Annotated in this window: 220 protein-coding genes and 11 pseudogenes (1 of these 231 only partly in view); 120 read left to right on the top strand and 111 right to left on the bottom strand. The window is 68.3% G+C overall.

The window, feature by feature from the left end; all coding sequences use genetic code 11:
• Positions 1-139 precede the first annotated feature (139 nt).
• The 4 genes from ACH34W_RS38480 to ACH34W_RS38495 form a co-directional block, all read right to left on the bottom strand.
• The gene (locus ACH34W_RS38480; protein ID WP_395966114.1) at positions 140-1,789 is read right to left on the bottom strand and encodes an FAD-binding oxidoreductase; all 1,650 of its coding nucleotides are present in this window, start codon (positions 1,787-1,789) and stop codon (positions 140-142) included.
• Between the two features lie 177 nt (positions 1,790-1,966).
• Positions 1,967-3,340: an alpha/beta fold hydrolase gene (locus ACH34W_RS38485; protein ID WP_395966115.1), complete on the bottom strand. Its 1,374-nt coding sequence runs from the start codon at positions 3,338-3,340 to the stop codon at positions 1,967-1,969.
• Positions 3,341-3,351: 11 nt separating this feature from the next.
• Positions 3,352-3,705, bottom strand: coding sequence for an ArsR/SmtB family transcription factor (locus ACH34W_RS38490; protein ID WP_395966116.1), 354 nt, complete (start codon positions 3,703-3,705; stop codon positions 3,352-3,354).
• 198 nt (positions 3,706-3,903) lie between these two features.
• Positions 3,904-4,899 carry an ArsR/SmtB family transcription factor gene (locus tag ACH34W_RS38495; protein ID WP_395966117.1) on the bottom strand — a complete coding sequence of 332 codons (996 nt, stop codon included), beginning with the start codon at positions 4,897-4,899 and terminating at the stop codon, positions 3,904-3,906.
• Between the two features lie 118 nt (positions 4,900-5,017).
• On the opposite strand from ACH34W_RS38495, the gene ACH34W_RS38500 reads away from it, so the two are divergent.
• Together ACH34W_RS38500 and ACH34W_RS38505 are read left to right on the top strand one after the other, a co-directional pair.
• Positions 5,018-5,623, top strand: coding sequence for a TetR/AcrR family transcriptional regulator (locus tag ACH34W_RS38500; protein WP_395966118.1), 606 nt, complete (start codon positions 5,018-5,020; stop codon positions 5,621-5,623).
• A gap of 227 nt (positions 5,624-5,850) precedes the next feature.
• Positions 5,851-6,462, top strand: a complete 612-nt coding sequence (locus ACH34W_RS38505; RefSeq protein WP_395966119.1) for a PadR family transcriptional regulator — start codon at positions 5,851-5,853, stop codon at positions 6,460-6,462.
• A 26-nt stretch (positions 6,463-6,488) separates the two neighbouring features.
• On the opposite strand, the gene ACH34W_RS38510 is transcribed toward ACH34W_RS38505, so the two are convergent.
• Positions 6,489-7,241: an enoyl-CoA hydratase/isomerase family protein gene (locus ACH34W_RS38510; RefSeq protein ID WP_395966120.1), complete on the bottom strand. Its 753-nt coding sequence runs from the start codon at positions 7,239-7,241 to the stop codon at positions 6,489-6,491.
• A gap of 93 nt (positions 7,242-7,334) precedes the next feature.
• On the bottom strand, positions 7,335-8,288 hold the full coding sequence (locus ACH34W_RS38515) for a GlxA family transcriptional regulator (RefSeq protein ID WP_395966121.1): 954 nt from the start codon (positions 8,286-8,288) through the stop codon (positions 7,335-7,337).
• 70 nt (positions 8,289-8,358) lie between these two features.
• Here ACH34W_RS38515 and ACH34W_RS38520 point away from each other — a divergent pair, with 70 nt between their 5' ends.
• Entirely contained in the window at positions 8,359-9,867 is a 1,509-nt protein-coding gene (locus ACH34W_RS38520) for a pyridoxal phosphate-dependent decarboxylase family protein (protein ID WP_395966122.1), read from the top strand.
• A gap of 559 nt (positions 9,868-10,426) precedes the next feature.
• Here the strand turns inward: ACH34W_RS38520 and ACH34W_RS38525 are convergent.
• Positions 10,427-10,801, bottom strand: a complete 375-nt coding sequence (locus tag ACH34W_RS38525; RefSeq protein ID WP_395966123.1) for a nuclear transport factor 2 family protein — start codon at positions 10,799-10,801, stop codon at positions 10,427-10,429.
• A gap of 148 nt (positions 10,802-10,949) precedes the next feature.
• Here ACH34W_RS38525 and ACH34W_RS38530 point away from each other — a divergent pair, with 148 nt between their 5' ends.
• The gene (locus tag ACH34W_RS38530) at positions 10,950-11,750 is read left to right on the top strand and encodes a hypothetical protein (protein WP_395966124.1); all 801 of its coding nucleotides are present in this window, start codon (positions 10,950-10,952) and stop codon (positions 11,748-11,750) included.
• Between the two features lie 35 nt (positions 11,751-11,785).
• Here ACH34W_RS38530 and ACH34W_RS38535 read toward each other — a convergent pair whose 3' ends face one another.
• Positions 11,786-11,986, bottom strand: coding sequence for a hypothetical protein (locus ACH34W_RS38535; RefSeq protein WP_395966125.1), 201 nt, complete (start codon positions 11,984-11,986; stop codon positions 11,786-11,788).
• A 494-nt stretch (positions 11,987-12,480) separates the two neighbouring features.
• On the opposite strand from ACH34W_RS38535, the gene ACH34W_RS38540 reads away from it, so the two are divergent.
• From ACH34W_RS38540 to ACH34W_RS38565, 6 genes are all read left to right on the top strand, one after another.
• Positions 12,481-13,866, top strand: a complete 1,386-nt coding sequence (locus tag ACH34W_RS38540; protein ID WP_395966126.1) for a hypothetical protein — start codon at positions 12,481-12,483, stop codon at positions 13,864-13,866.
• A gap of 273 nt (positions 13,867-14,139) precedes the next feature.
• A complete protein-coding gene (locus ACH34W_RS38545; RefSeq protein WP_395966127.1) occupies positions 14,140-14,487 on the top strand; it encodes a helix-turn-helix transcriptional regulator in 348 nt (115 codons plus the stop codon).
• A complete protein-coding gene (locus ACH34W_RS38550) occupies positions 14,484-14,927 on the top strand; it encodes a hypothetical protein (RefSeq protein WP_395966128.1) in 444 nt (147 codons plus the stop codon). Before ACH34W_RS38545 ends, ACH34W_RS38550 begins: the two co-directional genes overlap by 4 nt.
• Positions 14,924-16,123 (top strand): M20 family metallopeptidase, encoded by a 1,200-nt coding sequence (locus ACH34W_RS38555; RefSeq protein ID WP_395966129.1) that lies wholly within the window; start codon positions 14,924-14,926, stop codon positions 16,121-16,123. Before ACH34W_RS38550 ends, ACH34W_RS38555 begins: the two co-directional genes overlap by 4 nt.
• Positions 16,124-16,258: 135 nt before the next feature.
• Complete coding sequence (locus ACH34W_RS38560) at positions 16,259-16,456, top strand: hypothetical protein (protein ID WP_395966130.1); 198 nt, start codon at positions 16,259-16,261, stop codon at positions 16,454-16,456.
• Between the two features lie 76 nt (positions 16,457-16,532).
• A complete protein-coding gene (locus ACH34W_RS38565) occupies positions 16,533-16,910 on the top strand; it encodes a hypothetical protein (protein WP_395966131.1) in 378 nt (125 codons plus the stop codon).
• Here ACH34W_RS38565 and ACH34W_RS38570 read toward each other — a convergent pair.
• The 3 genes from ACH34W_RS38570 to ACH34W_RS38580 all read right to left on the bottom strand — a co-directional run bounded on the left by ACH34W_RS38570 (position 16,877) and on the right by ACH34W_RS38580 (position 18,753).
• Complete coding sequence (locus ACH34W_RS38570) at positions 16,877-17,389, bottom strand: GNAT family N-acetyltransferase (protein WP_395966132.1); 513 nt, start codon at positions 17,387-17,389, stop codon at positions 16,877-16,879. The two genes, ACH34W_RS38565 and ACH34W_RS38570, sit on opposite strands and share 34 nt — an antisense overlap.
• A 306-nt stretch (positions 17,390-17,695) precedes the next feature.
• Positions 17,696-18,004 (bottom strand): hypothetical protein, encoded by a 309-nt coding sequence (locus tag ACH34W_RS38575; protein ID WP_395966133.1) that lies wholly within the window; start codon positions 18,002-18,004, stop codon positions 17,696-17,698.
• A gap of 146 nt (positions 18,005-18,150) precedes the next feature.
• Positions 18,151-18,753 (bottom strand): TetR/AcrR family transcriptional regulator, encoded by a 603-nt coding sequence (locus ACH34W_RS38580; RefSeq protein WP_395966134.1) that lies wholly within the window; start codon positions 18,751-18,753, stop codon positions 18,151-18,153.
• A gap of 76 nt (positions 18,754-18,829) precedes the next feature.
• On the opposite strand from ACH34W_RS38580, the gene ACH34W_RS38585 reads away from it, so the two are divergent.
• Both ACH34W_RS38585 and ACH34W_RS38590 read left to right on the top strand, forming a co-directional pair.
• Entirely contained in the window at positions 18,830-19,405 is a 576-nt protein-coding gene (locus ACH34W_RS38585) for a TIGR03086 family metal-binding protein (RefSeq protein ID WP_395966135.1), read from the top strand.
• Positions 19,378-20,082 (top strand): hypothetical protein, encoded by a 705-nt coding sequence (locus ACH34W_RS38590; protein ID WP_395966136.1) that lies wholly within the window; start codon positions 19,378-19,380, stop codon positions 20,080-20,082. Before ACH34W_RS38585 ends, ACH34W_RS38590 begins: the two co-directional genes overlap by 28 nt.
• 109 nt (positions 20,083-20,191) lie before the next feature.
• Here ACH34W_RS38590 and ACH34W_RS38595 read toward each other — a convergent pair whose 3' ends face one another.
• Positions 20,192-21,844 (bottom strand): ISL3 family transposase, encoded by a 1,653-nt coding sequence (locus ACH34W_RS38595; protein WP_395966137.1) that lies wholly within the window; start codon positions 21,842-21,844, stop codon positions 20,192-20,194.
• 256 nt (positions 21,845-22,100) lie between these two features.
• Here ACH34W_RS38595 and ACH34W_RS38600 point away from each other — a divergent pair, with 256 nt between their 5' ends.
• Positions 22,101-22,904: a class I SAM-dependent methyltransferase gene (locus ACH34W_RS38600; protein WP_395966138.1), complete on the top strand. Its 804-nt coding sequence runs from the start codon at positions 22,101-22,103 to the stop codon at positions 22,902-22,904.
• 291 nt (positions 22,905-23,195) lie between these two features.
• On the opposite strand, the gene ACH34W_RS38605 is transcribed toward ACH34W_RS38600, so the two are convergent.
• Positions 23,196-24,074, bottom strand: a complete 879-nt coding sequence (locus tag ACH34W_RS38605) for an NAD(P)H-binding protein (protein WP_395966139.1) — start codon at positions 24,072-24,074, stop codon at positions 23,196-23,198.
• A 95-nt stretch (positions 24,075-24,169) separates the two neighbouring features.
• Here ACH34W_RS38605 and ACH34W_RS38610 point away from each other — a divergent pair, with 95 nt between their 5' ends.
• Complete coding sequence (locus ACH34W_RS38610) at positions 24,170-25,108, top strand: LysR family transcriptional regulator (RefSeq protein WP_395966140.1); 939 nt, start codon at positions 24,170-24,172, stop codon at positions 25,106-25,108.
• A gap of 162 nt (positions 25,109-25,270) precedes the next feature.
• Positions 25,271-25,699, top strand: coding sequence for a hypothetical protein (locus tag ACH34W_RS38615; protein ID WP_395966141.1), 429 nt, complete (start codon positions 25,271-25,273; stop codon positions 25,697-25,699).
• Between the two features lie 36 nt (positions 25,700-25,735).
• Here the strand turns inward: ACH34W_RS38615 and ACH34W_RS38620 are convergent, their stop codons facing one another.
• Entirely contained in the window at positions 25,736-26,260 is a 525-nt protein-coding gene (locus ACH34W_RS38620; protein WP_395966142.1) for a MerR family transcriptional regulator, read from the bottom strand.
• Positions 26,261-26,297: 37 nt separating this feature from the next.
• Here ACH34W_RS38620 and ACH34W_RS38625 point away from each other — a divergent pair, with 37 nt between their 5' ends.
• From ACH34W_RS38625 to ACH34W_RS38635, 3 genes are read left to right on the top strand one after another with little or no spacing between them, the layout of a single operon-like run.
• Entirely contained in the window at positions 26,298-27,584 is a 1,287-nt protein-coding gene (locus ACH34W_RS38625) for an MFS transporter (protein ID WP_395966143.1), read from the top strand.
• Positions 27,581-29,311: an ABC transporter ATP-binding protein/permease gene (locus tag ACH34W_RS38630; RefSeq protein WP_395966144.1), complete on the top strand. Its 1,731-nt coding sequence runs from the start codon at positions 27,581-27,583 to the stop codon at positions 29,309-29,311. The genes ACH34W_RS38625 and ACH34W_RS38630 overlap by 4 nt, the downstream gene beginning before the upstream one ends.
• On the top strand, positions 29,308-31,080 hold the full coding sequence (locus tag ACH34W_RS38635) for an ABC transporter ATP-binding protein (protein ID WP_395966145.1): 1,773 nt from the start codon (positions 29,308-29,310) through the stop codon (positions 31,078-31,080). Before ACH34W_RS38630 ends, ACH34W_RS38635 begins: the two co-directional genes overlap by 4 nt.
• 188 nt (positions 31,081-31,268) lie before the next feature.
• Here ACH34W_RS38635 and ACH34W_RS38640 read toward each other — a convergent pair whose 3' ends face one another.
• The 3 genes from ACH34W_RS38640 to ACH34W_RS38650 all read right to left on the bottom strand — a co-directional run bounded on the left by ACH34W_RS38640 (position 31,269) and on the right by ACH34W_RS38650 (position 34,598).
• On the bottom strand, positions 31,269-33,266 hold the full coding sequence (locus ACH34W_RS38640; protein ID WP_395966146.1) for a right-handed parallel beta-helix repeat-containing protein: 1,998 nt from the start codon (positions 33,264-33,266) through the stop codon (positions 31,269-31,271).
• 109 nt (positions 33,267-33,375) lie between these two features.
• Positions 33,376-33,849, bottom strand: a complete 474-nt coding sequence (locus ACH34W_RS38645; RefSeq protein WP_395966147.1) for an ester cyclase — start codon at positions 33,847-33,849, stop codon at positions 33,376-33,378.
• 119 nt (positions 33,850-33,968) lie between these two features.
• Positions 33,969-34,598 carry an LUD domain-containing protein gene (locus ACH34W_RS38650; protein WP_395966148.1) on the bottom strand — a complete coding sequence of 210 codons (630 nt, stop codon included), beginning with the start codon at positions 34,596-34,598 and terminating at the stop codon, positions 33,969-33,971.
• Between the two features lie 158 nt (positions 34,599-34,756).
• Here ACH34W_RS38650 and sigJ point away from each other — a divergent pair, with 158 nt between their 5' ends.
• Entirely contained in the window at positions 34,757-35,695 is a 939-nt protein-coding gene (gene sigJ, locus ACH34W_RS38655; protein WP_395966149.1) for an RNA polymerase sigma factor SigJ, read from the top strand.
• A gap of 50 nt (positions 35,696-35,745) precedes the next feature.
• On the opposite strand, the gene ACH34W_RS38660 is transcribed toward sigJ, so the two are convergent.
• The 3 genes from ACH34W_RS38660 to ACH34W_RS38670 are packed head-to-tail and all read right to left on the bottom strand — an operon-like array spanning position 35,746 to position 38,562.
• Positions 35,746-36,405 (bottom strand): response regulator, encoded by a 660-nt coding sequence (locus tag ACH34W_RS38660; RefSeq protein ID WP_395966150.1) that lies wholly within the window; start codon positions 36,403-36,405, stop codon positions 35,746-35,748.
• Between the two features lie 28 nt (positions 36,406-36,433).
• Positions 36,434-37,606: a sensor histidine kinase gene (locus ACH34W_RS38665; protein ID WP_395966151.1), complete on the bottom strand. Its 1,173-nt coding sequence runs from the start codon at positions 37,604-37,606 to the stop codon at positions 36,434-36,436.
• A gap of 59 nt (positions 37,607-37,665) precedes the next feature.
• A complete protein-coding gene (locus ACH34W_RS38670) occupies positions 37,666-38,562 on the bottom strand; it encodes an alpha/beta fold hydrolase (RefSeq protein WP_395966152.1) in 897 nt (298 codons plus the stop codon).
• A gap of 287 nt (positions 38,563-38,849) precedes the next feature.
• Between ACH34W_RS38670 and ACH34W_RS38675 the strand changes: the two genes are divergently transcribed.
• Positions 38,850-39,320, top strand: a complete 471-nt coding sequence (locus ACH34W_RS38675) for a hypothetical protein (protein WP_395966153.1) — start codon at positions 38,850-38,852, stop codon at positions 39,318-39,320.
• Positions 39,321-39,401: 81 nt separating this feature from the next.
• Here the strand turns inward: ACH34W_RS38675 and ACH34W_RS38680 are convergent, their stop codons facing one another.
• On the bottom strand, positions 39,402-40,055 hold the full coding sequence (locus ACH34W_RS38680; RefSeq protein ID WP_395966154.1) for a response regulator: 654 nt from the start codon (positions 40,053-40,055) through the stop codon (positions 39,402-39,404).
• Positions 40,043-41,188 carry a histidine kinase gene (locus tag ACH34W_RS38685; protein WP_395966155.1) on the bottom strand — a complete coding sequence of 382 codons (1,146 nt, stop codon included), beginning with the start codon at positions 41,186-41,188 and terminating at the stop codon, positions 40,043-40,045. The genes ACH34W_RS38680 and ACH34W_RS38685 overlap by 13 nt, the downstream gene beginning before the upstream one ends.
• Before the next feature lie 130 nt (positions 41,189-41,318).
• On the opposite strand from ACH34W_RS38685, the gene ACH34W_RS38690 reads away from it, so the two are divergent.
• Positions 41,319-42,521 (top strand): serine hydrolase domain-containing protein, encoded by a 1,203-nt coding sequence (locus ACH34W_RS38690; protein WP_395966156.1) that lies wholly within the window; start codon positions 41,319-41,321, stop codon positions 42,519-42,521.
• 71 nt (positions 42,522-42,592) lie between these two features.
• Here ACH34W_RS38690 and ACH34W_RS38695 read toward each other — a convergent pair whose 3' ends face one another.
• Positions 42,593-43,060: a hypothetical protein gene (locus ACH34W_RS38695; protein WP_395966157.1), complete on the bottom strand. Its 468-nt coding sequence runs from the start codon at positions 43,058-43,060 to the stop codon at positions 42,593-42,595.
• Positions 43,061-43,266: 206 nt separating this feature from the next.
• On the opposite strand from ACH34W_RS38695, the gene ACH34W_RS38700 reads away from it, so the two are divergent.
• Positions 43,267-44,748, top strand: coding sequence for a DUF4419 domain-containing protein (locus tag ACH34W_RS38700; RefSeq protein WP_395966158.1), 1,482 nt, complete (start codon positions 43,267-43,269; stop codon positions 44,746-44,748).
• A gap of 65 nt (positions 44,749-44,813) precedes the next feature.
• Here ACH34W_RS38700 and ACH34W_RS38705 read toward each other — a convergent pair whose 3' ends face one another.
• From ACH34W_RS38705 to ACH34W_RS38725, 5 genes and pseudogenes are all read right to left on the bottom strand, one after another.
• On the bottom strand, positions 44,814-45,413 hold the full coding sequence (locus ACH34W_RS38705; protein WP_395966159.1) for a dihydrofolate reductase family protein: 600 nt from the start codon (positions 45,411-45,413) through the stop codon (positions 44,814-44,816).
• Positions 45,410-46,267, bottom strand: a complete 858-nt coding sequence (locus tag ACH34W_RS38710) for a metalloregulator ArsR/SmtB family transcription factor (protein ID WP_395966160.1) — start codon at positions 46,265-46,267, stop codon at positions 45,410-45,412. The genes ACH34W_RS38705 and ACH34W_RS38710 overlap by 4 nt, the downstream gene beginning before the upstream one ends.
• 468 nt (positions 46,268-46,735) lie before the next feature.
• A complete protein-coding gene (locus tag ACH34W_RS38715) occupies positions 46,736-47,515 on the bottom strand; it encodes a hypothetical protein (RefSeq protein ID WP_395966161.1) in 780 nt (259 codons plus the stop codon).
• 14 nt (positions 47,516-47,529) lie between these two features.
• Positions 47,530-48,129 (bottom strand): UTRA domain-containing protein, encoded by a 600-nt coding sequence (locus ACH34W_RS38720; protein ID WP_395966162.1) that lies wholly within the window; start codon positions 48,127-48,129, stop codon positions 47,530-47,532.
• A 3-nt stretch (positions 48,130-48,132) separates the two neighbouring features.
• Positions 48,133-48,258, bottom strand: a pseudogene (locus ACH34W_RS38725) (GntR family transcriptional regulator); the annotation flags it as partial.
• Positions 48,259-48,408: 150 nt separating this feature from the next.
• On the opposite strand from ACH34W_RS38725, the gene ACH34W_RS38730 reads away from it, so the two are divergent.
• From ACH34W_RS38730 to ACH34W_RS38745, 4 genes are all read left to right on the top strand, one after another.
• Entirely contained in the window at positions 48,409-49,326 is a 918-nt protein-coding gene (locus tag ACH34W_RS38730; protein WP_395966163.1) for a hypothetical protein, read from the top strand.
• Positions 49,327-49,708: 382 nt separating this feature from the next.
• Positions 49,709-50,776 carry a rod shape-determining protein gene (locus ACH34W_RS38735; RefSeq protein ID WP_395966164.1) on the top strand — a complete coding sequence of 356 codons (1,068 nt, stop codon included), beginning with the start codon at positions 49,709-49,711 and terminating at the stop codon, positions 50,774-50,776.
• A gap of 11 nt (positions 50,777-50,787) precedes the next feature.
• Positions 50,788-51,423 carry a hypothetical protein gene (locus tag ACH34W_RS38740; RefSeq protein ID WP_395966165.1) on the top strand — a complete coding sequence of 212 codons (636 nt, stop codon included), beginning with the start codon at positions 50,788-50,790 and terminating at the stop codon, positions 51,421-51,423.
• A 304-nt stretch (positions 51,424-51,727) separates the two neighbouring features.
• Positions 51,728-53,038 (top strand): RNA-guided endonuclease InsQ/TnpB family protein, encoded by a 1,311-nt coding sequence (locus ACH34W_RS38745; RefSeq protein WP_395966166.1) that lies wholly within the window; start codon positions 51,728-51,730, stop codon positions 53,036-53,038.
• Between the two features lie 11 nt (positions 53,039-53,049).
• Here ACH34W_RS38745 and ACH34W_RS38750 read toward each other — a convergent pair.
• A pseudogene (locus tag ACH34W_RS38750) lies at positions 53,050-54,072 on the bottom strand (zinc-binding dehydrogenase); the annotation flags it as partial.
• A gap of 138 nt (positions 54,073-54,210) precedes the next feature.
• On the opposite strand from ACH34W_RS38750, the pseudogene ACH34W_RS38755 reads away from it, so the two are divergent.
• A pseudogene (locus ACH34W_RS38755) lies at positions 54,211-55,085 on the top strand (helix-turn-helix transcriptional regulator).
• A gap of 54 nt (positions 55,086-55,139) precedes the next feature.
• On the opposite strand, the gene ACH34W_RS38760 reads toward ACH34W_RS38755, so the two are convergent.
• Entirely contained in the window at positions 55,140-56,054 is a 915-nt protein-coding gene (locus ACH34W_RS38760) for a DUF1963 domain-containing protein (protein WP_395966167.1), read from the bottom strand.
• 91 nt (positions 56,055-56,145) lie between these two features.
• Positions 56,146-56,583, bottom strand: a complete 438-nt coding sequence (locus ACH34W_RS38765; protein WP_395966168.1) for a MarR family winged helix-turn-helix transcriptional regulator — start codon at positions 56,581-56,583, stop codon at positions 56,146-56,148.
• A gap of 54 nt (positions 56,584-56,637) precedes the next feature.
• On the opposite strand from ACH34W_RS38765, the gene ACH34W_RS38770 reads away from it, so the two are divergent.
• From ACH34W_RS38770 to ACH34W_RS38790, 5 genes are all read left to right on the top strand, one after another.
• Positions 56,638-56,982: a VOC family protein gene (locus ACH34W_RS38770; protein ID WP_395966169.1), complete on the top strand. Its 345-nt coding sequence runs from the start codon at positions 56,638-56,640 to the stop codon at positions 56,980-56,982.
• A gap of 47 nt (positions 56,983-57,029) precedes the next feature.
• Complete coding sequence (locus tag ACH34W_RS38775) at positions 57,030-58,214, top strand: MFS transporter (protein ID WP_395966170.1); 1,185 nt, start codon at positions 57,030-57,032, stop codon at positions 58,212-58,214.
• A gap of 672 nt (positions 58,215-58,886) precedes the next feature.
• Positions 58,887-60,056, top strand: coding sequence for an amidohydrolase family protein (locus ACH34W_RS38780; RefSeq protein WP_395966171.1), 1,170 nt, complete (start codon positions 58,887-58,889; stop codon positions 60,054-60,056).
• Positions 60,057-60,234: 178 nt separating this feature from the next.
• Entirely contained in the window at positions 60,235-60,939 is a 705-nt protein-coding gene (locus ACH34W_RS38785; RefSeq protein ID WP_395966172.1) for a response regulator transcription factor, read from the top strand.
• A gap of 22 nt (positions 60,940-60,961) precedes the next feature.
• Positions 60,962-62,092 (top strand): sensor histidine kinase, encoded by a 1,131-nt coding sequence (locus tag ACH34W_RS38790; RefSeq protein ID WP_395966173.1) that lies wholly within the window; start codon positions 60,962-60,964, stop codon positions 62,090-62,092.
• Positions 62,093-62,176: 84 nt separating this feature from the next.
• Here ACH34W_RS38790 and ACH34W_RS38795 read toward each other — a convergent pair whose 3' ends face one another.
• Positions 62,177-62,860 carry a TetR/AcrR family transcriptional regulator gene (locus ACH34W_RS38795; protein ID WP_395966174.1) on the bottom strand — a complete coding sequence of 228 codons (684 nt, stop codon included), beginning with the start codon at positions 62,858-62,860 and terminating at the stop codon, positions 62,177-62,179.
• A 130-nt stretch (positions 62,861-62,990) separates the two neighbouring features.
• Between ACH34W_RS38795 and ACH34W_RS38800 the strand changes: the two genes are divergently transcribed.
• The gene (locus ACH34W_RS38800; protein WP_395966175.1) at positions 62,991-63,773 is read left to right on the top strand and encodes an alpha/beta fold hydrolase; all 783 of its coding nucleotides are present in this window, start codon (positions 62,991-62,993) and stop codon (positions 63,771-63,773) included.
• Between the two features lie 344 nt (positions 63,774-64,117).
• Here the strand turns inward: ACH34W_RS38800 and ACH34W_RS38805 are convergent, their stop codons facing one another.
• Positions 64,118-64,498, bottom strand: coding sequence for a MerR family transcriptional regulator (locus ACH34W_RS38805; RefSeq protein ID WP_395966176.1), 381 nt, complete (start codon positions 64,496-64,498; stop codon positions 64,118-64,120).
• A gap of 59 nt (positions 64,499-64,557) precedes the next feature.
• Between ACH34W_RS38805 and ACH34W_RS38810 the strand changes: the two genes are divergently transcribed.
• Positions 64,558-65,466 (top strand): NAD(P)-dependent oxidoreductase, encoded by a 909-nt coding sequence (locus tag ACH34W_RS38810; RefSeq protein WP_395966177.1) that lies wholly within the window; start codon positions 64,558-64,560, stop codon positions 65,464-65,466.
• 391 nt (positions 65,467-65,857) lie between these two features.
• Here ACH34W_RS38810 and ACH34W_RS38815 read toward each other — a convergent pair whose 3' ends face one another.
• On the bottom strand, positions 65,858-66,808 hold the full coding sequence (locus ACH34W_RS38815) for a helix-turn-helix transcriptional regulator (RefSeq protein ID WP_395966178.1): 951 nt from the start codon (positions 66,806-66,808) through the stop codon (positions 65,858-65,860).
• A gap of 210 nt (positions 66,809-67,018) precedes the next feature.
• Between ACH34W_RS38815 and ACH34W_RS38820 the strand changes: the two genes are divergently transcribed.
• From ACH34W_RS38820 to ACH34W_RS38845, 6 genes are all read left to right on the top strand, one after another.
• On the top strand, positions 67,019-67,597 hold the full coding sequence (locus tag ACH34W_RS38820) for an ester cyclase (RefSeq protein WP_395966179.1): 579 nt from the start codon (positions 67,019-67,021) through the stop codon (positions 67,595-67,597).
• A 56-nt stretch (positions 67,598-67,653) separates the two neighbouring features.
• Complete coding sequence (locus ACH34W_RS38825; RefSeq protein WP_395966180.1) at positions 67,654-68,499, top strand: SDR family oxidoreductase; 846 nt, start codon at positions 67,654-67,656, stop codon at positions 68,497-68,499.
• Positions 68,500-68,570: 71 nt separating this feature from the next.
• On the top strand, positions 68,571-69,053 hold the full coding sequence (locus tag ACH34W_RS38830) for a nitroreductase family deazaflavin-dependent oxidoreductase (protein ID WP_395966181.1): 483 nt from the start codon (positions 68,571-68,573) through the stop codon (positions 69,051-69,053).
• A gap of 65 nt (positions 69,054-69,118) precedes the next feature.
• Entirely contained in the window at positions 69,119-70,099 is a 981-nt protein-coding gene (locus ACH34W_RS38835; RefSeq protein ID WP_395966182.1) for an aldo/keto reductase, read from the top strand.
• 241 nt (positions 70,100-70,340) lie between these two features.
• The gene (locus ACH34W_RS38840; RefSeq protein ID WP_395966183.1) at positions 70,341-70,595 is read left to right on the top strand and encodes a hypothetical protein; all 255 of its coding nucleotides are present in this window, start codon (positions 70,341-70,343) and stop codon (positions 70,593-70,595) included.
• A 7-nt stretch (positions 70,596-70,602) separates the two neighbouring features.
• Entirely contained in the window at positions 70,603-71,064 is a 462-nt protein-coding gene (locus tag ACH34W_RS38845) for a hypothetical protein (protein ID WP_395966184.1), read from the top strand.
• A 141-nt stretch (positions 71,065-71,205) separates the two neighbouring features.
• On the opposite strand, the gene ACH34W_RS38850 is transcribed toward ACH34W_RS38845, so the two are convergent.
• Complete coding sequence (locus ACH34W_RS38850; protein ID WP_395966185.1) at positions 71,206-71,496, bottom strand: hypothetical protein; 291 nt, start codon at positions 71,494-71,496, stop codon at positions 71,206-71,208.
• A gap of 85 nt (positions 71,497-71,581) precedes the next feature.
• Positions 71,582-72,520 carry an alpha/beta fold hydrolase gene (locus ACH34W_RS38855; protein WP_395966186.1) on the bottom strand — a complete coding sequence of 313 codons (939 nt, stop codon included), beginning with the start codon at positions 72,518-72,520 and terminating at the stop codon, positions 71,582-71,584.
• Between the two features lie 108 nt (positions 72,521-72,628).
• Between ACH34W_RS38855 and ACH34W_RS38860 the strand changes: the two genes are divergently transcribed.
• From ACH34W_RS38860 to ACH34W_RS38875, 4 genes are all read left to right on the top strand, one after another.
• Entirely contained in the window at positions 72,629-73,213 is a 585-nt protein-coding gene (locus ACH34W_RS38860) for a helix-turn-helix domain-containing protein (RefSeq protein WP_395966187.1), read from the top strand.
• Between the two features lie 120 nt (positions 73,214-73,333).
• Positions 73,334-73,504, top strand: coding sequence for a hypothetical protein (locus ACH34W_RS38865; protein ID WP_395966188.1), 171 nt, complete (start codon positions 73,334-73,336; stop codon positions 73,502-73,504).
• Between the two features lie 377 nt (positions 73,505-73,881).
• A complete protein-coding gene (locus tag ACH34W_RS38870) occupies positions 73,882-74,799 on the top strand; it encodes an alpha/beta hydrolase (protein ID WP_395966189.1) in 918 nt (305 codons plus the stop codon).
• A 340-nt stretch (positions 74,800-75,139) separates the two neighbouring features.
• On the top strand, positions 75,140-75,973 hold the full coding sequence (locus ACH34W_RS38875; RefSeq protein ID WP_395966190.1) for an alpha/beta hydrolase: 834 nt from the start codon (positions 75,140-75,142) through the stop codon (positions 75,971-75,973).
• Positions 75,974-76,189: 216 nt separating this feature from the next.
• Here ACH34W_RS38875 and ACH34W_RS38880 read toward each other — a convergent pair whose 3' ends face one another.
• From ACH34W_RS38880 to ACH34W_RS38890, 3 genes are all read right to left on the bottom strand, one after another.
• Positions 76,190-76,426, bottom strand: a complete 237-nt coding sequence (locus ACH34W_RS38880) for a hypothetical protein (protein ID WP_395966191.1) — start codon at positions 76,424-76,426, stop codon at positions 76,190-76,192.
• Positions 76,427-76,557: 131 nt separating this feature from the next.
• Complete coding sequence (locus ACH34W_RS38885) at positions 76,558-76,983, bottom strand: hypothetical protein (RefSeq protein ID WP_395966192.1); 426 nt, start codon at positions 76,981-76,983, stop codon at positions 76,558-76,560.
• 368 nt (positions 76,984-77,351) lie between these two features.
• Positions 77,352-78,383 (bottom strand): saccharopine dehydrogenase family protein, encoded by a 1,032-nt coding sequence (locus ACH34W_RS38890; RefSeq protein WP_395966193.1) that lies wholly within the window; start codon positions 78,381-78,383, stop codon positions 77,352-77,354.
• Between the two features lie 102 nt (positions 78,384-78,485).
• Between ACH34W_RS38890 and ACH34W_RS38895 the strand changes: the two genes are divergently transcribed.
• Entirely contained in the window at positions 78,486-79,469 is a 984-nt protein-coding gene (locus ACH34W_RS38895) for a helix-turn-helix domain-containing protein (RefSeq protein ID WP_395966194.1), read from the top strand.
• A gap of 77 nt (positions 79,470-79,546) precedes the next feature.
• Here ACH34W_RS38895 and ACH34W_RS38900 read toward each other — a convergent pair whose 3' ends face one another.
• Both ACH34W_RS38900 and ACH34W_RS38905 read right to left on the bottom strand, forming a co-directional pair.
• Positions 79,547-80,590, bottom strand: coding sequence for a hypothetical protein (locus tag ACH34W_RS38900; protein WP_395966195.1), 1,044 nt, complete (start codon positions 80,588-80,590; stop codon positions 79,547-79,549).
• 449 nt (positions 80,591-81,039) lie between these two features.
• Complete coding sequence (locus tag ACH34W_RS38905) at positions 81,040-81,711, bottom strand: alpha/beta fold hydrolase (RefSeq protein WP_395966196.1); 672 nt, start codon at positions 81,709-81,711, stop codon at positions 81,040-81,042.
• Positions 81,712-81,938: 227 nt separating this feature from the next.
• On the opposite strand from ACH34W_RS38905, the pseudogene ACH34W_RS38910 reads away from it, so the two are divergent.
• Positions 81,939-82,349 (top strand): annotated as a pseudogene (locus ACH34W_RS38910) (hypothetical protein); the annotation flags it as partial.
• A 47-nt stretch (positions 82,350-82,396) separates the two neighbouring features.
• Here ACH34W_RS38910 and ACH34W_RS38915 read toward each other — a convergent pair.
• The 5 genes from ACH34W_RS38915 to ACH34W_RS38935 all read right to left on the bottom strand — a co-directional run bounded on the left by ACH34W_RS38915 (position 82,397) and on the right by ACH34W_RS38935 (position 85,516).
• Positions 82,397-82,588 carry a hypothetical protein gene (locus ACH34W_RS38915; protein WP_395966197.1) on the bottom strand — a complete coding sequence of 64 codons (192 nt, stop codon included), beginning with the start codon at positions 82,586-82,588 and terminating at the stop codon, positions 82,397-82,399.
• 4 nt (positions 82,589-82,592) lie between these two features.
• On the bottom strand, positions 82,593-83,468 hold the full coding sequence (locus ACH34W_RS38920) for a crotonase/enoyl-CoA hydratase family protein (RefSeq protein ID WP_395966198.1): 876 nt from the start codon (positions 83,466-83,468) through the stop codon (positions 82,593-82,595).
• On the bottom strand, positions 83,461-84,117 hold the full coding sequence (locus ACH34W_RS38925) for a TetR/AcrR family transcriptional regulator (protein ID WP_395966199.1): 657 nt from the start codon (positions 84,115-84,117) through the stop codon (positions 83,461-83,463). Before ACH34W_RS38925 ends, ACH34W_RS38920 begins: the two co-directional genes overlap by 8 nt.
• A gap of 195 nt (positions 84,118-84,312) precedes the next feature.
• Positions 84,313-85,197: a lipase family alpha/beta hydrolase gene (locus ACH34W_RS38930; protein ID WP_395966200.1), complete on the bottom strand. Its 885-nt coding sequence runs from the start codon at positions 85,195-85,197 to the stop codon at positions 84,313-84,315.
• A 91-nt stretch (positions 85,198-85,288) separates the two neighbouring features.
• Entirely contained in the window at positions 85,289-85,516 is a 228-nt protein-coding gene (locus ACH34W_RS38935) for a helix-turn-helix domain-containing protein (RefSeq protein ID WP_395966201.1), read from the bottom strand.
• Between the two features lie 283 nt (positions 85,517-85,799).
• Here ACH34W_RS38935 and ACH34W_RS38940 point away from each other — a divergent pair, with 283 nt between their 5' ends.
• Positions 85,800-86,867 carry a matrixin family metalloprotease gene (locus ACH34W_RS38940; RefSeq protein WP_395966202.1) on the top strand — a complete coding sequence of 356 codons (1,068 nt, stop codon included), beginning with the start codon at positions 85,800-85,802 and terminating at the stop codon, positions 86,865-86,867.
• 681 nt (positions 86,868-87,548) lie between these two features.
• On the opposite strand, the gene ACH34W_RS38945 is transcribed toward ACH34W_RS38940, so the two are convergent.
• Both ACH34W_RS38945 and ACH34W_RS38950 read right to left on the bottom strand, forming a co-directional pair.
• Positions 87,549-87,887 (bottom strand): hypothetical protein, encoded by a 339-nt coding sequence (locus ACH34W_RS38945; RefSeq protein WP_395966203.1) that lies wholly within the window; start codon positions 87,885-87,887, stop codon positions 87,549-87,551.
• A gap of 295 nt (positions 87,888-88,182) precedes the next feature.
• Positions 88,183-88,515: a hypothetical protein gene (locus ACH34W_RS38950; RefSeq protein ID WP_395966204.1), complete on the bottom strand. Its 333-nt coding sequence runs from the start codon at positions 88,513-88,515 to the stop codon at positions 88,183-88,185.
• A 656-nt stretch (positions 88,516-89,171) separates the two neighbouring features.
• On the opposite strand from ACH34W_RS38950, the gene ACH34W_RS38955 reads away from it, so the two are divergent.
• The 7 genes from ACH34W_RS38955 to ACH34W_RS38985 all read left to right on the top strand — a co-directional run bounded on the left by ACH34W_RS38955 (position 89,172) and on the right by ACH34W_RS38985 (position 98,397).
• Entirely contained in the window at positions 89,172-90,455 is a 1,284-nt protein-coding gene (locus ACH34W_RS38955; protein ID WP_395966205.1) for a sugar transferase, read from the top strand.
• 281 nt (positions 90,456-90,736) lie between these two features.
• A complete protein-coding gene (locus tag ACH34W_RS38960) occupies positions 90,737-92,002 on the top strand; it encodes an O-antigen ligase family protein (RefSeq protein WP_395966206.1) in 1,266 nt (421 codons plus the stop codon).
• A gap of 80 nt (positions 92,003-92,082) precedes the next feature.
• Entirely contained in the window at positions 92,083-93,945 is a 1,863-nt protein-coding gene (locus ACH34W_RS38965) for a lipid II flippase MurJ (protein ID WP_395966207.1), read from the top strand.
• A gap of 16 nt (positions 93,946-93,961) precedes the next feature.
• Positions 93,962-94,693, top strand: coding sequence for a polysaccharide deacetylase family protein (locus ACH34W_RS38970; RefSeq protein WP_395966208.1), 732 nt, complete (start codon positions 93,962-93,964; stop codon positions 94,691-94,693).
• Positions 94,690-95,814, top strand: coding sequence for a glycosyltransferase (locus tag ACH34W_RS38975; RefSeq protein WP_395966209.1), 1,125 nt, complete (start codon positions 94,690-94,692; stop codon positions 95,812-95,814). Before ACH34W_RS38970 ends, ACH34W_RS38975 begins: the two co-directional genes overlap by 4 nt.
• Positions 95,815-95,825: 11 nt before the next feature.
• Positions 95,826-96,992 (top strand): hypothetical protein, encoded by a 1,167-nt coding sequence (locus ACH34W_RS38980; RefSeq protein WP_395966210.1) that lies wholly within the window; start codon positions 95,826-95,828, stop codon positions 96,990-96,992.
• Positions 96,993-97,233: 241 nt separating this feature from the next.
• Positions 97,234-98,397: a glycosyltransferase gene (locus tag ACH34W_RS38985; protein ID WP_395966211.1), complete on the top strand. Its 1,164-nt coding sequence runs from the start codon at positions 97,234-97,236 to the stop codon at positions 98,395-98,397.
• 933 nt (positions 98,398-99,330) lie between these two features.
• Here the strand turns inward: ACH34W_RS38985 and ACH34W_RS38990 are convergent.
• Positions 99,331-100,089 (bottom strand): annotated as a pseudogene (locus tag ACH34W_RS38990) (glycosyl hydrolase); the annotation flags it as partial.
• 122 nt (positions 100,090-100,211) lie between these two features.
• On the opposite strand from ACH34W_RS38990, the gene ACH34W_RS38995 reads away from it, so the two are divergent.
• Positions 100,212-101,474: an ATP-grasp domain-containing protein gene (locus ACH34W_RS38995; protein WP_395966212.1), complete on the top strand. Its 1,263-nt coding sequence runs from the start codon at positions 100,212-100,214 to the stop codon at positions 101,472-101,474.
• Between the two features lie 32 nt (positions 101,475-101,506).
• A complete protein-coding gene (locus tag ACH34W_RS39000) occupies positions 101,507-102,754 on the top strand; it encodes an NAD(P)/FAD-dependent oxidoreductase (protein ID WP_395966213.1) in 1,248 nt (415 codons plus the stop codon).
• A 484-nt stretch (positions 102,755-103,238) separates the two neighbouring features.
• Here ACH34W_RS39000 and ACH34W_RS39005 read toward each other — a convergent pair whose 3' ends face one another.
• The 3 genes from ACH34W_RS39005 to ACH34W_RS39015 form a co-directional block, all read right to left on the bottom strand.
• A complete protein-coding gene (locus ACH34W_RS39005; protein ID WP_395966214.1) occupies positions 103,239-104,144 on the bottom strand; it encodes an ADP-ribosylglycohydrolase family protein in 906 nt (301 codons plus the stop codon).
• Between the two features lie 93 nt (positions 104,145-104,237).
• Positions 104,238-104,705, bottom strand: coding sequence for a cupin domain-containing protein (locus ACH34W_RS39010; protein WP_395966215.1), 468 nt, complete (start codon positions 104,703-104,705; stop codon positions 104,238-104,240).
• A gap of 140 nt (positions 104,706-104,845) precedes the next feature.
• The gene (locus ACH34W_RS39015) at positions 104,846-105,829 is read right to left on the bottom strand and encodes a LysR family transcriptional regulator (protein WP_395966216.1); all 984 of its coding nucleotides are present in this window, start codon (positions 105,827-105,829) and stop codon (positions 104,846-104,848) included.
• A 14-nt stretch (positions 105,830-105,843) separates the two neighbouring features.
• Here ACH34W_RS39015 and ACH34W_RS39020 point away from each other — a divergent pair, with 14 nt between their 5' ends.
• A complete protein-coding gene (locus ACH34W_RS39020) occupies positions 105,844-107,109 on the top strand; it encodes an MDR family MFS transporter (protein ID WP_395966217.1) in 1,266 nt (421 codons plus the stop codon).
• A gap of 96 nt (positions 107,110-107,205) precedes the next feature.
• The gene (locus ACH34W_RS39025) at positions 107,206-108,075 is read left to right on the top strand and encodes an alpha/beta fold hydrolase (RefSeq protein ID WP_395966218.1); all 870 of its coding nucleotides are present in this window, start codon (positions 107,206-107,208) and stop codon (positions 108,073-108,075) included.
• A gap of 104 nt (positions 108,076-108,179) precedes the next feature.
• Here the strand turns inward: ACH34W_RS39025 and ACH34W_RS39030 are convergent, their stop codons facing one another.
• The 5 genes from ACH34W_RS39030 to ACH34W_RS39050 all read right to left on the bottom strand — a co-directional run bounded on the left by ACH34W_RS39030 (position 108,180) and on the right by ACH34W_RS39050 (position 112,879).
• Positions 108,180-109,397: a serine hydrolase domain-containing protein gene (locus tag ACH34W_RS39030; protein ID WP_395966219.1), complete on the bottom strand. Its 1,218-nt coding sequence runs from the start codon at positions 109,395-109,397 to the stop codon at positions 108,180-108,182.
• 206 nt (positions 109,398-109,603) lie between these two features.
• Entirely contained in the window at positions 109,604-109,963 is a 360-nt protein-coding gene (locus ACH34W_RS39035; RefSeq protein ID WP_395966220.1) for a hypothetical protein, read from the bottom strand.
• Between the two features lie 1,038 nt (positions 109,964-111,001).
• Entirely contained in the window at positions 111,002-111,547 is a 546-nt protein-coding gene (locus ACH34W_RS39040) for a sortase (protein ID WP_395966221.1), read from the bottom strand.
• A 50-nt stretch (positions 111,548-111,597) separates the two neighbouring features.
• Positions 111,598-112,506 (bottom strand): chaplin family protein, encoded by a 909-nt coding sequence (locus ACH34W_RS39045; protein WP_395966222.1) that lies wholly within the window; start codon positions 112,504-112,506, stop codon positions 111,598-111,600.
• Between the two features lie 130 nt (positions 112,507-112,636).
• On the bottom strand, positions 112,637-112,879 hold the full coding sequence (locus ACH34W_RS39050; protein WP_395966223.1) for a hypothetical protein: 243 nt from the start codon (positions 112,877-112,879) through the stop codon (positions 112,637-112,639).
• 449 nt (positions 112,880-113,328) lie between these two features.
• On the opposite strand from ACH34W_RS39050, the gene ACH34W_RS39055 reads away from it, so the two are divergent.
• Positions 113,329-113,568, top strand: a complete 240-nt coding sequence (locus ACH34W_RS39055; protein ID WP_395966225.1) for a hypothetical protein — start codon at positions 113,329-113,331, stop codon at positions 113,566-113,568.
• Positions 113,569-113,820: 252 nt separating this feature from the next.
• Positions 113,821-113,958 (top strand): hypothetical protein, encoded by a 138-nt coding sequence (locus tag ACH34W_RS39060; protein ID WP_395966226.1) that lies wholly within the window; start codon positions 113,821-113,823, stop codon positions 113,956-113,958.
• A gap of 107 nt (positions 113,959-114,065) precedes the next feature.
• On the opposite strand, the gene ACH34W_RS39065 is transcribed toward ACH34W_RS39060, so the two are convergent.
• Complete coding sequence (locus ACH34W_RS39065) at positions 114,066-115,217, bottom strand: amidase family protein (protein WP_395966227.1); 1,152 nt, start codon at positions 115,215-115,217, stop codon at positions 114,066-114,068.
• Complete coding sequence (locus ACH34W_RS39070) at positions 115,214-116,296, bottom strand: acetamidase/formamidase family protein (RefSeq protein ID WP_395966228.1); 1,083 nt, start codon at positions 116,294-116,296, stop codon at positions 115,214-115,216. Before ACH34W_RS39070 ends, ACH34W_RS39065 begins: the two co-directional genes overlap by 4 nt.
• 77 nt (positions 116,297-116,373) lie before the next feature.
• On the opposite strand from ACH34W_RS39070, the gene ACH34W_RS39075 reads away from it, so the two are divergent.
• From ACH34W_RS39075 to ACH34W_RS39105, 7 genes are all read left to right on the top strand, one after another.
• Positions 116,374-117,018, top strand: a complete 645-nt coding sequence (locus ACH34W_RS39075) for a GntR family transcriptional regulator (protein ID WP_395966229.1) — start codon at positions 116,374-116,376, stop codon at positions 117,016-117,018.
• Positions 117,019-117,143: 125 nt separating this feature from the next.
• On the top strand, positions 117,144-117,365 hold the full coding sequence (locus ACH34W_RS39080) for a TSUP family transporter (RefSeq protein WP_395966230.1): 222 nt from the start codon (positions 117,144-117,146) through the stop codon (positions 117,363-117,365).
• Between the two features lie 92 nt (positions 117,366-117,457).
• Complete coding sequence (locus tag ACH34W_RS39085; RefSeq protein ID WP_395966231.1) at positions 117,458-118,444, top strand: BMP family protein; 987 nt, start codon at positions 117,458-117,460, stop codon at positions 118,442-118,444.
• Positions 118,444-119,838, top strand: coding sequence for an amidase (locus ACH34W_RS39090; RefSeq protein WP_395966232.1), 1,395 nt, complete (start codon positions 118,444-118,446; stop codon positions 119,836-119,838). The genes ACH34W_RS39085 and ACH34W_RS39090 overlap by 1 nt, the downstream gene beginning before the upstream one ends.
• A gap of 97 nt (positions 119,839-119,935) precedes the next feature.
• Entirely contained in the window at positions 119,936-121,558 is a 1,623-nt protein-coding gene (locus tag ACH34W_RS39095) for an ABC transporter ATP-binding protein (RefSeq protein ID WP_395966233.1), read from the top strand.
• Entirely contained in the window at positions 121,555-122,751 is a 1,197-nt protein-coding gene (locus ACH34W_RS39100; RefSeq protein WP_395966234.1) for an ABC transporter permease, read from the top strand. The genes ACH34W_RS39095 and ACH34W_RS39100 overlap by 4 nt, the downstream gene beginning before the upstream one ends.
• Entirely contained in the window at positions 122,748-123,668 is a 921-nt protein-coding gene (locus tag ACH34W_RS39105) for an ABC transporter permease (protein ID WP_395966235.1), read from the top strand. The genes ACH34W_RS39100 and ACH34W_RS39105 overlap by 4 nt, the downstream gene beginning before the upstream one ends.
• Before the next feature lie 113 nt (positions 123,669-123,781).
• Here ACH34W_RS39105 and ACH34W_RS39110 read toward each other — a convergent pair whose 3' ends face one another.
• The gene (locus ACH34W_RS39110; RefSeq protein ID WP_395966236.1) at positions 123,782-125,275 is read right to left on the bottom strand and encodes an alpha/beta hydrolase; all 1,494 of its coding nucleotides are present in this window, start codon (positions 125,273-125,275) and stop codon (positions 123,782-123,784) included.
• Between the two features lie 269 nt (positions 125,276-125,544).
• On the opposite strand from ACH34W_RS39110, the gene ACH34W_RS39115 reads away from it, so the two are divergent.
• The 3 genes from ACH34W_RS39115 (at position 125,545) to ACH34W_RS39125 (ending at position 130,208) form a co-directional block, all read left to right on the top strand.
• Entirely contained in the window at positions 125,545-126,507 is a 963-nt protein-coding gene (locus ACH34W_RS39115; RefSeq protein WP_395966237.1) for a hypothetical protein, read from the top strand.
• Between the two features lie 557 nt (positions 126,508-127,064).
• Entirely contained in the window at positions 127,065-129,455 is a 2,391-nt protein-coding gene (locus ACH34W_RS39120; RefSeq protein ID WP_395966334.1) for an ATP-binding cassette domain-containing protein, read from the top strand.
• A gap of 333 nt (positions 129,456-129,788) precedes the next feature.
• Complete coding sequence (locus tag ACH34W_RS39125) at positions 129,789-130,208, top strand: hypothetical protein (protein ID WP_395966238.1); 420 nt, start codon at positions 129,789-129,791, stop codon at positions 130,206-130,208.
• A 102-nt stretch (positions 130,209-130,310) separates the two neighbouring features.
• On the opposite strand, the gene ACH34W_RS39130 is transcribed toward ACH34W_RS39125, so the two are convergent.
• Both ACH34W_RS39130 and ACH34W_RS39135 read right to left on the bottom strand, forming a co-directional pair.
• The gene (locus ACH34W_RS39130) at positions 130,311-130,994 is read right to left on the bottom strand and encodes a DUF1361 domain-containing protein (RefSeq protein WP_395966239.1); all 684 of its coding nucleotides are present in this window, start codon (positions 130,992-130,994) and stop codon (positions 130,311-130,313) included.
• Positions 130,995-131,313: 319 nt separating this feature from the next.
• A complete protein-coding gene (locus tag ACH34W_RS39135; protein WP_395966240.1) occupies positions 131,314-132,852 on the bottom strand; it encodes an ISKra4 family transposase in 1,539 nt (512 codons plus the stop codon).
• 355 nt (positions 132,853-133,207) lie between these two features.
• On the opposite strand from ACH34W_RS39135, the gene ACH34W_RS39140 reads away from it, so the two are divergent.
• The 3 genes and pseudogenes from ACH34W_RS39140 (at position 133,208) to ACH34W_RS39150 (ending at position 135,388) form a co-directional block, all read left to right on the top strand.
• Positions 133,208-133,696: a hypothetical protein gene (locus tag ACH34W_RS39140; protein ID WP_395966241.1), complete on the top strand. Its 489-nt coding sequence runs from the start codon at positions 133,208-133,210 to the stop codon at positions 133,694-133,696.
• Positions 133,697-133,898: 202 nt separating this feature from the next.
• On the top strand, positions 133,899-134,552 hold the full coding sequence (locus tag ACH34W_RS39145; RefSeq protein ID WP_395966242.1) for a Mu transposase domain-containing protein: 654 nt from the start codon (positions 133,899-133,901) through the stop codon (positions 134,550-134,552).
• 144 nt (positions 134,553-134,696) lie between these two features.
• A pseudogene (locus ACH34W_RS39150) lies at positions 134,697-135,388 on the top strand (ATP-binding protein).
• Here ACH34W_RS39150 and ACH34W_RS39155 read toward each other — a convergent pair.
• The 3 genes from ACH34W_RS39155 to ACH34W_RS39165 form a co-directional block, all read right to left on the bottom strand.
• Complete coding sequence (locus ACH34W_RS39155; protein ID WP_395966243.1) at positions 135,312-135,716, bottom strand: hypothetical protein; 405 nt, start codon at positions 135,714-135,716, stop codon at positions 135,312-135,314. The pseudogene ACH34W_RS39150 and the gene ACH34W_RS39155 sit on opposite strands and share 77 nt — an antisense overlap.
• Before the next feature lies 1 nt (position 135,717).
• Complete coding sequence (locus ACH34W_RS39160) at positions 135,718-135,873, bottom strand: hypothetical protein (protein WP_395966244.1); 156 nt, start codon at positions 135,871-135,873, stop codon at positions 135,718-135,720.
• 548 nt (positions 135,874-136,421) lie between these two features.
• Positions 136,422-137,501 (bottom strand): helix-turn-helix domain-containing protein, encoded by a 1,080-nt coding sequence (locus ACH34W_RS39165; protein ID WP_395966245.1) that lies wholly within the window; start codon positions 137,499-137,501, stop codon positions 136,422-136,424.
• A gap of 136 nt (positions 137,502-137,637) precedes the next feature.
• Here ACH34W_RS39165 and ACH34W_RS39170 point away from each other — a divergent pair, with 136 nt between their 5' ends.
• The 3 genes and pseudogenes from ACH34W_RS39170 to ACH34W_RS39180 all read left to right on the top strand — a co-directional run.
• A complete protein-coding gene (locus ACH34W_RS39170; RefSeq protein ID WP_395966246.1) occupies positions 137,638-138,105 on the top strand; it encodes a nuclear transport factor 2 family protein in 468 nt (155 codons plus the stop codon).
• A gap of 192 nt (positions 138,106-138,297) precedes the next feature.
• Positions 138,298-138,690 carry a hypothetical protein gene (locus ACH34W_RS39175; protein ID WP_395966247.1) on the top strand — a complete coding sequence of 131 codons (393 nt, stop codon included), beginning with the start codon at positions 138,298-138,300 and terminating at the stop codon, positions 138,688-138,690.
• 269 nt (positions 138,691-138,959) lie between these two features.
• Positions 138,960-139,292 (top strand): annotated as a pseudogene (locus ACH34W_RS39180) (Tn3 family transposase); the annotation flags it as partial.
• Between the two features lie 24 nt (positions 139,293-139,316).
• Here the strand turns inward: ACH34W_RS39180 and ACH34W_RS39185 are convergent.
• Entirely contained in the window at positions 139,317-139,613 is a 297-nt protein-coding gene (locus ACH34W_RS39185) for a hypothetical protein (protein WP_395966248.1), read from the bottom strand.
• A 355-nt stretch (positions 139,614-139,968) separates the two neighbouring features.
• Between ACH34W_RS39185 and ACH34W_RS39190 the strand changes: the two genes are divergently transcribed.
• Together ACH34W_RS39190 and ACH34W_RS39195 are read left to right on the top strand one after the other, a co-directional pair.
• Positions 139,969-141,204, top strand: coding sequence for an IS110 family transposase (locus ACH34W_RS39190; protein ID WP_395966249.1), 1,236 nt, complete (start codon positions 139,969-139,971; stop codon positions 141,202-141,204).
• Positions 141,205-141,488: 284 nt separating this feature from the next.
• A complete protein-coding gene (locus ACH34W_RS39195; RefSeq protein WP_395966250.1) occupies positions 141,489-142,715 on the top strand; it encodes an NAD(P)/FAD-dependent oxidoreductase in 1,227 nt (408 codons plus the stop codon).
• Positions 142,716-142,749: 34 nt separating this feature from the next.
• Here ACH34W_RS39195 and ACH34W_RS39200 read toward each other — a convergent pair whose 3' ends face one another.
• Positions 142,750-143,433 carry a hypothetical protein gene (locus tag ACH34W_RS39200; protein ID WP_395966251.1) on the bottom strand — a complete coding sequence of 228 codons (684 nt, stop codon included), beginning with the start codon at positions 143,431-143,433 and terminating at the stop codon, positions 142,750-142,752.
• A gap of 46 nt (positions 143,434-143,479) precedes the next feature.
• A complete protein-coding gene (locus tag ACH34W_RS39205; protein ID WP_395966252.1) occupies positions 143,480-144,580 on the bottom strand; it encodes an IS630 family transposase in 1,101 nt (366 codons plus the stop codon).
• A 67-nt stretch (positions 144,581-144,647) separates the two neighbouring features.
• On the opposite strand from ACH34W_RS39205, the gene ACH34W_RS39210 reads away from it, so the two are divergent.
• Positions 144,648-145,589 carry a sigma-70 family RNA polymerase sigma factor gene (locus tag ACH34W_RS39210; protein ID WP_395966253.1) on the top strand — a complete coding sequence of 314 codons (942 nt, stop codon included), beginning with the start codon at positions 144,648-144,650 and terminating at the stop codon, positions 145,587-145,589.
• A gap of 339 nt (positions 145,590-145,928) precedes the next feature.
• A complete protein-coding gene (locus ACH34W_RS39215; RefSeq protein ID WP_395966254.1) occupies positions 145,929-146,846 on the top strand; it encodes a hypothetical protein in 918 nt (305 codons plus the stop codon).
• Positions 146,847-147,128: 282 nt separating this feature from the next.
• Here ACH34W_RS39215 and ACH34W_RS39220 read toward each other — a convergent pair whose 3' ends face one another.
• Entirely contained in the window at positions 147,129-147,638 is a 510-nt protein-coding gene (locus ACH34W_RS39220; protein WP_395966255.1) for a transposase, read from the bottom strand.
• Between the two features lie 130 nt (positions 147,639-147,768).
• Between ACH34W_RS39220 and ACH34W_RS39225 the strand changes: the two genes are divergently transcribed.
• The gene (locus ACH34W_RS39225) at positions 147,769-148,347 is read left to right on the top strand and encodes a hypothetical protein (RefSeq protein ID WP_395966256.1); all 579 of its coding nucleotides are present in this window, start codon (positions 147,769-147,771) and stop codon (positions 148,345-148,347) included.
• 79 nt (positions 148,348-148,426) lie between these two features.
• Positions 148,427-150,010: an ISKra4 family transposase gene (locus tag ACH34W_RS39230; RefSeq protein WP_395966257.1), complete on the top strand. Its 1,584-nt coding sequence runs from the start codon at positions 148,427-148,429 to the stop codon at positions 150,008-150,010.
• Between the two features lie 91 nt (positions 150,011-150,101).
• Here the strand turns inward: ACH34W_RS39230 and ACH34W_RS39235 are convergent, their stop codons facing one another.
• The 3 genes from ACH34W_RS39235 to ACH34W_RS39245 all read right to left on the bottom strand — a co-directional run bounded on the left by ACH34W_RS39235 (position 150,102) and on the right by ACH34W_RS39245 (position 152,866).
• Entirely contained in the window at positions 150,102-150,605 is a 504-nt protein-coding gene (locus ACH34W_RS39235) for a nucleoside phosphorylase (RefSeq protein WP_395966258.1), read from the bottom strand.
• A gap of 462 nt (positions 150,606-151,067) precedes the next feature.
• Complete coding sequence (locus ACH34W_RS39240; RefSeq protein WP_395966260.1) at positions 151,068-152,174, bottom strand: winged helix DNA-binding domain-containing protein; 1,107 nt, start codon at positions 152,172-152,174, stop codon at positions 151,068-151,070.
• A gap of 23 nt (positions 152,175-152,197) precedes the next feature.
• Complete coding sequence (locus ACH34W_RS39245) at positions 152,198-152,866, bottom strand: winged helix-turn-helix transcriptional regulator (protein WP_395966261.1); 669 nt, start codon at positions 152,864-152,866, stop codon at positions 152,198-152,200.
• A gap of 124 nt (positions 152,867-152,990) precedes the next feature.
• Between ACH34W_RS39245 and ACH34W_RS39250 the strand changes: the two genes are divergently transcribed.
• Positions 152,991-154,454 (top strand): MFS transporter, encoded by a 1,464-nt coding sequence (locus tag ACH34W_RS39250; RefSeq protein ID WP_395966262.1) that lies wholly within the window; start codon positions 152,991-152,993, stop codon positions 154,452-154,454.
• A 453-nt stretch (positions 154,455-154,907) separates the two neighbouring features.
• Here ACH34W_RS39250 and ACH34W_RS39255 read toward each other — a convergent pair whose 3' ends face one another.
• The 3 genes from ACH34W_RS39255 to ACH34W_RS39265 form a co-directional block, all read right to left on the bottom strand.
• Complete coding sequence (locus ACH34W_RS39255; RefSeq protein ID WP_395966263.1) at positions 154,908-156,038, bottom strand: polysaccharide deacetylase family protein; 1,131 nt, start codon at positions 156,036-156,038, stop codon at positions 154,908-154,910.
• A gap of 129 nt (positions 156,039-156,167) precedes the next feature.
• Positions 156,168-156,563, bottom strand: coding sequence for a hypothetical protein (locus ACH34W_RS39260; RefSeq protein ID WP_395966264.1), 396 nt, complete (start codon positions 156,561-156,563; stop codon positions 156,168-156,170).
• Positions 156,560-156,889, bottom strand: a complete 330-nt coding sequence (locus ACH34W_RS39265) for a type II toxin-antitoxin system Phd/YefM family antitoxin (RefSeq protein ID WP_395966265.1) — start codon at positions 156,887-156,889, stop codon at positions 156,560-156,562. The genes ACH34W_RS39260 and ACH34W_RS39265 overlap by 4 nt, the downstream gene beginning before the upstream one ends.
• A 176-nt stretch (positions 156,890-157,065) precedes the next feature.
• Here ACH34W_RS39265 and ACH34W_RS39270 point away from each other — a divergent pair, with 176 nt between their 5' ends.
• Positions 157,066-157,539 (top strand): carboxymuconolactone decarboxylase family protein, encoded by a 474-nt coding sequence (locus ACH34W_RS39270; RefSeq protein WP_395966266.1) that lies wholly within the window; start codon positions 157,066-157,068, stop codon positions 157,537-157,539.
• Between the two features lie 133 nt (positions 157,540-157,672).
• Here the strand turns inward: ACH34W_RS39270 and ACH34W_RS39275 are convergent, their stop codons facing one another.
• The 5 genes from ACH34W_RS39275 to ACH34W_RS39295 all read right to left on the bottom strand — a co-directional run bounded on the left by ACH34W_RS39275 (position 157,673) and on the right by ACH34W_RS39295 (position 162,674).
• Positions 157,673-158,878: a CU044_5270 family protein gene (locus tag ACH34W_RS39275; protein WP_395966267.1), complete on the bottom strand. Its 1,206-nt coding sequence runs from the start codon at positions 158,876-158,878 to the stop codon at positions 157,673-157,675.
• The gene (locus ACH34W_RS39280; RefSeq protein WP_395966268.1) at positions 158,871-159,428 is read right to left on the bottom strand and encodes an RNA polymerase sigma factor; all 558 of its coding nucleotides are present in this window, start codon (positions 159,426-159,428) and stop codon (positions 158,871-158,873) included. The genes ACH34W_RS39275 and ACH34W_RS39280 overlap by 8 nt, the downstream gene beginning before the upstream one ends.
• 104 nt (positions 159,429-159,532) lie before the next feature.
• Positions 159,533-160,537, bottom strand: coding sequence for a LacI family DNA-binding transcriptional regulator (locus ACH34W_RS39285; protein WP_395966269.1), 1,005 nt, complete (start codon positions 160,535-160,537; stop codon positions 159,533-159,535).
• 36 nt (positions 160,538-160,573) lie between these two features.
• A complete protein-coding gene (locus ACH34W_RS39290; protein WP_395966270.1) occupies positions 160,574-161,173 on the bottom strand; it encodes a TetR/AcrR family transcriptional regulator in 600 nt (199 codons plus the stop codon).
• A gap of 64 nt (positions 161,174-161,237) precedes the next feature.
• Entirely contained in the window at positions 161,238-162,674 is a 1,437-nt protein-coding gene (locus ACH34W_RS39295; protein ID WP_395966271.1) for a DHA2 family efflux MFS transporter permease subunit, read from the bottom strand.
• Positions 162,675-162,782: 108 nt separating this feature from the next.
• Between ACH34W_RS39295 and ACH34W_RS39300 the strand changes: the two genes are divergently transcribed.
• Both ACH34W_RS39300 and ACH34W_RS39305 read left to right on the top strand, forming a co-directional pair.
• Entirely contained in the window at positions 162,783-163,424 is a 642-nt protein-coding gene (locus ACH34W_RS39300; protein ID WP_395966272.1) for a TetR/AcrR family transcriptional regulator, read from the top strand.
• 389 nt (positions 163,425-163,813) lie between these two features.
• Positions 163,814-164,353, top strand: a complete 540-nt coding sequence (locus tag ACH34W_RS39305) for a hypothetical protein (protein ID WP_395966273.1) — start codon at positions 163,814-163,816, stop codon at positions 164,351-164,353.
• Positions 164,354-164,446: 93 nt separating this feature from the next.
• Here ACH34W_RS39305 and ACH34W_RS39310 read toward each other — a convergent pair whose 3' ends face one another.
• Entirely contained in the window at positions 164,447-166,132 is a 1,686-nt protein-coding gene (locus ACH34W_RS39310; RefSeq protein WP_395966274.1) for a HEAT repeat domain-containing protein, read from the bottom strand.
• 225 nt (positions 166,133-166,357) lie between these two features.
• On the opposite strand from ACH34W_RS39310, the pseudogene ACH34W_RS39315 reads away from it, so the two are divergent.
• From ACH34W_RS39315 to ACH34W_RS39330, 4 genes and pseudogenes are all read left to right on the top strand, one after another.
• A pseudogene (locus tag ACH34W_RS39315) lies at positions 166,358-166,536 on the top strand (transposase); the annotation flags it as partial.
• Positions 166,537-166,788: 252 nt separating this feature from the next.
• Complete coding sequence (locus ACH34W_RS39320; protein WP_395966275.1) at positions 166,789-167,847, top strand: IS110 family transposase; 1,059 nt, start codon at positions 166,789-166,791, stop codon at positions 167,845-167,847.
• Positions 167,848-168,022, top strand: a pseudogene (locus ACH34W_RS39325) (IS30 family transposase); the annotation flags it as partial. It abuts the gene before it with no gap.
• Between the two features lie 102 nt (positions 168,023-168,124).
• Positions 168,125-168,742 carry a hypothetical protein gene (locus ACH34W_RS39330; RefSeq protein WP_395966276.1) on the top strand — a complete coding sequence of 206 codons (618 nt, stop codon included), beginning with the start codon at positions 168,125-168,127 and terminating at the stop codon, positions 168,740-168,742.
• A gap of 224 nt (positions 168,743-168,966) precedes the next feature.
• Here ACH34W_RS39330 and ACH34W_RS39335 read toward each other — a convergent pair whose 3' ends face one another.
• The 5 genes from ACH34W_RS39335 to ACH34W_RS39355 all read right to left on the bottom strand — a co-directional run bounded on the left by ACH34W_RS39335 (position 168,967) and on the right by ACH34W_RS39355 (position 173,850).
• Positions 168,967-170,598 carry a hypothetical protein gene (locus ACH34W_RS39335; RefSeq protein ID WP_395966277.1) on the bottom strand — a complete coding sequence of 544 codons (1,632 nt, stop codon included), beginning with the start codon at positions 170,596-170,598 and terminating at the stop codon, positions 168,967-168,969.
• A 19-nt stretch (positions 170,599-170,617) separates the two neighbouring features.
• Positions 170,618-171,520, bottom strand: a complete 903-nt coding sequence (locus ACH34W_RS39340; RefSeq protein ID WP_395966278.1) for a CU044_5270 family protein — start codon at positions 171,518-171,520, stop codon at positions 170,618-170,620.
• A complete protein-coding gene (locus ACH34W_RS39345; protein WP_395966279.1) occupies positions 171,513-172,085 on the bottom strand; it encodes an RNA polymerase sigma factor in 573 nt (190 codons plus the stop codon). The genes ACH34W_RS39340 and ACH34W_RS39345 overlap by 8 nt, the downstream gene beginning before the upstream one ends.
• A 143-nt stretch (positions 172,086-172,228) precedes the next feature.
• A complete protein-coding gene (locus ACH34W_RS39350) occupies positions 172,229-173,365 on the bottom strand; it encodes a hypothetical protein (protein ID WP_395966280.1) in 1,137 nt (378 codons plus the stop codon).
• Complete coding sequence (locus ACH34W_RS39355; protein WP_395966281.1) at positions 173,362-173,850, bottom strand: SigE family RNA polymerase sigma factor; 489 nt, start codon at positions 173,848-173,850, stop codon at positions 173,362-173,364. The genes ACH34W_RS39350 and ACH34W_RS39355 overlap by 4 nt, the downstream gene beginning before the upstream one ends.
• Positions 173,851-173,989: 139 nt before the next feature.
• Here ACH34W_RS39355 and ACH34W_RS39360 point away from each other — a divergent pair, with 139 nt between their 5' ends.
• Complete coding sequence (locus tag ACH34W_RS39360) at positions 173,990-174,205, top strand: TIM barrel protein (protein WP_395966335.1); 216 nt, start codon at positions 173,990-173,992, stop codon at positions 174,203-174,205.
• A 121-nt stretch (positions 174,206-174,326) separates the two neighbouring features.
• Here ACH34W_RS39360 and ACH34W_RS39365 read toward each other — a convergent pair whose 3' ends face one another.
• Both ACH34W_RS39365 and ACH34W_RS39370 read right to left on the bottom strand, forming a co-directional pair.
• The gene (locus ACH34W_RS39365; RefSeq protein WP_395966282.1) at positions 174,327-174,707 is read right to left on the bottom strand and encodes a hypothetical protein; all 381 of its coding nucleotides are present in this window, start codon (positions 174,705-174,707) and stop codon (positions 174,327-174,329) included.
• Between the two features lie 50 nt (positions 174,708-174,757).
• Positions 174,758-175,114, bottom strand: coding sequence for a hypothetical protein (locus ACH34W_RS39370; protein ID WP_395966283.1), 357 nt, complete (start codon positions 175,112-175,114; stop codon positions 174,758-174,760).
• Between the two features lie 454 nt (positions 175,115-175,568).
• Here ACH34W_RS39370 and ACH34W_RS39375 point away from each other — a divergent pair, with 454 nt between their 5' ends.
• From ACH34W_RS39375 to ACH34W_RS39385, 3 genes are all read left to right on the top strand, one after another.
• On the top strand, positions 175,569-176,018 hold the full coding sequence (locus tag ACH34W_RS39375; protein WP_395966284.1) for a hypothetical protein: 450 nt from the start codon (positions 175,569-175,571) through the stop codon (positions 176,016-176,018).
• A 360-nt stretch (positions 176,019-176,378) separates the two neighbouring features.
• Positions 176,379-176,729: a hypothetical protein gene (locus tag ACH34W_RS39380; protein WP_395966285.1), complete on the top strand. Its 351-nt coding sequence runs from the start codon at positions 176,379-176,381 to the stop codon at positions 176,727-176,729.
• Positions 176,726-177,130: a hypothetical protein gene (locus ACH34W_RS39385; RefSeq protein ID WP_395966286.1), complete on the top strand. Its 405-nt coding sequence runs from the start codon at positions 176,726-176,728 to the stop codon at positions 177,128-177,130. Before ACH34W_RS39380 ends, ACH34W_RS39385 begins: the two co-directional genes overlap by 4 nt.
• 6 nt (positions 177,131-177,136) lie before the next feature.
• Here the strand turns inward: ACH34W_RS39385 and ACH34W_RS39390 are convergent, their stop codons facing one another.
• Complete coding sequence (locus ACH34W_RS39390) at positions 177,137-177,307, bottom strand: hypothetical protein (RefSeq protein ID WP_395966287.1); 171 nt, start codon at positions 177,305-177,307, stop codon at positions 177,137-177,139.
• 301 nt (positions 177,308-177,608) lie between these two features.
• A complete protein-coding gene (locus ACH34W_RS39395; protein ID WP_395966288.1) occupies positions 177,609-178,004 on the bottom strand; it encodes an MmcQ/YjbR family DNA-binding protein in 396 nt (131 codons plus the stop codon).
• A gap of 233 nt (positions 178,005-178,237) precedes the next feature.
• Here ACH34W_RS39395 and ACH34W_RS39400 point away from each other — a divergent pair, with 233 nt between their 5' ends.
• The gene (locus ACH34W_RS39400; protein ID WP_395966289.1) at positions 178,238-179,083 is read left to right on the top strand and encodes a helix-turn-helix domain-containing protein; all 846 of its coding nucleotides are present in this window, start codon (positions 178,238-178,240) and stop codon (positions 179,081-179,083) included.
• 26 nt (positions 179,084-179,109) lie between these two features.
• Here the strand turns inward: ACH34W_RS39400 and ACH34W_RS39405 are convergent.
• The 4 genes and pseudogenes from ACH34W_RS39405 to ACH34W_RS39420 all read right to left on the bottom strand — a co-directional run bounded on the left by ACH34W_RS39405 (position 179,110) and on the right by ACH34W_RS39420 (position 183,661).
• Positions 179,110-179,563: pseudogene (locus tag ACH34W_RS39405) on the bottom strand (cyclophilin-like fold protein).
• The gene (locus ACH34W_RS39410) at positions 179,449-180,885 is read right to left on the bottom strand and encodes a carboxylesterase family protein (RefSeq protein WP_395966290.1); all 1,437 of its coding nucleotides are present in this window, start codon (positions 180,883-180,885) and stop codon (positions 179,449-179,451) included. Before ACH34W_RS39410 ends, ACH34W_RS39405 begins: the two are co-directional and overlap by 115 nt.
• Before the next feature lie 709 nt (positions 180,886-181,594).
• Positions 181,595-182,008, bottom strand: coding sequence for a DUF6223 family protein (locus tag ACH34W_RS39415; RefSeq protein ID WP_395966291.1), 414 nt, complete (start codon positions 182,006-182,008; stop codon positions 181,595-181,597).
• Positions 182,009-182,491: 483 nt separating this feature from the next.
• Positions 182,492-183,661, bottom strand: a complete 1,170-nt coding sequence (locus tag ACH34W_RS39420; RefSeq protein ID WP_395966292.1) for an FAD-dependent oxidoreductase — start codon at positions 183,659-183,661, stop codon at positions 182,492-182,494.
• 81 nt (positions 183,662-183,742) lie between these two features.
• Here ACH34W_RS39420 and ACH34W_RS39425 point away from each other — a divergent pair, with 81 nt between their 5' ends.
• Both ACH34W_RS39425 and ACH34W_RS39430 read left to right on the top strand, forming a co-directional pair.
• Positions 183,743-184,234, top strand: coding sequence for an RNA polymerase sigma factor (locus ACH34W_RS39425; protein WP_395966293.1), 492 nt, complete (start codon positions 183,743-183,745; stop codon positions 184,232-184,234).
• Positions 184,231-184,713, top strand: a complete 483-nt coding sequence (locus ACH34W_RS39430) for a hypothetical protein (RefSeq protein ID WP_395966294.1) — start codon at positions 184,231-184,233, stop codon at positions 184,711-184,713. The genes ACH34W_RS39425 and ACH34W_RS39430 overlap by 4 nt, the downstream gene beginning before the upstream one ends.
• Positions 184,714-184,958: 245 nt before the next feature.
• Here ACH34W_RS39430 and ACH34W_RS39435 read toward each other — a convergent pair whose 3' ends face one another.
• Positions 184,959-185,339, bottom strand: a complete 381-nt coding sequence (locus tag ACH34W_RS39435) for a hypothetical protein (RefSeq protein ID WP_395966295.1) — start codon at positions 185,337-185,339, stop codon at positions 184,959-184,961.
• Between the two features lie 261 nt (positions 185,340-185,600).
• On the opposite strand from ACH34W_RS39435, the pseudogene ACH34W_RS39440 reads away from it, so the two are divergent.
• Positions 185,601-185,891, top strand: a pseudogene (locus ACH34W_RS39440) (YibE/F family protein); the annotation flags it as partial.
• 261 nt (positions 185,892-186,152) lie between these two features.
• On the opposite strand, the gene ACH34W_RS39445 reads toward ACH34W_RS39440, so the two are convergent.
• From ACH34W_RS39445 to ACH34W_RS39470, 6 genes are all read right to left on the bottom strand, one after another.
• The gene (locus ACH34W_RS39445; RefSeq protein ID WP_395966336.1) at positions 186,153-186,458 is read right to left on the bottom strand and encodes a DUF1330 domain-containing protein; all 306 of its coding nucleotides are present in this window, start codon (positions 186,456-186,458) and stop codon (positions 186,153-186,155) included.
• 13 nt (positions 186,459-186,471) lie between these two features.
• The gene (locus ACH34W_RS39450; protein ID WP_395966296.1) at positions 186,472-187,860 is read right to left on the bottom strand and encodes an MFS transporter; all 1,389 of its coding nucleotides are present in this window, start codon (positions 187,858-187,860) and stop codon (positions 186,472-186,474) included.
• Positions 187,861-187,900: 40 nt separating this feature from the next.
• Positions 187,901-188,359 (bottom strand): MarR family winged helix-turn-helix transcriptional regulator, encoded by a 459-nt coding sequence (locus tag ACH34W_RS39455; RefSeq protein WP_395966297.1) that lies wholly within the window; start codon positions 188,357-188,359, stop codon positions 187,901-187,903.
• Positions 188,360-188,383: 24 nt separating this feature from the next.
• Positions 188,384-188,527 carry a hypothetical protein gene (locus tag ACH34W_RS39460; RefSeq protein WP_395966298.1) on the bottom strand — a complete coding sequence of 48 codons (144 nt, stop codon included), beginning with the start codon at positions 188,525-188,527 and terminating at the stop codon, positions 188,384-188,386.
• Positions 188,528-188,784: 257 nt separating this feature from the next.
• On the bottom strand, positions 188,785-190,053 hold the full coding sequence (locus ACH34W_RS39465) for an MFS transporter (protein WP_395966299.1): 1,269 nt from the start codon (positions 190,051-190,053) through the stop codon (positions 188,785-188,787).
• Positions 190,054-190,169: 116 nt separating this feature from the next.
• Positions 190,170-191,114, bottom strand: a complete 945-nt coding sequence (locus ACH34W_RS39470) for a LysR family transcriptional regulator (RefSeq protein ID WP_395966300.1) — start codon at positions 191,112-191,114, stop codon at positions 190,170-190,172.
• A 134-nt stretch (positions 191,115-191,248) separates the two neighbouring features.
• On the opposite strand from ACH34W_RS39470, the gene ACH34W_RS39475 reads away from it, so the two are divergent.
• The 11 genes from ACH34W_RS39475 to ACH34W_RS39525 all read left to right on the top strand — a co-directional run bounded on the left by ACH34W_RS39475 (position 191,249) and on the right by ACH34W_RS39525 (position 201,245).
• Positions 191,249-192,247 (top strand): fumarylacetoacetate hydrolase family protein, encoded by a 999-nt coding sequence (locus ACH34W_RS39475; RefSeq protein WP_395966301.1) that lies wholly within the window; start codon positions 191,249-191,251, stop codon positions 192,245-192,247.
• On the top strand, positions 192,244-193,221 hold the full coding sequence (locus ACH34W_RS39480; RefSeq protein ID WP_395966302.1) for a cyclase family protein: 978 nt from the start codon (positions 192,244-192,246) through the stop codon (positions 193,219-193,221). Before ACH34W_RS39475 ends, ACH34W_RS39480 begins: the two co-directional genes overlap by 4 nt.
• 147 nt (positions 193,222-193,368) lie before the next feature.
• Complete coding sequence (locus ACH34W_RS39485; protein ID WP_395966303.1) at positions 193,369-194,517, top strand: FAD-dependent oxidoreductase; 1,149 nt, start codon at positions 193,369-193,371, stop codon at positions 194,515-194,517.
• On the top strand, positions 194,514-195,557 hold the full coding sequence (locus ACH34W_RS39490) for an amidohydrolase family protein (protein ID WP_395966304.1): 1,044 nt from the start codon (positions 194,514-194,516) through the stop codon (positions 195,555-195,557). Before ACH34W_RS39485 ends, ACH34W_RS39490 begins: the two co-directional genes overlap by 4 nt.
• Positions 195,558-195,567: 10 nt before the next feature.
• Positions 195,568-196,518, top strand: a complete 951-nt coding sequence (locus ACH34W_RS39495) for a VOC family protein (RefSeq protein ID WP_395966305.1) — start codon at positions 195,568-195,570, stop codon at positions 196,516-196,518.
• Between the two features lie 100 nt (positions 196,519-196,618).
• Entirely contained in the window at positions 196,619-197,584 is a 966-nt protein-coding gene (locus ACH34W_RS39500; protein ID WP_395966306.1) for a fumarylacetoacetate hydrolase family protein, read from the top strand.
• A complete protein-coding gene (locus ACH34W_RS39505; RefSeq protein ID WP_395966307.1) occupies positions 197,581-198,318 on the top strand; it encodes an SDR family NAD(P)-dependent oxidoreductase in 738 nt (245 codons plus the stop codon). Before ACH34W_RS39500 ends, ACH34W_RS39505 begins: the two co-directional genes overlap by 4 nt.
• Before the next feature lie 241 nt (positions 198,319-198,559).
• Positions 198,560-198,934: an ArsR/SmtB family transcription factor gene (locus ACH34W_RS39510; RefSeq protein ID WP_395966308.1), complete on the top strand. Its 375-nt coding sequence runs from the start codon at positions 198,560-198,562 to the stop codon at positions 198,932-198,934.
• Positions 198,931-199,671 (top strand): cation transporter, encoded by a 741-nt coding sequence (locus ACH34W_RS39515; protein ID WP_395966309.1) that lies wholly within the window; start codon positions 198,931-198,933, stop codon positions 199,669-199,671. Before ACH34W_RS39510 ends, ACH34W_RS39515 begins: the two co-directional genes overlap by 4 nt.
• Before the next feature lie 448 nt (positions 199,672-200,119).
• Entirely contained in the window at positions 200,120-200,533 is a 414-nt protein-coding gene (locus ACH34W_RS39520; protein ID WP_395966310.1) for a hypothetical protein, read from the top strand.
• Between the two features lie 172 nt (positions 200,534-200,705).
• A complete protein-coding gene (locus ACH34W_RS39525; RefSeq protein ID WP_395966311.1) occupies positions 200,706-201,245 on the top strand; it encodes an EF-hand domain-containing protein in 540 nt (179 codons plus the stop codon).
• A gap of 43 nt (positions 201,246-201,288) precedes the next feature.
• Here the strand turns inward: ACH34W_RS39525 and ACH34W_RS39530 are convergent, their stop codons facing one another.
• Genes ACH34W_RS39530 through ACH34W_RS39540 form a run of 3 tightly spaced genes read right to left on the bottom strand, consistent with a single transcriptional unit; the run spans position 201,289 to position 204,343 of the window.
• The gene (locus tag ACH34W_RS39530; protein ID WP_395966312.1) at positions 201,289-202,899 is read right to left on the bottom strand and encodes an AMP-binding protein; all 1,611 of its coding nucleotides are present in this window, start codon (positions 202,897-202,899) and stop codon (positions 201,289-201,291) included.
• Positions 202,896-204,068, bottom strand: a complete 1,173-nt coding sequence (locus tag ACH34W_RS39535) for a cytochrome P450 (protein WP_395966313.1) — start codon at positions 204,066-204,068, stop codon at positions 202,896-202,898. The genes ACH34W_RS39530 and ACH34W_RS39535 overlap by 4 nt, the downstream gene beginning before the upstream one ends.
• A complete protein-coding gene (locus tag ACH34W_RS39540; RefSeq protein WP_395966314.1) occupies positions 204,065-204,343 on the bottom strand; it encodes an acyl carrier protein in 279 nt (92 codons plus the stop codon). The genes ACH34W_RS39535 and ACH34W_RS39540 overlap by 4 nt, the downstream gene beginning before the upstream one ends.
• Before the next feature lie 88 nt (positions 204,344-204,431).
• Here ACH34W_RS39540 and ACH34W_RS39545 point away from each other — a divergent pair, with 88 nt between their 5' ends.
• The 4 genes from ACH34W_RS39545 to ACH34W_RS39560 all read left to right on the top strand — a co-directional run bounded on the left by ACH34W_RS39545 (position 204,432) and on the right by ACH34W_RS39560 (position 207,697).
• Positions 204,432-205,160, top strand: a complete 729-nt coding sequence (locus ACH34W_RS39545) for an SDR family oxidoreductase (RefSeq protein ID WP_395966315.1) — start codon at positions 204,432-204,434, stop codon at positions 205,158-205,160.
• Between the two features lie 260 nt (positions 205,161-205,420).
• Positions 205,421-205,795 carry a hypothetical protein gene (locus ACH34W_RS39550; RefSeq protein WP_395966316.1) on the top strand — a complete coding sequence of 125 codons (375 nt, stop codon included), beginning with the start codon at positions 205,421-205,423 and terminating at the stop codon, positions 205,793-205,795.
• Between the two features lie 32 nt (positions 205,796-205,827).
• Positions 205,828-206,412 carry an RICIN domain-containing protein gene (locus tag ACH34W_RS39555; RefSeq protein ID WP_395966317.1) on the top strand — a complete coding sequence of 195 codons (585 nt, stop codon included), beginning with the start codon at positions 205,828-205,830 and terminating at the stop codon, positions 206,410-206,412.
• A 544-nt stretch (positions 206,413-206,956) separates the two neighbouring features.
• The gene (locus ACH34W_RS39560; protein WP_395966318.1) at positions 206,957-207,697 is read left to right on the top strand and encodes a HisA/HisF-related TIM barrel protein; all 741 of its coding nucleotides are present in this window, start codon (positions 206,957-206,959) and stop codon (positions 207,695-207,697) included.
• Positions 207,698-208,524: 827 nt separating this feature from the next.
• Here the strand turns inward: ACH34W_RS39560 and ACH34W_RS39565 are convergent.
• The 5 genes from ACH34W_RS39565 to ACH34W_RS39585 all read right to left on the bottom strand — a co-directional run bounded on the left by ACH34W_RS39565 (position 208,525) and on the right by ACH34W_RS39585 (position 215,631).
• Positions 208,525-209,001, bottom strand: coding sequence for a hypothetical protein (locus ACH34W_RS39565; RefSeq protein ID WP_395966319.1), 477 nt, complete (start codon positions 208,999-209,001; stop codon positions 208,525-208,527).
• 412 nt (positions 209,002-209,413) lie between these two features.
• The gene (locus ACH34W_RS39570; RefSeq protein WP_395966320.1) at positions 209,414-211,555 is read right to left on the bottom strand and encodes a Tn3 family transposase; all 2,142 of its coding nucleotides are present in this window, start codon (positions 211,553-211,555) and stop codon (positions 209,414-209,416) included.
• A 14-nt stretch (positions 211,556-211,569) separates the two neighbouring features.
• Complete coding sequence (locus ACH34W_RS39575; RefSeq protein ID WP_395966321.1) at positions 211,570-212,349, bottom strand: DUF4158 domain-containing protein; 780 nt, start codon at positions 212,347-212,349, stop codon at positions 211,570-211,572.
• A gap of 427 nt (positions 212,350-212,776) precedes the next feature.
• The gene (locus tag ACH34W_RS39580; RefSeq protein WP_395966322.1) at positions 212,777-213,724 is read right to left on the bottom strand and encodes an alpha/beta hydrolase; all 948 of its coding nucleotides are present in this window, start codon (positions 213,722-213,724) and stop codon (positions 212,777-212,779) included.
• Positions 213,724-215,631: a hypothetical protein gene (locus ACH34W_RS39585; RefSeq protein ID WP_395966323.1), complete on the bottom strand. Its 1,908-nt coding sequence runs from the start codon at positions 215,629-215,631 to the stop codon at positions 213,724-213,726. The genes ACH34W_RS39580 and ACH34W_RS39585 overlap by 1 nt, the downstream gene beginning before the upstream one ends.
• A gap of 221 nt (positions 215,632-215,852) precedes the next feature.
• Between ACH34W_RS39585 and ACH34W_RS39590 the strand changes: the two genes are divergently transcribed.
• From ACH34W_RS39590 to ACH34W_RS39610, 5 genes are read left to right on the top strand one after another with little or no spacing between them, the layout of a single operon-like run.
• Complete coding sequence (locus tag ACH34W_RS39590) at positions 215,853-216,869, top strand: LacI family DNA-binding transcriptional regulator (RefSeq protein ID WP_395966324.1); 1,017 nt, start codon at positions 215,853-215,855, stop codon at positions 216,867-216,869.
• A 1-nt stretch (position 216,870) separates the two neighbouring features.
• Complete coding sequence (locus ACH34W_RS39595; RefSeq protein ID WP_395966325.1) at positions 216,871-218,550, top strand: FAD-dependent oxidoreductase; 1,680 nt, start codon at positions 216,871-216,873, stop codon at positions 218,548-218,550.
• Between the two features lie 15 nt (positions 218,551-218,565).
• Positions 218,566-219,816: an extracellular solute-binding protein gene (locus ACH34W_RS39600; protein WP_395966326.1), complete on the top strand. Its 1,251-nt coding sequence runs from the start codon at positions 218,566-218,568 to the stop codon at positions 219,814-219,816.
• A complete protein-coding gene (locus ACH34W_RS39605; RefSeq protein ID WP_395966327.1) occupies positions 219,816-220,760 on the top strand; it encodes a carbohydrate ABC transporter permease in 945 nt (314 codons plus the stop codon). Before ACH34W_RS39600 ends, ACH34W_RS39605 begins: the two co-directional genes overlap by 1 nt.
• Positions 220,750-221,580, top strand: a complete 831-nt coding sequence (locus ACH34W_RS39610) for a carbohydrate ABC transporter permease (RefSeq protein WP_395966328.1) — start codon at positions 220,750-220,752, stop codon at positions 221,578-221,580. Before ACH34W_RS39605 ends, ACH34W_RS39610 begins: the two co-directional genes overlap by 11 nt.
• Before the next feature lie 80 nt (positions 221,581-221,660).
• Here the strand turns inward: ACH34W_RS39610 and ACH34W_RS39615 are convergent, their stop codons facing one another.
• On the bottom strand, positions 221,661-222,590 hold the full coding sequence (locus ACH34W_RS39615; protein ID WP_395966329.1) for a LysR family transcriptional regulator: 930 nt from the start codon (positions 222,588-222,590) through the stop codon (positions 221,661-221,663).
• 88 nt (positions 222,591-222,678) lie between these two features.
• Between ACH34W_RS39615 and ACH34W_RS39620 the strand changes: the two genes are divergently transcribed.
• Both ACH34W_RS39620 and ACH34W_RS39625 read left to right on the top strand, forming a co-directional pair.
• Positions 222,679-223,602 (top strand): zinc-binding dehydrogenase, encoded by a 924-nt coding sequence (locus ACH34W_RS39620; protein WP_395966330.1) that lies wholly within the window; start codon positions 222,679-222,681, stop codon positions 223,600-223,602.
• Positions 223,599-224,609 carry an alpha/beta hydrolase family protein gene (locus tag ACH34W_RS39625; RefSeq protein ID WP_395966331.1) on the top strand — a complete coding sequence of 337 codons (1,011 nt, stop codon included), beginning with the start codon at positions 223,599-223,601 and terminating at the stop codon, positions 224,607-224,609. Before ACH34W_RS39620 ends, ACH34W_RS39625 begins: the two co-directional genes overlap by 4 nt.
• Before the next feature lie 89 nt (positions 224,610-224,698).
• Here ACH34W_RS39625 and ACH34W_RS39630 read toward each other — a convergent pair whose 3' ends face one another.
• Positions 224,699-225,111, bottom strand: the final stretch of a protein-coding gene (locus ACH34W_RS39630) for a GlxA family transcriptional regulator (protein WP_395966332.1). It continues 559 nt past the right edge of the window; the window shows 413 of its 972 coding nt (coding positions 560-972); its start codon lies off the right edge, out of view; its stop codon occupies positions 224,699-224,701.

The raw sequence follows: 225,111 nt of genomic DNA on the forward strand, positions 1-225,111 counted from the left end.
TCCAACGTGACCGGCACAACCCGCGGATGGAAGGCCGCATTGAACGCACTGTCACTGCACTACGGCGACCGCATCACCCTCAACTGACAACGATCACCGCCTCACCCACAAAATTCAGGACAGTCCCCAATGCTCGCGGTCATCGGGCTTTAGAGGGCCTTATGGAGAGGTCGTGGTGGAAGAGGTTGCGGGGGTCCCACTTGGCTTTGATCTGCTGAAGGCGGGCGTAGTTGTCCTTGAAGTAGAGGGCGTGCCAGGGGGCGCCGGTGTTCCAGGCGGGGTCGGCCAGGTCGGTGTCGGGGTAGTTGATGAACGCGCCGTCGCGGGGGACGCCGCCGGTGTCGGCGAACAGGTCGCGGTAGAGCTCCCGCAGCCAGGTGATGTGCCGGGTGTCGTCGGCGGGGTTCTCCCAGCCGTTGATGAAGAACATCTTCATGATCGTGTCGCGGTGCGGCGCCGCCGTCGCGTCGGGGTCCAGGGTGTTGACCTGGCCGCCGAACGTGTAGAGGCTCAGGCTGCCGCCCGGGTGGTCGTAGTCGGTACGGGTGAGATGGTGGTGCAGGACGTCGATCTGCCGGTCGGTCAGGCGGCGGCGCAGGTATCCCGACTTGACCTTCAGCCGGTAGGCGGGGCCGGGATCGCCGGGTGAGCCGGCCAGGGCGGCGGCGAGCCAGGCTTGGGTCTTCACCTGGCGGGTGGGGGTGACGGGGACACCGCGATTGATCGCCGCCAGGTGGTCGTCCAGGACCCGTTCGGATCCGGCCTCCACCTGGCCGATCATGCCGATCGTGCCGATCGGGCGGCGGTTGAGTTGGATCTCGCTGTAGAGCTTGGTGGACGGGGAGCCCGGGGCACTGTTGCGTTCCACCCAATCGCCGTGGTTACGCACGAGCTGGGCGAACGAGGCTTCGTTGAACTTGGACCAGTCCCACGAGATCGTGAAGCTCACCATGGAGGAGGGCGGCGCGGGCAGCAGGCGGGTGGGATCGTTGCCGAGCGCACCGGGCGTACGGAACCAGTAGCGGGTGACGACGCCGAAGTTGCCACCTCCGGCGCCGGTGTGCGCCCACCACAGGTCGCGATTCGGGTCCGATGGCTCGCGGGTGGCCACGACGCTGCGTGCCTTGCCTCCGCGGTCCACCACGACGACCTCGACCGCGTGGAGGTGATCGACGGCCAGGCCCATCGATCGCGACAGTGGGCCGAAGCCGCCGCCCAGGACATGCCCGCCGGCGCCCACTGTGGGACACCATCCAGCGGGGATCGTCACGCCCCACCCCAGGTAAAGCCTGCGGTACACATCCCCTAGCAAGGCGCCCGCCTCCACAGCGAACGCACGGCGTTGAGGGTCGTAGTAGACGGCGGTCATGGCGGAGGTGTCGACGACGACCTGCACGGCGGGGTCGGCGACGAAATTCTCGAAGCCATGGCCGCCGCTGCGGACGGTAACTCTTCTACCTGTGTCGACCGCTTCCTGGACGGCGCGGACGACGTGCTCGGTCGTGCCGACCACCCATACGTGCTCGGGGTTGCCGACGAACCGCCGGTTGTAGCCACGGGAGGCCAGGGACGGGTAACGCGGTTCCCCTCGTCCGACCTTGGCCGGACCGGGAGGCGGTGGCCAGGCCGCTACACCCGCAGTCGCCGCACCCGAAGCCGCCGCCGAGCCCGGGGCCGCCGAGCCCGGGGCCGCCTCAGCGGAACCAATCCCCAACGCGGGGACGGCGATGCCCGCCGCCGTTGCGGCCAGGCCACCCCGCAGAACGTTCCTTCTTGTGTGTTCAGACATCCAGGCTCCTCATTCAGGTGATTTCAACCTAGGAACGGAGCCGCGGACGGTCAGTGGGTCTGAACCCACCGACGGGGTAGGCACAACTCCCCCGCCACGTTCAAAAGCGGCGGGCCCAGCCAAGGTGAGTGGGCGGCTGGGCCCGAGTCGTGACGGCGGCAGGGATGACAGTGATCGTCAGCCGAGCAGGAACGTGCGTGCTTGTTCCGCGACCGGCTCCGGCGCCATCCAGAACGCGGAATGATCGTGGTCAGGCAGGGTCAGCACGGTGACGTTCGGCAGGATCGCGGCCAACGCGTTGGCGCCCTGGCGCATGAAGGCCTCACTGTTGCCGCCGACGGCCACCGCGATCGGCACGTCGATCGACCAGCGGTCGGTGGGCAGCGGCTTACCGTCCTGGAGCCCGCGGAAGATCTGGCCGTCGTAGGCATAGGTGTGGGCGTATTTGGCCATTTCGTCCCAGGAAGGGTCCTGCTTCATCGCCGGGATGTACTCGGCCGGGACACCGACCAGCTGGGTCATGAAGTACTCGACGGCCTCGCTGCGCTTGCCTGCCGCGACCAAGGCCTCCAGGTGTTCGAGGTAGTCGGCGGGTGCCGGAGGCCGGGAGTCATCGACGATGAACGGCGGCTCATAGAGATAAAGCCCTGTCACCTTTTCGCCCAGTGCGCTGGCCGCATCGAGGGCGAGCCCGCAGCCACCAGATCCGCCGGTCAGGGCCGCAGAGCCACCTGCGACATCGATCAGTGCGGCGATGTCGTCGATCTCGCGCGCCGGGTCGTAGGGCTGCGGGTCACCGCTGGCACCGCGGCCGCGACGGTCGAAGTTGATCACGGTGAAGTGTTCGGACAACGCCTTGGCCACGCCCGCGACTCCGGTGTGGTCCTCGGCGACAGTGCTGATCACGATGATCGCGGGGCCCGAACCGGTCTTCTCGTAGGCGATCGTCGTGCCGTCGGCGGAGGTGACGGTGGAAAGGGCGGACATGGTCGTTTCTCCTTCGGTTGATGGTGCACCGGTGTGATCGCTGGGCGGGGCGTCCAGCACGCCGCCGAGCCGGTCGAGAGCCTCGGCGTACCCTTCGGCCATCTGGAGCTCGACTGCCCGCCGCAGCGCCTGGCCGTCGGGAAAGCTCGCCGCGACTTCGACGGTGCAGCCGGTGCCGGCTGAGGCGAAGGTGACCGCGGTCGGGAAGGTGCCCGTGCCATCTGATTGCCACGTCTCGTCGGCGAATGTGTCGTCGTAGTGCAGCTCAGCGCGGGCAACGACCACCTTGTAGGTGGCAATGCTGCGGACCGGCGTGGCCGATCCGTCCACCGGCGCGAGCTGGAACCGCCAGCGTCCGCCCGGCCGCACGTCCATCTCGTACACGGTCGCGGCCCAGCCCCGCGGCCCCCACCAGCGACTGATCGCCTCGGCGTCGGTCCAAGCCCACCAAGCACGGTCGACGCCGGCGGCGTAGGTGCGGCTGATGAAGATGGTGTTGCTCGACTTGTCGATCACGATGCCGTCGGCAGCGTCTTCGGCGCCGTCGGCGGTGTCTTCGGGCATGCTCAAGCTCCTCACTGGCTCGCCTCGCCGGGTGCACGGTCGTCGTCTTCGAGGAAGGAGCCCAGGCGATCCATCCGCTCCGACCACAGGACGGCGAATCCCTGCACCCAGTCGCTCAGCTCGCGCATCGATTCGGGGTCCAGCCGGTAGATCCGCTGCTGGGCCCGTTTGGTCACCTCGACCACGCCCGCCTCGGCGAGCAGCCGCAGATGCCGGGACACCTGCGGCTGGCCCAGGCCCAGCGCGTCGACGATTCCACCCACCGGCTGCGGGCCGTTCCTGAGCAACTCGACGATCCGGAACCGGTTCGGCTCCGAGATCGCCGTCAGTTTCTGTTGCACGCTGTTGACCACGAGCTCGAACATACACGAGGGCGTATATACATACAAGTACATATATCGGCCCTGGGGTCCGCGCCTCGAAGGCCCCAGGGTCCGCGCCTCGAAGGGCCAGGTGTGCTGCGTCTTCGCTACCGGGTTGAGGCAGCCAGGAGCACGCGCCCATCCATCAGCCAGGAGCACGCGCCCATCGGGCTGTGAATGGCGATGCCCCGGGGCTGGTTGTTACCGCTTGGCGGGGGCGTTGATCAGCGATGCGCCGGCCGGCTGGAGGGAGTGCACGACGTGGCCTCCACGGCGGACGGTGGAGATGAGGCCGGCGTCGCGGAGCACGCCGGTGTGCTGGCTCGCCGAGGCGAGGGAGATCCCGGTGCGGCGGGCGAGCTCGGTGGTGGTGCAGCCGCCGTGGGCGGCCAGTGCGGTCAGGACCGTGGTGCGCGTCCGGCCGAGCAGTGCGGCCAGCGAACGTTTCGAGTCGCCTGGCGGAGACGGGTCGAGCCAGGCCAGGTCATGCTCGATGGGATAGGCGATGACCGGGGGAAGGCCTGCGTCGCGGAAGGTGAAGGGCCGCCCCCAGCAGAAGAAGGACGGAAGCAGGCGCACCCCGCGGCCGTCCAGGTGGATGTCACGATCCATGCCGTAGGGCAGCTCCAGCACCGGCGGGCTCCACTGTGCCCTTGGGTGCAGACCGGTCAGGACTGCCTCGATCCCCGCGTGCAGGAAGGTCTTGCCCCGGGTGGTGAGATCGGCGTGCACGCAGGTCCGGATGCGGTTCCAGAACGGGGCGAGCGCGTGAGCGTGATAGTCGCGCAGCGCTCGCCCGAGCCCGTGCAGCGCCCCCCGCGATCCGTCCGCCAGGTCGGCGACGGGACCGCACAGCGGTTGCTGGGCCGCCAGCGTGGTCAGATCGTCGCGGATGCGTCGTTGTGGCGTCGCCAGGACCAACTCCAGGCCCGTGCCCAGGTCGCCTGCCTGCCTTGCGGGAGTCAGGAAGTCCGGAGAGTAACCGACGGGTGGTGCAAGGTGCGGCAGCCATCGCGCCGACGCGGGCAGCGCTGCTCCCATCGCACCTCGGACGCGCCGTCGCCAGCCATCGAACACCATCCGCCCTTCGCCGTCAGCAAGCTTGTGCAGGCTGAGCAACAGCTCCCACATTGGTTGCGGGCCCGTGGCCAGCCGCGTCCGGGCCAGATCCTCCCCCGTGAAGTGAATGCGCAGCATTGGAGCAAACCCCTTCCCCCGAGCGGGTGCGCTGCCCGCCATGAGAACGTTCGTTCTCAGAGATGCAACGTAAGATTGAGAACGCTCGTTTTCAAGAAGATGTGGAAGATGGCCGGAGATGGACAACCCCGCCGAGACCGACCGCGTTCAAGTGCTGGACGCCGCTGATGCCCTGTTCTACGCCCATGGCATCCAGGCCGTGGGCATGGACCGCATCCGCGACGCCGCCCAAATTTCGCTCAAGCGCCTGTACCGTGCTTTTCCGTCCAAGGCCGCCCTGGTGGAGGCCTACCTGCGCCGCCGCGACGAGGGAGCGCGCGCCGCGCTGCGCGCCTACACCGCCGGCCGGCCCACCCCGCAAGCGAGCGTTCTCGCTGTCTTCGACTGGCTGTACGAGTGGTACCAGCAGCCGGAATTCCGGGGGTGTGCGTTCAACAATGCCTTTGGCGAACTGGGTGAGGACTCCCCATCGGTCGCCCAGGCGGTCAGCGACCACATGACCGCCCTTCGCGACCACCTGCGCGTCCTGACCGCCGAGATGCCCGCCTCCGAGGCCCTGTCCGCCCAGTTGCACATCCTGATCAGCGGCGCGACCGTCCTGGCCGCCGTCCACCACACCCCCGAGCCGGCCCGCCAGGCCCGCGACGCCGCCCAAGCGCTCCTGAACGCCATGGCCGAGGCCCCCGCCGCGCCACCACCGGATCACCCCACGCCGGTGCCTTGAGCACTTAGCCGGTAACGCCAATGGCCGGACGCCAGCCCGTGCCACTGGAAAGGCGGCAGCGAGCAGGTCCATTCCGGCTGCATCAACGACTCCGGCCCCTGTTCGGAGTCGTCGGTGGAGCTTCCCCTTGTGAACGTGCGGATCACAACCGGACACAGCCACCTCCCCTCGATACTCTGAATCGGAGTATCCCGATGGTACTCCGGACCGGAGTATCGTCAAGGGGCATGGCAGCTCGAGAACTCACCACCACCTCCTACGCGATCCTGTCGCTGCTGGGTGTGCGCCCCTGGACCACGTACGAGCTCAAGCAGCAGATGGACCGCAGCCTGCGATCGATGTGGCCGCGCGCGGCCAGCGTGCTGTACGAGGAGCCGAAGAAACTGGTGGAGCGCGGCCTGGCCCGAAGCCACGTCGAGTACACCGGACAGCGCAAGAGCACCGTGTACGAGATCACACCGCAGGGCCGGGAAGCCCTGCGGGCCTGGCTGGACAAGCCGGGCGGCGCCGGGCCTGTGCTGGAGTTCGAGGCCCTGGTGAAGGTGGCCTTCGCCGACCACGGTGACCTGGCGCAACTGCGCGCGACCCTGCGTGAGATCAGCGCCGATGCCGAAAGGCGGCTGGCCGCCACCGCCGACCGGATGGCTGAGTACGAGGCGACGAGCGGCCCCTACCCCGACCGGCTTCCGGTGATCGCGCTGACCGCCCGCCTGCTGCGCGAGCAGAACGAGCTGCTGCTGCGCTGGGCGCAGTGGGCGGAGGCCGAGGTCGCGACGTGGACGGGCGTCACCCAGGAGACAGGCGCGCGAGTGCCCCCGGACGCGTTCAGCGAGGGGTGAGCTCGGGACGAGCGCCGAGGGTGGGGTTAGGGGCGCTGGCGGGAGCCGACCGTGCGGTCCATGAAGGCCCGGATCCGGCCGTCGGTCGCCGCGGTCTGCCACAGACGTGCCGTCGTCGCCTCGGCGTCGAGGCGTTCGGTCGCGTCGCCGTGCAACTGCCGCTTGGTGTGCCGGAAGGCGTCGGCGGGGATGGCGCTGGCCAGCCGGTCGGCCACGGCCAGGGCACGTTCGAGCAGTTCCCCGGGCTCGGCCAGCTCATCGACCAGGCCGAACGCCAGCGCCTCGGCGGGCGTGCGGTTGCGGCCGTCCAGGATCACCCGCCGTGCGGCGACCGGTCCCAGCGCGTACTCCATGATCTCCAACGCCACAGCCGGGAACGGCACCCCCACATAAAGCTCGGGTACGCCGATCGTGCCCGTTCCGGCGGCCATGACGCGGTGGTCGCAGGCCGCGGCCAGAACGCAGCCGCCCGCGATCGCGTGGCCGTTGACCGCCGCGACCACGGGCTTGCCCGCGTCGAAGATCGCCTGGAACGCGCCGACCAGCGCAGGCAGGTATTCGGCTACGTAGTCGGCGCCACCTTTGACGATGCGTTCCAGATCGACCCCGGCCGAGAACGCACGACCCGAGCCGGTGAGCACGACGGCCCTGACCTCTCCGGTGTCCAGGTCGCGCAGCGTCGTCTCGATCGCCCGGCACAGTTCCAGGTCCAGGGCGTTGACCTTGCCGTGGGCCAGCCGTACGACCCCGATCCCATCGCTGACATCGACCTCGATCACAGCGCGCTCCTTCCATGCGGACGACCTTCACCGAGTACGCCGGCTTCCGAATCAGGCTCGGCGATAGGTGAGGGATACCACGCCGGCCTGCTGTCAGCCAGCGGAGAAGGCTTTGCGATAGGTGCTCGGGGGGACGCCGACCGTGCGGGTGAAGTGGTGGCGGAGGTTGGCGGGGCTGCCCAGTCCAGAACGTTCGGCGATCCGGTCGATCGGCAGGTTGGTGGTTTCCAGGAGTTCGCGGGCGTGCTCGATCCGGATGTTCCGCAGCCAGTTCATCGGCGTTGTGCCGGTCACGGTGTGGAAGCGGCGGATGAGGGTGCGCGTGGTGACATTGGCCTGTTGCGCGAGGGTCGAGATCGTCAGGGGCTGGTCCAGTCGTCGGCGTGCCCAGTCCAGCAAGGGCGCGAGTTGGTCCATGTCATCGACGGCGTTGCCCCCGTCGATGTACTGAGCTTGGCCTCCGGGCCGGTGCGCGGGCATGACCAGACGCTTCGCGAGGGCGTTCGCGATGGCGGCGCCATAGTCGTTGCGGACGATGTGCAAGCACAGATCGAGTCCGGCGGCGGTCCCCGCGCTGGTGAGGACGTCGCCGTCGTCGATGTAGAGGACGGACGGGTCGACGAGGACCTTGGGGTAGCGGTCGGCGAGCAGGTCGGCGTGCATCCAATGTGTGGTGGCCGGTCGCCCGTCGAGAATTCCGGCGGCTGCCAGCACGAACGCGCCGGAGCACAACGAGACGATGCGGGCCCCGTTGTCATGGGCGGCGCGGACTGCTGCGACGAGTTCGGGCGGCTGATCATCGTGGACGTCGTGGCAGGCAGGAATCACGACGGTGTCGGCCTCGACCAAAGCGTCCAGGCCATAGGCGGTCTCCGGGGTGAAGCCGGCGGCGGTGCGGGGTCGTTCACCGGCCGGGACGCACACCCGGAAGTCGTACCAGGAGTCGGTGAGATCCGGGCGCCGGTAGCCGAACACCTCACACGGGATGGCGAGCTCGAAGATCGGCACCCCGTTGGTGACGGCGACGGCGAGAGTACGAGGAGCCATGTCACTATTTTAGCGATCGTAGTCGGTCCTGCCACTTGGGTGTCCGGTGCCAGGCCGCGAGCATGGCCGCATGAACGATGACGCATATGACAAGGGCACAGTCGCGATCACCGAACGGGACTTCCCGTTGGGCCGGGATTCGTTCGACCCGGCTTCAGAGCCGACGGCATGGCTGTGGCAGCGGGTCCTGGAGGTTCTCGGCGCCGAACGGAAGCAGATCTCCGCGCGCCCCGTGAGCGCACCGGTGGACCTCGGCAGGTTGAGATCCGCAGTCGGTTCGTACGACTTCGACGAACCGGCCAAGCCCGGTGTCGTGATCGACGAGCTCGTGGCGCTGTTGCGCGAGTCCACCGTGCACACGACCCACCCCCGGTATTTCGGCTTGTTCAACCCGACGCCGACGCTGCTGGGCGTTGTCGGTGAGACCCTGGCCGCCGCGTTCAACCCGCAGTTGGCGGCGTGGTCGCACGCGCCGGCGGCGGTGGAGATCGAAATGCACCTCCTACGCTTCCTCGGCGGGCGCATGGGATATCCGGCGGACGAGGTGGCCGGGTCGTTCACGAGCGGCGGCGCGGAGGCGAACCTCACCGCCGTACTGCTGGCGTTGACCAGGATGTGGCCGGAGTACGGCACGGCCGGGCTGAGAGCGCTGCCCGGCCGGCCTGTGCTGTACGCGTCGGCGGAAAGCCACCTGGCCTGGCTGAAGATCGCGCACGCCACCGGCATCGGGCGGGACGCGGTACGGCTCGTACCGGTCGATGCCGGGCTGCGCATGGATCTCGAACACCTGAGAGCGCAACTGGACGCGGATCGCGACGCCGGTGACGAACCGTTCATGGTGGTCGGCACGGCCGGCACCACGGGGGCCGGTGTCATCGACCCGCTGCCTGAGCTCGCCGAACTGTGCAGGGAGTTCGGCATTCGGTTTCATGTCGACGCCGCGTACGGCGGTGCGGCCGTCGTGTCGGACCGGCTGCGGGGAGCGTTGACCGGGATCGAACAGGCCCACTCCATCACCGTGGACGCGCACAAATGGCTGAGCGTGCCGATGGGAGCCGGCGCCCTGCTGTGCACTGACGGCGAGGGACTGGCGGAGACCTTCCGAGTCTCCACCTCGTACATGCCGGCCGACATCCCCGACACCGTCGACCCGTACACCACCAGCCAGCAATGGTCGCGCCGGTTCATGGGTCTGAAACTCTTCCTCAGCCTCGCCGTCGCGGGGCGCTCCGGTTACGCCGAGCAATTGGAACGCGATGCCGAGCTGGCCGACTTCCTCCGCCGCCGCCTTGTGGACTCCGGCTGGCGGATCGCCAACGACACCCCGCTCCCCGTGGTCTGCTTCGCCGACCCCGAAGCCGACGCCCTCTCGACCAGCGAGTCGTGGGCGCACCACACAGCGCTCGCGCAATCCGTCGTGCAGAGCGGACGCGCCTGGATCAGCCCCGTACGCCTGAACGGGCACGCGGCGCTGCGCGCCTGCGTCATCAGCCACCGCACCACACCCGAGGACATCGACGAACTGGTGAACGCCGTGAACGAAGCGCAGCGAGCAGCACGCCCGCCGGCCGCACGCTGATCGGTCGCGGAACTGTAGTCGATCGTCGCGGACGAACTCGTCCAGCAGTTGATCTGTCGGGCCGACTCTGGGTTTTCTGCCGAGCCGTGTTCTGACAGCATGCTCTCCATGATGCGACGCCGAAGGGACGATGCCGCGTAGACGGCCTCGCGTCCTGAGAGTGGACTATCGGCCGGGCCGGACCTGCCCCCGGTGTGGCCGTAGGCAGGACTACTCCGATCACTACGACGCAGCGCTGTGCACCTGGTGCAATCAGTGGAGCGAGGGCATTAGCGGCGATGATGCCTGCAGGTTCTGCCAGGGTCGGCCTGAGCGGCCGAGTCTGGCTTGGGAACTCGCTCGAAAAGATCCCGCCATCCGCAGGGCAGCTCGCCGCGCTTCTCGCCCGATCCGCAACGAAAGACGCCAAGGATCGACTGGCAGCCCCGCCCTCCACCACATGGAGCAACCTCTCACTTCGCCCCGAACGTCACCAATGCGTAGATGACGAGCTGAGAGCAGCACCGCCTACGCGCAAATGGCAGGGCCGCAGGCCCACTGGCAGGAGCTTCGTCACGGCCTAGTGGCCGTCGGGCTGGTCCGGGGCGAACGGCCACTCCTCGAACTCGGCACAGCGGCCGTCGGCGTCGAAACGCAGGATCCATAGGTCGCGCCAGCGCGAGAGGTCGTTCTGGTAGGCGACCTCGATCCGCACCACCGCCGTGTCGCCGTCGACGGCCACGACCTCGCTCGTCATCGTGAACGGCTCGTCGGGGCCGTCGCGCTCGGCGGACCACCACGGGCCGAGCCGGGACAGGCCCACGATCGGGCGCGCCCAGGGCGATGGCAGGTACGACACCTCCGGCGTGAACAGCTCGGCGAGCGGCTCCGTGCCGGGCGTTCGCCACGCTCGCTCGTACCCGGCGACCCACCTTTCGACGGCATCTCTCTCCATGCCCGCCATGCTCCCAGCCGCCGGTCCCGGCGTGTGTGACGGCCTCGCCGAAACCGCCGGACCCTGCCACTCCTTTCCCAATAGATGTACGCCTCGTCGAGAATCGACATCGCCGGAACCAACGGAACGTTTGTTGCATCTGAGGTTCATGGGGCGAGCTCTGCATTTCCTTTTTCGGGACTGGAGTCCCGCAGCGGTCTTCGCCCGGGCGGTCCTCCAAACCACGGGCACGGCCACGCTGTTGATCACGGGCTCGTGGATGCTGGCCGAAATGTCTCCTGCGGGTCTCATTGCCTGGCCCATCGTCATCATCGCGAACCTGCTCGTTTTCGTCCTCCTGCCACGCATAGGTATGCCTTCGCCGGTTGTGATGTTGGCATTTGTGGCATTGGTAGGTCAGGCAGGGCTCATCCTGTTCTCGACCGTGACCCTGAACGAGGAGTTCAAGCAGCGTGCGCTGCTCCAGCGCGGAATCACCTCCGAATGCGTGGTGAGCAACGAGCCGTTCTGGAAAAACAAGGCCTGGAGGCATGAGCTTCGCTGCACTGACGGAAGCGTTCTTGATTACAGAACCAAAGACGCCGCTCCTTTCCCACGAGGTCAGCATCTGCAGATGCGCTACGACCCAGAGGAACTCATCGAGCCGACGCTGATGGAAGAGTTCGAAGCCGTAAAGACGAGAGGACTTGCAGAAGTCCTTCTGATAATCAGTGGCGCGACCATCGTGCTGACAGGGCTGATCTGGATACTCGGCTGGATGCTCGCCGAGGCCCGGCTAGAACCACGGGTATGGGTGGAGCGCTTGAGAAAGAAGTTCCCCGTGTGGGAGATCAGTCATGAGAACGGACAGTGGAGCGCCACGATCCCCACCGGCAGCTCCATCACGGCGACAAGCCTCCAGGACCTCGAACGGCGCCTCACCGAGCGCTCACACCCCTACCGACGCTGAGGCGATTTGCGCAGGATGACCATCACGCACCACGGTCACTTCCTAGGGCCGGCCTCGAATACGACCCATTCGTAGGTTCCGTCAGCCGACTTGAGAAGGATCTCGCCGCCGCCCGCGTGGTGGGCTTGCAGAAACAGCCACACCCGAATGGCCACGTCGATTACCTCGGATCGGTTCAGGCGCAGCCGGGATGCCTCCCGCTCCAGTCCGCGCACCGCATCAGCGCTCAGGGACACGGTCGCCGCCGCTCTCCCCGCTTTCACAACTCCACATCCACTCGCTTGCGCCCGTCCACCTTGTGCAGCGCCGCCCGCAACTCTTCAGGCGTGTCGGCCTCGCAGCACGACGCGTCGTGTCGCACCTGCTCTCCACTTCCAGGACCCCGTGTCGCCCACCAACGCCCGCTATCGCTCGCCCGGATGATGGACCAGCCTGGAAACTCCGCCCGAAGCGCCGCCTTGGCCTCCGCTACATTCATCGTCAGCCGGACTCCTATCCGGTCAGGCCCCGAAGCCACCTGGTGTTACCGCATCAGGCCGGGGCCGCTTGCCGTCTACGGGCGGGACGCGCACCGTTCCGGTTGGGAAACCGTTGCTGCGGGCACCGGTGCGCATCCCGCTATTTCCAATGAATCCATGTCGCGTGGCGCAAAGGCAGGGGAGAATGGCGGAGAAGCCCCGGAGATCATTTCTTCTCCGGGTTCTCCGGGCGATCGCGAGGTGGCAGCTCAATGACGAACGAGTCGCGCCCGGAATGGGCCGTTCGCATCCAGATTGAACGTGAAGTCCGGAAATGGTCAAAGTACGAGATGGCCCGGCAGCTCATGAAGGCTGCTGACCTGCAACAAGGCGAGGTGGACAATCTCGCCCGCCAGATCCGCGATCATGAGAAGGGCCGCCACTTCCCCCGCGAGTGGGCCCCGGCCTACGCTGCCGCATTCACCCTCACCGAAGCCGAGATCTTCGGCGAACCCGAGCAGCAATCCGGTTCCGTTGATCAGCGGATTTCCGATCGATCTTCCCAAGCTGTCCTGAGAGACCCGTCAGCCGTTAACGTGGATGGAGCGGGCACACTCGACGATTGGGACGACATGGAGCGTCGGCGAATGCTGCTGACTGCACTCGGCCTCGGCACGCTGGCTGCAACCGGGGAGCCGATCCGCCAGTTGCTCGCCCAAACCCTTCAGAGCGAGCAGCGCACCATCGAGGACTGGCACCTGACGTATGCCGATCACTGGCACAGCCTCGGTAGGCATTCACCCGTTCAGGTTCGCGACAATCTGATCATTGACCTGGTCGCGCTACAGCATCAGGTGCAGACCGCTGACGCTCGCGACCTCCCCGAACTGGACCGCATTGTGGCAGCACTTTCTGCGGTGCACGCAAACGTTCTCACTCGTCTCGGCGAGGATGGAGCGGCTGTCCGCTGGTGGCGGACCGCCAAAGCCGCTGCCGACCGGTCAGGAGATCTGGACCTCCGTCTAATGGTTCGCGCCGACGAAGCGGGTTGTGGCCTCTACGGTCAGCGCGACCTGACGACGGTCATACGTCTCATCGACTCTGCCCAGAACATTGCGGGCGACACTCCCCGTAGCGGCCTGGTGATGTCGGTCTGCCATCGAGCGAAGGCGCTAGCTCTCATGGGGAACGCCCGGGAAGCTCACCACACCCTCACGGAGCTCTTGGACCTCGCCTCCGCGCAGTCCCCCACAGCCCAGTTCGGCTTCAGACACTCGATCGTCGTAAGTTCGATTCACTTCGCCAGGAGTTGGGTGTACGCCCACACGGGCGATGAGCCGGCCGCAGACGACGCCCGCAGCCATGTCCTGAGCACACCGGGGCTTGACTATCAGTACGCGACCAACGTCCGTCTCCACGAAGCACAATGCGCCGTCGAGAACGGTGGCATCGACGCCGGCATGCAGCGAGCCTCTGACATCCTCGCCGACCTGACCCCAATCCAGCAGAGTCACGTGATCACCGAGACCGGAAAAGCCGTACTCCGCACCGTGCCGCTCGACCAACAGGATCGCCCCGCCGTGCGGCAGTTCCGCGAAGTACTCGCGAGCACCGCCCCCAAGCTCGCGCTCACTCCTGGCATCTCATCGGCCGTGTGACCCTCGGCCGCATCCGCCGCTCCGTGAGTGATCGCACGACTTGGCGATCAGACCGCCGTGTGCCCGCCAAGCACCCACCCGGTAGCGCCTTTCCCGCCGCTCGCCTTTCGGTGACGGTCGCGGCTTCAGAGCCGCGAAAGTAGATGGCCCCGCCACCGTCAGGGCCGGTCCCGTTTGTGGTGCCTGAACTCTTCCTCATCGGTGGGAGGCCCATCCTGTTTTCGGCCATGCATCATCGAAGAGCGACCCGTCCAGCTCCGGGAGGTGATCGATATGTCCCGCCGCACCAGTCGGCTCGATGGCGAACTCTCGCCTCTGCGGCAGGCGCGGTTGGCTCGGAACTGGACGTTGGAGGAATTGGTCGAGGAGATCGATTTGCGCTCGCCCGGTGGTCACTCTGGGGTGACACCGAGCATGGTGAGCGGCTGGGAGCTGGGTCGGCACACCACGAGCATCGGGCACCGCAGGACGCTGTGCGAGATCTACGAGCAGCCGCCCGACGTGCTGTTCGCCCACCAGGACCATGCCCTGCCCGTGCGGGCGGCCCCAACGATCTTGGCGGGCTTCCTGAGCTGCAGCGTGCGTTGCTGGCGACCGTCCGTGGTGCCCGGGAATGCTTGATCGTCGTGGGATCCCGATCCCGGGACGCCGAGTACCTTGCGGCGATCGAGGCCGTACTGGTGCAGCAGCCCTCCTTGGTCCACTACCGGGTGTTGTTCGGTCCGCCGCACCACCAAGTCCTGAAGGACCATCTGATCAGGCTCTTGCAGGTGCGCGATCCGCACGACCGAAGCCAGGGCATGAAGACTCTTCACCTCGGCCTGATCGATGGCATGACGTCGCCTGAGCGGTTCTTCTGCGCGAGCGAGAAGGCCGCGGTTGTGCCGATACCGTCGCTGACCTCTCACGAGGCGTTCGACTCTGGCGTCATGCTGGGCGTGATGGAAGCCGCACGTCTGCTCGACCACGGTCGACAGGCATATGCGGCGGCTCGCAGGATCGAGACGATCCCGGAAGTCGACGTTCTGGAAGTCGTACGGAATCGAGGCGTGCATACATGACCGACGATCGCGAGTTCAGCGACCTGCTCAAGCTCGCCGATAAAGATCACGCCAGCGTGACGGAACTGACCCGCGATTTGGTGCGCATCCCTAGCCGCGGCGGCATCGACTTCTATGAACCGGTCCTCGATCGGATGGAGGCCTGGCTCGCCGAAAACGGTCTGCCATGCCGTCGGCTGACCGGGCCGGGTGACATGACAGTCGCCTTGGTGAGCGAAGTGGACGGCGCCAGCCCTGGCCCGCGATACGTGTTGGACGCGTGCCTGGACACGGCTTCTTTTGGAGACGAGAACGGTTGGACTCACCCACCGACATCCGGCGAGATTGTCGATGGATGGATGTACGGCCGGGGCAGCGCCGATTCCAAGGTCGGTGCGGCGATCTTCGCTCACCTTATGGTGCGGCTTCAGTCGATCACGCATGGCAGTGTCGTCTTGTTGTACGACCTTGATGAGCACACGGGTGGGTTCGGCGGCGCCAAGGTCTACTTCGAGGGACCGGACGCGCCTGATCGGGTCGATGGTGTCATGATCGGCTATCCCGGGATCGAGCACGTGGTGGTCGGCGGACGGGGAGTTCTGAGGGCACGGGTTCACGTTCACGGCGTGGCGGGACATTCGGGAGGCAGCAAGAGCACTCCGAACGCGATCGCCAAGGCCGCCACCTTGGTTCATGAGCTGCATTCTGTTCAGTTGCCGAGCGCGGTCGAGTCTGGTTTTCCGTTGCCGGGGAAGCTGACGGTCACCGCCATCAGCGCTGGCGAGGGCTACTCCGTCGTTCCGGATCTGTGCACGTTCAACGTCGACATTCGCCTGACCCCGGCATTCGACGACACCTCGGCAGCCGAGCTGCTGCGATCCGTCGCAGGTGACGTGGACGGACGGTGGCCTGGGACCCGCCCCACCGAGGTAGAGATCTCCACCCGATGGCCTCCGTACGCGCTCGCGGTTGATTCACCGCTGCGCACCGCGCTCTTGGGCGCCGCCGCGGAGGCGGGATTGAGCACCTCCGCGAAGATCGCTGGTCCGTCCAACATCGGAAACTACCTCGCCGGGCTGGGCATCCCGGCCACCGCCGGATTCGGGGTCGACTACGTCGGCCTGCACGGCACCGACGAACGCATCCGGCTGGAGACCGTGCCGCGGATCCAAGCGGCCTATCACCAAGCTTTGCTCACGCTGTTGCGGCCAGCTTGACCTGCCCCGATGCACCTAGCGTCGACAACAGGTCGACAATCGGGCAGCAGCGAGCAGCCATCCGGTGACCTGGTCGCCGCGAAACCGCCGGGCGACGCTTCAAGGGACGAATCGCATCACGCCCAGGAGGACCTAGTGATCGTCCCTCTCGCGGTCGACACCGCGATCCTGACGGATTTCCAGCCGCCTGCAGTTCCCCCCGTAACAGCGATTGATGCGCTGTTCGCAGGGCAAGCGCGCTACAGCGTCCTGACCGCCGCGCAGGCACACGAGACCAAGAAGAGCTCTGGCTCGTCCGACGGCGCCCACACTTACGACACGCTCAAGACCTGAGCTCCGGCCACAGCGGTGGATGCCTGGCCAGTGCAGCAGCGCTGACCAGGCATCCCGTTCTTAACGAGGAGAAGCCGTGCTTGCCTTGCGCCTCACGTCGTACGCCTCGACTCAGTGGTCATGGACCGGGCCGGCTTACGTCACCTGCGACCGCACCAGTGAGATCAACCCGATCCGGCACCCGATGGTCGAACAACTCGCCGCGACTGACGGGTCGCGCAGCACGCTCATCGTTCGCGAGCGCATCTCAGGCCGGGCAACTTGCGCACCTGAGCCGCGCACCGTCACCCCAACGGACTACGACCAAATCATCGTGGCGGCCAGCCAATGGCCGGCCGACCACGTGCTGGTTGAGACTGCGCCTGGGCTTCCGATCCGGGTCACGGCCGGTGCCGCCCGCACCACACCGCTCTATCTGGCTCACGGGCAGGGCGTCCTGCGGGCGAGCAGATAGAGCCGGTTCTTTTTCCATTGAGCCTCACGGACCAGGGTGAAACCCTGGCTCCGGTTGTAGGCCACCAGCCCTGGCCACAAACAGTCCCGCCGGACCCACGGAATGCCTTGGTCCATGGCTCGATCCACGGCCCACCACGCCATGAGGGTTCCTGGTTTCAAGTGCCGATGCGCAGGGTCAGTCACCGTCGTCGTGAGGTAGAAGGCGTCCTCGGAACGCTCTTTCTCCGTCCAACCCCATGGCGGAGCCTGACGTTGAACCGTCATGCGCCCTACAACTTCCGAGCCATCCAGATCCAGGATCCAAACATCTTGGCCCAGGTTGTCGCACTGAGACACCAGGTCATCGACGCTCGCGCGCCAGCTTGGAATCCCCCGCTCTTCCATCCACGCACAACGCGCCAGGAGCAACTTCTCGACAGCGGCTCGATCGGCGGAGGTCGCTGGTCGCATCGCGAACATGTGCACATTCTCCGCCACCGATCACATCCGCCGCTGGCAGAACGCACCCGGGAGGAACTTGACGCGGCTCTCCGCTCCAACGTCCGGCCGCCTGCCGCCGATCTGGACGAGCCCCCGCGATGAGGGCGAGCACGACGCAGTCAAACGGCGGCTGGCTTCACCGCTGGTCATGCCCAGGTCAGGGCCAATCTCGTTCAGGGCGGTCTCGATAGAAAGCATCAAGGCCCCTGATGGTGGTCGTGATCTTTCCAGGCCGTTCCATCAGGAGCCTCGCTGCCAACGATCCGGCCGCGCGATATGCGGTCGGCGGGATCGGGATGGGATTCAGTAGGTGATGCACGCCTTGGGTGCGCGGTGCTTGTCCGTGGTCGGCCAGAATTCAAAGGCGACCGACGGCATCGGGGCCACCGAGCACCACTTCTGCTTTCCCTTGCGGTTGGGCTTGTAGAGAACTACATCGCACCAGGTCCTACCGGTACACATTTTTTGCTTCATGCCGAGGGCCCCGCCATTCTTTGTGCCACTGACGTATACCGTCATCGTGGTCTTCTTGGTGCATTCGACGTAGGCGCGAGGCTTGATCTTCGATCCCGAATTTACGCTGGTGTAGGTTCGGCACTTCACTTTGCGCATTGGTCGATCTTGTTGCGCCGGAACCATTTGCTCCATGCGTGGGAGCCGGCCTGGATGGCCGCCTGGTCGGCGGGGAGGGACGCGCTGACTGGGGCGGATCTTGCCGGGGTGTCGGCCGATGCGCTGGGTATGGGGCCGGCGTGGGGTCATCGGTCGAGACCGGCCGCGTGGCACATGGCCTTGCGGGCGCGGGTGGCGGCCGAGGGGTCTTGGAGTAGTTGGATCTCCTGGTTGGCGGCCATGGAGAGTCCGATCAGTGTGGTGGCGACCTCTTCGGGCGGCCGGTGCGGCCCGGGCATTTCGGCTTGGGCGGCGGCGACCTCGGTGGTCAGCACTGTGCGCCAGGAGATCACGATGCTTCGCAGCCGGTCACGCAGTGGGCCAGGGCGCCCGTCGAGTTCGGATGACGCCGCGGTGACGAAGCAGCCACCGGGGAACGGGCAGTCGGCCAGGTAGTCCACCCACGACGTGATGAGCTGTTCGAGACGGCGGCGGCCGGGCGGCACGTCCGCCGACGGCTCCAGGACCGCTGCACGGAAGACCGTGCCGGCCTGTTCGAGTGCGGCTTGGAGCAGTCGTTCGCGGGAGCCGAAGGGGCCGATCAGCCCGGCCTTGCTCATGCCGAGATGGTGCGCGAGAGACCCGACCGTCAAGCCTTCCAGGCCCAACCGAGAGGCCTCGTCGACCGCCGTTCGCACGATCCGCGCACGGGTCCGCTCCGCTTCGAGCGCCGAGTGACGAGGCGACATGCGACCAAGCATAGCGAACGAACGTACGCTATGGTTTGGCGAACGATCGTGTGCTATTTGCCTTCGAGGGGAACCCGTGAACGTGACCGACCTCCTGCGCTTGGACGCGACCGCACTCGCCTTGATCGGCCATGACGTGGCCCTGATCACCGACTCCACGCTGACGAGGCCGACGCCGTGCGAGGGCTGGACGGTTGCGGATCTGCTCCGCCACATGAACGAACGCCATGACGCTGTGGCCCGGACCGTGCTCGGCCCCCTTGACGGGGAAAGCCACGACCCGCGCGATGATTTCGCCCGCATCGCAGCGCGCTGGACGGCCGCCCTCCAAACCACCGGCCCAACCCTGGATCTTCCCAGTCGGGGACCGGTATCGACCGAATGGGTGCTCGGTGTCCACACGGTCGACATGCTCGTACACCGCTGGGACCTGGCCAGCGCTCTGCAGACCCCGCTGACCGTACCGGCCGCGTTGGCACAGGCCGCGTTGCCGCTCGCCCGCGCCAATACCGCCCCCGGCAGCCCACTGAACCAGCCCGGCGGCGCCTACCGTCCGTCCTTCGCTGAGGATCCGGCCAACTCGGTGATGGACACCATCGTCGCGCTCCTTGGCCGCAACCCCCGATGGACACCACAAGACCACCAACGATAAGTGTCTGCACCATCACTGCCCAGATGGGCCGATTCAGTGCCGCAGCTGGCAGCAGGGACATACTGGGATACATGGTCCAGCGCCAACTGGGATGCGACGACATCCCCCGCTCTACCTCGGCCCGGGCCGCCACCGGAGGTCTGAACGTGGCTCTGACGTTCATCGCCGCGTTCGCGTTCATCTGCGGCGTCGTGGGGACGATCAATCTGCGCTGGCCGGTTCTGGTGGGCTGGCCGATGTTCGGCCTGACGTTGACGTACGCGGTGTTTCGGTGGCGTGAGTGGATGCGACAGTACGTATGGCTGGACGGCAGTTTGTTGTCGCTCACCCGAGGGCGTAAAGAAGTGCGTTGTGATCTGTCGTCGGTGCGGGTGGCCAAGGTCGAGGCGAATCTGGCGTCGCGGGGCGAGCCGAGCCTTCCGGTCCTGAAGGTTCAGGACGCCGAATCGGGTGACACGCTGCGGTACGTACTGAGGACGGACGCACACCAGCCGCTGTCCGCCGGTGATATCCACGCCCTCGCCGACGCCTTCGAAACCGCACCACAACCCTCCCCCGCAGCACTCGCAACGGCGTCAAGGCTGCGAGAGATCGCCCAGCACGGCCTCGAACCTTCGCCGACTCTGACACCGGTTGACTGGAGCCACCGCGTTAGCCGTCGCTCCCAGGACCCGTAGCACCCGCAGGTGGCGGCCCAGCACCGCCCCACTTGGCGATATTGAGGGCCTTGATCACGGGTGAGTTTTGGCTCTGATTCGAACTGTGTGGAGCGATCGCGTTGTGTGACTAGGCCGGGTGGAGTATCCGGATCCGGAGAAGGTCGAAGTTCGCGCGGCCGTACATCTGCCGCTTGAGTGCCTTGATTCTGGTGACGTTGCCTTCGACGGGGCCTGAGCTGTGGGGAAGGGTGAGTCCGGCGCGGACGGCGTCGTAGTCCTGTTCGAGGCCGTTGGCGAAGGTGTGCAGTGCGGGGAGGTCGTCGGCGCGGACGGCGGCGATCCAGGCGTCGAGGCGGTCGCCGTGGCGGCCGGTCATCATCTCGGCGAAGGAGGTGACGTGCCCGGCGAGTGCGTTCAGGTGCGGGCAAGCCGCCAGGACGTTGTTGAGTTTGAGCTGCTCGTCGGGGTCGAGGTTGTCGGGACGGCGGCGGATCCAGCTGGTGATGTGACGGACCTTGGGCGGGGCCGGGACGGCGGGCGGTGCGGCCTTGAGCTTGCGGAAGGGCGCGAGATAGTCGCACACGGTGTTGTAGCTGCCGTGGTAGCCGAGCGCGTTGATCTCCCGGTGCAGTTGCGTGACGTTGGTGCATCCGGAGTTCCAGCGCTCGTGCAGATGAGGCTTGAACTCATCCAGCTTGCTGGGCCGTCCGGCGAGTGAGGTGGCTATCAGGTCGTCGACGGATTGGGCCCGGTAGAACTTGCGGACGGTCTCCTTGGCCAGGCCGAGTTCTCGTTTGATCGTCTTGATGCCCTTGCCTTGGGCCTTCAGCGCTTGGACGTGCTCGTAGCGTTGGCGGGTGCGGACCACGAACCGGTTGTTGTCGGCGCGCTGCTGCGCCAGCTGTGCGGCGGCCTGCTGCGGGTCTGTGTGAGCAGGATCGGGGGCGGCGGCGGTGCTCGGCGGCGCGGTGTTGGTGAGGCATCGGTGGTGCGCGGCGATGGTCTTCTCTACGTATCCGCCCAGGTTGTCCCATAGATGCCAGCGATCGGCGACCTGGATCGCCTCCGGGGCCCCGTCGTTTGCGCCTTGGGCGTAGGCGCCGGCTCGGTCCCGGCAGATCACCTGGACCCCGGGGTGTTCTCGCAGCCAGTCGGCGAGGGTGTCGGCTTCACGGTCTTGAAGGACGTCGATCACTCGATGGCCGCGGCGCTGGTCGTCGAGGTCGACCAGCACGGTTGCGTAGGAGTGCCCGCGGCGCTTGGCGAAATCGTCGACGCCAAGTACGACGACCTGGCCGATCTCCGGGTCGGGCAGTGCGCGCAGCAGCCGGATCAGCGTGGTCGGCGACGCCGTGGCGATCATGCCGAGCGCGGCGGCAAGCCGGGAACCGGGCCGTCCGCCCAACGCCAGGGCGACCAGGTCCAGCAGACGGCGCAGCACAGGCGTCCGGCGCTGCAGCCGGGGCGCGAGCGCCGGCGCCTGTTCGGCGAAGGTCTGCAGCGCACAGGCCGGGTTGCCGCACACGAACCGGCACACCTCCAACTCGATCACCACCGCACGGCCACCGGCTGTCAGATCATGAAGACGACGTCGATAACGGCCGTGCACTCGAGCCGAGACCATCCCGCAGCCGCGGCAGGCCGCCTGGGCCCCGCAGGTCCGAGCCGTGATCAGCACGTGGTCTCCTCGATCGGTGATCTGCTTGACCACCACGTCGTTCAGGGATGGAAAGAACAGATGAAGGCAGCAGGCTTCCGTGCCTGCACGGCAGTACGCCACACTTGACCTCGCGGCCGCTCGTTGATGATCAGATTCTTGGCGAACCAGATCATTACCAAGCGGCCGCTCCCATGAGCGCGACGTTACCGAAGCGGGATCACCGCTCGGCAAGCAAGACCGTCACCCATCGTCATCGCTCCACACAGTTCGAATCAGAGCCTGAGTTTTGGCCCCAGCTTGATCGGCTGGCGAGGTCTGGATCTTCTCCCCGTCCGAGGCTCGTGGATGGCTTATGCGGGGTAGATGTGCCGATGTGGTGAGTGAGGGTCTGTTCGCCGGGACGGCGGCGTTCTATGCACGGTTCCGGCCGGGCTATCCCAGAGTGTTCTTCGACGATGTTGTCTGGCGCTTCCAGCTCGACGGATCGGGGCGTCTTCTGGATCTGGGGTGCGGCACCGGTCAGCTGAGCGTCCCGTTCGCGGAGCACGTTGCCGAGGTGGTCGCGATGGACCCCGAACCAGAGATGCTTGCTGAGGCTGCCCGCCAGGCGTCCGCGGCCGGGGTCAGCAACGTGGCATGGGTGCCTGGCAGTTCGGTGGACCTGCCGGGTTCGCTGGGACGGTTCCGGCTGGTGACAATGGGACGGTCGTTCCACTGGATGGACCGCCGACAGGTCCTGGCGGTGCTGGCCGACATGGTCGAGGAGGAAGGTGGGCTGGTGATCGCTAACGATAGTTGCCTGGCCCGGCCCGTCACCGGATGGCAGCAGGCCATCGAGGTGGTGCAGCGCCGCTTCTTGGGGCAGGTCACTCAGGGTGTGAGGGGGGCGAGCACCGAATCGCATGAGGAGGTGTTGGCGCGCTCACCGTTCCGGCATGTCGCCCGGGTTGTGCATGAGTTCGAGCGATCGTGGACGCCAGAGCGGATCATTGGCTACTTGTATTCCACCTCGTTGCCGCTTCGGCAGTTGCTCGGCGATCGTCGGTCTGCCTTCGAGCGGGAAGTCACCGACGCGCTGCTGGCGGCCGACCCGGTGGGACGACTGCTTGAACCGGTCAAGCTAGAGGTCTTGATGGCCCGCAAGAACCCAGCGGAGCAAGGGCCGGGTGGCCGCTCCTAGGCGGGAGTGCCTTGCAGGGCGCGGGTGTGGGCGAGCCGGCCATGGGCGCCGGGCCGGGCTCGCGATACGGGCGCTGAGGCGCCCGTGGCCGTCCGAGCTGGGCGGCCCGGCCGTGATCAACACGGCGGTCGCGTGGACGTCGGTGAAGTAGAGGGCTGCGTACATCGTCGCGTTCGACAGCGTGCGGATGTACTGATCGGGAGGTAGCCAGCTCACCTGAGTGCTCCGGTGTCGGTGGACCTGACTTCTCATACTCTCCGATGGAGACGTCAGGTGAGCTGGCCGGGGGCGTTAGGCGATGGCGGGCTTGAGGACCTCTTCGCACCACTGGCGGAAGGTGGTCGGGGTGGTGGATTCGAGGGTACGGGGCGCGGCGCCGAAAAGGCCCTGGCCGATCTCGGTGGTCATGTCGGCGAGGCCCTGGGCCCATGCCTGGCTCAGTCCGTGCTCGATCAGGGTGGCCTTGTAGGTCTCGACGGGGATCTGCTGGAAACGGATGGGGCGTTCCAGGACGTCCGACATGATCTGGGCCATGTCGTTGTAGGAGAGGTCTTCTGGTCCGAGGATCGGGACGCCTTCCTGGCCGCTCCACGAATCGTCCAGAAGGAGCTCGGCGGCGACCGCCGCGATGTCGCGGGTGGCGCAGGTGGGGAGCTTGTGGTCGCCGGATACCGCAGCGAAGACCGTGCCCTGGTTTTTGATCGGCTCGATCTGCTGGAGCATGTTCTCCATGAAGCCCGGCATCTCCAAGGACCGGTAGCTCACGCCGGTCTTCTCGATCTGCTCGTCCATGGCGAGCGACACCGAAACGTGCCCGGCGTTCTTGGCCACGCCGCGTCCCAGCGCCGAGACGGCGACCACTCGTTGAACGCCGCGGGTCGCGATGGCCTCGCAGAACGGGTTGGTGAAGGCCAGGAAGTGGTCCTCGACGCTGGGTGCGCTGGGGACGGGCGGGACGAGCCAGAACACCTGGTCGGCGCCTGCGAGTGCCCGGGAGAGTACGCCAAGGTCGGAGTGCGATCCCTGGATGATCTGGACACGTTCGCGCACGCGGGACGACAGGCGGGAGGGGTCGCGGGCTATGACGCGGATGCCGTCGGCGTCGTTGTTGACGAGGCGTTCGAGGAGCTGGCGGCCGATCTGGCCGGTGGGTGCGGTGATGACGATCATGGAGCCTCCAGGCAAGGGATAGGCGGTTTCCGAGTCAACCCAGAGCCAGGGCGAAGCTGAAGGACCGATCTGATCTCCATTGATACCGTGGGGATATGAATGACCTGGAGGCCAGGCAGCTCCGGTATTTCGTCACGGTCGCGGAAGAGCTGAATTTCGGGCGGGCGGCCGAACGGCTGGGGATGACGCAGCCTCCGCTGTCGAGGGCGATCCGGGGACTGGAGCGCCAGCTGGGCGTACATCTGCTGGAGCGCACCACGCGTCAGGTCACGCTCACCCCGGCCGGGGAGGTCTTCCTGCGGGACGCCCGGACCGCGCTCGAAGCGATCGCCGCGGCCGGACGGCGGGCCCGGCACGCGGCCCGGCCCGCTCCGCGGCTGCGCCTGGCGATGAAGGCCGACACCGACGCCGGGCTGCTGCCTCGGATTCTGTCCGCCTATCAGGACGAGGACGCGGCGCTCGCGGTGGAGTTGGTGCTCGGCGGACGGGGCGAGCAGGCGCAGGCGTTGCGCGAGGGACGAGCTGACGTCGGGTTGCTCGTCAGTCCCTTCGACGATCGGGATCTGGACTTCGAGCCGCTCCTGACCGAGCCCCGCGTCGTCGCCCTGGCCTCGACCGACCCGCTCGCCGACCGGCCATCCCTGCGGCTGGCCGACCTGGTCGGCCGGATCCTCCCCGACGGGACGCCCGCCGATCAGGACGGGCCGCCTCCTCTTAACGGTGGTCGAGGACCGTCGACGGCACAGCCGGGGCTTGTAGCGGGGACTCAGCAGAAGGCCACGGACCTCACGCAGATCCTCAGCCTGGTCGAGCTGGGCGGCATTGTCTGCTTCCCCACGGTCTCGGTGGCGCGGCGCTACCAGCGGCCCGAGATCGCGTACCGGCCCCTCAGCGACCTCGAGCCGGCCACGCTGACCGTCGCCTGGCCGCAGAATGCCCGCTCGGCAGCCGTCGCCGCGTTCGTACGCGTGGCCGTATCGATCGCCGCAGCCACTCAGGACCATGAGGAAGCCCCACTGAGCGCGGCGACATGATCGCCCAGCTGGGGCGCCTGGTCATCTCCCTCGGCAAGAGGAAGGGCCGGCGCCCGTTATCCCAACACCCTTCCGGCCTGATCTTGTGCTGATTACTGTGTGGGTGGCCCACGGAGCCCGTTAGGAGGCCATGAGCTGCGCGCGATAGGTGAAGATCACTCCGTGAAGTTGCACCACCGGGTGAACGCACGCCAGGTCAGCGACACGATCGTGGTCAATTACAGTGTGACTCCGATAGAAATCCGGCGGCCCGACCTGGGGAGTAGCGTTATCGATGTGCGCTGCGGCGCATGTGACGGTGTGATTCAGCTACGAGTCCACTCCATCCAGCGCACCAAGAGGGCACGGCGTCGCTGGTTGGGCATGGTTGTACTGGCACTGTTGGTCGTTGCGGCGGGCACGTACCTCCATTTCGAGTCGGCCAATTATGGGTATTCGTTGACCTTGGCTTTCGCGGCCGTGATGGCATACATCCTTGGTCTGGCCGCCACCGTTTTCTGGAGTCTTCGTTGGTTCCAGGAAGATGGTGTCCGCATCGTTTCAAAGGCGGTACCGGGCGCTTCACACGAGTTGATCCCATTGGTTCGCTAGACGGGTCGCCGTTCTTTCGCGCGTCGCAGCGCGCGATCAGTCTCCATCCCGGTGATCCCGACCTTTCGCGGGTGCCGGGCCTGCCGCCAGGTGCTGGTCGATGTGCTCGGCCAGGTAGGGGCAGGTGTCGGCCGGATGGTCGCTGGGGCATTCGAGCATGTGCGACAGGTAGGCGCGGGCCGCGGTCAGCCTGGCGAGCTGGTCGTCGCAGGCTGCGACGCGTTGCCGTACGGCGGCGCGCCAGTCGCCGTCTCGGGTGCTGCCGGCCAGCAGTGCGCCGATTTCCTCCAGGCTCATCATGGCGGTGCTCTGGCACAGCTGGATGAGTGCGACCCGCCGCAGTTCGGCCTGTCCGTACCGGCGTCGTCCCGACTGCCGGGAGGCGGGCGTGAGCAGCCCGCGCTTCTCCCACCAGCGCAGGGTCGAGATGGCGACGCCGAAGCGGCGGGCCGCCTCACCGATGGAGATCGAGTACGTCCTGTCCGCCGCGCGGTCCGCCGCACCGTCAGCCGTGCCGTCAGCCGTGCCGTCCATCGCACGGTCTGCAGAGCCGCTTGACATGAAGCTGACTTTAGGTCGCAGGGTGGCATCCGTGCAAATGAAACTCGTTTCCAACGGATGCGTGGCAGCGGAAGGCGTCCTGCCGGTGCGGGCCGGTAGCGGGGAGGCGATGTCGCATCGGCGGCGGTTCGCAGTGATTGCGGCGCTGTATCTGGTGGCCGACATCGGTTATTCGTTCCTGTTCGGCGCGTTGAACACGATCTTGCTGCGGGGTGGGGTGCGGCTGGAGCAGCTGGCGTTGGTCAACCTGCTGGGGCTGCTGTACGTGGGGCGGTTTCTGGTGGGGCCGGTCGTGGACCGGTTCGGTTTCACGCGGCTCGGCCACTACCGCGGCTGGCTGATGCTCACCCAGCTCGTGCTCGTGCTGGCGTGGGCGGTGCTGGTGCCGCTCGATCCGGTGGGGGACCTGCCCGTGGTGCTGGCGGTCATGGCCGTGGTGCTGGCGGTGTCGGCGTTCCATGACACTGCGATGAACGGGCTGGCCGTGCGGCTGCTGGCGCCCGGGGACCGGGGTGTGGGTAACGGCATCCAGGCCGGGATGGCCAGCGCGTCGATCGTGCTCGGCTCCGGTGGCGCGCTGCTGCTGTACGCGCACGCGGGCTGGGGCGTGACCGTCAGCGTGCTGGCGGTGCTGTTCCTGCTGCCATTCGTGGTGTTGATTTTCGTGCCGGAACCGGCCGTCGAACGCCTGGCGCGCCGCGGAGTGCCGTTCGGCGAATTGGTGACGCTGTTCCGTCGGCGGCGGGTGCTCACGTGGACGCTGTTGGTCGTTCCGGGGTTCGCGCTTGGAGGGTATGTGGCCACCGCGGTGCAGTCGCCGATGATGCTGGCCGCGCATTGGTCCCTGGACCGGATCGCGCTGGTGCAGGGCACGCTTTCGGGGGTGGTGGGCCTCCTGGCCGGGCTGGGCGCGGGCGCGCTGGTGAAGCGGTACGGGCGGCTCCGGTCCGCGGTCGTCGTCGGCGGGTTCTGGGTGGTCGCGCTGGCGCTGCTGCTGCCGTTGTCGCTGGGCGGGTCCATGGTGGTGGTCGACGCGACGGCGGTGCTGGCGGTGTCGGCGGGCTACTCCGGGATGGCGGTGTGCGTCTACACCGTGTCGATGGACCTGGCCCGTCCCGCCTCGGCCGCCACCGACTTCACCCTGCAGATCTCGGTGCTCGGCGTCCTGCGGCTCGCGATGAGCTCGGCCGGGCTGGCCCTGGCCGGAACCGTCGGCTTTCCCCCGTTGATCGGCGCGTCGGTGCTGCTGGCCGTACTGGGCACCTGCGTCATGGCCCGCTGGCTGCGCGGCCACTCGTTTGACACCCCCAAGGAGCTTTCATGACCAGAACGGAGCCGGGCGTGCTGAGGTTCGCCGTCCGCTCGGTGCGTGCCCGGTTGGCAGCGGCGGTGGCGGTGGGGGTCGGCGTGGTGCTGACCCGCCTCGTCCAGGCGTTCGCGCTGGCGGTGCTGATCGCGGCCCCGTTGACGGGTCGTTCCTGGCAGGCGGCGCTGTGGGGGCTGTGGCTGGCCCTGGGCGCGGTCCTAGTACGCACGGTCCTGCTGTGGGTGGGTGAGTCGGTCGCGGAGGCGGCGGGGCATAGGGTGACGGCCGGTGTGCGGCGCCTGCTGCTGGAGCACCTGCTGTCGTTGGGACCGGCCTACCTGGCCACGCGGCCCAGCGGGACGGTCGCGACGACCTTGGTGGAGGGCGCGCAGGCCCTGGAAACGGCGGTGGCGCGCGGCATCCCGAGCCGACTGCTGTCGTGGATCGGACCGTCGCTGGCGGCGCTGTCGATCGGGATCATCGACCCGCTCAGCGGCCTGTGGATCGCGGCCGCGCTGGTGATCGCGCAGACCGTCCGCCCGCTGTGGAACCGGATCGGCAGCAGGCAGCACGACCAGGTCTTCGTCGACCTCGCGGCGATGGACGGCGGATTCGTCGAGGCCGTCCAGGGAATGCCCACCGCCAAGGCGTTCGGGGCGACCGGCCGCGTGCGGGAGCGGCTCGCGGCCCAGGCCGAACGAGTCCGGGTTGCGAGCATGCGGATCCTGAACGCGCTGTTCACCCAAATGCTGGTCACCCGGTGGACCCTGGCAGGGGCCGGTGCCGCCGTCGTGGTGAGGGCCGGGCTGCTGGCCGCCGACGGCCGGGTCTCCGCGGCGTCCGCCCTGACCGCCGTGCTGATCGTGCTGATCGCGTTCACCCCGATCGACGAGGCGGGCAAGTACATGCATGCGACCCTGGGCGCCCCGATTGCGGCGGCCAAACTGGACGCCTTCCTGGCGGAGCGTCCCCCGATCGCGCGGTTGCGGGCCACGGCCACTCCGATGGCGGCGCCGACGAGGATCACATTGCGGGACGTGTCGTTCCGCTACCCCGGCCGCGACGAGAACGCCCTGTCCGGCGTGCGCCTCGAACTGCGGCCCGGACGAACGGTCGGGTTGGTCGGCCCGTCCGGCTCGGGCAAGAGCACCCTGGTGGCGCTGCTGCTGCGGCTGCTCGACCCGACCTCCGGCCGGATCGACGTGGACGGCCGCGACCTGCGCGAGCTGCCGCAGGACCAATGGTGGCGGCACATCGCGGTGGTCAGCCAGGATGTCCACCTGTTCCCGGGAACGCTGCGCGAGAACATCGCGTTGGCCCGCCCCACGGCGGCGCTCGAGGAGATCGAGGCCGCCGCGGCCGCCGCCGGTCTGGCGGCCGACATCGCCGCCATGGCGGACGGCCTCGGCGCCACCGTCTCCGAACGCGGGACCAACCTGTCCGGTGGCCAGCGGCAACGTGTCGCGATCGCCAGGGCGCTGCTGGCCGACCCGGCCGTGCTGGTCTTGGACGAGGCGACCGCCGCGCTGGACGGCCGCACCGAGCAGGCCGTGCACGCCGCCATCGCCCGGCTCGCCCGCGACCGGGCCGTGCTGGTCGTGGCGCACCGTATGGCGACCGTCCGCGACGCCGACGAGATCGTCGTTCTCGATCGCGGCACCATCGTCGAACGCGGCAGCCACCAGACCCTGCTGAACCAGGCCGGAACCTATCACCGGCTCGTCAACTCCGGAGCGACGCTGTGACCACGCCGTCCACCCCCGAGACCATCCAGAGGCCGCTGTGGCGGCTGCTGCCCTACATGGCCTCCCGGCCGGTCGTGTTCGGGCTTGTCATCTGCTCGGGCCTGCTCTACTACGCCGCCGTCGTCACCCTGCCCGCCCTGACCGCATACCTGTTCGGCACACTCGCGGCCGAACGCGGTGGAACGGGCGGCGCGCTGACCATCGGCATCGTCAGCGCCGTGGCCGTCGCCGGTCTCGCCCAATGGTGGCAGGCGAGCACCGGCCATGACTGGGCCTACCGGCTGCTCAAGGAACTACGGGTACGCATCGTCGACGGTATCGCCCGCGCCACGCCTGGCCGGCTGCTGGGACGCCGCACCGGCGAGCTCGCCGAGATCGCCAAGAACGACGTTTCGGCCACGGAACTGTTCTTCGCCCACACCGCAGGCGACTACATCGGCGCGACCGTGGTCTCGCTGGGCGCACTGCTGGCCGTCGCCGTACTCGACCCGCTGTGCGCCCTGGTGCTGGGGGCCCAGATGGCACTGGTCGCGGCGGTACCCACAGTGCCGGCCCGCCGCGCCGGCAAGCAAGGTCAGGCGGTGCGCACGGCCAGCGGGGAGGTGGCCGGTGAGACGATGGACGTCATCCAGGGCCTGAGAGAGCTGGCCTTGGCCCGCCGTGGGCGCGACTACGTTGACAGGATGCTAGCCCGGGGCGACGCGCTCGCTGCGGCGCGCCGCCACTACGCGCGCCGCGCCGGGGCCGAACTGGTCACCACGGAACTGCTGCTCGGCCTCGGGCTTCTTGCCTTGGCCACCGTCGCCGCCATCCGAGTCGACACCGGGACGTTGGCCGCACACTACCTGCCGGTTGTGGTCGTGCTCGGTGTCTCGGCACCGGCGCCGATCGCCACCGTCTCGGCCACCGCCCGTACCCTCGGCGACGTGCGCGCCGCAGCGGCCCGCGTGCTGACAATCGTGAACTATCCCGCCCACGTCGACGAGCCTGCCGCGCCACGCCGGATCCACGCCACGGTCCCTGCCGTCGAGTTCGACGGCGTTCGGTTCGGCTACGCAGGCCAGTGCGATGACGTGCTCCGCGACGTGTCCCTGCGGATCGAGCCAGGCGAGACCGTCGCGCTGGTCGGGCCGTCCGGCGCGGGGAAGACGACCTGCGCACATCTGCTGCTGCGCTTCTGGGACACCGCCCAGGGAAGCGTACGGATCGACGGCGTCGACGTGCGCGCTCTGACGGCCGAGGATCTGCGCCGTACCGTCTCCCTCGTCCCGCAGGACGTCTACCTGTTCGACGACACGATCGCCGGCAACATCCGCCTCGGCCGCCCCGAGGCGACCCAGGCCGAAGTCGCAGAGGCGGCACGCCTCGCCGGGGCACATGAGTTCGTCCACGCCCTCCCGGAGGGCTACGGTACGCGCTGCGGCGAGCGCGGCGCGGCGCTCTCCGGCGGGCAGCGCCAGCGCGTCGCCATCGCGCGGGCACTGCTGACGCGCGCGCCCGTTTTGATCCTCGACGAGGCCGTGTCCAGCCTGGACACCGAGAGTGAACGCGCCCTGCACGACAGCCTGGAAGCCACCCGAGGATCCCGCACGACACTGGTAATCGCCCACCGGCTGTCCACCATTCGCCGCGCCGACCGCGTCCTCCTGCTCGACCACGGCACCGTCATCGCCGAGGGAACCCACGACGAACTCACCGCCCGCTCCACCGACTACCAACGCCTGCTGGCCCGCCAACACGACAGCACCGTCCCACCGCCCACGAGGTGATCGCATGATGTAGCCGATCAGTCCTGCTGATCGGCGAGTGAGCCAGGGGCGACGGTCGGCCGCCCGGGGCGTGCAAGTCCGCCGTGCGGGTTCGAGGACCGGTTCCCAACGTCGATCTCCTCATACATGGCGCGGGTGGCCCGAGTCCCGGGTGGGCGACCGTGTCCACCCGGGAACGGACCGTTCGGTCAGGGCGTGCTCAGGAGGTGGCGGTAGGGCGGGAGCAGGCCGGCGTTGCGCACGATCGCCGTGCAGCCGGGGTTGCTGGCGCATGCTTTGCCCGGGTCGGTGGTGGGCAGCAGCGTGTTCCCGGCGAACTCCAGCTTGTGCGGGTTGCCGCATCCCGCCTCGGGGTTCTGCTCGTCGGCCGGTGGCCAGGCGCCGGGAAACTCCCGCCGCTTCAGCCATTCCGGTACGGCGTCGTCCCAGAAGTTGCCGCGATACCGAACGTTCTGCACGGGTCGGTTGCCCCACTCTTCACTGCAGCCGCCGATGGACGCCACATAGTCGTGGACGACGTTGCGGTCCACGGTCATCCAGTTGGAGCTGTCGTCGGTGTAGATCCCGACGTTCCACTCAGGGGTGAACTTGCTGTCGGTGACGGCGTTGCCGCTGATGACCGCCCCGTCCTCGAACGACTTGCCCTGCTCGCCTCGGAGGTAGATCCCGCCGCCGTCGGCCAGGAGCCGGTTGGTCCGGAAGACCCGGTTGTTGAGGATGCGGTTGCCGCGCATGATGTCCCGCAGGTCGTCGCTGGGGCCGGAGAGGATGCCGGTGTACGGGACGTCGTTGACCTGATTGTGCGCGATGGTCGTGTCCTGGGTCGCGGTGTCCCAGATGGCGGACGACGCGCGGTAGTCCGCCCCGGTGCCGTGGATCCAGTTGTTGGTGATCCGGTTGCCGCGGTTGATCCCCTTCATGTCGGGCACGACCACGCCCATCAGGATGCCGCCGTCGGACACGTCGGTGATGACGTTGCCGTTGATGACGTTGTACGAGCTGTTCTTGGAGAACTCCAGGGCCTGCGCGCCGAGGTGGGCGAAGCGATTGCCCTCGATGGTGATCCGTTCAGCTGTGCGGAAGGCGAGGTTGCCCGGCACCGTCAGCAGCGCGGCGTCCTCGCCCTCACCCTCACCCGGCCGCACGTACATGCTCCACGCGGCGGCGAATCCGGCGGGCTGGCTGGGCTCCAGCCAGGTGGCGTGAGCGAACGTCAGACCCTTGAACGCGACGTCACGCAAGGGCCGTCCTGGCCGTCCCGTACCGCTGACGAGAGTCTGCACGACGGGGACGATCGCCTGAACGCGGCGCATGTCCTCCCCTGGCCGCGGCCGATAGAGCAGCACATGCCGGCCAGGCCGGGAACGGTCGAGATACCAGCTGCCGGGCTTGCGCGGAAAGCTGGGCGAGTTCTCCACCTCGAACCACTCTTTGAGTGCGTCCGCACCGTACAGATCCCGAGCCAGCTTCCAGCAGGGCTGATCCATCGTGATCGCGGTCTGCTTGGAGTTGCTTGAGATGCCGGCCACGCCGCAGCGGCCCTCAAGGTAGCCGTACCGGTAGACGAACTCGATGTCGCGTGGCTTGCTCCATGTCTTCGGGATCGCGCTCGCGGTGGTGTAGCCGGTCTCCGTCATCTTCAGCTTGCCGACCAGATCCGAATTGCCTCGTACGAGACGCGTGGCCCGCCTGTCATTGACGTAGAGCTGGCGGGTGTCGAGCCCGCCGACGTCGGCGCGCCAATAACCCTTCAGTTGCTGGTCGGGCCGCCAGCCGGTGATCTGCCGGCCACCGCTGATGGTCACCTTCTCCTGGCGCGGCGTCCCGTAGCCGTACGCCTGGTAGATCACCCGATGGCCATTGCGCCCCGAGTCGCCCGCGGCCTCCGTCAAATTGAGCGAGGCCTTGAGCCGGTACGTTCCGGCGCGGAAGTTCACCACAATGTCGGACGCCATCCGGTGGGTGCGTGCCCGTACGGCCTTCTGCGCGCGTTCCGCTGTGGCGAACGGCTGCTTGATGGTGCCCGGCCAGGTGTCCTTGCCCCATGGCGCGACGTACAACTGCCCGGGCCGCACCGAAGCCGACGACGGCACCGACGCTGATGACGGCACCGCCGCAGCGGACACGCCGATCACCAGCGCCGCCGTCACCGTGCCTGCCGCCGCACGCGTCCTTAAGATTCCCACTCTGCCTCCCGGCCGGGTCGATGGGCTTCGTCCCAACTCTGGGCGCGGGTGAGGCGGCCGCGCGTCGGCTGATGGTCGATCGCGCACTCATCCTCAGGTGTCGAAATATCTAGACTTCGGACGGAGGGACCGCGACGAACGTCCCTTCCTGTGCCGGAATCAGGCCGAGCTGTTTCATCTGGGTGAGGACGTCGACGATGCCCCAGGTCTCGGCGATTCGGCCGTCCGTGAAGCGGACGATCATGATCTCCCTGTAGGTGATGGATCTGCCGGTCGGCGGAACACCCATGTACTCGCCCTGGTGGGTCCCGGTGACCGTGTTCCTGAAGACGACCTTGTCGCCCTCCGCGATCACATCCTCGACCTCGATGTGAAGGTCGGGGAACGCGCGAAGGAGCATCGCGCCCACCTGCTTGAGTGCTTCGGCCCCCGTCGCCTCGATCGGCAGCGGCGTGCGGATCAGCACGTCCGGCTCGACGACCTCGTCGACCATCTTCCGGAAGACCTCAACGTCACCGCTGCTCTGAGCGTCGTGCAGACGGCTGAACGCCGCCTTGTTGCGTGCTATCTGATCTGTTGACATGTCGCTTTCTCCTCCGGGTCGGGTCACGTGCAAGAACGGCCTGGTTTTCGAGGGGTGATCGGCACTCTGTCGCCGACCTCGGCGCCGCCGGGGTCCGGTGGGGGACTGATGTCGGTGGTTCAGAATCCGATGGCTTCGCGGAGCAGCAGGACGGTGCCGCGCCCGGGGTGGGGTTCTGCGTTGAGGATGAGGAGGCGGTTGAGGGCACTGGACTGCCCGTAGGCCTCCATGGCGCGCTCGTTTTCCAGCGGGAGGCAGTGGTCTTCGATGCGGCGCAGCGCGGTGCTCAGGTCGGGTACCACCTTCTGCGCCCCGACGATCCAGATCGCGCGGGCCGCGGCGCCCGAGTAGCCGGCCAGCTGGCTTCCGCTGGCGGAGGCGGCCACAAGAGATCCGGTTTCGGTGACCGCGGCGACGCTGCCCACAATGACGTCGGGGCAGGCGATCATCCGCCAGATCTCCGCCAATTGGGCAGCGCGGTCCATGGTCTTGCTGCGTGCCTTGACGGACGCGTATCGCCCGCTGCCGTTGATGTCCTCATCGATGCCGGACAGACGGAGGGTCTCGCTGGCCCCGGTGAACACGCTGGCGCCCTCGGGTATCAGGTCTTGGACACGGGTACGCGCTGCGGCGGCGTCATCGAGGATCTCGACGGCGAAACCGTTGGCTGTCAGCGCAGCGGCCGCCTGCTCCAGGCGCTGCGCGGGCACCGGGTCGGTGAACGGTGTCGTCGGCGTTGAGGTGGTCATGATGTCTGTGAGCTTCCTGTTCGCTGGATGATGTGTTCGTCTCAGCAGTCCGACAAGACAGCCCCTCGGAATGTCAGGCGGCACTCCGGCCTGACATTCCGAGGGGCTGCGTTGTCGAACTCGTGAGGGCGGATACGACCAAGGGAGACGTCGACCCCATGACCACCCGATCCAAGCCAGGACACGGCCGGCCGGATCCCGGCCTGGATGCGATCATGAGCGAGCGGCGTCAACTGATCAATCTCGCCTACCGGCTCCTGGGCTCCCTGGCCGAGGCCGAGGACGCCGTCCAGGAGACCTACGCCCGCTGGTACGCCATGTCCCGGCAGCAGCAGGACGCCATCGAATCCCCCGGCGCCTGGCTGACGACGGTCGCCAGCCGCATCTGCCTCAACCTGCTCAGCTCGGCCCGGGCCCGGCGAGAGACCTACGTGGGCGAATGGATCCCCGAGCCGCTACCCGAACACACCGAGTGGAGCACCGGGCGGCCGGGCGGGACCACCGTCGACCCGGCCGACCGGGTCACCCTGGACGAGTCGGTCAACCTGGCGTTCCTGGTCGTGCTCGAATCGATGACCCCGGCTGAGCGCGTCGCGTTCATCCTGCACGATGTCTTCTGCCACTCCTTCGCCGAAGTCGCCGAGATCGTCGGCCGTACCCCGGCGGCCTGCCGCCAGCTGGCCTCCTCCGCCCGCCGCCGCATCCGGGCCTCACAGCCCTCCCCGACTCCGGCGGCCCAGCGCGCCGGCATCATCAGAGACTTCAAGCAGGCATGGGAGGCCAAGGACATCGACGCCCTGATCGGCCTGCTCGACCCCGACGCCACGGCGATCGCCGACGGCGGCGGCCTCGCCACCACCTTCCCGCGCCCCATCGAAGGCGGCGAGCAGATCGCGCACGCCTGGCTCGAAATCGCCCGCCGCAGGCCCCGCAATATGACGTTCCTGGAACGTACGGTCAACGGTCAACCCGGCCTGGTGGCCCAGCAAGACGGCGTCACCGTGACGGTGTTCGCGTTCGAGGTCGCGGGCGACCGGATCACCCGCATCTGGGTAGTACGCAACCCTGAGAAACTCCATCGCTGGACGGAGAGCTGAAGAACGTCTCCGCACCACCGGCCCTGCGGCTCTGGGCGCCGTTCCTTTGTTCAGGTCACCAGGCCTCTGCGGTAGGCGTAGACCACCGCCTGCACGCGGTCGCGCAGATCGAGCTTGGTGAGGATGCGCGACACGTACGTCTTGACGGTCTCCGGGCTGATCACCAGCGTCGCGGCGATCTCGTTGTTGGACAGGCCGTCGGAGATGAGGCGCAACACCTCCAGTTCGCGCGGGGTCAGCGGAACGTCGTCGGGCGTGTCCTCGGCGGGACGGATCCGCGCCGCGTACCTGCCGACGAGCTGCCGCGTCACCTCGGGTGCCAGCAGTGCGGCACCGGCGGCGACGGTACGGATGCCGTGCAGCAGTTGCCCCGGCGGGGCGTCCTTGAGCAGGAACCCGCTCGCCCCCGCGCGCAGCGCCTCGTACACGTACTCGTCCAGGTTGAACGTCGTCACCACGAGCACCTTGATCGGATGCGCCACGCCGGCACCGGCCAGCAGGCGGGTGGCCTCGATGCCGTCGAGCACCGGCATCCGCACGTCCATCACCACGATGTCCGGGTGCAGCCGGCGGGCGAGGTCGACCGCGGCGCGTCCATCCCCGCACTCGCCCACCACCTCCAGATCGGGCTGCGCACCGATGATGGTCACGAATCCGGTGCGGATCAGCGCCTGGTCGTCGCAGACCAGAACGCGGATCGGCGCGGTCACGACGAGCTCCCCGCAGGGATGCGCGCGGTCACGACGGGTTCCCCGCGGGGATGCGCGCCCGCACGGCGAAGCCGCCTCCCGCCCGCCGGCCGGCGGTGAACTCGCCGCCCAGGGCCTCGACCCGGTCACGGAGCCCGGCCAGGCCCCGCCCGCTCCCCCCAGGCGACCCGGTCCGCGAGCCGGAACCGTCAGTGCCGACCTCCACGCTGATCTCCCTTTCGCCATAGCGGACCTCGACCACGGTGCGTATGCCGTGGGCGTACTTGAGGGCGTTCGTCAGGGCCTCCTGCACGACCCGATAGGTCACGAACTCGGCGCTTCCGGCCGGCTCGGCCGGGTCGCCCTCCTGAACGAACTCCACCGGCTGCCCGGCCTGCCGCGTCTGTTCCACGAGCACGCGCAGGTCAACGGCTGACGGCGCCCTCCCCGCGCCCTCAGCCACGGCGCCGGTGTCGTGGTCCGGGTTGAGCAGGTCGAGCAGATGCCGCAGGTCGGTGATGGCCCGCCGCCCGGTGTCGGTGACGGCGTCCAGCGTCGCGTCGAGGCGATCGGGCACGGCGGTCAGGTAGCGTGCCGCCTCAGCCTGGACCACCATCGCCGTCACATGGTGCGTCACGACGTCGTGGAGTTCGCGGGCGATGCGGGTGCGTTCGGCGGCGCGGGTGGCATCGGCCACCCGGCGGCGGCGTTCGGCCTCGGCGATCCGGGTCGAGCGCAACCACGCCCCGATTCCCCACGCCAGCCCACACGCCACGAAGAACGTCACAAAGCCGCCCAAGGCCTCACCCGAGCCGGGCCGGTTCAACGCGACCGCCAGCGGCACGTACGCCACCGACAGCACGACCATCGTGACGCGCCGGTGACGTTCCAGATGGGCGCCCGCACTGAGCAGCGAGACCGCAAGACCCGTCCCGGCGTACGCGTGGTAGCCACGCAACTGGTCCACAGCGAAACCGACCGTCACCAGCGCCAGGCAGACGGCCGGCCACCGCCGGCGCACCGCCAGGGGCAGGCACTCCATCGCGATCGCCACCATGGCCAGCGCGTCGAACGGGCGGTCCGGCCGGTCACCGATCTGTGTCCCGTAGCCGTGGAAGGACGGCACCAGCGACCCCGCCGCCAAGAACAGCGCGAACGGGAGGTCCCGGACCGTGACGTCGCACCGCCGCCACAGGTCGGGTAGCCGGCGAAGATCGATCACTGGGCGAGGGTAGTGGTCGCGACCACCAGGACGAGAGTGGAAAGCGCCTTTTCCTCCACTTAACGCGCTGCCTGCGCAGTGACGCGCTGAATGGCCCGGACGGCGACATCGGGCTGGTCGACGTAGATGTAGTGCCCGCTCTTCGCGGCGGTGCTCAGCGTGCTGCGGCTGGACAGCGCGAGCCACCTGCGCTGTCCGGCGGACCATGCCCGCTCCAGGCGCGGCCCGTACGTGGGAACGGCCATGAGGTACGGCTTCCCGTGCTTGATCACCTCGACCGGGATCGTCCCGGCGGAGCGGACCTTCCCGTCGGTGATGACCAGCTTCTCCGGGTTCTGACCCTGGAAGATCGCGAGGTTCTGTGCGCGCACCTCGGCCGCCGGACCCTTGGCGGACGCAGGGATCGCCTTGGTGATGTCGCCGACCATCGTCGATGGCGTGGTGTCCATCAGGACCACCCCCTTGACCCTGTCCCGATGGTCGGGCGCGTACCTGGCGGCGATCAGCCCGCCCAGCGAGTGCCCGGCCAGCACGACCGGACCGTCACCGGCGATCTGGTCGAGCAGCCCGGTCAGAACCTTCCCGGTGCTGGAGAAGTTCTGCGGGCCGTCCGGCTTGTCGCTCGCGCCCGCGCCGAGCCGGTCATAGGAACAGACCCGGTTCTTCTCGCTCAGCGTCTTCTGGAGGGCGGCCAACTTGTCCAGCCCGTCGCCCCCTCCGTGCATCAGGACGATGACCGGCTTGCCCTTCGCCGGTTCGCCCGAACACGACACGTTCACCGACTTCCCGCCGACGTCGATCTTCTTGGTCCCGGAGAACAGGCCGGGATCGGCTTTCCCGGCGGTGGGGGCGGCGAACGAGTCCCCGTCCGTCGCGTCCTCGCAGCCGACGAGCCCGGCACCGGCCGCGACGCAGCACACCGCGATGGCGGCGGATGTCTTGATCCTGGGGAGCACGATTTTCCTCCGGTGAGAGAATTGATGGTGATTCACGCGACGGCGTCGTGGAAATGCCGGTGACGGCACTTTGGATGACCATTCCTTCGCGGGTTTCCGCGGTAGTGCCGCGGTCCGGTTGAGTACGTTATGGATCCAGCGGCCCTGGAATCATCACCGCGTGGTGGACACTCACAGGTAGCTCGGATGGGGGACGACCGCGCCCGGCGGAGAAGGGGCGAGGGCGAGGATGAGGGTGCTGATCATCACCTCGACCGCACAGAAGGATCTCTGTACCATCCGGCCATATGATCGTTAAAAGGATCGGCGTGCTCGCGGTCGCAGGTGCCACCGCGGGCATGGCCTTCACCGTTACCTCCGCCCCCGCCGAGGCCGCGGCATATCCCAAGGGTTCGTGCGGCTCCGGCTACGCGTACAAGGGCAAGATCCCCATCCAGAAGGGCTGGGTCGGCAACAAGCGGGTCACCAAGCATGTCGGTGACGTCTACGTCTACTACCGCAAGTCGGGCCGTACGGTCTGCGCGATCACCCGGGTGGTCGGCAAGTACGCGGGTCCGAGCAAGACCGACACGCTCGGCGTCACCATCCTCAGCAAGCTCGGCAACCGCAACGACTCGGGCGGCTACCACTACTACGCCGGCCCGGTGAAGCGCACGCTCAAGAAGACCAAGTGCGTGACGATCTACGGCAAGCAGTTCCTCGACAAGCGCGCAGGCGGCGGCGCCTACGAAAGCGCCTGGAAGAAGTACTGCTTCTGAATCCAGTCGCACCTCCGAACGCCCAGTCCCGAGGAGGGACTGGGCGTTCGGCGTTCCAGGGACTTGAAGACGGTCTCCTTGTTAGCGGGGGCGGTCGCGGTTGAGGTAGGTGAGGACGGCTAGGACGCGGCGGTGGCCGCGGTCGTCGGGTGCCAGGTCCAGCTTGGCGAAGATGTTGCCGATGTGTTTGTGGACGGCGTTGTGCGTGATGGCCATACGTTCGCCGATGGCGGTGTTGTCATGACCTTCGGCCATCAGGGCGAGCACCTGGTGTTCGCGGGGGGTGAGGGTGGAGACGGGGTCGTCGTCTCGGCGGACGAGGAGCTGGGCGATGACTTCGGGGTCCATGGCGGTGCCGCCGGCGGCGACCCGGCGTACCGCGTCGACGAACTCCCCCACCCTGCCGATCCGGTCCTTGAGCAGATAGCCGATGCCGCCGCGGCCATCGGAAAGCAGCTCCCCCGCGTACTCCCGCTCGACGTACTGCGACAACACGAGGACCGGCAGGCCGTCGTGGCGGCGGCGGGCCTCCAGGGCGGCGCGGATGCCCTCGTCGCGGAACGTCGGGGGCAGGCGGACGTCGACGATGGTGACGTCCGGGCGGTGCTCGTCGATGGCCGCGAGGAGACCCGGTGCGTCGCCGGTGACCGCGCAGACCTGGAAGCCCTTGGCGGCCAGCAGCAGTTCCAGTCCGCCGGCCAGCAGCACGTTGTCCTCGGCGATCACGACCTGCACGGCAGTTCCACCCGGATCGTTGTGGGCCCACCGGCGGGGCTGGTGAGCTGGACGGTGCCGTCCAGAGCGAGAACCCGGCCGCGCAGCCCGGCGATGCCGGTGCCACGTTGCTCGTCGGCGCCGCCGATCCCGTCGTCGCGTGCCTGGACGGTCAGCTGGTCGCCGGCGCGTTCGAGGCGGACCTCGGCGCGGGTGGCGCGGCCATGCTTGGCCGTGTTGGTCAGCGCCTCGGTGACCACGAAATAGGCGGCCGTCTCGACCGCTGCCGGCAGCGGGCCCAGATCGCCGACGTGCAGGTCGACCGGCACGGCGGAACGGGCGGCCAGGGCCGACATGGCACCCGACAGGCCCCGGTCCGCCAGGATCGGAGGGTAGACCGTCCGGATCACGCTGCGCAGCTCCGCCATCGCCTCCTCCACCCCGTCGTGCGCCTCCCCCACCAGACCGGCCGCGCCGTCCGGACCGTCGGCGAGGGATTCGCGGGCCAGGCCCAGCCTCATCGTGACGGCCACCAGGCGTGCCTGCACCCCGTCGTGGAGATCTCGTTCGATCCGGCGTAGCTCTGCGCCGTGGGCCCCCACGGCCTCGGCCCGCGTTCTGGTGAGGACCTCGACGCGCTCGGCGAGCCGTTCAGCGGGCGTGGGCGACAGCATGGCCAGGCAGGCGCGGGCGTGGGCGCGGGCCAGCGGCGGCACACACCACAGGGCGAACGCGGTGAAGACCAGGACCTGCGCCGGCGCCACGGTCAGCGCGACGCCCCAGCCGTCCACCGGGATGTCTCCCAGGAGGTTCGGCGGAGCGTCGCCGGGGATCGCCCACCACAGCGTCATGAGCGTCAAGGCCACCGGAATGTTGCCCAGGCAGACCAATGTGAAGAGGCCCAGAGGCAGAGCGACGGCCAGGTGCACCAACGGCCACAGAGTTTCGCGGCGCGTAGCCGGATCGGTCTTGAGACGTCGCCACCAGGAACCCTCTCCCCGCCGCACAGCGGGCGCGGGGACACCGAGGAGGCGACCGGCTCGATGCCGGTGCCAGCTCGCCAAGCCCGGATGCGGCAGCACCAGCACGATCGACAGCAGCGCGCCGAGCAGGTACGCCGACCCGCGCAGGGAGGCGGCCCATCGTCCGCGCATGCTCCCCTCCTTGGCCGATTCCCCCTAATTCTGGGGCCTGACGGCCGACGGGCGCACTACAGCAGGCTGTACCTGGCCCCGGCAGCAGGCGGTATCGTGCCCGTCCGCCGGCGGACTTAGCGTCCGGGGCATGGCCAAGACATCGAAGAAATCGTTCCGTCGCTCGATCCTGCTGCCTCCGCTCGCCGGACTGATCGCAGTGCTGTCGGGAACGGCGGCGTTCGCGGCCCCGCACATGCGGGCCCCGAACACCGAGCACACACCGACACAGTTGCAGCGCGACGCCGACGCGCTGAGAGAGACCGCCGCCGCAGGAGTGCTCGCGGAGGTGTGGACGCCCGGCGGACGGGCGGTCGCCCGCAGCGGCGTCGCCGACCTGAAGACCGGCGCCCCCGTCCGGCCCGACTCCTACTACCGGATCGGCAGCACGACCAAGACGTTCGTCGCCACGGTCGCCTTGCAGCTCGTCGGCGAGGGCAAGCTCGCCCTGACCGACACCGTCCAACGCTGGCTGCCCGGAGTGGTACGAGGCAACGGCAACGACGGCACCAAGATCACCGTGCGCCACCTGCTCGGCCACACCAGCGGCCTCCCCGACTACCTTGACGACGTTCCGATGGAGATGGCCCGCACCCCCGAGGATTTCCGGCGCGAACGCTTCCGCACGTACTCACCGGCACAGCTGGTGGCCAAGGCGATGCAGCACCGCCCCGCCTTCAAGCCAGGACGCGACTGGGCCTACTCCAACACCAACTACATCCTGGTCGGAATGATCATCGAGAAGGCGGCCGGCCACCCCTGGCAGCAAGAGGTCCACGAGCGGATCATCGAACCCCTCGGCCTCCAGCACACCCTCATTCCCGGCACGTCCGCCCACCTGCCCCAACCCCACATGACCGCCTACAGGCGGCTCGTTCCCGGAGGCCCAGAGATAGACGTGTCCACGTTCGCAGGGGGCCACCCGGACGCGTCGCTCATCAGCACGACCAGCGACGTCAACCGGTTCTTCCAAGCACTCCTGGGTGGCCGCCTGCTACGCCCGGCGCAACTGAAGCAGATGCAGCAAACCGTCCCAGCCAAGCCGTTCCAGGGCATCTGGCGCGACGCCGCATACGGCCTGGGCCTGATGAAGCGCCGCCTGCCCTGTGGCGACGAATGGGCCTGGTTCCACGGCGGAGGCGGCTGGAACTACATCACCGACAACGCCGTAACCTCCGACGGCCGCCGGACCACCACCGTCTTCTACACCAGCCGTCTGGCGCCAGACCAGTCCCCGATCCAGCAGTACAAGACCTCCGCCACTCTCATCGACCACACCCTGTGCCCCTCCTGACGTGTCCCCTGACGTGACAGGCCGTTCTCACCCCTCACCACCAGATTGGGGTGAGGGGTGAGATCAGCTGTCTACTTGTAGTTGTAGAGCTTCGTCCACGTCTTGTTGCACTTCGGGCGCTGGAAGGGGTGGCCGGCCGCGCACTCGCGGACCTTGATCGATCGCGGCGTTCCCTTCCACCAGAGGTAGGTGTGCTTCTTGTTGGGCCCCTTGAAGTTGATGGTCTTCTTGACACCGCTCCACGACGTGTACTCCATGTACATGCGCGGATGGCGCTTGTCGCTCGCGGTGTCGGTGAGGTGGAACTGGATCTGCAGTTCCTTCACGCCCATCTCCCAGCGCGTGTGGTACTTCCAGGAGACGGCGGCGCCCTTGATCGGCTTCTTGATCTTGCCGGTCTTCCACTTCGACCAGCCGTCGGCGGCCTGAGCCGAGGCCGGTGCCGCCGCTTGGACGGGGGCGGCCTCGGCCGGGGCCGCGAGAGCGAGGGACGCCGCGCTGGCCAGGCCGGCCGCGGAAAGGGAAAGCGTTCGACGCATGATGATGTGGTGCTCCTCGAAGGATTTTCGGCGGGAACGCGGCCGTCGCCGGAACGACGACCACGCCGTCGAGAAGTCTGGTGACCGGCCCCGATGCCAGGCCAGGGCCCCGAGAGCCAATTCCGATCAACGGGAATGGCCCTCTGGCACCAGGCAGGCGGCTTAAACGGCAAGTTGAAGACGCGGCCCGCGTTTAGAGTCGGATTGTGGCGATCTTTCCCGTAGATGACGTCGTTCCGGCCTCAGAGGCCCTGCCTGCTCGGCCGCTGCGTGATCAGTTCCCGGACGCGCTCGTCCTCGGCGGCGACCCGGCGATGCGCGTGCTCGAGCCGGACGGGGTGCATCCGCTGCTCAGCGCGGTCGGACGGGCGTTCGCCGATCACCGTCCCCTGGCGCTGTCCCCGGACGCGGTGTGGCTCACCATCTTGCACGGCGTCGCCCAGCATGTACGCCTGCACGCCGAAGAGCTGCGCCCGCGGCTGGTCCAGCACGCCGACCGTAAGCGGATCGAAGTCGTCATCGACGGCCCGGTGCCGACGGACGCCGCCTCGTGGCAGGACATCGCCGAGACGTTCGGCAAGCTTCTGTCCGCCGAGGTGGGTGACAGCGACGCGTTCGAGTGCGACTTCTCCACCAGCACCGACGTCGAGCGGATGGCCGGGAAGGTCGCCCTGCTCGACGCGTACTCGCCGTACTTCACGTTCTGGGTGACGTTCGTCTGCGGAATCCCGTCCATCACCCTGACCGGCACGGTCGAGGACTGGCGGAAGATCCGGGCGCGGGTGGACACGATCGCGACGTTCGGCCTGGACGCCTGGTGCCGGTCACTGATCCCGATCACCGACCAGTTCGTCCGGGCGGCGGGCGGCGACGTCGACACCGCGTTCTGGCGGCGCATCTACAGCCCCGCCGACGCCTACGGCGGCAACGTGATCACCGGATGGATCGCCCGCCTCTACCCATACCTGACCGGCGGCGGTGTGGCCGACCGGCCGAACCCGCTGCTGGAGCTGCCGATCGACCAGCCGCGCGACCTCACCGTGAACAACGGCATGGGTTACGACGGTCCCGGTGTCCGCAGTGACGCCGTGCCCGCCACCTTGTCCCAGGCACGGATCAACCTCAACGACCAGGTCCAGGGTGAGAACCGCAGCGTCGCCCTGTACGCCGGCCTGGTCGGAGTCACCCAGGACGACGACGGTACGTTGCGGCCGGTCGCGGGCTGGCACCTGGCCCCGGCAGAGGTCGAGATCGACGACGTGCTCGACCGGATCGTGCGGGACCACGAGACCACCCCGCCGGAGCCGGTCCGGCTGTGGGAGGCGTCCGCTGACCTCATGGCCCTCTACCGGCGCATCGGATCGGCCACGTTGTTCGACGGCGCCTGGCGGCTGCGGCCCGCCGCCGCCCACCGGCGGGTGCGGCCCGCCCCGGAAGACCATTCTCTCATCGCGATCATCGATCTGCCCGACGGGAGATGCGTCGCCGCGGCCAACGACTACCGGACGGAGACAAGCCACTGGGTCGTGTGCCACGTTGAGGAGGATGCCGACGACCGCCTCCGGCTGATGGACCGCCCCTCCGACGTGCCGGTGTACGGGACGTCGCTCGCGTTGCTGCTGGACGCGGCCCTGGACTCCGGCGGCGACTTCACCCATCTGGAGACCGGCCGGCTCGACGGGCTCTGATTTCAGGCGTGATGAGTTTGGTCCCACCTCGTCCAGGGCCTGCGTGAGTGCACTGATCGGTTGGCTCAGCGGACTCGGTCGTAGACCATGGCGAGCTCGCCCAGCTTGCCGGTCTCCTGGTGGGTGAGGGCCCACTTCGTGGGCGGCAGGCCGTCCTCGAACAGCCGCTGCCCACCTCCGGTGATCTCAGGGAAGATCATGAGATACAGCCGGTCGAGCAGGTCCGCCGCCAGGAGCGCCTTGATGATGCTGGCGCTGCTGTTGGCGAGGATGTCGCCCTCGCCGGTGGTCTTGAGTTCGGCGACGACGTCCGCGGCGGGAGCGTTCACCACGCGGGTGTGTTCCCACGGCGCTTCGGTCAAGGTGGTCGAGAAGACCACCTTTTCCGTGTTGACCAGCCACTTCGCGTATCCGCGATCACGGGGATCGGCGTTGTCGTCTTCGGCGACCGATGGCCAGTACCCCATGAACCCCTCGGCGTTGACCCGGCCTAGCAGCGCCGTCGTCGCGCCTTCCCAGATGCGGTTCATGTGGTCTCGCGCCACATCTGAGGTCACATACGGGGCGAACGCGGCAAAGTCACTGGGCCCACCTGGGCCGTTGTAACGCCCGTCGAGGCTGAGGCTCAGGTTCGCGGTCACCCTACGGCCAGTCGTGTTGGTCATTTCGTGCTCCTCATGTCGGTGTCGTGTTCGGTGTTGTGGGTGTCGGCGGCGAGGGTCGCCGCGAGTTTGTCGAGGCTCTGGCCAAAGCCGATCTGGATGCCTGCGATGAAGTCCGCGGAGTCGACGGTGCTGTCGGTGATCCGCCAATGGACGTCGAGGTCGGTGCCGTTGCCGGTGGATTGCAGGTCGAGGGCGACATGGGCGGTGAAGGCCAGGCCGCCGTCGGGGAGCAGAGGGGAGCTCCGGTAGACGAGGCGCTCGCAAGGGCGTACGTCCTCGACGACTCCCTCCGCGCGCCCGGCGACCAGGTCGGAGCCGTCGGCGTCCTCGGCATCGCGATATTCCAGGACGATCCGCCCACCTGGTCGCGCCTCGAAGACGAGCTCGGAGACGCGCAGGTCGTCGGGCGTCCACCATCGGGTGAGCAGCGAGGTCTCGGTCAGGTAGCGCCAGACCAGCTCGGGGCGCACCGTCAGCGACCTGTGGAAGCGGAACGAACGATCGTCGGCCCACCCCGGCTCATCGGCGGCGAGCCGTTCGGTGTGGAGGCTGGCCGCGTATCGGTCGTAGGTCGTGCGCGAACCACCCGCCTGGTCGGCGGTGTCGGCAAGCCGGTTGAGGGCAGCCGCCAGGTCCCGCAGGGCGCCGGGCCGGAGCGCGTAGATGCGGCGCTGGCCGGTGCGCTGGGAGGTGACGATGCCGGCGCGTTCAAGGGTCTGCAGGTGCTTGGTCGTCTGCGGCTGGCGCGCCTCGGCCAGCTGGGCGAGGACACCGACCGAGCGGGGCCGCTCGGCCAACAGGCTCACGAGCCGCCAGCGGGCCGGGTCGGCCAGTGCGGTGAGGAGTGCGTCCATGAAGAGAAGTATTCACCACAACGAATATTCGTGTCAAGGAATGATTCCGGATGGTTGAAGGCACGTTCGCGAGATGACCACCGACTCGCCAGCGACGACGACGCTTACGGCTTCCGCGCCAGGGACTCGCGCCGCAGGACGGCTGCGCGGACGGCGGTGCGGCAGGACGGTGGCGCGGCGGGAGTAAAGATTCACGGACCCCTTCTTGGCGTAGCCAGCCGGTGCTTTGCGTTCAGCGGGGGTATCGCCCGAAGTGCAGTCACTTCTCCTGCCGCGACGTGGGCCTAGATCGAAGCCGCTTCGGCGGCAGCGCGGTGCACGGTCGCAGCGGCCATGCCGACGGGGTTTTCAGCAGCGGAACCCCGTCGGCTGGCACCGCAACGACCCGAGCGGGCACGCGAGGCCAACGTGCAGGCCCCGCGAGGCCAACGTGCAAGCCCCGCGATGGCTGGTTCGCCCGTTCAGCCTTCAGGTGATCGGCCGAGGACCGCGGGATCTGCCCATTCGGCCTTGCAGGTACTCAACAAGCGGCGAGAGCACGGCCAGCACGAGATCGCGGTCCTCCGGTGAAAGCTCGGAGATGGCGATCCCCGGAGGGCCGTAGCCGGTCCTGCTCCGGTCGGTGACCGGCAGGTCGTGAGGGTTGACCGGCAGGCCGTGAGGGTTGGCCGGCAAAGGCGGAAGCCACACCCAGCCGCGCATGTGGGTCTCTTTGAGTTCAACGGGCATCGCACGGAACCCGGCGGCCAGTTCGCCGTTGTGCCGGACGACCTCGTCGAACAGGTAGTCCGACACCGCCACGGCGAAGTCCGAAGCCGAATCCTCAACGATCGCCCGGAAGGCAGGCGCACCAAGCAGCCGAAACAGTTCGATCAGCGGAAGGCCCGCCGCGCCATGGTCGTCCAGGCGAACGAATCCGGCATGGACCGCCACGCGCAGTCGGATCTGCGCCGTCCTCGACGACAGCTTGTTGTGCCTGCGAACCCCACGCAGAAGTTCTGGGACCACACCGGTCAGGAGGGTGGTCACACTGGTGCCCGGTTCCACGATCACGAACAGCCCGTCTCCCCGATCTTCATGATGAGAGCCCTCCCAGCGGAGTCCCGCGAGGCGACAGGCTCGTTCGGTGATCTGGTGGACGGCACCGCGCAGGTGAAGTTGGACGTCCGGATCGCGTCGGCTGCCAAACGCGACGATGTCCACTGCGATCAGCCCCCGGTGAAGGGTCAGTGCGGTCGAGGCGGTCATCGGCCCGTTCCCTGTCAGCCCACTATGGAGATCTGGTCCTCTGGAGTGCGCCTCTCCGGCACATTGCCGACCTCGTAACAAGGCCGGTTTCGATCTGCTGCGTAGATGGTGACTGTCAGGCGGATGGGCCGTTCCGCGGCGGTGTAGGCGATCCGGTACACGACGACGACCGGTACTCCCGGGCCCAGCATGAAGAACGCCCGCTCCTCCGGGGTGGGCATCCTGGCGGTGAGTTCGTCCCGGTAGCCGGACTGTGGATGACCCAGCTCGGCCAGCACCTTGATCGCGCCCCGACTGATCTTCTCCCGGCCGTCGATCTCGCTGCCGCGCACGAGCCCCATTGAGTAGTACGAACGCTGCAGGGAGTATGGCCGTTCATCAATGAACCGCTGAGAGCTTCGCACCACGACCGGGGTGTCCTCGTCGATCTCGAGCCATCCCGCGACCTCCCGGCTCGGGTACTCGATATGCGCCTCGAAGTTCTGGATCCCCGGTTTGCGGCCTGCCGCGCGCACACCGGAGCGGTAGGAGTCCAGACCTGAATGGACTCCCTCCCCGCCCTCCTCGCGCGAAAGGAGCACCAAGAAGGGCAGCGGTCCCTTAGGGACGAACATCCCGTGTCCTGGCCGCAGTTCGATCAGTCCTTCGTGCGCGAGGGCGGACACAGCGAGCCGGACGGTGTTTCTCGAGGCGTTGAACTCCGCCTCGAGTTCGGGTTCGGTGGGCAGGCGCTCGCCTGGCTGGTAGGTCCCTGAGTTGTTTCACATGCTCTTTGTGTTGGTCCAGTGACATAGTGTTCGCTTCGATGTATAGCTCTTCGTTTGATGCTGGTGTGATGGCATTGATAGGGAAAGCGCTGAAGACGCTGGGTGTTTGCTGGCAAAGTTAGGACGATGACGGTGTTCGCGAACCAGGCCGCCATGCAAGAGCAGGTGATCGAGGAGATCGGAGATCTGCGTCTGCGTGTTGACCAGCACGAATTGGCCTTTTTTGGTGACGTTCGGCTGGGCGCGGAACTGCCTGAGTGCAACGAAGCCGTGGTCATCGTCCACGGGGCGTTGCGTAACGCCCATGACTATTATCGGATCATCAAGAAGGCCGCAGCCGATCGATCTCGACCTCCGAAGGTCATCGCCCCTCAGTTCCTTACCGGTGTCGATGTACACCGTCTGGCCGAGGAGGACACGCTGCTGCGTTGGAGGCCCGAGGGCTGGAAGAGCGGGCTCGGAGAGATCAGCTCGTTCAAGGTCATGGATGTCATCCTCCAGAGGTTGTTCGAGTTGCCGGGCATCCAGCGCGTGACCATCGCGGGAAATTCGGCTGGTGGACAATTCGTCAATCGATACGCTGCAGTCGGACGCGAGGTGAGCAGGAAGGCGGGGCAGGTGAGGTACGTGATAGCCAACCCCTCGACCTATCTGTATTTCGATCGCCTTAGGCCTTCGGAGGGCGGATTCGCGGAAGTCGATGCGAGCGTCGATGAATGGCGCTATGGATTCGGCGGTGAGCGTCCGGGATACGTGACGGAGTCCGCGGAGAGGTATCTCGACCAGTACCTGTCCCAGGACGTCGTCTACCTGCTGGGCGAGGAGGACGACGATCCGGAGGCGGCCCTCCTGGAGGTCCATCCGGCCGCCACTGCGCAGGGCACGGCGAGGCTGGACCGCGGCCTGAATTATCACCGGTATCTGGCGTTCAAGGCGGGCCGGCGGGAGTACAAGCACCGGCTGGTTCGTGTGCCGGGGGTCGGGCACGACGCGGAGGATGTCTTCTGCTCACCGAAGGGGCGGGCCGTTCTGTTCGGCGACTGAGCAAGTGGCAAGGCGGATGCCCTGTCCACTCGATGGGCGATCTCGCGTGCGAGAGTCGGCGGTGCGAACTGTCACTGCTGCATTGGTGCGGTTTGAGCGGTTTGCGTTGAGTGTTATCGGCTGCGCGCCATAAAAGCCTGGTGTGCGGGGCTGCGGAGCTGGGCAGGATCCGTACCGCTCGGGTATCAGTCCCGCCTGGCGGGCAGGCAGTGCCGTTCGAACGGATGGTTTCTGCCGGGGATTCGCGCGGCCGGGGCAGACAAATTCATCACCTCCTTTTCCGTCGTGCTTGATGATCTTTTTGCCAGGTGATGGGTTCCTTCAGGCTCAAGATCGAGTAATTTACGGTATGCGAATGAACAAGATCACTTAAGGGTCTTCCATGGGATTGCTTTCAGCGGTCGTGAACGCAGATACCGCGCTGGATCTGGGCACCGTCTACTCTCGTATCTTCGTGCCCGAACGGCAAGTGCGCATCTGTGCGCCTTCGGTGGTGATGGTCAGTCGCGCCACCGGACGGGCTGTTGTCGTGGGACGCGACGCGCTGAAGGGTGATGAACTGGGCTGGCGGGATGTGGAGCTCGTCAGGCCGGTTTGGAATGGCACGGTAACTGAATACGGCGCGGCTGTGGCGTTGGTGCGGTGGCTGCTGAAGTCGGCGCACCCGGGCCGAGGCAGACTGCGGCCGCGGGTGGCTGTGGCGGTCCCTTCGGGCGCTGCGAAGATGGAACGCCGAGCCCTGGAACAAGTGATTTCGCGGGCGGGGGCTCGTCAGGTCGTGCCAGTCGACCATGGTCTGGCCGCTGCACTCGGCCACCAAACCGAAGGGGCCGGTATTGCGGCACGGATGGTGGCTGACTTGGGCGGAAATTCCACCAAGATGGCGATCGTCGCCAAAGGCCGAGTTTGGGCCCACCACACCTTGCCCGTGGGAGGACTGCGGCTGGATCAGGCAGTCGCCGCATGGGCGTTGCGTGAATACCGCCTCGTGCTGAGCATGGAGGCGGCCGAACGGTCACGAGTGCAGGCGGAGACGCTGGTCGTTGAGGCAGGGGACCACGAGCCACTGGAGATCTGCGGCCAGAACCTCGACTCCGGAAAGCCGACGGTCCACACGGTGACGGCTGGAGAAATCGCTTCCGCTTCCACGCAGGTGATTGATCGAATTGTTGAGGCTTTGGAGGACCTGCGCAATTCCTGCGACCCTGAATTGACCCGGCAACTGCTGATCCACGGCCTGGTGCTGTCCGGCGGAGGAGCACTGGCGCCGAGGCTGCCGACCTTGCTGCGCCAGCGACTGGACCTGCCCGTACACGTGAACGCCTGCCCGCAAGACGCAGTGATCATAGGAGCGGCGCGCTACCTGAGCGGTCCTTGGACCAAGAAACTCAAAAGGCAACCGGAATTGCTGCGCGAAGTGCCGGCGACCCCGGTTCCGGCCAGCGATTGAAAGCTGAGTCAATGGGAAACTTCGATGCAACGATTCCGACTACCCGTGAAGAGATCTCGGCTACCAGTGAGGAGATTCTGACCAGCAGTGAGGAGATCCTTGCTAACCGTGAGGCGATCCCGAGCACCCGTGAAGAGACACTGGCTGCCTGGTTCCTGGGACAGGCCAATAGCGGCCCGGAGGGCGACCTTCTGGAGCTTGGGCCTGAGACGCTGGGGGCATCGCGGTTTTGCCGGGATGGCGAAAATTACCTGTCTCCAGATTTGGAGGTGACAGACTGGAAGACGCTCCGCAACCAGAGCACCAAGCGATTCCGATTCGTGCATTTTACTGCGACCGGGACCTACAGCGAACTGCTGAACCGCATTGATATGGCACGTTTCCTGCTTCGGGTCAACGGAATCGTCGCCATCACGGGATACCGTGCAGGCCATAACCCGGCCGCGGCCGCTGCTGTCTGGCATTCAGTTCTAGCGGGCACTCTGCGCCCTATCTGCACGACCAGACACCGCTTTTACGGCATGTGGGGCGACCCCGCCCCCGTTCAAAACGAACTCCTGGTGTGGCTGGCCAGTCACGTTTCGGGATACGCCGCAGAAGTCCACTGCATCGCCAAGCACCGGATCCTCCACTTCAACATCACATAGTCCCTGAACGCCAGCAGTGCATACCACGGTTGGCGTTCAGATTCTTGGCAGTGGTCTGCTGGTCAGGCCGGCGTGCTCGCGGTGTGTTCCCAGGGCACTGGACGGAGGAAGCTCGCACCCAGCAGCCGGGTGTGGTTCCACCAGTCGTCGTCAGGTGCGTCGAGACCGTCGATGACGAGCCGGGCCGGCGGGTGAGGAGCTGGTCGGTGAAGACCGGCCCGCCGGTAATTGGGTGTGAAGACCAAATGGGCGTGCAGGAAAGCGTTGAGTGATTTTGTCGGCACGGGCCGTTATGGTCATGGTCATGAAGCTGGTGGTGCAGGTGAAGCTGCTGCCGTCGTCTGAGCAGGCGGCGGCGCTGGCGGCGACCCTGCGGACGGTGAACGCGCTGGCCGACCAGGTGTCGGCGCAGGCGTTCGAGTGGTTCGGGCTCAAGCCGCGTGAGCGGGCGCTGCGCGGGGTGGCCTACGGGGAGCTGAAGGACGCCGGTCTGGGGGCGCAGGCGGCCCAGCATGTGATCAAGCGGGTGGTGGACGCCTACAGTTCGCTGCGTGGCCTGATCGACGCCGGGGTCTTGGGCGGGCCGCAGGCGCGGCGCCGCCGTAAGGCCGAGTCCAAACCCATCACCTTCCGGTCGGACGCCGCGCATACCTATGACGACCGGTGCCTGTCGTGGCAGGTCGATGCCCGCACGGTGTCGATCTGGACTACGGCGGGCCGGGTGCGGGGGGTGGCGTTCACCGGGTCGGCGGCCGATCTGAAGGCCCTGGCCGAGCATCGGCAGGGCGAGTCGGATCTGGTGTGCCGGGACGGGGTGTTCTACCTGTTGGCCGTCTGTGAGATCCCCGAGAAGCCGCTCAACGCCGAGCCGGCCGATTGGGTCGGGGTGGATCGCGGCATCAACAACCTGGCCACCACCAGCGACGGTGGCAACTACCAGGGCCGCCGTCTGCAGCGGTATCGGCGCTGGCAGGCCCGTAAACGCGCCGAGCTGCAGGCCAAGAAGGAACAGGGCAGCCGGTCGGCCGCCCGGCGGCTGGCCAAACGCAAGCAGCGTGAATCCAGACACGCCACCCAGCAAAATCACGTCATCTCCAAGGGCATCGTGGCCGTCGCGGAACGCACCGGACGCGGCATCGCACTCGAACAACTGAGTGGGATCCGCGAGCGGGTACGGCTCTCCCGTGACCAGCGGGCCACGCAATCGTCCTGGCCGTTCCACCAGCTCGGGGCCTTCATCGCCTACAAGGCCCACCGGGCCGGGGTGCCCTTCCTGGAAGTGGACCCGGCCTACACCTCCCAGAGCTGCCCGCGCTGCGGGCACGTCTCCCGCAAGAACCGTCCCACTCGGGACCTTTTCTGCTGTCGCCGGTGCGGGCTCGCTGGCCCGGCCGACGAAGTCGCCGCCGTGAACATCCGAAACCGGGCACGGACGGCGTGGGTATTTGTCAACATGCCCGTCCCCCACCCCGCAGGCCAGACCCGCAAAACCCGGGTTCACGCCCGCAAGGTGAAGGGAGATGCGCCCCGGCACGACAGCCAGCCGCGACGGGAAGCGCGACAAGGCGTGCACGGCCAGAGCCCCAAGCTCAGCCGTTCACGGCCGAGAAGTTGACGTGAACGTCAGGACGACCTTGCCGAAGGCGCCGCGGGCCAGATGGTCCAGGGCTGCGGGGAGCTCGGTGTGCGGGTACGCGGTGTCGATCACTGGAGAGATGCCGGCCTGGTCGACGGCGTGGACGAACTCTTCCAGAGAACGCCGGTGCCCCACCTGGATGCCGTTGATCGTGAGCTTCTTGCGGGCCAGATCGGACATCTGGCCGGTGAGCTCAAAGCCGCCCAGGACGCCGATCAGCGCGACATGGCCGCCGACGGCCGCAGCCTTCAACGAGCGCGCCAGATGCGCTCCGCCGACGGTCTCCAGGATGTGATCGGCGCCGTGACCTGCAGTCAGCTCATGTACGGCTTCGACCCAGTCGCGGAGTTCCGGTTGATTCCATGGGCTGCTCCCAAGGCCGTGGCACGGGCCAACTTGGCGTCCTCGCCAGAGGTCACGATCACCCTGGCGCCGTGCGCGGCGGCGATCTGCAGGCCGAAAAGCGAGACCCCGCCGGTGCCCTGAACGAGGACGGTCTGGCCGGCGCGTAGCCGCCCGCGTTCGACCAGCGCGGTCCACGCCGTCAGACCGGCCATGGGAAGGGTGCTGGCCTCGGCGTCGGTGAGACTTGCCGGGGCCGATACGACCCACTCCTGGTCCAGGGCGACGTACTCGGAGAAGACCCCCGGGAAATAGCCGCTGCCGAGCGCCTCGGGACCGCCGAGCAGCGCGTCGCCCGGCCCGGATCCGTCGATCCAGCCAGGCAGGCTCACTGAGATCACCCGATCCCCGAGCCGCCACCGTTCCACCTCCGCGCCGACCGCCACGACCGTTCCGGCCATGTCGGATCCGGGCACGAACGCCCCCGTTTCGGGGAAGACCATCGTCAGCCCGTCGTCAATGGCCAGCCGGTCGCGGTAGTTCAGCGCCGCAGCACCCACCTTGACCAGAATCTCTCGCGCGCCCGGAACCGGGACGGGGCCTTGGGCCAACTTCAGGTGCTCGCGACCGGTCGCGGTCATCGTCCAGTACGTCATCAACGGATGCTCCATCCAACGCTGGGTCCTCAACGGAAGCTCAGCCTGGACCTCCAGCCGTATGGCAACCACACCCCGAGTTGCCTACTCACCGCGTGCCTGGCAACGACAGGGTCAGGTACCGCCGACGACGCATGGGGCAAGATGACACGCATGCGGGACACCACGACGCTGGGCGACTTCCTGCGCACCAGACGCAGCCGACTCAAGCCCGAAGATCTGGGCATCATCCACCATGGCCTGCGCCGGGTACCGGGGCTGCGCCGGGAGGAACTCGCTCAACTCGCCGGCGTCAGCCCCACCTACTACACGCGGCTGGAGCAGGGACGAAGCCACCAGGCGTCCGCCTCGGTGCTGGAAGCCCTTGCCGACGCGCTGCGGCTGACCGACGAAGAGCGGGCCTACCTGCACCGCCTGGCCCGGCCAGAGCCGCCCAAGCCACGCCGGAACGGCAAGACCTTGCCCGTACGGCCAAGTACGCGCCGGCTCCTCGACGCCATGGAGGACGCCGCAGCCGTTCTCACCGATCACCGCACCGACGTGGTCGCCTGGAATCCGCTCGGTCACCTGCTGCTGGCCGGCCACCTCGACCCCGACGCCCCCGACCGCCAGTCCACCCGCCCGAACCTGACCAGGATGCTCTTCCTCGACGCGCATCACCGGGACCTCTACCCCGCTGGCACCAGGCCGCAACCTGCGCGGTGTCCGCGATCCGGAACGCAGCCGGACATCACCGGGACGACCGCAGGCTTGCCGAACTGATCGGCGATCTCACCATGAACAGCCAGGAGTTCGCCACCCTGTGGTCCAAGCACTCCGTGAGCGGCCATGCCTACGGTGAACGCCATTTCAGCCATCCCGAGGTCGGCAGCCTCACCCTCGATCTGGAAACCCTCACCTTGCCCGACGGCTCCGGCCGCCGGATGCTGATCTACAGCGCCGCAGAGGGAAGCCCTGCCCAGGCCGCCCTCCGTTTGCTGCACATTCAGGCTCAGCAGCACCGCCCCGCCATCGGCGCCGAGCTCTAGCCGCAGGATTACCCACACCGTTTTCCAGGTTTCCATGCGCAGGGATTACCGGCCCTACCAGTCGTCGGGGTTGGCTCGCACCTGGCTCAGGTCGCCCTCCCACAGGGCTTTGGCCGGCGCGACAAACCGCACGATGCCCCCGTCCCCCCACTCCCACAAGTCAGTACTGCCCAAAGTGAGCAGGTGGACGTAAGGCTCGTCCGGCGACAACTCCTCCAACAGGTCAACGCCGTAGCTGCGGATCGGCGGCCAGCCGAACGCCTGGTTGCTCATGCCACCCCACTCGATGCCCTGCTCGCTCACGCAGTACCGCGGCCAGGCATCCTCGCCGAACTTGTCGACCACCAGCCAGCCGGGATTCACACGGTAAAGCGATGTCTCCTCGAACTCGTTTCCGAAGTCAAGGCTGTTGAGTACCGGGTCACAGTCATAGGACGAAGCCGACGGCAAAGTGACAACGGGGGTGGCGACCAGCGGAATCCGGTCGAACCTGGGCGCCGGATCCGGCGCGGCGATCTCGATCGCGCGTTGCGGGTCGGCAGGAACCACCCGGCATACCTGCGGATCGTCATAGCTGAAGCCGCTGGCTTCCTTGGGAACCTCCGTGGAGCCGGTCTCCGGGTCCAGGAAGAAGAAGTTGAGCAGCGCCGACCCGGTCGGTGGGATCTGGTCGCCCAGCCACGGGCTGAGCGCGCCGACATCGAGTACCGCGTACAGGCTGAGCGGCACACCCGCGTACATCGGCCACGGAGTGCCCGGCTCCAGCAGCGCCGGGCCGCCCCACCGGCACAGCCCGGCTGCCGCTGAAGACTCATCCGCGGGCTTTAGATCGAACGCGGGCCGCGCCAGCGCCGCCAACTGGCCGCCCAGATGTTCCCCCAGATGTTCAACGCACAGTTCACGCACCCCGGACAGCGCCTCTTGGTATCCCATCCGATCAGGAAAGCATCTGATGTCATCGAAGATCATCAATTCAGGACATTTCAGAGCAAGCGAACGAAGAGTCCCAACCCTCGACCAGACCGAGCTCCTCGCCGCTATGAGGGGAGGTGCACAGTGGCTATGGCCGCTCTAGAACACGGGCTAGGTCATCGCGTAGCCGACGCTGCTGCGCCGGGGACAACGGGGAGAACAGCTGCTGTTCGACGGCGCGCACGGCGACGCTGGCCTTGCGTAGCGTCGCTTGTCCGGTTCGGGTGAGCTTGGTCGGCAGCGCTCGTCCATGGTCGGCGTGATCAGGCCTGGTGAGCAGGCCCCGCTCTTGTAGCCGGCGGAGGACGAGGTTCATCGACTGGCGGGTGACGAAGGCGCGGCGGGCGAGTTCGGAGTTGGACAGTCCCGGATGCTGGCCGAGCAGTTCGAGGCATGCGTATTGGGCGACGGTGAGACCCAGTGGACGCAGCACCTCATCCATCGCGGTGTGCAGCGAGGCTTGCACCTGCTTGAGGACGTAGCCCACCGACTGGTCAAGATCGCCGACGGTCTCTTCTTGCTCCATGTCAGCATTCTGACATATCCTCCTATGTCAGCAGGCTGACATAGGAGGATGCTCATGAGTGGACAGGTCACGTACTTCGAGCTGCCGAGCAGCGACATCGAAGCAACCCAGCGGTTCTGGGGCTCGCTCTTCGGTTGGACGTTCTACGAGGGCAACTTCCCGGGCTACTCGATGATCCAGGGGCCCGAGCCCATGGGCGGATCGCCGCACGACGATTCGTCACGGCACCCGCGCATCTTCTTCGCCGTCGACGACATCACCGCCGCCGTCGCCCGGGTACGCGCACTCGGTGGCACGGCAGAAGATCCGATCAGCATCCCCTCCGGTGCCTACGCCCACTGCACAGATGATCAGGGCGTGGAGTTCAGCCTGTCTCAGCAGGCCGGAGACCAGGATTGAGCCGCACCGAGATCGGCGAGCCAGAACCGAAGGGATCCGGCCCCCTCGTGAGACCGTTGCTGCCTCTGGCGCTGGCAACCTTCGCGGTCGGCACAGACGCGTTCGTGATGGCCGGTCTCCTGCCGGCCATCGCCGCCGACCTTGAGGTCGGCGTCCCGGCAGCCGGCCAGCTGGTGACCGTGTTCGCACTGACATTGGCTGTCGCTGCGCCGGTTCTGAGTTGGCTGCTGAGCCCGCTGGACCGCCGCACGGCACTACAGCTCGCACTGATCGTGTTCATCGTCGGCAATGTCATCACCGCACTCAGCCCGACCTACACGCTGGCGTTGCTGGCCCGGATTCTCACCGCAGCCGGTGCGGCCACCATCACCGCCACAGCAGCGAGCGCAGCCGTCGCGATCACGCCTCCCGAACGGCGAGGGCGTGCCATGGCGCTGGTCATCGGTGGGCTGACCCTGTCCACCGCACTGGGCATGCCCCTGGGCAACTTGATCGGCAGCATCGACTGGCGGCTCACCCTCTGGGCCGTCGCCGCCCTTGGCATCGCTGCCGCGATCGGCGTCTCGGCAACAATGCCCAAGGTCGTGCTGCCGGCGACAAGCCTGAGGGCCCGCCTAGCTCCACTGCGCCAGCGCAAGGTCCTCACCATCTTGGTCGTGACGCTGCTGGTGATGGCCGGTCATTACACCGTCTACACCTACATCGGAGCAGTGACCGCGGACGCCACGAACGGATCGTTCCCCCAGGCCCCCACCATGATCCTGTTCGTCTGGGGCGCCGGAGTCTTCGGCGGCAACCTCATCGCCGGCCATCTCGCCGACAAGCTCCCGGCGCTCGGGGTCGCGGTCGCAGCACTCGTCGCCAGCACCGTGCTGCTCGCGATCAGCCCACTCATGGTCAGCCACCTGATCGTTGCATGCGTCTGGGCTGCCATCTGGGGCACGACCGATGGAATGGCCTCGGTGGTCCAGCAACACCGGCTGGTGCTCATTGCACCCGCCTCAGCACCAGTGCTCCTTGGTCTCAACTCCTCCGCGATCTACCTGGGCGTGGCGATGGGCGGCGGACTCGGCGGTCCAGCCCAAGACTGGCTGTCGGTCACCCTGCTCGGCCTTCCCGCCGCCGCCCTGGCGTTGCTCGCCACCATCGTCACCCTCGCCGAGGGGAGGGCAGACCCGGCGAAAGCCCCGCTGACCTCGGCCTTCCGCGCGCCCAGCAGAACGGGGAGGTGATGCCACACGAGCGGCAGGAGACCTGCAGTTTCCCGCTGACCAGCCCGCTTGGTGCCCGGCGGCCAGCGCCGCCGGGCTCAGCAGATCCCAACGCGTTCCGCGGTACCGCTCCCGGTCATGGCCGCACCTCGAGGTGGGTGGTGAGGAACTCGAGCTGGTCGGGGCCCCAATAAGAACTGTCCGAGCGCCAGCGAGGGCCATGTTGCTGGGTGCGCTGGGCACCGCAGTCACTGACGCCCACGGCGCGGACGCCGACGGCATGGCCGAGGCCACCGATCTCTCGAGAACGCGCTTGGTCCCCAGAAGTTCACAGCGGCAACCCGCCGCGGCACCGGCATGTCCGCCGACGCCACAGTGGCCTTCGCCCTGTCGACGATCGAGAACGCTCTAGGCCAAAGGCCATACGGACAAGCACCAATGAACTGACCGCCCTGCAAGGCGCCGCCGCCACGATCGACGCATCCGACGACCTGGGCGCCAGCCTGGCGATTGGCTTCACGGAAGCTTCATGTGCTGAGTGGTTCGTGCTTTATGAGGCGGCTGTTGTCTGGCGGTCATGCACGCACGGCACCGGCCCCGTCCACCGTCCTGCGCAGGCCCTGCCCGGCCGGGCGACGGCGCCGTAAACACACATACGACCTGACTCGCACACAGAATGAAGAAGGACCTGGAATGAACCGGCGACAGAACATCTCGCGTCGAAGGCTGATCGAAGGGACATCGGTCGCGGCGCTTGCCGCGGCGGTGGCCACGGTGCCGGCTGCTGCGGCTGCTCCCGGGGCGGCGCCGTCTGGCCCGGGGCTGCCGAAGGGCAACTGGCGTATCGATACCCACGCGCACTACTCCCCCGACGTGTACAACGAATACTTGAAACGCTACGGCCTCCTCGGCGCCATTACCGGGGCGTACGGTCCGTGGTCGGTCGATCGGCACCTGGCCTTCATGGACCAGTACCGGATCCAGGCCAGCGTCCTGTCGTTCGGCGACATCCAGATCACCCTCGGCCCAGTTGACGACCGGCGCGCCACCGCCCGCGCGGTCAACGACTACGCTCACAACCTCGTGCAGACCCGTGGTGACCGGTTCGGGATCTTCGCGGTCACCCCGATGCCCGACATCGAGGGCTCGGTGGCCGAGGTGGACCGCGCGCTCGGCGACCTGGATCTCGACGGCATCTGCCTGCTTACCAACTACCAAGGCATCTACCTGGGGGATCCTTCGTTCGCGCCGCTGTACAAGATCCTCAATGACCGCGGCGCCTACGTCTACGTCCACCCGACGGGTCCGGAGGCGAACCCGGCTCCGAAGCTCTGCTTCGGCCCCGACATCCCCGCCGGGAACAACGTGTTCGAGTACACGTTCGACGCGACCCGTTCGATGACGAGCCTGATCTACAACGGTGTCCTGCGGGACTACCCGAACATCCGCTGGCACTTCACGCACTGCGGTGGGGCACTGCCGTTCCTGGCCTACCGGCTCGCGACACGGCACTCGGCCTTCCCGCCGTTCAATGAGGTGCTGCCGGAAGGCCCTCTCACGTACATCTCGCGGATGTACTTCGACGACGCACAGGCGTTCACCGCCGCGCAGTTGCAGCCGCTGTTGTCGCTTGTGCCCGCCGACCACATCATGTTCGGCAGCGACTGGCCGGCGACCCGCCACCTCTACACGGCCGACAACGTCGAGACGATGCCCTTCCTCAAGGGGAGCCTGCCGCTTCTGCAGGCAGGCGACCCTGAACCGCCCGTCGATGAGGTCTACAGCCGGCGCCAGCGGATCGCTCTCGAGCGGACCAACGCCCTCGCCCAGTTCCCGAAGCTGCGGGCGCGTCTACGCCGCTGATCCGCGACCGCACGAAGCCAGTTTGCGCAGGTCCGGATGGGCGAGGCCGGGCCGGGAGATGGTCGCCGGCCACGAAAGGCACCGTACGCTGGCCGCATTCGAGGCCTGTACCTCCACGCCGCCGGTCGGCCCCGCGGCCATGACGGCCCTCCCACCTCGGCGATGGAAAGCGAGCACGATGAGTACACAGCGCGTTCTGGTCGTCGATGACGAACCCAAGATCCGCATGACCGTGCGCGGCTACCTGGAGGCGGACGGGTTCCACGTCATCGAAGCCGCGGACGGACCGTCCGCCCTGCAGGCGGTCACCCGTGACCGGCCGGACCTCGTGGTGCTCGATGTGATGCTCCCCGGGCTGGACGGATTCCAGGTCCTGCGCCGCATCCGGGAGGCGAGCCAGATCCCGGTGATCCTGCTCACCGCCCGGGACGAGGAGGTCGACCGGCTGATCGGCTTCACCACCGGCAGCGACGACTACGTCACCAAGCCGTTCAGCCCCCGCGAACTGGCACTACGGGTACGCGCCATCCTGCGGCGCACCGACGACCGGTCCGAGGCGGCCCACGAGGCCGGCGTGCTGCGCTTCGACGGGCTGACTGTCGATCGCGTGACGCGGACCGTGCTGGTCGATGCCGACCGGCTGGTGGAGCTGTCGGCCCTCGACTTCGATCTGCTGTTCGCGATGGCCCGGGTCCCGGGACGGGTCTTCACCCGGCGTGGACTGCTGACCCAGGTGTGGGGCGAGGACTTCTTCGGCGACGAGCGCGTCGTGGACGTACACATCCGTACTCTGCGGCGCGCGCTGGGCGACGACGCGAGCGCACCCCGGTTCGTAGGCACCGTCCGCACCATCGGATACCGGTTCATCGGGCGCCCCGCCTAGCGGTCAGGAAGGACACCCACCCATGCGGGCCTTCAGCTTCCCTGCCTACCGCAGGTGTCGTGCGCGGCTGCGCCGAATCCAGGAGCGTCTGTTGCTCCGCAACCGGCTGGTGCTCTCGCACGTCATGGTGCTCCTCTTGGCACTGGTGGCCATGGCGGTGACCAGCGCGCTGATCGAGGTGTGGCTCGGGCTTGACGACGTCGAAGGCGACGTGGTCCTGCAGGTCGGCCTTTGGTTCGGAGTGGCCGCGGCCTTCCCGGCGTCCGTCGCCCTGTCGCGGTTCCTGCTGCGTCCGCTCGACAGGGTACGCGCCGCCACGCGGCGGCTCGCCGAGGGACACTACGACGACATCCTCGAACTCCCCAGCGAGCCGGGCCTGGCAGCGCTGGTCGAAGACGTCAACACGCTGGCGGCGGCCCTCGCCGACACCGAACGCCGCCGCGCCCGGCTGATCTCCGAGGTCGCCCACGAGATGCGGACCCCCATCACCCTCCTACGTGGCCAGATCGAGGGTATGGCCGACGGCATCTTCATCCCCGATGAGGCGATGTTCGCCTCCCTGGCCGACGACCTGGACCGGCTGCAGCGCCTGGCGGGCGACCTCTCCAGCCTGTCCCGGTCGGAGGAGGGCGCCTTCGATCTTCACCGCAAGCCCACCGACGTGGCCCTGGTGGCACTGACCACAGCCGAGCGACTGCGCCCTCAGTACGACGACCAGATGGTGTCCGTCGTCGTTGACGCAGGCACACCCGTCGGCGCCTTCTGCGACCCGGACCGGATCACCCAGGTCCTGGTGAACCTGCTCGGCAACGCACTGGCCGCATCCGATCCGCACGGGCATGTGGCGCTGTCCGTGCACACCGAACCATCTCCCGTGCACTGCGTGATCGTCCGCGTCATGGACGACGGCATCGGCATCGCCGAACACGACCTCGAGCGCATCTTCCACCGCTTCGAACGCCTTGAGCATCCCGGCCGACCCGCCGCCGCTGGCGGCAGCGGCATCGGTCTGGCCATCGCCCGGGGCATCGCCCGAGCTCATGGTGGAGACATCACCGCGGAATCCGCCGGGCTGGGCAAGGGAGCAACGTTCACCTTGCGCCTACCGCAGGACCCCGCCCCAGGGGGCGGCATGCCTTCGGTCTCCCGCTGATAAGAGATCCCTCCGCCTGCACGAGGCCGTGGCGCGGTGGTTACGGCGCCGGTCGGCATCCCCCACGTACGGCCGGTTGGGATGTCACTCCTGGTTACGCTCGGGCTCGGTCGGTGGCGGTGGCGGTGGCGGTGGCGGTGGTGCCTGTGGTGCCTGTGGTGCCTGTGGCCAGGCCGCCATCGCCATGTCGACCACACGCTCCAGTGCCTCCCGTCCTGCCCCGTCGCATGCCTGCTGGTTCATCCCCTGGATGACCGCCGCGTAGAAGGTCGCCAGCCCGTCGGCGTCCGTACTGGCGGGGAGCTGCCCCGCGTCGACGTCGGCGCGGATGCAGGCGGCGATCGCAGCCTTGGTTTCCTCGCGCATCGCACGCAGCTTGGCCTTCACATCCTGCGAGCCGGGGGCGCAGTTGGTCGCCCCGGTGATGATGAGGCAGCCCGGCGGGTGGCTCGGGTCGGTGTAGTCGGCGGCCAGGTGCCGCAGCATCGTGGCGATCCCCGAGCGGGCGCCCGGCCCCTTCGGCGGGGGAGATCCGTACGTGCGCGTGTACAGCTGGACGGCCTCGTCGAACAGCTGCCGCTTGTCGCCGAAGGCGGCGTACAGGCTCGGCGGGTTGATCCCCATGGCCTCGGTGAGTGAGGCGACCGATGTCGTCTCGTACCCGTGTGTCCAGAACTCGCGCAGGGCGACGGCCAGGGCCTGGTCACGGTCGAAGGCGCGGCGGCTCCTCCGGGACGCGGTCTTGGCCGGGATGTGTCCGCTGCTCATGACTGCATCCTACCGCTACCTGTAGCGATTGCTAAAGACGCTCTGGTACTGTCGTCGGCGTCGGCTAGCTTTAGTGATCGATAAAGCTAAGTGGTCGGATTGATCGGCCGACACCACGAAAGGAACTCTGATGACCACGCCATCACTGGCCGCCTTCGCCCGCACGCGCCGCGGCACCGGCCCCGGCCTCCTCCTCGCCCACGGCGCGGGCGGCGGCATCGAGGCCAACTACGGAGCGATCATGGAAGGGCTCACCGCACGGCACACCGTCGTCGGGGTCGACTACCCCGGCGCCGGCGCGACCCCGAAGGCCCAGGGGCCCCTTGACATCGACGAGCTGGCGGATCAGCTGGTCGCAGCGGCCGACGCTGAGGGACTCGGCACCTTCGCAGTCAGCGGCTACTCACTCGGCGGACCCGTCGCGATCCGGCTGGCCACACGTCACCCTGAACGCGTCAGCTCACTGGTGCTGAGTGCGTCGTTCTCGCACGCCGACACCCGCACCGTCCTCGTCTCCTCCATCTGGCAGCACCTGTTCGAGACCGGGCCGCACGCGGTGCTCGCCAAATACCTGAACCTGATGACGCTGAGCGAACCGGCTCTCAACGCCCTTACCCCCGCCCAGGTCGACGCCGCCGCCGAGCAGCTCGCGGCCGCCCTTCCCGCCGGCACCGGCGACCAGGTCGACCTGGTCCGAAGGATCGACGTCCGCCGCGACCTCGCCGGGATCGAGGTGCCGACACTCGTCGTCGTCACCGCCGCCGACCCCCTCATCTCCCCGGCCCTCCAGCGGGAGCTCGCCGCCACCATCCCCACCGCCGAGATCGCTGAACTCCCGACCGGGCACCTGCCGTTCGTCGAAGACCCTCAGGGGTGGTTGAAGCTCATCAGCGACTTCCTCGCACGGACCTGAAACCTCTGGCAGGGCCGGCCGCGTACTCCCCCCATCGGCGGGACCTGAGACCAACCTCCGCTGCAACCAGGTGCACCGGATTCCATCAAACTCTCCTGACACACCGTAACCACTGGCGGCCAGATAACTCCCCATCGCCTGGCCGCCAGTGGGAAGTCGCACCTGGCCACTGACAGCGGGGAGACGAGCTCATCGATCGGGGGCATCCCGACGCATCGTCGACACCATGCCGTCGCACACGAAAACGCACACCGGCCACTTGGTCCCGCGGCTGGGGTGTGATCAGTCATCACCCGGTGGGTGTGAGGTAGCGGCGTAGGCACCGTTCTTACGGCACCGGCCGCTTAGCAGGCTTCCGGATCGTCGGTCCCGGTCGGCGCCGTGGCGGCTATGACGGCGTCCAGCGTGTCACGTGCGGCCAGCAGGCCGGCCACGGCCTCGTTGATGCGTTCACGTTCCCGGTTCAGGTCGGGCAGCATGCCGGAACAGGCCGGCGCCAGGATCTGCCCGTCGTCGACCATGCAGGGCAGCAGTTCGGCGATGGTGGCGGTGTTGAGACCGGCGCCGAGCAGCATGCGGATGCCCCGGACGGTGGCGATGTCTTCTTCCGTGAACTCGCGGTACCCGCTGGGCCGCCGCAACGGCTTGAGCAGCCCCTGCTCCTCGTAATAGCGCAGCAGGCGTTGGCTGACTCCGGTCCGCCGGGAGAACTCCCCCATGCGCATGTGACGACCACCACGTTCAGTTGACTCTCACATCGATGTGAGACAGCAGTCTATTCCGCATGACGAACCAACGATCAGCAAGCTCGCAGCACGCGCCCGTTACCGTCATCGGCCTGGGTCCCATGGGCCTCGCCCTCGCCGAGACGCTTTGGGACCACGGCCACACCACGACCGTCTGGAACCGCACCCCCGAGAAAGCCGACAGCCTCGTCACCAAGGGCGTCCACCGTCCGGGGACCGTCGCCGAAGCGGTGTCCGCGAGCCCTGTCACGATCATCTGTCTCAAGGACTACGAGACCATGTACGAGGTCTTCGACTCCGCTGGTGACGCCTTGAAGGGCCGCGTACTGGTGAACCTCAACTCCGGTACCCCGAAGGAGGCGCACGCGGCAGTCAGCTGGGCGACCGAGCGCGGCGCCTCGTACCTGGACGGCGCGATCATGGTGCCGCCGCCGCTGGTCGGGCAGCCCGGATCGGTCTTCATCTACAGCGGTTCGCAGGACGTCTTCGATGAGCACCGGGCGACGCTGGCGAGCATGGGCGATCCCCGGTACCTCGGCTCCGAGCCCGGTCTGGCGGTGCTGTACAACACCGCGCTGCTGGAGATGATGTACGCCACCATGAACGGCTACCTGCACGCCACCGCCATGGTCGGCTCGGCCGGGGTCTCGGCGGTGAAGTTCGCCGAACTGGCCATCGACTGGTTCATGCCCACAGTGCTGGGCCCAATGCTCGCCGAGGATGCTCCCGACCTCGACAAGGGCAACTACCCGGGTGATCTCGGCACCCTGGAGATGAACCTGAACGCGTTGGAGCACATCACCCGCACCTCCGAGGAGCAGGGCGTGCACACCGACCAGCCGCGGCTGATGCAGAAGATCGCCTCGCGGGCGATCGCGGACGGCCATGGCGGCAAGAACTACCTGGCCGTGTTCGAAGTCTTCAAGAAGGCGACACAGGCTCCGTGACCCTCGTCCAGACGTACACACAAACAACTGGCGTCTGGGCAAGGCCAGCATTACCCGTGTGCTTCGGGGCGTGTGCGAGCAGCACCTTGCGGCCGACCAGGCGGACCGGCACCGAGTAGCGCCCGCCCGCCTCCGAGGGGTTGTGGTCCCGCGGCTGGGGTCTGTGATCGGTCATCACCCGGTGGCTCTGAGGTAGCGGCGCAGGCTCGCTAGGTCGTCGGGTTTGCGTACGTGACGTTCGGTGAGCCTCCCCCTGTGGGGCTCGCCCAGCCAGGTCGCGATCATGCGGGACGCGGTGACAGCGCTCTGCGCCGATGCAGCTGTGACAGATGGACATCGTCGGCGGTCTCATGCCGGCCGACGGAACCGAATGCAAGATCGTCACAGGCCATCAGTCGGTTGTATCGGCCGACTCGTCCTGGCTGGTCGATGCGTACTTGTCGATGTCTTCGTTGGTCGCGGCCCAGCTGGCCAGCAGGTTCAGGGCGTCCTGCGAGGGGGAGCCGGGCTCGGCGGTGTAGGTGAGGAGGAACTGGCTGGGGTCGGCGCCCAGCGGGAAGGTCTCGTATGGCAGGTCGAGGTCGCCGACGACAGGGTGGTGGAGGAGCTTCACGCCGGTGGTGTGGATGCGGACGTTGTGGGCGGCCCAGCGGTGGCGGAAGTCCTCGCTGCGGGTGGACAGCTCCCCGATCAGGTCCGTCAGCCGCCGGTCGTAGAGATCGCGGCCTGCCTCGGCACGCAGCATGGCGACCGTGTCGTTGGCGACCTTGTCCCAGTCGCGGAAGAACTCGGTCGCACGCGGGTCGAGGAAGATGAACCTGGCGTTGTTGGGCGGTCGCACCGGGTCGGCGTAGACCGGGGAGAACAGGGCGCGCCCGATGTGGTTGGCGGCCAGGATGTCCCCGCGTCCGTTGAGGACGAACGCGGGTGTGCCGGTCATCGAGTCCAGGACGCGCTGCACCGCGGGCCGCACACGCTGCTGGACCGGGCGGCGGCGCGGCGGACGGGCCGTGCCGGCTCCGCGCAGGAGATCGAGCAGGTGCATTCGCTCGGCCTCGTCGAGTCGCAGCGCTTGCGCGATGCCCTCGATGACGCTCTCGGACACGCCGGTGGCGTCGCCGCGTTCCAGCCGGGTGTAGTACTCGCTGGAGATGCCCGCGAGCAGGGCGACCTCCTCGCGGCGCAGTCCGGTGACCCGCCGACGGTCTCCGCCGTATACCGGCAGGCCGGCCTGCTCGGGGGTGACCCTGGCCCGGCGCGTGCCGAGGAATTCCCGGATCTCCGCACGGAAATCACGACGGATGTCGCGATTTGTGCCGTGAGGATCGTTTTTGCCTGCCATGTGCTCCACTCTACGAGCGCTTCCCTCCGGCTGGGGGTCCCTCTCAGTGACCCCCTCACCAGGGACTCCCACGTTCCGTGGCTGCCTGATTCTGTTGATGTCGCACCGCCCCAGAGCGGTGTGAAGGGATGCGGCGGCGCTTCTGCCGCCGGTCTCCAGCCCCTCCGCGGCGCCGTCGGTGCCGTGATCACCTGAGTCAGAAGGACGATCATGCGTCGATACACCAAGCCGGCCGTCGTCGTCACGGCACTGGGAGCGCTCAGCCTCGCGGTCCTCGGATCGGGAGCCGCAGTCGCGGCCGGCACGGCCGACGGCAGCACCGGCCCTGGGTCGCCGTCTCGCGTCACGGCGGAGTCCGCCTCGTGGAACCACGGGATCACCCAGGTGAACAAGCGCATCGTGCAGCGCTACACCAGTGAGTACCTGCCCGGCCGCGATCCCGCTCTGGCGAGCAAATTCGTCAGCCCGGACATCGTCGTGCACTTCGGCGGCCAGACATGGCAGGGCCGGGACACCTATCTCGGCATCGTCGCCGCGAACCTGAAGGCCTTCCCCGACCTCAAATGGACGGTGCAGGACATGCGGGCCGAGGGCGACACCGTGGCCGTCCGCTACACCATGACCGGCACCCACAAGGGACCCTTCGCCGGGGTCGAGGTGACCGGCAAGGCCATCCGCTCCGAAAGCATGGCGTTCTACCGCCTGTCCCACGGCTTGATCGTCGAGGAGCGAGCCCAGCTCGACATGCTCGGCATCCTCCGCCAGATGGGCGCCATTCCCACCGCATAGCCAGCGGAACTCTGCACACCGGGTGCCGGATCACGGCACCCGAAAGGAAAACCTTAATGAGCAAGGTCATTCTCGTCACTGGTGCCGGACGCGGTCTAGGCACCGACATTGCCCGCGAGGCCCTCGCCGTCGGCCACCAGGTCGTAGCCACTGGCCGCCGCCCCGAAGAGGTCGAGAAGGCTCTGGGCGGGCCGCGGGACGATCTACTGGTCAGCAGGCTGGACGTCACCAGCCTCCAAGATGCCCAGGCCGCCGCGCAGGCCGCCGTCGACCACTTCGGCCGCATTGACGTCCTGGTCAACAATGCCGGGAACCTCTACGCCGGCTACTTCGAGGAGATCTCGCCGGAGCAGATGCGCCAGCAGTTCGAGACCAACCTCTTCGGCCCGATGAACGTCACCCGCGCCGTCCTGCCCCTCATGCGCCGGCAGCGCGCCGGTCACGTCATCACCATCTCCTCGACCGCAGGCCTGGTCGGCATGGAGTTCACCGCTGCCTACGCCGCCTCCAAGTTCGGCGTGGAGGGCTGGATGGAGTCGCTGCGCTACGACGTCGAGCCGTACAACATCCACACCACGGTCGTGGAGCCCGGCTACTTCCGTACCGAACTCCTCGTGGACGGCTCCACCACCTGGCCCGAGCTGTCCGTCGACGACTACGCCGCGCGGACCGCCCCGACGATCGAGGGCATGAAGAGCATGAACGGCCAGCAGCCCGGCGACCCCGCCAAGCTCGCCCGCGCCCTGCTCACGATCGCCGACCAGGACAAGCCGTTCCAGCGCTTCATCGCCGGCGCGGACGCCATCGAGGCCGCCGAAGCCAAGGCCCGCGAACTCCTCGCCCAGGCCGAAGCCTCACGCGAACTGGGCGGCGACCTCGCCTACGACGACACCCACGCCTGAGCAACACACCCCGCACCCCGGCTCGGGGCGCAGGCCGGGTTCATCTCTTCGACAGCATGAAGGTAGGCAACATGCCCCTCAAAGGCGAATACGAGCCGAGCACGGCACAGTTTGTACGTGACCAGGTGGAGCTGTACGAAAGCTCCGGCGGTACGGAAGGAACAACGCTGAGCACCCTGGTCGTACGTGCGGAAGACGAGCAGCTGAAGGACGTGCCAGTGGTCGTCCTGACCACCCTGGGCGCGAAGAGCGGCAAGATCCGCAAGTCCCCGCTCATTCGGGTGGAGCACGACGGCTCCTACGCCGTGGTCGCCTCCGCGGGAGGAGCCCCCAAACACCCCGTCTGGTACCACAACGTGGTGGCCGACCCTCGGGTGGAGCTTCAGGACGGCCCGGTGCGCCAGGACATGCTGGCACGCGAGGTGACCGGGCACGAGAAGGCCCTGTGGTGGGCCCGAGCCGTCGAAGCGTTCCCCGACTATGCCGAGTACCAGATGAAGACGGACCGTGAGATCCCGGTCTTGGTTCTGGAGCCGGCGCCCCAGGAGCACTGACGTGGGGCACTCACAGTCCATTGCCACCGACCGGATCTGACGACCGCTACGACAAGGAATATCTGATGAAGCACGTATCACTGGGTGGGCTTGATGTCTCCCGCATCGGTCTGGGAGCCATGACCATGGCCGGCGTTTACACCACGGGCGGGGGGCTCGATGACGCCGAGTCGATCCGCACCATCCACCGGGCGCTGGACCTGGGCGTTACCCACATCGACACCGCTGAGATCTACGGCCCCTTCCACAGCGAGGAAATCGTCGGCAAGGCCATCAAGGGCCGGTGCGACGACGTTGTCGTGGCGACGAAGTTCGGCCTGGTCTCCCACTCCGGCGGTGGCCCCGGCGTGATCGACAGCAGCGCCGGCAACGTGAAGGCCGCGGTCGAAGGCTCGCTCAAGCGACTCGGCACCGACCACATCGACCTCTACTACCAGCACCGCGTCGACCCGAACACTCCCATTGAGGAGACCATCGGCGCGCTGGCCCAGCTGGTCACCGAAGGCAAGGTGCGCCACATCGGACTCTCCGAGGCCGGCCCCGAGACGATCCGCCGAGCACACACCGTGCACCCGGTGGCCGCGCTCCAGACCGAATACTCCCTGTGGACCCGCGACGTCGAGGCCGAGATCCTCCCCCTGCTGCGCGAGCTCGGCATCGGGTTCGTGCCCTACTCCCCGCTCGGCCACGGACTGCTGACCGGGCAGATCCGCACCGTCGACGACTTCACCGATGACGACTGGCGCAAGACCAACCCGCGGTTCACCGGCGAGAACTTCCAGCGCAACCTGCGCATCGTCGACGAAGTCAGGGCCATCGGCGCCGAGGTCGGAGCCACCCCGGCACAGACCGCACTGGCATGGCTGCTGACCCGCGGCGACGACATCGCCCCCATCCCCGGAACCCGGCGGGTCTCGCGCGTCGAAGAAAACACCGCCGCCGACGGCATCGAACTCAGCCCTGTACAGCTCGACCGCCTGAACAACCTCACGCCGGCCGCAGGCGAACGCCATAACGAGGCGAACATGGCCAGCATCGACCGGTGACCGCCGGCACCGCTGCACTCTCTTTAAGGTCGATCTTGTCGGCCTGGATCAGGTCGATCTGACCAGGTAAAACAGCGCGACTGAGGAGTGGGTGGACGACAGCGGTTTGCCCGTCGGCCCAAGGCGTGAGGGCCCCTGATTCAGTACGACCCGGAGTTCGCCCCCACCGTGGACGGCCCACCGTCCGGGAAGGGGGAAGCCCAGCATGGACCGCTATAAGCAAATCCGGTAGGTTGGTTATATGGCGAGTACGAGAACGATCGCGGTGAGCGTCCCCAACGAGGTCGCAGATCTCCTCGACCGGCAGGCGAACAAGTCGGCGTTCGTCACCGCCGCCCTGCAGGAGAAGATCCAGCGCGACGCCGACAACGCCATCATGGACCGGCTGTGGGGCGAGGGTTGGCGCGACAACATCCCGGCCGAAGCCATGGCCGAGGTCGAGCGCCGCCACATCGCGCACTTCGGGCAGGACGACAACGCACGACGGGCCTCGTGATCACCCCGTGCCCGTGGATTACCTGACCGGCTATGTCCTTGGATACTCCGGCGTCATGGCAATGGGCGCCGACAAACCCTTCCCGCTTGCCGCCGCGCTGCGCGCATGGGTCGAGCAGCGCAGCTCGGCGATGCTGATCCCGGCGCTCGCCGCGCAGCTGGTCCCGCTGGAGTTCGCCGAGTTCCTCGACCAGGGCCTGGTGCAGATCGCCGACCTCACCGCGACCACCGCCCGCGAGGCCGCGCCGGTGATGCGCGCCCTGGCGATGACCGCCGACGAGCCGTCCGGCGCCGACTGGACCGGGGACCTGGACGCCGAACTCGACGAACGCCTGGACGAGACGCTGGAAGCCACCGTCGGCGGCCACGCGGTGCTGCTGGCCCGCGAAAGAAACTGGCCGCTCGTCACCAGAAAGCCCTGGATCTACGAGCCCTACGCGGGCGAAATCAACATCTGGGATCTGCAGTGAATCCGGATCCACCACGCTAACGATCTTGTTGACAACTCGCTCACACGTTCGACTAGGTCGGGCCGTGCAGCTTTGCAACGAGCCCGGTCATCACCGCAGGCGCCACCTCCGCAGGGGCCCCCGAGTCCCCGAGGGGTGAAACTAGAAGCCGCCCCAGAAGACATATCCGGAGAGCGAGTTCGCGACCTGGGGCGCCGAGCCCGTGGAGCCCTCCGGGGTCGGCGCGAGTTTCCAGTCGCCGTCCCATTTCACGGTCGTGGTCCGGGCTGTGCGGGCGCCGCGCGCGGGGTCCCGTGACACCGTTCCGACCACCGCGTTCTGGGGCGTGTAGGAAACGATCCGAAACCCCGCGATCTGTGCCGCCGCCCCGTCCGCTACCGCCTGACGGGAGGCCCGCGCCCGCGCATAGGCCACCTTGCCCTCGCCCGCCACGACCTGTGCCCCCGCTCCAGCTCGCCGAACGCGTCCCGCACCTGCTCCGGCGGGTAGGTGCGGGCGATCGGGCCGACTCCGCCTGTTACCGCCGCGCGTCTGCTTTGCCGAGCAGGTCGCGGATGGCGTGAAATACGGCGTCGGGCTGCTCCACGTGTCCGTATTGGTGAGAGGCGCCGGTGAGCACGCGCTGCTCTCCCTGCGGTACGGATGCGGCGATCGCCGCCTGCATCGCGCGCACCCCCTCGTGGGCTTCGCGCATGAGGTGTTCGGGCATGAACTGCGCCCAATAGGGATTATCGCCTCCGGCGGTGAGCACGATCAACGGGACGTCGGGGAGGTCGCCGCCGTGCCGGAGTTCGTCGTAGACCTCGGTCTCGAAGTTCTCGGTCTCCCGGAGGCTTGTCCGCCACGAGGCGAGGTTGTAGCCGATGAGCGCCTCGCGGACTGGTTCCGGCCACTGCGCGTAGATCTGTGCGAGCTGGTCACGGGCGGACCGGATCTGCTCGTCGGACAGCTCCGGCAATTGCTCGGGGTCCGGCTTCATCTGTTCGTTGAGCTCAGCCGCCTGCTTGGGCACGTAGGAGAGGATGTCCTCGTGGCCGGGGTCTAGCAGGAGCAGACCGGCCACATCCTCGGGGAAGCGCTGCGCATAGCGGCGGCCGTAGAACGCGCCCAGGGAATGACCGACCAGCAGGTAGGGGCCGGGCACGTCGGCGGCGCGCAGCAGGCCCCGGAGTTCGTCGGTGACCTCGGTCGGGGTGCGCGGCAATGTGACGCGCTCGCTCCAGCCCGTTCCGGCGCGATCGTAGAGCACGCTGGTGGTGAGCTCGGCGGCTCGGTCGTGGATGTTCAGGAAGTCCAGGCCGACCAGCCCGGCCCCGGGCAGGAACACCATACTCGGGCCTCCAGAGCCCGATCGGTGCAGCCACAGCCGCCGTCCCTCCAGGTCGTACTCACGCCCCAGTGGCGGTGCCGCCCCCCTTGCCGTCCCCGGGCGGTATTCCGTCGGCTGGTGTCGCATCGCTGCTCCTTCGGTGTCGGGGCATGCCCCAGCAATTGGCGGCCGCCCGCCACACGAGCGACCGTTCGCAATTGTTGCGAACGGTAGCATATGTGCGATCATTCAGCGGTGGACACCTTGGAGTTGCTGGCACATCCTGTGCGGTTGCGCATCGTGCAGGCCATGTCCGGCGGGCGCATCCTCACCACCTCCCAGTTGTGCGAGCAGATACCCGATGTCCACAAGGCCACCGTGTACCGGCACGTCGGCCTGCTCGCCGACGGAGGGGTCCTGGAAGTGGACGGTGAGCAACGCGTGCGCGGCGCCGTGGAACGCCGGTACCGGCTGTGCCGTGAGCGGGCCGTGATCGACGCCGACACAGCCGCCTCACTGTCGCCGCAAGACCACCGCCGCGCGTTCGCCGCCGCCATGGCCGCGCTGCTCTCCGAGTTCAACGCCTACCTCGACCGAGACCACGCCGACCCGGTCGCCGACGCCGTGGGCTACCGCCAGCATGTCCTTTGGCTCAGCCCAGACGAGCGCGCTGAGATGATCAGCCAGATGCGCGAGGCGATCGCACCCCGGCTGGACAACGAACCCGCGCCACACCGGACACGGCATCTCCTCAGCCCGATCCTGTTCCCGTTCGAGGAACCGTCCCCTCACACACCGGGAACCCAGCCCCGCCGCCACCGGGCTCGCAAAGCGGAATGACCAGACTTCACACGTTGAGCTTGAAGATCTCCGTCAGTGACGAAGCAGACGATCGTGTCGACGTGGTGGGGGCGGTGCCCGAACTCATCGACATTTCCGGCCCGTGCCGGAGAGGCTCCGATGAGTGAGACGACGGAGGGCAGCGGCCCTGGGGCCGTGACCGATCTGGACCGGGTCCGGCGGTTGCTTGCTGATGCCGAACGCCTTGCCCGCACGATCACTGGTCCGCACCAGCAGACCCGGGCCTTGGCGGGGATCGCCATGGCGCTGATCGAGCAATCCAGACCTTAACCAGGAACGATCAACCCCGCATCCCGCCAAGATCAATCTCAGCGGCAACGGCTGTTCCCCTGTTCCTCAACTCCCGTCCTGCACCCCACGCTTGCAGATCGTTCTCGGATCGGCGGACGTGACCCACTTGCCATCGGCCGACGACCAACATATGGTCGTACGAACGTAAGACATACGAACGTAATTCAAAACCTGGGAAGTTCGTGATGGCGACAACTCGGCCGGTGGCGCTCGTGACAGGTGCCTCACCGTCGAGGTCACCATGGCCGTGGCAGACGAGATCGGCCACACCGACCACCCACCCACACCGCCTGACAAACCCCGGCGATACCGGTCCTGGCGGGCCGGTATGCCAAATGGCCCCATGGAGGCACCAAATGTCTGAGCACGCTGCTGTTGAACTGAGCCCGGAAGCGATCCAGTTCGCGGAATGGCTGGCCACCGGGGCGAATCCCCCGTCCGAGTTGGATGCGGCGCGCATCCAGGCGGAGCAAGTCCATCTCGCGGCCCGGGAGCCGGAAGGCGTCACCTATCGGGAGGTGGACGCGGGTGGCGTTCTGGGAATCTGGTGCGAACCGGTCGACGCCAACACCGACTACGTCCTCCTGCACGCTCACGCCGGGGGCTCCGTTCTGGCGTCAGCACACGTCGACCGAAAGCTCGCCGGCCATATCGCCAAGGCCGCCGGGGCCCCCGTACTGGTCCTGGACTTCCGGCGCGCACCCGAACACAAGTACCCGGCTCAGGTGGACGACGCGGAGGCGGCCTTCACCTGGCTGCTCTCCGAAGGGTATGCGCCGGGAAACATCATCACGATCGGCCACTCGATCGGCGGGTTCATCGCCGTCGCCCTGGCGCTTCGCCTCCGCGACAAGAAGCAGCCCCTGCCCGGCGCCATCGTGTCGATATCGCCCTGGTGCGACCTTGAGATCGCCAACGAGACCATCGCGACCAACGCCGGGACGGACAAGATTCTCAGCAAGGATCTTCTGGAGTTCTTCCGGGAGTCATGGATCGGCGGCACGGGCATCGAGTCCACCGACACCCGGATCAACCTGAACCGGGCGGACCTGAGCGGTCTGCCCCCCACCCTGGTCTCCTGGGGCACGTACGAGGTTCTGGCCGGCGAGGACGAGGAGTTCGCCGCCCGCGTCAAGGACGCCGGGATCGACACGGCGACCGTTGTGGTCCCCGGAGGCCAGCACTCGTACGTCTACGGAGCCGGCCGGATTCCGGAGACCGATGCCGCCATCGCACAGATCGGCGCGTGGGTCCGCGAGAAGACCAAGATCTGACCGAGCGGTAGAGGCGCGGCAGTCGCAAGAGCTGCGCGCCTGCCGGATCGGGGCGGGTGAACGGACGCGAACATGGCCTGCGGTGGCGCGCAGGTCCGCGACGCCCGCGACCTCGTCCCGGTCCGGCAGGTGACGGCCGGGACGGCTGACCACGACGGCGGCTTCACAACCGTCCCCACTCTCGATGCCGACCACCCGCTGGGTGGCCAGGCGATTCCATACACTTTCGATGAGGGGAAAGAACGAGGACCCGATGAGTGCCTTCCACCCCGATCTCAAACGAGGTCGCTTTATCCCCAATGTGTCCTACGGACGTCTGTCGTCGCGCATCGTGCGGAGCGTGAAGTGGCGTTCGACCGATCCAGGGCCGGACGTCACGGTTCAGGAGATCGTCGTGCCCGGGCCCAAGGGCGCACCGCCCGTCTCGCTTCGGGTCTTCCAGCCGACCGGCCTGAAGGCAGCGGCTCCGGCGCTGCTCTGGATACACGGAGGCGGACTGATCTTCGGCGCACCCGAGCAGGACGACCGTACGAACATCGCCTTCGCCCGCGAGCTCGGCATCACCGTCGCCGCGGTTCGTTATCGGCTGGGGCCGGACCATCCCGCGCCCGCCGCGGTCGAGGACGCCTACGCCGCGCTGCGTGGACTGGCCGAGCTCGCGGGCGACCTGCACATCGACATCGATCGCATCGCGATCGGCGGTGCCAGCGCGGGCGGCGGAATCGCCGCGGCCGTGGCGCTGCTCGCCCATGACCGGGCCGAGATCCGCCCAGTGTTCCAACTGCTCCTCTACCCCATGCTGGACGACCGCACGACGACGAGAACCGACCTGGACACCCTCAAGGTGCGCGTCTGGACGCCCAAGAGCAACCGATACGGCTGGTCGTCCTACCTCGGCGACGACGTCGCGGGCCCGGACGTCTCCCCGTACGCGGCCGCAGCCCGCCGCGAGGATCTCACCGGTCTTCCTCCGGCCTGGATCGGCGTCGGCACCCTCGATCTCTTCCACGACGAAGACGTCGAGTACGCGCGCCGGCTGAGTGACAGCGGCGTCCCCTGCGACCTCGACGTCATCCCCGGCGCTTTCCACGGCTTCGACCTGGTATTTCCCAAGGCCGAGATTTCGCGGGAGTTCTGGCGCCGGCAGGCACAAGCGCTGAAGGGCGCACTGTGAAGCCGACCGAAAGTAAAGGCAGATGGACGCGCAGGGGGCCGGGTCAGACCCCGCCGGGAACGCCCAACCCCATTCTCACTGTTTGGGGCGGAGCCCCGATAAGAACTGTCCGAGCGCCAGCGAGGGCCATGCCCTGGGGTCGGCGTCGGCTGGGGTAAGAGTGAACGGGCCGGGTTCGGGGGGATCTGCCGCCGCCAGCGGCGTTTCGGGGATCGGTCAGCTGGTCAGTCGCTTCCGTAGGAGTTCCTTGCCCTGCTCGGCGCCCTTCCGGCTCTCGCCTTGGGCGCGGCGGAAGAAGCCTGCCAGTTCGGTGTCGCCGGCTCGGTCGGCGTCGGCGATGTAGATCTCCAGCCGCACCACGTTGCTCAGGCACTGCTCGACGAACCAGATCAGGTTGTAGTCCTTGTCCTTGGTTCCGGTGATTTCACCGGTCTCCTGACGTGCCGGATCCATTGTTCTTTCCTTCCGGTTGGTCCTGGCTTGGCGCAGCCCTACCCCATGACTCCAACCGTTAACGCCCCCTGGGCTCGGCCATGACCGTTGGCCAAGCTCACGTACGACGTATTCGCGTGCGCGAGGAGGCTTTAGGACTCGGTGCCGTGCAGGTTGGACAGCAGGGACAGAACGCCGGTCACGGTGTGATGCAGCACCCCGTGCGCTGCGGTCCAGGCCTTGGCCGCGTTGGCGTCGAGCCCGTCCAAAGGCGCGGTGTGGGTGCGGCAGACGACAGCGGCCCACTCGGCGTTGACGGCGAGCCGCACCGCGAGTTCGGCGAGCTGGCGGCGGCGTTCGGCTGCTGCGGTGTCAGTACCGGTGTCGCGCAGTATCTCTCGGTTGGCCAGCTCCCTGCAGCTGTGCGCTGCGCGTTGCCAGCGAAGCGCCAGCACCGCGGGACTGGCTCCAAGGGGTGGATGATCGAGTACGTTCAGGATCTCGCAGGCCGTCGCGGCGAGCTCAGCCGCCTCGCAGCCTTCGTGGACGACGTCGGCCGGTTGTGACGCGGGGAACACACAACGAAGTTACACCCTCACACTCTGTAATGGTGCGAGCTACGAGCGTCTTGAAAACGTGATCGGAGTCAGTACGGCAAAGCGCGGGCATGGGCGGGGGCGCTCGCCATCGAAGCTCACGATGCGCGCTACTTCCCTGGGCGCGTCGACCTGGGCGGGCCCGCGGCAAGGCACAGCCGGGGCCCGCCCATCTCGGGACCCTGTCCATGCCTATGCACTCACCAGCAGGAGATCCAAAGACGGGGTGCTGAGGAGACGCTTCTCACCAGAAGAGACATCAACAAATCCTGCAACAGCGCTGGCATAGCCGCTCCCGCCGGCCACCCACGGGGGCATCAAGAAAGGGATCCTCCTCCGGCTCGGGGCGGTTACTGGCGCAGGTCGAACGAGAGGTGCGCGGACAGTGCGCGGAGGAAGTCGGCTGCGTCGAAGATCTCCCCGGCGGAGGCGACCCCGGTCGTTCTGGTCTGACCGGTGAGGATGCGGTGGACGGCCTCCACTGCGAGCGGCGCGGTGATGGCGTAGATGTCCTGGCCGCTCGCCGTGGCGCGCCGTTCCTCACCGCCGGAACGCACGACGACATCGACGACGAACGTCTGGCCGGAGCGTCCGCGCTCGTCGACCGCCGTCGGCGCCGGCGTGTCCGGGGCCGACAGGTCCTCGACCGCCTCGACCGTCATGTACGAGTGCACCTCGGGGACCGCCAGGTGGCTGGGGATCGTGACGACGTCGGCCATGCTGAACTCCCCGATGACGGACCGGATGCCCATCGGCTCGGGAAACGTCCACTTCAGGGACGGGAGAGCGTCCTCGTGGTACTCCAGCTTCCCGTTGGTGAAGCGGACCCGCTGGCCGTCCCGCCGTTCCCGGGACACCGTGCCTGCGGCGCGCGTCCCCGAGGTGGGCTGCCAGCTGCTCAGCGCGTACGCGACGTGCGTCTCGTCGGCAGCCGTCCAGTCGCCCATCGCGGCGGTGGCCAGCAGGTCGCCGAGACCGCCGAAGAAGGCCATCGCGGGGACGATCACGGCTCCGGCGGCGCGGGCACGTTCCGCGAAGTGCGCGAACGTGTCGGCGTTGGCCTCGATCTCGGCCGCCACGTCCACGTACGGGATGCCCGCGCGCAGCGCCGCCTCGATCACCGGGGCGGCCGTCGCGGCGAAGGGCCCGGCGCTGTTGATCACCGCCACCGTGCCGGCCAGCGCGCGGTCGAGCGACGCCGGATCGTCCGCCGACGCGGGCCGTACCTCCAGCCCTGGGAACGACGCCGCCAGTGCTTCCAGCTTCCCGGCGTCGCGGCCGGACAGGACCGGGACGAACCCGCGATCCTGCAGCTCCGCCACCACGAAGCGTCCGGTGTGCCCGTACGCGCCGAACACCGCGACTGCCTGACCCGATCCCATCGTTACTCCCGTTGTGCTTGGTTGATCCGCTGTAGAGATCATGACGGTGGCCACGCTCCCCACGTGAGTGTCTGGAACGCCACGTCTCGTACAATTCCGGACATGACTACTGTCGCGGTCGCCGTCACCGACGGGATGCTGCATTTCGAACTGTCGGTGGCCTTCGAGGTGTTCGGCACCGCCCCGGACGGCGTGACCGTCCCCTGGTATCGCCTCGTCGGCTGCGGGCCGGGCGCCGTCCAGGCCGGCAGGTTCCGGCTGGAACCCGACCACGGGTTCGACCGGCTGGCGAGCGCCGACACCGTGATCGTTCCGGCGTGGGCGGATGTCGACGCGGACCCGCCCGGCGACCTCATCGACGCGGTGCGCGCGGCCCACGAGGCAGGTGCACGCGTGGCCGCCCTCTGTACGGGCGCGTTCGTGCTGGCCGCCGCCGGCTTGCTGGACGGGCGGGGCGCGACCACGCACTGGGCGCACACCGAGGTGCTGGCTTCGCGCTATCCCCGGGTCAAGGTCGATCCGGACGTGCTCTACGTGGACAACGGCAGCGTTCTCACCTCGGCGGGCAAGGCCGCCGCCATGGACCTGTGCCTGCACCTCGTCCGCCTCGACCACGGTTCGGCGGTTGCGAACGCGGTCGCGCGCCGCCTGGTCGTGCCGCCGCACCGGGCCGGCGGCCAGGCCCAGTTCGTCACCTCGCCGGTGCCCGCGCAGGAGAACCATCCGCTCGCAGAGCTGTTCCCGTGGGCGATCGAACGGCTGGACCATCCGCTGACCGTGGAGGACCTGGCCCGCCAGGCCGCCATGAGCTCGCGCAACCTGGGCCGTCACTTCAGGTCGGTGACCGGCACCACCCCGCTGCAGTGGTTGCTGACCCAGCGGATCCGGCGCGCCCAGGAACTGCTGGAGATGACCGACGACAGTGTCGAGGCGATCGCGGCGGCCACCGGCATGGGCACCGGCACGACACTGCGCCGGCACTTCAACCGCACGGTCGGCGTACCGCCTGACACCTACCGCCGCACCTTCCGCACCTCGTCTGCCGATTCTTCGACGATCAGCAGACGGCCAGCCGCAGCCCTGTAACGAATCTACAATGTAAAGGGCCGCGGCTGGGGAGCCGGATTGTGCTGTTGCGCGGTGTCATGTTGCGTGCGCCGCTCCTATCTCCGACGGGCGAGAATCAGGCCGGCCGCGGCCGACAACAGCAACGCGGTGATCGTCATCAGCCAGGCGGCGGTCTGGGTGGTCTCTGCGACGCTTGCCCAGTGGAGTTTGCCAGGGAACGAGCCGATCTCGCCGGTCAGGTCCACGAACTGGAACCGTTCGCGGGGGACCAGCTTCCACACCAGCCAGACGACCGGTGCCAGCAAGGCGACCGGAGCGAGCCGCCGAGCTCGGGTGCGGTGGAGGACAGCCGCCAGGACGGCCGCAACGATCACAGCCGAGCTGAACGGCATGGCGACGCCCTCGCCGACACGGTGGAACCGCAGCGCCTGACCTGGGAGCACGCTCGGGATCAAGGTGAGCACGATCGCTCCCGCGCCGAGCGCCACCTGTGCGGCCAGCACGCCACGGACGGCCACCCGGCCGCGGATCCGCAGGGTCAGGTACACCGTGTTCACCGCGCCGGCGACGATCGTCGCCAGCGCGAGCCAGCGCTGCGGCCCTTCGGTCATTTCCATATACGGTCTGGTGGCGAGATACCCGATCCTGTCCCAGGATCTGCCACTGAACGACCTCATCGACCAGGTCACGGTCGCGGCGACATGGACGAGCAGCGGAAGCGCGGCGACCAGCGCCGCGGTCCCGTACGCCCGGCGGCGGACCAGCCAGACGGCCGCCAGCGCGAAGCCGGTGAGCATCAGCGCAGCGGCACCGCTGGTGGTCCATCCCGAGTCGACGGCAACCGCATGAATGCCCATGCCCTGGGTCGGGCTCCCGGACCAGCTTGTGATCGCGTCCGGCGGCAATCCCTTCAGTGTGGACGAGGGGCCTGGGCTCGGCTGGCGGCTCGGCGACGGCAGCGGGCGCGGCAAGGGCGCTGGCTCGGGTGGTGAAGACCGGTACGAGGCCACGTCGTCCCAGTACCTGAAGATATCCGTGAACGCCAGCACGACCACGACCAACGCGAGCAGGGCGGGGACGAGAGACAAAGACGTGGGCGCATGGCGGACGGAACGGGCAAACCGGGAGAGCATCGACATGGCGGCCGATGATATTGGTCAGTCGAGGTGGACACCCATGCCCTCATGCCGCGAGTCCCGCCCGATCGCGGCATACATGTCGGTCTTGGTCATCCGCGCCAGACATCGAGCAGCTGTGGCGAGGTGCGCAGGCGTTCGGCGGAACGTATCGCCACGCGCACCATCACATGGCCGCCAGAGCTCCTGTGGCGGAGCCTCCCGTCAGGTCTTCCACAACAGGGAAGGTGAGCCCAAGGGCCGGAAACACTGCCAAGCAAGCACTGGCCTGCGCTATTCGGGCGACGAATATTGGCCGTAGGACTAATTCCTCCATGAAGATCGGACGTCTTCATGCCCCCCGCCGGTTCCACGCCCGGCCAGCCGCTGGGCATGGGGCCCCGCGCGGTCGGCGGCACCACCCTCTACGATCTCACCGCCATGGTGCGGTCGTACCGCTCACCGCGTCGTGGTCATTCGCCCAGCAGCAGGATCTCCAGGAACTCCTGCGGCGCGTCCCTCCAGACGTCGTGGCCGCTGTCCAGGGTGTGGACCCGCCAGGCCGGGTCGTCGGCCAGCCGGTCGCGGACGGCGGTGAACGGCGTGCCGTCCCACCCGGACAGGTATACGTAGTCCCGGGCCTTGACGGCGCGCAGGCCGGCCGCGTCCAGCCGGATCCGCTGGAGGAAGGAGGCCAGCGGATGCGCGGTCACGCGCGGGTCGCGGCCGGGTGGCGGCTGGACCGCGTATCCGTCCGCCGCCGCGCCGTCCAGGAACAGGCTGCGGTAGGCGTCGGTGGTCAGGTCCCAGCAGGACTGGCCGTCCTCGGGTACGTAGGCGTCACAGTAGACCAGGCGGCGCACCACGCCGGAGGGGGCGCGGTCGGCGGCACCGGTGATGACCATGCCGCCGTAGCTGTGCCCGATGAGAACGGCGTCGCTGACCTCCTCGGCAGCGAGCACGGCGAGCACGTCGTCGATGTGGGTGTCCAGATTGACGCTCGCGGAGTTCAGGTGGGCGCGGTCGCCGACGCCGGTGGGTGTCACGGTCAGCGCCCGGTGTCCGGCGGTGCGGAGCCGGTCGGCCAGGTCGGAGAAGTACCAGCCGCCGCGCCAGCCGCCGGGAACGAGAACGAAGGTCGTCATTCAGGCGCTAACGATGCCTCGATCGCGCTGATTCCTTCCCGGGTCATGGGTGGTTCGCGCGGGCCCTTCACAGTGAACGGCCAGGCGCAGGTCGGTGTCGGTGCTGTTCGGCGGGTCGGGTCGACGTTTCACCGCATAGAGGGTTGTGCCTGTTTCAGTGCGGTGTGTCGCCGTGACGGTAGGCGGCCAACGGCTCACCTTCGAGTCGCAGGAAGGCGGTGGCCTTGATGCCCGCTCTTGCACGCGTGGCAGCCAGCCGAACGGATACTGGTTCGGGCGGTTCTAGTCATGGTGAGCTGGCGGTGTTGTCGGGTTTCCGGGCCGAGTTCTACCGGTGCCTGACCGCGCGGCGGGATGAGTTGTTCGAGTTGGCCGAGGGGGCGCCATGCACCGATGGTCCGGTCCAGACCTTGGTCGACCTGGCGTTGGCGCCCGAGCACCGGCGCGGCCACGGCCGCGCCTGCAGCGCCTCACAGTTCATCCCGGGCTGGCCCTACTCCTTCGTCGGCGCGCTGGAGGTGGGCCGGACGTCGTGGACGGCGATGTTGGACTCGATCCAGCTGCGCCGCGGCGACGACGCCACCGCGGGCACCGCCGCCCAGCTCCGCGAGGTCGTCGGCCGTCTGATCGAGGCCGGGCAGTGGAAGGACGGCGACCCACGCATCCTCATCGTGGCCGACGCCGGCTACGACGTCACGAAGTGCCCCGCCATGACCAGGGTCCCGAAACCCGGACGGCTGGGTGGGGCCGCCTCGGCCAGCGCGATCCGGTCCGGTGTGGCGGCGGCCACCTGGCGCAGGACGTCGCCGGGGGTGAGCTCCAGAACGGGGCGTGACGTGTTGGCGGGCCAGTGCGACCGGGTGAGCCGGGGGGCCATGGCCTCAGTCCTCCAGGTCGCTCTTGGTGGGGATGGGGCCGCCGCCCTCGGGGATCCAGCGTCCCGAGTCGCGCCATTTGACGGCTTCGTGGAAGCCGTGCTCGGCGGCGAATCCCTGGAACCAGCGGCCCTCGGGCGAGTGCCGGGTGATGCCGTCGAACAGGGTGGCCAGGATCTGGGTGCCCTGCAGGCCCATGTTGTCGTACGCCTGGTTGATCATCAGCTTCTGCATGACGAGCTGGTTGATCGGCACTCCGGCGATCCGGTCGGCCAGGGTCTCGACGGTGGTGTCGAGGTCGTCCGCCGGGACCGACTCCAAGACCAGTCCCCACTCGGCGGCCTGGCGCCCGTCGATGGTGTCGCCGGTGAACAACATCCGCTTGGCCCGTTCGGCGCCGAGCCGGTAGACCCACATCGCCGTCGTCGGGCAGCCCCACACCCGCGACGGCATGTATCCGATCCGCGCGTCCTCCGCCATGATCACCTGATCGCAGGAGAGGGCGATGTCGCTGCCGCCGGCCACCGCGTGACCGTGCACCTTGGCGATCGTCGGCTTCAGCGAACGCCAGAGCGAGAAGTAGTCGTCGGTGTTGCGCTTCATCATGCGGTAGTCCTTGATCGGATCCCATACGGGGCCCTGTGTGTCGACGCCCGCCTCCGCGTACTCCTTGAGGTCGTAGCCCGAGCAGAACGCGCGCCCGGCGCCCTGCAGCACGATGACATGGACGTTCGGATCCTCATTGGCCCGCTCGACGGCCAGCGGCAGTTCCCGCGCCAGCCGGTGGTTGATCGCGTTCAGGCGCTCGGGCCGGTTGAGGGTCAGGTAGGCCTTGCGGTCCCTGACCTCGTAGATCACGGTCTCTGGCGGTACGTCACTCATCACTACATCCCTCCTGGGTGGAGTCGGGGGCGAAGAAGGCCTGCGCCGCAGGATCACGGTGGGCGGCGAGGATCATCCGGGTGACGGTCGCCCATTGCTCCAGCAGCGGCTCCTGATCGGCGGCCTCGCGGTAGAGCACGTCCGAGATGGCCATCCCGCGCAGCAGCTGAACGGTCAGGTCCGCGACCATCGGGTAGGCGGGAGAGCCGGTCACCTCGGGGCCGAACACCTCGCCGATGACCCGGTAGAGGTCCCGCCGGGCGGCGCCCTCCGCACGGCGCAGGACCGCACGCAGTTCCTTGCTGGTCCTGGCCGCCGCCCACAGCTCCAGTTCGGCGCCGAAGGAAGGACTGGCGAAGGCGCCCCGCAGTACCTGGAGGCCCCGGGCGACGGGGTCCGGGTCGGCGGGTGCCTGTGCGAGTTCTCGCCGTACGGCCTGCTCGTTGCGTTCGACGAGCTGCCCGATCGCGGCCCCGAACAGCTCCTCACGGGTTGGGAAGTGGTGCAGCAGCGCCCCACGGCTCACCCCGGCGCGGCGCTGTACCGCCAGCGTGGTGCTCGCCGCGTATCCCTCTTCGATCAGCGATTCCACGGCGGCGTCCACCAGCCGCTGCCGCGTCGCCGCCCGCTGGTCGTCCCGCTTGGTCATCCGCTGCCTTTCACCGTCAGACCTGACTGTGAACGGCAGCATTTCACAGTCAGTGTTGACTGTGAAGAGGGCGATCATCGGAGCTGCGGGACCGCTACGCCGTCGACAGATCAGGCAGGACGATCCGGCTGGGGGCGGGCGCGAGAGGAGCCGAAGCAAATATGGAGGCTCAGCCGGTGCGCGTTCGATCGGCTCTCAGGTGGGGCAGGTTGTCGCAGGCGGGCCGCCATGCAGGATCGAGACGACCAGATCCTGTACCGCCGCATCGGCTAGTTCTGAGGCATGCTCGACCCTGCGACCGGGACAGAACGCTTGAATTCGTATATTCGTCGCCGTGGGGAGGGGATTCTTCTCTCCGGTCCCCTGGTCGCTGAAGAGATGGAAGGCCCGTACGCCAGGGGGAATCGGTGGCGGAGCGTTGAGTCGCTTGAGGAACTTCGACGACGGCACCAGATCGCGGCAGCCTTGCGCTGTGGCCGCACAGAGCAGGCCCAGCCAGTCCCCCTCGTGAGGCGTTCCCACGCTGATGTACGTGCTGACGTGCTTGTGACCGCCTAGAGACTTGAGGTAGTGCCGGAGGGCCAGGCCGCCCATCGAGTGCCCGACGACATCGACGCGGTCGGCGCCGGTCTTCTTGCGGATCTCGGCTGCCCTGCCGGCCACGACTCGAGCGGATTTCGGAAGCGCCGCTGCCCCGCTGGGATTCCCCGCGAGCTGAACGGAGGAGGCGCGGAAACCTCGCGCTTCGAGCGCCGAGACCATCTTGTCCAGGGTTTTCTGCTCGGCACGAATGCCCCCCACCACCAAGACGGGATTCTGCGACGCCGCATGGGCCGTGGCCCCGGATGCGGCATGGGACGTCGTGGCCCCGGACGCAGCCTGGGACATGGCCCGGGGCGCGGCCTGGGATATGGCCCGGGGCGCGGCCTGGGATATGGCCCGGGGCGCGGCCTGGGATATGGCCCGGGGCGCGGCCTGGGATATGGCCCAGGGTGCGGCCTGGGGCCTGCTCAAAGGAGCCGCGATGTAGGTGATCACCAGCGTGGCGGCCAGCAGCACGATGGGACGGGCGGCGGTCATGAGCCGGTGCATGGATCGCCGCTTGCCTTGGCGCCGTTCGGCACTCCCGATCTCATCGCCGGGGAGGAACGAGACAGCGCTCGTGCCGTCCTCATTTCCGGCCTGAGCGTTGAGCGCCGCCTCTCGGTCGTATCTCGGTTCCCGCTTCCTGGAGCAGTCTGCGAACCATGCCCTCAGTGATCCCCTCCTGGGCGGCCAGCTCCCGCATTGTCTTGCCTTCTTCATATTCAAGCTTGAGCCGGCGAGACATTTCGGTGCGTCGATGACCGGCGATCGAGCGACGTTGACGCGGTTCGACGACATACCACGGCCTAGACATGAGTCATCCCGATCTCACCCGGAGGAAACTGTGCAGTCACCACTGTGTCTCCCGCTGAAAGCTCGGAAAACCATCCTTGGCGGTACCCGTTCCCGGTTTTTCCTGACCTCTTACCCTATGCCGAGAGCCCGTACACCCGTTTCTCGCCCGCGCGTATCGCAACGGTACTTGCCAAACCTTTTCTGATCAATGCCCTACGCACTCGGGTCGACGGGGGATACAAACCCGAGACCGGGTCTGCTTCCGGGCAAGCAGCCAGCGAGATATGTCAGGAAGGACCCTTGTGACCCCATCCCCGCGGCAGCCGCCAAAGCGTCAGGTCAGTTGCTTCGTCGCGCTTGTCAGCCTGGGCTTCCTGTCCTCGGTGCCGGTCGTCGGCAGCGTGGCCGGATCGGTCGCAAGTGCCAATCTGGCGCCTTCGTGGTGCAAAGGAGGCGGGCCGCTTGACGCACAATCGCTGCCTTCGTCGGTGAGCTTGGGTGAGTGCGACCTGCGCAGTCGAGTAATCCAAGGTCTGCATGGAGTACGGGTCGAAGTCCCACCACGCGGTAGTGACGTCGTCGCGGTGACGGGGCACGCGTTGCAGACCAACGGCGGCTCGACCCTCACCGTCCGGGTCACGCCTAACCAGCGCACTGTCAGCATTGACCAGCAGAGCCTTGGCTATGTGGATGGCAGGCCTCAGAACTCTTCTGCGCCGCAGGATGCGTGCCGCGACACCTCATATTCTGCGGGTTTGAGCTCCTGGAAAAAAGGGAGCACTATTGACTGGAAGTTCTCTAAGAGACAGGATATCAATGGAGTTCCCGACGAGGAATCAGTGGTCTCAGATGCCGTAACGCGCGCGGTAACGGCGTCCACAGACTGCACGACGAAGAAATACTTTGAGCCCCTGCCGAATATTCGTGAAAGATTCGCCGGGACGACCACTGCTGCACCGAATATCAACGCTGGCGCATGCTCTAAACGTGATGGAACAAACGCCATCGGCTGGACAAGAATGGCGGATGTCGAGTCGGGGACCTTGGCCCTTTCGTGCATTTGGCAGACCTGGCGGAACATCGTCGAAGGCGACATCGCCCTCCAGAGCCACGGCAAGGATTGGTGGGTCTCCGGCAACTCAGATGCTGCCGACAGTGATGCTCTGTCGGCTTGCCCGGCAGGAAGTTTCAACGCGACGTCGGCCGTCGTGCATGAGATGCTGCATGTACTGGGCCTTAAGCACGTCCGAGGGAAAAAGCACAGCAATCTCACAATGGCGCCGACGATGAAGCCCTGCGATGAGGGACCAGCCACTCTCGGCCTCGGCGACTACCGAGGATTGATGGCGCTGTACGGGGCGCGCACGTAGAGATACTCCCCAATCGCCCACCCACAGCGGCCTGGACGGTCATCGCAATGTCCTCCAGTCCGCGGATCCACCTCCCGCGACACCACCGCCCGACCAGACCGGATCGTCGGTCTCACCCCACGCGACGGCGGCCACACCAGCCCACCGGTCGGCACGGCATGCGTTGACTGGATCATCGCGCCGCAGCCCCGTCCGCTCTGACCACCAGATCCGTGACGGTCGAACACGCGTTTCCCGCTGCGCTCATCGAACGCGTCGAAGCCGCCGGAGATGCGGTTTGCGTCCAGACCACGCCGGCAAAGGCAATGCAGTCCGTTCCGACGGCCGGAGGCCTCCACAGCCGGCCCGTAAGGCTCCGATTCCGCCAGAGCAGCGAGAGGACTGGAAGATTCAGCGTCCGGACGCCGCCGTTGAGCTCGTGGAGCAGCAGGACGCCCCAAGGTGGGTTGGATGCCAGACCCTTGATCGACTGCCGGAGTCCCCTGTCCCCCTGTCCGCCACGCTGGACATGACGCGCGCAGGCACAAAGGCGTGTGAGCGGCGGCGGCGCGTGGTGGCTGCGCGAGGTCAGCGGCAGCGGCCGGCATGAGGACGCGGAGCCACCGAGATGGCTCTGGGTTCAAAGGAAAAAGGAGAGGGCGCCACCGAAGTGACGCCTCTCCCTTTTCGTATTGCGCTCGATTAGTGGCCGTGGCCCCCGTCGTGGTGGCCGTTGTCGCCGTTGTCGCCGTTGTCGTGGTGGTCGTGCTTGTGCGCGTGGCCCTCGTTGCCGTTGTGCTTGTAGCCGCTGTCTTCGAGGGTGGAGCCGTTGTTGCAGTCACCCTGCTGGTAGTCCTGGCCCAGGACGTTGTGGATCGGGATGAGGTTAATGACGTTGAGTTCGCGGCAGGCCTGGACGCCGACGATCTGGGTGTTCCCGTTGTCCTCCCAGTCCTCGCCCGCCATGGCCGGGGTCGAGCCCATCAGCACCGCACCGGCGCCTAGGGTCAGCATTCCGGTGGCCGCCAGTCGCATCATCATCGTCTTTACTCCTTCACTGTTGACTGCAGTCACTGCGCTCGGCCGCTGATCTGTGATGAACGGCCGAACAATGGTATGAATAACACGCTGGGCTCCTCTGAAAACCTCTGCTGGAGCGTTATGTGCAGAACTAGCGAAACCATTGCACTAGCCTGAACTAACGTGCCGCTCATATAGCGGATCGCTAGGATATTTCCAGGATGACGCTTTTGTATCTGCGTCCCTTGGTGCAAAGGAGAAAAGGAGGGAGGCGCCACCGAAGTGACGCCCCTCTCCCTTTTCGTATTGCGCTCGATTAGTGGCCGTGGCCCCCGTGGTCGTCCCAGTGGTGCTTGCCGTGGCCGTGGTGGTCGTGCTTGTGGAAGTGTCCCTCGTGGCCGTGGTGCTTGTAGCCGCTGTCATCGAGGTTGGAGCCGTTGTTGCAGTCACCCTGCTGGTAGCTCTGGCCGAGGAGGTTGTGGATCGGGATGAGGTTAATGATGTTGGCCTCGCGGCAGAACTGGACGCCGAGGATCTGGGTGTTCTCGCCGTCCCCCTCCTCGCCCGCCATTGCTGGGGTCGACGATCCCATCAGCACCGCACCGGCGCATAGGGCCATCATTCCGGTGGCCGCCAGTCGCTTCACCATCGTTACTCCTTCACTGTTGACTGCAGTCACTGCGCTCGGCCGCTGATCTGTGATGAACGGCCGGACAAAGGTATGAGTAGCACGCTGGGCCCCTCTGAAAACCTCTGCAGGAGCGTTATGCGCAGAACTAGCGAAACCATTGCACTGACCTGAACTCAAGCGCTGTTCTTGTATAACAGATCGGTACGATATTCCCAGAATGCCGCTTTTGTATCGTTCCCCTCCGTCGGCCTTCGTCAGCGATTTGAAACGCCTGTGTGCGTGACACGCTGCGTGATCGTCAAGCGTTCGGACACGTTGATTAAAGCGACGGGGTTCTATGTCGGTTGTGATGGCATGCTGGGTTGCACGTCCGGTTCCGCTAACGACGTCGGTTTAGGGCGTGGCGGTTAAGCGGTCCTATGGATGTGTTCTGAGATTGGTGTCGGCCGTTCGCCGATCGCAATGCGGTTTCGTAGGGAGTGCGACCCGAAGTGAATGCCCAGGGGACCAGCTCGGTCGCCGCACCCGGAGGGTCGGCTCGCCCGCTCACGGCTGCGGTGTCTGCGGCGCCGATTTCACGTTTCACCGCGGTACGGCAGCCACAACTCGGCGTGCGGTCACTGTGCTTCCGCACGGCGATGGCGGTGATCGATGGCGCCTCGATGGCCGTGGCCGTGGGCGTGAACGGCGGCTCGGCACCTCAGGCGTGGATCGCCGCCGCGACCCTGATCTGCCTGCATGCGGCGGTCGGCGGGTACCGGCCGCGCCGGGTCTCGACACCCAGGCAGGAGCTGGTGGCGATGGCGGCCCGGGCCCTCGTCGTGGTCGTGTTGATCACCACGTTCGTGCCCTCGGGCCGCCCGGACGGATCGGCGAGCCACCCGGACGGATCGGCGAACTGGCTCGCGATGTCGGTGGCGTGCAGCGCGCTCGCCGGTACGGGGCGTGGAGCGTTCCACATCGCACTCGGGACCTATCGCCGCCGCCGATCCTCATCGCGAACCGCCATTGTGATCGGCTCTGGCAGGAATGCGGGCCCGACCATTCAGCGGCTGCTCCTGCATCGAGAAGTCGGGCTGACGTTCGTCGGGCAGGTCCTCGCCGACAACACGACTGACGCGCCGCCCTCGCACCTGCCGGTTCTGGGCGAGGTCACGGACCTGGCACAGCTCCTGGACACCGGCAACGTCGAGGTCGCGGTGTTGGTTTGCGATGGCCTCCCCCAGCAGGAACGCGATGTTGCCGCCCGGCTCTGCATGGCGGCTCAGCGCGAGACGATTGTGCTGCTGTCGTCAGCAGATACGTTCGCGCTCGCTCCCGATATCCAGCGGCTGGCCGGCATGCCCTGCCGGCAACTGGTTCCCAGACTTCAGAGGCCGCTGGCGCGGGTGGCCAAACGCACCTTCGACATTCTCGGCGCCGCCAGCCTCCTGCTGATGATGCTTCCGTTGCTCGCGGCGTGTGCGGTCGCGCTGAGACTCCAGGACGGTCCAGGGGTCATCTTCCGGCAGACGCGCATCGGTCAGCACGGCCGCCACTTCACCGTGCTGAAGTTCCGCACGCTCAAGCCCGTCAACAACCATGAGTCAGACACCCGGTGGTCCGTCGAAAACGACGCACGGATAGGTGGCGTAGGGCGTCTGCTGCGCCGCACATCGCTTGACGAACTTCCCCAGCTTTGGAATGTCCTGCGTGGCGACATGAGCCTCGTCGGCCCGCGCCCCGAACGGCCGTACTTCGTTGAACTCTTCTCCTCCTCCTGTCCGGCCTACGCGCAGCGCCACCGGGCACCGGCAGGGATGACCGGCTGGGCCCAGGTGAACGGCCTGCGCGGCAATACCTCCATCGAGATGCGCGCCAAGTTCGACAACGACTACATCGACACGTGGAGCTTCACCGGCGACCTGAAGATCATCCTGTTGACGATCCGCGCCATGTTGTTCCAGGACAAAGCATGAACCCCGCCAGAGTCGGCCATTCTCGCCAGCCTGCTGCCGCACGCGCCGCTGTCGCCCGCGCTGCTGCTGCCCGGCCCCCTGCCGCCGGGCCCGCTGCTGCCCGGCCTGCTGCCGCCCGGCCCGTTGTCGCCCGGCCCGCTGCTGCCCGGCCCGTTGTCGCCCGGCCTGCTGCCGCTCGTTCCCGGTCCGCCAACGCCTTGCGGCCATCACTCAGTTGGCTGGCCGCACTCACCGTCCTCGCTGTTTGCGTCCCACCTGCCGAAGCCCACATCGATTCCTCCGTGCAAGTGACAGTCGGGGACCTGGCCGCCTTGGTGCTGGCAGTCGGCGCGGCTCTGACGGCCCTCAAGCACAAGCGGCGTTTGCCGCCTCGCGGGCTTTGGGTTTTCGGGCCGCTGCTGGTGACGCTGACGATCAGCACTCTCTGTGCCCGTGACATCGGCGCGAGCCTTCCCGGGTTTGTACGCGTCGTGGAGATCTTCCTGCTCATACCCGCGGCCATCATGCTCACCGTTCGCCGGCGGCGCGACGCCGCAGTGGTCCTGGGAGCCGTCGTGCTGGCCGGCCTGCTGCAGGCAAGCGTGGGCATCTGGCAGGTGCTCACCGGCACGGGAGCATCCTTCGCTGGACGCAACACCCGCGCGGTCGGGACCTTCGGGGCAGTCGACATCATGGCGATGGCCAACGTCGTCGGCTACGCGTTGATCATCGTCATCGCCCTGGCGCTCGTCTGCTCCGGGCGGAGGCGCGTCTTGTTGCTGTCGGTGGCAGCCGTGCTCGTTGTCGCGCTCATGCTGGCCCTGAGCCGCGGCAGTTGGCTGGCCGTCGCTGCTGGGATCGCAATGATGCTGGTGCTGCGGTCACCCGCGCTGGCGTTGCGCGTGGCAGTCGGGACGGCTGCCGTGGCGATCGTGACATTGTGCGGCTTGGGTGGACACTCCTCGGCCCTTGCCGAACGAGCCGAGTCGATCGTGGCCTCGATCAGCACACCCGACCGGTCAGTGGGCGACCGGTTCGGCCTGTGGTCGACGGCGGTCACGGTCTGGGGAGATCACCCGCTGGTCGGCGTCGGCCCGAAGGGCTTTCCGGCCCATCGGGACGGCTACGCACCGCTTGACCTGTCCTCTGCCAGCGAGACCCAGGATCCGGGCAATGGCTATATTCGGCAGCCGTTGCTGTCCCCGCACAGCCAGTACCTGCTGGTGTTGTCGGAGCAGGGCGTGCTCGGACTGGCCGGTTTCCTCGTCCTGCTCGGCGCGCTGGCATGGCGCGTCATCGCCGTGCGCCGCCGCACCGATCCGGCCTGGTTGATCAGCGCCGGTTTCATGACCACATTCTTGATGTCGTTCCTCTACGGCGACCTGGGCGGGCCCAGCTGCGTACTGGCAGCGATCATGCTCGGGTTGACCGGCGCTGCTGTGCTCACCAGTCCCGCCGATACCGGCCGGCCGTCCGGAACGCATCCGCCGCGATTTAAGAGGAAGGGAAACCCGCCGCGCTGCGCGGTTGCTGTGGGCTCCTCAGATCAGGAGCGCCGGCAATGGTGACCCCAGACCAGGAGCGCCGGCAATGGTGACCCCAGACCAGGAGCGCCGGCAATGGTGACCCCAGACCAGGAGCGTCGGCAATGGTGACGCCGCCGGCCCACCGGCTCGGCCGCGCTTCCTCGATCGGCTGGGCCGCCGGCATCTCCGCCGTGCTGATCTGTTGCGGCACGGCCCTGGGGTTCGTGCGGGACCTGACGATGGCGCACCTGTTCGGAGCCAGCAGCAGCACTGATGCGTTCCTGGTGGCCTGGACGGTGCCCGAAACGATGTCTCCCCTGCTCATCGAGGACGCCATGGCCCTGATCATGGTTCCTGCGGTCGCCCGGCGGTTGCAGCACCCCGACGGCGCCCGGCCGCTGATCGCCGCCGCCCTGCCCCGCCTGGCCGCCGGACTGGCGTTGGCCATGCTGGCAGCCATCCTTGGCGCGTCGCTCCTGGTCGAGGTCCTGGCACCGGGACTGCACGACCCCGGTCCCGCCGTGTTGTGCGTGCGCCTCACCGCCGTCACGATCCTGACCTTCGGGGTCGCCGGGTTCATGAGCGCGACCCTGCGCGCGCACCACTGTTTCGGGCCGCCCGCGAGCATCTACCTCGCCTACAACCTGGGAATCCTTACGGTCATCGCCGCCGGCGCCAGTTCGTTCGGCATCACCAGTGCGGCAGCCGGCGTCGCCTGGGGCAGCGTGTTGATGGTCGCCATACAACTACCGGCATTCCTGAGAGAGCTGCGCAACCCTCCGCAACCTGCTCCCACCGGACCGGCCGAACCCGCCCCTGCCGGTCTGGCCCAACCTGCTACAGCCCGTTCGGCTGAGCCTGCCTCTAACGGTTCAGCCGAACTTGCCTCTGCTGGTCTGACCGAGCCTGCCTCTATCGGTTCAGCCGAGCCCGCCTCTATCCGTTCAGCCGAGCCTGTCTCTGCTGGTCTGACCGAGCCTGCCTGTACGGATCTGGGTGATCCTGATCCTGTTGGTCCGGACGAGGGCGCAGCCACCCGTTCAGCTGAACTGATCTCCGGTCCGGTCGAAGCCGTGCCTGCGCGTTCGGCCGTACCCGTACCCGCCCCCGCGCCTGCGGCAGCCCTTGCGTGGGCCGCTGTCATTCCGGTCGTCGTCTTCACCCTGACGCGCCAGGCGCAGACACTCGCCGAACGGTTCATCGGCTCAAGCCTGGCCGCCGGCTCGATCTCTCACCTCAATTACGCCCAGAAGGTCGCCCAAGTCCCGATGGTGCTGTCCCTGCTCGTAGTGACGGTCACCTTCCCGCGGCTGGCCCGCGACAGTGCGGGAGGTGACACCAGGCAGGTGCGATCCCGCGTCGAGGCCGATCTGGTGATCGCCAGCGCCATCGTGCTGGCGGCCACCGCCTACCTCATCGGATCGGCCCAAGTGATCATCCAGTTGCTGTTCGAACATGGACGATTCACCGCGGCCGACACCACACGCACCGCGACCCTGCTGCAGATCTACTCCCTCGGCCTATGGGGGCAGGCCACACTCGGCGTCTGCGCGCGCGCCTACTTCGCGCAGAGCCAGCCAGGGTGGCGGCCGGCGGCAGCCGTTGCTCTCGGGCCCGCAGTCACCATCGTGCTCGGGGTTGCACTCACCGCCGCCACCGGAGCAGCCGCCCTGGCCGCCGCAAACGCCATCGGCATCACCTTGGCGGCCGCCCCACTACTGGCCGGCTTGCGCACCGGCAGGATCCGGATCTCGTTGCGTGTCGTGGCCGGTGACATCGCCAAACTGGGCGTCGCCGCCGTGTGCGCTGGCGCTGCCGCCACGGCGACCACGGCAGTTCTGGCGCCCCACAGCGCGGCGATCCCGCTCCTCGTCACCAACCTTGCTGTCGTGTGCGCCGTATTCGTCGCGGTGCTGGCTCTGGCGGGCACCACCTGGTCTCCCCTCGGCAACCTGCGCGCGCTCCGATCTCTCCGTTCCGACTAGGACCCATGGGGGGCCGATGAAGAAGAAAGCCACCGAACGCACGCCGACCGTACGGATGCCGCTGGTCCTGATGTACCACTCTGTGGACCGCCGGGGGGACGACCCGCATCTGGTCACGGTGTCGCCCGGTCGTTTCGAACGGCAGATGCGCTGGTTGAAGAGCAGCGGCCGCCGTGGAGTGAGCATGATCGAGCTGCTCGACGCCCAGCGGGCCGGCCAAGCCCGCAAGCTGGTCGGTCTCACGTTCGACGACGGATACGCCGACTTCCTCCGGCACGCCGTTCCGATCCTGGTGCGCTTTGGATTCACCGCCACCGTCTTCGTGGTCACCGAGCGCATCGGCGATGTGAACGCCTGGGACGAGGGGCCGCGCAAACCACTCATGAACGAAGACCAGCTCCGAGCCGTGGTGCGCTGCGGAATGGAGGTCGGTTCGCACGGAGCGCAGCATCGGTCATTGCCCTCGCTTGAGGACGACCGGCTCGAGCAGGAACTCAAACAGAGCCGGGCAACCCTGGAGGAAATCTTGGACCGGCGCGTGCCCGGCTTCGCCTACCCCTACGGGCACGTCGAACCCCGTGTCATCAGCGCGGTCCGGGAAGTCGGGTACGACTACGGCTGCACTATCTGGGGAGAACACCCCGGCCCTCACGCCATCCCCCGTACCTACATCGGCGAAAAGGACGGCCAGCTGCGGCTGGGGGCCAAGCTTGCCCGCCATCACCTGCGCTGGAACGTGCGCCGATGACCAGGGTTCTGCATGTCATCACCGGCTGGAACCGCGGCGGCGCCGAACAACAACTGCTGCTGCTGGCGCAGCACCTTCCGGTGCACTGTGACATCGCGGTGCTCACCCGCACCGGAGACCTCACCCCGGCGGCCCGGGCAGCCGGGATCAACGTGCATCACATCGGAATGCGCAGCAACACAGACCTGCGGGCGGTGCCCCGACTGGCTCGGCTGATGCGTCGTGGCAACTACGACGTGGTGCACACACATCTGTATCGCGCTTGCATCCACGGACGGCTCGCCGCCCGCATCGCCGGGATCCGCAGGGTGATTGCCACGGAGCACTCGCTTGGGGACGGCCACATCGAAGGCCGCCGCACCAGCACTGCGGTACGCCTGCTTTACCGTGCCACCGAATACCTAGGCGAGACCACCATCGCCGTCTCCCCCACTGTGGCCCGCCGCCTGCGTGGCTGGGGCGTACCGGCAAGCCGGCTGCTCACCCTGCCGAACGGGATAGACGCGGAGGCCTTCTCCTTCGACGCGGGGCAGCGCGCCGCGACTCGCGCGCATCTGGGAATCGACCCCGACGAGTTCATCGTGGGATCGGTGGGCCGCCTGGTGGAGACCAAACGCCTGGACGTGCTCATCCGCGCGCTTCCGCACACCGAGCGCGGGCGGCTGCTGATCGTCGGCGAGGGCCCGGCACACACCACCTTGGAACGACTCGCCGCAGCCACCGGGGTGACCGAGCGTGTGATCTTCACCGGAGATCGCGCTGACGTCCCTGCCCTGCTCTCGGCGATGGACCTGTACGCGGCGCCCTCGACGCAGGAGACCTTCGGGATGAGCGTGCTCGAAGCCCTGGCCTGTGGGCTGCCCGTGCTGTATTCGGTATGCCCCGCCCTGACGGACCTGCCTCCCGACTCGGCCCGGCAAGCGCAACGGCTACCACCACGGGAGTCGGCCTGGCGTGCCGCGATCAGCCAGGCCGCCCGGCGGCCGGCCGCTCGCCTGCGTCCCCCGCCGGCCGTCACGCACTACGCCATCACTCGGCAAATCGAACCCCTGGTCCGGCTGTATGAGCACGGGCCGGCGGCGATCAGCTCATCCGTTCCATCCAGCGTTTCTCCAGCGTGAAAGGGCCACAAATGCCTCAACCCCAAACCGACACCACGTCTGCGCTCACCCGTGCGGGGCTGCTGGCAGCAGTAGTCCTGCTCGGGTTGCTGGGCGGCCTCGGCTATGGCGGCCTCAGGCCGACGACCTACAGCGCCCATGCCCACGTGATGGTGACGGCACCGGAGAATGCGGGACCAAGCGCCAACAGTTTCGCCCAGGCCTACGGCCGGCTGGCCACTCTGGCGGAGACGCTGGTACTCGCCACACCACCGCTGTCACCGGCATCCCTGAACAGCGCCCGCAAGCACCTGGAGGTATCGACCTCACCCGATGCCCCGCTGATCCGCCTCACCGGATCTGCTGGGACTCCCGAGCGGGCAGCCACCTTCGCCAACGCCGCGGCCAGCGCTTTGACGCAGTACGGGAACACGCACCGCATCGACACCGGAGTCCGTGTCGTGCTGATGAACACCGCCGCCCCGCCAAAGTTTCCTTCGGGCCCCAACCTGCCGGTCAGTGCGCTGGTCGGAACGGCCGCGGGCGTGCTGCTGGCCATGTTGATCGCCGCCACCGGCTGGGACCGCCGCTGGCCCGGATTCCGGCGTTCCGGCGGCCAGCCACCCTGGCCTCGCCCACGGCCAGCCCACGAGAACGCTCTCGCTGAACGGCATCAACCCGACCCACCCGTACGAGCCGCCCACCCCGACGCCACACAAGAAGCCTCCGCCCAAGCGGCGTCCGTTCAACCGACGCCCGCCCAACCCGCGCCCGTCCAACCGACGCCCGCCCAACCCGCGCCCATCCAACCGACGCCCGCCCAACCCGCGCCCGTCCAACCGACGCCCGTCCAACCCGCGCCTGTCCAACCCGCGCCCGTTCAACCCGCGCCCGTTCAACCGACGCCCGCCCAACCCGCGTCCGCCCAACCCGCGTCCGTCCAAACTGCCTGCGCCCAAGCCGCCCCGGCAGAAGGCGGCCTCGCGGAGGACGAACTGGCCGATGCCAAACCCGGCCAGGCCGTTCCCGTGCAAGGGGATCCTGCGCAAGGGGATCCTGCGCAAGGGGATCCCGCCCCACCTGGCCCTGCACAAGCTAAGAAGGCACGGGCCAAGAAGCCGCGAGCCAAGAATTCCCGAGCCGCAAGGTCACAAGCCGCAAGGTCACAAGCCGCAAGGTCACAAGCTAGGAAGGCATGAGCCAAGAAGTCACCAGCCGCAGACCGGCCCGGCCCAGCAGAGGCGGCGGCGGAGCCGGAGGCTTGGCACGAGGCCACCAGGCGTGGGCATACGGCGCCGGCGCCGTATGCCGGACGTTCCTCACCGGACTCAAGCACCGATGTCGACAAAGTCAAACGACCGGCCTACGGCCAGGTGGCCGCTGATGGCCTCTTGCCCCGGCCCGGCGCACAGTTCCCCCGGCAAAGGGAAAGGGCGAGCGTTGCGCATCCTGCATGTCACTCAGCCGACCACCGGCGGAGTCGCGACCTATGTGGCCCAAGCCGCAACCGAGCAACGGCGGCGAGGCTGGCAGGTCGCGGTCGCCTGCCCGCAGGAGGGGCAGCTAGCTCAGCGGCTCGGGCCTACCGGCATACCAGTGTTGGTCTGGCAGGCTGAACGCGCCCCAGGCCTTCACACCCTGACCGAGGCTTGGCGGCTGCGTCGCATCGTGCAAGCGCTCGCACCCGATGTCGTACACCTGCACTCGGCCAAAGCCGGTCTGGCTGGGCGGCTCCTAAGCCCGCGTCGCCATCGGAAGTACGGGCTCATCTTCCAGCCGCACGGCTGGTCGTGGCTGCCAGGAAGCGCCATGCTCGCCCGAGCCAGCAAAGCTTGGGAGAAGGCAGCGGCGGTGCGCTGCGATGCACTGGTGTGTGTCGGCGAGGGCGAACTGCACCAGGGGCAGAACGTGGGAGTCCGCGGTCCTCTTGTCGTCGTTCGGAACGGAGTCGACCTCAGCACATTCCATCCGTTCAGCCCTGCGGAGCGGCAATCGGCCAGGCTGACTCTCGGCATCCCGGCAGATGTGCCCCTGGCCCTGTGCATCGGCCGCCGCAGCCGACAAAAAGGCCAAGACGTTCTGCTGGCTGCCTGGCCAGCGGTGCTCGCCCGCTGCCCGCAAGCTCGGCTCGCGATCGTTGGGGACTCCGATGGCGACGCCCTGACACCGTCGCGTCCTCAGGCGGAGTCGGTGGAGTTCGTGCCGGCGGTCACCGACTCGCGTCCTTGGCTGGCGGCCTCCAACGTCGTGGTGATGCCCTCGCGGTGGGAAGGGCTGCCGCTGGCCGCGCTGGAGACCCTCGCCGCCGGCCGCAGCCTTGTGGGGACGGCCATCCCCGGGCTGATCGAGGTCGTGACCTGCGGCACGGGCGAACTTGTCCCGGCTGAGGACCCCGATGCGCTGGCCAAGGCCGTGGGTGAACGGCTCGTCGCGCCTGACCTGGCCGACGCCGAAGGCGCTGCAGGCGCACAAATGGCCTCAGTCTTTGACCTCAGCGACACCCTTGACCGGCTCTGCGACCTCACCGCCGCTGTTGCTGCTCGGGGTGGCCGACGTGCCAGATCCGGCGACGGCGTGGCACCCCTGTCGGTGGCCGGGCACTAGCGACGCATCGGGTACCGAGGGGACTGGGCTCGGGCCAGGCGTTGCCATCGGGCTCAACCCGGGTGTCGCTATCGGGGTGACTTCTGCGGTTGCCGATGCGCCGCCACCGCTGGGTGCGGCCGCGGTCTCAGCCGTAGGAGACGAAGCCGGGGTCGTTGTCGCCAATGGCGGCAGAGCGGGCTGCTGCAGCGGAACCTGAGCCGGGATAGCCGCCGTTGGGGACGTCACGGGCGCTACCGGGGGGCCCGGCGTAGGCGATGGCAAAGCCGGTGTTGGCAATGGAGTGGAAGGGGCGGTCGACGGCGTCTGAGGGATCACCGGCGGTGTGGCAGTCGGCGCTGCCGAAGGCGTGAGAGGCGTGGCCGACGCCGTGGAAGGGACTTCCGGCGGCGTGGAAGGGACGGTCGGCGGCATGGCAGGGGTGGCCGATGACGTGGGAGGGACGATTGGCGGCGTGGCGGGGACAGCGGATGACGTGGGAGGTATGGCCTGCGGCGAGGCAGTGAGAACCGACGGTGTGGAAGCGGACGGGGTTGCCGACGGCGCGGGTGGCACAGCCGCCAGTGCGGGTGGCGCAGCCGACTGCGTGGGGGGGACGGCTGACGGGGTGGGGTCGCAGGAGGGGTCGGGCGTGGGACTGGAAACATTGCCCAGCTGGCCCCCGAAGAGGCTCCGGTAGGCCGCGGACGCACCGGGATTCTCGGCGGCGCATTGCCACACCCCGTGCGGGCAATAATCGGTGACCGTCTGATAGAGAACGTTGTGAGACGCCATCCATTTATACATTCCTTCGACATAATCTGAATTGTCGGAGTTGTGGAACAATCCCCATTCGGGGAACGATATCGGTTTCCGGTGGGCGGCGGCGAAGTCGGCCTGGGCTTGCAGTCCGTACGGCTCCTTGATGAAATCCGCGAAGGATTGCCCACGAGGCTGGTCATAACTGTCCGAACCGATGATGTCGACGACGTCATCGCCGGGATAGCACTCCGTCCACGGTATGGCGTCGAGGCCGCGCGTGGGGTTGAAGTCAAAGCGGAACCGGGCGCCGGTGACCGATCGCATCGTCTGGACGATCCGGCGCCAATACACCTTCCACATCGCGGGATCGGGACGGCAGCGGCCGCTGTAGGTGGTGCCGTTCATTTCCCATCCGGGAATGATGATCGAATCCGGCACTCCGGCATTTACCAGACGCTCGGCGAGCCGCCGGAAGTGCTCGTCGAATCTGCCGGACGCACCCGCGCGCAGGAAGGACGCCACGACGGCATCGGGCATCATCACCTCGTTCGGTGCGACCATCGGCACGTTGACCACGAGCAGGCGGGACGGGTCCTCGGCCCGCCACTGCGCCCACGGGGTGATGATCTCCGGCGGACCTTCGATCCCCGCCCAGGTCTCTCCGGGGAGATAGGTATGCCCGACTTTGAACGGCGAGCCAAGCCATTTTTCAAACCCGCCTATTCTCGCGACCCCTTCGGCGCCAGAGCCCAAGAATGCCCCCAGCGGAGGGTTTGAGGCGACGGGAGTGCGTGCCCTGCTTGTTGACGCATCCGTTGTGACGCACGAGCTGACTGCCATCGCAGCAAAAATCGAAGCACAGGTCGTACCACTTTTAAGGAAACTCAGGAGTTGTCGCTTCCGTCCTCCATAGAATCGTCCATAGGCGGGGCGTATGTGGTCAGGCGCCATGCGTACCGTATGCCCGGCGGGCGTTGCGACGAACTGTCGCACCCCGGTGCCGTGAAAATATTTTGCTCGCTCTATAGGTGCCTCGCATATGTACAGAATTAGGAGAATTGGCCAGATGTCCCATGCTGCGTGATTCCCCGCAGTCGGCCGAGCCCCAACTCGACTGCCGGCTGCCCGTTCTGCTGCTGCGCACCAATCGATATCCCTTGCATCACGGCACTTTGGCGGCCATCAGGTCACTGGGCCGGGCCGGCGTCGAGGTCCACGCCATTCTCGAACCCGGCATCACTCCCGCCGGCACCTCGCGATACCTGCACCGCTGCCACGGCTGGGGCCCGCCTCCCCACCTCGGAGACTCGCTGGCCAGATACCTGGACGGCATCGCCACGCGGATCGGCCGCCCCACCCTGCTGATTCCGCTGGACGACGCCGGTGCGATCTACATCGCCGAGAACGCCGCTGAGTTGAAGACCAGGTTCGTCTTCCCGCCGCAGTGGCCGAGCACCCCCCGCATGGTCGCCGACAAGGCGACGCTGCTGGAGGCCGGGCGGCGGAACGGCATCGCCATGCCGCCCAGCCGGACTCCCGCCACCGGCGCCGAGCTCCGCGAAGCCGTCGACGTGCTCGGCCTACCCTTGATCGCCAAATGGGCACGGCCCTGGCTCCTGCCGACCGGCCTGCGCAGCACCATGCTGGTGACGACGCTCCAGCAGGCGCAACGCCTGCTGGCCAGGACACACGACCCGGCGAGCCAGGCGGCAGGTCCCTTGATCCTGCAGCGCCGCATTCCGCCCGCGGGAGGCGACTGGTTCTTTCACGGGTACTTCGACGCGTCCTCCAAATGCCTGTTCGGCGGCACCGGGCGCAAGCACGTGGCCAGGCCCGCCCACGCCGGTCACACCGTCGCCGGGGAATGGGTGCTCAATCCCCGCCTGGAACGGCTCGCGCACGAGATCGTCGGCGCCCTGAGCTACACCGGTCTGGTCGACCTGGACTTCCGCCTCGACACCGACGGCGCCGATTGTTCCGACCCCTACCAGGGCACCTACCACCTGCTGGACTTCAACCCCCGGCTCGGCGCGCAGTTCCGCCTCTTCCAGGATCGCCAGTGTCTCGACCTCGTCCGGGCCCTGCACCTGGACCAGTCAGGACGCGGCGTACCGCGGCCGCGCCCGGCGCCGGGACGGACCTTGATCGTGGAGAACCAGTACGCGCAGCACACGCTCGCCACGTTCACCCGCCCCTTCAGCACGATCCGCCGAGGTCGCCGAGCCGACGAACTGGCCTGGTGGGCAGCCGACGACCCCCGTCCGTTCTTCGTCATGGGAAAGCTCAGCCTGGCAGGTGCCCTGACCCGCGCACGACCAGGCGGCCGCCGCCGCTGACGCGTTCATCCCGCATTTCAGGAAGGAACCTCGTGAACGACTCACTCATCGACACTCTGATCGTCGGGGCGGGACCCTACGGCCTGTCGATCGCGGCCCACGCGCAGGCGCGCGGGCTCAGCGTCCGCGTCATCGGGACACCGATGGACTTCTGGCAACATCACATGCCCGCCGGCATGCTCCTGAAATCCGAGCCGTTCGCGTCCAACCTCAGCTCACCCGCACCCGGCAGTTCCTTCCTCGACAGGCATCCCGGCTGGTCGATGGGCCAGCCGATTCCGCTGAAGCAGTTCATCTCCTACGGCGAATGGTTCGCCGAGCACGCGGTCCGCGGCATTGAGAAGGTCCAGGTCGAGCATGTCCAGGCCACTAACCCCGGCTTTATCGCGACCTTGAGCACCGGCGAGGAAGTCCGGACCCTGACCGTCGTCATCGCCATCGGTGTGCGCCAGTTCGCCCATGTGCCTGCACAATTGAGCGGCTTGCCCCGTGAGCTCCTCACACACAGCGTCGAGCATCACGATCTCAGCCGATTCGCCGACCGCGAAGTCACGGTTGTCGGCGGAGGGCAATCGGCATTGGAAACCGCAGTCCTGCTGGCCGAGGCAGGGGCGCGCCCCACCGTTCTCTCCCGCAAAGACCAACTGGCCTGGAACGCGGTCCCCCAGCCCGACCCTTCGTGGGTCAGCAGAGCCTTCCGCGGTCCCCAATCCGGCCTTGGGCGTGGATGGCGGACCTGGCTCTGGTCAGAACACCCCGCCACGACTCGTGCGCTGCCCGACCGGACGCGCCAGAGGATCGTGAAGAACACAATGGGCCCGGCCGGCGCCTGGTGGCTGAGGGAACGCATGGGCCACAGCGTCACACTCCGCCTGGGCGAACGTATCGTCGAAGCCGGCGCCAGCAACGGCAGAGCCCGCTTCTCGACCGTCACCAGTCACGGCGGCATCCACCTGTCCCAGACCGACCACATCATCGCCGCGACCGGCTACGTCCCCGACATCGACAAGATCACGATCCTGGACCCGAAGCTCCGCCGGCGCCTGCAGTTGCGGCACCGATCGCCCGCCCTGTCACGCCACTTCGAGAGCTCCGTCCCGGGTCTCTACTTCGCCGGCCTCACAGCCGCCGCGAGTTTCGGTCCGGTGATGCGCTTCGTACACGGCAGTTCCTTCGCCGCCCAGCGCATCGCCGAAAACCTCGCCAAACAACGCCGGACGACCCCACCCAAAACCGTCGTCCCGTCGTCCCAGGCCGACAAGAGCGTGGCAACGAAATAACCAGAGCCGCCGCAGGGGGCGCCGCCGCACAACGCGGTCGGCGCCCCACGCATCATTCCGCGTGAGACAACTGCCCGACTCCTGAGTGTCTGCCGCTCCCACAGGCCCGCCCAACGGCTCGGTCTGCGCGACTGCCACACCGTTCTCGCAGAGAACCATTGCTGGCCTTGAGCGGGCTCGGTGCCACACCAGGGATTCCTGGTGCGCGAAACCGGGGAGACCTGCATCGATGTCTCTCGTAGGTCGCAGAAGGGCTCCGCCTCCGCCCGAGCCAACGCCGGAGCCACGCTTCCCACTGCTCCCTCTGCCACCAGGAGAATCCGTGCCCGCTCGTGACAAGGAGACCAGCCTCAGCCCTCCGCGCGTGTTCGGATTCGCACGACGCTGGTCGCTTGAGCTCTACGCGCGCTGGTGCTGGCGGCGTGGTCAGCGACATGCCCGCAGGCGCGCCTGAACGTTCCGTTCACGTCGCTGCTCGGCAGGGTCAGGCAGGATCCGATGCTGTCTCCAGCCAACTGGGCAGCGGTTCTCGAGAGTCGATCCACGCGGCGGGAATGCCGTCAATGCCCGTTCTGATGGCGACGACGCCGCCGACGATTGCGGCGGTGGTGTCCATGTCACCGCCGACTGCGACGCAGGCACGGATTGCGGCTGGATAGTCATTGAGGTGCCGAGCGGCCACCCAGAGCGAAAAGGGCACGGTGTCCTGGGCAGTGATCCGGGAGCCATTGCCAAGCGCATGCGCCGCTTGCTCCGGGGTGGCCTCCGGGAGTTTGCGGGCTTGCTCAAGGCCACGACGAACGTAGGTCCCGGGAGTGTGATCGAGGGCGGCTTCGAGCAGAGCCTCGGCGGTGCAGTCGGCAACGGCGGTGCAGTCGGTAACGATGGAGGCGGCCACGGCCACGGCTACCGCGCCGGCGATTCCTTCGCTGTGGGAGTGGGTGATCTCGGCCTGCAGGGTGGCTTCGCTGGCTGCACGTGCGGGGTCGCCGTTGAAGTACGCGGCCAAGGGGGCGACGCGCATGGCGGCGCCGTTCCCGAACGAGCCGTTGCCGCCGAAAGACTCGACCGAGGCTGCCCGCCAAGGGTGTCCGTCACGGATGCGTTCAAGGAGTTCGAGGGCCCCTGCCCCATAACGACGCCCCATGTCGAGACGCGTGGCGAAGGCGGCAGCGAGAACATCCTGGTCGATGCGCCCATTGGCCTCCAGGCACGAGACGACCGAGCAGGCCATTTCCGTGTCATCGCTCCACTCCCAGGGCGGCGGAGGGTCATCCGTCGCCGTCAGGTGGCGATTGGCATGAAGGAAGAACTGGTCGCCGAACGCGTCACCGACCGACAGGCCTGTCAGCGAGGTGCGCATCATCATGGTCCGCTCGGAGTGGTCCATATCGGTCAGCCTATGGGGGCTGTCCGTCGACGTCCGCGCCGAATCCGCGGAGGAGCGGATGGCGCGCGCCGCATACGGCGCGCGCCACGCACCTCAGGCCGGTGGTCTCATCTCCACGCCGTACCGGGCCCCTGCGGCGATGAGCCGCTCCATGTCCGGGGCCTCGGCCGACGGCGGCAGATCACGGACGGGCGCCCGTTCACCGACCTCCGCGAAGAACTTGTCGATGTTGGCGCCCGGCGTGTACACGACGAGCACCCGCGCGAGGCTGGTCGGTTCGAAGTTCTCCAAGACTCCAGCGGGAACCTGGAAGATCGAGCCCGGCTCCCCCTCAACCGTCTCCTCTCCGATGTGGTACAGGATCGTGCCGTCCAGGACGTACACGGTTTCGGCACTTGGATGGGTGTGGGGCGGCGGTCCCCCGCCCTCGGGGATGGTCATCTGCATGATGACCATCTCGCCGTCCGACTCCTCACTCGACACCTTGACCTCGTAGAGGCCGCCGAGGAACCAGAAGGCGTCTCCCTCGGCCGGTTTGCGTGCTACTACGGTGGCTGCCATGTGATCCCCCTTCTCACATGTCTCACCTCTACCCTGACCAGGCAGGACGCGAACGTCGGAGGCGTGGGCGACCACCGCCTCGCTCGTCTGCGCCACGGTAGAAGCCGGTGCAGCGATCAAACAGCCCAGTATTCGGTGGCCTAGCTGTGGTCGGCTGCGGCCGGCAGGGGCTGCTCGGTCAGGTCGGCGGCGACCTCGACGGCGATCTCGATCGCCCGTGCGGCCAGTGGGGACTGGGAAGAAATGGCCGGCCAGTGGAGGTAGATCCCACGGGTCGGTGCCGGCCGCAATTCGTGGAGGGCGAGCCGGTCGTCGAACCGGGTGCCGGATCCGTGGAGGGCAAGGCGCGGCAGCACCGCCCATCCCAGCCCGGCTCGCACCATCGACAGGATCGTCTCGTTGCCCGGGGAGCGAAAGACGATCTGCGGTCGTGCACCGGCATCGGCGAGTGCCGGGTCCATCCACACCTGGTCGCAGGTTGCATGGCAGCCCACCATCGGTCTGCCATCGAGCCGCTTCAGCGATACCGGGCCATCGGGGAGGTCGCCCGGCCGGGCCACCAGCAGGTAGGGATCGTCGACCAGCTTGACGTGCTCGAGGTCGCCGTCGAGTGGCCCGTCGGAGAACAGCAGGTCCAGGTCGCCGATCTGTGGATCCGGTGGCATATCGGACAGCCTGATCTCGCAGCCGGGGTGCTCGTCACGCAGCCGGCGCATGACCGACGGCAGGATCACGTTGGACACGCTCTGGAACGTGCCTATGTCGATCCGGCCATCGCCGGCCTTGAATCGCTCAACGGCATCGGCCAGCGCCTCGGCCTTCGCCAGCACCTCGCGTCCCTGTTCGAGGACGACGGCGCCGAGCGGCGTGATCCGTACCGGCCTGGGACCGCCCGGCCGGTCGAACACCGGGCCGCCAACGGACTTCTCCAACGCGGCGATCTGCTGACTGATCGTCGACTGGGTGTAGCCGAGCCGCGCGCCCGCCCGTCCGAACGTGCCCTCCTCAACGATGGCGACCATCGTCGCCAGGTGCCGCAGTTCCACATCGACCATGAGCCCAAGTATAGCTTCTGGCGATCGACTCGATCGGAAACAATCGCTTTTCTCGATGCGAAGGCGCATCTAACGTCAGCGGCATGACAACGCACAGCACACAGGCTCCTGTCACGCCGGCGATCGAACTCCGATCGCCTCGGGTGCGGTTGAGGCAGTCGAGCTTGGTATGGGCGCTCACGGCCACGCACTTCGTGAGCCGGGCCGGCGGGGTGGCGCGGGCGTTCCTGGTGCTCTATCTGACCCAGGAACGGGGACTCTCGCCGACGACGGCCGGAGCGGTGATCGCGGCGGTCGGCGCCGGAGATATCGTGTCGCAGCTGTTGGGCGGCTGGCTGGGCGACCGGATCGGTCGACGCAACACCATGCTGGTCGGGTTCTTGGGCACAGCCGTCGCGCTGGTCGCGCTCGGCTCGGCGGAAACGATGCCGGCGATCTGTGCGGCTGCCGTCGGTGTGGGGCTGATGGCGGAGCTGTTCCGCCCGGTGGGATCGGCTGCCGTGGCGGACCTGCCTGCGCAGGAGCGGATCCGTGCCTTTGGTTTGCTCTTCTGGGCGGCCAATCTTGGCTTCACGGTCTCGACGGTGGCCGCTGGGGTCCTGGTCCGACAGGGGTACGGCATCCTGTTCTGGATCAATGCAGCGGCCTCAGTCCTCGCGGCGTTCATCGTGTGGCGGCACGTTCCCGAGACCCGTCCGTCGACGCCGAAAGCGACCCGGCGGGCGCTGCTGCCAGTCCTCCTGCGCGATCCGGTGATGCTCGCCATGGTGGCGATCCACGTTGTCTACTTCGCAACGTTCCTGCAGGTGTTCTCGACGCTCCCGCTCGTCATGGCCGCCGACGGCCACGGTCCAGGGACATTCGGTGCGGTGCTCGCCCTGAACGGGATCGTGATCGTCCTCGTCCAGCCGATCGCGGTACGGCTGCTCGACGGTCGCGACAGAGCCTCGATTCTGGCGGTGTCCATGCTGCTGGCGGGCATCGGCGGCGGATTCGGCGCTGTCGTGCACAGCGGCGCCGGCCATGCCGGGGCGATCCTCGTGTGGACCCTCGGCCAGATCGGCGTCTCCGTCATGTTCGGCGCCACCTTTGCCGACCTCGCGCCGGCCGACCTACGCGGCCGGTACATGGGCGTCGCCTCCGCCACGTGGAGCCTGGGAGCCGTACTGGGACCACTGCTCGGCACCGCGCTGCTCGACCACGCTGGGCGAACCGCGCTGTGGGCGGCATGCTCGGCGACCGGGCTCGCTCTGTTCGCCGCCCAGCAGGCTGTCGCCCCCGCCCTGCGCCGCCGAACCTCCGCCCCGGCTGCGTCATTCAAGCCGCGACAGCCGATCCACAAGTCTTGACCATCCCTCTCCTGCTGCGACCTCTGGCTGACGCGTTCGGGTCATCCGCAGGAGCGTACGAAATTCTCTTTACCTGTAACCATCTGGAGGAATGTGATGTCGAGCAGCGAGCAGATCGTCAAGGCCAACGGCGTGGAACTGTGCGTGGAGTCGTTCGGCGACCCGGCCGATCCGGCCATCCTGCTGATCCATGGCGCGGCCCACTCCCTGCTGGCGTGGGAGGAGGAGTTCGTAGCCCGGCTCGTCGCCGGGGGCCGGCAGGTGATCCGGTATGACAGCAGGGACGCGGGCCGTTCGACCGGCTACCCGGCCGGATCACCCGCCTACGGGCTCGGCGACCTGGTCGCCGACGCCGCCGCGCTGCTCGACGTGCTCGGCATCACCGCCGCGCACGTCGTGGGCATGTCGCAGGGTTCCGCGGTCGCCCAGCTCCTGGCCCTCGACCACGCCGACCGGGTGGCCTCACTGACGCTCGCCTCCTCCACACCCGGCGGCCCCGGCCACCAGCACCCCGACCTGCCAGCGGTGTCGCAGGAGATCCAGGAGCTCTTCGCCAACGAGCCCGACGAGCCCGACTGGTCCGACCGGGCCGCGGTCATCGACTATCTGGTCGAGGCCGAACGCCCCTTCGCCGCGCACTCCCGCCCGTTCGACACCGACGGCATGCGCGCGGCGGCCGAACGCGTCGTCGACCGGACCACCGACATCGCCGCACAGCTGACCAACCCGTTCATGATCGACGCGGGCGAGCCCTGGCGAGGGCGGCTCGGCCAGATCGGCGCTCCGACGCTGGTGCTGCACGGCACTGAAGACCCGATGTTCCCGATCGGCCACGGCCGCGCGCTTGCGGCTGAGATCCCCGGCGCCCGCTTCATCCCTCTGGAGCAGACGGGCCACGAGGTCTTCCCCAGGCACACATGGGACATTGTCATCCCGGCGATCCTCGACCACACCGCGAGCCGCTGACATGATCGCCATCGCGCTGGGGGCGAGCCTCGGCTAGGTGCGACGTGACTGGCTGAGGGTCGTCTTCTCTGGTCGGGTAGCCGGGACGCATCACTGCGTCCCGGCTACCCGGCATCGCCTCCACCCGGGCCGAGACTGCCGCGCCGCGCCTCGCACAGCGCCGTCTGAACGGTGGCCTTGATGTCGTCGCTCTGCGCGTCCGGGCCACCCGGGCCGAGGTTGGCCATGACCGTCGCTTGCCTGCCGTCGACCGTGGCACCGCCTGCGGTCTCAAATCCGAAGAAGTCACCGGTGTGCCCCCAGTAGATGCCGCCACAGGGCAGTTGCCTGCTCTCCAAGCCGAGACCGTACTCCCGGCCCTTGGTGTTGGTTGGCCGGGTCTTCATCATCTGCCGGAGCTGGGCCGGGCGCAGCAGCCTGCCGCGTACGAGCGCGTCCAGGAACCGGTTGACGTCGTGGCCGCTGGAGATCAGCTCGGCGCCCGCGCCCCCGATCGAGGGGTTGATCGCGGTGATGTCGATGAGCGGCGCGTTTTCACCTGGCCGTGCGTACCCGCGCGGGTGCGGTTTGGGGATCGCCGGGCCGTCGCCCGGCGCGTACGTCTCACGCAGCCTGAGAGGCTTGATGATGCGCCGGTCGATCTCCTCACCGTAGGAGTGGCCGGTCACCCTTTCGGTGATCATCCCAGCCAGCAGGTAGCCCGTGTTTGAGTAGGCCCAGCCCTTGCCGGGCTTGAAGGTCGGCTCGTGGGCGAGCGCGATGTTCACCAGGTCGCGAGGGTCCCGGTGGGCGAGCGGATCCTTGAGTACGTCCTGCGGGTTGAGATATTTGACGACGTCGGGCAGGCCGCTGGTGTGCTGGAGCAGCTGTCGGACAGTGATCAACCGCCCGTCGTTGCCGTTCCCGCGGACGACGCCGGGCAGGTAGCGCTCCACCGGTGCGTCGAGGACGACGCGGCGCTCTCCCACCAGCTGGAGTACGACCGTCGCCACGAACGGCTTGGTCATGCTGCCGATCCGGAACTTGCTGTCGCGGTGCACCGGCGCGCGGCTCTTCACGTCCGCGACACCGCTGGTCAGCACCGAGCTGCCGCGCCGGTTCCGCATCTCGACGAGCGCTCCGGGTGCGCCGTCGACCGTGGTCAGCCGGTGCAGGAGCTCGCGCAGCCGAGCGTGGTCCCCGGCATGGGTGGATCCGGCGGCGGTGACAGCCGCGGCGGCGTTCCGCCGCGACACGTCGTCGCCGGCCAGCGCGTCCGCTGTGACTCCCGCCGCCACCGCCAGTGCGAGTGCGCCACCCAGCGCACCCTTGTACTTGATCACGTGCGCTCCCTTGATCGTGAGAGCCAACACGCTAGGGATCGCGATGTTCGACGCGCGTCACCCGCGATAGCCACCGTTCGCGTCATACCGAAGGTGGAGACGCCTAGGTCAGAGGGCCCGCACCTCCCCTCGCCACCACCACGGGGGCCCGCTGGTCTGCCGCGTGGATGAGCCCGAAGGTGTCCTGGCGGTGCATCACCCCACCGTCAGCCGGCGTGAGGTCTCGTCGGTCCCTCGGCCGGCTCGGGGTGAACTCCGGGCTTCGATGGCTGATTGGTGATGGCGAGCAACATGGCCAGCACCTTGTCCTGGTCGTGCGCCAGCTTGTCCAGCCGGGTCCAGATCTGGTTCAGCATCAACACCATGATCCCGAGGATCTCCACGGCGAGCAGGAAAATGGTCCCGCGCTCGTTGATGAAGGCGGTGGCCAGATTCGACACCAGCACGATCGCCCCCACGATCACCAGAAAGACCAGGATGTGGTTCCACATCTTGGATTCCATCGACCGGTAGTGGTCCTGCAGGTCAGCCGCAGGCCGATACTCCACCCTGAACCGGTTGGACATCGCCATCACCCCTCTCACAGCCGGAGCGAGACCGGACCGGGGTCTCCCGGGCAGCTGCCCATGTCCAGCCGGGCTACGGCCTACAGACGCGGTTAACCAGCACACTTGGCAAGGGGTAGAGCCCCCCGTGACGGGAGGCCCGGTGAGGGAGCGGCCGCGAGGAGCAAGCTGCCGACCAGTCCGCGCACTGCCACCTCCTCGCTGTGACGATCTTCCGGAGATACGACCAATGACATAGAGTCTCTCCGCAGCTACGCAAAGTAAACAAGGGTTGGCCGACGTCCAGGCGATCAGGGGGACGCGGCCCTAGGCGGGGCCGGTCCCAGGGAGGAGCACCCGCCCGGGTACGACCCTTCCCTGGGCCCGGCCCTGCCAGTTGAGGTGCGGACCGCGGGGGTCGGACTGGGCGGCCCACACTGGATCCCTCCACAACGGAGTACCAGTCCGGACCTCCCCCGGCTCGCTTACGGCAAAACCGAGTTCGGCGCGTCTCCTACCAGGGGAAAGTGACAGTAACCATTCAGTCAGTCACAGTGAGTTGACGTCTGAGTCCTGGCCACGCACCTGCGACATGTGGCTGCGGTCTCGTTCAGCGTGGGCATGGTCACCACCAGCACCCGGACATGGCACTGCGGTCGAAGGTGTCGGCCGAGGTCGTGGGGGCAACTGCGGGAAGGCAAGCCACTGGCAGCGCACGCGAAATTATCGCGATGTGGACCGAGGGCTGCTTGGCTTCCTGTACCGCGCCGCCTTCACCGCTGGGCGACGTGCCGCCTACGTCAGGTTGGAGGCCCTTTGCCGAGCACGCCGCCCCCATTCGACCGCACCGGAGCGGAGGTGACGCCAAACACCCTCTGCCCCCAACCATTCGTTCCCTGCAGCTCACCAAGGCCACCCGCGCATAGGGCAAAAACGACCCAATGTCTGCCACGGCCTGGTAGCCCGGGGGTGGCTGGTGCCCGATGGGCATACCGCTGCGTCAGTGAACGGCCTCCGCCGGACACGGCACGTCCCGGTCTCCAGCCGCCGAGAAGAGGTTCACGGACCTTGGGTGACGTACGGTGCCCTGGCGGTGGCTACCAATTCGCCTATGACCACTAGCCTTTTTGCGTCACTTCCCATGGGGTGGCAGGTGATCAGGGAAACGTAACTTCTCTTCGGTGTTCTTCCTGCCCGGAACGGAACCGGGTGTAGGACGTTTGTTCGGGAGGGAGAGATGATACGAATGCGGCGAACTACGTAGCGGAATGCACGTGACCTGATCTTGAATATGATCAAGTCTCCCTTGGTCAGGCGATTGAGCTTACGGAAGGGGGCTCGGCCGGTGGTTCGGTGCCCCAGTAGCGCCACGTTTCCTGGCTGTCCTGGCTTGGCAGTGCCGGGGTAGTGTCCGATGGCGCGTCTCAGTCTGGCTTTGGCGACGCCTTCGCGGACCCTCTCAGAGAGTCCGATCCTTGGGATTACGAGAGTGGCGATGGTGGATGCGGCTGTGCGATCGCCGACCGCTTGTGGTGCACTCACAGCCACCGTGGCCGTAAAGAGCACCGCGGTCCAAAGGAAGCGCAACGAGAGTCTGGAGCTCATTTAGGCTCGAAGCTTTCTTTGTTGGCGCAGTGGGAGCCTGAGCCGTGCTATCAGCGCAGGATGGGAATGCCCATCGCGTGAACCGGAAGGCCATTCGTCACTCCCAAGGTGGGCTGGTAATCTGCCGCCTGCTCCGGGGATGGGATGGGAATTCCCAGTGCCCGGATGAGGTCCTGCAGTGTTTGCGCCGCGGGGGGCAGCGGCTCCTCGGCCACGGCCTCGGCCATGCGCCTGGTGGACGGCAAGATCTTCGGCTTCCTGAGCTTTGGCTTCTTGGCTTTGGGTGCCTTGGCCCGGGTTTTGACCGGCCGCGGTGGATCTGCCGGCGCGGTTCCCTCGCAATCGGGGTTGGCCCGGCCGTGGACGGAAACCCGATCCGGACAGTCATCGGGCGGCGTGTCAGTGTGGTGATCGTGCCCGCCATCGTGGAGCACATGCGCGCTGCCCTGGCAGTACGCCTTGGCCACGCCCAACACCGCCGCCGCGTTCCCGCAGAAGCTGATGGGCACATGGGCATGGTTGCCGCCCAGCACATCGGCCCATCCCGCCCCGCCATGATGGGTGACGGTGGCTGTGCCCTTGCAGGCGGCCTTGGCGACGCCGGCGATGGCGAGGGCGTTGCCGCAGAAGGAGATCGGGATGCTGACCGGAGCGCGTAGCTGGTTCCCGCCTCCCCCCGAGAGGCTGCCCGAGGTCCTCATCGATTCGCTGTAATGGCCCATGTCGTGAACATGCGCCCCACCGAGGGACGTGGCCTTGGCCGATCCCAGCAGCGCCGCGGAGTTCCCGCTGACGTTGATCGGTACGGAGATCGGCGCGTTGCTCTGGTTGCCCCCGAGCACGCTCACGTCGCCGCTCGTCCTATCCGCGTGTGTGGCACCACCGACGACGCTTGAGCTCGCGGTCACCCCCGCCACTACCAGAGCGACGCGAGCAGAGTTTCTGGCCCAGTTTCGCATTCCTATTGCTCCTTTCCGATGTGGGTGCGATCGGTGACGCCCAGGCGGCAATGGCGTGAGCACCACGTCCGCGGAAGATCGCTGGTGCGTCTCGAACGACGAGGTGGCATGCGAGGAAGCGGCTGCTCGCTTATTCAGGAACCGGAACGTCCGGCGCGGAGGCAGCCGGGGCCGTCACGCGGAGTGCTTGCGGCTGGACTGCGGCCAAGGTTGATCGCTGAAGGCGGTCGGCCTCAGCGACGAGCGTCCCCCCGACTCGGTCGATCCCGATCCGCTTGAGAGAACCGCTGATCAGCGTGGTGCGGCCAGCGTCCGGCTCGGCGAGCGTGGCGACCACCAGCCAGCCGGCCGCCAGGAGGAAACCCGTGGCCACGACGCGCCGTGCGTGGGAGATCAGCGCAGGCTGGAGCCGGCCTCGGGGTACTGCGACCCTGTGACATGCCGGCGCCGGTAGCCGCATCGGACAACACTCCTAGAGGTCTTCCAGACCAGTGGTGACGATCCCCCGTTCGGCTGGACGGCACGGACGCTAACAGCCCGCGGGTGTTGTTCTCCGGTGGTCAATCGCGTGATAGGCGTTTCTTGACGGCCCCATTGCAAAAGAGGGGAATTAATCCTTCCAGAGTCTGACGCTGTGAGGTTTGCTGCTGTCTAAGCAGTCTAGGATCCCATGGAAAAGGTTTGCCAGGTTGTATCAACAGCCGATGAAATTCGGTTTGGCACCCTTGTCTTCCGGTGAACGTTGGGATGCGATTGCCTGCACGCGGGAGGCTCTCGCCTCTGCGTGTCGTTCGACTGCACTCACCGTGAATGGAGAGCCTCATGCTTAAGCAGCTGGTGATGTCTGGCATCGCTGGGTCGGCCTCGCTCATGACGTTCGCCGCTACGCCGGCGTACGCCCACGATGATGATCACCCTGTCCCTAGCAATGTCCAGATCATCGGCATCCAGACTTGCCGCAACCTTGACGTTCTCGGCATCGGTGCCACCATCCACAACCTCCTGGGTGTTAGCTACGATTCGGGAGATTGCATCAACGGTTCCACAATCGTCCACCGCTGACCCGCTCCTGATCACAGGGCAACGCCGTGGCGCCGTTTCCGGCGCCACGGCCCCCTTATGTCTGGAACGCCGGGCTTGGCGGTACCCAGGCTGAGCGTGATAGCAGCTCCAGGCTCACGGTGTACGCCTCGACAGATCTGCGGACGCAGCGCCTCGTTGTTCGCCATCCATTCCCGGCCGCTGTCGGAGAACCTCTCATCTTGCGGGTCTGCCGGAAGCTCAGCTGCAATCAGCAACTCGTAGAGATCGGACATGGCGCGGCAACTGAACAACCTGCGCCGCGACCACGCCATTGCGCTGCGCGAGGTAGAGGAGGTGCAGATCTACGCCAACCAGATCCAGGTCCTGGCGCTGCGCAGGGCGGACTGGATGCCGCCAACCAGCAGTTGACGGCGCAGCCCGCCGGGCGCACGGTGTCAGCGGCATCCGCGGGCCAGGAGGCGGGCCCGGCTGTGGCGCCGACGCCTGGGCCCGCCGCGCGACCGGCCTGCTCGCGATCAAGGCCCACCTCTGCCAGGTAGACGCCGGGGTTGTTGTGCGGCGAGGTCGAGCAGGCATTCGTCGAGTCCCGGCGAGGCAGTGAGCGACAGCCCCAGCGGAAGCCCTCCGGCCGTCAGGGCTGGCAGGCTCAGCGCGGGTGCCCCGGCGATCGGAGCCAGGCACGTCAGCCGGACGACCGCGAGCCGATCGGCCGGCGCCGCGCCCAGCCGGGGCGCGGGCCCCGGCGTCGTCGGCAGGGCGACCACGGTCGCCCGCAGCACCCGGTGCAGGAGATCGGCTACCTCCCTGAGGGTCTCCCTGGCCTCGGCGTGCTCATCGGCGCTGATCGCCTCCGCCGCGGCGAAGCGCGCGGCGACGCCGGGCCCGAAGCGAGGCCGCTCCCTCCGGATCCATGCACCATGGCAGGCCCACGCCTCGGCCCCCTGGACAACCGCGAACGCCGCCCGCGCCCGCTCCCATCCCTCCGCCGCACCGAACAGTGGTTCCTCCTCGACCTCGACGCCGAGCACCCGGGCACCGTCCATCACGGCGTTGCGCACCTCCGCACCGACCGGCAGATCCGCCGGCACCAGCACCCGCTCGAACCCGGGCGCGCGATTCGCGGGCGGGTCGAGGAGGGCCGTCGCGGCGGTACGGAGGAGGAAGGGGTCGCGGGTGATGAGGCCCGGGGTGTCGAAGGAGGGGGCAAGGGGGACGACGCCGGAGCGAGGGGCGCGGGAGTGGGTGGGGCGGAAGCCGATCAGGGATGTGTAGGAGGCGGGGACGCGGATCGAGCCGGCCGTGTCGGTGCCCAGGGCCAGGTCGGCCAGGTTCGCCGCGACGGCCGAGCCGGAGCCGCTGGAGGAGCCGCCGGGCAGGTGGCCGGGGGCGGCGGGGTTCTCCGGAATGCCGTAATGGGCGTTGGTGCCGGCGAGGCTGTAGGCGAGTTCGTCGGTGTGGGTCTTGCCGATCACGGTGAAGCCCGCGGAGCGGAGGCGGGCGACGGCCTCGGCGTCGCGGCCGGGAACGGGGTGGGTCTCGCGCCAGAGCGGATGGCCGGCTCCGGTGGGAAGGCCCGCGACGTCGATGACGTCCTTGACCGCCAGCCGGCGGCCCGCGGCCGCCTCGGAGACGGGCAGCCAGGGGACGAAGGCGGATTCCGCGGTCAAAGGGATTCCAGGGTGGGCTTCGGAACGGCGAAGTGAACGCCCTTGACGATATCGACGACCTGGGAGACGTGCAGATGGGCAGCGGCGCTCAGATAGGCGAGGGCGATGGGCATGGGAAGTCCGTATCGGGCGCCGAGCAGGGCCAGCGCGGACCGGGTGGCCTTGCGGACCGCCTCGTCGAGGTCCTCGTCCAGGCCCAGCAGGAGATGTTCGGCGCCGGTGTCGGCGTAGGGGGCGGCGAGCGCGGCGGCCAGGGAACGGGTGGCGGCGTCGGAGTGCAGGGTCAGCCGGAGGGTGGCGCGGAGCGGGGCCTCGAACGCGGTCAGTGCGACCTCTCCGTCGCCCATCGCGAAGTGCGGGTCGCCCGCGTAGAACATCGCTCCGGATACCTGGACGGGCAGGAATAGCCTGGCGCCGACGCCCAGCGGGCCGACGTCGAGGTTGCCGCCGTGCGGGCCGGGCGGAACGGAGTGCACGGGCCTGTCGGTGGCGGGCGCGACCCCCATGATGCCGAGGAACTCGCGGAGCGGGAAGGTGAGGCGGCGGCCGTCGCCGACCGCTATCGCGCCCCGGCCGCCCTCGACGGTCGCGATCGTGCAGACCGGCGGCACCGGGACGGCCGGATCCCACCCGTCCGGGGCCAGGGGCATCTCGCCGGGCAGCGCGCCCTTGCCATGACGGTTGCTGATGACTCCGTAGGGGGCGCGCCGTCGCAGCTCCAGGATCTCGACCTCCAGGACGTCCCCCGGCAGTGCGCCCTCGACCTCGATCGGCCCGGTGACGACATGCGGTCCATGGAGGAGTGGGTCGTGCGTCCCGGAACGGGCCAACTCCGCCGCGTCGTCGAGGACCACGTCGATCCCGGCCGCGGCGAAGAACGCGGCGGGGTCGCGCCCCTGATCCTCCAGCAGGCCCTCATGGCTGATCGTGTCGAGGCACACGGCCGTGCCCGAGACGACCCTGCGGACCGGCGGGCTGACCGCGTTCGGCAGCAGGCCCCAGGAGACCTCGCCCGGCTCGGCGGGAAGGTACACATCACCCGAGATCGGGACGCGGCCGGGCTGTAGTAGGTTCGTCAAAGGGGTTCCGATCACCGGCGGAGAATGTTCGTATACAACCATCCAGGTGAGAACACCGCCAGGCCGCGAGGGGGAATGTGAGCGCCAGCACCCGCAGGATGTCGCCGCAGCAGATGTGCCGCGCGATCCGCGACGACATCGTCCGCGGCACCTTCCTGCCTGGTCAGCGCCTCACCGAGGAGGGTCTGGCCGAGCGATACGGGGTCTCCCGGGTCCCGGTGCGCGAGTCGCTGCGCACGCTGGAGGCCGAGGGCTTCGTCCTGTCCCGTCCCCATGTCGGCACCTATGTCGCCGAGCTCTCCGACGATGAGGCCGCCGACCTTCTGGAGATCCGCGCCCTCCTGGAGCCACTCGGCGCCGCCCGAGCGGCGCTCCGCCGTACCCCCGAACAGCTCGGCCGCCTGAAGGAGTTGACCTCGCTGGGGCTCGAGGCCGTCGCCGACGGCAGGCTCGACGAGGTGACCCGGCTCAACAGCCGCTTCCACGAGGTGCTCGCCGAGGCCTCCGGGAGCACCACCCTCAGACATCTCATCACCCAGCTCAGTCAGAAGATCGCCTGGGTCTACGCGGTCGAGTTGCCGCGCCGCGCCCACGACTCCTGGCACGAGCACGAGCAGATCTGCGCCGCCCTGGAGGCGGGGGACCCCGAGCGCGCCCGCCGGGTCGTCGCCGATCACATCGCTCAGGCGACCTCCGCCTACCGTCGGCGGTCCCGCGACTAACGTTGTATACGATCCCGGGCTAGTCGCAACGCCGTCGCGGTCGGCGGCACCCCTGCTCACCTTCCCCGCCCTGCTGGCCGTCCTCGTGCTCGGGGTCAATGCCGACGTCCAGTACATCAACGCCCGTGAAGTCGCTGCTGTCGCTGGTCGTCAACACCGACGCCCTGCTGGTGTTCCTCCTGTTCACAAGCGTGAACTGGCTGCCGGTCCTCATCATCGGGCCGCTGTCCCTACTCGGCGGAGCCCCGGGCGGACGGCTGTCGCGACGGCTGCGGCCTGCGGTGCTACGCGCCCTGGTGATGGTATTCGGCCTCGTCAACCCGGTCTGGCTAATGTCGGCGGGCTGAAACACGCCGGACATGTCTCGGTGCCCACAGGGAAACACGGCGATTGTATACATTGCTCGCCAGCTCTTCCGTTTCCCGATGGAGATACCGACATGGCCCTTGGAACCCTGCGCATGGCCGCGATCTGCGCGTCGGTCCTGACCCTCGCCGCCACCGGCTGCTCGTCCGAGAAGAAGGACGCCGCGGCCCCCGGCAAGGCCAAGGTGGGGGTCCTCATCCCCGGCTCGGTCTCCGACGCCGGCTACATGCAGTCCGCCTACGAGGGCATCCAGCGGATCAAGAAGAACCTCGGCGGCCAGGTGGAGATCACCTACGTGGAGAAGGTCGCGCCCACCGACTACCAGCAGGCCCTCGTCCGGCTCGCTCAGACCTCCGAGCTCGTCATCTCCATCGGCGGCCAGACCGACGCCGACGTCCGCCGGGCCGCCCAGCAGTTCCCGGCCGTCAAGTTCGTCGAGGTGGGCGGCCCGCCGACCGCGACGGCCAACCTCGCGGCCTACGACCCCAAGCAGGACGACGCCGCGTTCCTCGCCGGTGCCTATGCCGCGCTCATCTCCAAGAAGGGCAAGGTCGGCTTCATCGCGGGCCTGGAGATCCCGCCGATCGTCGCCGTGGCCAAGCAGTTCCAGGCGGGAGCCGAGCACGGCAGGCCCGGCATCACCGTGCTGCCCCCGCAGTACACCGGCGACTTCGACGATGTGGCCAAGGCCAAGCAGGCCGTGACCGCCGATGCGGGCGCCGGCGGCGACGTCTTCTACCAGATCCTCAACAGCGGTCTGCAGGGCATGCTCCAAGGCGCCAAAGAGACCGGCACCAAGGTGCTCGGCGGCCCGCTCGTCCAGAATTGCTCAGCCGACGCCGCGTTCGCCGGGTTCACTAAGTCCGACATCGGCTTCGCCACCGAGTACGCGGTGCAGCAGCTGGTCGCCGACACCTGGAAGGCCGAGGCCAAGCCGTTCGGCCTCGCCTCCGGCACCGACGCCTCCGGCATCGTGCTCTGCGGAGCCGACGCGACCGTCACCGCCCGGATCGGCCAGATCCGCGCGGACCTGGCCGCCGGAAAGATCAAGACGAGCTGATGGCAGCCCGCCCGCTGACGGCCGTGGCCGTCGCCGATCAGGTCCGGACCGGCGGCCTCACCCCGACGGACCTGGTCGAGGAGTTCCTCGCGCACGCCGCCCGGGTCGAGCCCGAGATCCATGCATTCTGCACCCTCGACGCCGAGGGCGCTCGGAGGGCCGCGGCCGAGCTGGAGCGCAGGATCGCCCGCGGCGAGGACCCGGGACCGCTGGCCGGGGTGCCGGTCGGTATCAAGGACCTCATCTGCACCAAGGGCCTGCGCACCACGTTCGGGTCGGCTGCCTACCGCGACCATGTCCCGGACGAGGACGACATCGCGGTGGAGCGGCTGCGCACCGCCGGCGCGATCGTGGTCGGCAAGACCAACACCTCGGAGTTCGGTTACGCCGCAGTCGGCGACAACCTCATCTTCCCCTCGACTCGCAACCCGTGGAACACCGCGCTGAGCCCTGGCGGCTCCAGCGCGGGCTCGGCCGCCGCGGTCGCGGCCGGACTGGTGCCGCTGGCGCTCGGCAGCGACGGCGGCGGCTCCGTCCGGATCCCCGCCGCGCTCTGCGGAACGGTCGGCTTCAAACCGTCGATGGGCCGCATCCCCGCCTACCCCGGCTGCAAGGACGAACGGCTCCCCGGCGTCTCCAGCTGGGACGCCCTGGAGCATCTGGGCCCCCTGACCCGTACCGTCGCCGACGCCGCCCTCGCCTACGCGATCCTCACCGGCCCCGACCCCCGCGACCGCTTCAGCCTGCCCGCCACCCCGGCGACCGTGGCCCGGCGTCCGCTCGACGGCCTGCGCGTGGGACTCTCCCACGACTGGGGCTACGTCGCGGTCGAACCGGAGATCCGGGTGCTGGCCGGCCGGGCCGCTGAGGTCTTCGAGGGGCTCGGCTGTGTGGTCGAGGAGGCCGATCCGGGGTTTCCCGATCCGTTCGCCGCGTTCGGGGCGATGATCGCCAACGAGACCGACCTGCGGGGTCTGCGGGAGCTTGCGCTCAAGCATGATCTGGCCCCCTATCTGAGGGGCCTGCTCGACCGGCCCTGGACGGCGGAGGACTTCACCGACGCCCGCGCCGTCCGGCAGCGTGTCTGCCGGACCATGGCCGTCCACATGGAACGCTTCGACCTGCTGCTGACCCCGACCTCGCCGGTGCCGGCGTTCGTCCCGGGGAACATCGGCCCGACCGTCATCGATGGCCGCGACGTCGACCCGTCCTTCTGGCTGTCGATGACGCTCCCGCTCAACCTGACCGGCCAGCCCGCGATCTCGCTGCCCGCCGGACTCACCGCCGGCGGTCTCCCCGTCGGGATCCAGCTCGTCGGCCGGCATCTCGCCGACCTGGACGTCCTGAACGCGGCGTTCGCCTTCGAGGAGGCCGCACCCTGGCCGGTCCTATGAACGGGCGGTCAACCCGCCGCTATGAGGTTGCAGAGCCCCTCGGACCGGGCCCTCGGGCCGGGCCGTCGGCGGCCCGAGACCACCAAGGGAGTGCCTGGTGAATCCTGCCTTGGAGCTTGCTGGCGTCGGCAAGACCTACGGCACCGTACGCGCTCTGGACGGCGTCGATCTGACGGTCCGAGCGGGTGAAGTGCACTGTGTGCTGGGCGAGAACGGCGCCGGGAAGTCGACGCTCTGCAATCTCGTCTACGGCGCGGCCGCGCTGGAGGAGGGCGAGATGCGCCTCTATGGCGAGCCCTACCGCCCGCGCCGTCCCGCCGACGCCCTGAGGCACGGCATCGCCATGGTCCACCAGCATTTCAGCCTGGTCCCGACCCTGACGGTCGCCGAGAACCTCCTGCTCCGCGACGGCCTGCGCCTGCGCCTCCCGACCCGGGAGCTGAAGGCTCGCGTAGCCGAGATCGAGTCTTCGTACGGCCTGTCGGTCGACCTGACCGCCCGCGCCGCCGAGATCACCGTAGGCGAACGCCAGTCGGTAGAAATCGTCAAGGCCCTTCTCAGCTCTCCCCGCCTGATCCTCCTCGACGAGCCCACCGCCGTCCTGGGCCCCACCGAGGTCCGGTCCCTCATGGCCACCTGCCGCAGAATCGCCGCCGCTGACCACGCCGTCCTCCTCATCACCCACAAACTCGGCGAAGTCGAATCCGCCGGCGACACCGCCACAGTCCTGCGCGGCGGCCGGGTAGCCGGCACCGGCCCCCTCACCACCCTGGGCCGCGACCACCTCGTCTCCCTCATGCTCGGCCGCCCCCTGACCGACCTGAACCCCCTCCTCACCGCGGGCCTCGACCTCCCCGCACCGTCCCTGCCCGCGATCCCATCTGCCACTCCATCTGCATCCCCTGCCCCGCATCACGCCGTCGCCGTCGCGTCGGCCGGAAGCCCCGGGCCGGGCGGCGCTGAAGCTGAGGCGTTGGGCAGGGTTGCGATCGAGGGGGTGCGGGTCGTCCGGCGGGATGGGAGTGCGGCGGTCGACGGGATCGATCTGCGGATCGGGGCCGGCGAGATCGTCGGGATCGCGGGGGTGGAGGGTAATGGGCAGAGCGAGCTCGTGGCGTTTCTGAGCGGGGCGCTGGGTGCCGAGGGGCGCTTCAGCGTCGGCGGGGTGGAGCTGAGCGGGGTCGGTCCGGGGCGGCGGACCGCGGCCGGGGTCGGGGTGATTCCCGAGGATCGGCATCACGAGGGGTGTGTGCCCGGGATGAGCGTCGCGGAGAACCTCTACCTCGGGGAGCTGGCGCGGTTCCGGCGGTGGGGGCTGCTCGATCGGAAAGCCCTGCACGCCGAGGCGGCTCGGGTGATCGAGCGGCAGGGCATCAGGGCCGCGGGGCCCGGGGCGGCGATGGCGACGCTGTCGGGCGGCAACCAGCAGAAGGTGGTCGTCGCCCGGGAACTGGCGATTCGTCCGCTGCGCTTCCTCGTGGCGGCGCAGCCGACGCGCGGTCTCGACCTCGGCGCGGTGGACGCGGTACTGGACCAGATCCGGCGCGCCGCCGAGGCCGGTGCCGCCGTGCTGGTCGTCTCCAGCGAGCTGTCCGAGCTGCTTGCCCTCTGCGACCGGGTGATGGTCGCCTACCGGGGCCGCCTCCTCGGCCCCGTCCCCTGCTCGGCGCCGAGCGCGCGCGCTGAGATCGGCGATCTCATGGTGGGGGCAGCCTCATGACGAAGGCCCTGAGTGACTCCGAAGGCCGCGCCGAACAGCAGCCGCTCCCCGGTGCCGCCTCCCTGACCAGGCGAAGCACCCGAGGCGGAACCGGGCACGCCCTCCGCGTCGCGGGCGTTCTGCGAGCTGGGCGGGCCCGGCGGGCTGGGCGGGCCGGGCAGGTGGTGCGGGACCTGCTGGTTTATGCGGGGGCGGTGGGGGTGGCGCTCGCCGTCGGTGTTCTGCTGGTGGTCGGTAGCGGGGCCTCCGTTGGGGAGGCCGCTGGTGCACTGGCCGATGGCATGGCCGGGACTCCTTATGCGCTGGGCAGTGCGCTGAACGCCGCGGCCGTGCTCGCTCTGATCGCGACCGGGTTCACCGTCGCCTACCGGGCGGGGCTGGTCAACGTCGGGGGTGAGGGTCAGCTGGCAGCCGGCGGGATCGGCGCGACCGCGGTCGGGGTGAACCTGCCCGATGCGACGCCCGCCGTCCTGGCGGTGCCGCTCGCGCTGGGGGCCGGGTTCTGCGCCGGAGCGGCATGGGCCACGATCGCGGCCTGGCTGAAGGCGCGGCGCGGGGTCAACGAGGTCATCACCACGCTGCTGCTGAACTTCGTCGGGCTGGGCCTGGTCTCGTTGGCCGTCCACGAAGAGGGGCTGCTGCGGCAGCCCGTGACCTCGGCCGACACGCTGCCGCAGTCCGAGCCGCTCGCAGCCGGAGCCCGGCTGCCGCTACTCGGTCTGACCGGGTCGCCAGCCACCATCGCGGTGCTGGTGGCGGTGACGGCGACGGTCGTCCTCGGGCTCGTCCTGCGCAGGACGGCGACCGGCACCCGGCTGACCGCGGTGGGCCTGTCGGCCCCCGCCGCCCGGCGGCTCGGGCTGCGGGTGGCCCGCCTCCAGATCGGGGCGCTGGCCACCGCGGGCGGCCTCGCCGGGACGGCCGGAGCCGCCCTCGTCGCGACCGTCCCCTATGTGCTCGCCGAGAACTTCACCTCCGGCTACGGCTTCGCCGGGCTCGTCGTCGGCCTGCTGGCCCGCGGCTCGCTGACAGCCGTTGCCGGGATCTCCCTGCTGTTCGGCATGCTCGCCTCCGGCGGGATCAACCTCCAGCTCGCGGCCGGGGTGCCGGCCTCCTCGGTCCAGGTCGTCCAGAGCGTCCTCATCATCGTCATCGCCGGAGCGGTGATCCTCAGAAAGGAGACCGCCCGGTGAGCGCGGTGGGAGAACTGCTCGACGGAGGCGTACGCCTGGCCGTCCCGCTGCTGGTGGCCTCCTCGGGGGAGCTGGTCAGCGAGCGCGCCGGGGTCCTCAACCTCAGCGTCGAGGGCATGATGCTGACCGGCGCGTTCGCCGGGGCCGTCGGTGCCCACCAGAGCGGCAGCGCCCTGGTCGGCGTCGGCTGCGCGCTCGCCGCAGGGTTGCTGGCCGCGCTCCTTCAGGCCGTCCTCAGCGTGACGCTCCGAGCCGACCAGATCGTCACCGGGATCGCCGCCAACGCGCTCGCGCTCGGCGCCACCACCTACGGTGCCCGGCTGATCTTCACCCAGGGCCGGTCGGTGCCGGGCTTCGACTCGATGAAGATCCCCCTGCTCCACGAGATCCCGTTCCTGGGCCCCGCCCTGTTCGAGCAGACCGTCCTCGGGTACGTCTCGTTCGCCCTGGTGGCCGCGCTGGCTGTCCTGTTCGGCCGGCGGACGGGCCTCGGCCTCGCGGTCAGCGCGATCGGCGAGGACGCCGTCACCGCCGACCGCTCCGGGCTGCCCGTCACCGCGGTCCGCTACGGCGCGGTCCTGCTGACCGGCCTGACCTCGGCGCTGGCCGGAGCGCAGCTGGCCCTCTCCGACGTGCACTCCTTCACCGACAACCTCACCTCCGGCGCGGGCTACCTCGCCGTGGTCGCGGTCATCGCCGGACGCTGGCGGGCCGGGCCGGCCATGTTCGCCTGCCTGTTCTTCGGTGTCGCCCAGGCCCTCCAGTTCGCCGCCCCGGCGTTCGGCGTCCATCTGCCGACGGCCGTCCTCGTGATGTCCCCCTATCTGCTGGCGCTGCTCGCGGTCAGCGGCCTGACCGGCGCCAGCCGTGCGCCGTCGGCGCTCACCTTGCCCTTCGTCCGAGAGGCCCGTGCCTGACAAACTCCCAGCTGCCAACGAGCTTGCCCTTGGCATCATCGCTGTCGAGCCCGGCGGCCGGGATCCGGCCACCGGGCGTTTGCAGTGTCAGGCACATCAGCGTTTTGACCGCGTCAATGCCTTACGGGCACGGGCGGGATCTTGGTCAGGCAGGAGGTGTCCCCCACCCGCAGGTCGCGGATGAAGCCGGTCTCGATGCCCGCCGCGCAGCCGCTCGGCTCCTTCTCGGCCACGTGGCCAACGTTCGGAACCTCCACGACCGTGGAGCGGCGGAACTGCCGGGCCGCGAGGCGTCCCGACTCGGTCGGGGTGTTGGCGTCCAGGTCGCCCGACACGACCAGTACTGGGACGTCAGGGAACGGGCCGTCGACCGGTTGCACAGGGCCGTCGCGGTCGGGCCAGCGGATGCAGGCGTCGCCCTGAGCGGTCATGGAGCTGGTCCAGGCTTCCTTTCCAAACGGCCAGTACGTCTGCTCGGGCAGCGCTGCGCGTCCGACCGAGAACTGCCGCAGCCGGGTCGAGACAGGCGCCTTGCGGTCCCACAGCTTCGGATAGTCATTGCACATCACGGCCGCGGCCTGCGGGGGGTTGAAGGGTCGCTCCTCCTCCCGGGAGGCCGCTGACCCGCTCATCGGGGCCTGCTGCCGTGCGGCGGCGATCAGCAGGGTGTTGTCGCCCCGCAGCGCCGTACGGACCATCGCGGGGACATCGCCGATGGCCTCGGGGGCCTGAGCGGTGGAGCCGAACACGATCGAGGCGAGCGCGGTGTCGTCCAGCTTCCGCTGGTTGCTGTCGCCCTCCAGCGTGTAGGGGACCGGCCGCTCGCGCAGTCGCCCGGCGAGCCGCGCGATATCCCGCATTACCTGGTCGCCCTTGCACGCGTCGCCGCTTCGTTCACACACCAGCTCTAGCGCCCGGCGAGCCGCTCGGACTTCGGGGCGCGCCCACATGTCGAACGTGAGCGGGTAGGCACTGGAGAGCACCACTGAGCGCACCCGAGCCGGATGCCGCTGGGCGTAGACCGCCATGAGGTACGTGCCGTACGACTGTCCGAGCAGGTCCAGCCGCTCAATTCCGAGCTTGGCGCGAACGGCGTCGAAGTCGTCGGCGATCTCGGCCGAGGTGTAGCCGCGCGCACGCGTTCCCAGAGTCCGGCCGCACTCGCCGATCGCCCGTACGAAACCGTCACGCGTCGCGGGCAGGGAATGGAGGGCCTCGCAGTCGATCGGGTCCGACCGGTAGACCCCCCGCGGATCGATCAGCAGCAGGTCGTGATCGTTCAAGAGATCGCCGAATGCCTGGACGTACCTCGCGGCGGACGCGATCGCGGAGTCACCTGGGCCGCCTGGATTAACCGCAACCGTTCCCTTGGCGGGCCGGGAGGTGTCCCGGTGACGGATCACCGCGTACGCCACGGTGGTGCTGCCCAGTTCGGGATGTGCTCGTTGCAAGGGGACCCGCACGGTTCCACATTCGGCGCCTGGCACCGGCAGGCACGACTCGCCTCGTGGCGCCTGCGCGGGCTGCGCCGACACGGCGCTGGCACCACCCGTCATGACAGCGAGCGCTGCCACCACCACGCCCACGTTCTTGAAGGTCTGTTTCATGCCGAAAGCATGAATGGCGCACGATCGGCCCCACATCGTTCGCCATGGGGAACCGTCAGCGGGACTCTGGAGTGATCTTGAGGGGGGCGACTACCTCGCAGGTCTCGGTGACCGCAGGCTTTACTTCGCTGGCGCATGTTGGAGACGGACGTGATCTTGCGATTGTTAGATGCTTACCCGCGTCTCATTCACCGGACGTTCACCTCGCCCCAAAACGAGGTGAATGCCGGAAGCGGGCGGGGGCCCGTCAGTTTCACCCGGGGGAAAACATGGCCAAGTCGCAGCATGACTGCCTGTCCAGGAGCATGCAGGAGCCCATGGAAGAAACAAGAACGCATAGGCGATTCCAGGCCGCACGCATGGCGGCACGACGCATTCCGTTCAAGAAAGCGTCTTCACCGGCAAGGGCGGCCAAAGCAGTGATGGCCAGCGTGGCGGCGGCAGGGATCATCGGATGGACAGGGACGCTGCCGGTGTTGGCGCAGCCGACCGACGGACCTCCTACGGTGTCGCGCCTGGCGTTGCACAAGCAGGCGTCGCTGTCGTCGGCCCGGCCAGGGCAGCGGTTCGGCTATGTGGTGCAGGTGCGCAACGTCGGCATGGTTCCGGCGTACAGGGCCAAGCTCACCGACCACATGCCCGCAGGGCTGAAGGTCACCAAGGTGCGCGGGCCCGGCTGCCGGACCGGAAGGAAGACGGTCAACGTGACTTGCCGCTGGCAGCAGGTCGCCTATCGGCACTCAGTCACCGTACGCATCGACGTGCAGGTATCGCCGACCGTCAAGGGCGGCAGCCGACTACGCAACCGGGCCGTTCTGACCCACCCCGACGGCCGAAAGGTCGCCACCCACACCATGCGGATCGTCCCCGCCAAGTCGGCACGATCCGAGTCGACAGCGCCTAAGTCCGACCCGGATAAGCCTGCGCCGGACAAATCCTTGACGCACAAGCCGTCGGCGCATAAGTCGCATGCGAAGGAGTCAGTAGCGCACAAGCCGGCGACGCACAAGTCGGCAGCGGATAGGTCAGCAGGGCACAAGCCCGGCCACCCGAACAGGCCGACCTCACACAAATCAACCCGGAACGTCGAACAATTGCCGAAGACCGGTATGCCGCTGACGGCGCAGGTCAGCACTGGCCTAGCACTTTTGCTGGCCGGTGGAATCGTCTGCTGGCGAGCTCGCCGTTCCCAACTGGAATCACCCCTGCCGCAAACAGACGAGCCCGTATAGCGATGAGCGGCGATCCCGTTGGCAGCATGATCCGCATTTAGGAACTAAGCTGACCAGCCGTGACGAGCACCGACTCCCGTTCCAGCGCTCAGCGTCGTCGCGACACCGAGCATCGACTCGCCCATGACGTCGATGTCTGGGTGTCCAGTGCCTCGCCGGACGGCGTGCCGTACATGGTGCCGCTGTCCTTCGACTGGGACGGTGAAGCGCTGCTGCTGGCCACGCCGGCGAACAGCCCTACCGGCAAGAACCTGGCCGCCTCCCGGACCGTTCGGCTGGGCCTGGGCCCCACCCGCGACGTGACCATGATCGAGGGCGACGTCGAGATCCTCGAGATCAGCGCGCTGCCACAGGAGCTCGGTGACCGGTTCGCCGCGCGCACCGGTTTCGACCCGCGCGCGCAGGCCACGCCGTACCGCTGGTTCCGCGTCTTCCCGCGCCGTATCCAGGCTTGGCGCGAGGAGAACGAGCTGTCCGACCGCGATCTCATGCGCGACGGCCGCTGGCTGGTTGACGGAGACCGCGAGACAAGCTCCGGCGAAGCGAGCTCCCGCGAAGTGAGCAAGGCACCGGGAACGGACGCGCAGTCGCCCGCGCCGCACGGTGCCGAGAGCCACGACGCGATCCGCGTGCTCGGCGCACGCGTCAACAACCTCAAGGACGTCAGCGTCGAGATCCCCAAGCGCCAGCTGACGGTGTTCACCGGCGTGTCCGGCTCGGGCAAGAGCTCGTTGGTGTTCGGCACGATCGCCGCCGAGTCGCAGCGGCTGATCAACGAGACCTACAGCACCTTTGTGCAGGGCTTCATGCCGACGCTGGCGCGGCCCGAGGTCGATGTTCTGGACGGGCTGACGACAGCGATCATCGTGGACCAGGAACGGATGGTCGCCAATCCCCGTTCCACGGTCGGCACCGCCACCGACGCCAACGCGATGTTGCGGATCCTCTTCAGCCGGTTCGGGCAGCCGCACGCCGGGCCTCCGACTGCCTTCTCGTTCAACGTCGCGGCCCGTACGGCGAGCGGGTCGATGAAGGTCGACAAGGGCAAGGGCCAACGGATCGTGGTGCGCAACGCCGTCTACCACGGCGGCATGTGCCCGCGTTGCGAAGGCATGGGCTCGGTCAGCGACATCGACCTGACCCAGCTTTACGACGACGGCAAGTCGCTCAACGAGGGCGCGCTCACCATCCCCGGCTTCAGCATGGACGGGTGGTACGGCCGCATTTTCACAGGCTGCGGCTTCTTCGACCCCGACAAGCCGATTCGAACGTTCACCAAGAAGGAGCTGAACGACCTCCTCTACAAGGAGCCGACCAAGATCAAGGTCGACGGAGTCAACCTGACCTACGAGGGCCTGATCCCGAAGATCCAGAAATCGATGTTGTCCAAGGACATCGACTCGCTGCAGCCGCACGTCCGCGCGTTCGTGGAACGGGCGACGACCTTCTCCGTCTGTCCCGAGTGCGGGGGCACACGCCTGAACGAGGCGGCCCGGTCGTCGAAGATCAAGGGGATCAGCATCGCCGACGCGTGCGCGATGCAAATCAGCGATCTGGCCGGCTGGATCAGCGGCATCAACGAACCATCCGTGGCACCCCTGATCGCCACGCTGCGCGACACTCTCGACTCCTTCGTCGAGATCGGACTCGGCTACCTCAGCCTCGACCGGCCCGCCGGCACCCTCTCGGGGGGCGAGGCGCAGCGCGTCAAGATGATCCGGCACCTCGGCTCCCCGCTCACCGACGTCACGTACGTCTTTGATGAGCCCACGATCGGTCTGCATCCCCATGACATCCAGCGGATGAACGATCTGTTGCTGCGGCTGCGGGACAAGGGCAACACGGTGCTGGTGGTGGAGCACAAGCCGGAGACGATCGCGATCGCCGACCACGTGGTGGACCTCGGCCCCGGTGCCGGCACGGCGGGCGGCACCATCTCCTTCGAGGGTGCCGTCGATGGGCTGCGGGCCAGCGACACCATCACCGGCCGGCACCTCGACGACCGCGCCTCTCTCAAGGAGAAGGTGCGGACGCCCACCGGCTCGCTGGAGATCCGCGGTGCCACCCGTCACAACCTGCAGAACGTGGACGTCGACATCCCGCTCGGCGTGCTGACCGTGATCACTGGCGTGGCGGGCTCGGGCAAGAGTTCGCTGGTGCACGGTTCGATGCCTGCCGACGCCGGTGTGGTGTCGATCGACCAGAGCGCGATCAAGGGCTCGCGGCGCAGCAACCCGGCGACCTACACCGGGCTGCTCGACCCGATCCGCAAGGCGTTCGCGAAGGCCAACGGCGTGAAGCCGGCACTGTTCAGCGCCAACTCCGAGGGCGCCTGCCCCGCCTGCAACGGCGCCGGCGTCATCTACATGGATCTAGCGATCATGGCCGGCGCCTCCACCACCTGCGAGGAGTGCGAGGGCAAGCGGTTCCAGACCTCGGTGCTGGAATACACCTTCGGCGGACGCGACATCACCGAGGTGCTCGCGATGTCGGTGGCCGAGGCCCAGGAGTTCTTCGGCTCGGACGAGGCGAAGCTGCCCGCCGCGTACAAGATCCTCCAGCGTCTCGCCGACGTCGGGCTCGGCTACCTCAAAATCGGCCAGCCGCTCACCACCTTGTCGGGCGGTGAGCGGCAGCGCCTCAAGCTGGCCACTCACCTGGGCGAGAAGGGCGGCGTGTACGTGCTCGACGAGCCGACCACCGGCCTGCACCTCGCCGACGTCGAGCACCTGCTCGCGCTGCTCGACCGCCTCGTCGACGCCGGCAAATCCGTCATCGTCATCGAACACCACCAAGCGGTCATGGCACACGCCGACTGGATCATCGACCTCGGCCCCGGCGCCGGCCACGACGGCGGCCAGATCATCTTCGAAGGCACCCCCGCCGACCTCATCACCGCCCAATCCACCCTCACCGCCCAGCACCTCGCCACCTACGTAGGCACCTGACCACGCCACTTACGCAGGCACCTGACCACGCCACCTACGTAGGCACCTGACCTCGCCACTTGCGTGGGCACCTGACCAAGCCGCTGGACGGCGGCGATGCCGCCGCCCAGGCTGGGCTTTCAGCAGGCGCACCGAGACGACAGGGCGTGCCGCCCAGGCTGGGCCCACAGCAGGGTTGCTGAGACGACGGCGCGTGCGCCCAGGGCTGGGCTCACAGCAGGGTGGGTGTAGCTCGTTCTCAGTGAGGGTCTAAGCTGGGCTTTTGTGGTTGTGGCTGGTTGGTCGGGTGACCGCCTTTTACCGTGGGTGCAGGCGTGGTGAGGCGGTGCGGCGATGGGTTCGTTGCTGGATGAGCTGGCGCGGCGTGAGGCCGAGGTCCGGCAGCGGGTCGAGGAGATCCGTGAGCAGATCGCCGGTCTGGAGTCGCGGCTGGAGGCCGAGGAAGACCGGCTGTCGCGGTTGTTGATCACGCGGGAGACGGTCGAGGAGATCCTTGGCGAGGCGGCCTCGCCGGTGGATGTGCCCGCGGGTGAGGGCGAGTCCGTCGAACCGGGAGAACCGGGCGAATCGGTGGATGCGCGGTCGCTGGTGCGTGGTGTGGTGACGGTGCCGCCATGGCGGCCGGGCATGTCGGCGCAGGTGCTGCCGCAGGTGTACCGGGACGCGGTGGAGATCATGGCCGATGCCGGCGGGGCGGTGCGGGCCGGGCAGATCCTGGCGGCGATGGGACTGCCGGACGAGGCGGCCAAGTGAGGTTCCCCCGTTGCACATCAAGGTGTCCGGAGAACGGAGGGAAGCTCACTGTGCCGTGATCCCGAACCAGTGACTTGGGTACGTATTCGGCGTGATCAAGACTCAGAGGCTTCCTGCTGAGTGTCCGTGGGTGAAAGGCATGTGCAGGCTGCGGGCGCCTCGCAGGGTGGCGTCCCGGAGGGCTTCAGTGATTGCTTTGGTCATGAAGTGGCCTGTCCAGATGACCAGGAAGGTGGCCAGGATTAGAGCCGGTGCCCAACGCCAGGTCAGATGCAGCACGATCCCCTCGAACGTGCCGAGCGGATCGATGACCAGTTCCCAACTGTTGAGGTGGGCCGACCGTCCAAGGAAGATCCCGATGGCACAGAGGGCGTGCGCCGCCACTGTGACCCGGCCCTGCCACGCTCCCAGCCCGATCCGGCCGAGGTGGCGGCGTACCCTTGCCAGTGCCAGGTAGTAGGCCAGAAGGCCCGACCCGATGAACGTCGCGTAGACCGGCAGGACTGCGGTCACTACCGGACGATCGTGATCTGTCGGCCGCAAGTCGTAGGGCAGATGGAACAGGTCGGTCACCACATATGGGGCATTTGGCAGAAACAGCACGAACAGCACCAGACTCGCCCACCATAGGGGCGATCGCGACACGGACCGGTCGGCGCCGCCTCGGAACAGCCCCCATGCCAGGGCCACTGGAACCCAGGCCAGCAAGGTGTTCCACCCCATCCACCAGGCGTTCCGAAGAACAACGTCGTCCAAATTCGGTGCTATCGGCTCCAGCAGGTCCATGACTTTTATTGTGCACGAGGGAGGATGTTTCTGGCCATTTTTCGGGAACGCATCGAGAGCGCACCTGCCAATCCCGGCGCGGCTAGCAGGCGGCGGCCGCCCATCACGTGACGTCGACCTGACGAAGGTGTTGCAGTCATCACCCAGAAACTTCAGCAGCACAACGGCCAGCTCACCGTGTGCCCGCCCAAGACCGCCAGGAGCGCCCGCGTCATCGCGCTCGACCGCGCCGCACCTCGGTCGCCGTTCTGTGTGCACACGTGATCGGGAGCGGCGCCTGGCCGGAAAGCGTTTGGGTGTAGCTGAGTGAGTGTGCCGGTCAGGCGGTGAGTGCGTATTCGTGCTGGTGGTGGGTGCGTTCGTGCTCGCGTCGCAGGTGGTAGACCCAGTAGCGGTCAAGGTCCTGGTTTGTGGTCAGGGCACGGAGTTTGAGCATCGCTTCGGCTCCGGGTAGGCCCCAGCGCGCCCCGGCCAGGTCGAATCTGTCGGCGATCAGGTGGCGGCAGGCACCCTCGATCACGCCGGTGGCGATGGGCCATCCCTGTCGCAGGGCGTGGTCGTAGCGCAGGTGGCCGGTGTTGTTGGTGAGGTAGCCGATGGTGGTGTCGATGCCGTGTCGCCGGTCGTCGGGCAGCGTATCGGCGTGGTGTTTCAGGTCGGCGATGACGTGGTGGACCTGCCCGGCCAGCAGTGCCAGCGCCCAGGCGGCGACGCGGTCCTCGGCGGCCGGGTCGGCGGGGGCGTGCAGGCTCCATGCGGCCGTCCACAACCGTTCCAGGACGTGCACGAAGTCGATCACGACGGTGATGGTGATGCCGCGGCGGGCGGCCTGGGCCCCGATGAGGTCGAGTTGGTGGCGGGCGCCGTCGACCAGCACGATCCAGGGCCGCGCGTGCACGGGATCGCGGGCGTGGGCGTGGTCGAAGGCCTTGCCGATCACGGTGTCGGGGTCGTCGATCACCGAGCCGCACAGCCACTTGCGCATCGCGTGGGGCCCGGGCCGGGGTGGCCGGGTTCCGTGCCGGCCGCCGGGCACGGCGATCACATCGTGGGGGCGGCGGGGTGCGGGCTCGGCGTCGTAGACCGCCCCCAGGGTCGCCATCCGCTTGCGGGCGGGTTTCTCTCCGGCGGTCAGCCGGGTCCGGAAGGCCCGCTTGGCCCGGGCGGCGGCGGCCTTGCGGGTGGCCGGCCGCAGCGCGCCGGGGCGCATCGCGATGCCCTTGCCGTCGAAGCTGAGGATCAGCAGTTGCTCACTGGTGCGCGGCACCGGTGTCTGCTCGGCGTAGAAGGCGTCGATATCTTGGGCGGAGGCGACGATCAGGTCTTCGATCTGCCGTTTGCCGATCACCGGCCCGCAGCGGGCGGTGATCGCGGCGTGCGCGGTGTCGAATGAGCCGCGGACCGCCTCGGCCACCGCCAGGCGGGCCAGCCCATGAGAATGCCGCCGGCCGGGTAGCGACAGCGCCGCATCGGCCGGATACAGGTTGGCCGCGTTCGGGGCACGCCAGGCGCATCGGGTGACCGTCACCGTTCCCAGCACCGTGGCCGGCAGCCGGTGGTGCCCGGTCTCGATCCGGCGCCGCACCACGCCGTCGGCCCCGGCCACACCGGTCCCGTCCCGGTGAACCGCCACCCTGGCGGCCGGCACGGTCTGCTGCTCGCGCTGCGCCCGTAGATCAAGGTGCGCCTGCAGGAGCTGTCGTTGCAGCTCACGGCCCTGCCGCACGAGCAGTTCCTCCAGGAGGTCATGCGTCAGCGTCCCGGCCGCCGGATCGGTGAGCTGTCCGATCAGATAGTTGAAGGTGTTCCGCGCCTGCGCAAAGCAGTCAGCGGTGACGGCCTTGTCGTACGGTGCCATCACAGGGCTCTTCTTCCCGGCGCGGGATCGTATTGGGTTGGCACCTTCGAACCTGGCCGGGAGAAGAGCCCGCCACAATCACCCGCCCGGTGAGGACACGATGCCGCCGCCGGCGGCGGACCCGCCGGACAGATCACGGGCCACCGGTGCGGTCACCGTGAACAACCCCGGCCCGTCCTCGGACGCCTGATGACGCTCGGCGGAACGCCCCAGACCTGCTCACTGAAGTTCCTCACCTTGGGCGACTCGTTGCCGGAGATCGATCCGGTCGGCGAGGAGTTCCCCGACGCTTCGGATGTTGGACGTCCGTCGCGATCGGGGGAGCTCAGATCGGATGCTCACACAGGGGGAAGCCGTGGAAGCGCAGGCGTTGCGCAAGCGGGGCTGGACGATCTCGGCGATCGCGCGGCATATCGGTCGTGACCGCAAGACGGTCCGGGCGTATCTGAACGGGGAGCGTGAGCCGGGTAAGCGGCGTCCGGCTGGGCCGGATGCCTTCGCGGTGGTGGAGGAGTACTGCCGGATCCGGCTCAAGCAGGATCCGCATCTGCCGGCCACGACGTTGTTCGAGGAGGTCGCCGGGCTGGGGTTCGGCGGGGCGTATTCCTCGTTCACCCGGGCGATCCGGGACCGGGGGCTGCGGCCGCATTGCGAGCCGTGCCAACAGGCCAAGGGCCGTGATGTGGCGATCATCAACCATGAGCCGGGTGAGGAGACCCAGTGGGATTGGGTCAGTCTGCCCGATGTGCTGAAGAATTGGGGGTGGCCGCGCAAGGACGTGTCGTTGCTGGTGGGGTCGCTGCCGTATTCGGGGCGGTGGCGGGGCTGGTTGTCGGCGTCGTAGGATCAGCCGCATCTGGTGCAGGGTCTGCATGAGGTCGCAGCCAGGTTGGGTGGGCTGACGCTGGGCTGGCGGTTTGATCGGATGTCCACGGTCTTTGACCAGCACCGCGATGATGTGTCGGCTTCCTTTGCGCAGGTGGCCAAGTATTACGGCGCCCAGGTGCATGTTTGCCCGCCCAGGCGGGGGGCAGCGCAAGGGGTCGGTGGAGAAGTCCAACGACTATGCCGCCCAGCGGTGGTGGCGGACGGTGCCCGACGACATCACGCCCGAGCGGGCCCAGGCGTCGCTGGACGCCTGGTGCGAACGGACCCCAGATCTGCGGGTCCGCTTCAAGGACAAGCAGAAGATGACGGTGGCGACGTTCGCCGCGGCCGAGCCGTTGATGCCTCTGCCCGACCCGTTCCCGGCGATGCTTACCGTGGAGCGGACTGTGTCGCCGCAGGCGTTGGTGTCCTTTGACGGCAACTTCTACTCCGTCCCGCCCGGTCACCGTGATACCGAGGTCACCGTCACCCGCCGGCTCGGCGCTGAGGTCATCGACATCATCTCGGCCGCAGGGAACACCCTGGCCCGGCATCGTCTGGAGCCCAAGGGCGCTCATGTCGTCGTCCGGCCGGACGAGCATGTGGCGGCGCTGGAGAAGGCGGTGTTGGCCACCGCCGGTAACACCGATGCTCCGTGCCGCCGCAAGAAGCGGATCCCTCCCTCGGACCAAGCCCGGGACGAGGCCGAACGGGTCCGTGCCCGGCTGGCCGGTCGCGGCGTGTCCGACGACAGCGGGCCGGTGGTCGACTTCACCGCCTATGCCGCCGCCAGTCGCCCGATCACCACCGATCCGGCCGTGGGCAACAACTGATCGGCGCGCCCACCAATCACCACATCAACAGGGGGTTTCTTCATGTCCATGACCATCACCGCCGACCAGCTGGACCAGGGTGCTCCGCCCGGGAGCCCGGCGGAGATCTATCAACGGCTGCGCTCGCATCTGGCGTTCCTGAAGATGACCGCCGCGGCCGAGGCGTTGCCCGGCGTGCTCGACGATGCCCGTGACCAGGGCACCTCTCCGTTGGAGGCGATCGAGCAGCTGCTGTCGATCCAGGTCGATGCCACCGAGACCCGCCAGCAAGCCTCCCGGCTGCATTTCGCGAATCTGCCGGCGCCCTGGACGCTGGACGACTACGACTTCGCGGCCCAGCCGGTGTCGATGAGGCGCTGATCCGGGAGCTGTCAACGCTGCGGTTCCTGGACGACGCGGCCAACGTGCTGTTCATCGGCCCACCGGGCGTCGGGAAGACGATGCTGAGCATCTGCCTGGCGCGGCTGGCCGCCGAGGCCGGTCACAAGGCCTACTTCACCACCTGCGAAGAGCTCGTCGACCGGCTCAAAAAGGCCACCGCCGAGCACCGTCTCAAGACCGGGCTGCGGTTCTTCACCCAGCCCCGCCTTCTCGTGCTGGACGAGTTCGGGTATCGGCGCCTGGACGAGGACGGCCGGGCGTTGCTGTTCGAGGTGGTCAACGCCCGCTATCTCAAGGGATCGATCATCACGACCTCACATGTCGGGATCAATAAAGCGCACATGTTCCCGCGAATATGTGCAAGGCAGCGCCGAAACATCATGGGTTCGGGGGCGAGCCGCCGTTGCGGGCAGCGCGGTAGTCGGCGTATTCGTCGCCCAGGACGCCAAAGTTGACCCATCGGTCCTTGCGCGCACGCAGTTCCCGTTCCGCGAGATCGAGGGCTTGTTCAGGCGACTCGCATATGCCGATGTCGCGGCCTTCGCCGAGGTATTCCTCTTCGTCAAGCGGCGGGTACTCGCTGATGTCGTAGGTGCCGCCGAGGGCGTCTGGGCCGACATCCTCAACCTCATGGAGGGATACGGTCAGGCTGGACTTGGTGGGGCTTATCGTGGACCACCGCAGCGCCGGTCGGCCTTCCTGCTGAAACCCGCCGAGGAACTGCTCGATCGGCTTGCCGCGTCGCAGGGCTCCGATAGCGAAAGCCGGGGTCAAGTGCCGCATGTCATCGTCTCCGTTCATGCTCGTCGGGCAGGCGTCCTGGGTCGACACGGTCGGCGAGATAGATCATGACACCCTCGGGGTTCATCCCGAACGCCGCCGCGACGAGCTTGGGGTCCATGGTGTTGACCAGGTCGATCAGGCGGGTGGAGCGCAGCATCCGGGGTGGGACGCCGCAGGCGTCCAGGGCCTCCGCTCGGGTCCGTGCGACCAGATGAAGGGTAGCTCTGCGTAGCTAACGCAAGAACGGCCTGGGGCGGCGGGGTGGGTCCTGGCTCGCTGCTCCCGGACGTGATCCCGGCCGTCAAGGTAGAAGGTTGGCTGGCGGGGACCGGGCATAGGGCTTGCGGCCGTTCCCGGGTGGGTCTCCATGAGCTGTGGTTGGGGGACGGAGCCAGACCGAGCCGGGGGCGGATCCGGGGTGGCCACCCTGGTGTCGATTTCGCTGCCACTGGTCACCGGTACGTCCAGCGGAAGATAGCTTGATCGATCTTCGCGAACGCGGCCGACAGATCGGCATCTAAGATCCACACCCGGTTGGCCCGAGGGCCGCGAAGGCGTCTCCCGGATCGGACTGCGCTCAGCTCCCACCCGACTGCTGCGACAGTCCGGCGAGGAGGTCTTGCACCTCCTTCGATTCACCGCGCCTCACGGCGCACCAGCGCCTCGTGGCGCACGGTCTCCCACCTCCGCTCAAATCACAGCGCCTCACGGCGCACGCCGATCACTGGACAAACCCTCGGCGGCCGCCTGCGCGAACGATCGCAGGGTGTGGATGGTGGTATCGGGGATGGGCAGCGCGTCGAGATCGGCCCAAGCGAGGATGTCGGGTTGCGGAAACATCCTGGTGAGGCCAGCTGGGGCGAGGCCAGGCACGACCGTGCCGAACCGGCTGGCGAGGTCACCCAGGATGGCCCGTGCCCGTGAGGCATCCGGCACCCCGGCACGTACGATGTCGTGCACGCCGACTTCGAATGGATCCCAGGAACCGCACGAATTGGCAGGGTCGTCGAGGGCGAAGATGCGCCGGGCCCGGTGGACGTGGTGGATGAGGCCGTTGAGCCGGGGAAGATGTGCGACGAGCAGCAGTTCGGTCGGGGATCGCTGGGTAATCTCGATCATGCCGGGGTCATGATCGATGGAGATGATGCGCCGATAACAGGCGCCGGAGACTGCTTCGACGGTCGGTGTTGCGCGTGCGGCCAGGTGGCACAGGGCGGCCGCGAAATCGAGCGGCTTATCGTGGGCGAGCCGGATGGCCAGTCCGCCGTCGGCTTGGAGGCGGTCGGCGACCCGCCGCCGGGCCCGCAGCTCACGCGGGGTGCCGTGGAAGACGTCGGCGAGGACCCGGTTGAGCTGCCGAACGCTGCCGAAGCCCGCGGCGAAGGCAATGTCGGCTATGCGTAGGTCGGTGTCGTCGAGCAGCCGGCGGGCGAAGTGTGCGCGCCGGGAGCGGGCGAGTTGGTCGGGCGTGACCCCGGCATGCTGAAGAAATATGCGCCGCAGGTGACGCGGCGACACGCCGAGCCGGCCGGCAAGGCTGCTCTCCGTCGCGTCGTCCAGCGCTCCGTCGGCGATGAGTCGGACCCCGCGGCACACCAGTGCGGGCATGTCTGCGACGGTGATGGGTTCTTGCCGGTACGGGCGGCACCGATGGCAGGCGCGGTACCCGGCCGCTTCCGCCGCGGCCGCGGACGGGTAGCGGGTGGTGTTCGCCGGGTGGGGGCGGCCTGGGCAGTCGTCGCGGCAGTAGATGCCGGTGGTCAGGACGGCGCCGACTGCGTTCACGCTTCCAGCATGGCACCGACCGGCTCGCCGGATCGGACGGATCCGGACAGGGTGCCGATGCTGGCCGAATGTGACCAGACCTGCTGATCAGCAAACCGCGAGAATCCAGGTTCACCCATCTACAGGAGGTCGTCCCGTGAGTGCAGCATCGAGCAAGCAACGCGTCATCGACGCATGGAAGGTCTTTGCCACGCGTGATGCGGACCGGGTCCGCGACGTCTTCGCCCCCGACGCGCAGTGGCTCGCCCCCGCCGACAACGCGACCTCTCGCGCCATCGATGGAACGCACCATCTCATCGGGCGGGACCGTATCGTGCGATTCCTGACCGAGGAGTTCTCCACGGTCTTCGTCGACAACGTGTCCATCGAGTTCGGCGGCTTCTACGCCGACGGCGACACCGTGGTTGTCGAGATGCGGCTGCAGGCCACCCTCGCCCACGGTGGCCACTACGACAACGAATACTGCTTCATCTTCGAGCTGGAGTCCGGCCTGATCAAGCGGATCCGCGAATACATGGACACACAACGCGGCGCGGCATGGTTCCGCTCGCCCGCAACGGCGGACCGGCAGGGTCGACCCGAAGCGACAGCCACCCATCGCTAGTTTCGCTATCACCGCCTACCCACCCAACCGTCACTGGCACGTGAACACGGTCAGTGTGGGCGGCGTCAGCGAGGCTCGAGTAGGCCTTCCGCTCCCAAACGGTGTCCCCAGCCGTAAGGTAGCGGAGCGAAAGATCACGATTGCGGTTCGGCGCAAGCATGCTGACCGCCGAAGTAGAGAGGAAGGCTGTCTATGTCTTTTATCCGGAAGACTGTCTCCATCGCACTCGCGACCGTCACAGCGACGTTCGTCCTGGCCTCGCCAGCTGCGGCAAGCAGAAATCTCGGCTGGCTTTACACCGACAACAGGGGCGGCGCGGTGTTCTTCGACGCCGACCTGAACGACACCGCAGGTCTGGAGAAGATCACTGTCTGCGACAACGCGTCGAACGGTTGGGGCGTCCGGGCCGTTGTTGACGACTTCGACGGCGTAGGGTCGTACACCGTTGAGGATCCGTCGAACGATGGCCACTGTAAAGCCATCCAGGGCCAGTTCTTCACCGAGGAGCACCGCATAGACGTTATGGTCTACGAGTACCGGGGCTCGGAAACCCGAAACCTCGCGCTTGGGTCTGGGGTATCGTGACGGCCGCCGACTAGCGCATAACCCTGCGGGCCTGCAGACCACCCCCTGCATCCAGGTCGGTCTGGTCGTTCCCGGCGGCAAGAAGAACGGCCCCGGCGTCCGGGGCGCCATGCTCCACGGCTACGAGCCCGTCTGGAGGTCGAGCACCAGCTCATCCAAGACGCCGATGAGCGCGGCTGGACCCGCGAGGTTGAACGGCACACAGCCACGGCTGGCCGTCTACAGGGCCTTCTTAGCGATCTCGACCAACGGGACACGTCGCCTCCGAGGGGCTACGCCGGGAGATCCACGAGGGTCTTCAGGTCGTGGAGAACTGGAACTCCGCCAACACCGACCTGTTCTACGGCAGCGCCGGCACCATCCCCGGCAGCGGCAAGGAGCACCAGGAGGTGTCCATGTTCTGCCTGCACCTGCTCCAGTCCGCGCTGGTGTTCATCAACACCTTGTTCGTCCAGTCCGTACTCAAGGACCTCGCCTGGCAGCAGCGGCTCACCGACGCCGACAAGCGCGGCCTGTCGCCCCTGTTCTGGTCCAACGCCAACCTCTACGGCACGATCGACATTGACATGGGCCGCCGCCTCGACCTCGGCCTCGCGGCCTGATCCCGTCCCGTCCCCCTCGTTCGGTCAGGCCGATCGAGGGGACGGGACGCACTGGTGATCGGGCAGCAGATCGCCCAGCGCGGTTCGGACGGCGGCGCGGCTCACCCCGTAGGCGCGGGCGAGCGCCGCGATCGAGGTGCCCTGATCGATGTATGTCGACCGCACCTCCTCCAACTCGGCGCCCGCCAGCGCGGGCGGGCGGCCGCGATAGCGGCCCTCGGCCTCGGCCGCGACGATTCCTTCGGCGGTGAGTTCGTTTTGCAGGTCGCGCTGGAAGGCGAGGGCACTGGATGCCTGTCCCCAGACCGGTCCGACCGGCACCCGCTCACCCCCGATCGCGGCCGTCGTGATCAGCGGATGCCGGGCTGATGAGCCTGACTTTGGGAGGGCCCTGTCGAGGTCTCACCCCAGACGGGCCCTCCCGGCATTCTCCCGTCACGGCGGTGGCGATTGGTGAAGCGTGGTGTTCGTGGTTCGAGCCCGTTCGCAGGGCTGATCTCCCAAACGCGGCCGAGCCGGTGAGCTCTTGCGGCAGAAGGAGATGCCTGCGGATCGCTGGAGTCGCGAACGGCTGATCGGATGTCGGACCGGCGAGTCCTTCGATTAGCGGGCCGCGCGTCTCCGCTGCGGCTGTGAGCTGCACCGATAGATCGGTCACCTGTTCTTTGGAGGAGCGTTGGCGAAGCTGTTCTGCGGGATCGACTGGGCCGAACACCACCACGACGTCGCCGTCGTCGACGGCAGTGGAGTCCGGGTCGCCAAGGCGCGCATCACCAACGACGCCGCGGGCTTGCGCACGCTGCTGGAACTGCTGGCCGAGGTCGGCGACCATCCCGGCGAACCGATCCCGGTCGCGATCGAGAAGCCGCACGGACTGCTGGTCGCCAGCCTGCGCGTCACCGGCCGCAAGGTGTTCGCCATCAACCCCTGTGCGGTCTCGCGCTATCGCGGCCGCCATGGCATGGCGGGCAAGAAGTCCGACGAGCAGGACGCGCTGACCCTGGCCAACATTCTGCGCACCGATATGGCCGCGCACCGGCCACTGCCCGCAGACTCCGACCTGGCCCGCGCGATCACCGTGCTGGCCCGCGCCCAACAGGACGCGGTCTGGGACCGCATCCAACTCGGCCAGCGGATCCGCTCGCTGCTGCACGACTACTACGCCGCCGGCCTGGAGGCATTCGCGCACCTGCGCAACGGCGGCGTCACCAAAGCCGAAGCCCGCGTCATCCTCGCTCTGGCGCCCACCCCGGCCCGCGCCGCCACCCTCACCCGCGGCCAGATCCGCGCGGCACTCAAACGCGCAGGCCGAGCCCGGCACGTTGAGCAGGACGTCGAACGCCTCCACCAGATCTTCCGCGCCGAGCACATGCGCGTGCCCAGGCCAGTCGAACAGGCCATGGGCCATCAGCTCACCGCACTGCTCGGCCAGCTCGAAGCTACCTGCACCGCCGAGCAGGACCTGGCCACCGCCGTCGGGCAAGCCTTCACCCAACACCCTGACGCCGCCATCATCATCAGCTTCCCCGGCGTCGGCCCGCTGGTCGGCGCGCGCATCCTGGCCGAACTCGGCGACGACCGGACCCGCTTCGCCGACGCCCGCGGCCTGAAGGCCTACGCCGGATCGGCGCCGGTCACCCGCGCCAGCGGACGCTCTTTGCACATCATGAACCGCAAGGTGAAGAACGACCGCCTGGCCGCCGCCGGCTACGTCTGGGCCTTCGCCGCCCTGCGCCCATCACCAGGCGCTCGCGCGCACTACGACCGCCGCCGAAATGCCGACGACCCGCACACCGCAGCGCTGCGCCACCTGTTCAACCGCTTGATCGGCTGCCTCTATCACTGTCTCCAAGCACGCAAAACCTATGACGAAACCACCGCGTTCCCACCCCGCTTGGCAGCCGCCGCTTGACACGTCAATGTGCTCGGATGTCTGGGGACACGTTCGGGAGCGGAGGGCCCGTTCGGCGAGTTCGCCCACGGACATCTTCCGCTTGGCGAGGATGACGTCGATGTCGACGGTGATCGGCATCAGATCACCTCGTTCAGCTCGCGGCCTGCCTGCATCTGCGCCGCGAGGATCGTTGGGCGACGCTCCTGCCGCTCTGTGACTCATGCCACATGCAGTTCCTGTCAGCAATCGGGGCGCTGTTCCGCTCAAGTCACCGAGAGCAAGCGAACCGACAGGAGCAGCACATGAAGCACCGCATCGTCGTCCTCGGCGCCGGCTATGCCGGGGCCTACGTGGCCGGGACCCTGGCCCGCCGGCTGTCCCCGGCGGACACCGAGATCACCGTGGTCAACGCCGTGCCGGACTTCGTCCAGCGAATGCGGCTGCACCAGCTCGCGGCCGGCCAGGACATCGAGGCTCCGAAGCTCGCCGACGTTTTCGCGGGCACGGAGATACGGCTGCGCGTGGCCCGTGTCACCGCCGTCGACCCCGAGCGCCAGGTCGTCGCCGTGGCCGACGCCGACGGCGGCGGCGAGCTCGGCTACGACACGCTCTTGTACGCGCTCGGCAGCCACGGCGACGACAGCGCCGTCCCCGGCGCGGCCGAGCACGCCTTCGACGTCGCCAGCCGTCCCTCGGCGCTGCGCCTGCGCGAGCGCCTGGACAGCCTGGGCAGGCGGGGCGAAAGCGGCAGTGTGGTGGTCGTCGGCGACGGGTTGACCGGCATCGAGACCGCGACCGAGATCGCCGAATCCCGGCCTGGCCTGTCGGTGGCGCTCATCGCCCGCGGCGAGCTGGGCGCCCGGCTGTCCGCTGGTGCCCGCAGCCACCTGCGCCGGGCCTGCGACCGGCTGGGCATCACCGTCCTGGAGCACACCAGCGTCCAAGCCGTCGAGGCGACGCGGGTGCTGTGCGCCGACGGCACCGCCCTGGCGTCCGACGCGACCGTGTGGACGGTCGGGTTCGCGGTCGACCCCATCGCCGCCGCCGGCGGGCTGGAGGTCACCGAGAGCGGTCAGATCGTCGTCGATCGCACCATGCGGTCGGTCTCGCACCCGAACGTCTACGCCATCGGTGACAGCGTCTACGCCGTCGGCGACAACGGCCGGCCGCTGCCGATGTCCTGCGCTTCGGCCGGCTACACCGGCCGGCAGGCCATCGAGGCGATCGTGGGACGCCTGACCGGCCGCAAGGTCCCGAACACCAAGCTGGTCTACACGTACAACACCATCAGCCTCGGGCGACGGGACGGGATCCTGCAGACGGTCGACGACGAAGGGCAGGCAAAGCCGAAGCACATGGGCGGACGGAAGCCCGCACGGATCAAGGAGGTCACCATCAAGATGGCGCTGTGGGCCACCTCGCACCCGACCTTCGGCCTGCCCAAGCGCAAGCGCCGCCTGGCCGCCGCGCCGGACGCGAACACCGAGAACATGGTCCCCCGTCGCGAAGGCGGTCGCGTTGCCTCCTAGTGTCTCGTGATTCCGCTGACGGAATCACGAGACACTAGTGGAGCCGTTCGTCCAGACGTTCCCTTAGGGGTGCGTAGTCATACCCAGGAAACAGTTCTGAGAACACGGTAAGCATGTCTTCGAGTTTACTGACAATTTGCCTGAATTCACGGTCACCGAGTGAAACATCACAGAAAAGGTAGTGCCAGCCGGAGGTTCCCTTGGTGATGGTCAGTGCGGCCAGGTAATCGCAGTAATCGATGTCCATTTTGAACACCCCAATGCGGAAGTCGTGAAACCAGACCTCCGGTAGTGGCATATCGGGTTTTATGCGTAGCGCTGCAAATGTTCCCGTCCCGCTCCCGGGGTGGTGATCGATGACGCGGAGCTCGGAATAGAGTTGCCGCTCAAACGGGGTTTCTCCCCAATCGATGTCCGGCGCGTTGACGTTCATGGATGTGAGGAGATGGCGAATGGTGAACTCGCCTGTCAACTGGATCCCTGGGCGCTCGATCCGCCAATGACTGGAGAACCAATTAAATCGGACGAAGCATCGCTGGAGAGAATGATCCAGGGAGATTCCGTGCCATATGGAGATCTTTTCAAAAACCTCCCGGGCGTCGCCATATTCTTCGATAACCTGACCCGGCTTAGCAGAGAAAATCTGCACATGCGGATTTTCCGTCAGCTGTCCATGCATCGCCAGCAGGTGGGTCTCGCACTCGGTGAGAACGGCCATCGGCGCACCTCGCTTTCTAAATTTGATCGAGCTAAACCAATGCGATCTAGTGCCAGTTCGAGTTGTTATTGACGAGTTTTCTCACGTTGGTGGCGACGAGACGGACCTTCGCGAGGACCTCGCCGGCGGTCGCGGTCCAGGTGAACGGTTTCGCGTTCTCGTTCCAGGAGTTGATGTAGTCGCGGATCTGCTTGATGAGGACATTGACGCTGGAGGGCGTGCTGCGGCGGATCGACTGCCGGGTGAGGATTCCGAACCAGATCTCGATCTGGTTCAGCCACGACGAGCCGATGGGAGTGAAGTGGAAGTGGACGTGCGGGTTCTTGACCAGCCACTCCTTGACCTCCGCAGTGGTGTGTGTCGAGAGGTTGTCCAGGACGACATGGATCTCCTTCCCAGCGTGCGGTTTCACTGCCTTCTTGAGGAAGGCCAGGAAGTCCTTGCCGTTCCGGGTCGGCTTGCACTCGCCAAGCACTTCGCCGGTGGCCACGTTCAGGGCGGCGAACAGGTTTGTGGTGCCGTGCCGGACGTAGTCGGCGGTGCGTTTCTCGCTCGCCGCGAAGGCGACCGGCAGCACCGGCTGGGTGCGGTCCAGTGCCTGGATCTGCGTCTTCTCGTCGATGGAGAGGACCACCGCGCCGCCCGGCGGGGCCAGATACAGGCCGATCACATCGGCCACCTTCGCCGCGAACGCGGGGTCTTTGGAAATCTTGAAGGTGCCGGACCGGTGCGGCTTCAGGCTCTGCTCCCGCCAGATGCGCGCGATGTAGTGCCAGGACACCGAGATGTTCTCGGTCCGCTTCAGATACTTCGCCAACTCCCGCGTGGACCAGTGCGAAAGACCCGTGCCGTCCGGTGGCGTCATACGTGTCAGCGCGATGACGCAGGCCCGCACTCGGGCCGGCACTTGTTCCCGGGGCCCACCGGGCCGGTCGCCTTCCAGCCCGGCCACGCCACGCTCGGCATACCGAGTTTTCCAGCGGTCGACCGTCGGCAGCGAGACCCCGAGCAACTCGGCAATGTCCTTGCGCCGACGGCCCTCGCCGGACCACAGGACGATACGAACCCGCGTCGCGATGTCAGCGGGTACGTCCCGGCTGTTCACCAACTCCCGCAGCTCGGCGGCCTGTTCCACAGAGATCTCCATGCCGATAGATCGAACCAGACAAGATCAAGTAACGCTGACGGAATCACGAGACACTAGGGTGGTCCGTGTGGACAGCACCGACACCAGTCGGTTTGAGGCCAGCCGGAACCGGCTGGCCTCGCTGGCGTACCGGCTGCTGGGCTGCGCCGCCGACGCCGAAGATGCCGTGCAGGAGGCGTTCCTGCATTGGCAGGCCGCCGACCGGCAGCTGATCAAGGTGCCGGAGGCATGGCTGACCAAGGTCGTCACCAACGTCTGCCTGGACCGGCTCCGCTCGGCACAGGCCCGCCGCGAACGCACCGTCGGCGCCTGGCTGCCCGACCCGCTCCTTGACGGCGACCCGATGCTCGGCCCGGCCGACACCGTCGAGCAGCGCGACTCGGTCTCGCTGGCCGTGCTGACGCTCATGGAGCGCCTGTCACCCCTCGAGCGGGCCGTCTACGTCCTGCGCGAAGCGTTCTCCTACAGCCACGCCGAGATCGCCGAGATCCTCGACATCACCGAGTCCACAAGCCAGCAGCACCTCCATCGGGCCCGGCGCCGCATCACCGCCGCGCGCCGCCGCAGCGGCGGCGAAGTCGCCCCGGCATCCGCCCGCAGGATCGTCGAGGAATTCCTCGCCGCCGCGTCCTCGGGCCGCACCGAACGGCTGGTGGCGCTGCTCACCGACGACGCGATCGCGATCTCCGACGGCGCCGGCCTGACCGAGAAGCTGCTGCGGTACGACACCGCGCAGCGCATCGCCGCCGTCGCACGGGCCGGCTTCACACCCACACCCGCAAAACGGCGATTCGCAGGCGGCACGCCCGCCATTCACCACGCGCTCGTCAACGGCGCCCCCGCCATCCTCTTCGTGCTCGGCGACCAGGTCATCGGCGCCGTGACGTTCGACATCACAGGCGGCAAGATCGCAACCGTGCGCGGCATCGCCGCCCCCACACGCCTCGCCCGCCTCACCGAAACCTGGCGGCAGCACGAACCGGACACGCCGCTCATCACCCAGTGGTGACCCGACGCTGACCTCGGCCAGGCTACAGCGCCCGCGTTTCATAGGTGGTCGCCTATGAAACACGATGAGCGCGCAGGCGCGTGTCGGTTTCCGGAGTCCTCTGCATTGATTCCCGAAGTGGTCTTCACCGGCTGATGCACAGTGGTGCGATCACTCCGGTCTCTGAAGCCCGTCCGGATCGAGGTTCTGGCGACATGCGGCGATCTGTTCGGCCGCTGACGCATCGTTACTCTTGATCGGGCGCGCCGCGCGCTCCGTCCGCTGCGTCGTCCGCGACCCCACTGTCAGACCCTTCTGTGACGATCGTGGACGTCTCCACCCCGTTTCATGGAAGTACTGATGACCGACCAGATAGTTGAGGATGACGCCCCCTCAGTGCTGGACCTACGGGCCCCCGCCCTGGTGCTCGACCCGTTCCCTGGTGAGGGCACTGCTGCCAGCACCCCAGGCGACCTCGTCTTCTCCGACGACGGTCGGTACCTCGCTGTCACCAGTCAGGACTGCGAGCTGGTGGTGTTCCGCACCGAGGACTGGACCGAGCACGTGCGCGTCAGCGGCAGCGTGCTCTGGGGCCAGGACATCCAGTGGGTGCCCGGCACCCACCGGCTCTGCAAGCGCCTCCTGGAGGGCGAGGGGCGCCGGGACGAGGCGGCGCCGACCCGCGCCTATGACGTCGACACGCATGCCGAAGTGGCGATCCCGCCGCAGCCGCGCGAGGTCCGTTCCCGCACTGGCCGATACCGTGCCGACACCGGGTACGGCCGCTACCAGGCTGACGGTGGCTACGGCGGCTTCACCGGCTACGGCGCCTGGGTCGATGTGCTGTCCTCCGCCGGCGGGTCGCGCCGGCTGCACCTGCCACGGGGCAAGGCGCGAGTCGCGAGGGTCTCCTTCACTGGCGACGAGCGGCGGATGTTCGTCGGGCTGGGGGATGCCGTTCACATGGTGGATCTCGAAAGCGGAGCAGTTGTCGCGTCGCTTGCCGGGGTCGGAGCCGATGCGGTCGTCCGGCCGGACGGGGCCTATCTGGTGGCGAGCGCTGGACGGAGTCCGTTCACGAGCGAGCACGAGCGGATCGACCTTTGGCGGATCTCCGACACGGCGCTGCTGATGCGCTGCTGGTCTGGTGGGTATTACCTCCCCGCGTTCGACTGGTCACCTGACGGTGGCATGCTCGCCACCTCTGTTGTAACGGGATTCCAGGGCTATGGCGGCGAGATACGTGTCTACCAGCCCGGCGAGCCCCTGGCCGAATAGCGTCCGTCTGTCGGCTTCGGAAACCGACATGCATCCGACCCGTGGACGGCGGTATCTCCGCCCGACCCGGCCCCCTAACGCCGTCGGCCGGTCGGTTGTTGCTCAAGGCCCGTCTACTCCCGCGTCTCCGCCGCGACCCAGTCCCTTCTTCGCCAGCGCCACATCCTCACCGAGGCCGGCCTCCTCATCCGCGTCGAAGGCGTCGCCTGTCGGTGTACGGGCTCAAGTGCAGAGCCAGGTACAGGTAAATGGGCTCTGTCGCTGATCTTGTGACGTTGTTGTTCAGGTGCGGAGCAAGATCCGCTTTCGGAGAAGGTCGAAGTTCGCCCTTCCGTATCCCTGCCTTTTGACCAGCTTCACTCGCGTGTTCTGCCCTTCGGCCTGGCCAGAGCTCCAGGGGAGGGACAGGCCGGCGGTGACGGCGTCCAGGTCGTAGGTGAGGCCGACGGCGAATTGCCGGAGATAGGGCAGGTCGTCGTCGCGGACGGCAGCGATCCAGTCCGGGGGGCGTTGGCCTTGCAGGTGCTTCATCATGACAGCGAAGGTGCGGACGTGGTTGACGGTGGTCTGGAGTTCGGGGCAGGCGGTCCGGATCTGTTTGAGCTCCAGGGCGGTGTCGGGGTGGAGGTGACCGGGGTCGGTCGTGATCCATCGGGCGACTTTGCGTGGCCGTGGGACTGGCCGCGGCGGTGGTGGCGGGACGGCGTCTTCTTTGAGGAGGCGCACGTAGAGGCCGACGGTGCTGGAACTGCCGCGATACCCCTGCGGTAGGAGTTCGCGGAAGAGTTGCATGGCGTTGCGGCATCCCTGTTGGGTGCAGCTCGAGTTCAGTGGCTGTCTGAGCTGGGCGTTGGTGGTCGTGGCTGTTTGATCGCGAGACCAGCTTCTACTGTGGGTGCAGGGGTGCGAGGCGGTGGTTGCGATGGGCTCGTTGCTGGAGGAGCTGGCGCGGCGGGAGGCCGCCGTCCGGCAGCGGATCGAGGAGATCCGTGAGCAGATCGCCGATCTGGAGTCACGGCTGGAGACCGAGGAAGATCTGCTGTCTCGGCTGGCGATCACCCGCCAGATGGTGGAGGAGATTTTCGGTGAGGCGGCCCACTTGGCCGAGGAGCGGGTCGGTGCGGCAGAGCCCATCGAGGCTGCTGCTGGCTCTGGTGAGGCGTCGGTGGGGCAGGCGGTGCCGCGTGGGGTGATGACGGTGCCGCCATGGCGGCCGGGCATTGGAGCGGGGGTGTTGCCGCAGGTGTACCGGGACGCGGTGGAGATCATGGCCGATGCAGGCAAGGCGGTGCGGGCCGGGCAGATCCTTCAGGCGATGGGGGTGGCGGACGAGGCCGCCAAGCGGGAGGGGCTGCGGTCCAAGCTCAAGCGGCTGGTCGAGCGGGGCTGGGCGCGTGAGGACGGGCCGGGGTTGTTCGCGGTGGCCGAGCCGGTGGCGCGCGAGATGGGTGGGCGGTCCGCGGTGCCAGAGGACGGCATCGACACGTCACCGGGCGGGTGATTGCGGGCAAGGCCCTTCTCCCGGCAGGTTCGTAGGTAGCGAACCGACACGAGCCCGCGCCGGGGAGAAGGGCCTTGTGATGGCACCGTACGACGCAGCCGTCACCGCTGACTTGTTTGCGGCCGCGAAGAACACCCTTGACTGTCTGATCGGACAGCTCACCGCCCCGGTCACCGCGTCCTGGACACACGACCGGCTCGAGGACCTGCTCACCGAGCAAGGGCGTGAGCTGCAGCGCCAGCTGTTGCAGGCGCATCCGGACCTGCGGGCGCTGCGTGAGCAGCAGGCCGTGCTGGAGGTCCGCCGCGACAGGGCCCGACGAGACCGGGCCGGAGCCGGCCGTTCTGGGGTGGTGGGGGCCGACGGCGTGGTGCGGCGGTGGGTGGAGACCGGGCACCAGCGCGCGTTGGCGACGGCGGTGGGGCCGGTGACCGTCACCCGCTGCGCCTGGCGCGCACCCCAGGTGCGCAATCTCTATCCGGCGGACGCGGCATTGGGGCTGCCGGCCGGACGGCACTCGCACGGGCTGGCCCGCCTGGCCGTGACCGAGGCGGTGCGCGGGTCGTTCGACACCGCCAAGGCCGCGATCCAGACCCGTTGCGGCAAGGTGCTCGGCAAACGCCAGCTCGAGCATCTGGTGCAGCACGCCGCCGTCGACGTCGACGCCTTCTACGCCGCACAGATGCCGGTGCCGCGGACCGCTGAGGAACTGCTGGTGCTCAGCTTCGACGGCAAGGGCATCGTGATGCGCCCCGACGCGCTCCGCCCGGCCACACGAAAGGCCGCCGCCCGGCACCGGCGTGTGTTCCGCACCCGGCTGGCCTCGGGCGAGAAGCCAGGGCGAAAACGCATGGCCACTCTTGGGGTCGTCCACGACGCCATCCCCGGCCCCAGACGCCCACACGACGTGATCAGCATCGGGGAGCGCAGCGGCGACCGCACGGTGCGGGCCGGACCGGCCGCGACCGGGAAATGGATCTACGGATCGGTCGCCGAGCCCGCTCACACGGTCATCGGTCGCGTATTCGACCACGCTCACGCCCGCGACCCCATGCACGCCCGGACCTGGGTGGTGCTGGTCGACGGCGACCGTCACCAACTCGAGCTGATCCGCGCCGAAGCGGCCCGTCGCCATGCCCGCATCCACATCGTCTGCGACCTGATCCACGTGCTGGAATACCTCTGGCGGGCGGCCCGCTGTGTGCATTCCCCCGACGATGACGCAGCTGAAGGCTGGGTCGCGGCGCACGCTCTGGCGTTGCTGAGGGGCAGCCTCGCCCAGGCCGTCATCATGCTGCGCGACCAGGCCGACCGGCTGCCCCGTCATCGCCGGGACGCCATCGAGGCAGCGATCGGCTACCTGACCGGCCACGCCGAATACCTCCGCTACCACCAGGCCCTGGCCGCGGGGTGGCCGATCGCCACCGGCGTCATCGAAGGCACGGTCCGCCACATCGTCGGCGACCGCCTCGAAATCACAGGAGCCAGGTGGGGCCTGTCCGGAGCCGAGGCAATTCTCAAGCTCCGCGCCCTGATCAGCAACGGAGACCTGGACGACTATTGGCAGTTCCATCTTGATCGAGAGCACCACCGCGTCCACGACCATCATCGACACAAGAACAATCTCACAGCCCTACCTCAACCACCGGCCCCGAGGAACTAACGGGCAGGACCGCTCAGGCGAGGCGGCCACCCGGGTGGACGAACACCGCGAGGCTCCAGCATGCCCACACGGCCACAGCCGCCGACCTCACTCAGAGCCCGGCTGCTGTTTCGATGGCGATCTGGAGGAGTTCGTCGCGTGCCTCGGCGGCGGTCCAGTTGCGGTGATGCCATGCGCGCCCGCTGAGGTCGTCTCCGGCATACAGGTATTGGCAGAACTTCACGCCGCGGAACTGGGCGACAGCCAGGAAGGCCGCGGTCTCCATCTCAACCGTGACGCAGCCCTGCTGCTGACGGGCGTGAACCCGGGCTTTGGTCTCCCGGAAGGGAGCATCGGTGGTCCAGGTCATGCCGGTGGTGAACGGGACCCCTCGATCGAGAAGGACGCCGGTGGCCGCTTTCACCAGCGCCGGGTCAGCGTGAATAGTCGGCGCGGGCGGTGCGTAGTGATAGGACGTGCCCTCATCACGCACGGCCGCGTCCGGGACAACGACATGCCCCATGTCAAGATCGGGCTGAAGTGCTCCCGCACCACCGCATGCGACGAAAACGCGACCGCCGGCGGCAACCGCCTTCTCGAAGTGGTGAACGGCCAACGGCGCGCGCCCACACCGGGATGGAAGACCGCCACCGAGGTCCCGCCATGCGTCACTTGATAGATCTTGTGGCCGCCCATCTCGGCAGAGAACTCACCAATCTGCCGCCCAGCGTGGCTGTCGGGCAGACCGGCCACCACCTCTGGGAAGAAACACAACACGACACGCTCCGGCAAACGCTCGCTCAACCTCGGCGGAGTCGGGGCCACCAACGCGTCATCGACGGCGTCGAACTCTGTCAGCGGGAGATCCACGCTGTGATCATGCCTCACGGCAGCAGAACGATGCTGTGGATTATCGGCCGAGCGGCAGTCGCAACCCTGGAACAGCGCCATCATGGCCGGTCACACCTGACCATTCGCTGCCTACCGGCCATGGTCACCGGTCCATCAACACTCACTGAGCCGGAGCTACACCCCAGCAGGGTTGCTGAGACGACGGCGCGTGCGCCCAGGGATGGGCTCACAGCAGGGTTGCTGAGACGACGGCGCGTGCGCCCAGGAACGCGCCCAGCTCGTCGGCCGCGCCCTGGAGCGCGGCGGTCTCGGCGGCGTCGAACGGCCGGAACAGCGCCGCCTCGAGCACGACGGCGTCGGCTCGGACCGTGCGCTTCCAGCGGCCGGCCACCTGCGTGTCGACCACGATGACGCCGTTCGGCAGGGCGAGCTTGTCCGGTGCCGCTGCCACCAGGCCACCGAGGTCGAGCAGATGTTTGCTCTGCCGGTAACCGACGATGTACTCGTCGTACGCCTGCAGCAGCCGCACCGATGGGGACGGGGGCGGTGCGGGGGCGTTCCCCGGCGCGGACCAGTAGGTGACGCCGTCGACGTCGGTGCTCTCCAGCGCGTCGCCGGCGAGTGACAGCCCGGTGGCGATGTCGTCGCGCGTGAGGCTGGACCACCACGACAGGTCCTTCGCCGTTGCCGGGCCGTGGCTGGTGAAGAACCGGCGGACGATCTCGGCTAGCGCCGCCTCGCGTTCCATGCTCGCCGCCTGCGGGACCCGCTCCTCGATCAGCGCGTACGTGTGCTGCTTCCCCCGCAGTGGGCCGCTGCAGATCACCCGCTCCAGTTCGGCGTGGATGAGGATGTAGCCGAGCCGGAATCCCTTCGCGGTGATGCCATGGTGGGCGAGCAGCGCCGCGATCTCGGTGCGGGTCAGGTGGTTCCCGCCGGCGACGGCATGGGCGATCAGGTCAGTGGTGCGGCGCAGCAGCGGGCCGTCGAGCTCGCCCTGCCGGTAGGCGTAGCCGTTGAGCGCGTGCACCCGTGGGGCCGTCAGCTCCAGCAGCCAGCACAGGTCGGCGGGGGTCACAAAGTGCCACGTCGGGCGCAGTACGTGCGTGCGGAGGATGGCGCCGTCGTCGAACGCGCGATCGAGGTCTGCGTCGGTGACGCCGGGGCCGAGCCGCTGGGCGATCGCCCACTTCGCCGGGTGGTAGTCCTGTGACTGAAGCCCGCCGAACCAGCCGACCACCTCGGCGGCGTCGGCGAACGGGGCCGGCTGCACGCTGCCCAGGCCGACGGCGCCGGTGCGGCGGCGGGCCAGCTCGAGCCCGTCCAGAAGCATGCGATCGGACTCCTTCGAGGGACTCAGCCGGCGGGGGCCGCGGGCGTGGGCAAGGGGAACAGTTCCAGGAAGCGGCGGACCATGGCGATGTCCCCCTCCACCTGCACCGCGCCCTCCCCTATCGCTTCGTCGAGGTCGCGTTCGCCCCAGAGGATCGTGTTGACGGTCGCCGAGTCGCCGACGATGGTCGCGTCGGCTGCGGACGCGTCCCCGCGTTCGATGTGGAACCGGCCGTCCGACACCGAGGCGGCGAACTCGTCGAGCCCGAAGCGCAAGCCGATGCGGCCGGTGAGGCCCCGCGCCGCCTCGGGACTGAACAGCGCCCGCAGCGCCAGGACGAGTGCGTCGACGCTCAGCGGGGCGTCGTGCTGCATCGAGGGGGAACGGCCGCCCCAGCGGCCGAGGGAGATGACCACCGGTTCCAGCTCCAGGCCCCAATCGGTGAGTTCGTAGACCTTGGAAGCCGCCGGAGGACCGAGCGTGCGCCTGCGCACCACCCCTGCGGCCTCGAGCTCTCGCAGCCGCTGGGAGATGACGTTCGGGGCCGCGCCAGGGAGTCCGTTGCGCAGGTCGGTGAATCGTTTGGGGCCGAGCAGTAGCTCGCGGACGACGAGCAGCGCCCATCGGTCTCCGACGAGCTGGAGGGCGTGCGCCGTCGCGCAGCCGTCCACGTAGGAACGCTTCCCTGCCATAGGGCCCACTCTACCGGCGGGTTGTCCCCGTTTACACCTAAGAGATTGTGATTCTGAGAGTCATAGTTGTAATTTACTATCACCAAAGTGTTTTTAAGGACTAGTTCCGGGAGTCGGAGGGACTGTGCAACCTGAATCGATCAACGCCCCACCTGGGCCGGATCCGCGGCGATGGAAGGCCCTGGCGTTGCTGGGCACCGCGTTCTTCATGGTCATCCTGGACGCGACGATCGTCCTCACGGCGATCCCGTCCATGCAGCAGGACCTGGGCTTCACGGTGTCCGGAGTGCAGTGGGTGCTGACCGCCTACGCGCTGACCTTCGCCGGCCTGATGTTGTTCTTCGGCCGCATGGCCGATCTGCTCGGCAGGCGGCGCGTCTTCATGGCCGGGCTCGCGCTGTTCATCGCATCATCGATCATGTGCGGTGCCGCCTGGTCGGCGGAGGTGCTCGTCGCGGCCCGGTCCCTCCAGGGGTTGTCGGCGGCGATCATGGCCCCCACCGCGTTGTCCATCGTCGTCGCCACGTTCTCCGACAGCGCCGAGCGGAACAAGGCGCTCGGGGTCTGGGGCGGCCTGGGCGGGGTCGGCGCCACCGCCGGCCTGCTGCTCGGCGGGCTGATCACCGACGGGCTGGGCTGGGAGTGGATCTTCTACCTGAACGTTCCGGTCGGCTTGGTCATCCTCGCGCTGTGCCCGGTGCTGCTGCGGGAGAGCCGGGAGCGGGCGGCGGGCAAGAAGTTCGACGTGGTCGGCGCCATCACGATCACCGTGGCTCCGCTGCTGATCGCCTACGCAGTCATCCAGGCGCCGGAGTCCGGCTGGGCCAGTGCCACGACCATCGGCCTCCTCCTCGCCGCCCTCGCCGTCCTGGTGCTGTTCGTCTTCGTCGAATCCCGTTCCGCCGCTCCCCTGGTGCCACTGCGGATCTTCCGCAACCGCACTCTGGTGGGCGGCAACCTCCTGATGCTGGTGGTGGGCCTGACTGTCGACGGCATGCTGTTCCCGCTCACGTTGTACGCGCAGCAGGTCCTCCGGTATTCGGCGCTGCAATTCGGTCTCATCAGCGCGGTCATGACCGTGATGTCGGTTGTCGGGGCGTTCGCCGGACAGGCGCTCGTCACCAGGCTGGGCATCCGGCCGATCGCCATCGCCGGAACGCTGCTGATCGGCGCGGGATGCCTGCTCCTGATCCCCGTGTCGGTGAACGGGTCGTTCGGCGACATGGTGTGGGGTCTGCTGCTCTTCGGGCCGGGCATGGGAGCTGTCTTCGTCGCCGCTCAGATCGCCGCGCTCACCGGCGTCCCCGAGGAGGAATCCGGTCTGGCCGCGGGCCTGGTCGACACCCTGTTCAACATCGGCAGCGCACTCGGCATCGCCACGGTCACCTCGGTGGCGATCGCGGTGGCCGGTGAACCCGCCGATTCGATCGCCGCCCTCAACGACGGACTGCGCGCCGCGTTCGCGCTAGCGGCCGTCTTCGCGGCGCTGGGCCTTGCCGTAGCGCTGTTCGTCCTGACCCGCCCTGCGGAAGTCGCCAACGACACCGCGGTCTCCGAACCCGTTTCCACCGCTGGAGGACCCGCATGAAGGCCAAGACCAACGTCGCCGGCACATACCGAATAGCGACAGACTGATACTGCCGCCGTTTGCGTCTGCGGACAGGGCCCCGGCAGTTCAGGGTTGTGAACTGCCGGGGCCTTGCCGTGGCCGGATCCGTGTTAGACGACAGGACCGGACCGACTCCCGCGCGTGTTCCCTAGCGCGCGATGGGCCCAGGCGACTGGTTGCCGTGTAACCGCCAGGGCCTCTATGTCGTCTTGTGTCCGCTTCGCCGACAAGGGCATCTCAACCAGAGCCCAAGATATGGATCTAAGAATCCCAGATGGCAGCCATGGCTGCGGCGACGGGAACTGCCGTGCAAGGGGACGTTGACGCACACGCCTGGCCGCCCGTGAGCCGAGATCCCGGTCACGGGCGGCGCTGTCGGCCGTTCCGGCGAACGCCGTAAAAGGCTCAGGCACCGGAGCGTTCGAGGGTGGCTCAGGTTGCTTTGTAGGCCAGCACTTTGGCGCGGAGCTTCTTGTTGACCTCTTCGGTCTTATGGGCCGGAACGGCGATGGTGTCGGGCGCGCCATCGGAGGTGTAACGGTCGGCTGGGTTCTGCTTGAGCGAGTCGAGCCAGCCCTGGGAGCAGAACTGTTCGCAATTGCCACCCGAGTTGCCGGCCCTGATGCGCGGGATGGCCAGCGGATCGAAACGAGCGGCGAACGGCGAGGCCGCCGGAGTGTATCCCGCGCGGAAGACCCCTTTGTTGGAGTACGAGGTGGAACCCGCGCGGCCGGTTGCGGCCCACTGCGGCTTCCGGGGCGTGTTGCCGTACGGCAGGGCAAGCGTTATCGGTGCCGGGCCGCCCAGCCCCGTGATGAGGGCGTGCCCCGCAGCGATCTGCTGGGTCACCTGCTCCTGGCTCTTGCCGCTCAGGTCCAGGTGGTCCTTGGTGTGATTGCCGATCTCGAATCCGTTGGTCGCCAGCCATGCCAGCGCTTGGCGTTGTTGGGAGCTCTCATGAAGCTGAAACAGGTCCCGGATGACATAGAAGGTCGCCACCGGCCGGAAGCCCGGGTACCGCGCGCCGACGTCGCGGATGATGCCTGCTGCGCTGTCGGGGGTCGGCTCGCCGTTCGCGGTGAAGGTGAGCTGCGAGGGCGAGGAGTCGTCCAGGGTGATCACCACGGGATGCCGCCCGGCCGGGATGTTGATCCGTCCCGTCACGTACTCGGCGGCGGTCACCGGTACGTACCCCTCCGTGGCCAGCCGTTCCAGTTCTGCGCGGAACTGTGCCGGGGTGCGGTCGTCCGCCACTGATGGTTTCGCGACGATCCGGTGGTACATCAGCACCGGGATGTCCCCGACCTCGTTCGCCTTGGCTGCGGCGGCGTTGGAGATCTTGGCGTGTGCCGCGGCCTTGGAGGCCTTTGCCTGCTGCGCCAACTTCGCGTCCGCCGCAAGCTTCTTATTGTCGTCCGTGCATGCGGTCAGCATGGAGGCGCCCAACACCACGGAAGTCACACAGAACATGACACGAGCTTTCATGCCTCTGGTCTTGCCGGTGTGGCTCTCCGTCAAGATCAACCATAGGTGCGTCGTTGGTAAATTATTCGCCAGCGTCACCTTGCCTCGGCGCGTCGCCTGACCTGAAGCAACAGCACTTCTAGGGTGACCCGCACCCGCGAATTCAGGACAATTCCGACGCCCTGGAAAACCGAAGCCCTGGAAGGACCGAAGCCAACTCCCCCGGGCCTAGGGCGTCCGGTGCGTCGCCACTCCGTACGGCTCGTACACCTTCTCGTGGAAGGTCAGCACGGGAAGTTGTAGGTTGCGCGCCGCCCAGACGACCGATGCCTGGAGCGCGTACTCCGCCGGGTCCGGTGTGGGCTGGTGGCCGACGGTGGAGGCGATGGTGATCGCATCTGCGCCGGTGATCTCCTGGATCTTGATGACGGCCTGCAGGTCGTCGTGGAGGAGCCACGCGAGACGTTCAGAGGCCCGGGGGTGCGCCGTCGCGGCGGCGAGCACTGACGGCACGGGCACGACCAGCATGTGGCGTAGTTCCAGGCAGCGGGCGATCGCGGCGCTCAGGTAGGCGCCTCCGCTGGCGTGGTCGGACAGGAGGGTGTGGTCGACCACACAGCTCATGCGGCGGTGCCCTGCCCGCTGCCGCTCTTGCCAGAGCCGTCAGAACCGGCCGCCCACGCCTTGGCGTCGGCGATCTGATCTGGGTCGAAGTTCTCGCTCATGTACCGGTCGACCTCGGCCGCGCCGCGCGCCCTGGTCTCGGCGTTGAAATAGGCCGCGGGCAGCGCTTCGGGACGCAACACCGACATCGGCCCCAGGACGCCCACGGCATGGCCGTTCTTGGTGATGACGATGGGTTCCCCGGCCTGGTTCGCCTGATCGAACGCATCTCCGAGCACCTTGCGGACCTCGGTGAGCGGCAGCTCCCGGTACATGGGCTCTTCCATATTCGGATTGTACAGCCGATGTACATAGTCGACCCAGGAGTCTCTCGATCCCCGCGGAGTCTCTCGATCCCCCGCCCGATCGCGGCAGAGTGAAGCACATCACGTCCGTCTGGATGTCACATCGGCTCGGGCTGTTCCGTCGATGGGTTGTAGACCAACACGGCAAGGAGATCACTATGGACGCCCGATTCAACTACTACGGCAACCCGATTACGGCCAAGTACATGAAGTACCTCCAGTCGGCGGCCAAGGTCGTGACGGACTCAACGCTGCCGACCGCGACGCAGCACCTGGTGGAGATCCGCGCCAGCCAGATCAACGGCTGCGGCTTCTGCACCGATATGCACACCAAGGACGCGACGCACGCCGGGGAGACCCCGGTGCGCCTCAACCTGGTCGCGACCTGGCGGGAGGCCACGGTCTTCACCGACGCCGAGCGGGCCGCCCTCGAACTGACCGAACAGGGCACCCGCATCGCCGACGCCGCCGGTGGCGTCAGCGACGAAGTCTGGGCCAACGCAGCCAAGCACTACGACGAGGACCAGCTCGCCGCCCTGGTGTCCTTCATCGCCCTCATCAACACCTGGAACCGCATGAACGTCATCACCCAGCAGCCCGCCGGCGACTACCAGCCCGGCCAATGGGGGTGACCCGCGCGCCTTCTTGCTGGTGATTGGGCGTTGAAATGGGTGCGCCTCGCCGTTCGCGCCCTTGAAAATTGGGCGAGCGCGAGCGGCGAGGCGCGGGACGGCGTGGAGGCCGTCTGGAGGTGCCGTCGGAGGGTCAGTCGAACGGGAGATCGGCGGGAGGCGTCGGCTTGGTGTCGGTCCACTTCGCCGAGCGGACGGTCGAGTACTCGATGATGAAGCCCGGCTTCATCTCCGAGTACTTGCCGCCGGGGCTGGTCAGCACGTCCTGCCGGGACAGCAGCTCGCCGGTGCCCTCATCGAAGATGATCACTTCGCGGGAGCGGTAGGTCCCTCGCTCGGCCTTCGGTCCGCCGTACTCACCCGTGGTCGTCGTGGCGAAGTCGTCGGAGGCCAGTGCGACGCCCTCGCGGCCCAGCGGGTCGGTGGCGCGGCCGATCGCGTGGACGCCGGGCTGGTTGGCCAGCGCCCGCATCAGGCCCGCCCGGACCTTCGGCGGGACCGGATTCGACCCCAGGACCGACGACACCATCGAGATCTGGGTCCTGGCGTTGGCAGCGCCGCGCATCCCCGCCGCGCGCTGCGCCTTCGCCGCCTTCCCCGCGGGGGCTCCCGATCCGGCCATCCCGCCTGGGCCCAGGAACATCTTGGCGAGTTTGGCCGGGTCGGTCGGCAGGTTCTGCAGGTCCTCGACGGACTTGTTCCCGTCCAGGAACTTCCCGCCACCACGGGGGTACGTGCCCTTTTCCGGGCCGTCCAGCTGCCACTTCACCGGCTTGCTGGAGAAGGTGAGGGCTTTGTCGCCGGACCAGACGGGGAAGGTCGACGGTGATCCGGCCTTGCGCCACAGTGCCTTGTCCTGTGCGGTTTTCAGGTGGGCGGGGAGGTCGCGGCCGGCGTACCCCTCGCCCATGCCGGTCTTCGCGCCGGACCAGTTGAACGTCTCGGTGAGCGCACCGTCGATCGCGTAGGTCCCGGTCTTCGGACGCATGATGTAGGCCTGGCCCTGGATCACGTTGGTGTACCAGTAGTTGCCGCTCGGCTGCTGCTCGGCCTTCTGCGCCGCCGCGAGGACCGCCCCCTTGGCGTCCAGGTTCACCTGGCCGGGCGGCGTGACCGTGGTGTTCTCACCGCCTCCTCCTCCGACGAGCGTGATCGCCACGGTCAACGCCGCACCCACCGCGATCAGGCCGCCGCCCAGTCCCCACCGGAGCCGGGGCAGCGTACGGCGCCGCGGCTCGTTCAGCATCGCCTTCACCTGGGCGATCTCCTGGGCCAGTTGCTGGGGGCTGGGACGGGGAGGCTCGGCGTAGCTCTCGCGGACCATCCGGACCTCATCCATGTTGTTCCTCCAAAGTGCGCATCGGATTGGTCCCGCCCAGCGCCTTGCGCAGCTTGGTTCGGGCACGGTTCAGCCGGGATCCGACCGTGCCATAGGAGATCCCCAGCGCCGCCGCGACCTCGTCGTGGCTGAGGTCGGCCAGGGCCACGAGCAGCAGCACGTCGCGCTGGCCGCGCGGCAGCGCCGCGATGGCCCCGGCGAGTTCGCCTCGCAGACCCTGGGCACTGACCCGCGAGTCGACCCGTTCGGCGTACTCCTCGGTGTGGCGGCCCGGGCCAAGGCGAGCGCTGGCTCGCAAGGCCCGGATCTCGGCCCGCTGGTGCCTGCCGACGACCTTGGTCGCGATGCCGTACAGCCAGGTACGGACGCTCCCGCGTTTCGGGTCGTAGCGCCGACGTTGCCGGAATGCCTCCAGGAACGTCTGCGCCGCGACGTCGGCGGCGGCGTCCGGGCCGAGCCGCTTGGCCGCGTATCGACGGATCTCGGCGAAGTAGGCGTCGAAGACCTCGTCGAAACGCTCGTCCAAGCGGGGCGGGGGATCCCCTGTCATGTGGTGCCTTTCCATGGCGCGGATGGCGGTCACATGGGTATCAACCGCAACTGGCTTTTACTTTCCCGCCTTTTCGGCACGATTTTTTTGAACGGCCGGCGGCATCAGGCTGATGCGCGGATGACCAGGCTGGTGTCGCAGATGACCGGTCTCCCAGTCGGCGATGTGTCGCGGATCTGGGTGAGCAGCATCTCGACCATCCGCTGCCCCATCCTTTCGGTGGGCTGGTGGACGGTGGTGAGCGCCGGTTCCGTCCGCGGGGCGATGGCCGAGTCCTCGAAACCGATGACGGCGACGTCGTCGGGGACGCGTCGTCCTTGCCGCTCGAGTACGCGAAGCGCGCCGGCGGCCATGTTGTCGGAGGCGGCGAACACGGCGTCCAGCAACGGTTCGCGTTCGAGTAGTTCTTGCATGGCCGCGGCGCCGCTGGTCTCGCTGAAGTCGCCGTAGGCCACCCGTTCCCGGCCGCCGGAGAGGGCTTGCCGGTATCCGGTGAGCCGGTCGATGCCCACTGCGGTGTCCGGTGGCCCGGCGATGGTGGTGATGCGCTGGCGATCCTGCTCGATCAAGTACTCGGTGGCCTGCCGGGCGCCGCCCTTGTTGTCGGCGTCAACGTAGCGTCCCTGCACCGTGGCGGGATCAAATGGGCGGCCGCCCAGGATGGTCGGAATGCCGCCGCTCGCCAGGAGGCCGGGAAGCGGGTCCTGCCGGAGGAGCGAGATCACCATGACGCCGTCCACGCGCTGTGTACGCAGGTCATCCGCCAGGCGTGCGCGGTCAGCGGGCGAGTGCGTGAAGGTCAGCATCAGCTTCATCTCGGCCGCGCCGGTGGCGGAGCTGATGCCGCGCAGGATCTCCCCGAAGTAGGGCTGCTCGAACGGGCGTCCGCGTTCCTCCGACAGCACCAGGGCGACCACACCTGTGCGCCGGGCGGCCAGCGTACGAGCGGCGTGGTTGGGCACATAGCCGAGCTCGTCGATCGCCCGGAGCACCGCCTCCCGGGCCTGAGCGCTGACGGCGGCCGAGCCGTTGACCACCCGCGATACGGTGCCGCGGCTCACCTTCGCCCGAGCGGCGACCTGCTCCAACGTAGGATGTCCCGCTGACATATCCCTCCCTTTTGTGTCCCCACATCTATACAACCTCTATGGCGAGAAGGCTTTGAGGGTGATGTCGACGAGGGAGTCGGCGTACTCGGCGGTGAGCGGGCCTGTGCGGTGCAACCATCGCTGGAAGAGCGGGGCGTAGAGCACTTCGAGGACCAGGTCGAGGTCGGCGTCCGCGGCGAGCTGGCCTGCCTGCTGTGCGCTTCGCAGGCGAGCCTTCTTGGCGTCGTCCACGGGCCGGGCCAGCTTCTCGCGGTATTGGGCGGCGAGGTCGGGATCGTTGACGATCTCGGCGTTGAGCGCCCGGATCGGCTTCTCGAAGCCCGGGTCGGCGAACTCGGCGGCCGTCGCGCGCATGACGAGCTTGAGGTCGGCCTCGATGTCACCGGTGTCCGGCAGCGTGATGCCCTCTCCCCCGGTGTTCTCGCTGAGCGCCAGGAAGGAATCGAAGATCACGGCACCCTTGGACGGCCACCACCGGTAGATCGTCTGCTTGCCGACACCGGCTCGGGCGGCGATGGCTTCGATCGAGACCTTCCGGTACCCCACCTCGGAGATCAGTGCTCGGGTGGCCTCAAGGATGGCCTGCCGGGACCGCTCGCTACGCCGGGAGCCATCCGGCGTCCTGTCGTTGGACATGAGTCGAGCATAGGCCCCTCGCGAGACGGAACGGTTCGGTTAGGCCGCACGCCGCACGCCGGAGTCAAGGATTCGTCGTCTGCGTTGTTGGCTTCGTCTGCTCACCGCGCCGACACCGGACTTTAGGCAGCAGAAGGGCTGGGACGACGGCGAGGAGCGTGAACGCCACGCTCCAGGCGAACGTGTGACCGAACGCGGTCGCCTGCCCGGCCACGCCCGGGTGGTCGGTGAGTTGCCGTTGCAGGACGACGGCGAGAACGGCCGCGCCGAAGGACCCGCCGACCTGCTGCATGATCCGGGTCATGCTGCTGGCATGCGGGATCTGCTCGGGAGCCAGGCGGTTGAAGGCGCCGACCATGACGGCCATGTTGACCGCGCTCAGCCCGGCACCCCGCGCGACGAGCGCGGCCGCCAGGACCAGGCCGCCGGCGTGCCGGCCTGCCAGGGCGAAGGGCACGGTGCCCAGCGCGGTGAGCGTGACGCCGGCCAGGATGACCGGCCGAGGCCCGATGCGGTCCGCGAGGCCGCCCGCTCCTCGCGCGAGGAGGCTGCCGAGTCCCTGAGGGGCCATCAGCAGGCCGGCGGCGATCACGCTTTGGCCGCGTAGCTGCTGGTAGTACAGCGGCAGCAGGAGCATGGACCCGTACAGCGCGAGCCCGGACAAGAACAACAAAGCCGAGGACGCGGCGAACGAACGCTCGCCGAGCAACCTCAGCTCGATCAGTGGATGCGCGATGCGCAGCGCGTGAAGGACGAACCCGGCGAGCAGCAACGTCCCGGCCATCAGCGGGACGACCACCTCGGCATGGTCGAACGCACCCTGGTCGCCGACCTCGGCCAGCCCGTAGATGAGAGCGGCGAGCCCTGGCGAGAGCAGTAGCAATCCCGCCCAGTCCAGCCGGTCACCATCCTGCGGAGAGTCTGCCGGCAGCCCGCGGTAGGCCAGCAGTATCGCGAGCACGCACAGGGGGACGTTGACGAAGAAGATCCATCGCCAGCTGAGGTGACCCACGATCAGGCCGCCGATGACCGGGCCGAGAATCGGTCCCAACAGAGCGGGCAGGGTGACCACGGCCATCAGCCGCCCGATGTTGCGGCCGCCGGAGGCCCGCAGCAGAAGCGTCTGCAAGACCGGCAACATCAGCCCGCCGCCGGTGCCCTGCACCACCCGGAAGACGATCAGCGAGCCGACGTTCCAGGCGACGCCGCAGAGCATGGAGCCCGCCAGGAAGATGACCAGCGAGAACAGCCATATCCGCTTGGCGCCGAAACGCTCGGCCGCCCACCCGGTGATCGGTATCGCCATCGCCACGGCCAGCAGATAGCCGGTGGTCACCCACTGAACGGTCGACACCGGCGCCTTCAGCTCGCGGCCCAGCGTATGGAGGGCGACGTTCACGATCGTGCCGTCCAGCAGCGGCGCCATCGCGCCGAGGACGAGGATCCCGGCGAGCTTGAGCACCGCCGGATCCAGCCGCTCCACGCGACTCGTTCTGCCCATGGCCATGGCCACCTCCGCTTGGCGACGTTTCAACAAGAGACGCTTCGTCTCTAATTCTCACGGTATGCTCGCCCAACAAGAGACGCAAGGTCTCTAAAGGAGGTCACGGTGCCGGAGGCACGGCAGAGCGGTGAACGCCGGGCCGGTGAACGCCAGAGCGGTGAACGCCAGGCCGGCACGCGCCGTCGCGGCACGGCGCTGGAGGCCACGATCCTGGAGGCCGCCTGGGAAGAGCTGGCCGCCGTCGGGTACTCCCGCCTGACCATGGAAGGAGCCGCGGCCCGTGCTCGTACGGGCAAGCAGGTTCTCTACCGGCGCTGGCGCAACCGGGCCGAACTCGTCATCGCCGCTCTGCGGCATCGCACCGGATCCATCGCCGACCGGATCCCCGACACCGGTGACCTGCGCGGCGACGTACTTGCCGTGCTCCGGCAGATGGCACAGCGTCACCGCGACATCGGCGCCGACGTCATCCATGGCCTTTTGGCAGACGCGCCTGACTTGGACCCGCGGTTCTTCGCAATCATGAACGACGTGATGGGCACCGTGCTCAAGCGAGCCGCCGAACGCGGCGAACTCACGTTCACCGACCTGAGTCCCCGCGTCGTCACCTTGCCAGCCGATCTCCTCCGCCACGAGATGCTGCTCACCCGCCATCCCCTGGCCGAGGCCACCCTCGTCGAGATCGTGGACGATGTGTTCCTGCCCCTGATCCGCGCCACGGCAAGCGCCTCGCCCCACGACAAATGATCCGCGCTAAGGCAGGCGCCCCACCGTCGGACAACCCCTCGTTGTGACGACCTGGCGGGCAAGCGCCACCGCTCGACGACCAGGGCGCGGAGGCCATTGCGCGGCCGGCGCATGGATGCCGAAGATCTGCAGGTCCGCAGCGTGCAGTCTGCAGCCGATGGCGATCACGCGGGAACCGCTGACGGCGACTGGTCGTCTGAGCCGTGATCAGATTCCGTCTCATCATGGAGCGGCGTATGCGCTGGCCAGTCGTTATGTTGCCCGGCATGCTGGCCATGACCGCATGCGGGTCGCCGGGCCCACGTGACGCGGCATTGCCTGCGTCGCCGAAACCCTGCGCCGAACGGACCAGCACGGCATCCCCGAAGCCCACGCCCACCGCGACGCGGGTGACGTGGCGCGCGGAAGAGATGAGCGACGGGTCGGTGCGGATGACGGTCGGCGATGTGGACGCGGCGCCCAAGCATCCGGACGCCGAACGCGTGGTCGACCATCGTGCGCCGTTCCGTCCGTACGAGTGCGACACCGTGCGGATCATCAAGGTGCGCGGCTGGTGGTGCACGACGACGGTCGAGAAGCTCGCGGTGTCGGGCGAGATCGTGGTCGGCGGCGCGGAGCCGCGGGCTCAGGTTAAGAGCGCCGGGTTCAGGACCCAGTGCTCGGGACGCCCTGGGCGCATGCGGCAGCGGTATGTGATTCAGCGCGACAGCTGGTCTAATTGGCGCTCGTATGGCGGGGTGGGAAAGACCGCCTGGACGAGGGGTCAGGACCAAGGCGGCGGCAAGGTGACCGAGGTCTGCCCCAAGGGGCGCGTTGGCAGTTACAACTACCGGCTGAGCGTGCATCTGGAAAGCGACTCGGCACCGATCGGGGACGCCTATGCGGTGAGCACCCGGATCCGCGCCGACTGCGGGACCGGCCTCAGCTGAACGTGCGATGGCTCCGGCGGCCAGCGCTGTCGTCAAGCGGTGACCTGCTGCTGCGGTGTCTGGACTGCTTTCTTGGTTCCATGGCATTCCGTGTCACTGATGCTGGAGGGCCTCCCGGCAGGCTTGCCGTAGGCCGGACGCATCGATGATGGGCGCGTAGTCCTCGCCATCCGGCATGCTCTTCCAGGGGCCCGCGAAGTTGTCGAAGTCCGCTCCCGCGCGCAGCACCTCGTCGGGTATCTCGCGGCCGTGCGCGGTTACGAGTCGTTCGAGGGCATGCATGGCGTCTTCCTTGTCCGGTTCGTTGTCGAGGTAGATCTCCTCGAGCATGCGCATCAACGGCTCCGCCGCCGCGGCCCCGGCCTCGACCACCTCGTCCCACTCGCGGGCGGCGATGGCCAGTTGGATGGGTTCGCCTGCCCATGACCACCGGCGAAGCCCTTCCGCGGCCCATGCTCGCGCCAGACGGGACGGCTCGGTGAGCAGCGGCGCGAGCACGTCGGCCCACTGCGGATCGTCCAGGTCCACGGCCACCAGCGCGGCGCGGGTGCGGACCTCCTCGTGCGGGTCCTGCACTCCCTTCCTGAGGATCTCGCCGTCCGTCCTGGCCGCGATCGAAAGCGCTGCCTTGCGAACTTCGTGGTGCTCATCGTCCAACCTGGCATGCAACGCGGCGACCGTTTCCGGGCCGTCAATCTTGCGCAGGGCGGCGACAGCGGCCAGCCGAATCGCCCAGTGCCGGTCGGTGAGACAGTCGCCGAGGGCGGCGACCGAATCCAGCCCGTCCATGCCGTTCAGGGCGAGGAGTATGACCCGGCGCAGCTCGGTGTTCTCCTCGCCAAGACGTTCGCGCAGGGCGGCGATCGCTTCGGGACCGCCAAGGCCGCGCAGCTCGCCGACCGCATCACGGCGGCAATCAGCGTCGCGGCTATGCAGCAGCCGGATCATCCCCTCGATGAGCCACCCTTCGCCAGGCTCGTTGGCGGGCGGAGGCGAGGTGGCCTCTTCCATGTCTTCGGGAAGGTTGGCCAGAAACGCTTCCAAAGTGGCGAACTGACCGATGAGTTCTTGCTCCTCGAAGGCCATGCTGTAGGGCAGAACGTCAGGCATGGCGATGGAACGCAAGGCCGTCGCCTCCATGCGCTGCACCGTGGCCGCCGCATGTTGGGCGGTGGCCGTGGTGTAGCTTCCCCCGCCCCACGGCAGGCCCGACGCGGTCCGGACCGAAGCGGCGCCATCGGCGATCTGTCTGAGCAGGGCCCTCGCGGCGTCGAAGTCACCGGCCCACACCAGCTGCCGGACCTCCCCCGCGAGATCATGCCTCAACTGTCTCGGGCGAACGGTTGAGAAGCGGTGGCCCCTCATGATCGTCCTCAACGCGTCCCGCGGCGCGGCGCGGTTTCCCTGGAAGTCACCATCCACCAGCGCATCGACGAGCGCGCCGAGGGCCCCCGGACCGCCGATCCGGCCGAGCGCCCTGGCGGCGGCCTCCCCGACCCGGCCGTCCTCGTCGTACAGCAGGACGGCCAGCCGATCGGCGGTGGCCCGGTCCCCGATCTCACCCAGCTTCACTGCGATCTCGCGGCGGGTCCCTGCGTGAGAGCTCTCTAGCGCGGCCAGCAGCGCCTCGACTGCGTCCTGACCACCGATCCTGCTCAGAGCCTCGGCGGCCCGGCTCACCATGTCGGGCCTGTCATGACGCAGCAACTCCGCCAGCCCGGCCACATCCCGCGACCGTTCCAACCCGTCCACCTTGCGACGACGCAATCCATCGAACATCACCCCACAATGGCAGAAATGCGTACCGACTCGGTGCCGGACTGTGACCGAACTGCGGACATCGCGGCGGGCATCCGACGCACGCCCTCGCGCACGCTCTCGTCAATCAAGGAGCTGTCTCGCCTGGAGCCGAACTGGTGATCGCCTTCACGGCGGTTGAGAGCATGTCGGGCGAGGTCGTCATCGGCATGTCCGCCTTACGTCGAAGGATTGGCCGGCGAGCACGTCCGCGACGCGCTCTTGCATACTTTCGCCGATTTGCCCGCCGACCTCGCCCGCTCGCTGACCTGGGATCAGGGCAGCGAGATGTGCCGACACGACGAGTTCACTCGCACCACGGGCATCCCGGTCTACTTCTGCGATCCGGCCCAGCCCCCTGGCAACGCGGCTCGAACGAGAACACGTATTGGGCAAGGTGGGTCGCGCGGGGTTGCTTCGACGGGAGAGGCTCAGCGTCGGGCGGCCGGGTGACTCGGAGAACACGTGCCGGAAGGCTTTCCGTTGATCTGTCCACGGCCGCCTGCAGGGTGAGAGCCCTGACCGGGAGTGACTTGATAGAAGCCTGCTGAGCCAGTCAACTCGCAATAGGTCTGTCCCCTGGTCAGGGCCCTCGCTGCTGTCCCGCCATCCGCCGCAGCTCAGAACAGGACTCTTCGATGGTGACAGTGGGGATCGACCCGCACAAGCACGTCCACATCGCGGTGGCCGTCGCCGCCGACGGCACGCGCATTGGCAAACCGGTGACCCTCAAGAACAACGCACTGCTCATCCCCACGCTGCTCACCTGGATCCGAGCGGTCACCGACGGAACGCCAGTCACCTGGGCCATCGAGGATGGACGCGGACATGCACGTCGGCTGGCCGACGGCCTGCTACTGGCCGGCCACCAGGTGGCCTGGGTGCCAGCACGCCTCATGGCCGCACACCGCAAGCTCCACGCCGCCACCGGAGCCAAGTCCGACACCGTCGATGCCACCGCGGTCGCCCACGCCGCCATCGCCACCCCCGGCCTGGACCGGCACCGCATCGACGAACACGTCCGCGAGCTGCGCGTCCTGGTCGACTACCGCACCGACCTCATCAAGCGCCGCACCATGGTCATCAACCAGCTCAAGGCGCAGCTGCACATCTGGCTCGACCACACGCCCGGCGATCTGGCCCGGCCCAAGCACGTGACCGCGCTGATCACTCTGCTGGACACCGCGCGGCTGAGCGCACACGTCGGTCAGGTGCTCACCGATATGGCCACCGAGATCGCCGATTTCAACCGCCGCGTCCATGACCTGGACACCACGATCAAGGAACTGGTCAGCCCCTTGGCTCCGACGCTGCTGCAGATCACCGGGATCAGCCACGCCTCCGCCGCGGTCCTGATCGCCGAGATCGGCGACATCACCCGGTTCCCCAGCTCAGCCAAGCTCGCCCGCTACACCGGCTGCGCACCAATCCCGGTCTACTCCTCCGACCAGGAGCGTCACCGCCTCCACCGCGGCGGCAACCGCCGCCTTAACAGCGTCCTCTACACCGCCGCCATCGTGCAGAAGCGCTTCCACCCCGGCGCCCAGGAACTCCTAGCCCGCCACGAACCCACCAAGGGCAAACGCGGAGCCCGACGCATCCTGCAACGCCACCTCATCGACGTCATCCACCGCGCGATGACCACCGACCAAGCATCCTGGGACCACCAGATCACACGGCACCGGCCCGCAGCTTGACATAGAAGCATCAACGGATTGCTACGCCAATACCTCCCGAAGGGCACCGACCTGTCCATCTACACCGCCGAAGACCTCGCCGCCATCGCGGCCGAGCTCAACAACCCCCCGCAAGATCCTCCACTGGCAAACCCCCGCTGAGCTCCTCGCTAAGCTCGTCGCAACAGTCGAATGACTGCGTGTTGCGACAGTTCCTGGAATCCGCCTGGTGCCACGTAGTGTCTCCAGCTTCGACATACGGGCAGGCTCCCGCGCGCCAGGAGCGAAAAGAGGACGGATGACGGTCAACGCTTATCGGAGTCGTCGGCTTGTGCTGAAGAAGAACGAGCCTGTCAGGTTGGTGGAGATGTTCGCCGAAGCTGCGGGCTGGAAATTCGCCGGCGTGCTCAACCGGGATCCGGAGCAGGAAATCAACTACGAAGCCCGGTGGAACGTGGACACCGCAACGTCTGTGCACTACATCATCGACGATGTCGGTATCGACAGCAGCGGGCAGCTCCGGTACATGCTCGTTCTAGGAGGAGAGAGGTCGCAGAGAGGCGAGATCCTCTCCCTGATGGAGAAGGGCATTAATGTCTGGACGCTGGACGAACTGACCGAGATTGCCAACCTCAGCTTTGGCAGCGGTCTTCCCGACGAACAAATGCGCGCCATGCTACGGCTCGGGCTCGGTGCCCCGCTCGCGGCCACAGAAGCATTCACGGAGCTGTTCGCACGAGGAAGTAAAGACCCGGCGCCGATCGTCCGGTACTCCACCTTGTGGGGGATTGTCCATGCGGAATGGTCAGAGTGTCTGGACATTGTAGAAGACCTAAACCACGACCCGCACCCGCAGGTATCCGAGTTCGCCGGACGCGTGCTCGAGGCATTCAGCTCCGTCGGTGATGGAACGTAGCGGCAGTGATCAACACCCGTCCCGAGAACGTGCACAGCCGCAGGTAGCGGCCTTATCCGACCGAAACTTCGTCAGTGCTACCGGGACCCCCGGGGGGAGAACCACTCGCGCTCAGGGGAACATGTATTCGATACTAGCCAAGAGATGTAACATTTGTCGGCAAGGCGGGCAGGCAGACGAGAACGCCCCGGGCCATGCGGCCTCGGGGCGTTCTCAGGTTTTTCTCAGCTGATGGCGTAGGCGCGGATGACAGTTTGGTGGACCACACCCGGGACGATCGTGCGTAGTGAGACGTGGCCGGAGGGCGGGTTGCGGAAGGACGCGGTTCCGCCGGGGCGGACCGTGACCGGCTGCCAGGTCTTGCCGTCGTCGAAGGAGATCGAGAACGCCGGCGTGGCGTTCGCGGGGAGGCCTTCGGGAATGAGGCTGATCTGCTGCTGCGAGCCCGGGCCGGCCCGGTTGCTCATGTCGAGGGTCGCGCGGTGGCGGACGACCGGCAGGTTGATGATCTTCTGGTCCTGGACATCGAGGTCCCAGACGATGTGCTGCCGGGTCGCGAGGTCCGACCAGGGGACCGAACGCTCGGCGTCCACCGTGAGCGTGTGCTTGCCGGGGGAAGGGCTGGGCCAGGGGCCGCCGGAGCCGGGGATGCTGCTGGTGCCCACGACGTTCCCGCTTGCGTCGCGCAGTGTCGAGGTTCCTCTCATCCCGTCACCGCTCCCGTAGGCGTGCCACGTGGACAACATCGCCACGTCGAGCGAGGTGTCGTCGGCGGCACTGAGATCCAGCACTCCGGCTCCGGGGCCGAAAGGAGCGTCGTTCCATTGGCGGGCGTAGATCCCCGGGCGTGAGAACCGTTCCGTGCGCACACTGATGTCGGCGTTCTCGAAGGCGCAGTCCGCCGTGGTGACGCCCTCGTCGAGTTCCCAGTCGAGCCCTGTGGTGAAGTATTCGGTGCGAGTGGTGGGCAGCGCGCCGGTCTCCGCGTAGAGCCCGGCTGTAACACCTATGCCCCAGTCGATGGAGGCGTGCGACCCGCCGCAGGCAGGCCCGCCTTGCCCGAAGTGGCGCGTCTGGACGACCGCCAGGTCTTTGCCGCGCGCTCGCAGGCTCGGGTCTGCGGGGATGCCCTCGGCGGCGGACGCCAGGTTGTACACGTAGGGACTGCCCGTCTGGGTTCCGTTGCGGGTCAGCGTCATTTGAAGGTGATAGGCGAGGCCGAGGCCCGGTGGGGCCGGCGTGATGTACAGGTCGGTACCAGTGAGGTTCAGTGCGGTGGCCTGGACCCGAGGGCCGATCTTCTGACTGACGAGGACGAGGGCATCGGTCAGCCGGGCGTCCTTGCGGTCCACCGCCACCTGGATCGGCCTGGCCTTCCGCGCGTCCAAGATCAGCGAGATGTCGCCCGTCACTGAGACCTTGGGCAGATAGACCAGCGTCTTGGAGCTCTTGCCGCCGGCTTCGGGAGTCGTGACGTAGGTGTAGATCGCATAGTCGCCGGGCGGGATCGGCTCCTCGCCATGCCCGTCCTGGATGTCCGCTCCCAATGGCCAGTCGCCGTTCAGCGGCCAGATGTAGGCGCGGCTGGCCTGCTCGGTCGTGGGCGGCTTACCTGAACGGTCAAGCACGTCGATCTTGATCGTGTGCGCGCCTGCCGTCCGCTTCTTCGCGGGTGAGCCGGCGCGCGACTCGCCGGGCATGCCGGTGACCACTGTTCCGCGCTTGAAGCGTTCGGGAATCGGCGTCGCCGACCCGGGGGAAGCCTGGGCCTGGGCGGTGGTGCCCACGGCCGGCAGGGGCGGTAGGACCAGCAGGGCCAGCACTCCGAGCCCGGCCGCCGTCTTCTTGATCAGCATAGTGAGACTCCTGCGCCGTCTATCGGGGCTGGACGTTCGTCCACGTGGTGGTGAGCGTGTACGTGCCCGAGGTGCTCCACTCGCCGCCGTCGATCCACACGAGAACATTGGTGTGGCGCAGCTGGGAGGTCGCCGGATCGATGACCATCCTGACCGTGTCCCCGGTCTCCGAGGGGAACTGCAGGCCCTGACCGCCGGGCGCCTTCCCGGTGCTCTTCACGTTCGGGTAGGAGGCGATCGCGCGGAAGGCGGCCGCGCGTGTCTTCGACGTGGTCGGCAGCGTGCTGATCAGGGAGACCAGCCCCTGGAAAACGCCTTGCTTCTGCTGGGCCGCGGTGAACCGCCCGGCGCTGGTCCTGAGGTCGCTGCGTTTCACGGCGTCGGTGATCCAGCCCTTGAGGTCATCAGGCGTGGTCGGCAGGCGCAGGAGCTGGTCGAGGCTCACCGAGAGGGGACCGATTCCCCATCGCTGATCGCCGATCTGGGTGAGCTGGCCGTCGGACTTCTTCCCCTTGAACCAGACCCGGCCGTCGCGCTTGATCCAGCGTTCGGTGGTCTCCGGCGCCGCGCCCGGGCGCGGCCTCTCCTCCAGCGTGATGTGCCAGTAGATGCCCTCGTCCGGCAGGGTCTCCGCGGTCGTGGCCGCCGCGAGGAGGACCTGCCGCGCGGACATCTGCCGATCCGGCGGGCTATTGGGCGTGTGTGGGGCGCCCGTCCCGGAGGAGACGAGCACGATCGCAGCTGCGGTTGCGGCGGCGGTGGCGGTCAGGCCGAGTCCGCCGGCCAGCCAGGCCTTCTTGTGCTTGCGGGCCGGGGAGGGATGGAGCATGGCGTTCTGCAGCTTGTGGCGGCCGTTGTCGACCGCCTCGCGGGGTGGTTCGGGCTTGGCCAGCAGGGTGGCGAGATCCTGAAGGTCATTCATTGACTTCCTCCTGGTTGATGGCGTTCTGGAGCTTCTTGCGGGCACGGCTCAGCCGGGAGCCGACCGTTCCGTACGAGATGTCGAGGGCCACGGCCACCTCCTCGTGCGTGAGCTGCGCGAGGGCCACGAGCAAGACGACGTCGCGTTCGCCCTGGGACAACTTGGTCAGGGCCATCGCGAGCTGTGGCTGCATGCGCTGGGCGGTCACCGAGGTCAGGACGCGGTTTTCGTGGCTGTCGGCCGCGCGCTCGTGCGTCCCGCGCGCGAGCGCCCGGTAGTGGTGGGCTTCCTTGCGCCGATGCCGGGCAACCAGGTTGGTGGCGATGCCGAACAGCCATGGCCGCAGCGCGCCCCGTCCGGGATCGAACCGATCGCGCTCGCGGAACGCGGTCAGGAACGTCTCGGCCGCGACGTCGTCCGCCGCCTGAACGTCCAGGCGCCCGGCCACATACAGATAGATGTCGCGGTGATACCGGTTGTAGACCGCGTGGAACTCCTCGGGATTCCGCCGGAACCGGGTGACCAGCTCGGCGTCGGTCGCCGGCTCGTCCACATCGGCCCTCAAGTCCCTGCCTCCGTCATGCGGACGCCTCCAAAGCGATGGAAAGTGGTCGGCTCACACCAACACTTCGCGACTCGCGCGAATCACTTTCCCGCCAGGATGCGAAGGCCCCGTCGGTCGATGCGAATCAACTCACCGCTGTTCGGTCACCAAGTGAAGATGGCCATTTTGTTTTCGGGGCCGCCGAGCTTGGTGGGGGTGCGCGCGCCGGTCTTGAGGTCCAGCCGTACGCCTTCGCTGTTCCGAAGGTAGAGCACGTGTCTTGCACTGCCGTCGACGACTGCGCCGCCGTTATCTCCGCCGGTCGCGACCCATTGGTCCAGGACGCGCTCGGGACCGCCTGGGTGCCTGGAGAGTTGCACTAGCCGCACCGAGTACGGTTCTGACAGCACGACGATGCGGTCACCGCTGGGAAGCAGCTGGGAAACTTCCGCGTCGCCCAGGTCGGAATAGCTCTGGGTGGGTCGCAGGATGCTTGGCCGGCTCTCTGGATCCAGGCGGCCCGCCGAATGCCCGGACGCCCACAAGAGTGAGCCGTCGCCGCCCCAGGCGAGGGCGGTGATGGCGGTAGGGCTGCCCCAGGTTGTGTTGCGCCCGGTGCTCAGATCCCAGACCGAGAGTCCCTCCCCGTTCCTGGTGCTCACCGTCATGGCCAGCCGGGTGGCGTCGGGCGAGACCGAGAGCCCGTCGAGCGTGGCCCACCGCGCAGGTTCGTTGGTGTTGGGGGTCGGGAGAGGCGGTGCGACGGCGTTCAGCTCGTTGGCCGTCGGCACCTGGGCGACCAGGACCGCACGGCCGTCCGGCCGGCCTTGGTCGTCCACGTGGACCCGGGCCACCATGTGCCGGCTGTTCAACGCCTTGCTGACGGTGAAGAAGAAGGTCCGGTTGTCGGCGGCGGCGGCCTCATATCCCGCCCACGCCACGTCATAGCCGGCCGGGGGCAGTGCCGTGCCCAGAACCTTGCCGGTGGCGACGTTCACGATCTGCGGATTCGACGTGTCCCTCCGTAGCGCGAGGGTGGGCGACTTTGCGGGCCATACCGGCGTGACTTCAACGGTGCCTGGTCTGAATGCCTGATCGTCGCTGCCGCCGTCTCCCCAGACAAGGGTCACGGTGAGCAGCACGACCAGGGTGGCGGCCACCGTGGCGATGACTCCCAGAATCGGGTACGCCTTGCGAGGGCGTGCCTGCGCCACCTCCCAGTCAGGCTCGGGTGGGACGGGGACGCCGGCGGTCCTGGCCTCGAACGCGTGTCGGAGACGGCTCTCCAGGTCGGTGGTCATCCTTCCCCTCCCAGCAGGTCTTCGAGATTGCGCAGCGCGCGGGAGATCGTTGACGAGACGGTCCCGCGGCTCACCTCGAGGGTGGCGGCGATGGCGTGGTCATCGAGATCCAGAAAGAAGCGCAGGACCAGCACCTCGCGCTGGCGCGGGGTGAGCCGTTCCATGGCCGCGAGCACTTCGGCCTGCTCCTCGTGCAGCAGAACGGCGGCCTCCGCAGACACGTCCGGCACGGGCCGAAGGACCTTGGCGTTCGCGGCGACCTTTCTGCGTCGCAGCGCTGATCGGCAGCCGTTGACCACGGACGTGCGCAGATATGCCTCGGGGCTCTCCGGCGCACCCTTGCGCCGCCACCGGCGGTGCAAGCCCAGGAAGGCCTCCTGCACCACTTCCTCGGCCAGTTCGTCGTCGTTGGTCAGCAACACCGCGGTGCGCACCAGCGTTCGCGCGTGTTCCTGGAACAACGCGGACAGAGCTTCACTTGACACGCCAGGGGCCCGCCCTCTCTAGAGCTTCTACCTAGGAAAGACGTCCGACTCCTCCGATTGCTGAACGAAAACTCGGGCAAACATCGGCGCTATCGGCGACCGCCTCCGCAAAGAGATCACCAGCGCCGCCGAGCTCCTCATCAACACGCACATCCATGACTCGGACGGCGTGGGCAGGGACCCCCACCTTCCACCGGGAGACGGCATCGTCGACTGGCCGGCAACAATGCGCGCATTCCAGTCGATCAACTACACCGGGCGCCACGTACTAGAGGTCCGCGGCGGAGACGATCCCCTCGACACCCTGCTGCGATCACGTAAGCGCCTGCTGTCGTTCGCCTTGAGGGCTGGGTGATATCAACGGCGCTCCCGCGTTGGCTCCGCCCGCCCGGGTCTTCCGGCAGGAAGGACCCAGACGGGCGGTCAGTGGTTATCGGAGGCCGCGGCCGATCTCGATGCGGTCACTGGGACGGGGGTCAAGAACAGGCGGCCTTGATCATCTTGTGGGTCGCCTCCTTGAGCCGGTAGTACCGCGTGCCGGTCCCGGCGCAGACATAGGTGGCCACGCCCTCGTTGCCGTCGTCGTGGGCGACCGTCACCCAGTTGGTGGTCCCGTTGGGACTCCGCTGCACGGTGACCGGGGCGGGGCCCTCCTCACCGGGCGGGTTGCAGATGACGTTGCGGGTGCCGACGATCTTCCCTGCGTGGTGGCTGATGGTGCTGGGGAACGTGCACGCGCGGGCTTGTACGTCTGCATGGGCGGGAGGCGCCGTCGCCAGCGACAGAAGCACGGCGGTGATGCCTGCGCCTGCCAGGGCGCGCGCGGTGTTGACACGTGTGAACCGGATCGTGCTCACGTTGGTTTCTCCTCAGTAGGAATGCCCGGGGTGCTTTGGAAGCGGTCCGCTCACGAGCACGGCACGGTGATCTGCCGGCTCGTGCCCTTCAAGCGGTAGGTCCGTGTCGCCGTACCGGCGCACTGGTAGGAGGCGCCGCCGGTGCCCTTGGCCACGACGACCCAGTTAGTAGAAGTGACGCGGCGCTCGATGGTGACGCCGAGGGGGTTCTCCACCCCGGGAGGGTCGCAGTAGCGGAAGTGTTCGCCGGTGACGGCCCCTTCGAAATGGTAGAGGTCGGCTAGCACATGGCAGGCGCGGGCGTCGGCGGGCGAGCCGGTGCTGGTGACCAGCGCGGCGGACAGACCCGTGGTGAGAACGGCTCCGGCGAGCCCTGCGCGGGCGAGTTTGGAGATATGAGCGGACATCGATGAACGGCCTTCCTGTGTGGATGCTGCGGCCTCTTGCCTTGGCCGTCGTGTTTGCGGCCAGTGCCAGTTCTACGAGGCCTCCTCAGACCGGACATCGGTAATCAATACCGACTTAAGCTCGCCAGAACGGAAAAGGGTCAGTAGATCCGGCAGCCTCACTGCCTGCAAGTTCGCAGTCCGGACTGCCCAGCGCCCGGTCTGTGGGGCTCCGCTGCGAGTTCGGCCCCCACCGGGTTGGTCATGTGCCGGATGTCCGCACCCGGCCCCGGTTTCAGGCAGAGGTAAAAGGGGGCTGCGGATACCGCGGGCCGCCACCGAAGATCCCATCGACGTCCTCCACACGGAGCGTCCGCAAAGCCCCTCATGGCCTGGATCTCAAGGAGGGTTCTACCGGACGCCGAGTACCCCGCAGCAGAACCCGCATCCGAAATTCGACAGAAGGGAAGGCGACATGAAGTTTGCAAGGTTGTGCGCGACAGTGGCGGCGGGAGCCGCGGTCGGAACCGGTGTCATGGTGAGCACGACAGGGACCGCATCCGCCGCCCCGGCCGTCGGCCCAAGCGGCTGGCATTGTGTGAGAAGCAGCGACTCCAGCGACGGCGACCCAGGAGGCATCTCCGGCTCAGTGGCTCGCCGGTGGAAGAACACCGACGCCTTCGTGCAAGGCGCCTTCAACGCCAAGGGAGAGCTCTTCGGCGCCTTCAACGGGACGAGTACCTCGGTCTCGGCCAAGCTGTACGTCGAGTACCAACCGAACGTCTTCGAATTGAACTGGACGCTCCGGCCGGCAAAGGGCAAGTACAAGACGAAGGACCGGGACCTGCCGGAAGGCCACCGGGTCTACATTGTGGTGTCCATCCATAAGCGGGGTAGCTGCAAGAGCCCGATCCTGATCAGCTAGGCCGCCAGGCCATTGGCGCTACCGGCTAAGAGGCGAACGCGTCAGCGGGATCGCCACCCTGAGGCTGGGCCGCCAACCAGTGAGCGCCTCGACACCCATGGCCGCCGTAGCCGGAAACGATCAGCCCAAACGAGATCACATGCGATGGCGCGCCCCGATCATGATGCAGAGCCCACCAGCCAGAGCGCCCGCCGTACGGCCATAGGCAACCGATCGTACGGCGGGCGATCGGCCTCGCTTCAGGCGAGCCGGTGACCACCGCAGCGGCTAGCGCACATCTGCATGATCATCTGAGGGGTGGCGTTCTACCTGGGCAAGGTTTTGCATACTTTCGAGCTGGCGGCTGCATATAGTGGGGTCATGGCAACTGAGCGGATCACCGTGACAGTCCCGGAAGAGGCTTTGGCGGTGGCACGTGCGGCGGTCAATGCCGGGCGAGCCAAGTCGGTGTCGGCGTACATCTCCGAGGCGACGGCCGAGCGGGCGCGGCGGGAGCAGCGCACGCAGGCGATCGTGGACCGGTGGGGACCGTTCCCGCCCGAGGCGTTCGCGTGGGCCACCGACGTGCTGGGCTCCGAGGGCGACAGTGACTCCGAGGCCGTACACCGCGCGGATGAGTGGTTCGAGCGCCGCGAGGCCGAACGCTTGGCTATGCAGGCCCGGACGACGTCCGGCGAGGAGGGCGGCGACGGCCCCATGCGCGCCTCATGATCGAGCCCGCCCTGACGGGCAAGGTCCTCGACGTCCCCGCGATCATCGACCTGGCCACCGGCGACACCAAGTACATGCGTGCCATGGCGGCCGTCGCCAACCAGCAGGGCCACAGCTTGGTCATCCCTGCGCTCGCGTTCACCCGGGCACTCGTGCGGCTGGGCATGGAGCACGTCGACCAACTGTACTGGGTGCTGCGGTCGGCGTCGGCGGTCATGGCCGATCTGGACGCCGACGCCGCCGGCCGAGTAGCCGACGAGGCGATCACGTTCTTCTCCGGCGACATGATTCTGGCGCAGGTGAGCGTGGCCGCGCGGGTGCGGCGCTGGTCCATCATCACCGACCAGCGCGGCGCCGAGTCGTTCACCAAGGCCGGACACCACCTCCACCTGCTGCCCTGAGCTCGATCAGCTCGGCCGGGGGCACTCAAAGACGTCGCAGAGCGCGGCGAGCACGGGCATCAACAGCCGCTCGGGCGTCTGGGCGACCAGCCGCCAGATCTGCAGCGTGAACGGGTGGTCCGAGGTTCGGGATCCGGTGGGATAGCGGGTGAGCATGAGGGCGACGGCTTCGTCCACGATCCTGGTGTCGGTGGGGTCGGGCGGGACGAAGTCGGTCCGTACGAGTTGAGGTCACAGGAGCTGGCCGCAGATCATGCCGAGGAACTGTTCGGCCACTGCGGATGCCGGCTGTGTCTGTCCGTCGGTCGCGGGCGGCGCGGATGATGCGCGCGCGGTTCTCCGCTTTGATCTGCGCGTGATACCCGGCCTGGCACGTATCGCCACCGGTTTCCGCTCGGTCACGGTCCGCCGCCGTCATACCCACGCCCCTTGCCCGCAATGTCGCTGCCGTCCACGAGGAGCCGGTCGCCGGCCGCGTTCACCGGGCCGCCCGCGTGGCGGTGCCGTAGGTGTGCGGGTCGACAGGCCGCTCGGCCTTGGGGAGGTGGGCGACGACGAGCCGGTAGGACTCGGTGACGAGCTCCCTGACGAGCTCCTTGTCGACGCCTTCTCCGCTCTCCAGGGTGATCCAGTGCTTCTTGTTCATGTGGTAGCCGGGGGTGATGTGGCTGTATTGCTCCCGCAGGGCGTGGGCCTCGGCGGGGTCCGCCTTGAGGGTCACGACGGGACGCCCCGGGACTTCGGTCATCAGCATGAACACCTTGCCGCGTACCTTGTAGACCTCCCAGTCGGGGCCGAAGGGATGCTCCAGCTGGGCTCCGGGGAGTTCCTCCGCGCAGTCGGCGGCGATCTTGTGCAGGGCTGATCCGTTCATGGTGGTGAGCCTTCTCAGGTGGCGACGGACTGTGGCATCGAGGGAGGCGGAGGGCGCGCCGCGCGGGCGCGGTGGCACGTCCCATCCTTCCGTCGAAGCCGACAAAGAGGGCGGTAGGCTGCGGACACGTGATGGTCGACAAGCGACACTCCGGGCCGAGCAGGCAGGCCGGACCAGCTGCGGTTCCGCTGTACGGTTTCCAGCCTCCGGTCGGTACTCCGTACGGCCTTGAGGTGAGTACCGTCGAGGACTTCTTCGCCCAGCACGACGACTGGCCGTGGAACCCGCCCCATCCGGGCCGTGCCACCTTCCACTACCTCATCGCGGTCACCGAGGGTGAGCTGCGACACGACGTCGACCACGTCACGCGGACCGTCGCCCCCGGCCAGTGGCTGTGGGTGCGTCCCGGGCATGCGCAGCGCTGGCATCCGCCCGGCGCGGCCCGCGGCCCGTTCATCCTGTTCGAACCGGACGTGCTGCGGCCCGATCTCGCCCGTCTCCTGGCCCCGCTCACCGCGCACGAGGCCCCTGCCGTGCTCAGCCCGCACCCCGACGACACCGCCTGGCTCCAGCAGACGGCACTCCAGCTCCTGGACGAACACCGCGCACTGGGGCGCCGCCGCCTCGACATCCACCACGCCCTGCGGCGCAGCCTGCTCGAATCGCTGCTGCTGCGTCTGGCCAACGCCCCGGGCATCGCCCCCATGGGCACGGCCACGGCCGGCACGGGCCGAGCCGACAGGTACCGGCGCTTCCTGGACGCATTGGAGCTGCACTTTCGCGAGCTGCACCACGCCGCGGATTACGCCGAGTTGCTCGGCTGTTCGGTCCGCACCCTGAGCCGCGCTGCCCGGGACGCCACCGGCAAGGGGGTACGCGAGCTCATCGACGAGCGTCGCCTCCTGGAAGCCCGGCGCCTGCTGGGAGGTGCCCGGTGGGACGCTCGGGCTGTGGCCGTCCACCTCGGCTTCACCGATCCCGCGAACTTCGGCCGCTTCTTCCGCGACCGCACCGGTCTCACCCCGGCCGCCTTCGCCGCCGGCGAGGCCACGACCGTCCCCCCTCCTCTCCTTGGTTGACCATCTCGGTGGTTTCTGGCTGGGTCTCAGTCGACGGCCTCGATGGTGACGTCGACCGTGCCGTCGTACTTCTCAAAGGCATCGGCCCCCGAGTCGGTTTCGCCGAGGATGACGATGCCGGGGGCGGGGACGGACTGGCCGTCGTGGTCATAGAAGATGGCGATGTCGGGACCGGGGCAGGTGACCGTACTTGTCGCGCTTCAACAGGTCGTTCATCTGCAGCGTCAGCGGAAGCAGCGAGGCGAGGTCGCGTGCCGTCGCGTTGTCGTCGTGGGTTGCCCAACCACCGCGCTTGCGTACGGGCACCGGCACATCCTGGATCTCGAGTGCGTCGAGGCCGCCGGGCCGGGTGAGGACGACGGCCGTCAGGGGCGGGCGATGTTCTCGAACAGGTCGAGGACCGCCTGGTAGTGGGCGCTGGGCTCGTAGGGAGGGTTGCCGACGCTTCCCGAGGTGGGCCGGTCCGTGACGGCGGGCCACAGGCGGGTCTGCTCGCCGGTGACGAAGTCGAGGGCGATGTCGCGGATACGCGTGTCACGGTCGGCCTGTTCAGGGCTGGGGCCCGGCTGTTCCTGGCCGACCAGGGCGTACATCTCGGTGCCGTGCACGGCGGGCGCACCATCGACGGGCCCGATCATGAGGAGATGGGCGTTGCCGCCCGCGGCGGCGTGGGCCAGAGCACCGCGAGCGGCGGGGAGCGTGAAAATGTAGTCCGTCAGGGACGCGGCGCGGACCTCGGCAGGGGTGCGGCCGCCCTGGTCGTAGGTATCGACGATCTTCTTGGCGCGGGAGCGGGGAATGCGCCACCCCGCGAATTCGTCGGTGACGCGGTCGACGGTGTGCGGGTCGAACCGGTCGAGGTCGTTCGCCACCCACCAGCCCATCTCGTCACTGGCCGTGCTCAGGAGTACGTCGATGTCCCGGTGCGAGCCCGAGGCCAGGACTTCCAGGGGGTGGGTGTGCAGCACCCCGCCGGGCTGTTCGGCGTCCAGGACGACGCCGAGGCTCTGGTTGTCCATCCCGCCACGGACTCCGAGATCCGTCGGACAGACCTTGCGCAGGGCGGCCACCAGGGAGGCCGCGTCGAGATCGATCAGCTTGTCGGGGTTGCCCGCGACACCGAGTTCGGTGACGAACCGCTCCGCGAGCTCCTCAGCCCACCAGGCCGGGACGAGACGCGAGGGCGCACCGGAGAACCCGGCCAGCCGCCGATACAGGCCGTCCGCGGAAGAAGCACCGAGCAGCGCGAAGGTGGAGTAGGCGCCGGCGCTGTGGCCGAAGACGGTGACGTCGTCGGGGTCGCCACCGAAGTGGGCGATGTTCTGCTTGATCCAGGTGAGCGCGGCGATGACGTCCTGCAGGCCGAGGTTGCTGGCCTCGGCGAGCCGCCCGCCGTACTGCGACAGCGAGAGCGCGCCCAGTGCGCCGAGCCGGTAGTTGACCGACACGCCCACCACGCGCCCCGACACGGCAAGACCGGCGGCGTTCGAGGTGATCTGCGTGTTCGCGCCGAACTCGAATCCGCCGCCATGGATGTACACGGCCACCGGCAGCGTCTTCCCGGCCGGCTCCTCGGGCGCCCACACGTTCAGGTTCAGGCAGTCCTCGCCCATCCCGCTGTCCGCTTCGAGCCAGTCGCCGCTGTCGGGCTGGACGGGGGTGACGCCCTTGCGGTCGCAGGGGCGATCCGGAGCGAAGTCCGCGACCACGGGGCGGCGGTACCGCTCGGCGGTGGCGAACGGGATTCCCCACCAGGACCGCACCCCTGGTGCAGTCGGAGCCTTGGGCGCGGTCGCGGTCATGGCGTCAGATTCCTTCCGGTGCGGTCGGGTGTTTCGCGCGGCGTGTCGGCGGCTGATCGCTCGCGGTGACGCTCTCCAAGCATTCCGTGGACTCCGATAAATCGCCGAGCGGACAGCAGTCACCCGGTGGTCACCAGGTGACACTTCTCTGTACCTCCTGCTCGTAGCCAGGCCGCCGCGACGGCCTGGACGGCCTGAGGTCCTGCCGTCAGCGCGCCCGCTCACCTGCCAATTGCCGCCACAGGCAGGAAAACAGCCAAGTGGTCTGTGGCGGCAGGGATGCTCATCGACCAGATCGAGATCCGAGGCGGAGCCAATGGCATCCGGGTACGCCTCCACCATCGGCTACGTCCGGACGTGCCAGCAGCTATACCGGAACGCCGGTAGGCCGCCGTCCGGGGACCGCCGCAACCTGTGGGTCCTGCCAGGGAGTCTCGAAAAGTTCGTAAGCCCGGATCGGCACGGCTGCTCCGTGCGGAGCGCACTCATCTCAGTCGCCGGATCCATACCGCCGCCAGGCGCCGGCCCCGAATGCGACATGAGCGGAACGGCAGGCGCCGGTCTTGCCGGGCAGGTCGCGAGAGCGCGTCGCCTGGGTGGCGGCATGGTCAACGATTGGACCTGGACAGGGGCCAGCGCCGGTCTGGCACAGACGGGTTGGACCGCCGCCGCAACGCGGGTGCTGGTTCGGCAGCCGTGGGTGGTTCGTTCAGCCGGTGCGGCGGGAGCGGGGCAGAGCCAGGCCACCGAGCACCATGGCGATCAGTCCCACCGCCAGGGCCACGACGGCCCCGCCTAGCCCGTTGCCGGTGCCTAGACCACCGTCGGCGGTGGTCAGAACCAGCCCGCCGATGGCCATGCCGATGAGCCCTGCCGACAGGGCCACCGTGGCTCCGAGTCGACCGGTACTGGTGCCGAAACGGCTGGTGGGGCGGGCCAGAGCCAGCCCACCGACGACCACGCCGATTATCCCGAGCACGCCAGCCACGATGGATCCGAGTCGCCCGGCGCTCATCTCGTAGGTGCTCGCGGCGACCGGCTGGACCGAGGCGTCCGCCGGTCCAGCAAACCCGAACGCCACGAGGAGAACGGCTCCGGTCACGGCAAGCACTCGGACTGACAATCGGGCTCCTGATGGGCTCATGTCTCTCATCTCTTACGTATGTCTCGTTCCGAGATTTGGATGTCACCCGATCATGTCGCCGGGCGCACCCGCGAGTCGTCCTGCAGGCGGACGCACTTTGCGCTGCGGCAGGTGGCGCATTCCGATTGCTGCGGATGCCGTAGGCGCGGCGAAGGTACTGCGTGCGCGGTAGCCGGCGGCTCGTCCGCGAGCAGGACTCCGGAATTGAGGAAGGTGCGGCTCTTTCTGCAGGGCCTTCTGAGCTGGACGAACAAGTTCCTAGGCACACGACTTGGCGGGGATACCCGTTCCGCGCTGGTCCGTAGCTCCCGCTGATACTCCGTGAGCTGGACCGTCGGGGGTACGTGACTGCTGAACACGTGAGCCCCGGACCAGCGTCATAGTGCTGACAGGACGATGTTGGGCGGCGCCCCGTTGAGCCGCGCGGCCGTGCTGAGACGGTGCCGCTATGAGGACGGTGACTCAGAGGCGCGCTGATCGTTCAGACTCGGTTGTGGCCCTGGGTTGTCCTGGGGATTCGCCGAGCTGCTGGAGGGCGAGTTGCGCAGCGGCGATTCCGACCTCGGCGAACAGTCCGGGCGCGGCGGACTGGTCTGTGGCCACGGTGAGGGCGGTGCCGCGGGTGACGGCTGGACGGTCGTGCCATGTGGTCCCGGGCAGGTCTATGGCCCCGGTGCAGTGCGTGCGGATGGCGCTGGTGTGCCACTGCACCCCGGCGCGCCAGTCGGGCCAGGACTGGTCGAGAAGACGGTGCACTCGGCTTTCGGCGTCGGCTTTTCGCTCGTGGGGGGCGCATGCGGCGGCGATCTGGACGAGGTCATGCCCGGGCGGGGCCAACGTGGGGTCGGCGAGGCTGTAGCGGGCGGCATAGATCCGTTCATCCAGGTCTATTGCCCGGAACCAGTCTGGCCCGCCGTCGGCCCGCAGGCCCAGGTCGAACGTCGCCACGCGGGCGCTGGGCCAGGTCAGCGAGCTGTCGCCGGTCAACTGGCGCGCTGTTGCCAGGCTGGTGGCCAGGATCGTCGGGCCCGCGGGCAGGGCGGGCATCCGTGTCTGGGTGAGTATCTGTGCGCCGAGGCTGGCGGTTCGCTCTGCAAGGAGATCGACCAGGGTGGACCACCCACCGGTCACGTACCGGACGCCGCCGGCAAGCCCCCGGCGAAGGCGCTGGTGGGCGAACGCGGCCGAAAGCCGCCCGGGGTCGTGGTCGAACGTGACGATGAAGACCACTCCGACGATCGCCTCAGCGGTCTTGGCGTCGACGTGCCGGAGCAGCCAGGCGCGGAACGATTCATCGGTCGGCGCCTCGGCGGGCAGCGCGGCGATGGCCTCACTGAGCTCGGCTGGCCACGGACCGAACTGGCCGCCGGCGCGGACGAGACTGGGGTAACGCGGTGCCTCCACGATGGGCGGCGTGAGACCGCGGCACTCCAGCCAGGCCCACCAAGGCCCGTCCACGTAGATGGCGTGGGGACCGGCGTTGGCCCGGTAGGGAGCGGCCAGCGAGCGCGCTCGCCCGCCCGGCCGGGAATGTGCCTCGGCCACGGTCACCTGCCAGCCGCGTTCGGCTGCCTCAATGGCGGCGGTGAGCCCGGTGAGGCCCGCGCCGATGATCGTCAGGTCTGGTTTCACAAGTCGGGCCCTTCTGTGTGGTGTCCTCCTAACTAGAAGGTGGCGGGGAATCTCTGAAAGGTTCCAGCTAATCTTCCCGACGTGGACCCGGAGATCGTCGCGGCGGCTCAGCAGGGGGACGCGCTCGCGGTGGACCGGCTTCTGGACGAGCTGGCCCCCTACGTCCGCCGATTGTGCGCACTGATCGCCCCGGCGACGGCCGACGATGCGACCCAGGAGGCCCTGCTGGCGATCTTCCGGGGCCTGCCCACGCTGCGCGCCCCTGAGGCGATCATGACCTGGGTACGGTCGGTCACCGTCCGGACGGCGATCCGGCTCGCCCGCCAGCAGGACCTGGAGGTCGCTGCGGAGGAAACGCTCGTGGACCGCCACGACTCCTCGCCCGAAGGGCTGGTGGACATCGATGACGCGCTGGCACGGCTGCCGGTCTCGCAGCGCGTCGTGCTGGTCCTGCGGACCCGAGAAGGCCTCAGCGAACAAGAGATCGCCACCACTTTGGGAATCCCGGCAGGAACGGTGAAATCCCGGTTGCATCGAGCCAGAGCCGCGTTCCGGGAGGTGTGGGAATCATGAACGACCCCGTGGAGCTCCCCGACATCGACCCGATCGACCGCCTCGCCGTCCTCGCGGCAGCCTTGCCCGGCGCCGCTGTTGGACAGCGCCGCATCGCCGCCGACTTCGACGCTGTGTGGCAGGTCATCGCGGACCTGGAACACGCCCTCCCCCGCTACGAACCCGGTGTCGCCCACGTGCGTGTGATCGAGCAGCGTGGCGAATTCTTGCGCCTGCTGGTCCAGGACACCTCTGGCCGCGAGGACGCAATGGACGCCAGGCTCCGGCCAGGCTGGTGCCTCATGCAATCAGCCACAGTCGTTGTCGCCTTCGCCGGCCGACGCCTGGGCAGCGAGACCCTGCTGGCCCATCTTGAACACCGGCGCGTGCAGAACCCCCCGGCCAGCCCAAGCCAGCCACCTGACCGCCGCGCCGCCCTGGCGAAAATCGACCAGGAGCTCCACATAATCGAAAGACTCGCTGCTGACTATGGGCGCTGACTACCGGGGTATCGGCGCTCGTGCTCTCCCGCAACGTTCGGCACCAGTGCAGACCAACCCTTCGCTCACGCACGTCCGCGCCGAACGTCACCAGAGGCAGCACCGACAGCACGTCAACCGATACAGGCGAGTGGCCTCAACGCGTTGCCCTTGCACAGTGCGTCAGGCTCGTGGGCGGAGGACAGGAATCATGCGTGCGATACAGCAGGCAGCGTGGGGCGGCACCGCGGCTTCTGGTTGCCCTGTCAGTTTTCGATGCGGCCGCCGCCTCCGCCGCTGGTGGTGGAGCGGACGCAGCTGAGGAAGTAGGAGTTGGTCAAGCCGCCGATCTCCTTGCTCCGTGTGATCCAGCGCGTCGAGGTGACGCGGCCAACCTCGTTGCCGTTGCCCGAATCGTGCGCACGGCAGGTGACCGACACGCTGAAGGTGCTCGGGGCGAACGCGATGATCAGGATCGCACCGCGTGTCTCCGGAATCGAGGTGGTGGAACACCCGTATGCGCCGTACGGGATGCTGCATTGGCGGGAATCCGCCAGCGCCGGCGTCGCCGGGACGACGACGATCGCCGCGGTGACGGCCACAGTGAGAGCCGCACCGACGAGTCCATGGCGTGCTGACTTCTTCATCTCCGCTCCCGTGGGGTCGGGGCCCTCATGGTTTCCCTGGCGCTGCCCCCCGACAAGCACAAACGATGTCCAAGTCCGGCCGTCGCCACCGAGCTCACCGCAACTGCCACTAAGTTCCGCATCTTGCGTTCCTGCTCGGCGCTGCTTTCGGGAAGCCAGTCGTGGGTGGGGTCGTACTCCAGCCAGCTGAAGTTCCTGATCCCGGCGATCCTGGCGGGTGAGCCGCCGTTGCTGGTGGCGATCGTGTGCGCGGCGGCGATCATGCTGACGGTGCTGCAGTCCGCCACCGTCACTGAGCTGGCCAACGCCAACCCCGCCTACCAGTTCGCCCAGCTGTACAAGGCCGCCGCCCGCATCGGCCGCGCGCACATCGCCTCGGTCATCAACACTGTCATCCTGGCCTACGCGGGGGCGTCGCTGCCGCTGCTGTTGCTGTTGAGCATCGGCCAGCAGCCGCTGGGCGAGGTCGTGACCGCGCCCGCACTGGCCACTGAGATCGTCCGCAGCGTCGCCGGCACCCTCGGACTGATCGCCGCCGTGCCGATCACCACCGCGCTGGCCGCTCTGGCGCGCGGCAATCGACACACCGACGACCACGATGATCACCAGGGACACGACGGGTCCAGTGATCACGGGCCCGGCATGCCCGGTGACCTCACCCGCAACCCGGTGCCCACCGTGGTCAGCGGTCCGCGCGATGGTCTCAGTGGTGGTCTTGGTGGGGGTGTCAGTGAGGGCCGAAGTGGGGCGGGGCGACACGCTGCGCCGGAGGCCTCTTGGCCGCCGCCGCACCGGCAAGGACAACCGCAAGAACTATTCGGGGAAGCACAAGCGCCACGGCCTGCACTTCCTTGCGCTCACCGACGAACGCGGACGCCTGATCTGGATCTCCGCCGCGACGGCCTGCTCGAAGCTGTCGAACTCGATCAGGACGGTGCGCTCGGCGATTCCGGTGTCATGCGCCACGACCCGACTGCCACGGGCGAGGATCCGATCGTCCCCGGCCTCGACGGCTGGACCGGCCAGCTTGTTGTAAGCAGCCAGCTTCTCAGGGTCTGAAAATGGTGCGGTAGGCGCTGACCCAGTAGCCCTTGGGCATGGAACCTCCAGTGTTGGGATGAGTGCATCTGACTTACGGGTTGGTCTCGGACGAGCGTCGGCGGGCGAGAGCGAGGCTTGTCAGCGTCGTGATCGCCATGGCGCCGATGCCGACCAGCGCCGCGGTGGTGTAGGCGCTGTCGTCGGGGAAGAAGCGGCCGGGGCCGGTGCCCGTGGCGAGGATCAGGCCGCCGATGGCGCTGCCCAGGGAGTACCCGACGCTGCGGACGACGTAGTTGAAGCTCATGGCGCTCGACGTCTCGCTCTTGGGGGTGACGGCCAGGATGACGCCGGGCATCGCGGCCGAGAAGCCGCCGACGCCGAAGCCGAGCACGCCCATCGCCGCGAACAGTTCGGCCAGGTCCGACCGGGCCGCCGCGAACAGGGCGAACCCGCCGCCGACCACGACGGCGCTGCCGGCCAGGAGCAGGGGGTCGGCGATCCGCGTCCGGACCCGCGGCGTGAGCTTGCCGGCGACGAACCCCAGCACCGAGAACGGGATGAGGACCAGCCCGGCGACGAAGGTCGTCAGCCCGAAGCCGTAGCCGGCGCCGTGCGGCGTCTGCGCGTACCGGGTGATGAGCGTGAGCAGGAGGTACGTGCCGATCCCGCCGACGAACATGGCGAGGTTCGCCCCGGCGACCGCCGGGTGCCGCACCGCCCGCACATCGACCAGGGGCGTCGTGCTGCGCAGCTCGATGACGGCCCAGACGCAGAGCAGCACCACCGCGACGACGGCGAGGCCCGCCGCCACGGCGAGGTGCCGGCTCCATAGATTCCGTTCGCCGGCGAGGAACAGCACCAGGAGCAGCGCAGCGGCCAGGACGACCGCGCCTGCCACGTCCACGTGGGCGGAGCGGCCTTCGGGGGCTTCGGGCATGGAGCGCCACGCGGTCAGGAGGGCGGCGGCGGTGACGACCAGGCCGAGGCCGTAGGCGGCCCGTACCCCGCCGAGCTCGGCGAGCAGTGCGGCCAGCGGGTAGCCGACGCCGGCCCCGATGATCGAGGCCACCGAGATCAGGGCGATCACGGCCGCGCTGCGCTCCTCGGGGAGGTGGTCCCGGGCCACGCCCATCATCAGCGCCGTCAGCCCGAGCCCGACGCCCTGGGCCGCCCTGCCGGCCAGCAGCCACGCGAACGGCAGCGGCAGCACGGTGAGCGCGCTGCCGACGACGACGACCGCCAGCGTGGCGAGGATCGTGGCCCGCCGGTGCGGGCCGGCTCCGAGCCGGCCCAGGACCGGCGTGGCGACGGCGCCGCTGAGCAGCGCGACGGTCAGCGTCCACTGCGCGCTGCCGAGCGAGACGTGGAACGAGGTCGCCACGCTGGTGATGAGCGGCGTCCCGAGGCTGGCGACCGCCGCCACGACCAGAGCGATGAACATCAGGGCGGGGACCAGCAGCCGCGCCTCGGAACGCGCCACCGGGAACGCCTTCACCGCGACCCGCCGCCCGGCTGCCCGGTCACTGCTTCGGACCTTCGCGGTCCTGGCTTTCGAGCTCTGCCAGATGCTTCAGCGCCGGAAGAGCCGCCACCAGCGCCTCGACCTCGTCGCCGGTGAGCTCGCCGATCAACCGCTCGAACGCGTGGACGCCCGCCTGGCGCCGCGTCCGGACATAGGAGGCGCCGGCCTCGGTCAGGCACACCAGCGTGACCCGCTTGTCGGACGCGTCGCCCCGCCGCTCGACCAGGCCGGACTCCTCCATCACCCGGACCAGGGCGGTCATCGCGGGCTGGGTGACGCCCTCGACCGCGGCCAGATCGGTGATGCGCCGCGGGCCGGTCCTGTCCAGGGTCGCCAGGGTGGCGGCGGACGTCAGGCTCATGTCCCGGGGAAGACGTCTCACAGCCCTGGTGGCCAGGCCGTAGAGGACTGACCCGATGGCGGCGGACGCGCCAGGAGCGGTGTCTTGACGGACCATGCTCGAAGCATAGCCAATTTATATTCATAGTCTATGGAAATGGTCGGCCAGCCGGTTCAGCTTTGCCCGCAGCGGCTCCAGCTTGCCCCGCACCTCGACCGGCAGGCCGAGCACCTCGTCGACGGCCCGGACCGTGACCGGCCCGGCCACCTCCCGCACGATGGCCACCAGCCGCTCGACGAAACCGAGGCCACCCTGCTGCTATCGGTCATCTGGTGCGGCCGCTCTCCCGAATACGCAACCTTCCGTGCCCCGCACCTCGACCTCGAACGCGAGCTACGCCTGCGCGGTCTCATCCGCGACAAGGCCGTGGAAGCCGCGCATCAGGTCGGCTCCCCCTGTTCTGCAAACCGGCCTCATCACCTGGACCTGGCCCGTACCGGACCAGCGCCGCCCTCGACTCGCCCGTCGCGGGCGGCCTCCTGCTACTGGGACAACGGTGCGACGGCCGCGGCGCTGCGCCGCGCGGTCAGGAAGAGGCCTGCCGCGACGACGGCCGAGGCCAGGCCGAGCAGGCCGACGGCGGCGGCCAGGGTGCCGAGGGCGGACTCGACCGCGATCAGCACCAGCGGGCAGATGAACTGGCCGATGAAGAAAGACGCGGTCCACAGGCCGGTGCCACGGCCGCGGTCGGCGAAGTCCAGCCTGGACATGGCGATGGTGAGCAGGGAAGGCAGCAGAAGACCGGTGCCGAGGCAGTTGAGCACGGCGCCGACGATCAGCAGCGGCGCGCTGTCCGCGAGCCACATCACCGCCAACCCGGCCGCGCACAGGGCGAAGACGAGTGGCAGCCGGGGCCCCGGGGCCCCGCGCAGCTTGGCGAAGGTGATCGCACCGGCCACGGTGGCGGCGCTGGCGATGGCTGTGGCCAGCCCGATCACGCTGGTCGCCGTCACGCCGAGGTCGTCCAGCAGGTAGGACATCTCCACCGGGACGGTGTAGAAGACGAGGGCCCCGAACACGGTGAGTCCGCAGATCCCGGCTAGCTGCCGGAACGGGAAGGAGCGCTTCGGGGCGACCGTGCTCTCCCCGTCCTCGGCGGCGGCACCGGTGGCCGCGGTCGGCTTCGGCAGCACGATGGCCATGAGCGGGGCGATGAGCAGGCTGACGGCGTAGATCCAGAACGGGGTCCGCCAGCCGGCCGACCCCGCGGCACCGCCGATGACGAAGAACGCGGTCGCGGAGGCGGAGGCGCACATGGTCTGAAGGGCGAGGTAGCGGTCCCGTACCCGACCGCTGTAGTAGTCGCCGATCAGCGTGGTGCAGCAGGTCATGATGGCGGCCTCGGTGATACCGACCAGGGCGCGGCTGGCCACGATGGCGCCCAGCGACTCCAGCCACAGCGGGGCGGTGCCGAAGATCGCGTATAGCACGGTCGCGACGATCAGCAGGCGCTTGCGGCCGAGCCGGTCGACGATGACGCCCGCGAAGGGTGCCAGCAGGCCCAGCGCCAGGGCCGGAACGGTGAGGGCCATCGGGACCAGGGCGCCTGCGCCGGGTACGTCGGCGAAGTGGTCCTGCATCTTGGGCAGCACGGGGGCGATCAGGACGGCCCCGAGGATCGGCAGGCAACTGCCGGCCATGAGGAGAGCGACGCGCAGCCGGTGCGCGGCACCGGACGTCGGAAGGATCACACCGGGCGGCGGCACTGGTTCCGCGTAAGCGGGCGGGGGCGGAGGCACGGAAGCGGGCATGCGGGAACTCCACGTGGCGAGGTGAGGGACGGCACGCCATCGGGACACAGAGACCCCGAGGCGAGAAGCGTGCGGAGGATCTGGGGTCGACTATGAGTGAGCGGCCCAGCCCTGGTCTAGCCGCTGTCCGATCGATCTCCCGGATCCTGATCATCCTTGCCGTGGATGGTCTCGGCGACCCGGGCCGCTGTCTCCCGCAGCCAGATGTGCGCCGCGTCGTGCGTGTGCACCGGGTGCCACCACAGGGCTTCCCGGAGCGGCACGGCGTCGTAGGGCGGTTCCACGACCCGTACGGGGACGAGCCCGTCCAGCCGGTCGGCGAGATGCCCCTGGATCAGGGCGACCCGGCGGGTGCCCGCGACCAGGAGGGGAATCAACTGGAAACTGTCGACGGAGACTTCGACGCGCGGCTCGATACCGAGCATGCCGATCTGACGGGCGGCGGGTGCGTCGTAGGTGCGCTGGTACGTCACCCACGGCAGCCGGGCCAGGTCGTCGAGGGTGAGCTGCTCGCCGACCTCCGGGTTGTCGTCGGCGACGAGGTAGACCCAGCGGTCCTGGTAGAGCTCCACGGCGGGAAAGTCGCCGATGATGCCGTGCGGCAGCAGCAGCCCGTCGGCGGTGCTCAGCAGCGCCCCGGTGTTCTCGGTGAGGTCCGTCGGGGGCTGCTTGAAGCGCAGCCTGATCCCCGGCGCCTCGGTGTGGACGATGCGGGCGAATTCGGCACCGAAGACGGCCACCGCGTAGTCGGAGGCGACCAGGGTGAACTCGTGCTCCTCATGGGCGGGGTCGAACGTCGCCTGGCTGGTGAAGACGCGTTCGAGCAGGTCGCAGGCGGTAGCGGTGCGGTCAAGGAGGGCCAGGCCGAGGGCGGTCAGTTCGTAGCGTCCGCCGACCCTGGAGAGCAGGTCGTCGTCGAAGTGGCGGCGCAGCCGGGCCAGGGCGGCGCTCATGGCGGGCTGGCTGAGCCCGATGCGCCGGCCCGCCTTGGTGACGTTGCGCTCCTCCAGGAGGGCGCGCAGGGCGACGACGAGGTTGAGGTCCAGGCTGGCCAGGTTCACGCGAAATCCCTGTATGGAGTAGGAGACTGTGGCCCGAGTATTCGCTGCCTGGATGCTTGGCATCCAGAGAATCGATTTCCCTGATCGCAATGTACGAGCCAGATTAGTGGCACCGCAATCGGGAGGACATCTCCGTGAAATCCGCAGCCAGGTCGGCGCCCCTCTTCGCCGGCCCCTTGGCCATCGGCACACTCTCCGCTCCGGGCGGGGCCGCGTTCCCCGGCCTCGTGGTGCCGGACGGCCGCGTGCTCGACCTGCGTACGGCCCTGGACGAACCGCCGCTGACCGCCCTCGCTCTCTTGGAGCGCTGGGACGAGGAACTGCCTCGCCTGCGCGGCCTCGCGGACGAGCCGGCCGGTGACTGGCTGCCACTGGACGACCTGTCCGTGCACGCGCCCGTCGAGCCCCGGCAGATCTTTCAGTCCGGCGCCAACTACCGGCAGCACGTGATCGACCTGGAGGTCGCGCACCGCACCCCGGACGACCCGCGCACCGTCGAGGAGGCCCGCGCCGAGATCGCGGCGATCATGGACCAGCGGGCCGCCGAGGACCTCCCGTACGTCTTCATCGGCCTGCCGACCACGATCACCGGCCCCTACGACGACGTCGTGCTGCCCTCCTGGGCCAAGAAGCCCGACTGGGAGCTGGAGCTGGCCGCGGTGATCTCCCGCCCCGCCCACCGGGTCGCGGTGGAAGACGCCCTGGAGTACGTCGCGGGCTACACCATCGCCAACGACCTCACCGACCGTGCCACCGTCTTCCGCCGGGACATGCCCGCCATCGGCACCGACTGGCTGCGCTGCAAGAACGCTCCTGGCTTCACCCCGCTCGGCCCCTGGATCGTCCCGGCCGGGTCCGTCGCCGACCCGTCCGACCTGCGGGTCACCCTGAAGCTCAACGGCGAGACCATGCAGGACGAGTCCACCAAGGACATGATCTTCGGCGTGGCGCGGATGGTCTCGTACATTTCCCAGACCGCCCAACTCCTGCCCGGCGACCTGGTGTTGACCGGCAGCCCGGCCGGGAACGGCATGCACTGGGGCCGGCTGCTGCGCGACGGCGACGTGATGGACGGATCCGTCACGGGGCTCGGTGCCCAGCGCACCCGCTGCGTCGCGGAGGAGGCGCCGTGATCGACCGCATCACCGTGCCTGACGCGAAAGACGCCGAGGGCGCGATCGCCGAGGCCGCCAAGGCGTACTCCAACTGGGGCCGTTGGGGCGAGGACGACGTCCTCGGCACGCTCAACTTCCTGGACGCCGGAAAGCGCCGCGAGGGCGCGGCCCTCGTCCGCGACGGCGTCAGCTTCTCGCTCTCCCAGCGTTTCGACATGAACGGCCCGCAAAAGGGCTGGCGACGGCGCACGAATCCGGTGCACACCATGCTCGACACCGGCACCGACGCAGCCCTGGGCAACCAGGGTTTCCCGCACGGCATCGGCGGTGCCGACGACGTGATCGCGATGCCGCTGCAGTGCTCCACCCAGTGGGACGGCCTCGGCCACATCTTCGACCATGGCAAGGCATGGAACGGGCGGGCCGCCGAGAAGGTCGTCACCTCCGACGGCGACCTCGTCACCGGCATCGAGCACATGGCGCCGTACGTCGCCGGGCGGGGCGTCCTCCTCGATGTGGGCCTGGTCGTCGGCCGGAACGGCGAACTGCCCGACGGCTTCGCCATCACCGAGGAGCACCTGACCGCCAGCGCCGAGGCGCACGGCGTCACCGTCGGCCGCGGCGACCTCGTCCTCGTCCGTACCGGACGGCTGGCCCGCGCCAAGCGCGACGGCTGGGGCGAGTACGCGGGCGGTCCCTCGCCCGGGCTGAGTTTCACCACCGCCGGCTGGCTGCACGGCAGCGAGATCGCTGGGATCGCCACCGACACCTGGGGTTTCGAGGTCCGGCCCAACGAGTTCGACCATGCCTTCCAGCCGCTGCACCAGGTCGCCATCCCCAACATGGGCCTGCTCATAGGCGAGATGTGGGACCTCGACGCCCTGGCCCAGCACTGCGCGGCCGACGGGCGGTACGAGTTCTGGCTCACCGCCGCTCCGCTGCCCATCACCGGAGCAGTCGGCTCCCCCGTGAACCCGATCGCCGTCAAGTAACGCCCCGGACCGGCCAAGTAACGCCCCGGACCGGCCAGGTAACGCCCCGGACCGGCCGAGTGGGTCGCCCCGACAGCCACACCCATCCGGCTCGCACCACCACCCCTGCCGCTCGAAGTCGCGCGGCCCCACCCTCAGGGAGACCCCATGACCGACCCCCGCCCCCGCACCGTCCTCGTCATCGGCGGCGGCGCCTCGGGCAACGCCGTGACTGTGCTGCTGCGGCGAGCGGGCATCACCGTGGACCTGATCGAGGCCAGGCCCGACTGGAACGTCCTCGGCTCCGGCATCACCCTCCAGGGCAACGCGCTGCGCGTGCTGCGCGAACTGGGCGTGTGGGACAAGGTCCAGGAGAGCGGCTACGCCTTCGACTCCGTGGGCCTGGCCACGCCCGACGGCCACGTGTTCCACGTCCAGCAGGACATCCGTACCGGCGGCGAGGACCTGCCCGCGACCATCGGCATGCAGCGGCCCCGGCTCCAGGAGATCCTATGCGAGGCGGTCCGGGCGAGCGGTGCGACGGTCCGCCTCGGCACCACTGCCGACGAGCTGGTCCAGGACGGGGCCGGCGTCACCGCCCGCTTCAGCGACGGCACCGAGGGCCGCTACGACCTCGTCCTCGCGGCCGACGGTCTCCACTCCCTGACCCGCGCGATGATCGGCATCAGTGACAAGCCCGAGCCGACCGGCATGGCCATCTGGCGCGTCGCCGCACCCCGCCCGGCGGGCGTAGAGCGCACGGACCTGGCCTACGGCGGGCCCTGCTACATCGCCGGCTACTGCCCCACCAGCGAGAACACCATCTACGCCTATCTCGTCGAGGCCAACCGCGACCGCGCCTCCATCGACCCGGCCTCGTACGCGGACGAAATGCGACGCTTGGCAGCCCCGTACGGCGGTGCCTGGCCTGAGATCGCCGCGAGCATCACCGACCCGGCCAAGGTCAACTACACCTGGTTCGACCGGCTGCTCGTCGAGGGCTCCTGGCACCGCGGCCGGGTCGTGCTGGTCGGCGACGCCGCCCATGCCTGCCCGCCCACCCTCGCGCAGGGCGCGGCCATGTCGCTGGAGGATGCCTCCGTACTGGCCGGGCTGCTGAGCGCGGAGGAGTCGTGGGATTCCCTCGGCTCCCTCGACGACCTGCTGACCCGCTACTACGAGCGCCGCATCGACCGTGTCCGCATGGTCGTCGAGGCCTCGGTGCTGCTCGGCCAGTGGCAACTGGACGGCGTCCGTGACGCTGACGTGCCCGGCCTGATCGGCCGCACGATGTCCGCCCTGAAGGAGACCCCGTGACGACCCCGGACGCCCCGAACACCCTGGACACCCTGGGCGGCCCGGTGACCCCCACCATCGACGTCCACGCGCACGTCCTGCTTCCGCAGGTCGAGAAGGCCGTCGCCGGACACCCCGGGCTGGCCGCCGCCCGCAGTCTCGACGCCCGCCGCAACGGCCCCGAGGCGCTCGCCGTCAGCGGCCCGATGGTCCGCGACCGCATCCCTCGCCTGACCGACGTCAAGGCCCGGCTCACCGCGATGGACGCCTCCGGCGTCGACCTCCAACTGGTTTCGCCGTCCCCGTCGCACTACCACTACTGGGCCGACGAAGACCTGGCCCGCACGGTGTGGGAGCTGGCCAACTCCGGCACCGCCGCGCACGTCGCAGGGGCCACCGAACGGCTACTCGGCCTCGGTCTGGTGCCGCTCCAGCATCCGGCGCTGGCCGTGGAGGCGCTGGACCACGCCCTCGCGCAGGGCCTGCTGGGCGTGGAGATCTCCTCGCACGCGCCCGGCCTGGAGCTGTCGGACCCGGCGTACGCACCCTTCTGGGCGCGCGTCGAGGAGACCGGCGCCGTGCTCTTCCTGCACCCCTTCGGCTGCACGCTCGACGAGCGCCTGGACCGCTGGTACCTGTCCAACACGGTCGGGCAGCCCACCGAGAACGCCGTCGCGCTCTCCCACCTCATCTTCTCCGGCGTGCTGGACCGCCACCCCGGCCTGAAGGTGATCGCCGCGCACGGCGGTGGCTACCTGCCCACCCACATCGGCCGCTCCGATCACGCCTGGCGGACCAGACCGGACACGCGGGGCTGCGCGTTCGAGCCGAGCAGCTACCTCAAGCGGCTGTACTTCGACTCGCTCGTCCACGACCCGCACGTCCTGCGCGAACTGATCCGGGTGGCCGGCCCCGACCGGGTCCTGCTCGGCTCGGACTTCCCCTTCGACATGGGCACCGAGGACCCGGTCGGCGCGCTGCGCGCCGCCACGGACCTGCCCGACCCCCACTTCCACGCTGTACGCGGCGGCAACGCGGCAGCGCTGCTGCGTCTCTCCTGAGGAGCCCGACATGACCAACGACCTGCCCACCCGCCTGCTCACCCACCTGCGGCACGTCGACCTCGCCGTGCCCGACTACGACAAGCAGCTCGACTTCTACGCCGGAGTCTGGGGCCTGACCAAGGTCGCCGAGGACTCGGGCATCTCCTTCCTGGCCGCCGAGGGCAGCCCCGAGCAGTACGTCGTACGGCTCCGCAAGGCCGAGGAGAAGCGGCTCGACCTCGTCTCCTACGGCGCCGGGTCGGCCGCCGACGTGGACACGCTCGCCGGGCAACTCCTCGCGGACGGCGTGCGGTTGATCTCGCAGCCGGGCAAGGTCGACACCCCCGGCGGGGGCTACGGCTTCCGCTTCTTCGACGGCGACGGCCGCACCGTCGAGGTCTCGGCGGAGGTCGAGGCCCGGCGGCACCGGCGTATCGAGGAGAAGGAGGCCATCCCGGTCCGCCTCTCGCACGTCGTCCTCAACTCCCCCGACCTGGACGCCACCCGCGCCTGGTACCAGCGCCACCTCGGCTTCCGGCTGTCCGACACGCTCAGCTCCCCGCACATGGGCGAGGTCATGCACTTCATGCGGATCAGCAACCAGCATCACTCGATGGCTCTTGCCAAGGGGCCGCACACCTCCCTGCACCACGTCTCGTTCGAGATGCGCGGCCTGGACGAGTACATGCGCGGGTCGGGGCGTGTGATGCGCTCCGGTGCCCGCAAGGTCTGGGGCCCGGGCCGGCACATGGCCGGCGACAACACTTTCACGTACTTCCTCGACCCGCACGGCAACACCGTCGAGTACACAACGGAGTTGGAGGAGCTCGATGAGGACACCTGGCATCCGCATGTCTACGACTTCTCGCGGCCCGAAGTCACCGACCAGTGGGGCACGGCGAACCCGATGAACGAACTGGTCGCCAGGGAGTCCTTCAACGACGTCGACCGCGGTGTCTTCGTCGCCCCGCCGGTCTGATCCCTCTCGGCTCGGCGCCGGGGCGCGGAACGGTCCATGCCCTGACTCGCCCCTGGTCCCCGGTTCACTCCCACCCCGGCCCCCTGACCTCAGGAATGCCATGCGCTTCGCCACGTACGAACACCACGGCCGCCGCGGCGTCGTCACCGTCGAGAACGACGGCACCCTCCGCCCCTTCCCCGGCCGCGCCTCGCTGCTCGACCTGCTACGGGCAGGCCCTGCAGCGCTGCGCGAGGCGGGCAACGCCACGCTGGACGTGCCGGGCGGCCCGCATGTCTCGCAGGTGCGGCTGCTGCCGCCTCTCCAGCCGCCGTCCGTACGGGACTTCGTCACCTTCGAGGAACACGTCGAGGGCGTACGACGCAGCATCGACAACACGGCCGGGGTCCCCGACGCCTGGTACGACGCGCCGACCTTCTACTTCACCAATCCGTACGCCGTCATCGGTGCGCACGACGACGTGCCCGTTCCGCCCGGCTCCTCGGTCCTGGACTTCGAACTCGAAGTCGCCGCCGTCATCGGCCGCGAGGGCCGAGACCTGACGCCCGAGCGGGCCCGCGACCACATCATCGGCTACACGATCTTCAACGACTGGTCCGCCCGTGACCTTCAATCCGCGGAGATGAAGGTGGGGTTGGGCCCCTGCAAGGGCAAGGACACCGCCGCCACCCTCGGCCCGTACCTGGTCACCGCCGACGAGCTGGAGCCGTACCGGGACACGGACGGTTTCCTGCGACTGGCGCTGACCGCCTCGGTGAACGGCGAGGTGGTCGGCAAGGACCTGCTGTCCAACATGAGCTGGACCTTCGAGGAGATGGTCGCCTACGCCTCGCGCGGCACATACGTCCGTCCCGGCGACGTGCTCGGCTCCGGCACCTGCGGCAACGGTGGCTGCCTGGCCGAGCTGTGGGGCGTACGCGGCCGCCAGGATCCGCCACCGCTGAAGCCCGGCGACACCGTCACCCTCACCGTCGAGGGCATCGGCACCGTCTCCAACACCGTCGTGCCCGGCGCTGGACCGGTACCGGTCCCCCGGGCCCGCAAACGCCCGCGGCTGCGCCCGTGAACGGGCTGGACGGCAAGGTCGTGATCGTCACCGGAGCCGCGCGTGGGCAGGGCGCGGCCGAGGCCGAGGCGCTGACCCTCGCAGGAGCGGTGGTCGTCGCTACCGATGTGACTCAGGCTCCGGGCTGTCTGCGCCTGGACGTCACCGACGCGAAGGAGTGGGCGGCGCTCGCCGAAGAGCTGCGCTGCCGGTACGGAGAGGTCCATGGCCTGGTCAACAACGCCGGCATCACCTGGCGCGCGCGGCTCCACGAGGTCACGCCCGAGGACTTCGCCCGCGTCCAGGCGGTCAACGTCACCGGCCCGCTCCTTGCCATCCAGCACTTGGCGCCGTTGATGCCGCCGGGCTCGTCGATCGTCAACGTCGGCTCCTCCGCCGGGCTCACCGGGCACTACCCGGTCGCGTACACGGCCAGCAAGTGGGCGCTGCGCGGCCTGTCGAAGGCGGCCTGTGTCGAGCTGGGCCCGCGGGGCATCCGCGTGAACACCGTCCATCCCGGCTTCATCGAGACCGAGATGACCGCCTCCGCCGCGCCCGCCTTCCGCGAGGCGAACATCCGCGAGACCCCGCTCGGCCGCACCGGCACGGTGGACGAGGTCGCCCCGCTCGTGGTCTTCCTCCTGTCCGACGAGTCCTCCTTCATCACGGGCGCCGAGATCCCGGTCGACGGCGGCCTCACCGCACACGGCGGCGTCAAGTCCATCTCCGACACGTTGCGCCCGGGGGCGTCATAAGCCGGCTCGACGGCAAGGTCGCTCTCATCTCGGGGACCGCACGTGGCCAGGGCCGGGCGGAGGCGCTGCGGTTCGCCGTCGCGGGCGCGATCGTCGTCGGCGGCGACCTGCGACACGAGGCGGCGCTGGAGACCAGCGGCTGATCGCCGAGGCCGGCGGCACGAGCACGTGTCTGTCGATGTCTTGATTGATCGCTGTTTCTCCGTATCATTCAGTTATGGCGATTAATTCTGGACTTGGAATGACTTCGTTGGATGGGCTGGCGCCGGCGGCGGCGCTGTTTCACTCGTTGGCCGATCCGATGCGGTTGTCGATCGTGCAGCGGCTGGCTCGCGGCGAGGCGCGGGTGGTGGACCTGACCCGCGAGCTGGAGCTGGCGCAGTCGACGGTGTCCAAGCACCTGGCCTGCCTGCGCGGCTGCAAGCTGGTGGACTACCGCGCCGAAGGCCGCCAGTCGTTCTACTTCATCGCCACCCCCGAACTGCTGGACCTGCTGCGCTCGGCCGAGCACCTGCTGGCTGCCACCAACCGCGCCGTGGCGCTGTGCCCCACCTACGGCACAGACGCCGACCAGCAGATCGGCGCCTGCGCCCCCGAAACGGAGGCACGAGCATGACCACGGTGTCGCTGGGGCCCTCATCTGTGCGGCGGACGGTGCTGGCCCGGCGGGTGCGGCTGCTGGTGGCCGCCACCATCACCTACAACGTGATCGAGGCCGTCGTGGCGATCACTGCCGGGACGATCGCCTCGTCCGGCGCGCTGGTGGCGTTCGGGCTGGACTCGGTCATCGAGGTGGCCTCGGCCGCCGCGGTCGCCTGGCAGTTCTCCGCCCGCACCCCCGAGGCGGTGGAACAGCGCGAGAAGCGCGCGCTGCGGATCATCGCAATCTCGTTCTTCGCGCTGGCCGCCTACGTCACCTTCGACTCGGTCCGCACCCTGCTGGGGTCGGGCGAGGTCGAGCATTCCTCGGCCGGGCTGGTGCTGGCCGCCCTGTCCCTGGCGATCATGCCCGGACTGTCGTACGCCCAGCGCCGTGCCGGGCGCGAGCTGGGATCGGCCAGCGCGGTCGCCGACTCCAAGCAGACCCTGCTGTGCACCTACCTGTCGGCGGTGCTGCTGGTCGGCCTTGCGGTCAACAGCCTGTTCGGATGGGCCTGGGCCGACCCGATCGCCGCGCTGATCATCGCCGCCGTCGCGGTCAAGGAAGGCCGCGAGGCCTGGCGCGGCGACGCCTGCTGCGCCCTGCCCACCCCCGTCGGCCCTGCCGGCGACGCCACCGCCGCTGCGCACGGCGGATCCGGTCACAGCGATGGCTGCACCAGCTGCGGGCCGGGCTGCGCCTGCTGCTCCTGACCCGTCCTGCGCTGTCCCCGGTTCTTGTGGTGCTGCCTGGAAGGGAGACCGTCGTGGCGGTTCATCTATCTGGTCTGGGCCGTGCTGGCGTCCGGGTGGCGCACCCGGATGCAGTGGCGCCGCACCGGTGACACCGGGTTCCGCGGTGGCGGCCTGGCCAAAGCAAGCGTGCAGTGATGGGCGCGGGTGCTGTTCACCGCCGCGTTGCTGATCGGGGCCGCCCGTCGTGGCGTTGCTGGGGCTTCGGGACTCTACTGACGGGTAGCTACGCTAAGGACTGAGCCGAGTCTGTTCGTGCGGGCCGCGCTGTCGTTCGCCCGGCCAGGGAATGTGTGTGGGGGGACACTGGGGGTCATGCCCTTGTCCCCGGCGTCCCAGCCCGACTACCAACGGTGAGCGGATCTTCCTGGCGGTCTGCCGTGACATCACGCCCACCGGCAAGCCAGGCGTGGATGAGTCGGGCCGGGCCCGGCCGCACACGCTCGGTCCGCCGTTCCGCAATCAGGTGATCGCGCGGCTGTGGCTTTCCGCTTCGGCCATGCGGCTCGGGCCGCCGGCGACCGACGACGAGATCACGTTCATGGAGGCCCTGCTGGGCCGGACACCGCCCGCCGACCTGCTGGCGTGGTGGCGCCGATCCTCCGGCACGTCCGGATCTGATCGGCTGCTGCTGATGCCGCGCTCCACGCCGTACACGATCGACCAGGCCATGGACAGCCGGAAGGTGATGCTGGAGATCGCCGCTGCCTCCTCTGGCGAGAACGTCACGTGGCTCATCGCTGCACCCGCTGGCTCGCCGTGCACTCTGTGGTTGCCCATCGCACCCCAGGTGGACGCGCCACGGGGGAACCTCATCTCGTAGTGACAGGTGATCAAGATGCCTGAGATCAGGCTCTCCGGCGGTTCGAGCGGTACGCCTGGCCGCACCGGCGGTGTCGGGATGTGACCTTACGGTTCTTTGTTGTCACTCCCCGGTGAGGACTATCAGTGACAGAATGATAACTCTGTGTATCAACCCCCGGAGGAGAGAGCCCATGACCACCGACCTGCTGAGCCGTAAGATCGGTCGGCACTTCGACCGGATCGACGTCAACGGCGACGGGAGGATCGACCAGGGCGACTTCGCTCTGATCGTCTCACTGATGAGGGAGGAGTTCCCCGAACCGTCGGCGGAACCCAAGCTGAATGCCCTCAACACCGCCTACCAGGGGCTCTGGGAGCGGATCCGGCGCGACATGGACATCGACTCCGACGGCACGGTATCGCGCGAGGAGTACGTCAAATACCTCCAGTCCGACCGCAAATCCTCCTATCGCGCAGCCATCCAGCCGGTGGCCAAAGCGATCATCGACCTGGCCGACATCGACGGTGATGGGATGCTGGACGACCGGGAGCTGGCCAAAGTGCACCGCGCGCTGAACATGGACGCGAAGGACCACCAGGCCGCCATGGCCAAGCTCGACCTCGACGGCGACGGCAGGGTCAGCGAAGCGGAACTGGTGCAGGCGCTCGAGGAGTTCTTCACCAGCGAGGACCCGGAGGCCGGCGGCAACTTCCTGTTCGGCGAGTTCTGAGCGGCACGCGCCCTCCCGGGTCGACCGGGAGGGCGCGAGCCGTTCAGGCTTCCTGCGCGATGCGTTCGCGCGTCAGGTCCCGCTGCCACTTGCCGCTCGTCGTGCGCGGCAGCCAGCCGGGACGGACGGCGTGGACCTCGATCGCGGACAGAGCGAGGTGGTCGGCGACCGCCACCCTGATCCGCGTCGCCAGGGTCCCCGCGTCGGCGCCGGGCGCGATCTCGGCGACGACGGTCAGCCGCTCGGCGCCGTCGTCGGCGAACGCGACGCACCGTTCGCGGTGGACGCCGGGCTGGCGGCGGGCGATGTCCTCGACGTCCTCGGGGAAGTGGTTCTGCCCCCGCACGATGATCATCTCTTTCCGGCGGCCGGTGACGAAGAGGTCGTCGCCGAGGCGGAAGCCCAGGTCGCCAGTGCGCAGCCAGGGGCCGTCGAACGCCTCGGCTGTGGCGGACGGGTCGTGCAGGTAGCCAGAGGTCACCGCCGGCCCGCTGATCTCGATCTCCCCGAGGCGTCCCGGCGCGACCTCGGCGCCGTCCATCAGCCGCATTCCGATGCCGTGCACGGGGACTCCGACGGCGACGAGCGCCTTGGCCCTCGGGTGGTCTGCGGCGACCTGGACGGCGCGCCGCTCGTCGGCCAGCAGCGACCGGTCCACATGAACGATCCGGGGGGCAGTGCCGGGCACGGGAAAGGCGACGCCGAGCGTGGCCTCGGCCATCCCGTACACCGGATACATCACCGAGGCGGGCACGCCGGCTGCGGCGAAGCGCTCGGTGAAGCCGGTGACGGTCGTGGCCCGCACCGGCTCGGCGCCGTTGTAGGCCAGCCGCCATCGCGAAAGATCGAGATCGGCGGGCGCATCGGCGGTCGCCAGGTGCCGGTAGGAGAAGTCGGGCCCGGTCAGCATGGTCCCGCTCACCTCTGACATCAGCCGTAGGAGGGCGGCGGGCCGGCGGACGAAGGCCAGCGGAGGAAGCAACTGCGCGCTGCCACCGGCCAGCAGCACGGCCAGCGGGCCGAACAAGCCCATGTCATGAAAGTGCGGCACCCACGACACGATGGTGTCGTCTCGAGTGATGGCACTGGACCGGACGATCGCCCGCAGTCCGCTCATCACCGTGGAGTGCCGCAGCATGACGCCCTTGGGCCTGCTGGTGCTGCCCGAGGTGAACTGCACCACCGCGAGGGCGTCGGGGCCCACCGCAGGGAGCCCTCGGCTGCCCGGTGAGCCCAGGTCGGCGCCGAGGACGACCAGCCGCGGGCAGCGCGCCGCCAGCTCGGTCGCGATCTCCACACCGTCAGAGTGGGCTACGAGGTGCCGTATCCCGGCCACATGGACGGACGGTGCGAGCCGTTCGGCCACCGGCCCCGGGGCTCCGGCGGACATGGGGAACATGCTCGCCGTCGCTCCCGCGCGCACGGTCCCGAGCAAGGCGATCAGGGCGTGCGGGCCGGTGGGGGCCAGGATGCCGACGATGTCGCCGGGACCCCCATCGTGCGCCAGCAGTCCATGGGCGAAGCGTGCGGACGCCGCGTCGAGGTCGGCCGCGGTCAGCCTGTCTCCGGTGGCCGGGAACGTCACCGAGACCCCGGGGGCGAGGAGTCCCACAGCCTCGGCAAGGGTCGCCGCATCCAGAGCGGCCGCGCTCACCGGTGCACCTGGTGGAGCAGGACCGTGAGCGGGCTTTCGGGTTCGACGGTCGCGCCGTTGCGGCAGACGTCGCCGATGTAGGGGCCGGGCGGGGCACTCAAGCAGAGCTCCCGCAGCAGCCTGGCAGTGATCAATTGGGTTCCCAGGGTTCCGAGATGGATGCCGGCGCAGACGCGCCGTCCCGCGCTGAAAGGTGTCCACGCCAGCCGGTCGGGCGCGCCGTCGCGGAACCGTTGTGGCCGGAACTCGTGCGGGGCGTCGAACAGGCCAGGGTCGCGCTGGGTGTCGCCGATCCCATAGAACACCTCGATCCCGGCCGGCAACCGCGTCCCGTCGAAGGCGAGATCGGTGAGCGCCCGGCGGGGCAGATACCGGAGCGGAGGATGCAGGCGAGCGGCTTCGGCGAACGCCGCGTCCAGCAGCGGGGTGGTCTCCGCCGAGAGCGGCGTCCGGTCACCGATCTCGCGGCGTATCGCCTCCTGCTCGGCGGGGTGGCGGGCCAGCAGCCACAACAGCCTGGCAGTGAGGTAACCGGTGGTCTCGTACCCGGCGAGGATCAGGATGGCGATGTTCCCGGCGATCTCTTCGTCCGGCGGCGGCTGCGGCAGTGCCCGCAGACGGCGAACGGGCCCGTCGTCATCGGCGAGCCGTTCTACGGCCGTCAGCAGCAACGCGCGCATGCGGCGGCGCGCCCGCCCGATGCGGCGAACATCCCGGTCGCCGTCCGCCGTCCCGAGTTCGACGTCGCGGATGCGGAGCACGTTGTAGAGCCCGAGCATCTCGTGGGCCTCGGCGGGTGACAGGCCGGCGAACGCGGCCGCCGCGATCTCGAAGACCAGCGGGGTGGTGAAGGAGTGCAGGTCGAACGGCGTACCGAGGGGCAGCGTCGGCATCACCCGGTCGAGGGTGTCGTTGATGCGCCGCGCGTGTGCGGGTGCGGCGGCCCGTCCCAGCAGCGGCAGCAGGGCCTTGCGGCAGTCGCGGTGCCGGACGCCGTCGAGGTTCAGGACCCCCCGGCCGAAACGATCGCCGAAGACGGCGTCCCAGCCGTCGGCATGCGAGAGCTCCTCGTCCTTCGCGCGGAAGAAGTGGTCGGCCGGCGCCGTGCCGCGCAGGTACACCCTGGGCGCGTGCCCCGCCCCGGGTGGCGAGCCGTCGCCGGCGTTCATTCGCGCACCGCCGGCTCCACGATCACGATCCGCTCGACCAGCTCGTTGATCGTCCTCGGGGTCATGAAGATCCGCGGATCGACCTCGTCCTCGACCTCGAAGGCCTCCTCCAGCGCGATCAGGAGCTCCACCCGCTCGACCGAGTCGATCCCCAGTTCGGCGACAAGGTGCTCATCGCCGCTGAGCGAGGCGCCCGCCAGCGCGGGCCGCACCTCCCGCACCGCCGTGATCAGTACCGCGTGCACCTCGTCCCGGCTCAGCCGCCGATCACCCAACGCGTTCCTCCGTCTCGGACCGGACAGATGATCATGTACATTACAATATGTAGTTTAACAGTCACCGATCGAAGTCGTAAGGAGTCCGATGGGACCGCTGCACGGCAGGAAGGCCCTGGTGACCGGAGGTTCCCGGGGCATCGGCCGGGCCATCGTGGAGCGACTCACCGGCGATGGCGCGGACGTCGTCTTCGGCTACCGCAAGGACAAGGAGGCCGCCGACGAGGTCGCGGCGGCCACCGGAGCGCGCGCGGTGCGGGCCGACGTCGCCGTGGCCGCGGAGGTCGACGACCTGTTCGAGCGGGCCGAGAGCCTGCTTGGCCCGCTCGACGTGCTGGTCAACAACGCCGCCGTCTGGCTGCCGCGCGGACGTCTGACCGAAGCGAGCGAGGACGACTTCGACACCATGATGGCGGTCAACGCCAAGAGCACCTTCCTGGCACTGCGGCACGCGGCCGAACGCCTGCGCGACGGCGGCCGCGTGGTGAACCTGTCGTCGGTGGCCGTCCGCCGCCCGACGCCGGGCAACGCCGTGTACGCCGCGTCCAAGGCCGCCGTCGAGCAGTTCACCGCCGTGGCAGCCCTGGAGCTCGGCACCCGCGCCATCACGGTGAACTGCGTCGCCCCCGGCGCCACCGACACCGCGATGCTGCGCGAGTCACTCCCCCCTCGCCTGCTCGAACGCGCCGCGCGCAACACCATCCTCGGACGTCTCGGCACCGGCGACGACATCGCCGCCATCGTCGCCTTCCTGGCCGGACCCGACTCCAGCTGGATCACCGGCCAAACCATCAGCGCCACCGGCGGACTGCTCTGAGTGGGCGTTTAAGTATTTTTGTGGCGTTTAGCGGGTTACGCTCCGCAGGGTTTTTGCATGGTTTCGCTCGTTTAAGCAATAACCCCTGTATTCCCTGACTCCTCTTTGATCGCTGTGGTCCCTGGACCAGGGCTTCTTCCCCGGATCTATGCCGGTTCTGGCATCTGAAGGGACTTCAGGGATTCTGAAGGTTCATCGTTCCTCGTGTTCGTTTTGCGGCAGCAGTGAAGGCGAGGGGGCTGGAGTTGACGCTGGCGGTGGTGAAGGATCTTCGGGTCGCGCGGGCTCCGGCCACGCCGGAGGACCTGGAGGCGCTGGAGACCGATGTGCTGGCCGGTTTCATGCTGGCGCGGGCTGCGGCGGGGCTGTCGGACGGGACGATCTCCTCGGACGTGGTGCATCTGGAACAGGTGCGGGCCTGGTTCGGGCGGCCGTTGTGGGAGATGGAGCCTGCTGACGCCGATGCCTACCTCGGGAAGGTGTTGCGCAGCGCGGTCGATTACGGCATGCCCGTGGCTGGCCGGGCCAACCCGTACGGCGGCCAGTCTGGGCCCGAGGAAGGGGGTGGTCGGGCTCCGCGCCTTGACGGAGGGGGCGGTTCGGGTGGTGACGAAAGCCGGGCGGCGCGGGGCTAGCCGACGCCCGCCCACTCACCTACGGTCACTCTGTGACTACTCAAAGAAGCTCCCTGTTTGAGGGCGGTCTGCGGCGCCGACGTCGGCCACCGCAGGGTCTGGGCCGCACGGGCGACCGAAAGCTCGCCCAGAGCCTGACCGCCCTGGCGCTGGCCACGACGGCCGTGTGCACGCCGGCCGCCACCTCCACCGCCTCTACCGCGGCCTCGACCCACTCCGGCGCCACCGCGGCCGGATTCGAGCCCGTCACGGTCACGCTCCGGAACATCTACAACGGGCTCTGCCTGAGCCAGTACATGAGCGACTGGTTCACGCCGGGACGAACCTGCCACGGCGGCACCAGCCAGCAATGGCAGCAGACCGGCCCCGCCAACGCGCGGACCTTCAAGAACGTCTACACCGGCCAGTGCCTGACCCACCACGCCAGCAACAACCGCGCGGCGGGACATGACTGCAACGGCGGCACCAGCCAGCAATGGGAAGAGATCCGCTACACCCACGCGCGATCCTTCAAGAACCGTCACACCGGCCAATGCCTGGGCTATTACTCCCACGACGACTGGACGGTGGGGATGAACTGCAACGGCCGCACCGGCCAAGGCTGGTCGCTCCCCTAACCCGCCCCAACCAGGCCACCCGGCCCCATCAGGGGGCCCGGCCGCGGCGGCGGACCACCATCCGGCAACCGCGTCCCCAACCTCACCAGACAGCACAACCAGGCGCTCTCGCAGGCCGAACGATCACGAACACCAACACTCGGGGTGTATCCCTCACGGCACAAATGATCCACCACGGCCCGGTCCAGACCACGAACTCCGCCTGACACCATGACCACTCGCCCCTGCGGCTCCAGCACCTGATCGCCCCCTCGTTGGCGCTCAGTCCTTGTCATCGCCCACGTCCCGCCAGCCGAACAGAACGTGCGGGAAAGGCACAAGAGCGAAACAGCATGAATATGGCAGTTTTCGGTCAGTCAGAGGCGTGATCTTCAAGGGTGGCCCGGGAAGGAGCACTGAAGCGCAGGACCAATGCTGACGCCCGCGGCCGGCGACCGTCCAACCGGCGCGTCCGCGCTGGACGCCGCAGCCCCCCGGATGGGTCGGCTGCGGTGCTCAGCACCAGCCAGGGCGCGGGCGGAGCTACGCGAACGAAGGGTGTGCTGTGTCGTTCACCGTGTTCCCGTCGATGCATCTCGCCGACGGCCAGAACATGCATCTGGTCCAGGGCGGGGTCGTCGCCGAACCCGAGCGGACCGACCCGCTGGAAACAGCTCTGTGGTTCCAGGAACAGGGCGCGCAGTGGATCCACATTCTGGTGCTCGACGCCTGGGGGTATCGCTTTGACCCCGACGAGATCAGCCGCCTCATTGACGGCCTGGCGGTCAGCGTCCAGCTTTCGTGCGGACCCGCCGTCACCGACGACACCTCCCTGGCCCGCGCCCTTAGCACCGGGTGCGCCCGCCTGAACCTGGGTACCGTGGCCCTGGCCGACACGCACTGGTGTGCCGAAGCCATCGCACACCACCCCGACCGGATCGGCATCACCCTGCCCGTCCGGCCCACTCCACGCGGCCCCCGGCTCGCCCACAGCGGACGCGCCGAGGACGGCGGCGATCTGTGGGCGCTCCTAGACCGCTTCGACCGTGCCGGCTGTCCCCGCTACGCCGTCACCGACGTCACCCGCGAAGGAGCCATGACCGGCCCCAACCTCGACCTCATCGACGACGTCTGCGCCCGCACCGATACACAGATAGTCGCCGCCGGCGGCATCGCCACCCTCGACGACCTCCGCGCCGTCGCCGCCCTCGCTCCCCACGGAGTCGACGGCGCAATCATCGGCCACGCCCTCTACACCGGTGCATTCACCCTGCCCCAAGCACTCACAGCCACCACAACAACCTGACGACCCGCTGACCAACCCCACCAGCCCTCGCCAGACCACCGGCCCGCCATCACCGGACCCCCAGCAGAACGCAGGCGGCCCTACCTTGCTGGGCACCACCCCGGCTCTGGGCGGCACGTCCGCTCACGCCGACGTCATCGACCCGGATGACAAGAGCGCGCTCGTCAAGAGCCTCGTCAACGACCTCGGCTTTACCTGCTCACCGAGCAGGGCATCCTCTGTTTCGAGGACCTCAACATTCCCAGGTCTCGCCAGCCACCAACGGATAGACCGCCCCGTCAGGAGACGGCGCCGCCGCGGCTGACCAGATGGACCGCTTGGCTGGCGGAACACTGGGCGCGGAACGCGGTCCCCGGACCTCAGAGAACGGTCGCCCACCGCGTCGCCATCGACACGCACGGCCGTGATCATCCCGGAGCGCGAGAGATGATTCCGTTCGAGCTCACTCCGCTCCGCGCTCCCGAGATCGCGACCCGAGGCAGACCATCGGCGGCGCATCGGTCACCGACGACCACATGCTGTCGATGGCCCTGTACCTGCGCGACCAGGGAATGAGCCTGCGTGACATCGCCGCCCAGTTCGTCATCACCAAGGGCAAGAAGAAGGGCGAGCGCCCCTCTCCGGCCACGGTCATGCGCATGCCTCGCGACCACGGGGCAGAACGGACATGCCGAGTTGGACGCCGTCGTGGCCACGCTGCCCGCCGACACCCGCCCGGCTCGCTCGGTCGCGCCCTACGATCAGCTGCTCACCAGGCTCTGAGGGAGGCAGTCGGCTGCGATCTGTCGCATGTCGTGGTGGTGCTGGTTCAGCCGGTCGGGTCGTCTTCAGCCGGTCGGGTCGTCGGCGGCGGCCAGCAGCCAGCCCGGAGGCTGGGGTGTCGGGTGGCCGTGGGCGGCGGCCAGCGCGGTGCGGGTGCCCCACTCCAGCCAGGCCACCAACGCCGCGCGCACGGCCGGGTCGTCGGCGAATCCGGCGTCGTCGGCGCTGGCGGTCATCTGTGCGGTGTAGCGGCGGCGCTGGGTTTCGGTGAGCGCGTGTCCCTGGTGCGCCGACAGCAGCCGGTGCCCTCCGCCGCGCCGGGCGCGATCGGGATGGGCGAGCGCGTCGACGAACCAGGCGGTGACCGGTTCCTGGTGGTCGGCGCCGGCGAACAGGGGCTGCAGGATGTCGTCGACGATGATGCGTTCGTGCATGGCGGCCACCAGCCGCCAGAACCCGTCCCGGCCGCCGCACGCCTGGTACAGGCCAGCGGGCGCTTCCACGGGCTTGACGGGCTGGGGGCCGGTCTCGATACTCGTCATGCCCGCAGCGTCAGCCCGGCTCTGGAAACTCGTCAACACCAACGGGTGATACGGACGGCCGCTGCACCTGGTTTCGTCACCCTCGTCCGTGGGTTCTGGGCTTGTGCGGCTGGATCCCCAGTACTGCTCGCGGCGGGTTTCTCGCTGCGCCTGCCGTCAGCGAGCTTACGAGGCCCGTAAATGGTCGGATAGCCGTCAGAGGGGCCAGACCGATCTTCTCGGCGACTCGATGGAAGGGCAGGTTGTCGGGGTGGATCATCGCGATGAGCCACTTGTTGTGTAGGCAATGGCCCCAGTGTTCCTTGAGCGCTCTCTGACCGCTGTAGCGCCTGGACCAGGGCTTCTTCCCCGGATTCCGGCCAGCGGTCTCGCCGGCGCCGCCGGAGCTGTCGCGGGCGTCGCTCACCGGCGTCTACCGCTTCTGCGGCTCGGGCTCGGAGGCGTTTGCGTTCGCATCGTGCAGGTCGCGTAGATGTCCTTGCAGGTCAGGTCGTTGGATTGGGTAGGAGCCGTGGAAGTTGATGTGCGCGAACAGCAGAGGTGACAGACGGGCGCGGACCTGTGGCCCGACGCTGAGCCCGCCTGCTTCCAGCCGGTTCACCGCGGCGTCGACGTACAGTGAGTTCCACCAGGTGATCGCGTTGAGGCCGAGGCCGAGCGCTCCGAGTAGGTTTTCCATGCCGCGTTCATAACCTCTGGTCAGGCGGCCGAGGTTGCCGAAGAGCACGTTGCGGGCCAGATCATGGCGGGACTCGCCGATGTTCAGCTGGGTGCCGACCATCCTGCGGTAAGCCTCCACATGGATGACCTGGAGCAGGTGCAGGGTCTTGAAGATGCGGCCGTAGTGGGCGAAGGCGTTGCCCAGGCCGGTCAGGCGGCCACCGGCCGTCATCATCTTGATCAGGTCGTAGGCGCGGACCTTGCTGGTCGCCAAGGATCCCGCGACCCGCATCATGTCGTCCCACTCGGCGACGACCGCGGGCACCGACACCCGCCGCAGCGCCAAGGTGTTGAACGCGCCCCACCCGTTGGAGGCGCGATGGTCGCGGGTGATCTCGCCGTCCAGCATCGCGGTGTCGATCCACCACAGCTGGGTGTCGGTGATGTCGGCGTGCCGCGGTGCGAACTGGTAGCCGCAGGCGGCGAACATGCCGTACACGATGTCGCTGTAGCTGCCCTGGTCGGTGGTGATGACATCGGGGTGCTTGGTGGCGTCCAGGCGGTGGATGGCGTCCAGGATGTACAGCGAGTCGCGCAGCGTGCCCGGCACGACCAGGCCGCCCAGCCCCATCACTTTGTCCGACACGGTGTTCAGCCATGTCGTCCCGCGCGGCCGCTTGCCGATCCCGAAGTACAGCGGCGAGGGGCGGGCGTGCAGGGAGCGGACCGGGACCACGAACCGCAGTCCGTCGGTGGAGGCGACCATCCCGCCGCCCCAGTCGGCGGTGATGGGTATCTCGGCCTGCTTGCTGACCAGAATCGCCGCAGCCACGGCCATTCCCTCACCGTGGAAGTAGCCCTTCTCGACTCCGATCAGCCGGTTCTCGCCCAGCGCGGTGGTGCCCGGTTTGGCCACCGGCCTCAGGCCGATGTTGCACGAGCGGGCGACCAGCAGCGCCGCCAAGCTCAGGTCCAGGTCATCGCGGCGGGCCTTTGACCCCGAGATGTGCGGCATCGTGTCCAGGAACCCGGTGCGGGCGTTGACCTCCAGCAACAGCTCCGGGTAGTCGATCCGGGGCAGCATCGCGGCCACCGCGTCATGGACGGCCTGGTAGCCCTCTGGATACGGAGCCGCTTCCAGCCGGGCCAGCGACAGCTTTCCGTCGGCGATCTGTGCGGCGTCGTTGGTCGCCAGTCCCGCGCCGACCTGGCGATAGGCGCCGTCGAGGACGTCGGCGAGCTCGGCCAGGTGCGCGCGCGGGTCGGCCGGCAACCCCAGCGCGGTCAGTACTGTGTCCCGCTCCCGCACCCGGGGCGAGATCAGCTGGACGCGCGGATCACCCCACTTGTCGGCCCCCACCGCGTACACATCCCGCCGACGCAGCGCGTCATGCAGCTGCTCCAGCACCGCGAACACGAACGCGGGGCGGTCGATCAGCGGCGCCGCAAGCTTGGGGTTGGCGAACACCAGCCGCCGCCACGACCCCGTCACCAGGCCCTCCAGCCCATGGATGTGGACGACGCCGGGCTTCTTGGCGGCGATCAGCTTCGGCAGGCCGCGCAGCGCCGCCAGGATCGGCTTGCCGGCCTCGGTGCAGCCCCACGGGACCACCGACGCCAGCAGCTCGATGAACGACTTCACCGTGGCGTACCGGTCGACCAGGGCCGCCCGCCGCTCGGCGTCGCCGTCGTCGCCCTCGCCCGGCGGCGGCAGCAGCTGGCGCACCGCCTCCACCGCGGCCGCCAGATCATCGCGGGAAACGACCTGCTCCACCGCCGACATCACCTGCGGCATCGACACCAGACCACCATCGCCGCCGACCAGCTCGCCGTCGGGGAGCTCACGCAGCACCACCGCCCACGCCGCCGCCATCCGCGACGCCGCCGTCTTCAACTTCGGGAACGTCTTCAGCTTCTCGACGTTGCTCTTGCGCGTCGCCCCGACAGCAGCTTCGTCGACATCAGCAGGTCAAATAGCAGCAGCGCATCGTCGACCGACGAGCGCTCCAGATGGCGGACGGTCGCCACCAGCGTCGCCACCCGCCGCTCACCCTTCAAGTTCTTGATCTTGGGGGCCTTGGCGTGCAGGCCGTAGGAGGCCAGCTCGGCCAGCTTCACCGGCGCCACCGCCGACAGGTCCACCGCGCCCGTCCCCAACCCCAGCACATAGGAGGCGCGGTCCAGCGACTCCACCTGCCCCGTCCCCGTCAGCTTCACCACCGGAGTGCGCATCCACTCCAGCGTCGAGACCCGCTTGCCGTCGGGCACCTCCAGCGCGGCGATCAGCTCCCGCCGCGTGTGCACCGGCGTCGGAGCCACCACCGCCACGTTGACCTTCTCCAGCGTGTCCCGCTGCACCTGGCGCACCAGCCGCGCCAGCGTCGTGATCCCAGGCAGCAGCACCCGCTCCTCCACCAGCCACAGCACCGCCCGGTCAAACAGCTCCCGCCGCGAGTCCCGCGTCTTGGCCACCCGCGAGGCCACAAACGCCCCGACCTCATCCTCGACGTCGACGAAGTCCCGAAACTCCAGCAAGCCACCGATCTCGGTGGTGTGCTCGTACTGCGTCGGCCCCCGCTCGGCGTACTCCTTGATGCACGACGCGTCATCGATCCCCAGCTGCTCGGCTGCGTAGTCCACCACCACCCGCGGCACATCCACCGGGTCCTCCAGGAACGTGCCCAGCATCGGCGCGATCGGACTCTGCTTCACCGGCAACTTCGCCCTCACCATGGCGCTCGATGCAGACGCACTTTGTGCTGCGGCAGGTGGCGCATCCCGATTGCTGCGGATGCCGCAGGCGCGTCGCAGATACTGCGTGCGCGGTAGCCGGCCACTCATCCGCGAGCAGGACTCTGCGGTTGAGGAATCCAGAAGCCGTCTTGCCTACCGGGTTTCGCCGAAGGTCCGTCGGTAGGCGCCGGGTGTGGGGCGAGGACGACGGATTCGAGAAGGTGGAGTACGCCGAGAAGTTCGCCCTGGAGATCCCGCAGACCACGCTCATACGTATCCCAGAAGCAGGCCACATCCCCACCGAGAACGCCCCCAACCAGCCGACTCCAAGGCCGTGTTTCAAAAGCCGCCAGAGCCACCCATTGATGGGCTCCGTACCAGGTCACGCTCGGCCTCCGAACGCGCGGAGTAGGGCTGCGATCTGCTCCGCGCGGGCGCGCCGGACGAGTTCGGTGCTTGGGAGCGGTGCGTCGTCGAAACCGTGGAACGCTCCGGGCCACAGATGAAACTCGACGGAGACGCCGGAGCGCACCAACCGCAGGGCGTAGTCGGCGCACTCGTCGCGGAAGACCTCCAGCTCGCCGACGTCCAGGTAGGCCGGGGGGAGCCCGGACAGATCGGCGGCGCGGGCGGGGGCCGCGTAGATGGGGGTGTCGGGCCCGCCCGCGGCCGCGCCGAGCAGGGCCGACCAGCCGAAGACGTTGAAGGCGCGCGGCCAGGTGATCGCCTCGGCGAAGGCCGCGCTGGACGGGGTGGCGTCTCGATCGTCGAGCATGGGGCAGAGCAGGAGCTGGAAGATCAGGGGAGGTCCGTTCCGGTCTCGGGCAACCAGGGCGGTCCCTGCGGCCAGACCGCCGCCCGCGCTCATGCCACCGACGGCCAGGCGCGACGCGTCGATGCCGAGCGAGGCGGCGTTCTTGTAGGTCCAGACGAGCCCGGCGTAGCAGTCCTCCACGGGGGTCGGGTGGGGATGCTGGGGGGCCAGCCGGTAGTCGACCGAGACGGCCACCGCTCCGGTCTCGGCGACGTACCGCGACACCCGTGCGTCGTCCGTCTCGGGAGAGCCGAGGATCATCCCGCCGCCGTGGATCCAGTAGAGGCAGGGAGCGTCTGGCGTGACGGATGGCGGCCGGTAGATCCGTACCCGGATCCCCGAACCGGGGACGATCCTGTCCTGCACCTGTACGCCCGGCAGCGGTGGGGCGCTGGCCTTTCTTCGCAGCTCTCGCAGGTCGCGCAGCTCGTCCGGGGACAGGCGGGTGTAGTCGACCCGGGTCAGGGGCGACCGGGCCAGGGCTTGGCGCAGTTCGGGGTCCAGGTTCGGATGCATCAGTACGCGAGCCTGATGGACAGGTCGAGGTTCCCGTCGTGCTGGACGAGCAGGATGTGGGTGCGCCGGGCGCCGTCCAGGAGGTAGACCGATGACGGCCTGAAGCTCACGGTCCGCGGTCCGCCCCACCGGAACCGGACGACGCCCCCGCGCCGGTGCAGGTCCAGGCCATCGGCGGTGGTCGTGACCGAGCCGCCGTAGGGAGCCCTCGTCCCGTTGGTGAAGACGACGGTGTCGGAGGCGCGCAGCACGAGCGGGATCTGCTCACCGGCCGCCGAGGTCGCGCGGACCGACCTGGTCAGCCGCCCGTCGGCGGCCGTCACGGTGGTGACCACCGAGGAGGTGGGGGTACGGAAGCGGAAGGCGGAACGGCCGAGGAACTCGACGGGCTGGGGGCCGTCGGCGTCCGCGACCTGGCCGGGGAAGACCGTCGCCCAGCAGCCGTGGTCGTTGTTGTTCAGCGACTGGATCACCGTTCCCGCGACCGGGTGCCATAGGAAGGTCAAACCGGTGCGGGAATGGGTGGTGGCCCGGCGCGTCCCGAAGTAGCCGCCCAGATACAGGTCGCGTCGGCGGAGGAAAAGGAACTCCTGGCCGAGGTCTATGCGGCGCTCGGTGAAGTGCTTTGACTTCAGGTACGGCAGTCGTGCGATCGCCTTGCCCTTGTCCTTGCGGGTCGCGAAGCGTTCGTCGTAGAGCCCGTGGGCGATGATGCGTGGCGAGGTGTCGGGTTTGACGAGGGCCGGGATGGGGGCGGGGGCGGCGGCCCAGGCCTTCCGGGCTGCGGCGAGGTCCTCGCGCGCCGGCAGGAACGCCCCGAGCGAGGGGACGTCCGGGACGAACTGCCCGTTCAGCGCGGTCCGTTCCGGATCGGGCCTGGTGTCGTTGTAGAACAGGGTGCTGGTGCGGGACGACGGCGCGATGTTGGTGATCCAGCCGGACCCGTCGGGCTCACGCAGCATGTTGTAGCCGAGCCAGTCCGTGTAGGCGGAGGTCATTCTGACGAGCCGGGAGTCGCCGCTCTGCCGCCAGCAATCGGCCATTTCGGGCAGCATCACCTCGAAGTTGTAGTTCATGTCGGCCCCCGACTCCTCGTAGAAGAAGCCAGCGGGGCTCTGCCCGTTGGCGGCCAGCCGGCCGATCGCGGAGGTGAGCTGCGAGCGCAGGGTCGCGTTCGGGTCCTGCCGGAGGGCGAGGGCCGACCCGGCGAGCCCGGCGGTGACCTGGTTGGCGAAGGTCAGGTCGTTCTGCCAGACGCTCTCGTTGGACGGATTGAGGAGCCAGGTCATGGCCTTCCGCAGCGCCGCGGTGATCTGGGTACGGCGGGCGGGCAGCGCGTTCGCCGACCGCAGCAGCGACTGGACCTTGCTGAGGTAGCCGAGCGCGAACCCCGTCGCCGCAAGGGAGTGCTCGCTGCCGGAGTACTCGGGCCAGCTGCCATCGGGGTGTTGCAGCCCCAGGTAGTGGCCGAGGGCCGCGTCGAGCCCCACGAGCAGCGCGGGGTCGCGGGAGTAGGGGTTCCAGGATCGGGCCTTGGCGTAGAACCAGGCCAGGGTCAGGACATGCTCCTGCACCCGGGCGTTGGTGGCGTTGGCGGGCGTGCGCCACCATCCGCCGGTGAAGAAGCCGTAGTCGGCGTCGGCGTCGGAGATCCCGTTGACCATCGGGGCGAGCGACACCAGGTAGGACGCGACACGCTGCTCGGCGGGCGCGAAGGCGGTCCGCGCGATCGGGCCGAGCTTGGCAAGGTCGGGCAGCGGGCCCGCGGCGGAAACGCTGCCTGCGGCGGCACGGCCGGCGGCGCGGCTCGCGGCGGAGGCGACGCCCGTGGGCAGGGTGGTGAGCAGCGCGGCCGCTCCCGCTCCGGTCAGCAGTCCGCGACGGCTGATGTCTCTGGGTTCGAACACCGTGCCAGCTCCTCGGGGGGTGGTGCGGCGACCCTCGCCCTGGGTGACGACGAAAGGTCCGGCTGGCCGCACAGTCTCATCCCGGCAAGATCCGTCGTCAAGGTGATAATGCGAATTACTACAGGGAAAATCACCCCTTGACAGTTGCGGGAACGTCGTCTCAGAATGAGGCCCGCCGAGTTGCCAATGCGCATTATCACCAGATTGGGCTGCTACCTACCGTGACCCCTCCCAGGCGCCTGACGCAGCAGGACATCGCCCGGATGGCCGGCGTGAGCCAGACGACGGTGTCGATGGTGCTGAACAACCGCACCGACACCGAGGTGCGCATCTCCCCCGAGACCCGCGAACGGGTCCTGCGCGTGATCCGCGAGACCGGCTATATCGCCGATCCCGCTGCGCGCAGGCTCGCCGAGCGGCGCAACCGGATCATCGGCGTGTTCACCTACGAGGCAGTGTTCCCCTCGGCGAGCGCCGACTTCTACCATCCGTTCCTGCTCGGGATCGAGGAACGGGCCGAGGACGCGGGTTGCGACCTGCTGCTGTTCACCAGCGCCAAGGCGGCCTCGGGGGAACGGCGGCGGATCTTCAACGCCGACAGCCGGGTCCGGCTGGCCGATGGCTGCGTCCTCCTCGGCCGCACCGTCGACCGCGACGATCTCGCCCGGCTGCTGGCCGAGGGCTTCCCCTTCATCTCGATCGGCCGACGCGACGACGCGGGCGGGCCCGTTCCTTATGTCGGGGTGGACTATCCCCCTGCGGTCCGCGCCCTGGTCGAGCGGGTGAAGGCGCTCGGCCACACCCGGCTGGCCTATGTCGGGGCGGGGGAAGGCGGCGAGTCGCGGACCGACCGGATGCGCGGTTTCCGCGAAGCCGCCGGTCCCCGAGCCCTCCATCTCCCCGTTGGAGAGGGCGGCCATGCCCGGATCCTGGATGAGCTGAGCGCGGCGGGCGTGACCGCCGTGTTCGTCGAGGAACCGGCCGACGGCACCGCCCTGACCGAGGCCGCCAAGGCCCGCGGGCTTTCGATCCCCGACGACCTGTCGATCCTGGTGCTCGGCACTCCCGACCGGCGGCCCGGCTTCACCGGCTTCAGCATCCCGCGGCGCGAGATCGGCTGGCGCGCCGTCGAGCTGCTGACGGACGTCCTCGAACGAGGCGGAACGCCCCAGGAACTTCTGCCGTGCGAGCCCGTCGAGGGCACCACGCTCGCTGCCCCCCGCAACCGGAAGGCTTGATGTGCAAGAGATCCATGCGGACGCGGTCGTTGTCGGCGGCGGGCTGGGCGGCGTGGCGGCCGCGCTGGCCCTGCTGCGGGCCGGACGCACCGTGATCCTGTCCGAGGAGTTCGACTGGCTCGGCGGCCAGCTCACCAGCCAGGCCGTGCCGCCGGACGAGCCGTCGTGGGTCGAGAACTTCGGCGTCACGGCCTCCTACCGGGCGCTGCGCGAGGGCATCCGGCGCTACTACCGCGAGCACTACCCGCTCACCGAGGCGGCACGGGCGGCCCGTGAGTTCAATCCGGGCGGCGGCCATGTCAGCAGGCTGTGCCATGAGCCGCGCGTCGCGGTTGCGGTGATCGAGGCGATGCTCGCCCCCTACCGGGGATCGGGCCGGCTGCGGGTGCTCCAGCCTTACCGGCCGGTCGCGGCCACCGTGGACGGCGACCGGGTCACCTCCGTGACGCTCGCGGTCAGCGCGGGGGCTGCGGGCGGCGCGGGCAACATGGCCGGCGCGGGCAACGCGGGCAACGCGGGCAACGCGGGCAACGCGGGCGGCGCGGGCGACGTGGTCGTCACCGGCGCCTACATCCTGGACGCCACCGAGATCGGCGAGCTCCTCCCGCTGACCGGCACCGAGTACGTCACCGGCTTCGAGGCGCAGGCCGAGGCCGGTGAGCCGAGCGCCCCCGCCGAGTCCCAGCCGCTCAACATGCAGGCCGTCTCGGTGTGCTTCGCGATGGACCACGTCGACGGCGACCACACGATCGACCGCCCCGCCTCGTACGGCTTCTGGCGCGACTACCAGCCATCCTTCTGGGGCGACAAGCTCCTGTCCTGGCGCTGCCCGAACCCTCGCACGCTCGAGATCATGGAGCGTTCCTTCACCCCCAACCCGGACGATGACCCGCTCGCCGTCGTGGCCGACCAGCGGATCAGCCCCGGCGACGGCAATCTGTGGACGTTCCGCCGGATCGCCGCCCGCCGGAACTTCCTGCCCGGCACCTACGGCAGCGACATCACGCTGGTGAACTGGCCGATGATCGACTATCTGGAGGGGCCGGCCTTCGACGTCCCCGACGCGGCCGGGCACCTGGCCGCGGCCCGCGAACTGTCGAAGTCGGTCCTGTACTGGATGCAGACCGAGGCGCCCCGCCACGACGGCGGCACCGGCTATCCGGGGTTGCGGCTGCGCGGCGATGTCACCGGCTCCGCCGACGGTCTCGCCCAGGCCCCCTACATCAGGGAGTCGCGCCGGATCAGGGCGCTGTACACCGTCACCGAACAGGACTTGTCGCTGGCGGTGCGCGGCGACAAGGGCGCGGTCTCCTACCCCGACTCCGTCGGCATCGGGATGTACCGGATCGATCTGCACCCCTCGACCGGCGGCGACAACTACCTCGACGTCGCCTGCTCGCCGTTCGAGATCCCGCTCGGCGCGCTCATCCCCCGGCGCGTCGCCAACCTGCTCCCCGCGAGCAAGAACATCGGCACCACCCACATCACCAACGGCGCGTACCGCCTGCATCCGGTCGAGTGGAACGCGGGAGAGGCCGCGGGCGCGCTCGCCGCGTTCTGCCTGGACCGTGCCACCACGCCCCACGCCGTCCGGGAGGACGAGACCCTCCTGGCCGACTTCCAGCACCGCCTCACCCGGGACGGCGTCAGCCTGCGCTGGCCCGAGATCGTCGGATACTGAGGAGACCCCCACCCCATGAAACTCCGCGCCCTCGCCGCCGTCGCGGCGCTGCTCACCACCGCCGCCGCATGCGGCGGCGGATCTTCGGGCAACCAGAACTCGCACGCGCTGCGCATGACGATCTGGACGTCCAACGACGCCCACCTGAAGCTCTTCAACGACATCGCCGCCGACTACAAGAAGACTCACCCGGACATCACCGAGATCAAGTTCGATTCGATCCCCGTCGAGTCCTACACCACCACCCTGACCACGCAGTTGGCCGGAAAGAAGGCCCCCGACCTGGCCTGGATCCTGGAGAGTTCGGCACCCGACTTCGTGGCGTCCGGCGCGCTCGCGCCGCTCAAGTCGAAGGTCGAGAACGGCGCGGAGCTGGTGCCGTCCATGACGAAGTTGTGGGAGAAGGACGGCGAACTGTACGCCTACCCGTTCTCCACCTCGCCGTTCGGCGTGTTCGTCAACACCGACGCGCTCACGAAGGCCGGGCAGGACTCCCCGCAGAAGCTGATCGAGTCGGGCGACTGGACCTGGGAGAAGGTCGCGGCCGTCAACGCCGCCGTCGCCGCGAAGGGCGGCAACGGGCTCGTCATCCGCGACTTCGACTACAAGAACTGGGACAACCTCGCCTCGGTCTGGACGGGCTGGGGTGCCAGTGCCTGGAGCGCGGACGGGAAGACGTGCGGGTTCAACAGCCCGGAGATGACCGAGGCGATGACCTTCCTCCACAAGGCGATCTTCACCGACAAGGCGGTGCCGGGCCCCGGCACCACGGTCGACTTCTTCACCGGCGACGCCGCGATGACGATCACCCAGATCTCCCGTGCGTCGCTGCTGAAGGACGCGAAGTTCGGCTGGGACCTGGTTCCGCTGCCGTCCGGGCCGAAGGGAGAGTACTTCGTGATCGGCCAGGGCGGGCTCGGCGTGCTGAAGAAGTCCAAGAACGCCGCCGCGGCCGCAGACTTCCTCGCCTTCTTCACCAACCAGGCCAACTCGGCCAAGCTCGCGGCCTACTTCCCGCCGCCACGTTCCTCGCAGCTCAACGCCGAGACCCTGGCCAAGAGCAACCCGCTGCTCAAGCGCGACCAGCTCGACAAGGTCGTCGTGGCGGGGATCGGCAAGGGCGTCGTCAAGCCGAGCCACACCGGGCAGGCGGAGCTGGCACAGACCGTCCGGGCGGCGCTCGACCCGCTGTGGAAGCCCGGCGCGAACGTGAAGTCGGTGCTCGACGGGGTCTGCACGAAGATCCAGCCACTGCTGGGATCGTGATGTCCACGACCGAGTTGCGGACCCGGGGGGTGGCGGCGGCCAAGGCCGCCCCCCGGGGCTCCTACTGGACGATCCGGCGCCGCGACAACCTCGTCGGCTACCTGATGGCCGCGCCCCAGCTCATCGGCACGGTGGTGTTCGTGCTCGTGCCGCTCGGGCTGGTGTTCTGGTACAGCCTCCACGAGTGGAACGTGCTCGCCGCGACGTTCGAGTTCACCGGCGGCGAGAACTACCGCAAGCTCGTGGACGACCCGAAGCTGCGGTCGGTGCTCGGCGCGACCGTGCTGTTCTCGATCGGGCTCGTGGTGCTCAACCTGACCTTCGCGCTGGCGCTGGCCGTACTGCTCAACCAGCGGCTGCGCGGGACGGTCCTCTTCCGGACCGTGTTCTTCTCGCCGGTCGTGGTCTCGCTGGTCGCCTGGACGATCGTCTGGCAGTTCCTGCTCCAGTCCAACGGCGGGGTCAACGGGCTGCTCGACGCGGTCGGGGTGACCGGGCCGAACTGGCTGCGCGGGGAGTCGACCGCGATGGCGTCGGTCGTGGTCGTCCAGGTCCTCAAGAACGTGGGGCTCAACATGGTCCTGTTCCTCGCGGCGCTCCAGGGCGTCCCGCGGCAGTTGTACGAGGCCGCCGAACTGGACGGGGCCGGGACGTGGACCCGGTTCCGGCGGATCACCCTGCCGCTGATCAGCCCGACCGTGCTGCTGACCTCGATCATCACCGTCGTGGGGTCGTTGCAGGTGTTCGCGCAGATCGCGGTGCTCACCCAGGGCGGGCCGGGAACGTCGACGACCGTGCTCGTCTACTACCTGTATCAGCAGGCATTCCAGTTCCACCACTTCGGGTACGGGGCCACCCTGTCGATCCTGCTGTTCACGATCGTCGCCGCGCTGACCTTCCTGCAGTGGCGGATGCGGCGGAGGTGGGTCTTCCATGAGTCGTAGAACGAGACTGTCCCTGTACGGCCTCATGTTGGTGCTCTGCGTGCCGTTCGTCTTCCCGACCTGGTGGATGGTCACCGCCTCGTTCCAGCCAGCCGCGGACGTGTTCGACTTCCCCACGTCGCTGCTGCCCAGCCGGTTCGATCTCACGGCGTACCGGCAGGCGGCCGAGCTCCAGCCGTTCGCGCGGCAGTATTTCAACAGCCTGTACATCGCACTGATCGTCACAGCAGGGACGATGATCGTCTCAGCCATGGCCGGATACGCCTTCGCGCGGATTGAATTCCCGGGGCAGAACGTCCTCTTCGTCGTGGTCCTGACAGGGCTGCTGATCCCGAGCGAGGTGACGATCGTCCCGCTGTTCCAGATGTTCCAGAAGGCGGGGATGGTCGACACGCACTGGCCGCTGATCCTCGTGCCGGTCCTGGGAGCGCCGAGCGTGCTGGCGACCTTCATCATGCGGCAGTTCTTCATCACCCTGCCCGACGAACTGGAGGACGCCGCCCGGGTGGACGGCCTCGGCCGCTTCGGGACCTTCTACCGGGTCGCGCTGCCCCTGGCCAGACCCGCCCTCGGCGCCGTGGCGATCTTCACTTTCCTGCACTCCTGGAACCTCTACCTGGAGCCTGTGGTGTTCCTGTCCTCGAAGGACATGTTCACCCTGCCGCAGGCGCTCACCCAGTTCGTGGACGCCTACGGCGGGCCGATGTGGAACGTCCAGCTGGCTGCGGCGACGATGTCGACCCTGCCGATCCTGCTGGTGTTCGTCCTGGCTCAGCGCCAGTTCATCGAGGGCTTGGCCCATTCGGGCCTGAAGGGCTGAGCCAGGCCGTACGGCATGATTCTCGCGTTTGGGATCTGGACCAGCGCCGCATGCTCGGCGAGCCGTTCGGCGAACCCGTGTTACTGCTCGTTCCCGCGTTCGGGGAGCCAGTCGTGGGCAGGGTCGTACTCCAGCCAGCGGTTGCGCGCCGCCTCCGCCACGAAGGCGTTGATCAGGGCGTCCAGCAGCGGATGGTCGGCGTTGCTTCGCCAGAGCAGTGACCAGGCGTACAGCGGTGTGGGATCCGTCAGCGGGACCGAGCGGAGCGCTGGATGGGGTGGGAGGGGCACATCTGCGGGCAGCAGCAAGAAGCGACGGGAGTCGGCTGCCAAGTCCGAAAGGAAATGGTCGAGACCCAGGTTCGTGCCCTCGACGTGGTCTCGGATGTCGAACCGTTCGGCGAAGCGGTGGAGGAAGTCGAGCCGGTGGAGCGGCCCCGGGGCGAAGAGCGCACTGCCTTGTAGCTGCTGCGGCCGGATTGTCGGCGCGTGAGCCAGGGGGTGCTCCACGCTGAGGACTGCGTCTACTGGCTCCAGGCGTACCAGGCGGTGGGTCAGCCCTGCGGGCACGGGAGGGTGAACGCGGCCGAACGCGGCATCGATGTCGCCGTGCTGCAGCGCGGCAGTCACCGACGGCAGGTCGCGACCGTGTCCGAGTTCGAGGCGTGACTCGCCGCGGGCTGCCACCTGCGCCAGTGTGCGCATGGGCGCGTACAGGTGACCCCAGATGTCGACGCGCAGCGGGCGGTGCGCGTCCAGTACGGCGGCGACAGCCAGATCCGCGGCGGCCAGCGTTTGCCGGGCCGGTTCGAGGAACCGTTGCCCGGCCTCGGTGAGCCGCACTCCCTGCCCGCCGCGTTCGAACAGGCGCCGGCCGAGCGCGGCCTCCAGGCGGGCCACCCGCTTGGACAGCGCCTGCTGCGAGATAGCCAGTTCTTCGGCGGCGTGGCCGAAGTGCAGTTCCTCGGCGGCCAGCACGAACGCGCGCACCTGCGCCAAGTCGAGATCCACGGCCTCACCTTAGGTGACAACCGATGGTTGTCGGCCTTTCCCGTTCGTTGTTGGATCACCCGGCCCCAGTGCCGGTGTCATGACCGGCATGCACAGATTGATTCCCACAGGTGATGCGGCGCGTCCCGTGGAGTTCGCCCAGGACGCTCAGCCCGTTCCGGCCCCGGATGAGGCGTTGATCAGGGTCGAGGCGTTCGCGCCGAACCGGGGAGAGACGTTCCTGCTGGAAAAGCCCCGTCCTGGCCTGCTGCCCGGCAAGGACGTCGCCGGCCTGGTCGTGCAGGCTGCCGCCGACGGCTCGGGACCGGCGGCCGGAACCCGGGTGGTGGGCCATCCGCCGGAGGGCGGCTGGGCCGAGTACGTGGCCGTGCCCACCCACTCCCTCGCCGTCCTGCCCGACGAGATCGGCGCCCTCCAGGCGGCGGCCCTGCCGCTGGCCGGGATCACTGCGCTCCGGTTGCTCCGAACCGCAGGCGTGCTGATGGGACGGCGCGTGTTGCTGACCGGTGCCTCCGGTGGCGTGGGGCACTACGTGACTGAGCTGGCCGCCGCAGCAGGGGCGGAGGTGACTGCGGTAACGGCCACGCCGGAACGTGGCGCGCGTCTCCAAGAGCTCGGCGCGGTGGCGGTTGTGCAGAACGTGGCCGACGCGCAAGGTCCGTTCGACGTGGTGCTGGAGTCCACGGGCGGCGGGGGGCTGCCTGTCGCGCTCGCCAAGCTGGCTGCGGCAGGCACGCTGATCTGGTTCGGCCAAGCCAGCCGTACCTCGGTGACGCTGGATTTCTTCGATTTCTTCGCAGGTCCGGAAAACGCCGCCATCCGGCATTTCCACTACGCGGGCGCACCGTACGGCCACGATCTGGCCACCTTGGTGCGCCTGGTGGCCCGTGGGCGGCTGCACCCGGAGATCGGACGTACCGCCGCCTGGAGCCAGACCGCCGAGGTCCTGGTCGACCTGCGAGAACGCCGCATCCGTGGCAAGGCCGTCCTGACGATTGGAGGAGCACGATGAGTGTCGCCATGATGAGCGTTGCGGATTTCGCCGCCGCCAATTTCTCGCGCGCCACCGGAGCCGGGCTGGACGCGCACGAGTATCAGCGCGTCACCGGCGAGCTTGCCGACCTGAACCAGTGGGGCGAAGCCCTGATGCGCACCGCACGCGCGCACCTGACGCGCGCAGAACAGGCGGCCACTGCGATTTCGGCGGGCGAGCATTACCAGGTGGCCGCGCGCTGGTTCCACTTTGCCACCCTGGGGCCGCAGGCGACGGTCACAGCTGAGGTGGATGCCGGGGCGGCGGTCGAGGCGGATGCCGCCATGGGTCTCGCGCTGAAGCTGCTAGAGCCGCACGCGCGCCGGATCGAGGGTCCAGGTTTCGCCGGCTGGTTGCGAGGCCCGGCTGATGCGGCGGCAACCGTCGTCGTCGTGCCCGGGCTGGACTCCAGCAAGGAGGAGTTCCACGACGTGATCACAGCCTTGCTGCTCCGGGGCCTGGCCGTATTCGCCATGGACGGACCGGGGCAGGGCGTACTCGCGGCCAGCTCCACCGTCCGGTCCGACTACCACCGGGTGACGGCGCAGGTGATCGACGCGCTCGGCGTCGAACGTGTGGGGCTCATAGGGCTCAGCCTCGGCGGCTACTACGTCGCCGAGAGCGCCGCCCGCGAGCCGCGCGTTGCGGCCGCTGCCACTGTCAGCGGCCCCTTCCGGCTTGATTGGGACGTGCTGCCGCCTCCGGTACGACAGATCCTCATCCAGCGCGCCGGAGGACAAGAGGCCGGCCGTAACTTCGTACGCCAGGTGGACCTTTCCGCCCTCGCTGCGCAGATCACCTGCCCACTGCTGGTGGTGGACGGCGGGCTCGACGTCATCCCCGGCGTGACCAACGGCGAGACGCTGGCACGCCTTGCACCGCGCGGCGAGTACGTGTTCATCGCCCATGGCGACCACCTGCTCGGCAACGCCCGCCCTGACTGGCTGGCGGCGACCACTGATTGGATCTCGGAACAACTCACATGACTCCGCTCCACCGGCAAACGGACGGCCGGTAGGCCAGCCGGCCGAGGGCCGACCGGCGCTGTGTGCCGCACACCAGGGGAAGGTCGCGGTCAGTTGGCGCTGCGCTGGAAGGATGAGCGGTAGTCCCGTGGGCGTTGTCCGGTGTGTTTGGCGAAGAGAGCGGCGAATGTTCCGGGGTCCCTGTAGCCGACCGTGGTGGTGATGCCGGCGACGGTTCTGTCGGTGGTCTCGAGGAGATGGCGGGCGCGGCGGACGCGCGACGACTGCAGGTAATCGAGGGGACTCTGGCCGGTCTCGTCTGCGAACCGCCGCAGCATCGTCCGGGTGCTGACATTGAACGCGTCGGACAGTGTGGCGAGGTCGTATGGGGCGGCGAGGTTCTGGTCGAGCCAGCGCATGACCCTGCGGGAGAACTCGTTGCCGGGCTGCGGAAGAAGTCGAGCGTCAACGTACGGGGCCTGGGATGATCGCGCATCGTTGATGAGCGCCACCCGCGCGGTTG

The organism is Actinomadura sp. 6N118, assembly GCF_044326415.1.
Taxonomy (GTDB): domain Bacteria; phylum Actinomycetota; class Actinomycetes; order Streptosporangiales; family Streptosporangiaceae; genus Spirillospora.

Coding starts and splice junctions, on each gene's coding strand:
- ACH34W_RS38685 (WP_395966155.1), bottom strand. CDS start 41,188: ATGCGCGGACGATGGGCCGCCTCCCTGCGCGGGTCGGCGTACCTGCTC.
- ACH34W_RS38555 (WP_395966129.1), top strand. CDS start 14,924: ATGACCGACGATCGCGAGTTCAGCGACCTGCTCAAGCTCGCCGATAAA.
- ACH34W_RS39035 (WP_395966220.1), bottom strand. CDS start 109,963: ATGTCCAACCGGTTCAGGGTGGAGTATCGGCCTGCGGCTGACCTGCAG.
- ACH34W_RS38505 (WP_395966119.1), top strand. CDS start 5,851: ATGGCAGCTCGAGAACTCACCACCACCTCCTACGCGATCCTGTCGCTG.
- ACH34W_RS39215 (WP_395966254.1), top strand. CDS start 145,929: ATGACCGACCAGATAGTTGAGGATGACGCCCCCTCAGTGCTGGACCTA.
- ACH34W_RS39195 (WP_395966250.1), top strand. CDS start 141,489: ATGAAGCACCGCATCGTCGTCCTCGGCGCCGGCTATGCCGGGGCCTAC.
- ACH34W_RS39100 (WP_395966234.1), top strand. CDS start 121,555: ATGACGAAGGCCCTGAGTGACTCCGAAGGCCGCGCCGAACAGCAGCCG.
- ACH34W_RS38480 (WP_395966114.1), bottom strand. CDS start 1,789: ATGTCTGAACACACAAGAAGGAACGTTCTGCGGGGTGGCCTGGCCGCA.
- ACH34W_RS39320 (WP_395966275.1), top strand. CDS start 166,789: ATGGTGACAGTGGGGATCGACCCGCACAAGCACGTCCACATCGCGGTG.
- ACH34W_RS39545 (WP_395966315.1), top strand. CDS start 204,432: ATGGGACCGCTGCACGGCAGGAAGGCCCTGGTGACCGGAGGTTCCCGG.
- ACH34W_RS38740 (WP_395966165.1), top strand. CDS start 50,788: ATGGGAAACTTCGATGCAACGATTCCGACTACCCGTGAAGAGATCTCG.
- ACH34W_RS38880 (WP_395966191.1), bottom strand. CDS start 76,426: ATGGATCCGGCACGTCAGGAGACCGGTGAAATCACCGGAACCAAGGAC.
- ACH34W_RS38930 (WP_395966200.1), bottom strand. CDS start 85,197: ATGACCGCCGCCCGTCCCATCGTGCTGCTGGCCGCCACGCTGGTGATC.
- ACH34W_RS39465 (WP_395966299.1), bottom strand. CDS start 190,053: ATGCCCGCTTCCGTGCCTCCGCCCCCGCCCGCTTACGCGGAACCAGTG.
- ACH34W_RS39525 (WP_395966311.1), top strand. CDS start 200,706: ATGACCACCGACCTGCTGAGCCGTAAGATCGGTCGGCACTTCGACCGG.
- ACH34W_RS38765 (WP_395966168.1), bottom strand. CDS start 56,583: ATGGAGCAAGAAGAGACCGTCGGCGATCTTGACCAGTCGGTGGGCTAC.
- ACH34W_RS39270 (WP_395966266.1), top strand. CDS start 157,066: ATGGACGCCCGATTCAACTACTACGGCAACCCGATTACGGCCAAGTAC.
- ACH34W_RS39290 (WP_395966270.1), bottom strand. CDS start 161,173: ATGTCCAACGACAGGACGCCGGATGGCTCCCGGCGTAGCGAGCGGTCC.
- ACH34W_RS38545 (WP_395966127.1), top strand. CDS start 14,140: ATGTCCCGCCGCACCAGTCGGCTCGATGGCGAACTCTCGCCTCTGCGG.
- ACH34W_RS39010 (WP_395966215.1), bottom strand. CDS start 104,705: ATGGCAGCCACCGTAGTAGCACGCAAACCGGCCGAGGGAGACGCCTTC.
- ACH34W_RS39410 (WP_395966290.1), bottom strand. CDS start 180,885: ATGACCGCGACCGCGCCCAAGGCTCCGACTGCACCAGGGGTGCGGTCC.
- ACH34W_RS38825 (WP_395966180.1), top strand. CDS start 67,654: ATGAGCAAGGTCATTCTCGTCACTGGTGCCGGACGCGGTCTAGGCACC.
- ACH34W_RS38950 (WP_395966204.1), bottom strand. CDS start 88,515: ATGGTGAAGCGACTGGCGGCCACCGGAATGATGGCCCTATGCGCCGGT.
- ACH34W_RS39060 (WP_395966226.1), top strand. CDS start 113,821: ATGGCGCGGCAACTGAACAACCTGCGCCGCGACCACGCCATTGCGCTG.
- ACH34W_RS38795 (WP_395966174.1), bottom strand. CDS start 62,860: ATGAGCAGCGGACACATCCCGGCCAAGACCGCGTCCCGGAGGAGCCGC.
- ACH34W_RS38645 (WP_395966147.1), bottom strand. CDS start 33,849: ATGTCAACAGATCAGATAGCACGCAACAAGGCGGCGTTCAGCCGTCTG.
- ACH34W_RS38620 (WP_395966142.1), bottom strand. CDS start 26,260: ATGTCAAGCGGCTCTGCAGACCGTGCGATGGACGGCACGGCTGACGGC.
- ACH34W_RS38785 (WP_395966172.1), top strand. CDS start 60,235: ATGAGTACACAGCGCGTTCTGGTCGTCGATGACGAACCCAAGATCCGC.
- ACH34W_RS39205 (WP_395966252.1), bottom strand. CDS start 144,580: ATGGAGATCTCTGTGGAACAGGCCGCCGAGCTGCGGGAGTTGGTGAAC.
- ACH34W_RS39045 (WP_395966222.1), bottom strand. CDS start 112,506: ATGCGAAACTGGGCCAGAAACTCTGCTCGCGTCGCTCTGGTAGTGGCG.
- ACH34W_RS39515 (WP_395966309.1), top strand. CDS start 198,931: ATGACCACGGTGTCGCTGGGGCCCTCATCTGTGCGGCGGACGGTGCTG.
- ACH34W_RS39040 (WP_395966221.1), bottom strand. CDS start 111,547: ATGAGCTCCAGACTCTCGTTGCGCTTCCTTTGGACCGCGGTGCTCTTT.
- ACH34W_RS39600 (WP_395966326.1), top strand. CDS start 218,566: ATGAAACTCCGCGCCCTCGCCGCCGTCGCGGCGCTGCTCACCACCGCC.
- ACH34W_RS38515 (WP_395966121.1), bottom strand. CDS start 8,288: ATGGCTCCTCGTACTCTCGCCGTCGCCGTCACCAACGGGGTGCCGATC.
- ACH34W_RS39495 (WP_395966305.1), top strand. CDS start 195,568: ATGACCAACGACCTGCCCACCCGCCTGCTCACCCACCTGCGGCACGTC.
- ACH34W_RS39245 (WP_395966261.1), bottom strand. CDS start 152,866: ATGGCAGGGAAGCGTTCCTACGTGGACGGCTGCGCGACGGCGCACGCC.
- sigJ (WP_395966149.1), top strand. CDS start 34,757: ATGACCACCCGATCCAAGCCAGGACACGGCCGGCCGGATCCCGGCCTG.
- ACH34W_RS38580 (WP_395966134.1), bottom strand. CDS start 18,753: ATGTCGCCTCGTCACTCGGCGCTCGAAGCGGAGCGGACCCGTGCGCGG.
- ACH34W_RS39020 (WP_395966217.1), top strand. CDS start 105,844: ATGACAACGCACAGCACACAGGCTCCTGTCACGCCGGCGATCGAACTC.
- ACH34W_RS39225 (WP_395966256.1), top strand. CDS start 147,769: ATGGGCTCGTTGCTGGAGGAGCTGGCGCGGCGGGAGGCCGCCGTCCGG.
- ACH34W_RS38835 (WP_395966182.1), top strand. CDS start 69,119: ATGAAGCACGTATCACTGGGTGGGCTTGATGTCTCCCGCATCGGTCTG.
- ACH34W_RS39285 (WP_395966269.1), bottom strand. CDS start 160,537: ATGTCAGCGGGACATCCTACGTTGGAGCAGGTCGCCGCTCGGGCGAAG.
- ACH34W_RS39395 (WP_395966288.1), bottom strand. CDS start 178,004: ATGAACGGATCAGCCCTGCACAAGATCGCCGCCGACTGCGCGGAGGAA.
- ACH34W_RS38590 (WP_395966136.1), top strand. CDS start 19,378: ATGGACACCACAAGACCACCAACGATAAGTGTCTGCACCATCACTGCC.
- ACH34W_RS38975 (WP_395966209.1), top strand. CDS start 94,690: ATGACCAGGGTTCTGCATGTCATCACCGGCTGGAACCGCGGCGGCGCC.
- ACH34W_RS39240 (WP_395966260.1), bottom strand. CDS start 152,174: ATGCTTCTGGACGGGCTCGAGCTGGCCCGCCGCCGCACCGGCGCCGTC.
- ACH34W_RS38730 (WP_395966163.1), top strand. CDS start 48,409: ATGACGGTGTTCGCGAACCAGGCCGCCATGCAAGAGCAGGTGATCGAG.
- ACH34W_RS38855 (WP_395966186.1), bottom strand. CDS start 72,520: ATGCGACACCAGCCGACGGAATACCGCCCGGGGACGGCAAGGGGGGCG.
- ACH34W_RS39385 (WP_395966286.1), top strand. CDS start 176,726: ATGATCGAGCCCGCCCTGACGGGCAAGGTCCTCGACGTCCCCGCGATC.
- ACH34W_RS38710 (WP_395966160.1), bottom strand. CDS start 46,267: ATGGACGCACTCCTCACCGCACTGGCCGACCCGGCCCGCTGGCGGCTC.
- ACH34W_RS38695 (WP_395966157.1), bottom strand. CDS start 43,060: ATGCGTCGAACGCTTTCCCTTTCCGCGGCCGGCCTGGCCAGCGCGGCG.
- ACH34W_RS38865 (WP_395966188.1), top strand. CDS start 73,334: ATGAGTGAGACGACGGAGGGCAGCGGCCCTGGGGCCGTGACCGATCTG.
- ACH34W_RS38980 (WP_395966210.1), top strand. CDS start 95,826: ATGCCTCAACCCCAAACCGACACCACGTCTGCGCTCACCCGTGCGGGG.
- ACH34W_RS38540 (WP_395966126.1), top strand. CDS start 12,481: ATGACGAACGAGTCGCGCCCGGAATGGGCCGTTCGCATCCAGATTGAA.
- ACH34W_RS38965 (WP_395966207.1), top strand. CDS start 92,083: ATGGTGACGCCGCCGGCCCACCGGCTCGGCCGCGCTTCCTCGATCGGC.
- ACH34W_RS39155 (WP_395966243.1), bottom strand. CDS start 135,716: ATGCGGCACTTGACCCCGGCTTTCGCTATCGGAGCCCTGCGACGCGGC.
- ACH34W_RS39260 (WP_395966264.1), bottom strand. CDS start 156,563: ATGAGCTGTGTGGTCGACCACACCCTCCTGTCCGACCACGCCAGCGGA.
- ACH34W_RS39130 (WP_395966239.1), bottom strand. CDS start 130,994: ATGGACCTGCTGGAGCCGATAGCACCGAATTTGGACGACGTTGTTCTT.
- ACH34W_RS38760 (WP_395966167.1), bottom strand. CDS start 56,054: ATGATCTTCGATGACATCAGATGCTTTCCTGATCGGATGGGATACCAA.
- ACH34W_RS38630 (WP_395966144.1), top strand. CDS start 27,581: ATGACCAGAACGGAGCCGGGCGTGCTGAGGTTCGCCGTCCGCTCGGTG.
- ACH34W_RS38905 (WP_395966196.1), bottom strand. CDS start 81,711: ATGACGACCTTCGTTCTCGTTCCCGGCGGCTGGCGCGGCGGCTGGTAC.
- ACH34W_RS38500 (WP_395966118.1), top strand. CDS start 5,018: ATGGACAACCCCGCCGAGACCGACCGCGTTCAAGTGCTGGACGCCGCT.
- ACH34W_RS38995 (WP_395966212.1), top strand. CDS start 100,212: ATGCTGCGTGATTCCCCGCAGTCGGCCGAGCCCCAACTCGACTGCCGG.
- ACH34W_RS39380 (WP_395966285.1), top strand. CDS start 176,379: ATGGCAACTGAGCGGATCACCGTGACAGTCCCGGAAGAGGCTTTGGCG.
- ACH34W_RS39110 (WP_395966236.1), bottom strand. CDS start 125,275: ATGAAACAGACCTTCAAGAACGTGGGCGTGGTGGTGGCAGCGCTCGCT.
- ACH34W_RS39055 (WP_395966225.1), top strand. CDS start 113,329: ATGCTTAAGCAGCTGGTGATGTCTGGCATCGCTGGGTCGGCCTCGCTC.
- ACH34W_RS39310 (WP_395966274.1), bottom strand. CDS start 166,132: ATGTTCGATGGATTGCGTCGTCGCAAGGTGGACGGGTTGGAACGGTCG.
- ACH34W_RS39605 (WP_395966327.1), top strand. CDS start 219,816: ATGTCCACGACCGAGTTGCGGACCCGGGGGGTGGCGGCGGCCAAGGCC.
- ACH34W_RS39220 (WP_395966255.1), bottom strand. CDS start 147,638: ATGCAACTCTTCCGCGAACTCCTACCGCAGGGGTATCGCGGCAGTTCC.
- ACH34W_RS39275 (WP_395966267.1), bottom strand. CDS start 158,878: ATGGATGAGGTCCGGATGGTCCGCGAGAGCTACGCCGAGCCTCCCCGT.
- ACH34W_RS38495 (WP_395966117.1), bottom strand. CDS start 4,899: ATGCTGCGCATTCACTTCACGGGGGAGGATCTGGCCCGGACGCGGCTG.
- ACH34W_RS38625 (WP_395966143.1), top strand. CDS start 26,298: ATGAAACTCGTTTCCAACGGATGCGTGGCAGCGGAAGGCGTCCTGCCG.
- ACH34W_RS38715 (WP_395966161.1), bottom strand. CDS start 47,515: ATGACCGCCTCGACCGCACTGACCCTTCACCGGGGGCTGATCGCAGTG.
- ACH34W_RS38925 (WP_395966199.1), bottom strand. CDS start 84,117: ATGACCAAGCGGGACGACCAGCGGGCGGCGACGCGGCAGCGGCTGGTG.
- ACH34W_RS38935 (WP_395966201.1), bottom strand. CDS start 85,516: ATGTCTAGGCCGTGGTATGTCGTCGAACCGCGTCAACGTCGCTCGATC.
- ACH34W_RS38915 (WP_395966197.1), bottom strand. CDS start 82,588: ATGGCCCCCCGGCTCACCCGGTCGCACTGGCCCGCCAACACGTCACGC.
- ACH34W_RS39510 (WP_395966308.1), top strand. CDS start 198,560: ATGACTTCGTTGGATGGGCTGGCGCCGGCGGCGGCGCTGTTTCACTCG.
- ACH34W_RS38520 (WP_395966122.1), top strand. CDS start 8,359: ATGAACGATGACGCATATGACAAGGGCACAGTCGCGATCACCGAACGG.
- ACH34W_RS38735 (WP_395966164.1), top strand. CDS start 49,709: ATGGGATTGCTTTCAGCGGTCGTGAACGCAGATACCGCGCTGGATCTG.
- ACH34W_RS39625 (WP_395966331.1), top strand. CDS start 223,599: ATGAGTGTCGCCATGATGAGCGTTGCGGATTTCGCCGCCGCCAATTTC.
- ACH34W_RS38770 (WP_395966169.1), top strand. CDS start 56,638: ATGAGTGGACAGGTCACGTACTTCGAGCTGCCGAGCAGCGACATCGAA.
- ACH34W_RS38720 (WP_395966162.1), bottom strand. CDS start 48,129: ATGTTCGTCCCTAAGGGACCGCTGCCCTTCTTGGTGCTCCTTTCGCGC.
- ACH34W_RS39430 (WP_395966294.1), top strand. CDS start 184,231: ATGAACGACCCCGTGGAGCTCCCCGACATCGACCCGATCGACCGCCTC.
- ACH34W_RS38490 (WP_395966116.1), bottom strand. CDS start 3,705: ATGTTCGAGCTCGTGGTCAACAGCGTGCAACAGAAACTGACGGCGATC.
- ACH34W_RS39435 (WP_395966295.1), bottom strand. CDS start 185,339: ATGAAGAAGTCAGCACGCCATGGACTCGTCGGTGCGGCTCTCACTGTG.
- ACH34W_RS38895 (WP_395966194.1), top strand. CDS start 78,486: ATGACTACTGTCGCGGTCGCCGTCACCGACGGGATGCTGCATTTCGAA.
- ACH34W_RS38530 (WP_395966124.1), top strand. CDS start 10,950: ATGGGGCGAGCTCTGCATTTCCTTTTTCGGGACTGGAGTCCCGCAGCG.
- ACH34W_RS39005 (WP_395966214.1), bottom strand. CDS start 104,144: ATGGACCACTCCGAGCGGACCATGATGATGCGCACCTCGCTGACAGGC.
- ACH34W_RS39455 (WP_395966297.1), bottom strand. CDS start 188,359: ATGGTCCGTCAAGACACCGCTCCTGGCGCGTCCGCCGCCATCGGGTCA.
- ACH34W_RS38870 (WP_395966189.1), top strand. CDS start 73,882: ATGTCTGAGCACGCTGCTGTTGAACTGAGCCCGGAAGCGATCCAGTTC.
- ACH34W_RS39025 (WP_395966218.1), top strand. CDS start 107,206: ATGTCGAGCAGCGAGCAGATCGTCAAGGCCAACGGCGTGGAACTGTGC.
- ACH34W_RS39200 (WP_395966251.1), bottom strand. CDS start 143,433: ATGGCCGTTCTCACCGAGTGCGAGACCCACCTGCTGGCGATGCATGGA.
- ACH34W_RS39230 (WP_395966257.1), top strand. CDS start 148,427: ATGGCACCGTACGACGCAGCCGTCACCGCTGACTTGTTTGCGGCCGCG.
- ACH34W_RS39335 (WP_395966277.1), bottom strand. CDS start 170,598: ATGCTGATCAAGAAGACGGCGGCCGGGCTCGGAGTGCTGGCCCTGCTG.
- ACH34W_RS38705 (WP_395966159.1), bottom strand. CDS start 45,413: ATGACCAACACGACTGGCCGTAGGGTGACCGCGAACCTGAGCCTCAGC.
- ACH34W_RS38575 (WP_395966133.1), bottom strand. CDS start 18,004: ATGCGCAAAGTGAAGTGCCGAACCTACACCAGCGTAAATTCGGGATCG.
- ACH34W_RS39115 (WP_395966237.1), top strand. CDS start 125,545: ATGGCCAAGTCGCAGCATGACTGCCTGTCCAGGAGCATGCAGGAGCCC.
- ACH34W_RS38780 (WP_395966171.1), top strand. CDS start 58,887: ATGAACCGGCGACAGAACATCTCGCGTCGAAGGCTGATCGAAGGGACA.
- ACH34W_RS38945 (WP_395966203.1), bottom strand. CDS start 87,887: ATGATGATGCGACTGGCGGCCACCGGAATGCTGACCCTAGGCGCCGGT.
- ACH34W_RS39610 (WP_395966328.1), top strand. CDS start 220,750: ATGAGTCGTAGAACGAGACTGTCCCTGTACGGCCTCATGTTGGTGCTC.
- ACH34W_RS38605 (WP_395966139.1), bottom strand. CDS start 24,074: ATGATCGTCATCACCGCACCCACCGGCCAGATCGGCCGCCAGCTCCTC.
- ACH34W_RS38790 (WP_395966173.1), top strand. CDS start 60,962: ATGCGGGCCTTCAGCTTCCCTGCCTACCGCAGGTGTCGTGCGCGGCTG.
- ACH34W_RS39295 (WP_395966271.1), bottom strand. CDS start 162,674: ATGGGCAGAACGAGTCGCGTGGAGCGGCTGGATCCGGCGGTGCTCAAG.
- ACH34W_RS38485 (WP_395966115.1), bottom strand. CDS start 3,340: ATGCCCGAAGACACCGCCGACGGCGCCGAAGACGCTGCCGACGGCATC.
- ACH34W_RS38920 (WP_395966198.1), bottom strand. CDS start 83,468: ATGAGTGACGTACCGCCAGAGACCGTGATCTACGAGGTCAGGGACCGC.
- ACH34W_RS39125 (WP_395966238.1), top strand. CDS start 129,789: ATGGGTTCGTTGCTGGATGAGCTGGCGCGGCGTGAGGCCGAGGTCCGG.
- ACH34W_RS38675 (WP_395966153.1), top strand. CDS start 38,850: ATGATCGTTAAAAGGATCGGCGTGCTCGCGGTCGCAGGTGCCACCGCG.
- ACH34W_RS39330 (WP_395966276.1), top strand. CDS start 168,125: ATGACGGTCAACGCTTATCGGAGTCGTCGGCTTGTGCTGAAGAAGAAC.
- ACH34W_RS39280 (WP_395966268.1), bottom strand. CDS start 159,428: ATGACAGGGGATCCCCCGCCCCGCTTGGACGAGCGTTTCGACGAGGTC.
- ACH34W_RS38970 (WP_395966208.1), top strand. CDS start 93,962: ATGAAGAAGAAAGCCACCGAACGCACGCCGACCGTACGGATGCCGCTG.
- ACH34W_RS38900 (WP_395966195.1), bottom strand. CDS start 80,590: ATGTCGATGCTCTCCCGGTTTGCCCGTTCCGTCCGCCATGCGCCCACG.
- ACH34W_RS39375 (WP_395966284.1), top strand. CDS start 175,569: ATGAAGTTTGCAAGGTTGTGCGCGACAGTGGCGGCGGGAGCCGCGGTC.
- ACH34W_RS38745 (WP_395966166.1), top strand. CDS start 51,728: ATGAAGCTGGTGGTGCAGGTGAAGCTGCTGCCGTCGTCTGAGCAGGCG.
- ACH34W_RS39500 (WP_395966306.1), top strand. CDS start 196,619: ATGCGCTTCGCCACGTACGAACACCACGGCCGCCGCGGCGTCGTCACC.
- ACH34W_RS39160 (WP_395966244.1), bottom strand. CDS start 135,873: ATGCTGCGCTCCACCCGCCTGATCGACCTGGTCAACACCATGGACCCC.
- ACH34W_RS39620 (WP_395966330.1), top strand. CDS start 222,679: ATGCACAGATTGATTCCCACAGGTGATGCGGCGCGTCCCGTGGAGTTC.
- ACH34W_RS38830 (WP_395966181.1), top strand. CDS start 68,571: ATGCCCCTCAAAGGCGAATACGAGCCGAGCACGGCACAGTTTGTACGT.
- ACH34W_RS39565 (WP_395966319.1), bottom strand. CDS start 209,001: ATGACGAGTATCGAGACCGGCCCCCAGCCCGTCAAGCCCGTGGAAGCG.
- ACH34W_RS38840 (WP_395966183.1), top strand. CDS start 70,341: ATGGCGAGTACGAGAACGATCGCGGTGAGCGTCCCCAACGAGGTCGCA.
- ACH34W_RS38810 (WP_395966177.1), top strand. CDS start 64,558: ATGACGAACCAACGATCAGCAAGCTCGCAGCACGCGCCCGTTACCGTC.
- ACH34W_RS38805 (WP_395966176.1), bottom strand. CDS start 64,498: ATGCGCATGGGGGAGTTCTCCCGGCGGACCGGAGTCAGCCAACGCCTG.
- ACH34W_RS38650 (WP_395966148.1), bottom strand. CDS start 34,598: ATGACCACCTCAACGCCGACGACACCGTTCACCGACCCGGTGCCCGCG.
- ACH34W_RS39265 (WP_395966265.1), bottom strand. CDS start 156,889: ATGGAAGAGCCCATGTACCGGGAGCTGCCGCTCACCGAGGTCCGCAAG.
- ACH34W_RS38815 (WP_395966178.1), bottom strand. CDS start 66,808: ATGGCAGGCAAAAACGATCCTCACGGCACAAATCGCGACATCCGTCGT.
- ACH34W_RS39350 (WP_395966280.1), bottom strand. CDS start 173,365: ATGACCACCGACCTGGAGAGCCGTCTCCGACACGCGTTCGAGGCCAGG.
- ACH34W_RS39175 (WP_395966247.1), top strand. CDS start 138,298: ATGTCTTTTATCCGGAAGACTGTCTCCATCGCACTCGCGACCGTCACA.
- ACH34W_RS39135 (WP_395966240.1), bottom strand. CDS start 132,852: ATGGCACCGTACGACAAGGCCGTCACCGCTGACTGCTTTGCGCAGGCG.
- ACH34W_RS38525 (WP_395966123.1), bottom strand. CDS start 10,801: ATGGAGAGAGATGCCGTCGAAAGGTGGGTCGCCGGGTACGAGCGAGCG.
- ACH34W_RS39085 (WP_395966231.1), top strand. CDS start 117,458: ATGGCCCTTGGAACCCTGCGCATGGCCGCGATCTGCGCGTCGGTCCTG.
- ACH34W_RS39090 (WP_395966232.1), top strand. CDS start 118,444: ATGGCAGCCCGCCCGCTGACGGCCGTGGCCGTCGCCGATCAGGTCCGG.
- ACH34W_RS39580 (WP_395966322.1), bottom strand. CDS start 213,724: ATGCATCCGAACCTGGACCCCGAACTGCGCCAAGCCCTGGCCCGGTCG.
- ACH34W_RS39370 (WP_395966283.1), bottom strand. CDS start 175,114: ATGTCCGCTCATATCTCCAAACTCGCCCGCGCAGGGCTCGCCGGAGCC.
- ACH34W_RS38890 (WP_395966193.1), bottom strand. CDS start 78,383: ATGGGATCGGGTCAGGCAGTCGCGGTGTTCGGCGCGTACGGGCACACC.
- ACH34W_RS39485 (WP_395966303.1), top strand. CDS start 193,369: ATGACCGACCCCCGCCCCCGCACCGTCCTCGTCATCGGCGGCGGCGCC.
- ACH34W_RS39535 (WP_395966313.1), bottom strand. CDS start 204,068: ATGAACGCCGGCGACGGCTCGCCACCCGGGGCGGGGCACGCGCCCAGG.
- ACH34W_RS38610 (WP_395966140.1), top strand. CDS start 24,170: ATGAATGACCTGGAGGCCAGGCAGCTCCGGTATTTCGTCACGGTCGCG.
- ACH34W_RS38820 (WP_395966179.1), top strand. CDS start 67,019: ATGCGTCGATACACCAAGCCGGCCGTCGTCGTCACGGCACTGGGAGCG.
- ACH34W_RS39340 (WP_395966278.1), bottom strand. CDS start 171,520: ATGAATGACCTTCAGGATCTCGCCACCCTGCTGGCCAAGCCCGAACCA.
- ACH34W_RS39575 (WP_395966321.1), bottom strand. CDS start 212,349: ATGCTGGGCACGTTCCTGGAGGACCCGGTGGATGTGCCGCGGGTGGTG.
- ACH34W_RS39015 (WP_395966216.1), bottom strand. CDS start 105,829: ATGCGCCTTCGCATCGAGAAAAGCGATTGTTTCCGATCGAGTCGATCG.
- ACH34W_RS38690 (WP_395966156.1), top strand. CDS start 41,319: ATGGCCAAGACATCGAAGAAATCGTTCCGTCGCTCGATCCTGCTGCCT.
- ACH34W_RS38800 (WP_395966175.1), top strand. CDS start 62,991: ATGACCACGCCATCACTGGCCGCCTTCGCCCGCACGCGCCGCGGCACC.